This is a genomic window from Ilumatobacter sp. (assembly GCF_046290335.1).
Lineage (GTDB): Bacteria > Actinomycetota > Acidimicrobiia > Acidimicrobiales > Ilumatobacteraceae > Ilumatobacter_A.
Genome location: NZ_JBKAGH010000004.1, coordinates 227,231 through 397,503, shown reverse-complemented (window position 1 = coordinate 397,503; position 170,273 = coordinate 227,231). Strand labels below are relative to the sequence as shown.

General features: G+C 67.7%; 139 protein-coding genes and 2 riboswitches (1 of these 141 cut by a window edge). Of the genes, 69 read left to right on the top strand and 70 right to left on the bottom strand.

Features of this window, described 5'->3' with window-relative positions:
• Window positions 1-209 precede the first annotated feature (209 nt).
• The gene (gene ilvA / locus ACE37B_RS17830; RefSeq protein WP_409924689.1) at window positions 210-1,721 is read left to right on the top strand and encodes a threonine ammonia-lyase, biosynthetic; all 1,512 of its coding nucleotides are present in this window, start codon (window positions 210-212) and stop codon (window positions 1,719-1,721) included.
• A gap of 48 nt (window positions 1,722-1,769) precedes the next feature.
• Window positions 1,770-1,982, top strand: coding sequence for a hypothetical protein (locus ACE37B_RS17825; RefSeq protein WP_409924688.1), 213 nt, complete (start codon window positions 1,770-1,772; stop codon window positions 1,980-1,982).
• Window positions 1,983-2,013: 31 nt separating this feature from the next.
• Here ACE37B_RS17825 and ACE37B_RS17820 read toward each other — a convergent pair whose 3' ends face one another.
• The 5 genes from ACE37B_RS17820 to ACE37B_RS17800 all read right to left on the bottom strand — a co-directional run bounded on the left by ACE37B_RS17820 (window position 2,014) and on the right by ACE37B_RS17800 (window position 6,614).
• On the bottom strand, window positions 2,014-3,189 hold the full coding sequence (locus ACE37B_RS17820) for an acyl-CoA dehydrogenase family protein (protein ID WP_409924687.1): 1,176 nt from the start codon (window positions 3,187-3,189) through the stop codon (window positions 2,014-2,016).
• 111 nt (window positions 3,190-3,300) lie between these two features.
• On the bottom strand, window positions 3,301-4,398 hold the full coding sequence (locus ACE37B_RS17815) for an NAD(P)-dependent alcohol dehydrogenase (RefSeq protein WP_409924686.1): 1,098 nt from the start codon (window positions 4,396-4,398) through the stop codon (window positions 3,301-3,303).
• Window positions 4,399-4,429: 31 nt separating this feature from the next.
• Window positions 4,430-5,200 carry an alpha/beta fold hydrolase gene (locus ACE37B_RS17810; RefSeq protein ID WP_409924685.1) on the bottom strand — a complete coding sequence of 257 codons (771 nt, stop codon included), beginning with the start codon at window positions 5,198-5,200 and terminating at the stop codon, window positions 4,430-4,432.
• A 55-nt stretch (window positions 5,201-5,255) separates the two neighbouring features.
• Entirely contained in the window at window positions 5,256-5,825 is a 570-nt protein-coding gene (locus ACE37B_RS17805; protein WP_409924684.1) for a TetR/AcrR family transcriptional regulator, read from the bottom strand.
• Window positions 5,826-5,987: 162 nt separating this feature from the next.
• Window positions 5,988-6,614 (bottom strand): VOC family protein, encoded by a 627-nt coding sequence (locus ACE37B_RS17800; RefSeq protein WP_409924683.1) that lies wholly within the window; start codon window positions 6,612-6,614, stop codon window positions 5,988-5,990.
• 28 nt (window positions 6,615-6,642) lie between these two features.
• Here ACE37B_RS17800 and ACE37B_RS17795 point away from each other — a divergent pair, with 28 nt between their 5' ends.
• Window positions 6,643-7,410, top strand: coding sequence for an SDR family NAD(P)-dependent oxidoreductase (locus ACE37B_RS17795; RefSeq protein ID WP_409924682.1), 768 nt, complete (start codon window positions 6,643-6,645; stop codon window positions 7,408-7,410).
• Between the two features lie 33 nt (window positions 7,411-7,443).
• On the opposite strand, the gene ACE37B_RS17790 is transcribed toward ACE37B_RS17795, so the two are convergent.
• The 5 genes from ACE37B_RS17790 to ACE37B_RS17770 form a co-directional block, all read right to left on the bottom strand.
• Window positions 7,444-8,442, bottom strand: coding sequence for a hypothetical protein (locus ACE37B_RS17790; protein ID WP_409924681.1), 999 nt, complete (start codon window positions 8,440-8,442; stop codon window positions 7,444-7,446).
• Between the two features lie 104 nt (window positions 8,443-8,546).
• Window positions 8,547-9,770 (bottom strand): thiolase family protein, encoded by a 1,224-nt coding sequence (locus ACE37B_RS17785; RefSeq protein WP_409924680.1) that lies wholly within the window; start codon window positions 9,768-9,770, stop codon window positions 8,547-8,549.
• 166 nt (window positions 9,771-9,936) lie between these two features.
• Window positions 9,937-10,347 carry a Zn-ribbon domain-containing OB-fold protein gene (locus tag ACE37B_RS17780; RefSeq protein WP_409924679.1) on the bottom strand — a complete coding sequence of 137 codons (411 nt, stop codon included), beginning with the start codon at window positions 10,345-10,347 and terminating at the stop codon, window positions 9,937-9,939.
• A gap of 19 nt (window positions 10,348-10,366) precedes the next feature.
• Window positions 10,367-11,545: an MFS transporter gene (locus tag ACE37B_RS17775; protein ID WP_409924678.1), complete on the bottom strand. Its 1,179-nt coding sequence runs from the start codon at window positions 11,543-11,545 to the stop codon at window positions 10,367-10,369.
• Between the two features lie 72 nt (window positions 11,546-11,617).
• Window positions 11,618-12,073 (bottom strand): acyl-CoA thioesterase, encoded by a 456-nt coding sequence (locus ACE37B_RS17770; protein ID WP_409924677.1) that lies wholly within the window; start codon window positions 12,071-12,073, stop codon window positions 11,618-11,620.
• A 24-nt stretch (window positions 12,074-12,097) separates the two neighbouring features.
• On the opposite strand from ACE37B_RS17770, the gene ybaK reads away from it, so the two are divergent.
• The gene (gene ybaK, locus ACE37B_RS17765; RefSeq protein ID WP_409924676.1) at window positions 12,098-12,613 is read left to right on the top strand and encodes a Cys-tRNA(Pro) deacylase; all 516 of its coding nucleotides are present in this window, start codon (window positions 12,098-12,100) and stop codon (window positions 12,611-12,613) included.
• Window positions 12,614-12,625: 12 nt separating this feature from the next.
• Here ybaK and ACE37B_RS17760 read toward each other — a convergent pair whose 3' ends face one another.
• On the bottom strand, window positions 12,626-13,534 hold the full coding sequence (locus ACE37B_RS17760; protein ID WP_409924675.1) for a M48 family metalloprotease: 909 nt from the start codon (window positions 13,532-13,534) through the stop codon (window positions 12,626-12,628).
• A gap of 193 nt (window positions 13,535-13,727) precedes the next feature.
• Between ACE37B_RS17760 and ACE37B_RS17755 the strand changes: the two genes are divergently transcribed.
• Together ACE37B_RS17755 and ACE37B_RS17750 are read left to right on the top strand one after the other, a co-directional pair.
• Complete coding sequence (locus ACE37B_RS17755) at window positions 13,728-15,446, top strand: HD domain-containing phosphohydrolase (protein WP_409924674.1); 1,719 nt, start codon at window positions 13,728-13,730, stop codon at window positions 15,444-15,446.
• 37 nt (window positions 15,447-15,483) lie between these two features.
• Complete coding sequence (locus ACE37B_RS17750) at window positions 15,484-15,792, top strand: 4Fe-4S dicluster-binding protein (protein ID WP_409924673.1); 309 nt, start codon at window positions 15,484-15,486, stop codon at window positions 15,790-15,792.
• A gap of 533 nt (window positions 15,793-16,325) precedes the next feature.
• Here ACE37B_RS17750 and ACE37B_RS17745 read toward each other — a convergent pair.
• Entirely contained in the window at window positions 16,326-17,276 is a 951-nt protein-coding gene (locus tag ACE37B_RS17745; RefSeq protein WP_409924672.1) for a sodium:calcium antiporter, read from the bottom strand.
• A gap of 163 nt (window positions 17,277-17,439) precedes the next feature.
• On the opposite strand from ACE37B_RS17745, the gene ACE37B_RS17740 reads away from it, so the two are divergent.
• The 7 genes from ACE37B_RS17740 (at window position 17,440) to ACE37B_RS17710 (ending at window position 26,009) form a co-directional block, all read left to right on the top strand.
• Window positions 17,440-18,210 (top strand): alpha/beta hydrolase, encoded by a 771-nt coding sequence (locus ACE37B_RS17740; protein WP_409924671.1) that lies wholly within the window; start codon window positions 17,440-17,442, stop codon window positions 18,208-18,210.
• Window positions 18,207-19,220 carry a prolipoprotein diacylglyceryl transferase gene (gene lgt, locus ACE37B_RS17735; RefSeq protein WP_409924670.1) on the top strand — a complete coding sequence of 338 codons (1,014 nt, stop codon included), beginning with the start codon at window positions 18,207-18,209 and terminating at the stop codon, window positions 19,218-19,220. Before ACE37B_RS17740 ends, lgt begins: the two co-directional genes overlap by 4 nt.
• 44 nt (window positions 19,221-19,264) lie before the next feature.
• On the top strand, window positions 19,265-20,092 hold the full coding sequence (locus ACE37B_RS17730) for a DeoR/GlpR family DNA-binding transcription regulator (protein ID WP_409924669.1): 828 nt from the start codon (window positions 19,265-19,267) through the stop codon (window positions 20,090-20,092).
• A 137-nt stretch (window positions 20,093-20,229) separates the two neighbouring features.
• Window positions 20,230-21,597, top strand: a complete 1,368-nt coding sequence (locus ACE37B_RS17725) for an ABC transporter substrate-binding protein (RefSeq protein WP_409924668.1) — start codon at window positions 20,230-20,232, stop codon at window positions 21,595-21,597.
• Between the two features lie 173 nt (window positions 21,598-21,770).
• Window positions 21,771-23,534 (top strand): carbohydrate ABC transporter permease, encoded by a 1,764-nt coding sequence (locus ACE37B_RS17720; protein WP_409924667.1) that lies wholly within the window; start codon window positions 21,771-21,773, stop codon window positions 23,532-23,534.
• Window positions 23,531-24,754 (top strand): carbohydrate ABC transporter permease, encoded by a 1,224-nt coding sequence (locus ACE37B_RS17715; RefSeq protein ID WP_409924666.1) that lies wholly within the window; start codon window positions 23,531-23,533, stop codon window positions 24,752-24,754. Before ACE37B_RS17720 ends, ACE37B_RS17715 begins: the two co-directional genes overlap by 4 nt.
• Before the next feature lie 79 nt (window positions 24,755-24,833).
• A complete protein-coding gene (locus tag ACE37B_RS17710; RefSeq protein WP_409924665.1) occupies window positions 24,834-26,009 on the top strand; it encodes an ABC transporter ATP-binding protein in 1,176 nt (391 codons plus the stop codon).
• 16 nt (window positions 26,010-26,025) lie between these two features.
• Here ACE37B_RS17710 and ACE37B_RS17705 read toward each other — a convergent pair whose 3' ends face one another.
• Window positions 26,026-27,036 (bottom strand): phytanoyl-CoA dioxygenase family protein, encoded by a 1,011-nt coding sequence (locus ACE37B_RS17705; RefSeq protein WP_409924664.1) that lies wholly within the window; start codon window positions 27,034-27,036, stop codon window positions 26,026-26,028.
• Window positions 27,037-27,131: 95 nt separating this feature from the next.
• Here ACE37B_RS17705 and ACE37B_RS17700 point away from each other — a divergent pair, with 95 nt between their 5' ends.
• The 3 genes from ACE37B_RS17700 to ACE37B_RS17690 all read left to right on the top strand — a co-directional run bounded on the left by ACE37B_RS17700 (window position 27,132) and on the right by ACE37B_RS17690 (window position 33,179).
• Window positions 27,132-29,255 carry an alpha-galactosidase gene (locus tag ACE37B_RS17700; RefSeq protein WP_409924663.1) on the top strand — a complete coding sequence of 708 codons (2,124 nt, stop codon included), beginning with the start codon at window positions 27,132-27,134 and terminating at the stop codon, window positions 29,253-29,255.
• A 504-nt stretch (window positions 29,256-29,759) separates the two neighbouring features.
• Window positions 29,760-29,945 carry a hypothetical protein gene (locus tag ACE37B_RS17695; RefSeq protein WP_409924662.1) on the top strand — a complete coding sequence of 62 codons (186 nt, stop codon included), beginning with the start codon at window positions 29,760-29,762 and terminating at the stop codon, window positions 29,943-29,945.
• A 600-nt stretch (window positions 29,946-30,545) separates the two neighbouring features.
• Complete coding sequence (locus ACE37B_RS17690) at window positions 30,546-33,179, top strand: hypothetical protein (RefSeq protein WP_409924661.1); 2,634 nt, start codon at window positions 30,546-30,548, stop codon at window positions 33,177-33,179.
• Window positions 33,180-33,221: 42 nt separating this feature from the next.
• Here ACE37B_RS17690 and ACE37B_RS17685 read toward each other — a convergent pair whose 3' ends face one another.
• On the bottom strand, window positions 33,222-33,965 hold the full coding sequence (locus tag ACE37B_RS17685) for an SCO6745 family protein (protein WP_409924660.1): 744 nt from the start codon (window positions 33,963-33,965) through the stop codon (window positions 33,222-33,224).
• A gap of 80 nt (window positions 33,966-34,045) precedes the next feature.
• Here ACE37B_RS17685 and gatC point away from each other — a divergent pair, with 80 nt between their 5' ends.
• From gatC to gatB, 3 genes are all read left to right on the top strand, one after another.
• A complete protein-coding gene (gene gatC, locus ACE37B_RS17680) occupies window positions 34,046-34,348 on the top strand; it encodes an Asp-tRNA(Asn)/Glu-tRNA(Gln) amidotransferase subunit GatC (RefSeq protein ID WP_409924659.1) in 303 nt (100 codons plus the stop codon).
• Window positions 34,348-35,811 carry an Asp-tRNA(Asn)/Glu-tRNA(Gln) amidotransferase subunit GatA gene (gene gatA / locus ACE37B_RS17675; protein ID WP_409924658.1) on the top strand — a complete coding sequence of 488 codons (1,464 nt, stop codon included), beginning with the start codon at window positions 34,348-34,350 and terminating at the stop codon, window positions 35,809-35,811. Before gatC ends, gatA begins: the two co-directional genes overlap by 1 nt.
• 89 nt (window positions 35,812-35,900) lie before the next feature.
• A complete protein-coding gene (gene gatB, locus ACE37B_RS17670; RefSeq protein ID WP_409924693.1) occupies window positions 35,901-37,307 on the top strand; it encodes an Asp-tRNA(Asn)/Glu-tRNA(Gln) amidotransferase subunit GatB in 1,407 nt (468 codons plus the stop codon).
• Between the two features lie 37 nt (window positions 37,308-37,344).
• Here gatB and ACE37B_RS17665 read toward each other — a convergent pair whose 3' ends face one another.
• A complete protein-coding gene (locus tag ACE37B_RS17665) occupies window positions 37,345-38,163 on the bottom strand; it encodes a lysophospholipase (RefSeq protein WP_409924657.1) in 819 nt (272 codons plus the stop codon).
• A 181-nt stretch (window positions 38,164-38,344) separates the two neighbouring features.
• Between ACE37B_RS17665 and ACE37B_RS17660 the strand changes: the two genes are divergently transcribed.
• Together ACE37B_RS17660 and ACE37B_RS17655 are read left to right on the top strand one after the other, a co-directional pair.
• On the top strand, window positions 38,345-49,174 hold the full coding sequence (locus ACE37B_RS17660; protein ID WP_409924656.1) for an SdrD B-like domain-containing protein: 10,830 nt from the start codon (window positions 38,345-38,347) through the stop codon (window positions 49,172-49,174).
• Between the two features lie 69 nt (window positions 49,175-49,243).
• Entirely contained in the window at window positions 49,244-49,873 is a 630-nt protein-coding gene (locus ACE37B_RS17655) for a DedA family protein (protein ID WP_409924655.1), read from the top strand.
• A 23-nt stretch (window positions 49,874-49,896) separates the two neighbouring features.
• Here ACE37B_RS17655 and ACE37B_RS17650 read toward each other — a convergent pair whose 3' ends face one another.
• The 4 genes from ACE37B_RS17650 to ACE37B_RS17635 are packed head-to-tail and all read right to left on the bottom strand — an operon-like array spanning window position 49,897 to window position 52,745.
• A complete protein-coding gene (locus ACE37B_RS17650; protein ID WP_409924654.1) occupies window positions 49,897-50,418 on the bottom strand; it encodes a LemA family protein in 522 nt (173 codons plus the stop codon).
• Window positions 50,415-51,101 carry a hypothetical protein gene (locus ACE37B_RS17645; protein WP_409924653.1) on the bottom strand — a complete coding sequence of 229 codons (687 nt, stop codon included), beginning with the start codon at window positions 51,099-51,101 and terminating at the stop codon, window positions 50,415-50,417. The genes ACE37B_RS17650 and ACE37B_RS17645 overlap by 4 nt, the downstream gene beginning before the upstream one ends.
• Window positions 51,098-52,246 (bottom strand): cation:proton antiporter, encoded by a 1,149-nt coding sequence (locus tag ACE37B_RS17640; RefSeq protein WP_409924652.1) that lies wholly within the window; start codon window positions 52,244-52,246, stop codon window positions 51,098-51,100. The genes ACE37B_RS17645 and ACE37B_RS17640 overlap by 4 nt, the downstream gene beginning before the upstream one ends.
• Window positions 52,247-52,259: 13 nt before the next feature.
• Complete coding sequence (locus tag ACE37B_RS17635) at window positions 52,260-52,745, bottom strand: cation:proton antiporter regulatory subunit (RefSeq protein WP_409924651.1); 486 nt, start codon at window positions 52,743-52,745, stop codon at window positions 52,260-52,262.
• 90 nt (window positions 52,746-52,835) lie between these two features.
• On the opposite strand from ACE37B_RS17635, the gene ilvD reads away from it, so the two are divergent.
• From ilvD to ACE37B_RS17620, 3 genes are all read left to right on the top strand, one after another.
• Complete coding sequence (gene ilvD, locus ACE37B_RS17630; RefSeq protein WP_409924650.1) at window positions 52,836-54,572, top strand: dihydroxy-acid dehydratase; 1,737 nt, start codon at window positions 52,836-52,838, stop codon at window positions 54,570-54,572.
• A gap of 17 nt (window positions 54,573-54,589) precedes the next feature.
• Window positions 54,590-54,775 (top strand): hypothetical protein, encoded by a 186-nt coding sequence (locus ACE37B_RS17625; RefSeq protein ID WP_409924649.1) that lies wholly within the window; start codon window positions 54,590-54,592, stop codon window positions 54,773-54,775.
• A gap of 72 nt (window positions 54,776-54,847) precedes the next feature.
• Window positions 54,848-55,711: a transposase gene (locus ACE37B_RS17620; RefSeq protein WP_409924648.1), complete on the top strand. Its 864-nt coding sequence runs from the start codon at window positions 54,848-54,850 to the stop codon at window positions 55,709-55,711.
• Between the two features lie 48 nt (window positions 55,712-55,759).
• On the opposite strand, the gene ACE37B_RS17615 is transcribed toward ACE37B_RS17620, so the two are convergent.
• Entirely contained in the window at window positions 55,760-56,989 is a 1,230-nt protein-coding gene (locus tag ACE37B_RS17615; RefSeq protein WP_409924647.1) for a serine hydrolase domain-containing protein, read from the bottom strand.
• 111 nt (window positions 56,990-57,100) lie between these two features.
• On the opposite strand from ACE37B_RS17615, the gene ACE37B_RS17610 reads away from it, so the two are divergent.
• A complete protein-coding gene (locus ACE37B_RS17610; RefSeq protein WP_409924646.1) occupies window positions 57,101-63,382 on the top strand; it encodes an alpha-2-macroglobulin family protein in 6,282 nt (2,093 codons plus the stop codon).
• On the opposite strand, the gene ACE37B_RS17605 is transcribed toward ACE37B_RS17610, so the two are convergent.
• Together ACE37B_RS17605 and ACE37B_RS17600 are read right to left on the bottom strand one after the other, a co-directional pair.
• Window positions 63,369-63,743 (bottom strand): DUF3054 domain-containing protein, encoded by a 375-nt coding sequence (locus tag ACE37B_RS17605; protein WP_409924645.1) that lies wholly within the window; start codon window positions 63,741-63,743, stop codon window positions 63,369-63,371. The two genes, ACE37B_RS17610 and ACE37B_RS17605, sit on opposite strands and share 14 nt — an antisense overlap.
• Window positions 63,721-64,272 (bottom strand): flavin reductase family protein, encoded by a 552-nt coding sequence (locus tag ACE37B_RS17600; RefSeq protein ID WP_409924644.1) that lies wholly within the window; start codon window positions 64,270-64,272, stop codon window positions 63,721-63,723. Before ACE37B_RS17600 ends, ACE37B_RS17605 begins: the two co-directional genes overlap by 23 nt.
• 26 nt (window positions 64,273-64,298) lie before the next feature.
• Here ACE37B_RS17600 and ACE37B_RS17595 point away from each other — a divergent pair, with 26 nt between their 5' ends.
• From ACE37B_RS17595 to ACE37B_RS17585, 3 genes are read left to right on the top strand one after another with little or no spacing between them, the layout of a single operon-like run.
• Window positions 64,299-64,796, top strand: coding sequence for a 5-formyltetrahydrofolate cyclo-ligase (locus ACE37B_RS17595; RefSeq protein ID WP_409924643.1), 498 nt, complete (start codon window positions 64,299-64,301; stop codon window positions 64,794-64,796).
• On the top strand, window positions 64,777-65,757 hold the full coding sequence (locus tag ACE37B_RS17590; RefSeq protein WP_409924642.1) for a threonine dehydratase: 981 nt from the start codon (window positions 64,777-64,779) through the stop codon (window positions 65,755-65,757). The genes ACE37B_RS17595 and ACE37B_RS17590 overlap by 20 nt, the downstream gene beginning before the upstream one ends.
• 37 nt (window positions 65,758-65,794) lie before the next feature.
• Window positions 65,795-66,541 (top strand): hypothetical protein, encoded by a 747-nt coding sequence (locus ACE37B_RS17585; RefSeq protein ID WP_409924641.1) that lies wholly within the window; start codon window positions 65,795-65,797, stop codon window positions 66,539-66,541.
• Here the strand turns inward: ACE37B_RS17585 and ACE37B_RS17580 are convergent.
• Entirely contained in the window at window positions 66,528-67,448 is a 921-nt protein-coding gene (locus tag ACE37B_RS17580) for a LysR family transcriptional regulator (protein ID WP_409924640.1), read from the bottom strand. The two genes, ACE37B_RS17585 and ACE37B_RS17580, sit on opposite strands and share 14 nt — an antisense overlap.
• 72 nt (window positions 67,449-67,520) lie before the next feature.
• Here ACE37B_RS17580 and ACE37B_RS17575 point away from each other — a divergent pair, with 72 nt between their 5' ends.
• From ACE37B_RS17575 to ACE37B_RS17565, 3 genes are all read left to right on the top strand, one after another.
• Window positions 67,521-68,822, top strand: a complete 1,302-nt coding sequence (locus ACE37B_RS17575; protein ID WP_409924639.1) for an inositol-3-phosphate synthase — start codon at window positions 67,521-67,523, stop codon at window positions 68,820-68,822.
• A gap of 59 nt (window positions 68,823-68,881) precedes the next feature.
• Entirely contained in the window at window positions 68,882-69,742 is an 861-nt protein-coding gene (locus ACE37B_RS17570) for a bifunctional 5,10-methylenetetrahydrofolate dehydrogenase/5,10-methenyltetrahydrofolate cyclohydrolase (RefSeq protein WP_409924638.1), read from the top strand.
• A 222-nt stretch (window positions 69,743-69,964) separates the two neighbouring features.
• The gene (locus tag ACE37B_RS17565) at window positions 69,965-78,811 is read left to right on the top strand and encodes an SdrD B-like domain-containing protein (protein ID WP_409924637.1); all 8,847 of its coding nucleotides are present in this window, start codon (window positions 69,965-69,967) and stop codon (window positions 78,809-78,811) included.
• On the opposite strand, the gene ACE37B_RS17560 is transcribed toward ACE37B_RS17565, so the two are convergent.
• Window positions 78,784-79,635: a LytR C-terminal domain-containing protein gene (locus tag ACE37B_RS17560; RefSeq protein WP_409924636.1), complete on the bottom strand. Its 852-nt coding sequence runs from the start codon at window positions 79,633-79,635 to the stop codon at window positions 78,784-78,786. The two genes, ACE37B_RS17565 and ACE37B_RS17560, sit on opposite strands and share 28 nt — an antisense overlap.
• 189 nt (window positions 79,636-79,824) lie before the next feature.
• Between ACE37B_RS17560 and ACE37B_RS17555 the strand changes: the two genes are divergently transcribed.
• The 9 genes from ACE37B_RS17555 (at window position 79,825) to ACE37B_RS17515 (ending at window position 88,247) form a co-directional block, all read left to right on the top strand.
• The gene (locus ACE37B_RS17555) at window positions 79,825-80,286 is read left to right on the top strand and encodes an SRPBCC family protein (protein WP_409924635.1); all 462 of its coding nucleotides are present in this window, start codon (window positions 79,825-79,827) and stop codon (window positions 80,284-80,286) included.
• Between the two features lie 210 nt (window positions 80,287-80,496).
• Window positions 80,497-82,332 (top strand): acetolactate synthase large subunit, encoded by a 1,836-nt coding sequence (locus ACE37B_RS17550; protein WP_409924692.1) that lies wholly within the window; start codon window positions 80,497-80,499, stop codon window positions 82,330-82,332.
• The gene (gene ilvN, locus ACE37B_RS17545) at window positions 82,329-82,910 is read left to right on the top strand and encodes an acetolactate synthase small subunit (protein WP_409924634.1); all 582 of its coding nucleotides are present in this window, start codon (window positions 82,329-82,331) and stop codon (window positions 82,908-82,910) included. Before ACE37B_RS17550 ends, ilvN begins: the two co-directional genes overlap by 4 nt.
• A gap of 2 nt (window positions 82,911-82,912) precedes the next feature.
• Window positions 82,913-83,944: a ketol-acid reductoisomerase gene (gene ilvC / locus ACE37B_RS17540; RefSeq protein ID WP_409924633.1), complete on the top strand. Its 1,032-nt coding sequence runs from the start codon at window positions 82,913-82,915 to the stop codon at window positions 83,942-83,944.
• Between the two features lie 113 nt (window positions 83,945-84,057).
• Window positions 84,058-84,759 (top strand): mechanosensitive ion channel family protein, encoded by a 702-nt coding sequence (locus tag ACE37B_RS17535; protein WP_409924632.1) that lies wholly within the window; start codon window positions 84,058-84,060, stop codon window positions 84,757-84,759.
• Window positions 84,759-85,460, top strand: a complete 702-nt coding sequence (locus tag ACE37B_RS17530) for an RNA polymerase sigma factor (RefSeq protein WP_409924631.1) — start codon at window positions 84,759-84,761, stop codon at window positions 85,458-85,460. The genes ACE37B_RS17535 and ACE37B_RS17530 overlap by 1 nt, the downstream gene beginning before the upstream one ends.
• Window positions 85,457-85,810: a hypothetical protein gene (locus ACE37B_RS17525; protein WP_409924630.1), complete on the top strand. Its 354-nt coding sequence runs from the start codon at window positions 85,457-85,459 to the stop codon at window positions 85,808-85,810. Before ACE37B_RS17530 ends, ACE37B_RS17525 begins: the two co-directional genes overlap by 4 nt.
• Window positions 85,807-86,586: a mechanosensitive ion channel family protein gene (locus ACE37B_RS17520; protein WP_409924629.1), complete on the top strand. Its 780-nt coding sequence runs from the start codon at window positions 85,807-85,809 to the stop codon at window positions 86,584-86,586. The genes ACE37B_RS17525 and ACE37B_RS17520 overlap by 4 nt, the downstream gene beginning before the upstream one ends.
• Window positions 86,587-86,936: 350 nt before the next feature.
• Window positions 86,937-88,247: a bifunctional o-acetylhomoserine/o-acetylserine sulfhydrylase gene (locus ACE37B_RS17515; RefSeq protein ID WP_409924628.1), complete on the top strand. Its 1,311-nt coding sequence runs from the start codon at window positions 86,937-86,939 to the stop codon at window positions 88,245-88,247.
• Here ACE37B_RS17515 and ACE37B_RS17510 read toward each other — a convergent pair.
• The 3 genes from ACE37B_RS17510 to serC all read right to left on the bottom strand — a co-directional run bounded on the left by ACE37B_RS17510 (window position 88,219) and on the right by serC (window position 92,980).
• Window positions 88,219-90,690, bottom strand: coding sequence for a putative bifunctional diguanylate cyclase/phosphodiesterase (locus ACE37B_RS17510; protein ID WP_409924627.1), 2,472 nt, complete (start codon window positions 90,688-90,690; stop codon window positions 88,219-88,221). The genes ACE37B_RS17515 and ACE37B_RS17510 overlap by 29 nt on opposite strands.
• Window positions 90,691-90,956: 266 nt before the next feature.
• Window positions 90,957-91,847 carry a PAC2 family protein gene (locus ACE37B_RS17505; RefSeq protein WP_409924626.1) on the bottom strand — a complete coding sequence of 297 codons (891 nt, stop codon included), beginning with the start codon at window positions 91,845-91,847 and terminating at the stop codon, window positions 90,957-90,959.
• A complete protein-coding gene (gene serC / locus ACE37B_RS17500; protein ID WP_409924625.1) occupies window positions 91,844-92,980 on the bottom strand; it encodes a phosphoserine transaminase in 1,137 nt (378 codons plus the stop codon). Before serC ends, ACE37B_RS17505 begins: the two co-directional genes overlap by 4 nt.
• A gap of 98 nt (window positions 92,981-93,078) precedes the next feature.
• Between serC and ACE37B_RS17495 the strand changes: the two genes are divergently transcribed.
• Entirely contained in the window at window positions 93,079-94,269 is a 1,191-nt protein-coding gene (locus ACE37B_RS17495) for a pyridoxal phosphate-dependent aminotransferase (protein ID WP_409924624.1), read from the top strand.
• A 28-nt stretch (window positions 94,270-94,297) separates the two neighbouring features.
• Here ACE37B_RS17495 and ACE37B_RS17490 read toward each other — a convergent pair whose 3' ends face one another.
• From ACE37B_RS17490 to cobO, 5 genes are read right to left on the bottom strand one after another with little or no spacing between them, the layout of a single operon-like run.
• Window positions 94,298-95,224, bottom strand: a complete 927-nt coding sequence (locus ACE37B_RS17490; RefSeq protein WP_409924623.1) for a DUF368 domain-containing protein — start codon at window positions 95,222-95,224, stop codon at window positions 94,298-94,300.
• 10 nt (window positions 95,225-95,234) lie between these two features.
• Window positions 95,235-96,005: an adenosylcobinamide-GDP ribazoletransferase gene (gene cobS / locus ACE37B_RS17485; RefSeq protein ID WP_409924622.1), complete on the bottom strand. Its 771-nt coding sequence runs from the start codon at window positions 96,003-96,005 to the stop codon at window positions 95,235-95,237.
• A gap of 19 nt (window positions 96,006-96,024) precedes the next feature.
• A complete protein-coding gene (cobT, locus tag ACE37B_RS17480) occupies window positions 96,025-97,020 on the bottom strand; it encodes a nicotinate-nucleotide--dimethylbenzimidazole phosphoribosyltransferase (protein WP_409924621.1) in 996 nt (331 codons plus the stop codon).
• A complete protein-coding gene (locus tag ACE37B_RS17475) occupies window positions 97,017-97,559 on the bottom strand; it encodes a bifunctional adenosylcobinamide kinase/adenosylcobinamide-phosphate guanylyltransferase (protein WP_409924620.1) in 543 nt (180 codons plus the stop codon). The genes cobT and ACE37B_RS17475 overlap by 4 nt, the downstream gene beginning before the upstream one ends.
• Before the next feature lie 52 nt (window positions 97,560-97,611).
• Entirely contained in the window at window positions 97,612-98,181 is a 570-nt protein-coding gene (gene cobO / locus ACE37B_RS17470) for a cob(I)yrinic acid a,c-diamide adenosyltransferase (protein WP_409924619.1), read from the bottom strand.
• Between the two features lie 4 nt (window positions 98,182-98,185).
• A riboswitch (cobalamin riboswitch) is annotated at window positions 98,186-98,330 on the top strand.
• 74 nt (window positions 98,331-98,404) lie between these two features.
• Between cobO and ACE37B_RS17465 the strand changes: the two genes are divergently transcribed.
• The 4 genes from ACE37B_RS17465 to ACE37B_RS17450 all read left to right on the top strand — a co-directional run bounded on the left by ACE37B_RS17465 (window position 98,405) and on the right by ACE37B_RS17450 (window position 103,404).
• Window positions 98,405-99,355 carry an ABC transporter substrate-binding protein gene (locus tag ACE37B_RS17465; RefSeq protein WP_409924618.1) on the top strand — a complete coding sequence of 317 codons (951 nt, stop codon included), beginning with the start codon at window positions 98,405-98,407 and terminating at the stop codon, window positions 99,353-99,355.
• 16 nt (window positions 99,356-99,371) lie between these two features.
• Window positions 99,372-100,406 carry a FecCD family ABC transporter permease gene (locus tag ACE37B_RS17460; RefSeq protein WP_409924617.1) on the top strand — a complete coding sequence of 345 codons (1,035 nt, stop codon included), beginning with the start codon at window positions 99,372-99,374 and terminating at the stop codon, window positions 100,404-100,406.
• Window positions 100,403-101,200: an ABC transporter ATP-binding protein gene (locus tag ACE37B_RS17455; RefSeq protein WP_409924616.1), complete on the top strand. Its 798-nt coding sequence runs from the start codon at window positions 100,403-100,405 to the stop codon at window positions 101,198-101,200. The genes ACE37B_RS17460 and ACE37B_RS17455 overlap by 4 nt, the downstream gene beginning before the upstream one ends.
• A 95-nt stretch (window positions 101,201-101,295) precedes the next feature.
• A complete protein-coding gene (locus ACE37B_RS17450; protein ID WP_409924615.1) occupies window positions 101,296-103,404 on the top strand; it encodes a hypothetical protein in 2,109 nt (702 codons plus the stop codon).
• A gap of 10 nt (window positions 103,405-103,414) precedes the next feature.
• On the opposite strand, the gene ACE37B_RS17445 is transcribed toward ACE37B_RS17450, so the two are convergent.
• Window positions 103,415-103,963, bottom strand: a complete 549-nt coding sequence (locus ACE37B_RS17445) for an MOSC domain-containing protein (RefSeq protein WP_409924614.1) — start codon at window positions 103,961-103,963, stop codon at window positions 103,415-103,417.
• A 72-nt stretch (window positions 103,964-104,035) separates the two neighbouring features.
• Between ACE37B_RS17445 and ACE37B_RS17440 the strand changes: the two genes are divergently transcribed.
• Entirely contained in the window at window positions 104,036-104,791 is a 756-nt protein-coding gene (locus ACE37B_RS17440) for a class II aldolase/adducin family protein (RefSeq protein WP_409924613.1), read from the top strand.
• A 22-nt stretch (window positions 104,792-104,813) separates the two neighbouring features.
• Here the strand turns inward: ACE37B_RS17440 and ACE37B_RS17435 are convergent, their stop codons facing one another.
• The 11 genes from ACE37B_RS17435 to ACE37B_RS17385 form a co-directional block, all read right to left on the bottom strand.
• The gene (locus tag ACE37B_RS17435) at window positions 104,814-105,707 is read right to left on the bottom strand and encodes an EamA family transporter (RefSeq protein WP_409924612.1); all 894 of its coding nucleotides are present in this window, start codon (window positions 105,705-105,707) and stop codon (window positions 104,814-104,816) included.
• A gap of 13 nt (window positions 105,708-105,720) precedes the next feature.
• A complete protein-coding gene (gene zwf / locus ACE37B_RS17430; RefSeq protein ID WP_409924611.1) occupies window positions 105,721-107,199 on the bottom strand; it encodes a glucose-6-phosphate dehydrogenase in 1,479 nt (492 codons plus the stop codon).
• Window positions 107,196-108,218: a phosphogluconate dehydrogenase (NAD(+)-dependent, decarboxylating) gene (gene gnd / locus ACE37B_RS17425; RefSeq protein WP_409924610.1), complete on the bottom strand. Its 1,023-nt coding sequence runs from the start codon at window positions 108,216-108,218 to the stop codon at window positions 107,196-107,198. The genes zwf and gnd overlap by 4 nt, the downstream gene beginning before the upstream one ends.
• Window positions 108,219-108,280: 62 nt before the next feature.
• Window positions 108,281-109,795: a hypothetical protein gene (locus tag ACE37B_RS17420; RefSeq protein WP_409924609.1), complete on the bottom strand. Its 1,515-nt coding sequence runs from the start codon at window positions 109,793-109,795 to the stop codon at window positions 108,281-108,283.
• Window positions 109,792-110,055 carry a hypothetical protein gene (locus tag ACE37B_RS17415; protein ID WP_409924608.1) on the bottom strand — a complete coding sequence of 88 codons (264 nt, stop codon included), beginning with the start codon at window positions 110,053-110,055 and terminating at the stop codon, window positions 109,792-109,794. The genes ACE37B_RS17420 and ACE37B_RS17415 overlap by 4 nt, the downstream gene beginning before the upstream one ends.
• Before the next feature lie 39 nt (window positions 110,056-110,094).
• The gene (locus ACE37B_RS17410; RefSeq protein WP_409924607.1) at window positions 110,095-111,147 is read right to left on the bottom strand and encodes a GNAT family N-acetyltransferase; all 1,053 of its coding nucleotides are present in this window, start codon (window positions 111,145-111,147) and stop codon (window positions 110,095-110,097) included.
• Window positions 111,144-112,766, bottom strand: a complete 1,623-nt coding sequence (locus ACE37B_RS17405) for an ABC transporter permease (protein WP_409924606.1) — start codon at window positions 112,764-112,766, stop codon at window positions 111,144-111,146. The genes ACE37B_RS17410 and ACE37B_RS17405 overlap by 4 nt, the downstream gene beginning before the upstream one ends.
• On the bottom strand, window positions 112,742-113,788 hold the full coding sequence (locus ACE37B_RS17400) for a thiamine ABC transporter substrate binding subunit (protein ID WP_409924605.1): 1,047 nt from the start codon (window positions 113,786-113,788) through the stop codon (window positions 112,742-112,744). Before ACE37B_RS17400 ends, ACE37B_RS17405 begins: the two co-directional genes overlap by 25 nt.
• Window positions 113,785-114,474: a thiamine diphosphokinase gene (locus tag ACE37B_RS17395; protein ID WP_409924604.1), complete on the bottom strand. Its 690-nt coding sequence runs from the start codon at window positions 114,472-114,474 to the stop codon at window positions 113,785-113,787. Before ACE37B_RS17395 ends, ACE37B_RS17400 begins: the two co-directional genes overlap by 4 nt.
• Window positions 114,464-114,574: riboswitch (TPP riboswitch) on the bottom strand. (Overlaps the previous gene by 11 nt.)
• Before the next feature lie 18 nt (window positions 114,575-114,592).
• Window positions 114,593-115,330: a TSUP family transporter gene (locus tag ACE37B_RS17390; protein ID WP_409924603.1), complete on the bottom strand. Its 738-nt coding sequence runs from the start codon at window positions 115,328-115,330 to the stop codon at window positions 114,593-114,595.
• An 18-nt stretch (window positions 115,331-115,348) separates the two neighbouring features.
• Window positions 115,349-116,239 carry an alpha/beta hydrolase gene (locus ACE37B_RS17385; RefSeq protein WP_409924602.1) on the bottom strand — a complete coding sequence of 297 codons (891 nt, stop codon included), beginning with the start codon at window positions 116,237-116,239 and terminating at the stop codon, window positions 115,349-115,351.
• Window positions 116,240-116,307: 68 nt separating this feature from the next.
• On the opposite strand from ACE37B_RS17385, the gene ACE37B_RS17380 reads away from it, so the two are divergent.
• The gene (locus tag ACE37B_RS17380) at window positions 116,308-117,135 is read left to right on the top strand and encodes a phosphodiesterase (RefSeq protein WP_409924601.1); all 828 of its coding nucleotides are present in this window, start codon (window positions 116,308-116,310) and stop codon (window positions 117,133-117,135) included.
• 50 nt (window positions 117,136-117,185) lie between these two features.
• On the opposite strand, the gene ACE37B_RS17375 is transcribed toward ACE37B_RS17380, so the two are convergent.
• A complete protein-coding gene (locus ACE37B_RS17375) occupies window positions 117,186-118,622 on the bottom strand; it encodes an amidase (RefSeq protein ID WP_409924600.1) in 1,437 nt (478 codons plus the stop codon).
• A 79-nt stretch (window positions 118,623-118,701) separates the two neighbouring features.
• Here ACE37B_RS17375 and ACE37B_RS17370 point away from each other — a divergent pair, with 79 nt between their 5' ends.
• Window positions 118,702-121,401, top strand: coding sequence for an efflux RND transporter permease subunit (locus tag ACE37B_RS17370; protein ID WP_409924599.1), 2,700 nt, complete (start codon window positions 118,702-118,704; stop codon window positions 121,399-121,401).
• A gap of 67 nt (window positions 121,402-121,468) precedes the next feature.
• Window positions 121,469-121,990 carry a VOC family protein gene (locus ACE37B_RS17365; RefSeq protein WP_409924598.1) on the top strand — a complete coding sequence of 174 codons (522 nt, stop codon included), beginning with the start codon at window positions 121,469-121,471 and terminating at the stop codon, window positions 121,988-121,990.
• Here the strand turns inward: ACE37B_RS17365 and ACE37B_RS17360 are convergent.
• From ACE37B_RS17360 to ACE37B_RS17350, 3 genes are all read right to left on the bottom strand, one after another.
• On the bottom strand, window positions 121,977-122,981 hold the full coding sequence (locus tag ACE37B_RS17360; protein ID WP_409924597.1) for a pirin family protein: 1,005 nt from the start codon (window positions 122,979-122,981) through the stop codon (window positions 121,977-121,979). The two genes, ACE37B_RS17365 and ACE37B_RS17360, sit on opposite strands and share 14 nt — an antisense overlap.
• Window positions 122,982-123,041: 60 nt before the next feature.
• On the bottom strand, window positions 123,042-124,841 hold the full coding sequence (locus ACE37B_RS17355) for a collagen-like protein (protein WP_409924596.1): 1,800 nt from the start codon (window positions 124,839-124,841) through the stop codon (window positions 123,042-123,044).
• A gap of 79 nt (window positions 124,842-124,920) precedes the next feature.
• A complete protein-coding gene (locus ACE37B_RS17350; RefSeq protein WP_409924595.1) occupies window positions 124,921-125,721 on the bottom strand; it encodes a sulfurtransferase in 801 nt (266 codons plus the stop codon).
• 93 nt (window positions 125,722-125,814) lie between these two features.
• Here ACE37B_RS17350 and ACE37B_RS17345 point away from each other — a divergent pair, with 93 nt between their 5' ends.
• From ACE37B_RS17345 to ACE37B_RS17335, 3 genes are read left to right on the top strand one after another with little or no spacing between them, the layout of a single operon-like run.
• The gene (locus tag ACE37B_RS17345; protein ID WP_409924594.1) at window positions 125,815-127,185 is read left to right on the top strand and encodes a DUF222 domain-containing protein; all 1,371 of its coding nucleotides are present in this window, start codon (window positions 125,815-125,817) and stop codon (window positions 127,183-127,185) included.
• 29 nt (window positions 127,186-127,214) lie between these two features.
• The gene (locus ACE37B_RS17340; RefSeq protein WP_409924593.1) at window positions 127,215-127,964 is read left to right on the top strand and encodes an SDR family NAD(P)-dependent oxidoreductase; all 750 of its coding nucleotides are present in this window, start codon (window positions 127,215-127,217) and stop codon (window positions 127,962-127,964) included.
• A 27-nt stretch (window positions 127,965-127,991) separates the two neighbouring features.
• Window positions 127,992-128,726, top strand: coding sequence for an AAA family ATPase (locus tag ACE37B_RS17335; protein ID WP_409924592.1), 735 nt, complete (start codon window positions 127,992-127,994; stop codon window positions 128,724-128,726).
• Here ACE37B_RS17335 and ACE37B_RS17330 read toward each other — a convergent pair whose 3' ends face one another.
• Window positions 128,727-130,751 (bottom strand): RecQ family ATP-dependent DNA helicase, encoded by a 2,025-nt coding sequence (locus ACE37B_RS17330; protein WP_409924591.1) that lies wholly within the window; start codon window positions 130,749-130,751, stop codon window positions 128,727-128,729.
• 54 nt (window positions 130,752-130,805) lie between these two features.
• On the opposite strand from ACE37B_RS17330, the gene ACE37B_RS17325 reads away from it, so the two are divergent.
• The 4 genes from ACE37B_RS17325 to ACE37B_RS17310 are packed head-to-tail and all read left to right on the top strand — an operon-like array spanning window position 130,806 to window position 132,949.
• Window positions 130,806-131,219: an antitoxin gene (locus ACE37B_RS17325; RefSeq protein WP_409924590.1), complete on the top strand. Its 414-nt coding sequence runs from the start codon at window positions 130,806-130,808 to the stop codon at window positions 131,217-131,219.
• A gap of 11 nt (window positions 131,220-131,230) precedes the next feature.
• Window positions 131,231-132,076 (top strand): LLM class F420-dependent oxidoreductase, encoded by an 846-nt coding sequence (locus ACE37B_RS17320; RefSeq protein ID WP_409924589.1) that lies wholly within the window; start codon window positions 131,231-131,233, stop codon window positions 132,074-132,076.
• Between the two features lie 28 nt (window positions 132,077-132,104).
• The gene (locus tag ACE37B_RS17315; protein ID WP_409924588.1) at window positions 132,105-132,407 is read left to right on the top strand and encodes a helix-turn-helix domain-containing protein; all 303 of its coding nucleotides are present in this window, start codon (window positions 132,105-132,107) and stop codon (window positions 132,405-132,407) included.
• The gene (locus ACE37B_RS17310) at window positions 132,404-132,949 is read left to right on the top strand and encodes a hypothetical protein (RefSeq protein ID WP_409924587.1); all 546 of its coding nucleotides are present in this window, start codon (window positions 132,404-132,406) and stop codon (window positions 132,947-132,949) included. The genes ACE37B_RS17315 and ACE37B_RS17310 overlap by 4 nt, the downstream gene beginning before the upstream one ends.
• Here ACE37B_RS17310 and ACE37B_RS17305 read toward each other — a convergent pair.
• The gene (locus ACE37B_RS17305; protein WP_409924586.1) at window positions 132,912-134,339 is read right to left on the bottom strand and encodes an MDR family MFS transporter; all 1,428 of its coding nucleotides are present in this window, start codon (window positions 134,337-134,339) and stop codon (window positions 132,912-132,914) included. The genes ACE37B_RS17310 and ACE37B_RS17305 overlap by 38 nt on opposite strands.
• 185 nt (window positions 134,340-134,524) lie before the next feature.
• On the opposite strand from ACE37B_RS17305, the gene hrpA reads away from it, so the two are divergent.
• Genes hrpA through ACE37B_RS17290 form a run of 3 tightly spaced genes read left to right on the top strand, consistent with a single transcriptional unit; the run spans window position 134,525 to window position 140,537 of the window.
• The gene (gene hrpA / locus ACE37B_RS17300) at window positions 134,525-138,238 is read left to right on the top strand and encodes an ATP-dependent RNA helicase HrpA (protein WP_409924585.1); all 3,714 of its coding nucleotides are present in this window, start codon (window positions 134,525-134,527) and stop codon (window positions 138,236-138,238) included.
• Entirely contained in the window at window positions 138,238-139,563 is a 1,326-nt protein-coding gene (locus ACE37B_RS17295; protein WP_409924584.1) for a M20/M25/M40 family metallo-hydrolase, read from the top strand. Before hrpA ends, ACE37B_RS17295 begins: the two co-directional genes overlap by 1 nt.
• Window positions 139,564-139,604: 41 nt before the next feature.
• The gene (locus tag ACE37B_RS17290) at window positions 139,605-140,537 is read left to right on the top strand and encodes a hypothetical protein (RefSeq protein ID WP_409924583.1); all 933 of its coding nucleotides are present in this window, start codon (window positions 139,605-139,607) and stop codon (window positions 140,535-140,537) included.
• Between the two features lie 14 nt (window positions 140,538-140,551).
• Here the strand turns inward: ACE37B_RS17290 and ACE37B_RS17285 are convergent, their stop codons facing one another.
• The 4 genes from ACE37B_RS17285 to ACE37B_RS17270 form a co-directional block, all read right to left on the bottom strand.
• On the bottom strand, window positions 140,552-140,797 hold the full coding sequence (locus tag ACE37B_RS17285; RefSeq protein WP_409924582.1) for a hypothetical protein: 246 nt from the start codon (window positions 140,795-140,797) through the stop codon (window positions 140,552-140,554).
• On the bottom strand, window positions 140,794-141,705 hold the full coding sequence (locus ACE37B_RS17280; protein WP_409924581.1) for an MBL fold metallo-hydrolase: 912 nt from the start codon (window positions 141,703-141,705) through the stop codon (window positions 140,794-140,796). Before ACE37B_RS17280 ends, ACE37B_RS17285 begins: the two co-directional genes overlap by 4 nt.
• A gap of 45 nt (window positions 141,706-141,750) precedes the next feature.
• Window positions 141,751-142,548: an isocitrate lyase/phosphoenolpyruvate mutase family protein gene (locus ACE37B_RS17275; RefSeq protein ID WP_409924580.1), complete on the bottom strand. Its 798-nt coding sequence runs from the start codon at window positions 142,546-142,548 to the stop codon at window positions 141,751-141,753.
• A gap of 92 nt (window positions 142,549-142,640) precedes the next feature.
• The gene (locus ACE37B_RS17270; RefSeq protein WP_409924579.1) at window positions 142,641-143,030 is read right to left on the bottom strand and encodes a limonene-1,2-epoxide hydrolase family protein; all 390 of its coding nucleotides are present in this window, start codon (window positions 143,028-143,030) and stop codon (window positions 142,641-142,643) included.
• A 20-nt stretch (window positions 143,031-143,050) separates the two neighbouring features.
• Between ACE37B_RS17270 and ACE37B_RS17265 the strand changes: the two genes are divergently transcribed.
• Complete coding sequence (locus tag ACE37B_RS17265; protein WP_409924578.1) at window positions 143,051-143,788, top strand: ISL3 family transposase; 738 nt, start codon at window positions 143,051-143,053, stop codon at window positions 143,786-143,788.
• A 176-nt stretch (window positions 143,789-143,964) separates the two neighbouring features.
• Here ACE37B_RS17265 and ACE37B_RS17260 read toward each other — a convergent pair whose 3' ends face one another.
• From ACE37B_RS17260 to msrB, 3 genes are all read right to left on the bottom strand, one after another.
• The gene (locus ACE37B_RS17260) at window positions 143,965-144,453 is read right to left on the bottom strand and encodes a hypothetical protein (protein ID WP_409924577.1); all 489 of its coding nucleotides are present in this window, start codon (window positions 144,451-144,453) and stop codon (window positions 143,965-143,967) included.
• 1 nt (window position 144,454) lies between these two features.
• Window positions 144,455-145,237: a hypothetical protein gene (locus tag ACE37B_RS17255; protein ID WP_409924576.1), complete on the bottom strand. Its 783-nt coding sequence runs from the start codon at window positions 145,235-145,237 to the stop codon at window positions 144,455-144,457.
• A gap of 107 nt (window positions 145,238-145,344) precedes the next feature.
• The gene (msrB, locus tag ACE37B_RS17250) at window positions 145,345-145,740 is read right to left on the bottom strand and encodes a peptide-methionine (R)-S-oxide reductase MsrB (protein ID WP_409924575.1); all 396 of its coding nucleotides are present in this window, start codon (window positions 145,738-145,740) and stop codon (window positions 145,345-145,347) included.
• 99 nt (window positions 145,741-145,839) lie between these two features.
• On the opposite strand from msrB, the gene ACE37B_RS17245 reads away from it, so the two are divergent.
• Window positions 145,840-147,300, top strand: a complete 1,461-nt coding sequence (locus ACE37B_RS17245) for a DUF3179 domain-containing (seleno)protein (protein ID WP_409924574.1) — start codon at window positions 145,840-145,842, stop codon at window positions 147,298-147,300.
• Window positions 147,301-147,321: 21 nt separating this feature from the next.
• On the opposite strand, the gene ACE37B_RS17240 is transcribed toward ACE37B_RS17245, so the two are convergent.
• From ACE37B_RS17240 to ACE37B_RS17215, 6 genes are read right to left on the bottom strand one after another with little or no spacing between them, the layout of a single operon-like run.
• The gene (locus tag ACE37B_RS17240) at window positions 147,322-147,729 is read right to left on the bottom strand and encodes an ester cyclase (protein WP_409924573.1); all 408 of its coding nucleotides are present in this window, start codon (window positions 147,727-147,729) and stop codon (window positions 147,322-147,324) included.
• On the bottom strand, window positions 147,726-148,568 hold the full coding sequence (surE, locus tag ACE37B_RS17235) for a 5'/3'-nucleotidase SurE (protein WP_409924572.1): 843 nt from the start codon (window positions 148,566-148,568) through the stop codon (window positions 147,726-147,728). The genes ACE37B_RS17240 and surE overlap by 4 nt, the downstream gene beginning before the upstream one ends.
• 24 nt (window positions 148,569-148,592) lie before the next feature.
• Complete coding sequence (locus tag ACE37B_RS17230) at window positions 148,593-149,120, bottom strand: N-acetyltransferase family protein (protein ID WP_409924571.1); 528 nt, start codon at window positions 149,118-149,120, stop codon at window positions 148,593-148,595.
• Complete coding sequence (locus ACE37B_RS17225) at window positions 149,117-153,826, bottom strand: beta strand repeat-containing protein (protein WP_409924570.1); 4,710 nt, start codon at window positions 153,824-153,826, stop codon at window positions 149,117-149,119. The genes ACE37B_RS17230 and ACE37B_RS17225 overlap by 4 nt, the downstream gene beginning before the upstream one ends.
• A 21-nt stretch (window positions 153,827-153,847) precedes the next feature.
• The gene (locus ACE37B_RS17220; protein ID WP_409924569.1) at window positions 153,848-154,780 is read right to left on the bottom strand and encodes a DMT family transporter; all 933 of its coding nucleotides are present in this window, start codon (window positions 154,778-154,780) and stop codon (window positions 153,848-153,850) included.
• Window positions 154,777-155,523 carry a maleylpyruvate isomerase family mycothiol-dependent enzyme gene (locus ACE37B_RS17215; RefSeq protein ID WP_409924568.1) on the bottom strand — a complete coding sequence of 249 codons (747 nt, stop codon included), beginning with the start codon at window positions 155,521-155,523 and terminating at the stop codon, window positions 154,777-154,779. Before ACE37B_RS17215 ends, ACE37B_RS17220 begins: the two co-directional genes overlap by 4 nt.
• Window positions 155,524-155,548: 25 nt before the next feature.
• On the opposite strand from ACE37B_RS17215, the gene ACE37B_RS17210 reads away from it, so the two are divergent.
• Window positions 155,549-156,193: a NifU family protein gene (locus ACE37B_RS17210; protein WP_409924567.1), complete on the top strand. Its 645-nt coding sequence runs from the start codon at window positions 155,549-155,551 to the stop codon at window positions 156,191-156,193.
• Here the strand turns inward: ACE37B_RS17210 and ACE37B_RS17205 are convergent.
• A complete protein-coding gene (locus ACE37B_RS17205) occupies window positions 156,184-156,435 on the bottom strand; it encodes a DUF2277 domain-containing protein (RefSeq protein WP_409924566.1) in 252 nt (83 codons plus the stop codon). The two genes, ACE37B_RS17210 and ACE37B_RS17205, sit on opposite strands and share 10 nt — an antisense overlap.
• Window positions 156,436-156,499: 64 nt before the next feature.
• On the opposite strand from ACE37B_RS17205, the gene ACE37B_RS17200 reads away from it, so the two are divergent.
• Together ACE37B_RS17200 and ACE37B_RS17195 are read left to right on the top strand one after the other, a co-directional pair.
• The gene (locus ACE37B_RS17200) at window positions 156,500-157,903 is read left to right on the top strand and encodes an OB-fold domain-containing protein (RefSeq protein ID WP_409924565.1); all 1,404 of its coding nucleotides are present in this window, start codon (window positions 156,500-156,502) and stop codon (window positions 157,901-157,903) included.
• Between the two features lies 1 nt (window position 157,904).
• On the top strand, window positions 157,905-159,116 hold the full coding sequence (locus tag ACE37B_RS17195) for an acetyl-CoA acetyltransferase (RefSeq protein WP_409924564.1): 1,212 nt from the start codon (window positions 157,905-157,907) through the stop codon (window positions 159,114-159,116).
• A gap of 17 nt (window positions 159,117-159,133) precedes the next feature.
• On the opposite strand, the gene ACE37B_RS17190 is transcribed toward ACE37B_RS17195, so the two are convergent.
• The 5 genes from ACE37B_RS17190 to ACE37B_RS17170 are packed head-to-tail and all read right to left on the bottom strand — an operon-like array spanning window position 159,134 to window position 164,658.
• Window positions 159,134-160,297: a trans-sulfuration enzyme family protein gene (locus ACE37B_RS17190; RefSeq protein ID WP_409924563.1), complete on the bottom strand. Its 1,164-nt coding sequence runs from the start codon at window positions 160,295-160,297 to the stop codon at window positions 159,134-159,136.
• Window positions 160,298-160,331: 34 nt separating this feature from the next.
• On the bottom strand, window positions 160,332-161,120 hold the full coding sequence (locus ACE37B_RS17185; protein WP_409924562.1) for an inositol monophosphatase family protein: 789 nt from the start codon (window positions 161,118-161,120) through the stop codon (window positions 160,332-160,334).
• A complete protein-coding gene (locus tag ACE37B_RS17180) occupies window positions 161,117-161,929 on the bottom strand; it encodes an enoyl-CoA hydratase/isomerase family protein (protein WP_409924561.1) in 813 nt (270 codons plus the stop codon). The genes ACE37B_RS17185 and ACE37B_RS17180 overlap by 4 nt, the downstream gene beginning before the upstream one ends.
• Before the next feature lie 32 nt (window positions 161,930-161,961).
• On the bottom strand, window positions 161,962-163,896 hold the full coding sequence (locus ACE37B_RS17175; protein WP_409924560.1) for a 1-deoxy-D-xylulose-5-phosphate synthase: 1,935 nt from the start codon (window positions 163,894-163,896) through the stop codon (window positions 161,962-161,964).
• Between the two features lie 36 nt (window positions 163,897-163,932).
• Entirely contained in the window at window positions 163,933-164,658 is a 726-nt protein-coding gene (locus tag ACE37B_RS17170) for a class I SAM-dependent DNA methyltransferase (RefSeq protein WP_409924559.1), read from the bottom strand.
• Between the two features lie 49 nt (window positions 164,659-164,707).
• Here ACE37B_RS17170 and ACE37B_RS17165 point away from each other — a divergent pair, with 49 nt between their 5' ends.
• Genes ACE37B_RS17165 through ACE37B_RS17145 form a run of 5 tightly spaced genes read left to right on the top strand, consistent with a single transcriptional unit; the run spans window position 164,708 to window position 169,772 of the window.
• A complete protein-coding gene (locus ACE37B_RS17165; RefSeq protein ID WP_409924558.1) occupies window positions 164,708-165,586 on the top strand; it encodes a hypothetical protein in 879 nt (292 codons plus the stop codon).
• Window positions 165,583-166,212, top strand: coding sequence for a DUF4129 domain-containing protein (locus tag ACE37B_RS17160; protein WP_409924557.1), 630 nt, complete (start codon window positions 165,583-165,585; stop codon window positions 166,210-166,212). Before ACE37B_RS17165 ends, ACE37B_RS17160 begins: the two co-directional genes overlap by 4 nt.
• The gene (locus ACE37B_RS17155) at window positions 166,209-167,411 is read left to right on the top strand and encodes a DUF4350 domain-containing protein (protein ID WP_409924556.1); all 1,203 of its coding nucleotides are present in this window, start codon (window positions 166,209-166,211) and stop codon (window positions 167,409-167,411) included. Before ACE37B_RS17160 ends, ACE37B_RS17155 begins: the two co-directional genes overlap by 4 nt.
• Window positions 167,408-168,415: an AAA family ATPase gene (locus ACE37B_RS17150; protein WP_409924555.1), complete on the top strand. Its 1,008-nt coding sequence runs from the start codon at window positions 167,408-167,410 to the stop codon at window positions 168,413-168,415. Before ACE37B_RS17155 ends, ACE37B_RS17150 begins: the two co-directional genes overlap by 4 nt.
• Window positions 168,416-168,440: 25 nt before the next feature.
• Window positions 168,441-169,772: a DUF58 domain-containing protein gene (locus ACE37B_RS17145; protein ID WP_409924554.1), complete on the top strand. Its 1,332-nt coding sequence runs from the start codon at window positions 168,441-168,443 to the stop codon at window positions 169,770-169,772.
• A gap of 33 nt (window positions 169,773-169,805) precedes the next feature.
• On the opposite strand, the gene ACE37B_RS17140 is transcribed toward ACE37B_RS17145, so the two are convergent.
• On the bottom strand, window positions 169,806-170,273 hold the 3' portion of the coding sequence (locus ACE37B_RS17140; RefSeq protein WP_409921328.1) for an IS5 family transposase. Its footprint extends 375 nt past the window's final position; the window shows 468 of its 843 coding nt (coding positions 376-843); its start codon lies off the right edge, out of view — the gene reads right to left on this strand; it ends in the stop codon at window positions 169,806-169,808.

The window sequence follows — 170,273 nt, the reverse complement described above, 5'->3', positions numbered from 1 at the left end:
CTTGACCCTGCACCTTGACCCTGCACCTTGACCCTGCACCTTGACCCTGCACCTTGACCCTGGCGCGGAGGTCATCGTGCCTGGCACCATGACCTTTGGGCGTCGTGACCTTCGCGCTCCTCGACGAACTCGTCGCAGGGTGTCGCGGTCGATTCGTTGATGGCGCTGGGTTCCGGTGGCGTTCGGTGCGGGGGTGCCAGACTGAGCCGATGCCCGACGTCGACTACCTCCGACGGATCCTGAACGCGAAGGTGTACGACGTCGCGATCGAGACACCCCTGGATCCTGCACCCGACCTGTCTCGGCGGCTCGGCAACGAGGTGCTGCTCAAGCGCGAGGACCTGCAGGAAGTGTTCTCGTTCAAGTTGCGCGGCGCGTACAACAAGATGGCCAACCTGACCGACGCCGAGCGCGCTCGTGGCGTGATCGCAGCATCGGCTGGCAACCATGCACAAGGGGTTGCGCTGGCAGCCAACCGACTCGGCTGCCGGGCAGTGATCGTGATGCCGTCGACCGCGCCGAAGCTCAAGGTCGACGCGGTCGCCGCCCGCGGCGCCGAGATCGTGTTGCACGGCGAGTCCTACTCCGACGCCAACGCGAAGGCACAGGAGATGATGGTCGAACGAGGCCTCACTTTCGTGCACCCGTTCGACGATCCCGATGTCATCGCCGGGCAAGGGACGATCGGGATGGAGATCCTGCGTCAGCACAGCCGTCCGATTCATGCGATCTTCGTGGCGATCGGCGGTGGCGGGCTGATCTCGGGTATCGCCGCGTACGTCAAGCAAGTGCGGCCCGACATCGCGATCATCGGTGTCCAGCACGAAGACTCGACGGCGATGCTGCAGTCGGCCCAAGCCGGCCACCGCGTGGAACTCGCCGACGTCGGTCTGTTCTCCGATGGCACCGCCGTGAAGCTGGTGGGCCTCGAGACGTTCCGGCTCGTCGAGCGCTACGTCGACGACATCTTGGTGGTCGACACCGACGAGACGTGCGCGGCGATCAAGGACGTGTTCACCGACACGCGCACGCTCCTCGAACCGGCCGGTGCGCTGGCGATCGCGGGGGCCAAGCAGTACGTGCGCTCGACCGGCATCGGGAGCGAGACGTTGGTCGCGGTCTCGTGCGGCGCGAACATGAACTTCGACCGGCTGCGTTTCGTCGCCGAGCGGGCGGAGATCGGTGAGGACCGCGAGGCCGTGTTCGCCGTGACGATCCCCGAGACGCCGGGGAGTTTCCGACGATTCGTGGGCTTGGTCGGTGATCGCAACGTCACCGAGTTCAACTATCGGATCAGCGGGGAGGCCGACGCGCACGTCTTCGTCGGCGTTGGCATCCAGCGCCGCGCCGAGGCGGAGGCAATCGCTGCAGCGTTCGAAGGCGCCGGGTTCTCGACCATCGATCTCACCGACGACGAGTTGGCCAAGGTGCACCTTCGCCACCTCGTCGGCGGCAAGTCGCCGCTCGCCCGTGACGAGGTGCTCTACCGCTTCGATTTCCCCGAACGCCCGGGCGCGCTCATGGCGTTCCTCCGTCAGATGCAGCCGGACTGGAACATCTCGCTGTTCCACTATCGCAATCACGGCTCCGACAATGGGCGGGTGCTGGTCGGCATGCAGGTGCCGCCGTCGGATCACGACGAGTTCGAACAGTTCCTGTCGACGCTCGGCTACCGCTACTGGAACGAGACCGAGAACCCGGCCTACCGGCTTTTCCTGTAGCAAGGCTGTTTCGGAGTCGAGTCGTCGAGGCTGCCCTAGGGTGACGCCATGCCGCTGCTGCATCGACTCGGTTGGATCCTGTTCCTCGTCTGCGCGGTGTTGTACTCGTGGGCCGGCATCCGCGACGGTGACCCGCTGATCGTCGTCGGCAGTTTGACGTTCGGTGTCGCCTGCGTCTTCTTCCTCATCCCCACCCGCACCACCAACACCCAGGGTCTGACCCCAGGTGTTGATCCGCTGGGGTCTGACCCCAGGTGTTGATCCGCTGGGGTCTGACCCCAGGTGTTGGGCGTCAGTGCGAGAGGAGGTGCCCGGCGATGATCATCTTGCGGACCTCGGTCGTGCCAGCACCGATCTCGAGCAGCTTCGTCCCGCGGAATAACCGGTTGATCTCCGATTCCCAGATATAGCCGTTGCCGCCGTGGATCTGCACCGCGTTGTCGAGCACCTGGTTGCACATGTTCGCGGCGTACATCACCGCCGCCGCAGACCGAGCATGGATCTCTCCCTTGCCTGCCTCGCCGTGTTCGAGCAGGTCGCACTCGGCGAGCACCTGCCAGCAGAAGGTCCGCATCGTCTCGACCCACACGTACATGTCGGCGAGACGTGACTGGATCATCTGGAAACCCGAGATCGGTTGTCCGAACTGCTCTCGTGTCGACGCGAAGTCGACGGAGAGTTCGAGCGCCCGCTCCGACATGCCGACGTTGATCAGTGCGATCATCGCCCGCTCGAGATCGAGGCCGCTCATCACGACCTTGTGGCCCTGATCGACCTCGCCGACGACGTTCTCGGCCGGGACGACCATGTCGTCGAACACCAACTCAGCGGTCTGGCTGCCGCGGAAGCCCATCTTGGTGAGCTTCTGAGCGACCTTGAAGCCGGGGGTGTCGGCTTCGACGACGAACGCGGTGATCCCCTTCGATCCGGCGTTCGGCGTGGTCTTCGCGTACAGCAGGCACACGTCGGCGACGGGACCGTTGGTGATGTAGAGCTTCGAGCCGTTGATGATGTACGTGTCGCCGTCACGCACCGCGGTGGTGCGCATCGAACCGAGGGCGTCGGAGCCGGCGCCGGGCTCGGTGAGACCGAGCGAACCGATCCACTCGCCGCTGCACAACTTCGGCAGGAACCTGCGGCGAACGTCGTCGTTGCCATTCGCGTAGATGTTGTTCGCGCACAGGTTGTCGTGGGCGACCCAACTCAGCCCGAACGCGTGGTTGTAGCGGGAGAACGCCTGCAGCACGAGACCGGACTCGAGCATGCCCATGCCGGCGCCGCCGTACTCCTCGGGAATCGTGGCGCCGAGCAGCCCGTTCGCGCCGAGCGTTCGCATGATCTCGGGCGGCCACCACTCGTCGTCGTCCATCTTCTGGGCGAGCGGCGCGAGCTCGTTGCGACCGAATCGGTCGGCGACCTCGAGGAGTGCCTGCTGTTCGTCGGTGAGTCCGAACTGGGTGACGGCCATCGCGTCAGACTAGATCGGATCGGGGGTCGAGCGGTACCGGAACGGCGGTCGCGGTACCGTCGGCAACCAACCGACGGGTGTTCTGCGACGGTTCGCCTCGGCGGGCCGAACTCAGTCGAAGCGCAGGACCGGCTTGATGACGGCGCCGCTCGCGCTCGCCGCCTCGGCGTCGTTGATCTCCTCGATCGAGAACTCGGTGATCAGCTCGTCGAACGGGAACCGCCCGTCGGCGTTGAGCTTGGCCAGGTAGGGGATGAACTCCTGGGTCTTGGAGTCGCCCTCCATCACGCCGGTGATGGTGCGTCCGCCGATCATCGAGAGGAAGTCGAAGGTGACGTCGCCGAACCCGACGCCGGCCATCCCCAGCGTGCCGATGTTGTTGAGCCCGTCGTAGCAGCCGCGGACGACGCCGGCGTTGCCGGTCGTGTCGAAGGCGTAGTCGGCGCCGCCGCCCGTCGCGAGCTGGATCGCGCCGGCGAGTTCTTCCGGCGGCACGCTCAGGGTCGTGGTCGCGCCGTATTTCTCGGCGAGCTCGAGGCGGTTGGCGTGGCGGTCGACAGCGATGATCGTGCCTGCGCCGGCGACCTTGGCGGCCATCACCGCGCTGAGCCCGAGCGCCCCGGCCCCGGCGATGACGACCGCCGAACCGGGTTGGACGTCGAGCGTGTTGAGGATTGCCCCCGCCCCCGTCTGCACGCCGCAGCCGAGGGGACCCAACTTCGCGATGTCGTACGACTGATCGACCTTGACCACCGAGTCGCGTGCCGCAACCGTGTGCTTGGCGAACGACGACTGGCCGAAGAAGTGTGATCCGACGCGATTCCCGTCGGCGTCGGTGAACGCGGAGGTCCCGTCGGGGCGTCCGCCGCTCATGTTGTGCATCGTGAGGTTGAAGCAGTAGGGCCGACGGTCGAGCGTGCACGCCGGGCAGTCACCGCAGGACGTGAACGACAGCACCACCTTGTCGCCGACTGCGATGTCGGTGACGTTCGCGCCGACGGCTGTGACGACGCCGGCGCCCTCGTGGCCGTAGACCTGGGGACCCATGAAGAACTCCGGTGGAAGCTCTCGCGACAGCAGGTCGGTGTGGCACATGCCAGCGGCGATCATCTCGATCGCGACCTCGTCGTCGTTCGGGTCGGCGACGCTGAGTTCTTCGATGGTGAACGGGCCGGAGCCCGTGCGGAGCACGGCGGCGATGGTGGTCATCGGATCATCATCGCAGGCTCGTTCGGGTCGATCAGAGTCGCGACCAGAAGTCGAGCAGACCGGCCGCGGCGCCGAGCGGATCGCTGACCATCCACCAGTGACCTTGCCCGTCGAGACGGAGCTCGTCGGCGCCGAGTCGCTGAGCAACGGGTCCGGCGAGGTCGGCCGACACGTAGGCGTCGTCGACCGCCGTGATGATCAGCCCGGGCGACAGCGTGGTGGCGGCGAGACGATCGGCCAGCGCTTGCAGTTCGGGTTCGGGCGCCGACCGGTACAGTGCGAGGACGGCTCGACCCATGTCGGCATCGAGCGCTGGCGCCATTTCGGCGGCCATCGAATTCGGGAGGCCCAAGCCCTCGAAGAGCGCAACGCGTTCGTCGAGTGGCATCGTCACCATCATGTCGATGACCTGCTCGCCGACCTCGGGGGTCTGCCATGCCTGCGCAGCGTCGTGCCACACGTAGTCGGGATGTAGTAGCCCGCCGATGTCGGCAGCCCAGGAGCGCACCGCGTCGGGCCGGTCGGCGAGCAGGCCGTACACGTGGCCGGCTCCCCAGTCGTGACCGACGAGGTCGACGGTGTCGCCGCCGGATCGCAGTTCGTCGAGCTCGTCGGCGAGCCAGGAGCGATACGACTCGGCCACCGGCTCGAAGTCGTGTGGGAGCGGTGCCCCGAACCCGGGCGGCGACAGGCAGACGATCTCGTCGGACGAGATGCCGCTCGCGACGAGCGCATCACGCAGCGGCATCCACACCGCCGCGGTTTCCGGATTGCCGTGGACGAACACTCGCTTGATCCCCATGGCCGAAGTGTGGCACAGCGAGCAGCGCCCGCCGACGCCGTCGGATGGTCGTCGTTCAGGCGGGCGGAGAGATCGTCGCGAGCCCCTTGGCCAGCGACTTGCCGAGCGCCTTGGGCGTACCGTTGGCCCGGCCCCAGCGAATGATCATCGCTGCCAGCACGCCGAGCGCGGCTGCCGCCAGCGCGTCGTCGCGGAGCCCTGGGCTCGCCTTGCCTCGTCGCGTCGCGAAGAACTCGGCGACCGCGTCGCGCTGGTCGAGCAGTTGACGTTCGAAGGCGTGGACGAGCGGGGGATTGGCCACGACGATCCGCATCTCCTGCGCGACGTCGTCGGTACCCCACACGTCGAGTGCGGCCTGCTCGAACGCGGCCAGTGGTGTGGACGTTGCCTCCGCGGCGCGCAGCTGTTCGGCGAACGTGCTGGGTCGGTCGGTCGAGATGACGAGTGCTTCTTTGGTGCCGACGTAGCGGTACACGCTCGACGGTGACACCTGCGCATGCCGGGCGATCTCCTCCACCGTGACCGAGTCGAACCCTTGGGCGGTCATCAGGTCGAGGGCCGTGCGTCTGACCCGTTCGACCGCCTCGGCGCGCCGCAAGCTGGCCCCACTGGGAGTCACCACCATTCCGCCAACCTACCCGCCTCGATCCCGCGCCCGCCGACCTGGTGCCCGCGATCTGGAGCCCGTCAGCAGAACGGCACCATGTCGACGCCGCGACGGATCACCACGGAGCGTGGCGTCAACGTGGTGTCTGACACCAGATTGACATGGTGCTCGTGACGGCTGTCAGAGGACGAGGGGAACCGTGCCGATGGCGCCGTCGAGGATCGCGCTGAGCCCGCCGGTCCCGTGGGTGGCCATCTCCTCGAGGCCGATCGCGTCGAGGACGGCGTTCGCGAACTCGTGGTGAGGCGTCGTCCCCATCAAGTCGAACAGCCGGACCCCGCCCGGGGCGGACGTCGCCGGATTGGGGGTCGTGCCCCAGTCGATGAGGAACGGGACGAAGCCGTCGGCAGCCAGCGTCGGCAGCGTGAGCGTCCACTGCAACTCGACGCCAGCCGGTGTGCGGCGGCTCATCGTCGTCGCCGGACCCGGATCGTGCCCAACTCGCCGCATCGCCTCAGCGACGTCGCCGAGCGACTCGACCTGGCTCGGCCGCACGGCGAACGTGACCAGCCGCGGTTCGCTCAATTCGTCGATGCCGAACGGTCGGGCTGCCGACGGCTCTGGTTGTTCAGGGTCGGGCGCGAGCAACTCCAAGTAACAGTCGCCGAGTGACACGAGGGCGTTGTGCGTGCCCATCCCGGGGTGCGAACCTCCGATCGACGGACGTACGCCGAGTTCGTCGTCGAACCAGTCGATGGCCGTGTCGAGCCGAGGAACGAAGTAGACGAGATGATCGATGACGGCCATGGCGCATCATCTCACTACGTTCGCGTGCATGAGCGCATCAGAGACCAGCACGGAGATTGGTACGGAGTTCGAGGGCCGAGTCGCGATCGTGACCGGATCATCGAGCGGCATCGGTGAGGAGACGGCGCGTCGTCTGTCGGCCCTCGGGGCCACGGTCGTCGTCAACTCGTCGTCGTCGGTCGAAGCGGGACAGGCCGTTTGCGATTCGCTGCCGGGGGAGTCGACCTACATCCAGGCCGACATCTCGGTGCAAGAACAGGGCCACGCGCTGATCGACCAGACGATCGAGCGCTACGGGCGCCTCGACTATCTCATCAACAACGCCGGATGGACCACCTCGATCCCGCACCAGAACCTCGACGACCTGACCGACGAGATCTTCAAGAAGACCTTCGACGTCAACGTCTTCGGTACGTGGTGGCTGACGAAGCGGGCGATCCCGCACCTGTTCGAATCCGACGATCCGAGCATCGTCAACATCACCTCGATCGCAGGCGTTCGCCCGGTCGGTTCGTCGATGGCCTACTCGATGACGAAGGCGGCGCTCAATCAGATGACGCAGCTCCTCGCGAAGTCGTACGGCCCGATCCGTGTCAACGCAGTCGCCCCCGGCTTGGTGGCGACGCCGTGGACCGAAGACTGGACCGAGATGCACGCAGCGGTCGCCAAGATGGCGGCGATCCCGCGGTCGGCGACGGCTGACGACTGCGCCGAAGCCGTTCTCGCCTTGCTGCGCAACAAGTACACCAGCGGCGAGATCTTCGTCGTCGACGGCGCGCTGACGCTGAGGTCGTGACGCGACACTGGTGACGCGACGCCCCGGGGGTCGTCACTGCGCGAGGCAGGCCGCAAACGAGTCGGTGATCTCAGCGGGGAGCGATGCCCCCTCGGCAAGCGCGAGTTCGGCTTCGATGTACTCCGTCAGCGACAGTCGCTTGGCGACCTCGTCGATCGTGCACGTGCAGGTCTCGGCGTCGCCGCCTCCTCCGATGCAAGCGTCGATGAAATTCGTGCGGAGCTCCTCCGGGTAGACGCCCCCGGCTTCGGGCTCGGTGGGAGACCCGGAATCGGCCGCCGGTGCTTGATCTCGGACGTCGATGGTGCAGCGGGTCGTGACCTCGCCGGCTCCGATCCAATCCACCAGGTCGTCGGCGGTTGACGAGACGTCGACCGAGGTCGTGCCGGTCAGCAAGATCACGATGTCGTCGACCGTGACCGAGTTCGCACACACTCCCTCGATGAATGACGCCGGATCCAACGATTGGCCGACACGGAGCGCCGTCGCGGGGTCGACGAACTGGAGGCCGGTGTAGGTGTAGCCCAACCCGGCGCCTCCGCAGTCGGCGTAGTCGACGACCTCGTCGACCTCGAAGTCGAGGAGGGCGCTCATGAACGCGGCGGCGGAGCGTGTCTGCTGGGCATCGTGCTGGCGGTACTCGCGGCAGTTGCCCGTCAACGTCGACACGAACGCCAGCGCTCGTTCCGGCGGGTCGTAGCTGGCGTAGTCGACGTCGGCCTCGGACTCGGGGAAGGTCCCGAGGACGCGGCCGAGTTCGTCGGTCTCGACAGGTGCCGGCGCCGTGGTGGGCGGGATCGTGGTCGGCGGGATCGTGGTGGGTGCTGCGGTGGTCTCGGGTGCGGTGGTCTCGGGTGCGGCGGTCGTGGGTGCCGCGGTGGTCTCGGGTGCGGTGGTCTCCGGTGGTGCGGTGGTGGTGTCGGCGCCGGTCGTCGTCGACTCGTCGAGCGCTGCGGGCTCGCCGTCGGAACCCCCGCCGCCGCAAGCGGCGAGAAGCAGTGACAGGGCGGCGAGGGCGGGTACGATGCGCATGCCGTGACGGTTACACCATCCCGTGAACCAGCCGTGAACCGGCCGTCAACCGGCAGCGAGGCGTGTTGGGCCGCGACGGTGTCACGACTGCCCGCCGCCGCTCGTCAGGCCGCGCCGAGGCCGGACTTCTCGAGGACGTGGATGCCGCAGGCGGAGCCGAGGCCGATCACGTGCGCGAGACCGACCTTCGCCCCTTCGATCTGGCGAGGGCCTGCCTCACCGCGCAGGTGATGGCAGACCTCCCAGATGTTGGCGATACCCGTCGCCGAGATCGGATGCCCCTTCGACTGCAGACCGCCGGACACGTTGACCGGGGTCGAGCCGTCCCGCCAGGTCGCGCCCGACTTGAAGAAGTCGACGGCGTTGCCTTCCTCGCACAACATCAGGTTGTCGTAGTGGACCAACTCGGCGGTGGCGAAGCAGTCGTGCAACTCGACCAGGTCGAGATCCGCCGGGCCGACGCCAGCGGTCTCGTACGCGGTCTTGGCAGCGTTGCGGGTGAGCGTGTTGACGTTGGGGAGCACCTGGCAGGCCTCCTCGTACGGGTCGGTGGTGAGCACCGACGCCGACACCTTGATCGCGCGGCGCTGCTGTTCGAGTGACAACGTGCGCAGCTTCTCGCCGCTGACCACCACGGCCGCCGCGGCACCGTCGCAGTTGGCCGAACACATCGGGCGAGTGTTGGGGTAGGCGATCATCATGTCGCCCATGATCTGCTCGAGGCTCATCGCCTTGGTGTATGCGGCGAGCGGGTTGAGCGTGGAGTGCGAATGGTTCTTCTCGCTGATCCGGGCGAACAACTCGAAGTCGGCGCGGCTGCCCTCGCCGCCGTACTTGTGGTCGTACTCGGTCCCGATCTGTGCGAACAGAGCGGGCATCGTCGCGCTGCCGATGCGGCCGTCGACGCCGGTGACCGCACCCACGCGCCCCTTCGGCGTCCACTCGTGCTTGCCGTCACCCGGCGAGTTGTCGCTCGATCCGAGCAGGCCCGCACCGGCCAATTTCTCGACGCCGACGGCGATGCCCATGTCGCACTCGCCGGCCTTGATCGCCATGATCGCCGTACGTAGCGCAGTGGCACCCGTGGCGCATGCGTTCGACACGTTGTAGACGGGGATGCCGGTCTGGCCGACCTGCTTCTGCAGCTCTTGGCCGATACCGCCCGATCCCATCAGGTTGCCGGCGGCCAAGATGCCCATGTCGGCCATCGTCACGCTGCCGTCGGCGAGCGCGGCCATCATCGCTTCGGCGCCCAGATCGACGATGTCTTTGTCGAAGTGCTTGCCGAACTTCGTCATGTTGATCCCGAGGATCCAGATGTCCATCATGATGTGTCGCGCCTCCGTGCGGTCGTGTGGTGTCGACGAAACGTCGGCGGGACGCCAGCGTTGGTCGCTGGCGCTCCCGGCGGCGGCCGGTGATCCGGTTGGAGGCGGCTCCTTTCTGAGTCGGTGGTCTGAGTGGGGCGTCTGAGTGGGGCGTCTGAGTGGGTCGTCAGACCGGCTCGAAGCCGTAGCCGATGGCCTCGACGCCGTTGTCGTCGGTGCCGAGTGAGTAGGTGGCCAGGCGAACCCGCATGCCCGTCGAGATGTTCGCTGGGTCGGGGTCGACGTTGATGATGTTGCCCTTGACGCTCGTCCCGTCGCAGTCGACGACGGACGCAACGAACGGTACGGGCACTCCGGGGGCCGCGAACGTGACGATCGTGAACGCCGTCACCGTGCCCTCGGTGGCGACCGCCGTCGTACGGAAGTCGGTCGAGAAGCACGCCGCACACGCGTTGCGGCGGCCGAAGAACCGGGCCCCGCACGAGGTGCACTCCTGTGCGATCAGATGGGGTTCGCCGTCGTCGAGGACGAGATAGTCGACATGAGGAATCTGCGAGGCAACGGCGGCGTCGGACATGAGCCGACCGTAGCCAACCTCACGTCGCGGCTTCGACTCCGAGCACGCGGAGCTGGCGTGTGACTCCGGCCGTCACGACGACGGCGACGACGGTGATCGCCCCCAGCGCCGCGGCGGTCGAGGTCGGTCGTGCGAGCAGCGTGATCACGACCGGCATGGCCATACCGCTGTACGCGGCGAGATAGAACGTCGCGCTGAGTGCTCCGCGGTTGCTGTCGTTCGAGATCTCCTCGGTCAGCACCAGCCCGCTGCTCATCAGCACGCCCGAGGCCGTCCCGAGCAACACCGCAGCGCTCGGCGCAAGCCACCAGGCGTCGGTGACGAACGCAGTGCCGCCCACGAGGTAGCCGGCGACGCCGCTCCACATTCCGACCGGGATGGCCCGCCGGGCGCTGCCCATCCGGTCGAGGATGGGGCGAGCGAGCAGCACCGACAGCGCGGTGAGCGAGCCGATCGCTCCGGCGACGAGCACTTCGGCGTCGCTGCCGACCGCCTCGCGTAACACGATGGGTAGCAGTGCGAAGCCAACGGACGGAAAGCCGAAGACCCAGACCGACGACGGGGCGAGCACTCGTACGAAGCCTGCTCGCGCCTCGGCCGGTACACCGAGTCGTGGTCGTAGCGAGACGCTCGGGTCGCGCGGTTTGGTCTCGGGGAGCGTGATGAGGACGGCGAGGACGACGACGCACGCCACCGCGTGGAGGAGATACGGCACGACGAGCGGGGCCTCGCCGAAACGGTCCCACAGCGCTGACGTGATCGGTCCGAACCCGAACCCGGCGTAGATGATCAGCGTCGTCATCGTCGCGAGACGCAACCGATCGATCCGGTCGTTGGGAAGCTCGTTGAGCCAGGCGGTGCCGACCGACAGCATCGATCCGCTGACGGCACCGAGCAAGAAGCGGCCGGCGAACAGCACGACGAGCGAGTCGCGCCCGGCGAGCATCACGAGTGAACCGATCGCCGAGAGCAGGGTGAATGGCAACACGACCGGTCGTCGCCCGAACCGGTCAGATGAGCGGCCGGCGAAGAGCAGCGCGAGCAGGATGCCGGCGACGTACACGGTGAAGATGCCGACTGCTCCGGTGTCGGAGAGGTCGAGGCGGTCCTGATACCGCAGGATCAACGGCGTCGACACGTTCGTCCCCCATGCCACCACGAACAACCCGGTCGCCAGCCGCCACTGCGCGCCCGTCACTGCCCGCACCCCGCCGTGACACCTGGGGTCTGACCCCAGGTGTTGACCACGCAGCGTGGCGTCACCGTGGTGTCAGACACCAGGTTGACGTTCGGGGGTTCGGCGGGCGGCGAGGTCGACGAGCCAGGCGGGGAGGCGGGTGGGCCGTCCGGCCGTGGTGGTGCAGCCGTGCACGGTGACGCCGGTCGAACGCGGCTCGCCGTCGACCGTGATCAGGTAGTTCATCTGGAACGTCGCTCGTGTCGCGGAGGCCAGTTGGAGATGCACGGTCATCACCTCGTCGAAGCGGCAGGGTTGGCGGTAGGCCACGAACGACTCGAGCACGGGCGACTCCAGACCGGCGTCGCGCCACTCCGTGAACGGATGCCCGACGTGTGCCAGATACGCGACCCGCGACTCCTCGAAGTACGCAAGGTAGTTGCTGTGGTGCACGATGCCCATCGCGTCGGTCTCGACGAACCGCACCCGAATCCGGTGGGCGAACTCGTAGTCGCTGGGGTCGGTCGTCGGTTCGGATGACAGGCGCACGTCGCGAGTCTGACGCAACCGACCATGCCCGCGCCCCATCCGATCGAACAGACTGGGCTGGTGACCCCGGCGATCCGTCTCCTCCAAGCTGCGGGAGTCGACTTCGAGATCCACGAGTACGACCGCGGCGACGAGCTTCGTGACTTCGGTCGCGAAGCTGCCGACGCGCTCGGTCTGCCCTTCGAGCAGGTGTTCAAGACGCTCCTGCTCGACGTCGAGGGTGGTGACGCACCGGCCGACCCGATCGTCGTGGTCGTGCCGGTGAGCTGCATGGTCTCGATGAAGCTCGCTGCCGCGGCGGTCGGGTCGAAGAAGGCTGCGATGTGCGACCCCGAGCGAGCCGAGCGCATCACCGGATACGTCGTCGGTGGGATCAGCCCGCTCGGCCAACCCAAACGGTTGCGAACGGTGCTCGACGAAACGGTCGAACTCTTCGACCTGATCTACGTGAGCGGCGGCCGCCGTGGCCTCGACATCGCCGTGTCGCCCGCCGATCTGGCCCGACTCCTCGACGCCATCATCGCCCCGATCACCGCCTGAGGCAGTGCGAGCTCAGCGAGACGGATGGCGCAAGAGCGCCTCGATCCGGGCGACGCGTGTCCGCGCCGGGGGGTGGCTCGCCGCGATGCGTGCTCGCCAGCCAACCGGCCGCGGCGCCGAGCCGTTCGCCAGCACTCGCCGCAGTGCGCTCGCCAGTTCGCGTCCGAAACCCATCCGGACGGCCCGCTGATCGGCTTCGAACTCGGCTTCGTGCCCGACGATGTTCGCAAGCGCATCGCCGGCTCGAATACCGAACGTGAAGATCCACGAGACCCCGCGGATCACCGCCGCAGCGACGGTGCCGAGCGCGTCGATCAGCGGCGAGTTCGTGCCGAAGCTGCGCGCCGCTGCCGTCGCCACGTTCTCGAGAAAGAACCCGATGCGGGCGATCAGCAGCACGGGTGCCGAGAGCCAGTGCCCGACCGTGATGGCGATGGTGTGCAACCCGAGGTGGTGACTGAGCTCGTGCGCCAACACGCCTTGCAGTTCGGCCGTACTCAGGTTGTCGATCGCGAACGTCGTGACCACGACGAGGTGGCCGCCGCAGGCGAAGGCGTTGAGCTCGTCGGAGGGCAGGATGCGGATGACGTAGCGGTCGGCGGGAAGGTGATTGGCCTGTGCGATGGCTGCCCACAGTGGCTCGATCGCTGCGGCCTCGTCGCTGCTCGGCCGCCTCGCTCCGAGCAGCGGGGTGAGGACCCTGACCTGAAACGGACGCACGAACAGCAATGGGCCGACCGCGAGGTAGGCGATGGCTGTCGCGAGAAACGTCACATCGGTGGTGAGGCCGATCGGCAGCCAGAGCACGAACAGTGCGAGTGCGGAAAACGGCAGCATCGCCAGCACCGGCACCATCGACCAGACCGCGCTGCGCTCGACCCGCCGACCCGAGGGCGTCGTTGCAGTCGCCCGAGTGGCCATCGGCCCAGGATACGAAGTCGTTCGCGTCAGTTCTCCCCGAACTTCGCCGATCGCCCCCGGCGGTTCGTCGACGGATTCTGGAATGACTCAAGTCTGCTCGTGTCAGCGTCGATACTGCTCACATGGTCGTACTGTGTGCTGGGGCGCGTCGTGGAGAACGCTCGAACGGCCCGGCCACTACGAGGACGTCAGCGTGCACGATCAGATGACCACCGAGCAGCGTCGAGTTCGCAACCTGCTCGACGACGCCGCCACGCGGCGGGCGACCGATCCGACCGGAGCGCGCAAGACGGCGCTCGACGCTCGCGTGGTCGCTCGTGCAGCCGGGCTCGTCGGTGAGGAAGCCGAGGCGCTGTATCAGTTGGCGTCGATCTCGCATCAGTACGGCCAGACCGACGACGCGTTCGCGCTCGCCAGTGAGGCCGTCGCGCTGTCCGAGGAGATGGACCCGTCGCTCACGCTCGCATGGTCGCTGCATCTGATCGGCGTCGTGCACTACCAGGCCAGCAACTTCGCCGCCGCGCTCGAGCGGTGCCTCAGCGCGCTGCAGGTGTATCGGGCGACCGACGACCAGATCAACGAAGGCAAGATCCTCCACACGATCGCCGCGATCTATCAGTCGATGGGCGACTACGACCGGGCGATCACGACCTACGAGAGCGCTCTGGCGATCAACGAGCCGGTCGGTCGTCGAGACCTCGACGCGATGGTGATGGGCAACCTCGCCCGCATCCGCGGTCGCCGCGGCGAGTATCTGCCCGCTGTCAGTCTCGGTCGTGACGCCGTCGACCTCGCCCGCGAGCACGCGCCGCATCTCGTCGGAGGGCTCCTCGCCGACCTCGCCGAGGCGTATGTGGGCCTCGCCGACCACGCGAGCGCAGCGCTGTGCTTCGCGGAGGCTCGCGCCGACTGGGAGTACCGCAGCGCCGACGGAGCCGACCTCTCGCCCGCCGAACAGCTCGGCGTGATGGTGTCGGAAGGCCGTGTCGCCTTGCGCAGCGGCCAGGTCGACGAAGCAATCGCCTCGCTGGCCGCCGCCCTCGACCTCGCGGACCGGACCGACATGCGCGAAGTCGAGCTCGAGATCCACGATCATCTCGCCACCGCGTACAAGCAGGCCGGCCGGTACGGCGAGGCGCTCGAGCACCGCGAACGTCACTTCGCACTGCACCGTGAGATCTTCACCGATGCGGCCGACCTTCGGCTCCGCACGCTGCAAGTCGCTCACGACAACCAGACGGCGCGCAACCGAGCCGAGATCACCCGGCTACAGACCACCGATCTGATCGCGACGTTCGCCGCGGATCACGCCGACGCCGACGCCTATCACCTCGAGGCGTTCGAGCGCCTCGCCGCGCTTGCCGAGTTCCGCGGCGGCAACACGACCAAGCACACCAATGCCGTCGGCGACCTCGCTGCGGAGATCGCCCATGCGATCGGCCGGCCGCCAGAGTGGTGCGAACGGCTGCGTCTCGCCGCCCGACTGCACGACATCGGCAAGGTCGCGATCGCTGACTCGGTGCTGCTCAAGCCGGGCCCGCTGACGATGGACGAGTTCGAGCAGGTCAAGCAGCACACGGTGCTCGGTCGCCGGCTGCTGTCGGGCGTCTCGACCGATCTGTTCCAACTCGCGGCCGAAGCGGCGTGGTCACATCACGAGTGGTGGGACGGCACCGGCTACCCCAACGGTTTGACCGGCGCGTCGATCCCGCTGTCGGGTCGCATCGTCGCGATCGCCGACGTCTACGACTCGCTCGCCACCCGTCGCATCTACAAGCGCGAGTGGGAAGTCGCCGAGGCCGTCAAGTTCGTGGCGTCCGGCTCGGGAGCGCAGTTCGACCCGTCGCTGGTCGACGCGTTCGTGCGGGTGATGGCGGCCCGCCATCCGGGCGTCGACGCCAGCCCCCTCTGATCGTCGTGGCGTCGACCGGTGAGTTAGCGTCTCGCCGATGAGTTCGACTCGGGCGACGCGCATCGAGACTCGCGAGCGGAACGAGAAGTGGCAGAACCCGCCGCTGCGCATCGAGATGCTCGAGTGCATCAACTGCGACGCCTGTTTGCGACACTGCCCGCCCACCTTCGGCGCGATCTTCAACCACGGTGCCGACGTCGTGATCATCCCGGAGCTGTGCAGCGGCTGCGACAAATGCCTCCCGGTGTGCCCGGTCGACTGCATCTATCCCGACCCGGACTGGAACCCCGCCCAGGTCCCCGACGACTGGTGGAGCCTCCCGTTGTCCGAGCACGACCCCTACTGACGATCGCCGTGGACGTGCCGACGGAGCCGCCAGAGTCGAGTGTGGTGCTGTTGGCTGAGGTGCAGGTCGGGTTCGAACAGGCCGCGACTCTGAGAGCGGAGTTGTCGAGTTACTGGTAGCTGATGATCGGGTTTGCGTTGGTGCCGATCGCCGCCGGGGAACAACGCCAGGAATCCGCTTGCTGTGGGGCGGATGGCGACGGTGTTGGTTGCGAGAGCGGTTGCGGTGGCGGGGATCTCGCAGGTCGAATCGCTGTCGGCACCATCGCGACGAACACCGAGGCGTCACCGGGGTACCGCCCGAGGCGGTGGCCATCTGAATCGCGCCGGCACCCAGGCTCACGGCGGCCGCTGCTCCGATCGCCGCCCAACGGATTCGGAGACGTGTCGACGGGACGCGGGAATGCTCGACATGGTCGGCTCGCTTCTGCGCAGTGTCCGAGCCGGGTGCCCGAACGGTCTGCGCCATGATCGAAGAGTCGCCGCAACGACGCCCCGATGCTGGTCCGCGCCAGCGTCAGCACGGCCGCGAAGTTACGCGAGGAACGGGACGAGCGCGGCGTAGACCACGACGAGGCCGATGCCTTCTGCTCGACCCACCGTCTTTCTCGTCATCATCGCCACCAACGCCAGCAGTGCGATCACGATCGCCGCGCCGGCTCCGATGACGGTCAACCCGCGGTCGTCGAGATCGCTTGCCCCGATCAACCCGATCAACCCGCCGACGCCGAGCGCGTTGAACAGGTTCGAGCCGAGCAGGTTGCCGACGATCAGGTCGGTCTCGCGACGGCGCGCCGATTGCACCACGGTGACGAGTTCGGGCAACGAGGTGCCGATCGCAACCAGTGTCGCGCCCACGAACCCTTCTTCCAGGCCGGCTCGATCGGCCAGATCGAGCGCTCCAGTGAGGAGGAGCTGCGCTCCGGCGACCGTTCCGACGAGCCCGAGGATCGTGCGGACGACTTCGCGACCCATCGAGTGCGTCGACGGGTCGGCGAGTTCGACGGTCTCGACACCGAGCGGATCCGCCGCCGAGCCACCTGCCGAGCCCGAGGTCGTGATGAACCAGAGTGCCGCACCGAGCGCGACGAGGAGGAGTACGCCCTCCCAGATCTGGATGCCGCCCTGCAACGCGGCGGCGATGGCGACCATCGCCCCGACTGCGATCGGCGCCTCACGCTTGACCGTGCTCGACGCGACGCTGATCGGCACGATGATCGCGCCGACTCCGAGGAGCAGCGACAGGTTCGCGATGTTCGATCCGACGATGTTGCCGACGGCGACCTCTGCGTCACCCGAACCGGCGGCGATCGCGGAGACGAGCAGTTCGGGTGCGCTGGTGCCGAAGCCGATGATGACCACACCGACGACGAGCGGCGACCAGCGACGGATGAGCGCGACGCGTGCGGCGCCCAACACGAACTGGTCGGCCGAGTAGGCCAAGAGCGCGGCGCCGAGCGCCAACGCGACAACTGTGAACACCATGACGAACCGTCCTCGACGACTCGATGTGCCCCGCTCGAATCGGCGTGCGCAACGTGACCGACGATGCTACGGCGAGCGAACGGTTTCGCACCGGACGCAAATGCTTCACGGAACTCGGCGCGTCGTTCTTCCCGTCTCGGTCGCCAGCTTGTAGACAATGGGGATGACTGATCTCGAGGTGATGCCGGGTTGTGAGCCGTTCTCCCACGTTGGGGAGCGATCGGTGGGGGTGTTGGTGGTGCACGGGTTCACCGGCAACCCGTCGTCGATGACGTACCAGGCGCGAGCGTTCGCCGACGCCGGGTACCACGTCGAACAACCTCGCCTGCCCGGCCACGGCACCACGCTGGCCGATATGCAGACCACCGACTGGGCCGATTGGTCGGCCGGCGCGGCTGCGGCCTACGACACGCTGGCCGAGCGCGTTGACGCCATCGTCGTGATCGGCCTCAGCATGGGCGGCACGCTCACACTCTGGACCGGCTTGCAGCGGCTCTCTGACGAGCGGCTCGCCGGGTTGATCTGCGTCAATGCGGCCACGGCACCCCAGCCCGACGACGTGATGGAGATGCTGCGCGAGATGATCGACGAGGGCACCGACGTCATGCCGGGGATCGGTTCCGACATCGCCGACCCCGACGTCGCCGAGATCGCCTACGAAGGCACGCCGCTCGCACAACTGGTGTCGCTGAACGAGGACGGGCTGCGACCCATCGCCGACCGGTACGGGGAGTTGACCGTGCCGATCCTGATCTTCGTGTCGCCGAACGACCACGTCGTGCCGCCGGAGAGCAGTCAGCATCTCGCCGACACCTACGGCGGCGAGGTCGAGATGGTCACCCTCGAACGCAGCTTTCACGTCGCCACCCAGGACTACGACCGTGACCTCATCAACGAGCGCAGCCTCGCCTTCATCGAGCGGGTGACGAGTTGAACGCCGTCGCGGCGACGCTGGCGTCGATTCCGAGCCCGTCGTTCAACTCGATCGACATCGGACCGCTCAGCCTCAACCTGTACGGGCTGTCGATCGCCATCGGCGTCGTCGCCGCCGTGTGGCTGATGGGTCGACGCTTCGTCGAGCGCGGCGTGGGCACGACCGACGACGCCAGCTCGATCGCGATCTGGGCGGTGATCGCCGGCGTGATCGGTGCCCGGCTCTATCACGTCGCCACCGACTGGGATCGCTTCGACGACGACTACGCCGCGATCCCCAAGATCTGGGAGGGCGGTCTCGGCATCCCCGGCGGTCTGCTCCTCGGCATTCCCGTCGGGCTCTATCTGGCACGGTCCAAGGGTGTCGGGGTCGCCGCGGCGGCGACGTGCGCGGCGCCGGCGATCCCGCTTGCGCAGGCGATCGGGCGGTGGGGTAACTACTTCAACCAGGAGCTCTACGGCCGACCGACCGAACTGCCGTGGGCGCTCGAGATCGACGCCGACCATCTCGTCACCAACCCGGACACCGGGCAGTTGTTCGAACTCGGCACGACGTTCCATCCGACGTTCCTCTACGAATCGCTGTGGAGCTTGGCGCTCGTCGCGCTGCTGCTGTTCATCGACCGCAACCGGCGTCCGGCCACGGGCGCCCTGATGGGGTTGTATCTCGCTGGCTATGGCCTCGGGCGATTCTGGGTGGAGGGGCTCCGTGTCGATCCAGCCGATGAGCTCGGCCCGTTCCGCTGGAACCAGTGGGTCGCACTGGCGGGCATCGTCGGTGGACTCGCGCTCTGGGCGGCACTGCGCAACCGTGTCGTGGACGCCCCCGCGGGACCCGAGAGTGATCCCGAGGGCGACCCGGAGATCGACGGCAGCGCCGACCAGGCATCCGACGATGGCCTGGAGCCGGGTGACATCGACACCGACTCGTCGCTGCTCGACAGTACGCCGAGCGAGAGCTCGGCCAGTGAAAGCACCGATCGCGAAAGCAAGGCAAACGAAAGCAACTGAAATGAGTTGACAACGGAGCGAAACCGTATGAAAGTACGGTGGCGATGGGGGAGATCACCACACGTTCGTCGATGCACGACGTTCCCGACACCGAACTGCCGACGGCGGTTCGTCAGTACCGCGTCCGTGATCTCGTCGAGAGTCGCGGCTTCGTCACGGTGCGTGAACTCGCCGAACGATTCGCCGTGTCGACGGTGACGGTCCGCAACGATCTCGACCTGCTCGTCCAACAGTCCGCCATCCAACGAGTCCACGGCGGGGCGATGGCCCCCGAGCGACCCCAGGTCGAGCGGACGTTCGAAGAGGTCAGTACCAGCCACGCCACGGAAAAGGACGCGATCGGTCGTGCCGCCGCCGACCTCGTGAAGTCCGGCGAAGCGATCACGCTCGACGTCGGTACGACGATGATGGCCTTCGCCACTCGACTCGCCGAACGCAACGATCTCGTCGACGTCACGGTGTTCACCAACGGACTCAACATCGCTCTGGCGCTCGAATCCGCCTACCCGCGCATCACCGTGGTCGTGAGCGGCGGAACGCTGCGGCCGAAACAGCACTCGCTGGTCAACCCGATGGCGTCGGAGATGTTCGACGGGCTTCGCGCGGCGAGCGCGTTCTTGGGATGCAACGGCGTCGACGTCGTCAAGGGTTGCACCAACATGAATCTCGCCGAGGCCGAGGTGAAGCGATCGATGGCGAAGGGTGCGGCCCGCCGGGTCGTCTTGGCCGACGCCTCCAAGCTCGGGGTCACGACGCTCGCCCCGGTGATGAGCTGTGACGAACTCGACGTCCTCGTGACCGATCACCGCGCCGACGAACGCATCGTCGGCGAGCTGAGGACCTTCGGAGTCGACGTGGTCGTCGCCGAGTGATCGCCCGGCGGCGCGACGCGTCGTCGACACACATTCGAACCAGGTTCGCCTGGAACGACATCGAGTCCCGCATCTGCGGTGCTCGGTGCATGACACTCCGGGTCCGCCCGGACAACACCAATGAGGGGAAGTGCAGCGTGAAACGAACACGAGCAGTATTCGCCGGGCTGACCGCCATGGCACTGATCGCAACAGCATGTGGGAGCGACGACGCGGCCGATGATTCGGCCGACGATGCCACTCCGACCACCGAAGCAGCAGCGGACGAACCCGCTGCCGACGAACCGGCCGCCGATGGTGACGTCACCGTTCGGTGGCGCACCCGTCCGGACAACGACGCCGAGGCGCAGGTGTACGCGAACGTGAGCGAGACCATCGACGCGGCCAATGACGGCTTCGCCTTGGCCTATGAGCCGGGCGGAACCGACACCGCCAGCTACCAGGACCAGTTGGTCACCGAGATCGGCAACGGTACGGCGCCGGACGTGTTCTGGATCCCGGGCACCGACATCGCTCGCTTCCAGTCCGAAGGCCTGATCCTCGACCTCGGCGAACTCGCCGCGGCCGACGGATTCGACACGAGCGCCTTCTACCCGGAGCCGATGTTCCACCTCACCTACGACCCCGAGGCGGGAGCCCCGGGCGACAAGCTCTGGGGTCTGCCGCGCGACGTCTCGACGTTCGCGCTGTACCTCAACCTCGACCTCATCGCCGAGGCCGGAGCCGACGACCCGCGTGTCCTCGCCGCCGAAGGCGCCTGGGACTGGGACGCGTTCGCCGAGGTGACCGAACTGGTCGCCGAGACGGGAGGCGCCAACAAGGGCTTCGCCATGGACGGATGGTGGGGCCCCTTCGGTGCGTTCATCAACGCCGCCGGTGGCAGCTTCTTCACCGAGGACCGCACCGGTTGTGCGCTCGACACCCCGGAGACGATCGCCGGTCTGGCCCAGGCGCAGACGCTCTACGCGACCGGCGCCACCGTGCCGTACGGCGAAGACAGCGAGACCCCGTGGAAGGCCGGCACCGTCGGCATGTTCATGAACGGCCGCTGGGCGACCCCGGGAGCGCGCACCGATGCCGCGTTCAACTGGGATGTCGTCGAGTTGCCCACGGGCCCGAGTGGCACGCAGGGCAACTGGCTGTTCTGGGGTGCGTACGTCGTCAACGCCAACACCGAGCACCCGCAAGAGGCGTGGCAGCTCGTGCAGGAGCTGACCACCGCCGAGACGCAGGCCACGATCAGCGAGCTCGGAGCCAACATCCCGAGCCGCGTGAGCGAAGCGGCCATCGACGCGTTCCTCACCTTCACCCCGCCGGAGAACAACCAGGCGTTCATCAACGGACTCCAGGACTCCCCGACGGCAGAGGGTCCGCTGTGGGCCGGCTCGTGGCCGGACTACAGCGAGACGATGTCCAACGCGGTGACGGCGCTGTTCAACGGCGAGCGCACCATCGAGGACTTCGAAGCGAACATCTGCTCCGAAGTCGCCGGAGCGCTGGGCTGACCAGCCAGCCTCGGCTGATCGATCAGCCGAGATGACCGTCGGTCGGGCGCTGCATCACGCAGCGGCCGAACGCCACCCCGCGACTGACATGATCGGGATCGCACCGACGCGGACCAAGGGGGACCGATGCTGGCGCGGGTGAGCGATCGGCACCGTGATCGACGAGGGGACACATGGGGACACCAACCGATGCGGAGACGGAACCGCTGGCCGACGCGGCCATCGTCGTACCGGACAGCACCATCACGCCCTGGGCGCGAGGGCGACTACCTCGCCACCACTACCGGATCCCGCTCGCCACCGGCCAGCGACTCGTCGTCGGCTGGCACCTCGTCGCCGTGTTGGCGGCGCTGCTCGCACTCTTCGCGACGCTCGATCCCTCCAGCGACGACGACGGCCTCCCGGGTGCCATCAAATTGCTCGTCCTGGTGCTCAACGGCCTCGCCGTGTTCGGGCACGCCTACTCGGCATTCGGTGTACGTCGCGTCGTGCGGCGCGCTCGAACCGTCTCGCTCATCACCAATTACCTCTTCTTCGTGCTCGCCGCAGCGGCGGCGCTGCACCAGTTCGGGTTCTTCCTCGGCATCGGCAGCTTCGGGGAAGGGCTGAACAAGGCGTTCCTGCCGTTCCTCGTCGTCCTCGTCGGAGTGCTGTGGATCGCCTTCGCCCGAACGATGATCGAGCGGGCGCCGACCTCGCTCGCCGCGGTCCGTCTCCGCCTCGCTGGTCGAGTGCTCGCCGTGGTCGGCGGTGTCTGGTTCGTCGTGCGAGCCGATCCGTCCGGGATGATCGGTGCGATCGGTGACGGTCTCACCACGCCGATGACCCTGGCCACGCTCGCTGTCGCGATCGGTTCGGCGCTCAGCGTCGCCCACATGTGGAACCCTCGGGTCGCCGCGCACTTCGGCACCAGCGCCGCCGAGTCCCAGGCCTTGTCGGGCCTCGCGTTCCTCTCGCCGAACATCATCGGCTTCATGTTCTTCTTCGCCGGTCCGCTGGCGTTCTCGTTCGTCGTGTCGTTCTTCGACTGGAGCACGACGAACACGACCAAGGACTTCGTCCTGTTCGACAACTACATCCGGGCCTTGTCGATCGATTTCGCGTCGGCACCGCAGGCGAACGCCGGCACCGAGGTGCTCAAAGACGGCTACCAGGTGCTCGCCAATCTCGACTGGTTCGGGCAGAACTGGGTGATCGGAGCGCGTGACATCGAGTTCTGGATCTCGCTGCGCAACATCGCCGTGTTCTTGGTGCTCGCCGTGCCGTTGTCGGTGCTGCCAGCGCTCGGTCTGTCGACGGTGTTGGCCTCGAAGCTGCCCGGCATGAAGGTGTTCCGAGCGATCTACTTCGTGCCGTCCGTCGCCGGCGTGATCGGCGTGTCGATCGTCTGGGGGCAGCTGTTCCAGAGCACGGTCGGCTGGATCAACTACCTCATCTTGCGCGCCGGGGAGATCCTGCCGTTCCTCGACCCGCCAGCCGAAGGGCAAGCGTGGCTGTCGGATCGCAGCACGGCGCTGTTCGCGATCGTCGTGGTGTTCGCGTGGATGAACTTCGGGTTCAACACGGTGCTGTACCTGGCCGGTCATCAGGGCATCGCGAAGGACTTGTACGAGGCCGCCGAGATCGATGGCGCGTCGCCGTGGCGAACGTTCCGGCGGATCACGGTGCCGCAACTCGCGAACACGTCGTTCTACGTCGTCAGCCTCACCAGCATCACGGCGTTGCAACTGTTCGACATCGTCTGGGTGCTCTCCAGACCCGAACCGGGAGGTCCGAACAACGCGACGACCACGCCGGTGATCGCGCTCTACGAGGAGGCGTTCGTGAACAACAGCACCGGATACGCATCGTCGCTCGCGTGGATCTTGTTCATGTTGATCTTCGGCCTGACGTTCGGCCAGTTCCGACGTCAACGCAACACGGTGGGGGCGTCATGAGCGTTCGTCGCCGAGGAGTGCGTGCGAGCCTCGTGCGCGGTGGCACCTACGCATTGTTGGTGCTCGTCGCCGGCATCGTCATCTTCCCGTTCGTCGTCGCCGTGTCGACGGCGTTCAAGGCGAGCACCGACATCTTCACCTACCCGCCATCGCTGGTGCCGAAACAGAACAGCACGGTCCCGGCGACCGCGGTGGGGGGATCCGCCGACGACGATCCGTTGGAGGTCTACACGCTCCCGGAGCGCGACGGGGACTTCGCACTCGTGCAGAACGGTGTGTCACTCGGCGTCTACGTGGCGCTCGACGACCTCGACTCGGATGCTCCGACCGAGATCGTCGCCGACCTCGACGCTGCCGAACCGGTCGGCACATCGATCGTCGTCGACGGCGACGAGGAGGCGATCGTCACGGTCGCGACGGCCGACGGCCCGGTCGAGGCGATCCGCATACGGACCACGGTCGGCGCGCGCTTCCAGTCACTCGACGATCCGACGGAGACGGTCGACTCCCTCGTCAACGCGGCGTCACCCGCCCAGGAGTTCGGGCCGCGATTCGCGAACTTCCCCGACGTCCTCGACGGCAAGGATCTCGGGCGCAGCCTGACCAACACGGTGCTGGTGACGCTCGGTGTCGTCGCCGGTCAGGTGCTCACCTCGATCCTCGGTGGCTACGCGTTCGCTCGCCTGAAGTTCCGCGGTCGCGACAAGCTGTTCTTGCTCTACCTCGGGTCGGTGATGATCCCGTTCGTCGTGTTGATCGTCCCGCTCTTCCAGTTGATGGTGCAGCTCAACTGGCGCGACAACCTGGTGGCGCTGATCATCCCGTTCATCTTCTGGGCGTACGGCACGTTCTTGATGCGCCAGTTCTTCATCGGGATTCCGGTCGAGATCGAAGAAGCGGCCCTGCTCGACGGGGCGAGCCGCTTCAAGATCCTGTGGCGGATCATGGTGCCGCTCGCACGACCTGCGATCGCCTCGCTCGCCACGTTCGGATTCCTCTATGCCTGGAACTCGTTCTTGTGGCCGTTCGTCATCATCAACTCCGGCAACCCGGACAGCTTCGTGTTGCCGGTGAGCCTGGCGCAGTTGGGTGGGCGTTCGAGCACCGACACCAACCTCGCCTTCGCCGGCGCCGTCATCGCGATGACACCGCCGATCATGGTGTTCTTGTTCGCGCAGCGGTACTTCGTCGAGAACTCCGCTTCGAGCGGCATCAAGTGAGGCGACCCATGCACTCCCACCTCCACAACGCCGCCGACGCGGCGAAGATCCGGCCCAGCACATCGACAGGAGCATCGCCATGGCGAGCGTGACGTTCAACGGAGTCAAGAAGGTCTACGACGGTGACGTCACCGCGATCGAATCACTCGATCTCGATATCGCCGACGGCGAGTTCATGGTGCTCGTCGGGCCGTCCGGATGCGGCAAGTCGACCGCACTGCGGATGATCGCCGGGCTCGAGGAGGTGAGCGGCGGCGAGCTGAGCATCGGAGAGCAGGTCGTCAACCATGTGCCGCCGGCCGACCGCGATATCGCGATGGTGTTCCAGAGCTACGCGCTGTACCCGCACATGACGGTGCGCGACAACATGGCGTTCTCGCTCGAGGTCGCCGGGATCAAGAAGGACGAGCGGAACCGACGAGTCGAGGAGGCGGCGGCGATCCTCGGGTTGACCGATTACCTCGACCGTCTCCCGCGTGCCCTGTCGGGCGGTCAGCAGCAGCGAGTGGCGATGGGACGCGCCATCGTGCGTTCGCCGAAGGTCTTCTTGATGGACGAGCCGTTGTCGAACCTCGACGCGAAGTTGCGCGTCCAGATGCGCTCGGAGATCATCCAGCTCCAGAAGCGGCTCGGCACGACGATGGTGTACGTCACGCACGATCAGGTCGAGGCGATGACGATGGGGAGCCGCGTCGCGGTGATGCGGGGCGGCGAACTCCAACAGGTCGCCGCACCCCAGGAGTTGTATCGCGACCCGGCCAACCTGTTCGTGGCGGCCTTCATCGGCTCGCCGGCGATGAACCTGATCCATGCGACGATCGAGGCCGAGGGCGAGCAACTCGTCGTGGCCTTCGGCGGGCACCGTCTCCATCTCGCGGCGCGCACGATCGAGCGGTATCCGCGGCTGCCCGACTTCGTCGGCGAGGCCGTCGTCGTGGGGATCCGACCGGAGCACTTCGACATGGCGGATGACGTCGACGACTCGTCCGGACGCGAGATGTCGATCGAGGCGATCCTCGTCGAGTCGATGGGTGCGGAGAACCACATCCACTTCGAGATCGAGGCGCCGTCGGCGAGCACCGACGCTCTCGAGCAGACCGCGGACGGACTCGACGAGTCGTCAGCGGCCGTCTCAGCGGCGATCGCCCGGGTCGACGGAATGCACGTGATCGGGAACGGCGAGCGGGTGACGTTGGCGGTCAAGACCGACCGCATCCACTTCTTCTCACCCGCCGACGGCGCGCCGTTGCGTTGACGTGCGGCCAGCGTGTTCAGACGGCGTCGAGCGGCACGATCGGAGGGTCGGGTCGCAGCGTCGGGCCGGTGACCAGGGTCTCGCTCGAATCGGCGACGAGGAACCGCGTGAGATGCTGCGCGTGCGGCGACAGGCGTCGATGATCCTCGTAGGTGATGGAGGGACTGACCGGTTCGCGGTACCACGGGGCGTAGAACTCGAGATTGGGGATCGACCGTGCCTCGTCGGACACGTTCGGGGTGCCGCCGTGCCAGGCACGGACGTCGCGGATCTGGACGGCGCCGGCAGGAACCGGGCACACGGTGCTCAAGCGCATCCACTCCGGCTCCTCGTCGAGGGTCGGCATCGGAGCGCGGGAGTGTTGGGTGCCGGGAATCTGTCGGGTCGGCCCGTTGAGGCGGGTGATGTCTTGCGGCAGGAAGTTCACGCAGACGTATGGGCACGGCAGGTCGCGCAGTGTCAAGTGGCCACGCGGATCGCTGAAGGAGTTGTACGGCGTCGACGAACGGCTCTCGAAGTCACGCGTGTCGGCGTGCAACGGTTGGTACTCGACTGCGCCCGGCAGGCAGAAGTCCCCGCTGGCGGCGCGCAGCATGTAGTCGCCGGAGCCGAAGATCGCGGCCAGGATCGGCGTCACGGTCGGGAGGTCGAGGAGCATCTGCCACTCCGGCCGATGCAGCTGACTCCGGGTGATGCTCGATCCGCCGAACGAGTATCGGTGCGAACCGCGATTGCCGAACCGGTCGTCGTCGAGGGCGATGATCTCGTCGATCACCTCGTCGCATCCGTGGCGCAAGATCTGGGTCTGCTCCGGCGTGAGCGCGTCGGCGACGACGACGAAACCATCTCGTCGGAACAGCGTCACGGCACGATCGATCTCGCCGGGCTCGAGGATGTCGAGACCCGCGAGACCGTTGTTCGCTGCGAGGTGTTCGCGCAGCGCGACCACCTCCGGATCGTTCCGATCGCGCCCGGCCCAGCCGAGGTCGTCGCGACGCTGCAATCGGGTGGAGGCCGTGTCGGTCACGACGTCGATCGTACGCGGCGCGCCCCGGTCGAGTGGCACCGCGAACGGGTGCCGCGAGCGCTCAGTCGATAGCTTGACACGACTCAGGGGGAGCGATGTCGAAGATCGTCAGGTTGGTACGCGAGCAGGTCGAGGTGGTGGTCGACGCGTCGACCGGCGCACCGACGATCCTCCACTGGGGTGCGCCGCTCGGCGAGGGCTCCGACATGCACGCCGACATGGTTGCGATGGTCTCGGCCCTCGATCGTCCGCTGGTGCACGGGACCTTCGATGCGGTCGCTCCGGTGAGCGTGGTGCCCGAACACGGGTCGGGGTTCACGGGGCGACCCGGCGTCGCCGGTCGACGCGGCGGCGGGCGAGCCTGGTCACCCCGATTCACGACCGTCTCGCATTCGGCGGTCGAGCATCGTCTCACCGTCGACGCGGTCGACGAGGCCGCCGGACTGGCATTGACGACGTCGATCGCGCTCGGCGACGTGCTCACCGTGTCGTCGACGATCGAGAACCTCGGCGATCGTCGCTACTCGCTCGACGGCCTGACCGTCACCGTTCCACTTCCCGAGTTCGCCGACGAGTTGCTCACCTTCTCGGGTCGGTGGGCACGCGAGTTCCAGCCGGATCGAATCGACTGGCGTCACGGTGCTCACCTGATCGAGAACCGGCGCGGACGCACCTCGCACGAGGACCCGCCGTTGTTGTTCGCCGGGCCGCGTGGATTCGGCGAGTGGCAGGGGGAGGTGTGGGGCGTGCACGTCGCCTGGAGCGGCAACCATCAGCTCGTCGCGGACCGGCTCGCCGACGGTCGCCGCTACGTGCAGGGCGGCGAACTCCTGCACTCCGGTGAGGTCGTGCTCGAACCGGGCGAGACCTACACGACCCCCGACCTCGTCGGCGTGTTCTCTGCGAGTGGGCTCACCCCGGCGACGTGGGGGTTCCACCGTGCGGCGCGCAGCTACCGGGCGCATCCCGACACGCCCCGTCCCGTCCTGGTCAACACCTGGGAGGCGGTGTACTTCGATCACGACCTCGACACGTTGCGCTCACTCGCGTCGAGCGCCGCCGACCTCGGGGTCGAACGCTTCGTGCTCGACGATGGCTGGTTCGGGTCGCGACGGAACGACTCGCGCGGTCTCGGCGACTGGTGGGTGTCGGAGGAGGTGTACCCGGACGGACTCCGGCCGCTGATCGACCACGTCGTCGGGCTCGGGATGGAGTTCGGCATCTGGGTCGAACCCGAGATGGTCAACCCCGACAGCGAGCTGCACCGGGCTCATCCCGAGTGGGCGCTGGTGACCGACGGGTACGAGCCGGTGCTCGGCCGTCGTCAGTTGGTGCTCGATCTCGCACATCCCGACGCGTACGACCACATCCACCGGCACCTCGACGCCTTGCTGCGCGATCACGACATCTCCTACGTGAAGTGGGACATGAACCGCGATCATCTCCAGGCGAGCGGCATCGACGGAGCGGCCGGCACGCACGCCCAGACGCTGGCGGTGTACCGCCTGTTGGACGAACTACGAACGGCGCATCCCGAGGTGGAGTTCGAGTCGTGTGCGAGCGGTGGCGGGCGGGTGGACCACGAGATCCTTCGACGTGTCGAGCGCGTCTGGACCAGTGATTGCAACGACGCACTGGAGCGCCAGACCATCCAACGCGGCGCTTCGATGCTGGTTCCGCCCGAGGTGATGGGCTGCCACATCGGGCCACCGACCTCGCACACGACCGGTCGCACGCAGACGCTGGCGTTCCGAGCCGCGACAGCACTGTTCGGTCATCTCGGCATCGAGTGGAACATCACATCGCTGAGCGACGACGAGCGCGCCGCGCTGCGCGCCGTCGTCTCGCTCCACAAGGAGTACCGCGGGCTCTTCCACGGTGGCGACAGCGTGCGCTTCGACACCGCGTCGGAGTACTGCGCGCACGGCGTGTACGCGCCTGACCGTTCGGCGGGAATCGTCTCGTTCGCGCAACTGACGTCCGCGGCGAGCTTGACACCCCCGCCGCTCCGTCTCCCGGGCCTCGACCTGGCGGCGTCGTACCGGGTCGAGCATCTCGGACTGCCCATGGAAACCCGTGGCCCGGGTCGTACCCGCCCCCACTGGATGGCGGAGCCCGGCGGGGTGGTGCTCACCGGACGTCAACTCGCGATCCACGGGATCCAACCACCGAGCCTCCACCCCGAGTCCGCCGTCCTGTTCTCCCTGACCCGCCTCTGAGCAGCATCGACGTGGTGTCTGTCACCACGGTGTCCGACGCCGGTGTTGGCGGCCACTGGGGTCTGGCCGTCGCGATCTCATCGCTGACGGACTGGCATCGGGCGAAGGGCGCGAAGTGACCGACGACGTGTTTGCCGAGTTGCACGAGCGGGCACTCGGCGCTGATGCGTGACGCGTTCGATTCTTCGCCCGCAAGCCGAAGTCGATCTCATCGAACGAGCCCACTGTTACCGAGCTGAGGGCGGCTCCGACCTCGGCGAACGATGCTTCGACGCAGCGACGACGGGGTTGGACGAGATTGGCCGGATGCCAGGTGCCGGGTCGCCGCGTGTGGGCGAGTCGTGCGGAAGGGTTGCGTGTCCGCCGGGTCCCGAACTTCCCGTGCCGCTGGTCCTCCTTCGCCAGCGGCGATCGCGTCCATGTCGTCCGTCTGCTCGCTGACGCTCACGACATCGCAGCCGTCCTCGCTGATGTCGACCAGGAGTAGCGATCGAACGTGAGGAGATGTGGGTAGGGAGCCGCGCCGGCGTTGCGCTCGCAGCAGCGGTCCGCAGTCACGACCTCACCGAATCCGAAGCGTCCGCTGCAGCAGACGAATGGGAGATCTTCTGGTCGTCGATGCGTCCAATCGAACTCGAGGCCCTCGAGCATCTGCTTCCGGGCCGGCCGATCGCTCCGCCCGCCACCTGAGACACGCCTCGCCGATCTGAGCATCCAGGCCGAGACGCTTGCGTGGCAGATACCTCTTCGTCGAACGGTTCATCTGCTCGGCGAGTTCATCGAGCGCTGCGGTTCCCCGCTCGGCGTAGGCCCCGGCTTCTTCGGAACTGAGGACGATTGTCACCGAGTAGTACTGGCCTGACATCGGCCCCTGGGCCAGGATCGCGGCGTCGAAGACCAGGTCATCGCCATCGGCAACGAGCGTCCAGTTCCATGGAGACTGAGCGAGTACTTCCATCGGGCGAAGGGTATGTCGCTGACCGCCATGCTCAGGTACGTGAAGCGACAGTGGAACGACGTCGTCGCCAAGCTGACCGGTCGCTTCACGAGAAGCAAACGCAGCATGATCATCCACATCAACCCCGTCCGTCAGACCGGGGGACTTCCACGGCAGCACTCGAGCAGCGAGGAGTGAGACCCCCTTCAGGCGGCATCTGACCTGATCAGAATGTTCGAGCGGTTGCGTCGTTGGGCCAGCGCAGAGCCGGCAGGGAGGATGTTGGTGGGTGCCTCGATGTGCCGTTGATCGACATACCGAACACCGGCTGACGCAGCACTAGGTTGGCGGCGATGGGGGAGCGTCGGGGGCCGAGACGATGGTGGGCGACCGCTGCCCTCATCCCGCTGGTGCCCTTCCTGCTCATCGGGCGCTACGTCGACAGCGAGTATCTGATCCGCCTGTACTTCGCCGGCGACCCGTGTCGCTGGCTGCTCGCCGCCCGCGACGCCACCGACTCGGTGGAGTTCTGCGACGACGGCATGATCGTCCTGGCCGCCCCGGATCTCGCCGACCAACGCATGGCGCTCCTGCTCGATCTCGCGTTCGCCGCGTCGTTCGCGGTCGTCGGCTACCTGCTGCTCACTGCAGGCCATCGGCACTGGGCGCCGCTGCGGCGTCGTGGCGATCGATGGCTGTGGTCGAAGATGCCGTGGATCGCAGTGGTCGCCGGAACGCTCGACCTGATCGAAACGAGCGGTCAGTTGATCTGGCTCGACGACGCGACACCGCCGACGGTGGCAACCCATCTCATCGCTGCGATCGCGTGGTGGAAGTGGGCGGCGTATCTGCTTGCGTTCGTCGGCTGGTTCGGCTTGGTCATCGGACCGATCGCGGCCGGAGCGGTTCGCCCAGGCATGACCCGACTCCTCGGCGACGAACCCCAGCCCCCCGCCAAGGACCCCGTCGACGAGCGATACGCCGGCGAGCAGACCGTCGACGAGCAGACCGTCGGCGAGCAGACCGTCGACGAGCAGCCGGACGGCAGCGCCGAATCGACCGCGAGCGACGTGCTCGGGATCACGGCGTCCGGTGGAGGTATTCGCTCCGCGTCGGTGGTGCTCGGCGCGCTGCGGGGACTGTCACGTGACGGCACGTTCCAGCGGGCCAGATGGTTGCATGCGGTCTCGGGCGGTGGCTTCGCCGCCGGCGGATGGCGGGCCTCGAGCTTGCCGTGCGACGACATCGAGTTGTTCGAGCCCGACCATCCGTGGATGCGATCGGTGAAGGCGCGTCTCCGCTACCTCGACAACGGATTCGGCTCCCTGCTCGGAGGAATCGTCGGCGCCATCGTGCGCACGGTGATCGTGTTCGGATCGGTCGTGTGGGCGGCGATGCTCACCGGCTGGGTTGTCGGATGGTCGACCGGAAGCTGGGCGGTGGTGCCCGGGTTCTCCAACAAGGAACGCGTCGTCGACGGCGAGGTCGTGGCGGCGATGGCGTTCTCCGACGTCGTCTCGTGGCGCCAGGTGCTCCCCGGAGCGTTGCCCGCTGCGCTCGGCCTGGTGGTGCTCGCGGCGAGTCTGCTCTCGGCGGATCCGTCGCTGCGTCGTCGCGCTCGATCGGTCGCTGTCGCGGTCGGCGGGCTCGGACTCGCATTGCTCATCGCACTCGTCGGACTCCCGGTCGCGATCTGGGCCGGTCGGGACGTGATGTCGATCATCTCCGGTGAGGCCGAGACGAACGTGACGATCCTCGGAGTGGTGACGGGCGCCGGCCTCGCCGCTGCCGTGTGGCGGGTGCTCAAGTCCGAACTCACCAAGCGCTGGTCGCGACTGGGAGGGGTCTTCCTGCTCGTCGGGATGTTCGCCTTCGCCGGCAAGGTCGCCGACGACCGCGCCAACCTCGATGGAGTGTTCGCCGGGCTCTGGGTTCCGGTGATCGGCATCGTGTGGCTCGTCGCCACCGATCTGATCCCGTCGCACCGCCTCACCCTCAACGGGATCTATCGCAAACGGCTCGCCGGGACGTTCTTGCTGACCGCCGAGACCCATGGCGCCGGGCTGAGGGTGCCGATGACGTACTGGGGCGAGCCGACCTGGGAGGGTTACGTCGGCGCCCGCGGCCCGGAACTCGTCCTGTGTGGCACGGCGCAGTCGACCGTCACGCAGCACGGGGGCCTGCCCGCCCTCGGGTTCGCGTTCAGTCCGGTGGCGATGAGCTTGTACGACGAGACTCCGGGGCTCCCGGCGGCGCGGTACATCCCCGGTTCGTCGTGGCAGGGATTCCCGCGTCGGTGGACTGTGTCACGATCGATGGCGCTCGCCGGTGCGGCGTTCTCGTCGGCGATGGGGCGTCAGTCGTTCGGTAGCACCAACTCGCTGTTGGCGGCGGTCAACCTGCGACTCGGGATGTGGGTGCCGAACCCGAATCGGCGGACGTGGTTCGCCGAGGAGCACCCACCGCCGCGGGTCCACCTCGGTTACTTCGCCAAGGAGCTGTTCAACCGCTACGACCCCGACGACGATGCGTTCGTCTACGTCACCGACGGCGGACATCGCGACAACCTCGGTCTCGTCGAGCAACTCCGTGAGCGTCCGGATCGGATCATCGTGCTCGACGCGAGCGGCGATCGCAGGGGGAGCTTCGCGACGCTGCGCCAGGCGATCGCACTCGCCGACATCGAACTGAACGTGCAGATCGACCTCGAGTGGGACCCGATCACGTGGCCCGAGCACGACGTGCCGACCGACTGCGCCACGACCGGTACGGCGACGTTTCGCGACGGCAGCGAGCACGTCACGCGACTCGTCTACGCGAAGGCACAGATCAGCGATTCGGCACCGCACGATCTTCGACTGGCAGCGGGCCGCGACCTGAAGTTCCCCGACTACTCGACCGGTGATCAGTTTCTCACCCCCGAGCAGTTCGACGACCTGGTCGCACTCGGCGAGCATCTGGCGACGCGCATCACGCGCCTGCTCTGAGCAGACGGCCCCCGGTTCGCTCCGTGCGACCTGGACGTCGGGTCAGACGCCGAGGGCGGCGGCCATCGCGTTGGTGCCCGCGATCAGCGCCGCGGCTTGTTCGTCGCTCAGCGCGGCGAACGCCGGCTCGAGGATGACGTTCGTCGCGGCCTCGGCTGCTTCCATCCGCTCGTTGCCGTCGATCGGGGTGGCGGGGGCCTCTTCCCAGCCGAACATCGCGACGTCGCCCGGGCGCTTGATCGCGTGCGCCTGCGCATCGGTCAGACCACAGGCGAGCACGGCACAGAGGTGCGCGCTCCCGCGCAGTTCGCGCAGCACCGCGGCCTTTTGGATCGCGCATGCCGCTGCATCCTCGGCGCAACGCAGGTCGGCGATGCCGGCGAACAGCGCAAGACCGGCGGGGCTCGCCGACGAGATGACGACATCGGCAGCAGCGACGTAGTCGGCGAGGACGGATTCGTCGATGTCGGCGAACGCGTCACGGCCGACGGCGCCGCACATGTCGAAGTACGCCTGCGCGGCCTCGAGCGGCGCGACGATCGACTTCGCCTTCTCCCACGTGCCGGCGATGACCGCAGGATTGAAGTAGCCGAACGCGGCCGACACGACCGACGCGGGCGCGTCGCCGAGCACGCCGCCGCGCCCGAGGATGTACATCTTGAATCCGTCGAGGCCCATCTCCTTGCTCGCGGCGACGGTCGCCGGATGGAAGTAGAAGCTGGCTCCGATGTTGCCGGTCGGTCCGGCGATGGCGGTGATCGTGCTGATGGTGTCGAGTTCGCTCATCGCCGTATTGTGACCCGCGGTCGTCGGCCGGGACGAAACGGGTCGCGGGTGGCGAGCACCGACGTCGGTATCCTCGGCGTGTGTCTTCACGCATCACCCCGGACGCCGTGTCCAAGGTGGCATCGCTCGCACGACTCTCGTTGAACGACGACGAGTTGGCGATCGCCACCGACGAACTCGGCAACATGCTCGACCACTTCGCCGACATCGATGCGCTCGACCTCGACGGCGTCGAGCCGATGATGCAACCGATCCCGCTCACCAACGTGATGCGCGACGACGTGGTGGGCGACACGCTCGATCGCGACGAGGTGCTCGCTGCTGCTCCGGTTTCCGAAGACGGTCGCTTCCGTGTACCGCCGATCATCGGTCTGGACGACTGATGAGCGACACGTCCGACACGAGCCAGACCGGAACCAGCAACGGGCCGACGTCGGCCACCGACATCGCGTGGAACGTCCGCAACGGCGTCGTCAAGGCGGCCGATGTCGTCGAGAGATTTCTCACGACGATCGATGCCCGTGAGAGTGACATTCATGCGTTCAATCTCGTGCTCGCCGACGCAGCGAGAGAGCGAGCCGCAGCGATCGACGACCTCGTCTCCGTCGGTCGCGATCCCGGACCGCTCGCCGGAGTGACAGTCGCTCTCAAAGACAACCTGTGCACCCGCGGCATCCCGACGACCTGCTCGTCCAAGATCCTCGAGGGATGGACGCCGCCCTACGACGCAACGGTGGTCACTCGCCTCCGCGATGCAGGCGCCGTCGTCGTCGGCAAGACCAACCTCGACGAGTTCGCCATGGGATCGAGCACCGAGAACTCCGCATTCGGACCCACTCGCAACCCGCACGACACGACGCGGGTGCCGGGCGGTTCGTCGGGCGGATCCGCCGCAGCGGTCGCAGCACGATTCGCCGCTGTCAGCCTCGGCTCCGACACCGGCGGTTCGATCCGTCAGCCCGCTGCGCTGTGCGGCGTCGTCGGTGCCAAACCGACGTACGGCGCGGTGAGTCGGCTCGGGCTGATCGCGTTCGGGTCGAGCCTCGATCAGATCGGGCCGTTCGCCCACACGGTCGCCGACGCTGCGCTCACCCTCGAGGCGATCTCGGGTCACGATCCCGGCGACAGCACGAGCATCCAGCAGGGTCCGCTCGACCTCACCCGCCAACTCGACTTCGGCGTGGCGGGGCTGAGAGTCGGTCGCATCACCGATTTGCCGGCCGGCGCCAGCCCCGACGTGGAGGAGCGTCTCGAGGTCGCGTTCGACACGTTGCGTGCCGCCGGTGCCGAGATCGTCGACGTGGAGGTACCGGCGTTCAGCTACGGGCTCACCGCCTACTACCTGATCGCTCCGGCCGAGGCGTCGAGCAATCTGGCCCGCTTCGACGGGGTCCGTTTCGGGTTGCGCGTCGACGCCCCCGACACCAACGCGATGTACGCGGCCACGCGCACCGAGGGCTTCGGCGCCGAGGTGAAGCGGCGGATCATGCTCGGCACCTACGCACTGTCGGCGGGGTACTACGACGCCTACTACGGCCGAGCGCTCAAGGTGCGCCGACTGATCGCGAACGACTTCGCCGCCGCCTACGAACGCGCCGACGTGCTGCTCACCCCGGCCTCGCCGACGGTCGCCTTCGAACTCGGCGACAAGGCGTCGGATCCCTTGTCGATGTATCTCTGCGACACCTACACGATCCCGTCGAACCTGACCGGCGACCCGGCGATGAGCGTGCCCTTCGGGACGGGCGACCTGGGCCTGCCGGTCGGCGTCCAGGTGCTCGCACCAGCGCTGCACGACGACGTCATGTTCCGAACCGCCGCCGTCCTGGAAGGAGCCGTGTCATGAGCATCGTCTACGCGAACGACGATGGGTATCACCCGTCCAACGCCGACCACGAACGTTGGACGCACCGCGTCGGTGAGAGCGTCTACGAGATGGTCGTCGGGCTCGAGGTCCACGTCGAACTGGCCACCGCGACGAAGCTGTTCTCGGCGTCGCCGAACAGTTTCGGTGACGAGCCGAACACGCACATCGATCCGGTCACGCTCGGCCTCCCCGGCGCTCTTCCGGTGCTCAACCGCCAGGCGGTCGAGTTGGCGATGCGGCTCGGTCTCGCGTTGAACTGTCGCGTCCAGCGCTCGACGTTCGCCCGCAAGAACTACTTCTACCCCGACATGCCCAAGGCGTATCAGATCAGTCAGTACGACGAGCCGATCAACGTCGACGGGTGGCTCGACCTACCCGACGGGTTCCGCGTCGGGATCGAACGCGCACACCTCGAAGAAGACACCGGCAAGTCGACGCACGTCGGCGGAGCGGGCGGCCGCATCCATGGGAGTGACTACTCGCTGATCGACTTCAACCGGGCCGGGGTGCCCCTCGTCGAGATCGTGAGCCGCCCCGACATCCGCCACCCCGAGCAGGCCAAGGCGTACGTGTCGGAACTGCGTGCGATCCTCGTCGCCGTCGGTGCCTCCGACGCGAAGATGGAGGAGGGATCGATGCGAGTCGACGCCAACGTCAGCGTGCGGCGGCCGGGCGATGATTTCGGCACACGGTGCGAGATCAAGAACGTCAACTCGGTCCGATCGGTCGGTCGGGCGATCGAGTACGAGGCGAAGCGTCAGATCCTGCTGATGGAGCACGGCGAGCGCGTCGTCCAGCAGACGCGCCACTGGGACGAGAACGACGGCAAGACGCATACGTTGCGCTCGAAGGAAGACGCCGACGACTATCGGTACTTCATCGAGCCCGACCTGGTCGTCGTCGACCCCGACCCCGCGTGGATCGAACGCGTGCGTGCAACGCTCCCGGTGCTCCCGGCGCAGCGACGCGAGTCACTGTCAGCCCTGAGCGGCATGGCGGCGAACTCCGAGGCGGTGATGGTGATCGTCGACCGAGGGCAAGACGCCTTCGTCGGTGAGGTCGCGCGGCTCGGCGGCGATGCCGCGATCGCGGTCAAGTACGTGAAGGAGTCGCCCGAGGCCGCCCACGTCGTGGCGGCCCAGCGAGTCGCCGACCTCACGACGATGGAGGCGGGCGGGGACCTCACGGCAACGCAGGCCAAGACCGTGCTCGCCGAGTTGATCGTCCGCGACGGCAAGGTCGACCCGGCGGACATCGCCGGTGAACTCGGCTTCGAGGCGATGGCATCCGACGATCTCGCATCGTTCGTCGACGCTGCCGTCGCCGAGCTCCCCGACGCCTGGGCGAAGTTCTGCGCCGGTGAAGGCAAGGCGATGGGGGCGCTCGTCGGCGCCGTGATGAAGGCGTCGAAGGGCCAGGCCGACGGCAAGGCCGTCACCGCACTCCTGAACGATCGCAAAGCCGCTATTTCGTAGCTGCGGGGCGCGAGACGACGAGTGGCTCGGTTGCCGGTCAGCCGAGCTGTGCGTCGAGCCAGCCGAGGATTTCGGCGAGCACCTCGTCGCGCTCGGGCTCGTTCAGGCACTCGTGGCGCAGGCCAGGCCAGACGGTCCGGGTGACGTTGGGGAGTTCACCGAGTGGTTCGGACGCTGCCGGCGGTACGAGCGTGTCGTCGGCGCCGTGGAAGACGTACGTCGGGATGCGGAGCCGGTCGAGCGCTCGACCGGTGGCGGCCATGGTGCGCAGCGTTTCGCGGCCGAGTCGAGCGGTCGAGAACGGAACGCGCAGCGGATCGTGCTCGTAGGCCGACTGGACTGCCGGGTCGCGTGACAACACGGTGCCGTCGAAGTCGGCAGGCACTTTCAGCGTCGGGAGGACGGTGCCGAGCGGCGGGGCGAACAGCCGCTGCCACGACGGCACCGACGCGGCCAGCGCCGGGGAGCTGAGGATGGCGAGGTCCGGCTGGGGGCGGTCGCTGACGAGGTACGTCGTCGAGACGAGCCCGCCCAGCGAGTGTCCCATCAGCACGACGGGCACGTCGAGCGAGCGGCGCTCGGCGAGCAGCGCTTCGACGTCGTCGAGAAAGTCGGCGAAGGAATCGACGTAGGCGCGGCGGCCCGCCGTCTCTCCGAATCCGCGCTGGTCGTAGGCCAGTACGTCGATGCCGCGACCGGACAGCGTCGAACCGACGTACTCGTAGCGCCCGGAGTGCTCCCCGATGCCGTGGACGACGAGGAGCGCTACCCGCGTCGTTCCCTCGGGACGCCAGCGTCGGCGGAGCTGGCGACGGCCGTCGGCGGCGGTCGCGAAGTCGGTGGTCGATGAGCGCACGCGGCAAACGTAGACGCTGGGCCGCGGCGAGCGGGCGCTCGACCTCCGCCGCTGCTCTCGGATCGCTCGGCAAGAAACCCTCAAGCCTTGTGTCACCCGTGCCGAAGCAATCAGCCGAGAACCTTCGCGACCCGTGAGGGACGGATTCGCACCCCTGCCACCGACTCAGAACCGGACGACCATGCACACCCTCCCCCGAATCTCACTGGCAGCGACGCTCGTCGCTGCCGCGCTCGTCGTCACCGGCGCGTCGATACCCGGCTCCCCGGTGCTCGCTGATGGCGACCCCGACGTGCAGTTGGCCAAGTCGTCCCCCAGCGAGGTGCTGTACGGCGATCCGATCCCGGTCACGCTCACGGCGTCGAACGCGATCACCGAGAACGACGGCTACAACCTGAGCTTCACCGACACGCTGCCGGCAGGAGCGTCGCTGGTGTCGGCCGATCCGGCGCCGACCAGCACGATCTCGATCGGGGGCACCGGCGAGACCGTGATCATCTGGGAGAACGTCGCCGATCTGCTCGCCGGTGCGTCGGTGAGCATCGACTACTCGTTCACGATCGACGAACTCGTCTGGTCGATCGGCGACAGTGTCCCGAACACGGCGGGCGCATTCGTCAGCCTCGATCCGCGTGACGTTCCCGATTTCGACCCGGTGACGGGTGCCAACGTCGCCAACGGCCAGACCGACGGCTTCGCGACGGCGAGCTCACTGACCGAACTGCTGCCGTTCCAGCTGACCAAGTCGGAGAACTCCGACGAGGGAGAACTGCTGCGCGGTCTCCACGACCACAAGAACGTCTACACGCTGACGATCGAGAACAACCAGTTGCTCGCGTCGAGTGGTTTCACCATCGTCGACTACCTGCCGGCCGGTCTCGAGTTCCTCGGTTGCGTCGCGCAGGACAACTCGTCGCCGGGCGTCGTCGAATACACCGAGTCGGGACCGGGTGTGCCGCCGGGAGCCGATCGTCGCATCGACGCCACCCCGCACCCGACGCTCACCAACTCGTGCCCCACCCCGACCTCGGTCACCACCGTCACCGACCCGGTCGAAGGCGGCACGCCGCTGCCCGCCGGGGTCTACACCCGCGTCGAGTGGGACGCGGCGAGCCTGATCGCCGCCTCCGGCGCGGACGCGCTCACGCCGGCCGGCCTCGCCCCGGGCGCCAGCGTCAGCTTCGACTACGCCGCGGCGATCCCGCTGCGCGAGAACGTGCAGGCGTCGCTCACCGACCCGACCGCGAACCTCGACAACAACACCGGTCCGCTCACGATCGACGAGCAGCCGCTCACCAACTACGCCTTCCTCGGCGGCGTCACCGACACCGAGTCCTACGTCGACTCCGACGAGGAGACGGTGACCGCGGAAGACCTGAGCATCCACAAGACGGTGAACACCGAGACGTTCGTCCAGGGCGCATCGGCGACGTGGACGTTCGAGATCGAGTCGAGCGAGTACGCGATCTCGACCGACGACGTGATCACGGTGACCGACCGGATCCCGAACGGTCTGGAGTACGTGTCGAGTTCGCTGCCGCTCTCGAGCGGCCCGACGAATGATCCCGTCACGGGCGAACAGATCGTCGAATGGGAGATCCCTGCCTACAGCTCACCCAACTCGTCCACCGTCTTCACGATGTCGACGAACGCGCTGACGGTCTACCGGGCCCCGGCCACCGGACCGGTCGCCTCGAACGACTCGTGGGAGAACAACGTCTCGATCTCGGCCGAGATCACGGTCATCGACGACGGTGCTGGCACCACGACCTCGGGCGTGTCGGTCACCGACGTGTCGTCGGCCCGCCAATCGGCCGGACCGGTCACGATCGACAAAGACGTCGCGGCGCCGCAAGCCGGTCCGGTGTCGTGTGGTGACGGCTCGTCGATCGGCACCTGGGAAGACACGCTGGGCTTCGACTACCGCGAGGGCGACCGTGTGTGCTGGCGCCTCGCAGTGGACTTCCCGATCAACCTCGACACGTTGAGCCCCTTCGTGAAGGACTTCCTGCCGACCGGCTTCGACTACGAGAGCTGGGACTTCGGTGTCGGCAACGACTTCGGCGTACCCCTCGGCGGCGGCGCACCGGTCGGCGTGAACTTCGTGTCGACTCCCGCCGAGGAAGCTGCGGGCGTGCTCATCTGGGATCTCGCCGACGCCGATCCGACCGGTATCCGCTTCGAAGTGGTCGTGTCGTCGATCGTCACCAGCGCGGCCGGATCTTCGAACGCCGACATCGCAGCAAACCTGATGAAGTTCAGCTTCATCAACACCGACGGCAGCCTGTTCCAGCTCCGCGACCAGGCCGACGTTCGCCTGATCGAGACGGTGCTCACCGCGTCGAAGCTGGCGACGCCGGACTCGAATCTCAACGGTGGCGAGATCGTCACCTATGACATCACGTTCACGAACAACGGCTTCCTGCAAGCCGACAACGCCACCGTCGTCGACACGTTGCCGCCCGGCTTCGACTGCGTCGACGTGACGAATCTCGGCGGTGCGACGTGTGCAGACAACGGAGCGGCCCGCGCCACCCTCACGTGGACCGGTGTCACCGTTCCGGCCGCGACCGAAGCAGCTCCGATCCCGAGTGGTGTCGTCGACACGGCAGGTGAGACCGTCCTGTCGTACCAGGTGACCATGCCGAGCGACTTCAACCCGGCCTCGACGCACACGAACGACGTCGAGATGACGAACTACCAGACCGCCACCAACTCCGGTGGCCCGCCGATCGACCATCCCGGTCCGTCGGCGACCGAGACCGTGAGCGTCACCAACGCCAGCCTCACCAAGACTCGCACCACCGGCGTCAACGAGACCGGCAACAACGCAACGACCCAGGCCACCATCGGCGAGACGATCACCTATACCGTCACCGCGACCGTCCCCGAAGGCACCGAGATCGACAACGCCGTCCTCACCGACGTGATGCCGGCTGGCCTGCGTCTCGACTCGGCGACGGCGACCCTCGACACCGACGGAGCCGGTGGGGCCGCCCCGGTGGCACTCCCCGGGACCTTCTCGCTCACCGGAACGACGGGGCAGTTCACGGTGACGTTCCCGTCGGTGTACACGAACCCGCCGAGCAGCGGTGACGACATCGTCACCGTCACGGCCGTGGCGACGGTGCTCGACGTCGTCGGCAACTCCGCTGGTGTCACGCGGCGCAACAACGCCACACTGACCTGGTCGGGCGGAAGCCGCAACGTGGGCGTCAACACGTCCATCGTCGAGCCGAACATCTCGCTGGCCAAGTCCCAGAACTCCGGTGACGACCTCGTCGACCCGGGCGAAGAGGTGACGTACACCGTCACGGTGTCGAACTCCGGCTCCGTCGCCCACGACGTCGTCGTGACCGACACCATCCCGGAGGATCTCATTCCGCTCACGGGCCCCGGCGGCACCGCCGTCCTCGACGGCGGCACCGTGTCGAGCGGCGGCGTGTGGAACGACACGCTGCGGACGATCACCTGGACGATCTCGTCGGTCGGAAGCACCCCGGTCGCGCGCTCCTACGAGACCCGCGTCCGCAACCCGCTGACCGGTGGCATCACGATCACGAACGACGTCGCTGCCACCGCGACCTCGATGGCCGGCACCCCGGCCGACGAACGCACCACCTACACCGCGTCAGCCAGCGAGAGCGTCGAGGCGCCCGTCATCTCGATCATCGACAAGGTGGCCGACGTCACCGAGGCGACGGTTGGCGACCTGATCACGTACACGGTCAACGCGCGCATTCCTGCCGACGTCGTCGCCTTCGACGTCACGATGCTCGACGTGCTCCCGGCTGGCGTCGCCTTCGAGGCACTGTCGTCGGTCAACTGTGTCGAGCCCGGCCCGACCGCATGTACACCGGCCCGCACCGCCACGTCGCTGAACACTCCCGGCGACACCGGGACGATCGGCTTCTTCATCGGCGATCTGCCGCCCGGCTCTCCCGAGGACCAGGAGATCGTCGTCGTCTACACCGCTCGCGTCCTCGACGACGCGGTCAACGTCACCGCTGGTGCCGACCTCGACAACGTCGTGCGGATGTACTACAACACCACCGACCTGCTCGGCACGCCGACGTCGCCGCCGCCCCCGGGTGGTTTCGACATCGTGTCCGACCCCGAGATCGCCGAAGTCGACGCGATCGAGCCGAACCTCGTCATCGACAAGGACGTCAACGGTCAGGTCGGCGACTCCGACCAACGTCGCGCCAAGCCCGGTGAGACGCTGACCTACACGGTCCGCGTGACGAACACCGGCACGTCGCCGGCCCACGACATCGTCATCACCGACACCCCCGACAGCCGCTTGACCGGCTTCACCTCCACGCCGCCCGTCGGCGTGACGGAGATCGACACCGACCCCAGCGACGGCACGCTCGAGTGGATCACGGCGGGTCCGATCGCGCCGGGCGCCTCGATCACGATCACCTACTCGGTCACCATCCCGAGCACGCTCGACGAGACCGACGAAGTCGTCGGCGCCGAAGTCGTGAACACCGCGGACGTCCCGAGCTACTACGGAGCCTCGGAGGCGACGCGCACCGCGAACCCGACGGTCACCTACCGCAACTACACCGACGTCGCCGACGACACGGTCAACGTCGAACTCGACCTCGCGACGATCGGTGACCGCGTCTGGTACGACGTGGACGGCGACGGCGTGCAGGACCCGGGCGAGCCGGGCCTCAACGGCGTCGACGTCACGGTGACGTTCCTCAACGGCCCGGGTGCACTCGACGACGAAACCGTCATCGTGACGACGAATGGCGACGGCGACTGGCTGGTCGAAGACATGCCGGGCGGCAGCTACACCGTCTCGGTCGACACCGGTGACGTCCCGAGCGGCCTCGCGCCGTCCTACGACCTCGACAACCTGCTCGTCGGCGCCAACGGCGTCTGGAACGGCAGCCTCGGCGAAGCCGAGGTCAAGCTCGACGTCGACTTCGGCTTCGACGGCACCGGCTCGATCGGCGACACGATCTGGTTCGATCAAGACCTCAACGGCACGCAGAACGGCACCGAACCCGGCCTCGGCGGCATCCCCGTCACGCTCGTCTGGGCTGGCCCCGACGGCGACCTCGGCACCGCCGGCGACAACATCACCTACACGACCACGACCTCGACGAGCCCTGGCACCGTCGGGCAGTACCTGTTCGACGACCTGCCGGCCGGCAACTTCTCCGTCACCGCGGACGGTGCGAGCCTGCCCGCCGGGATGGCGTTCGTCTCGGACCCCGATGCGGGCCCGGCCGACGGCATCGCCCTCGTGACCCTCACCGCCGGTGAGAACGATCTGGCCCAGGACTTCGGCGCTGCCGGCATCTTGTCGATCGGCGACACCATCTACCTCGATCGCGACGGCGACGGCAGCCAGGCGGTGAGCGGCGAGCCTGGACTCGAAGGCGTCACGGTGACGCTCACGTACGCCGGTGCCGACGGAACACTCGGCACGGCCGACGACGTGAACTTCACCGACGTCACCGATGCCAGCGGCAACTATCTGTTCGAGAACCTGCCGGAAGCGGACTTCCGGATCACGGTGACCGGACCGCTGCCCGCCGCATCGACCAACACCGACGACCCCGACACGCCGGGCACCGGAGACAGCACCAGCGTCGTGACGTTGACGGCCGACGACTTCGATCAGGACTTCGGCTACGACGTGAACTCCTCGCTCGGCGACCGAGTCTGGTGGGACCTCGACAGCGACGGCGTCCAGGATCCGGGCGAGCCCGGGATCAACGGCGTCGGCATCTCGGTGACCTACCTCGGTCCCGACGGCGTCGTCGGCGGCGGCGACGATCTGGTGTTCACCACGACGACCTCCGGCGACGGCGACTGGTCGCTCGGTGACCTGCCGGACGGCAACTACGTGATCGCCGTGACCGGCGGTGTGCCCGCCGGATTCGCGGCGACCTACGACCCCGACGACGGCGTCACCAGCCCCGACTCGAGCTCGGCGATGACCTTGACGACGCTCGATCTCGATCAGGACTTCGGCTTCGCCGGTGACTCCTCTATCGGCGACACGATCTGGCTCGACCAGAACGGCGACGGCATCCAGAACGCCGGCGAACAGGGCATCGGTGGCGTCACCGTCACGGTGACGTGGGCAGGCCCCGACGGCGACATCGGCACGACCGGCGACAACGAGTCGTTCGTTCGGATCACCGACAGCGACGGCGAGTACTCGGTCATCGGCTTGCCGGCCGGCGCCTACGAGGTGGAGGTCGACTCCTCGACGCTGCCCGCGAACATGACCGTCACCTACGACGTGGTCAACGGCACCACCACCCCGAGCAACTCGGCACTGGTGCCGCTGGCTGCGAGCACCGATCGCACCGACGTGGACTTCGGCTACCAGGGTGATTCGTCGATCGGCGACACGGTCTACTTCGACCGCAACGCCGACGGCGACCAGGACCTGCCCGGCGACGACTCCGACGAGCCCGGTCTCGAAGGTGTCACGGTCACCGTCACGTGGGCTGGGGTCGATGGAGACCTCGCGACGACCGGCGACAACGTCGTCGTCACGACCACCACCAACTCGGCCGGCCAATACCTCGTCGTCGGCTTGCCGCAAGGCGAGTATCAGGTCGACGTGACCGCTGGCCTGCCGACGGCGATGACCAACACCGACGACGAGGACGGAGACAACGACTCCTCGACGCCGGTGACCCTCGGTGCAAACGACGATCATCTGACGGCCGACTTCGGCTACGTCGGTGCCGCGACGATCGGCGACACGATCTTCCTCGACCTGAACGGCAACGGCACCCAGGACGTCGGCGAACCCGGCGTGCCCGGCCAGACCGTCACCTTGAACTACGAGGGTCCCGACGGGACCCTCGGCAACGCCGACGACATCGTGCTGACCACGGTCACCGATGCCAGCGGTACCTACACCTTCGACAACCTGCCGGACGGCGACTATCGCGTCACCGTCGTCGGTGGGATCATCGACGACGCGGTCAACACAGCGGACCCCGATGGTGCAACGCCCAATCAGTCGAACGTGACGATCACGGGCGGCGCCGACGACCTCGACCAGGACTTCGGCTACCAGGGCGACAACGGCCTCGGCGACACCGTGTGGTGGGACGTCGACCGCGACGGAGTCATCGACCCCGTCATCGTCGAACCTCGCCTCGAAGGCGTCCAGGTGCGAGTCACCTACGCGGGCGTCGACGGCGTGCTCGGCACGAGCGACGACATCGTCGTGACCACCGACTCGACCGACGCGAACGGCCAGTACGGCGTGACCGGCCTGCCCGACGGCGACTACCTCGTCGAGGTCGTCGGCGGCGTGCCCGCCGGCATGGACAACACCTACGACGCCGACGACCTGCTCGTCGGCCCGGATTCGGCCAGCGTGGTCAATCTTGCGGGTGCCACGATCGACCTGATCCACGACTTCGGCTTCGCCGGAACCGGTGCGATCGGTGACCTCGTCTACTTCGATCGTGACGGCGACGGCGTTCGCGGCGACCCGCTCGAAGAAGTCGGCATCGCCGGCGTCGAGATGACGCTGACGTTCGCCGGGTTCGACGGCGTGCTCGGCACCGCCGACGACATCGTCATCGTCCAGAACGCGAACCCCGACGGTGGCTACCTCTTCTTCGGCCTGCCGGCCGGCGAGTACACCGTCGCCGTGACCGACGGCCTGCCGCCGGGAGCGAACAACACCGACGACCCCGATCTCGCGGGCGCCCCGGATGCCGGCGACTCCATGTCGTCCGTCACCCTCGGCACCGGCGAGACCAACCTCGCCCAGGACTTCGGTTTCGACGTCGACGCCGGCCTCGGCGACCGGGTCTGGTGGGACTTCAACCGTGACGGCGTGCAGGATCCGGGCGAACCCGGTGTCAACGGTGTCGAGGTGACGGCGACCTTCCTCGGCGCCGACGGCATCCTCGATCTGGCACCCGGTGGCGACGACGAACCCTTCGTCACCGTCACCTCTGGCGACGGCGACTGGTTCATCAGCGAACTCCCGGAGGGCAACTACCTCATCGAGCTGACCGGCGGCGTTCCTGCCGGCTTCACCAACACCTACGACCCCGACAACGGCGTCGTGACGCCGGACGGCAGCGCCGACCTCCCCACCCACTCCGGCCTGAACGTGGCACAGGACTTCGGCATCGCCGGCAACTCCTCGCTCGGCGACACGGTCTGGCTCGACCTCGACGGCAACGGCGTGCTCGACGGCCAGGAGGTCGGCCTCGCCGACGTGACCGTCGAACTGACCTGGGGTGGCCCCGACGGCATCGTCGGCGGCGCCAACGCAGCTGACGACATCGTCTTGACGACCGTCACCGACGACTCGGGCAACTACGTCTTCATCGGCCTCCCGGCCGGTGAGTACGTGGTCGCGGTCGATCCGGCGTCGCTGCCGGCCGGACTGGTCCCGTCGTACGACGAAGACGGCACCACCATCTCGCCTGACGGCTCCACGCCCGTGACGCTTCCGGCCAACACCGACATCGACACGATCGACTTCGGCTATCAGGGCACGGCTCGCATCGGCGACACGGTCTTCTTCGATCGCGACCGCGACGGGGAGCAGACCGTCGGTGGCAACGGTGACGAACCCGGCCTCGCGGGTGTGACCGTCGAGCTCACCTGGGCCGGCGAGAACGGCGTGCTCGGCGATCTCGACGACGAGACGTTCACCACGACGACGCTCGCCGACGGCACGTACGAGTTCACCGGCCTTCCCGCCGGCGAGTACATCGTCGCCGTCGACACCACGCCGACCGGTGGCCTGCCGGTCGGCGTCGACAACACCGTCGACGAAGACGGCGACAACAACTCCGTCACGCCGGTGACCCTCGGTATCGGCGAGGATCACGACACCGCGGACTTCGGCTACGCCGGACTCGCCAGCATCGGTGACACGATCTACCTCGATCTCGACGGTGACGGCACGCAGGGTCCGAACGAGCCCGGCATAGCGAACCAGACGGTCACCCTCGACGGGCCGACCGGCACGTTCACGACGCAGACCGACTCGGACGGCACCTACAGCTTCGACAACCTGCCCGACGCCACGTACACGGTCACGGTCGTCGGCGGCATCGCCGTCGCTGCGGTCAACACCGACGATCCCGACACGATCGGCACCGGCGACAGCACGTCGTCGGTGACGATCACCGGTGGGGTCTCCGACGACCTCCAGGACTTCGGCTACCAGGGGACCGCCAGCCTCGGCGACACCCTGTTCTTCGACGTCGACGCCGACGGCATCGACGACGGTGCCGCCAGCGAGCCTCGCCTGGACGGCATCGACGTCACGGTGACCTGGCACGGCCCCGACGGGGTGTTCGGCACGGCCGATGATCTCGTCATCCCGGTCACCGCGACCGATGCCGACGGCGAGTACCTCGTGACCGGTCTGCCGACCGGCACGTACACGATCACCCCCGACGCCGCCGACCTCCCGGCCGGGCTGGCACCGAGCGTGGATCCCGATGCACTGCCCGGCAGTGGTGACACCGCCGACGGCACGACCATCGTGACCCTCGTCGAGGCCGAGACGAACCTCGACCAGGACTTCGGATATCAGGGAACTGGAAGCATCGGCAACACGGTGTGGCTCGACCTCGACGGCGACGACGTCGAAGACGCCGGCGAACCCGGTCTCGAAGGCGCCACCGTCACGGTGACGTGGCTCGGCGAGGACGACGTGGTCAGCGCCGACGACATCGTCTACACGACGACGGTCGCCGACGACGGCACGTACCTCGTCGAGAACCTGCCGGCCGGCGAGTACACGGTGGAGATCTCCGGCCTGCCGGCGGGTCTCGTCCCGACGGCCGACCCGGATGGTGGCGACGACTCCATGTCGACGCTGACGCTGGCTCCCGCTGAAGAGGATCTCGCACAGGACTTCGGCTACGTCGGCACCGCTGGTGTCGGTGACACCGTGTTCCTCGACCTCGACCTCGACGGCGAGTTCGACACGGGTGAACCGACCGTTCCAGGGGTCACCGTGACCGTCACCTCCGCGGGCGTCGACGGGGTGCTCGGTACGCCGGACGACCTCGTGATCACCACGGTGACGGGTCCGAACGGCACGTACTCGGTGTCCGGTCTTCCCGCCGGTCCGACTCGCGTCGTGCTGAACGCGGCCACCCTTCCGGAGTCGGTGACACCCTCGAGCGATGCCGACGGCGGCAACCCGGCCTCGTCGACCGTGACGCTCACCCCCGGTGAGAACAACGTCGACCAGGACTTCGCCGTCGCCGGACCCGGCTCGATCAGCGGCAACGTCTTCGACGACGGTGTGCCGGGCAAGGACGGCTTCCCCGGTGTCACGGTGACGATCACCTACGACGGGCCCGACGGCGTCATCGTGATCACCACGACGACCGACGAGAACGGCGACTACTCGGTGAGTGGTCTCCCGATCGGGGACTACACGGTCGAGGTGCTGCCCGGCGATTGGCCCGACGGGTTCATCCCCGCCGGTCCGACGATGATCGATGTCGCGATCCGCTCGAACGACCTGGACAAGACGGACGTGGACTTCCCGTTCGTCGAGCCGGCGACGATCGGTGAGAACGTCTACATCGACATCAACCGCAACGGCACGCAGGACGCCGGCGAGATGGGCGTCCCCGGCGTCACGGTGAACCTGCTCGACGAGAACGGCAACGTGATCGCCACACAGGTCACCGACGACAACGGAGACTTCCTGTTCGTCGACCTGCTGCCCGGCACGTACACCGTGGTCCTCGACCCGACGACGTTCCCGAACGACGTCGTGCCGACCGGCGACCCTGACGGCGTCATCGACATGCGTTTCGAGATCACCGTGGGTCCGGGCGATGACATCCGCACGGCGATCTTCGCGCTGTCGCCACCGGTCCTGCCGACCACCGGCGCCGGCGTGACGGCAATGCTGTGGATGGCAGCCCTGCTGCTGTTCGCCGGCCTGTTCCTGCTCGGAACCCGCCGTCGCCGCGACGACGGCCCCGTCGTACCAGCAGCCTGGGCGCCGCCGACCATCTGAGAACTGAGCGGGGGTCGGCATGGAATGCGTCGCGAGCGATGGCTCGGGTGCGTATCGTCATGCCGACCCATGATCGCCAACATCTTCACCGAGGTGACGGATCGTCTCGACGAACTGTCTGCCAACTGGTGGTTCATCCTCGTCATCTTCGTCATCGCGCTGCTCGACTCGGTCGTGCCGATCGTGCCCAGCGAGACCACGGTCATCGTCGGTGGGGTCGCCGCGGGGCAAGGCAACCAGAACATCGCCCTCGTCATCTTCGCCGGAGCGACGGGTGCGTTCATCGGTGACAACCTGGCCTACCTGATCGGATCGAAGTTCAAGGGCCCCGTCAATCGGTGGGCGGATCGCAAGGTCGAACGTCGTGCACGCCTCGACGCCGCCGGCCGTCAGATCAAGAAGCGTGGCGGGATGCTGCTGATCACCGCTCGCTTCATCCCGGGTGGTCGAACGATCCTCACGGTGTCGTCGGGCGTCACCCAACAGCCTCGCGTCTGGTTCTCGAGTTGGATCGCCGTGGCGGTTGCGGTGTGGGCGTCGTACGCGGCGTTGCTCGGGTTCTTGTTCGGCCAGACCTTCGAAGACAACCACACGATCGCGTTCTACCTGGCGTTCGCCACGGCGCTGAGCATCACCGGTGTGATCGAGGCGGTTCGTTTCGTCCGTGAACGACGCAAGCAGCGGGCCGTCGTCGCCTGACGCACGGTTGCGGATTCACGGCGTCAGTCCGGATCGAAGTAGGCGGCTCGCGCGACGCGAGCGGCCGACGCGAGCAGGTTCGACGGAAACGCTTCGACCCGACGGTTCAGATCCGCCACCTTGAAGTTGTAGAAACGTCGCGCTGCGCCGATCCGGTCCTCGGTGAGCGACAGTTCTCGCTGCAGGCTCAGGAAGTTCTGGGACGTGTTCAACGCCGGGTACCGCTCGCGCAGCGCGACGACGGCGCGCGCCGCCGCGGCGAGTTCTCGTTCCGGCCCGGCGCGCTCGGCTGGACCATCGCCGGTCAGGGCAGCAGCCCGCTCGATGCGGATCAGGTCGTCGAGCAACTGGCGTTCGTGCGCGGCGGCTGCCTGGACGCTCGCAACGAGGCCTGGGATCAGATCGTGGCGTCGAGCGAGTTCGCTGTCGATCACGCCCCACGCCTCGGCGACCGCGTTCCGATCGCGAACGAGCCGGTTGTACGACAATGCGAGCGCGGCGAGTACCACGATCACGACGACGCCGACGAGGGACAGCGCGCTCATCGAGTCACGCCAGCGGGTGGATACAGCGACGTGAGGACCTCGGGGAGGTGCGCAGGGATGCCGATGGCCCAGTCGTGGTAGCCGAACACCTGCTCGCGATCGAGGCGATCGACGATGCACAGCATCCACGTGCCCCAGAGTTCGAATCGAGCGACGCTGTTCGCGCTGAGGAACCAGTCGATGGCCTGCCCGTCGAGCATCGTGATCGCGAACCGCTCGTCGTCGCTGTTGACCCGGTACCGCTGGTTGAACGTCGGCGATTCCACCTCGATGTCGCGGATGCCGAGTCGCTGCCCGATCTTCGACCAGAACCCTTCCGGTCCGATCTTGGTGTGCGGCGCCGCAAACGGAAGTGCCACCAGCGCGCAGGTATGGCGAAAAGTCTGGCTGTTCTTGCCCGAGCCGGTCGTGTACTGATAGTCGAACACGGAGTCGTGCTCGCCCGGACGCCAGAACTGGAACGAGACCTTCTTGGAGTGCCCGCGATCGAACAGGTCGAAGCGCAACTCCGGTGGCGGCTTCGTGGTGACGTCGACCTCGAAGCCGTACTTGGCGGCCAGTGCCCGGGCCTGCTCGATCTGTCTGCGCTTGGTCCGCTGCGCGAACAGATACGTGACGGCGATGGCGGCGATGGCCACTGCGAAGACCGCGAGGGGAAACAGCGACGCGAGCGACTCGTTCACGTGGCCAGTTTGGCAGCCAGCGGACCGACGATGGCAGTGACGAGCACGTACCCAGCCGCGAGGGCTCCGAGTTCGGGTCCATCGGCCAGGTCCGCGCCGAGCGCGGCGATCACGATCGAGAACTCACCGCGTGCGATCAAGGCGGTGCCGACGCGGAGCCGACCCTTCTTGCCGACGCCGATCCGCTGGCCGGCGTACCAGCCGGTGGCGACCTTCGTGCCAGCGGTGACGACCGCCAGTGCCAATGCCGGCAGCGCGACGTCGACGATGTCGGCCGGGTCGATCTGAAACGCGAAGAACACGAAGAACGTCGCGGCGAAGAGATCGCGCAGCGGCTCGATCAGCCGGTTGGCCCGCTCGGCCGCCGATCCGGACAGCGCGATGCCGACGAGGAACGCACCGATCGCGCCCGACACGTCGAGCGACTGGGCGCCGCCGGCGACGAGCAGGATGATCCCGAACACCGCGAGCAACAACGACTCGTCCGACCCGCCGCCGAGCAACTTGCTCAGGTGTCGTCCATAGCGAAGTGCGGCGAGCAGGATCACCGAAACCGTCACCAGCGCGATGCCGACACTCGTGATCGTCGCCAGGGTCGAACCTCCGACGATCAGCGCAGCGACGACCGGCAGATAGACCGCCATCGCCAGATCCTCGATGACGAGCAGGTTGAGGATCGCGGGGGTTTCGCGGTTCGCGAGACGGCCGAGATCGGCCAACACCTTGGAGATCACGCCCGACGACGAGATCCACGTGACGCCGCCGAGCAGTGTCGCTGCGAGTGGATCCCACCCGAGCAGCAGACCGAGCGCGACGCCGGGAAGACCGTTGGCCAACATGTCGACGAGGCCAGGGGGGACACCGGTTCGCAGCCCGTCCTTCAGTTCCGACTCGGTGTATTCGAGTCCGAGCGCGAACAGCAACAGCAACACGCCGATCTCGGCGGCGAGCGAGATGAAGTCCTCGCTGACGTCGATCTGTGCGATCCCGCCGTCGCCGAACGCGAGCCCGGCGAGCAGATAGAGCGGAACCGCGGTGATGCCGATGCGTCCGGCGAATCGGGCGAGGATCGCCAGGCCGAGCACGACGGCGCCGACCTCGAGGAAGGCGAGGGCGGCTTCCGAACTGCCAGCAGCGATGATCACGAGTTGTCGTGCCTCAGGCAGGTTCGATCAAGGCTCGCATCGAGGCGAGACCTTCGACCGTACCGACCGCGACGATCACGTCGTGGACGAGGAGTCCGAATTCCGGACCCGGCGCCGGGATCGGGGTTTCGTTGCGCAACACGGCGACGATCGACGAACCCGTCTGGGTGCGGTACATGCCGTCACCGATCGTGTGGTCGACGGCAGGCGAGCCCGGCTCGACGGTGATCCACTCGATCGCCAGTCCTTCGATCTCCTGCTGAACCGCGCCGACGGCCTCGGTGACCCGGCTCGTGCCGAGAAGTTCGCCGAGGGTTCGGGTGTCCGCAGGAGAGAAGGTCATGCGTGCCGAGCAGCGATCCGGGTCGTCGGCGTCGTACATCACGATGTCGCGTCGACCATCGCGATGGACCAGGACGCCGACTTCCCGACCGTCTTCGGTCTGGAAGTCGTGCTTCACTCCGACGCCGGGCAGGCTGGTTTCTCGTACGACGGCCATCACCCCAGTCTGCCCCGTCCGACGGGTAGCCGCACCACCAGGATGCGCAGCACCAGGACGCGGGTCAGGCCGACCGCTACTCTCCACGCCATGAGCGAAGACGCGATGAGTGAACCGGCCGTGAGTGAAGCGGGCGTCGTCCCTGTCGATGTGAAGCCGCGGTCGCGCGACGTCACCGACGGGATGCAGAAGGCCCCGTCGCGCTCGATGCTGCGAGCGATCGGCATGGGCGACGACGACTGGGAGAAGCCCCAGATCGGCATCGCGTCGTCGTGGAACGAAGTGACGCCGTGCAACATGACGTTGCGCAAGCTGGCCGAGCACGCGAAGGCGGGCGTGAACGCGGCCGGCGGCTTCGGCATGGAGTTCGGGACGATCACGGTGTCGGACGGCATCTCGATGGGCCACGAAGGCATGCGAGCCAGCCTGGTGTCGCGCGAGGTCATCACCGATTCGGTCGAGACGGTGATGCACGCCGAGCGACTCGACGGGTTCGTGGGCTTGGCCGGCTGTGACAAGTCGATCCCCGGCATGTTGATGGCGGCGGCGCGCCTCGATCTCGCATCGGTGTTCGTCTACAACGGGTCGATCATGCCGGGCGAGCACAACGGCAAGGCGCTCGACATCACGTCGGTGTTCGAAGCCGTCGGTGCTCGTGCTGCCGGCACGATCGACGATGCCGAGCTCCACGCGATCGAGATGAAGGCGTGCCCGGGCGAAGGCGCCTGCGGGGGCATGTTCACCGCGAACACGATGAGCTCGATCGCCGAGGCGATGGGTATGAGCCTGCCGGGCTCGGCGTCACCGCCAGCGATCGACCCGCGCCGCGAGGTCGACGCTCGTCGCGCTGGCGAAGCGGTCGTCGGCATGCTCCGTCTCGGGATCACGGCGCGCCAGATCATGACCAAGCAGGCGTTCGAGAACGCGATCGCGGTGACCTCGGCCCTCGGCGGGTCGACCAACGCGGTGTTGCACCTGCTGGCGATCGCCAACGAAGCTGGTGTGGCGCTCGAACTCGACGACTTCAACCGGATCGCCGATCGCGTGCCCCACATCGCCGACATGACGCCCGGCGGCAAGTTCCACATGAGCGATCTCGACAAGGTCGGCGGCGTCCCGGGTGTGCTCAAGCACCTCCTCGATCACGGACATCTGCACGGCGACTGTCTCACCGTGACCGGCAAGACGATGGCGGAGAACCTCGCGGAGATGGATCTGGCGGAGCCGGACGGTGTCGTCGTCCACTCTCTCGACGCGCCCATCCACCAGGAGGGTGGGATCAACATCCTCACCGGCTCCCTCGCACCGAAGGGCTCGGTCGTCAAGGTGGCCGGGTTGTCGGCGAATCAGATGCACTTCGAAGGTCCGGCCCGCGTGTACGACGACGAGAAGTACGCGATGGACGCGATCCTCGCCGGTGAGATCAACGCCGGCGACGTGATCGTCATCCGCTACGAAGGCCCCAAGGGCGGGCCCGGTATGCGCGAGATGCTCGCCATCACCGGGGCGCTCAAGGGAGCCGGTCGCGGCGGTGACGTCGCACTCATCACCGACGGTCGCTTCTCCGGCGGCACGTGGGGTTTCTGCATCGGCCACGTGGCACCGGAGGCGACCGACGGCGGTCCGATCGCGTTCGTGGAGAACGGCGACCGGATTCTGATCGACGTGCCGTCGAAGCGACTCGACCTGCTCGTCGACGACGCCACACTCGCTGCCCGCCGTGATGGTTGGACGCCCAACGCCCCCCGCTACACCACGGGTGTGCTCGGCAAGTACGCCAAGCTCGTGCAGGGTGCCGAGACCGGCGCCATCACGAACACGCTGTAGGCGCATAGCATCGAGGCATGCCAGACACCGGACGGGTACGCAATCTCGGGGCGACCATCGTCGGATGGCTGCTGGTCGCCGTCTTGGTGTACGTGCTGTTCGGGTTCCTCATCGGCACCATCTTCTGGCTGCTGCGAACGTTCCTCGTGTTCGTCGTGATCGGCGCGCTCGCCTGGCTCTACTTCCGCCTCAAATCCGACTGACCGCTGGGCGTAACGGTTTGTGTCAGACACAAACCGTTACGCCTTGTCACACCGCACGGTCAGGATGACGCGATGGGGCATCGTCGACGCATCATCGTTCCGGGCGGCACATATCACGTGGTCAACCGCGGAGCAGCCAAACAACCGATCTTCTTCTGCGACGCGGACCGGGTCGAATTCGGCCGGCTACTCGCCGAGGTGTGGGAGCGATTCGGCATCGAGGTCGAGTCGTACTGCCTCATGGGCAATCACTACCACCTCCTCGTTCGCTGTCCGGAGGCGAACCTGTCCGAGGCGATGCAGCACCTCGCGTCGGTGTTCACGCTGCACGTCAACGCCCGGGTCGGCCGTGACGGACCGCTGTTCCGAGGCCGCTTTCGTTCCGTCGCAGTTGACACGCCCGAGCACCTGTTGAGCGCCGTTCGATACATCCACCGCAATCCACTCGATCTGATGGGAGTGCACTCGCCGGATCAGTACCGCTGGTCGAGTCACCGTACGTACCTCGGGCATCGGAAGGCTCCCGACTTCCTCGTGACGGACCGGATCCTGTCGATCTTCGGCGGTGACCGCCAGCGGTTCGCCGCGTACGTCGGTGATCCGAGCACGCCCGCCGATGCCGCGACCTCGGTGGGCGAGCAACACATGCGCTCGATGGCGAAGCTGGCCGTCCTCGTCGCCGACGACCTGCTCGACGAAAACGACTCGGCCGATCGCCGATCGCGTGCGGCGCTCGAGCGCACGGTGCAACTGCTCGTCGCCGCTCGCCTCGGCGGCCCGCTCGGCGATCGCATCGTCGCGTCGTTTGGTTTCCCGAGCGCTGCGGCCCGCCGCAACGCGATGCGCCGGGCACGCCAGCGCAGCGACACCGACCCGATCGTGGACGAGGCAGTCGCCATCGTGCTGCGACAATTCGCCAACCGACGAGTCGCCTGACCCGCCGACGAGGCGTATCGGTTTGTGTCTGACACAAACCGATACGGGTCAGTCGGTGAGGGCTTGGTAGACGAGTTGTTGGAGGTACGGGCGCAGGGGGTAGGTGCTGCTCGGGAGGAGTTGGGTGAGGAACACGACGCTCAGGTCTTCGACCGGGTCGTTCCAGAACACGGTGCTCGCTGCGCCGCCCCACGAGTACGAGCCGGCGGAGCCGAGCACTCGGTTCGAGGCGGTGTCCATCATCACGGAGAAGCCGAGTCCGAACCCGACGCCGTCGAAGGTCGTCTCGGCGAACAACGGCCGCCCGTACTCCTCGAGGTCGGCGTCGCCGGGCAGATGGTTCTGGATCATGTAGTCGACGGTGCGTGAGCCGAGCAGTCGCACCCCGTCGAGTTCGCCGCCGTTGAGCAGCATCTGGCAGAACCGGAGATAGTCGTCGGCGGTGCCGCACAGGCCACCGCCTCCCCCGAGCATCGTCGGACGCGACGAGAGCGACGCCGCTGGCATCGGCGTCGCCTGCTTCGACTCCGGGTGACGGAAGTACAGCTGGGCGAATCGTTCGCGCTTGTCGCCCTCGACCCAGAACTCGGTGTCGACCATGCCGAGCGGCTCGAAGATCCGGGTGCGGAAGAACTCGTCGAGCGGCATCCCGGAGACGACCTCGACGACACGGCCGAGGACGTCGGTCGACACGCCGTAGTTCCACTCGCTGCCCGGCTGAAACACCAGCGGCAGCTCCGCCCAGCGATCACAGCACGCGGCGAGATCGAGACCCTCGGGGATTCCCCACTCGAAGCCGTTGTTGCGATAGATCGCGTCGGTCGCGTGCGCGTTGTGGAAGCCGTACGTCAACCCCGAGGTGTGGGTGAGCAGGTGCCAGATCCGCATCGGTTCGGTCTGCGGTTCGGTCACCGGCGCGGTGAACGAACCGGAGCGATACACCGGAGTCGACTCGAACGACGGGATGAACTTCGACACCGGATCCTTCAGCTGGAACGCGCCTTCCTCGTAGAGCATCATCGCGGCCACCGAGGTGATCGGCTTCGACATCGAGAACATCCGCACGATCGTGTCGGTCGTCCACGGCGACGAGTCGGCGAGCACGCGATGGCCGTAGGTCGAGTGGTGGGCGAGTTGGCCATCGCGCATCACCGCCACCTGCCAGCCGGCGAGGCGGCCGTCGTCGACGTAGCCAGCCAGGTGTCGATCGATCCGCTGGAGTCGGTCGGGGTCGAATCCGAGCGAGGACGGGTCGGGTTCGGCGGCGAGAAAGCTCATGGCGACAGCGTCGCAGATCGAATCGGCAGATCCGGGAACCGGAGCGGCCCGAGGATCGTCCAAGTGCGGGATGGAACGGCGTAGCGTCACGCGTACAGGGGGTTGTGAACGATGAGCACACGATCGACACGCACACGATGGACACGGTGGGGAGCCATGGTGGCGGCGATGGCGTTGGTCGCTGCCGCGTGCAGCGGTGGCGGATCCGATTCCGACACCACGCCGACCGATCCGGCCAGTCCCAGCACGACCGGACCCGGGGGCTCGACGAACACGCCGTCCGGCGGGTCGGCGACAGGAAACGGAGGATCGGTGACCACAGCGTCCGGGCAACTCGGGTTCCGCCTGAGCGAAGGCACGTCGCAGGCTGTTCCCACGGAGCCGGTGACGGTCGCTTCGGGCGAACCCTTGACCGACGCCGAGATCGACGCCGCGCTCGCGCGCCTGCCCGAGTGGGTGGTGCCCGCCGGCGACGAGGTCGATTTCAACCGGCCGGTCGACACGCTCGGCCCGCCGCTCGTCGGCGACACGATCGATGCCGCGTTCCCGCCACCGATCGACGCGCCGGCTCCGGACGACGTCGTCGCCGACGGGCCGCTCGAGGTCGTGCGATTCCAGCCCGAAGGTGACGTCGACATCGCGCCGTTCCTGTCGGTCACCTTCGACGAGCCGATGGTGCCGCTCGGGACGCTCGACCAACTCGACGCTGCCGACGTTCCCGTGCAGCTCACGCCGGCGGTCGACGGCCGCTGGCGTTGGATCGGGACGCGCACGCTGCGCTTCGAGGTGCTCCCCGACGCCGAGACCGGCATCGATCGACTCCCTGCCGCCACCGACTACACCGTCACGATTCCCGCCGGCACGACCTCGGCCAACGGCGCCGTGCTCGCCGACGACGTCACGTTCGAGTTCTCGACGCCGGTGCCGCAGCTCGTCCAGGGCCTCGGGCTGTCGGAGTCGATGTCGCTCGCGCCGGTCATGGTCGCCGTGTTCGATCAACGCGTCGATCCGGCCGCGGTGCTCGACGTGATCGAGTTCGAGTCGGGCAACGTCACGAGCGTGCGTCTCGCCACCGATGCGGATCTCGCCGCGCTCGACGATCGCACCGGGTTCGGCCCGTACGACAACGGCGACACCGTTCGAGCGATCCTCGACCAGGCGCTGCCCGACCGGGCGTTCGCGTTCGTGCCCGCGTCGCCGCTCTCGCCAGACACCGCGGTGCGCGTCACCGTCGGCCCCGGGATTCCGTCGCTCGAAGGGCCTCGCACCAACGACGACCCGGTGACCGAATCGGGGCGCACGTTCGCGCCGCTCCAGGTGACGCGCGCCGAGTGCGGCTTCGGTGGCGGTTGCGAACCGTTCAGCCCGTTCGGCTTCGAGTTCAACAACGCGATCGACGAGTCGTTGTTCGATCCGACGCTGATCCGCGTCGAGCCGGCCGTCCCCGGTCTGCGAGCGCAGCTCAGCGGTTCCAGTTTCCTCCTCGTCGAGGGCATCACGTCGGGCAACACGACCTACACCGTGACGATCTCGCCCGAGTTGACCGACGTGTTCGGCCAGACACTCGGCCAGGAGTACCGCGCCGAATTCGACGTCGGCGACGCCCGGCCGCTGCTCAGCGGTCCGAACCGTCAGTTCGTGACCACCGACCCGTTCGCGCCGGTGCCGTCGCTGTCGTACGCAGTCGTCAACCACGACGAACTGAGCGTCACCGCGTGGGAGCTGTCGCCCGACGACCTCGCCGGCTATCAGCGCTACCTCGACGAGTTCTTCCGTGACACCGCACCGCAGGAGCCGTCGTGGCCCGTCGTGCTCGACACGACGATCGAGACGGGGGTCGCACAGGACGTGCTGACGGAGGTGACGGTCGATCTCGGCGACGCGTTCGACTCCTCCGACGGGCTGCTCGTCGTGCGAGTCCAGCCCGATCCGCAGGTTTCCCCGCGGTCGGACGACTACTGGCAGAACCAGCCGCTCGTCACGCTGGTGCAGAGCTCCACACTCGGCATCGATGCGTTCGTCGGCGAACGCGAGGTCGTCGTGTGGACCACCGACCTGCAGACCGGCGAACCGGTCGCTGACGCGACGGTGGAGTTGCTCGGTCGTGACGACACGGTGACCACCGACGCCGACGGCCTCGCCCGAGTCGAACTGACGACACAGGGCCTGGTCGGTCTGCGCGCCACCGACGGCCAGCGTTCCGCGGTCCTTCCATCGAGCTGGTTCGAGGGTTGGACGCTGCAGACGCGCGGCGACGAGGGGCGCTGGTACGTGATCGACGATCGCGGCATCTACCGACCCGGTGAGACCGCTCGCATCGCCGGCTACGTCCGCGAGTTGACCGCGCAGGACGCGCAGCTCGCACTGTTCGAGGGCGACCTCACGGTGAACTACCAGGCATACGACCCACAGGGCAACGAGTTGGCGACCGGCACGGTGCCCGTCAACGCGCTCGGCGGGTTCAACCTGTCGGTCGACATCCCGGAGGAGTCGAACACCGGGTTCGCGTTCGTCGAGATCCAGCTCGCCGGTGCCGAGACCGCGACGAACCCAGCGCCGTTCGTCGCGACGAGCCACGGCTTTCAGATCCAGGACTTCCGCACCCCCGACTTCGAGGTGACGGCGCGCACCGAGTCCGCCGGCCCGTACTACGTCGGTGAGCCCGCCACGGTGGCGGCCGAGGCCGAGTACTTCGCGGGCGGGCCGCTGCCTGACGCCGAGGTGAACTGGCTCGTGTCGACGTCTCGGACCTCCTACACCCCGCCGAACCGAGACGACTTCAACTTCGGCATCTGGACGCCGTGGTGGTTCGACGGTGGGTTCGACGGTGGGTTCGCGGGTGACGTGTTCTTCGACGAGTGCTTCGACTGTTTCGGTACGCAGCCGAGCTTCCGCGAGTTCTCGGGCCGCACCGACGGCGCCGGCGTCCACTACCTCCAGATCGACTTCGAGACGACCCAGCCGGCCCAGGGCGACAGCCAGGATGACAGCCAGGACGACAGCCAGGACGACGGCCAGGAACCGGTCGATCAGCCGACGTCGGTGACGGCGGAGGCGACCGTGTTCGACGTGAACCGCCAGGCGTTCGCGTCTCGCACGAACCTGCTCGTGCATCCCGCCGAGTTCTACGTCGGGGTTCGCAGCGAGCGATCGTTCGTCCGCCAGGGCGAACCGATCGAGATCGACGCGATCGTCACCGACGTCGACGGCGAACTCGTCGCCGATCGCACGGTCGCGATCACCGCCGGGCGGGTCGAGTGGAGCTACCAGGGTGGGCGCTACACCGAAGAACTCGTCGACACCCAGACCTGTGAGATCACCTCGACGACCGACGACGATGGCGTTCGCTGCGAGTTCGCGAGCGAGGTGGGTGGCGAGTACCGCATCACCGCGATCGTCGCCGACGACGCCGGCCGGACCAATCGTGCGCAGTACACGCAGTGGGTGAGCGGCGCGACCTCGGTGCCGAACCGCACCGTCCAGCTCGAAGCGGTCACCATCGTTCCCGACGCGGAGACCTACGAGCCCGGCGACACCGCCGAGCTGCTCCTCCAGGCGCCGTTCTCACCGGCGACCGCGCTGGTCACCGTCACCCGGGCCGGCATCGAGTCGTCGACGGTGGTCGACGCCCCGGACGGCAGTGCCGTCGTCGAGATCGCGATCGCGGATGACGACGTACCCAATCTCGACGTCCGCGTCGACATGGTCGGCTCGACCGTCCGACTCGCCGACGACGGCACCGTGCTCACCGACGCACCGCGCCGACCGGCGTTCGCGGCAGGCGTCATCGGTCTCTCCGTGCCGCCGGTCCGGCGAACCCTCGATGTCGCCGTCACCCCGGCGGCGACCGAGACCGAGCCGGGGTCGTCGACGTCGGTCGATGTCGCCGTCACCGACGCATCGGGCGCACCCGTCGCCGACGCCGGGGTGGTGCTCGTGGTCGTCGACGAAGCGGTCCTCGCGCTCACCGGCTATGAACTCGCCGACCCGCTCGACGTCTTCTACGGTCGAGTCGGCACGCAGTTCTGGCCCGAGTTGCTCCGCCAGAGCATCGTGCTCTCCAACCCCGAACTGATCGGCAGCGACGGAGCAGGAGGGTCCGATGATTCCGCCGAGGACTCCGTGGAGTCGCCAGCGGCGGAGGAGCCGGCGGACGAGATGGCCGCCGAGTCGGCGGATGCGCCGGACTTCGCGGCGGCCGATGACGACTCGGCCGGCCGAGCGAGCGCCGCACCTGGTGCGACGATCGACGTCCGCAGCGATTTCGACGCGCTCGCGGTGTTCGCCGCCGACGAAACCACCGGCGCCGACGGCACCACGTCGGTCGCCTTCGACCTCCCCGACAACCTGACCCGCTATCGGGTGATGGCGGTCGCCGTCGACGGCGTCGACCGGTTCGGTACGGGCGAATCCACGATCACCGCTCGGCTCCCGATCAGCGTGCGCCCCTCGGCGCCCCGCTTCTTGAACTTCGGCGACCGATTCGAACTGCCCGTCGTCGTCCAGAACCTCACCGACGCCGCACTCGACATCGACGTCGCGATCGAGTCGGCCAACCTCGAACTCACCGACGGCTCCGGCCGGCGCGTCACGGTCCCCGCGAACGACCGGGTCGAGGTCCGATTCCCCGCGGCTGCGGCGGAGGCGGGCACCGCTCGGTTCCGGGTCGTCACGGTGAGCGGCGAGCTCGCCGACGCGGCCGAGGTAGCGCTGCCGGTCTACACGCCGGCGACGGCCGAGGCGTTCGCCACCTACGGCGTCGTCGACGGCGACGCGGCGATCGCACAGCCGATCCTCGCGCCCGAGGGGGTGTTCGGGCAGTTCGGTGGGCTGGAGATCTCGACGTCGTCGACGGCGCTCCAAGCGCTCACCGACGCGGTGCTCTACCTGTACGGCTATCGCTACGACTCGGCCGACGGTCTGTCAGCGCGGATCATGGCGGTCGCCGCGCTGCGCGACGTGCTCGACGCGTTCGATGCCGCGGGCCTTCCCGACGCTGCCGCACTCGACCGCCAGGTCGGCGCCGACATCGACGCACTCGTGCGGTTGCAGAACGGCGACGGCGGATTCCCGTACTGGCAGCGCGGCCGCCAGTCGGTCCCGTGGGTGTCGGTCACCTCCGCGCACGCGCTGGTGTTGGCCCGCGACAACGGCTACACCGTCGATCAGAACGCGCTGGCCAACTCGCTCCAGCACCTCGCCGACATCGAGAACTACATCCCGGCCGACTACGGCGAGTCGGCTCGTGACGCGATCCGTGCCTATGCCATCTACGTGCGTGACCTGGCGGGGCAACCCGACCCGGCCAAGGCACTCGATCTGTACCGATCCTCCGACGTCCTCGAACTCGACAGCATCGCCCGGCTGTGGCCGGTCATCGACGACCCGGGCGCCCGTGACGAGATCGAGCGGTTGATGACGAACAGCGCGGTCGAGACCGCGGGCGCGGCGACGTTCGCGACGAGCTACGGCGAGGACGCGTACCTGATCGCGCATTCCGATCGACGGACCGACGGGATCGTGCTCGGCGCGCTCGTGAGCGAGGTTCCCGACAGCGACCTGGTGCCGAAGGTGGTCGCCGGACTGCTCGGCAACCAGATCCGTGGCCGCTGGAACAACGCCTACGAGAACTCCTCCATCCTGCTCGCGCTCAACGACTACTTCGACACGTTCGAGTCGGTCGATCCCGACTTCGTCGCTCGAGCGTGGCTCGGTGACACGTACGCGGCGGAAGCGGAGTTCCGCGGCCGCTCGACCGACACGTCGCTGTCGACCGTGCCGATGAGCGAGGTGATCGCCGCCGGCGACACCGACCTGATCATCGACAAGGACGGTGCCGGGCGGCTCTACTACCGACTCGGGTTGCGCTACGCCCCCGACGACCTCGATCTCGACCCGCTCGACGAAGGCTTCGTGGTGGAGCGCACCTATCGCGCGGTCGACGACCCCACGGACCTGCAACGACTCGCCGACGGCACGTGGCAGGTCCGGGCCGGGGCGTCGGTCGAGGTGACCCTCACCATGGTCGCCGATGCTCGCCGCACCCACGTCGCGCTGATCGATCCGCTGCCTGCCGGCTTCGAGGCGGTCAATCCGGCGCTCGCCTCGGCCGTCACCGTGCCGATCGGCAACGACGACACGGATGACGCAGCCGACGAGGTGGCCCGCAGCGGCTGGTGGTGGTGGCAGTGGTACGAGCACCAGAACCTGCGCGACGACCGCGCCGAGGCATTCACCTCGTATCTGCCGGGGGGCACCTACGAGTACACCTATGTCGCTCGGGCGACGACGCCCGGTGAGTTCGTGGTGCCGCCGACCCGCGCCGAGGAGATCTACGCGCCCGAGGTGTTCGGCCGTGGAGCGTCGGATCGAGTGACGATCATCGACGAGTGAGGCGGCGGGCGGCGAGGCGCCACCCGTTGAGGAACACGCCGAGGAACGCTGCCGCGACGATCATGAACGACAGCGCCGTGCCGTCGTCGAACACGAACCGGCGCAGCGCCATCCCGGCGCCGAACGTGACGATCCAGACGATCAGGCCCGTCGTCGCGCCGAACGCGTCGCGCCAGACTCGCGCCGCGAGCCAGGCGAGCAGCAGCCCGATCACGAACGGTGCGGCGGCGCCGACGAGTCCGGCGATCCCGGGGTCCTCGTCGTGATTTCGTCGTCCGATCGCGACGAAGGCGACGACCACGAACGCGTCGAGGCCGGCCGCGATCGGGACGAGACGGTCAGCCGTCTGCGGCGAAGCCACCGAGGGTCCCTTTGAAGAACAGCAGCGGGACGGGGGGCTGGCCGTCGTGGTCGGCGTCGGCATCGAGTGCGCCGACCCGTCCGAGGACGAAGTGGTGGTCACCCATGTCGTAGACCTCCTCGACCGAACAATCGATCCAGGCGACTGCCCGATCGAGCACGGGCGACCCCGACGGGGCCGGATGCCAGGCCACGCCGTCGAAGCGGGTCGCGTCGGTACCGCTCTTCGCGAACTTCCAACACAGATCGCTCTGCTGATCGCTGAGCACGTTGACGCAGAAGCTGCCCGACGGCGCCATCAGCTCCCACGTCTCGGAGCCGATCTGCGGGAGGAAGCCGACCATCGGCGGGTCGAGCGACACCGAGGTGAACGAACCGATCGTGAACCCGACCGGACCATCGTCGCCCATGCCAGCGATCACCGTCACGCCGGTGGGGAAGTGGCCCATCACCGTACGGAAGTGGCCGGCGTCGAACGGGTGCTGGTCGGCGGTGTGGCGCTCGGACTCTGTGCTCGCGGATTCACTCATGTCGTCGACTGTACGCTCCGCCGTCGATGGAAGCCGGAACGATCGCCGAACGCAAAGCCGTGCTCCGCCGCGAGATGCGAGCGCTTCGCCGCAACCTCCCCGACCGGCCCGAGCGGTCGCAAGCGATCGCTGCGCATCTCGCGGGTCTCGCCGAGTTCGCTGCGGCAGCACGTTTGCTGCTCTACGACGAGATCGTCGGCGAGGTCATCATGGCGCCGGTGCGTGACTGGTGTGCCGCTCGCTCGATGGAGGTCGCCGTGCCCGAGGACGACGTCGACCCCGCCTGGCCGGACGTGATCGTCGTGCCGGGACTCGCGTTCACCACACTGGGCGAGCGGCTCGGTCAGGGCGGCGGTTGGTACGACCGCTTCCTCCCGCACCGGCGCGATGATGCTGTCACCATCGGCGTGACGTTCGCGCCGCAGATCGTGGAGTCGATCCCGCTCGACGTGCACGACGTGATCCTCGATTGCATCGTCACGGAGGACGGGGCACGCTGGGGCGATGCACATCGCCGCGGATGAACTCGACCTCGCCATCCAGATCGTTCGCCGACACGTTCCTGCCACGCCGCAGTACCGCTGGACGATGTTGGAGGAGGTCGCCGGCTCGCGGGTGACCGTCAAGCACGAGAACCACACCCCGGTCGGAGCCTTCAAGGTCCGCGGCGGCCTCGTGTACTTCGATCGGCTCGTGCGTGAACGGCCGGAGGTGACCGGCGTGGTGAGTGCGACGCGCGGCAACCACGGACAGAGCCTCGCCTTCGCCGGACGCGTGGCGCAGCGATCGGTGACGATCTTCGTCCCGCACGGCAACAGCGTCGAGAAGAACGCGGCGATGCGTGCGCTCGGTGCCACGGTGATCGAACACGGCGACGACTTCCAGGCTGCGCGAGAGGCGTCGGTCGAGTACGCCGCAGAGCACGGCCTCGAGCCGGTGCCGCCGTTCCATCGCGATCTGGTTCTCGGCGTGGCGACGTACGCGAAGGAACTGTTCGACGCGACGGCTGACGACCCGATCGACACCATCTACGTCCCGATCGGGATGGGCTCGGGCGCCAATGCGATCATCGGCGTGCGCGATCTCCTCGGACTGTCGACCGAGGTCGTCGGCGTCGTGTCGGACCGCGCCGATGCGACGAAACGCTCGTTCGAAGCGGGTGAGGTTCGGACCACGCCGAGCGCCGACACGTTCGTCGACGGCGTGGCGACGCGTTCGCCCGACCCCGAGTCGATCGCCGGGATCATCGGCGGTGCCGCTCGCGTGATCTCGGTCAGCGACGACGCGGTCGCCGAGGCGATGCGGATCGTGTTCCGCACGACGCACAACGTGGCCGAGTCGGCCGGAGCGATCGCGTTGGCCGGTCTGTTGTCGGAGTCGCCCGCCGGGCGAGAAGCGCACCGGGCGTTCGTGCTGTGCGGTGGAAACGTCGACTCCGACCAGTTCGCGACGGTGCTGGCCGGGGAGACTCCCGTCGCGAAATGACCCGCGCGGCGATGCAGGTGCTGCAACACTTGGCGCCATGCTGCGCAACGCACCGATTCGCTCGCTCGCCACGCTGACGGCGCTGACCCTCGCGCTCGTCGCGTGCGGCGGTGGTGACGACGACACGACCGGTGACACGCTCGCCGACGTCGAACCCCCCGCCACCGAGACGACGACGACCGAGGTCCCGACCGTCGCGACGGCTGCGCCCGAGACCGCGCCTCCAGCGACGGAACCTCCGCCAACCGAACCGCCGGCAACGGAGCCGCCTGCCACCGAACCGCCGGCGACCGAGCCGCCGGTGACGGAGGCCCCCGAGCCCGACGACGGGAGTTGCCTCGAAGGTTCGTACCTGATCGATTCCGAACAGCTCAACGGCTACTACAACGCGCTCGCTGCCAACAGCGGTGCGGGGTTGACGATGAGCGCCGACGGCGTCGTCAACGTCTCCTTCTTCGACGGGGCGTACCAGTACGCGGCCGACTTCGTGCTGTCGCTCGAGGTCGCTGGAACCTCCGGCACCGGTACGGCGACCGGCAACGTGAACGGTAACTACACCGTCGAGGACAACGTGATCCTGGCCGACAACGAGACGAGCAGCCTCGACATCCAGATCACCGTCGCCGGCGTGACCATCGACGGCAGCGACCTCGGCAACGACCTGATCACCTCAGCGCCGATCAACGGTGCGCCGTTCACCTGTGACGGCGGCGTCGTCACGCTGTTGTTCCAGTCGGGCCCGACGCCAGACGTCCGTCACCCCGTGGTGCTCACCCCGTTCTGACCGCGCCCGCGCTGACGGCGACGTCGGATGTCGAAGCGCGCTGGAGTCGCAGTGCGAGTTCGTCGACGACCGGGTCGTCGATCACCCCGTCGCGACGTACGAGCACGAGTCGACGATCGATCAGCGGTGCGTGGTTGAGTCCGTCGCTGCCCTGGCTGCGGGGCAGGACGGTCCAGCCGACCCCGAGTCGCACCATCTCGCGCAGCACGTCGGGTTGATGTGACTCGGCGGCCACCGTGATCGGCGAACCGAGGGAGCGGAGTCGTCGTTCGACGATGTCGCGTGTGTGCGATCCCTTCGGGAACAACACCCACGGGCCCCAGTCGGCAGGGGTGCCGATCGCCACATCCGGCGGGGCGTAGACGACGAGATCTTCGTGTAACAGCGGCGTGGTCGTCACGTCCGGCGTCGGGGTCGGCGATTCCACGCACACGGCCAGGTCGATCGCTCCGATCGCCAATCGGTCGAGCAGCGTGCTGGACGGCGCGACCGTGAGGGTGATCTCGACGTCGGGATGTTCGGTTCGAAAGTCGCGTAGCACCTGGGGGAAGTGCACGACCGCTGCAACGTCGACCAAGCCGAGCCGGACGCGTCCGGCTCGCCCTTCCCCGATGCGCTGTGCCCACTCGACGAGGTCGTGTGTGAGCGCGATGACGCGTCGCGCGTGGTCGAGCACTGGGGCGGCCGTGACGCGCAGGACGCGTCGTCGGCCAACGGCGTCGAAGAGCGGCACACCGACGCGCCGTTCGAGTTCGGCCAATCCCTGCGACAGCGCCGACGGGCTGACTCCGACCGAGTGCGCCGCCGCGGCCCACGTGTCGGCGTCGGCGACGGCGACGAGGTACTCGAGTTGTCGCAACGACAGATCGGGCAGCGCAGGAGACGTGACGTGAGCTACCGAGGCCATGAGGTCCGTCAGCATAGTTCAGACTTGCTTCACTATTCGATTACATCGTTCGAGATCGCTTATGATCATCGGATGACTGAACGACAGATCGCTCCCGCCACCGGCAAGCTCGGCGTGTTGACGCCCGGCATGGGCGCCGTGGCCTCCACCTTCATCGCCGGCGTCATCGCTGCTCGCCAGGGCATCTCGCCGCCGATCGGATCGGTGTCGCAGATGGCCCACATCCGCCTCGGCACCAAGGAGGAGAACCGCAACCCGATGATCCGTGACTTCGTGCCGCTCGCCAGCCTCGACGACATCGTCTTCGGCGGCTGGGATCCGATCTCGCCGAACGCCATGGAAGCGGCCAAGACGGCCGGCGTCCTGCAGGGCAACGACCTCGATGCGATCTCCAAGGAGATGGAAGGCATCGTGCCGATGGAGGCCGTGTTCGACCAGCGCTGGGTGTCGCGCCTCGACGGGGTGCGCGTGAAGGACATCGCGAACAAGTGGGACCAGGCCGAAGCGCTGATCGCCGACATCGCGAAGTTCAAGGAAGAGAACGGCTGTGACCGCCTCGTCATGGTGTGGTGCGGTTCGACCGAGGCCTACCAGGAGCCGACCGACGTCCACAGCAGCGTCGCCGCGTTCGAGCAGGGCCTGCGGGACAACGACGACAACATCTCGCCGTCGCAGATCTACTGCTACGCCGCACTCCAGAGTGACGTGCCCTACGCGAACGGCGCGCCGAACCTGACCACCGATCTCGACTGCATGATCGAACTGTCGAAGACCAATGGCGTGCCGATCGCCGGCAAGGACTTCAAGACCGGCCAGACCTTGATGAAGACGATGCTCGCTCCGGGCTTCAAGGCCCGCATGCTCGGTATGCGCGGGTGGTACTCGACGAACATCCTCGGCAACCGCGACGGCGAAGTCCTCGACGATCCGGAGAACTTCAAGACCAAGGAGATGTCGAAGCTCGGCGTGCTCGGCGGGATCTTGCAGCCCGAGGTCTATCCCGACCTGTACGGCAACATCGACCACGTCGTGCGGATCAACTACTACCCGCCGCGGGGCGACAACAAAGAGGGCTGGGACGCGATCGACATCTTCGGGTGGCTCGGCTACGAGATGCAGATCAAGGTCGACTTCCTCTGCCGCGACTCGATCCTCGCCGCGCCGATCGTGCTCGACCTCGCGCTGTTCATGGACCTGGCCCACCGCGCTGGTTCGTCGGGCGTCCAGGAATGGCTGAGCTTCTACCTCAAGGCGCCCCAGGCCGCTGGCGACGCCGACGCGGAGCAGGACCTCTTCATCCAGCAGACGAAGCTGAAGAACACCCTGCGCGAATGGATGGGCGAACAACCCGTCACCCACTCCGAGGCCGGCTGACCCGCCTGGATCCGAACCGTATCGGTTTGTCTCTGAGACAAACCGATACGGTTCGCCGTATGAGCGCGGTGGTGATGGATGGCAATGCGTTGCGCGACGAGATCGTCGCGGGGCTCGCGGCGACGATCTCGGCGGCTGGGTCGCCGGAGATCTGTCTGGCGACGGTGCTGGTCGGTGACGACGGCCCGAGCCGGCGCTACGTCAACAGCAAGCACAAGAAGGCGGCCGAGGCCGGCATGGTGTCGCGCCATGCCGAACTCCCGGCAACGGCCACGCAAGCCGAGGTCGAAGCGGTCGTCGCCGAACTCGCCGCCGACCCGAACGTGCACGGCATCCTCGTCCAACTCCCGCTGCCCGACGGCCTCGACCCCGAACCGGTGCTCGACCTGGTTCCGGCCGAAAAGGACGTCGATGGGTTGACCGAGCGGTCGATGGGGCGCCTGGTTCGCAACCGCCCCGGGCTGGTGTCGTGTACGCCGCTGGGCGTGATGCGACTGCTCCAGAAGTACGACGTGCCGACTTCGGGTCGCCGCGCCGTGGTGATCGGCCGATCGACCCTGGTCGGTCTTCCGCTGTCGTTGCTCCTCAACCGCAAGGGCGCCGACGCCACCGTCACGATGGCGCATTCGCGTACCTCCGACATGGCGTCGGTCGTGCGCGAGGCCGACATCGTGGTCGGTGCCGCTGGCCAGGCGCGGATGATCACTGCTGACATGGTGAAGCCGGGCGCCGCGGTGATCGACGTCGGGGTGTCGCGGACGGAGGCGGGCATCGTGGGCGATGTCGACTTCGGGCCGGTCGCCGAGGTCGCGGGCTGGATCACCCCGATGCCGGGCGGAACCGGGCCGATGACGATCGCGTGTCTGCTCGAGAACACGCTGACCGCCGCGCGACTGCAAGGCGCGTTCCCCACTCACTGAGCGCAGTGTTGTGCGGCCTGCCGTTCGGTCACCTTGGGTGACCCGCCACCGTTCTGCGTGACCATCGCCTGATCACGGTGGGTGGCGTCGCTGTCGACGCAGCGTGATTTGCAGGTCAAGAGTCGGTCAAGTTGCAGCCGCAGGGGCACATCCGAGACGCCCCGCAGACCGCTGTTCCCTAACGTTCCGATCTGGCGGGAGAATTGAGCGGAAGGCTGTGTCATGCGGCAAGCGAATCGGGCCCTGGCGGGACTCGCAGCAATCGGATTGTTCGGCGGATCGGTGTTCACGCTGTCATCTGCCGGTGCACGAGGCGCGGATGGTCCTTCCGCCGCGCCCGCAGTAGCAGCGCAGTTCGACGACGGTGACTCCACCGTCGGCACCGACCCCACGACGACGGTGCCCGACTCGACGGTTCCGGACACGACCGTGCCCGACTCGACCGTCCCGGATACCACCACAACCGTTCCGGACACGACCACGACGGTTCCGGACACGACCACAACGGTTCCGGACACGACGACGACCGTTCCGGATACCAGCACGACGGTTCCGGATACGACCATGACCGTTCCGGATACGACCACGACCGTTCCGGATACGACCATGACCGTTCCGGATACCAGCACGACCGTTCCGGATACGACCACGACCGTTCCGGATACCAGCACGACCGTGCCGGATACGACCACGACCGTGCCGGATACGACCACGACCACGACGGTCGTCCCCGGGACGTTCTGTCTCGGGGATCGAGTCTGGATCGACCTCGACGCGGACGGGGTGCAAGACGACGGTGAGCCCGGCCTGGTCGGGGTCTCGATCACGGTGACCAACACGGCGACCAACGCGGCGGCCGAGACCGCCACGATCGCCGATGGCGCCTGGCAGGTGTGTGGCCTCGACGCCGGCACCTACGTGGTCGCCGTGACCGGTGGCGTGGCCGACGACCTCGTCGCGACGTACGACCTCGACAGTGGGCTCGCGGCTCCCGACGAGACGGTCACGATCGTCGTGGGCGACGACAACGCCGCCGTGCTCGACGACGTCGACTTCGGCTACACCGCCATCGACCCGGCACCCACGGGGGCGATCGGCGACACGGTCTACTTCGACGCCAACCGCAACGGCACCCAAGACGACGGCGAGCGGGGCGTCCCCGGCGTGACCGTCGACGTTCGCAACCTCGACACCGACCAGGTGCAGCGGGTGACCACCGACGACGATGGCCGCTACCTCGTCGACGAACTCCCGGCCGGACGCTACGTCGTGATCGTCGTCGGCGAACTGCCCGACGGGTTCGAGTTCGTCTCCGACCCGCGCGGCGAGACGCCCGCCGATGGCCGCAGTTCCGTCACGCTCGGGACCGACGAGGTCGTCCTCGACCAGGACTTCGGTATCGACGAGTCGGCACCGGCACCCGATGGGATCATCGACGTGGTCGTCTACCTCGACCTCGACGGCAACGGCTCGCGCAGCGACGGTGAGCCACCGGTGGGCGGCCAGACGGTCACGATCACCTCGCCCGGTCTCGATGGTGCGTTCGGGACGCTCGACGACGTGGTCGTCTCCGCGACGACCGACGACGACGGACGAGTCCGCACCGACCCGTTGCCCGACGGCCCGTACCGGGTCGACATCGTCGGCGGTGTCGCTGTCTCCGGCACGAACTCCGACGATCCCGACGGAGGGACGCCGAACCGCTCGTTCGTGACGATCGTGGACGGCGCGAACCCGCCGCAGCAGGTGTTCGGCTACACCGACGTGCCCCCGAACGGTGACAACGCGATCGGCGACACCGTCTGGAACGACGTGAATGCCGACGGTGTCGACGACGGCCCCGGCGCCGAACCGCGCCTTGCCGGCGTGCACGTCACGATCACCTGGCTCGGCGCCGACCGCGACTTCGGCGGCGGCGACGACCGCCTGATCGGTGTGTACACGACCGACGAGAACGGGCGCTATCAGGCCACCGGACTGCCCGATGGACGCTTCTCGGTCGTCGTGACCTCGGGTGTCCCCGCTGGTTTCGAGATCACCGTCGACCCCCAGGGCACCACCGACCCAGACGGTCGCAGCACCGTCACCGTCGTCGGCGGCCAGACCAACCGTGACCAGGACTTCGGCTACGTTCGCACAGCGCCCGAGGGCACGTCGTCGATCGGCGACCGTGTGTATCTCGACACGAACGGCGACGGTCGACCGGGCGATCCGGCCGACGAACCCGGGATTCCGGGCGTCACCGTCGTTCTCACGTTGCCGGGTGGCCAGACGGCAACCGCCGTCACCGATGGCAACGGCAACTATCTCTTCGACGGCCTCTCGGCTGGTACCTACCTGGTCGAGGTCGACGAGAGCACCCTGCCCGACGGGCTCGTGAACACCGACGACGAAGACGGCGAACCCGACTCGTCGACGAGCGTCGAACTCGGTGACGACGACGCGCACCTGACCGCCGACTTCGGCTACTCGACCGAGCCGGAGCCGCTCGGCTCGATCGGCGACCGCGTGTACCTCGATACCAACGGCGACGGCTCGCAGGGCGACCCGAGCGATGAGCCGGGCATCCCCGGCGTCACGGTGACGCTCACGTTCCCCAACGGTTCGACCGAGACGGCCACGACCGACGGTGACGGCAACTACCTCTTCGACCGTCTGCCGGCCGGTGACTACACGGTGACGGTGTCGGGCGGCTTGCCGGCCGGCGCGACCAACACCGACGACCCCGACGGACCCGCTGGCGCAGGCGACTCGACGAGCGAGGTGCGCCTCAGCGGCGGCGAGAACGATCTCGATCAGGACTTCGGCTACGACGCCGGAGCCCCGGGCGAGTCGGTGCTCGGCGACCGAGTGTGGCTCGACAGGAACGACGACGGCGTCCAGGATCCGGGCGAGCCGGGTCTCAACGGGGTGACGGTCGTGCTGACGCTTCCGGACGGTTCGACTCGCGAGGCCGTCACCACGGGCGACGGCGACTACCTGTTCACCGGTCTCGACGATGGCCGGTACACCGTGACCATCGCGGCGGGCATCCCCGGCGACCTCGGCCAGACCTACGACGCCGACGATGGCGTCGCTGCCGTCGACCGGTCGTCGACGACCGACCTGGTCGGGGCCGACCTCGATCAGGACTTCGGGTTCGTGGGTGGCTCGTCGATCGGTGATCTCGTGTTCGACGTGACGACCGGCGACGGCATCGGCGGCGTGCGGGTGACGATCATCGGCAATGGCTTCGAGATCGTCACGACGACCGACGACGACGGCAACTACCTCGTCGATGGTCTCCCGGCAGGCCGCTACACCATCGTGATCGATCAGAGCTCGCTGCCCGACGGCGTCGACCTGCTCAGCGATCCCGATGACGCCACCGACCCCGACGGCTCGTCGACCATCGTGCTCGGTGTCGACGACGACCGTCTCGATCAGGACTTCGGTGCCGGTCCTTCCGGTGCGATCGGCGACCGCATCTACCTCGACACGAACGGCGACGGCGTGCAAGGTGACCCGGCCGATGAGCCGGGCATCCCCGGTGTCACGGTCACGTTGACGTTCCCGGACGGCTCGACGCGTCAGGCCACGACGGACGACGACGGCAACTACCTGTTCGACCGCTTGCCGGCAGGCGAGTACACGGTCACCGTCACCGGCGGATTGCCGGACGGCGTCGACAACACCGCGGACCCCGATGGATCAGCGAGCCCGGACGGCCTCGGGGACTCCACGAGCGAGGTCACGATCGGAGCCGGCGAACGGAATCTCGACCAGGACTTCGGTTACGCGGCCGGCGCCCCCGGCGAGTCGCTGCTCGGCGACCGCGTCTGGTGGGATCTCGATCGTGACGGCGTGCAGGACGCTGGCGAGCCGGGGCTCAACGGCGTGACGGTCACGCTCGAACTCCCCGACGGTTCGACCCGCGATGCGGTCACCACGGGCGACGGCGACTACCTGTTCACCGGTCTCGACGACGGCACCTACACCGTCACGGTCACGGGCGGTCTTCCCGAGGGCCTCGTCGCGACGTACGACGACGACAGTGGCGTCGCCGATCTGGACGAGACCTCGACCACCGTGCTCGACGGCGTCGACCTCGAGCAGGACTTCGGCTACGTCGGCACGGGATCGATCGGCGACACGATCGCCCTCGATCGCGGCGACGGCGACCTCCTCGGCCTGCCGGGCGTCACGGTCACGGTCACCTACCTCGACGCGGGCATCGACATCGTCGTCACGACCGACGACGACGGTCGCTACCTCGTCGACGGCCTGCCCGCCGGCGACTATCGCGTCACCGTCGACACGTCGACGCTGCCCGACGGCGTCGTCCTGGTCGGTGACCCCGACGGTGGCGACGACTCGACGAGTCGCACGACGCTCGGAGCGGGCGACGACGACCTCGACCAAGACTTCACCTACGCCGGTACCGGCTCGATCGGCGATCGGGTCTATCTCGACACGAACGGCGACGGAATCCAAGGCGACCCTGCCGACGAGCCGGGCATCGACGGCGTGACCGTGGTGCTCACCTACCCGTCGGGAGCGACCGAGACGGCGACCACCGACGAGAACGGCAACTACCTCTTCGACGATCTGCCAGCGGGTGACTACACGGTGACGGTGACGGGCGGGTTGCCCGACGAGATCGCGAACACCGATGATCCGGACGGGCCCGACGGCGCCGGCGACTCGACGAGCGCCGTGAGTCTCGACCCCGGCGAAAGCGACCTGGACCAGGACTTCGGCTACGCAGCCGGCGCCCCGGGTGAGTCGGTACTCGGAGATCGTGTCTGGCTCGACCTGAACCGCGACGGTGTGCAGGACCCGAACGAACCCGGCCTCAGCGGCGTCACGGTGACGCTGACCCTTCCCGACGGCTCGACCAGCGACACCGTGACGGTCGACGACGGCACCTACCTGTTCACGGGCCTCGACGACGGCACCTACACGGTCACCGCGACGCCCCGGCCCGGATCCGGTCTCGCGGCGACCTTCGACGCCGACAGCGGCATCGCGAATCCGGACGAGACCTCGACGACCGACCTGGTCGGTGCGGATCTGCAGCAGGACTTCGGCTACGTCGGCACCGGCTCGATCGGCGACCTCGTCTTCTTCGACACCAACCGCAACGGCACCCGAGATGACGGGGAAGTCGGCCTCGGCGGTGTTCGGGTGACGATCTCCGGCAACGGGTTCGAGATCGTGGCGACCACCGACGACGAGGGCCGGTACCTCGTGGAAGGACTCCCTTCGGGGACCTACACGGTCGTGGTCGACCCGGACTCGTTGCCCGAGGGCGTCGAGTTCGTCAGCGACCCCGATGGGATCGACGACGGTGCGGTCGACGGGACCTCGGTCGTCGTGCTCGGACCCGGCGAGGAACGCCTCGATCAGGACTTCGGCGTCGCGACGCTCGGTGCGATCGGTGACCGCGTCTACCTCGACACCAACGGCGACGGGGTGCAGGGCGACCCGGCCGACGAGCCAGGGATCCCCGGCGTGACGGTGACGCTCACCTTCCCGGACGGTTCGACCGAGAGCGCGACGACCGACGACGACGGCAACTACCTCTTCGACCGGTTGCCGGCCGGTGAGTACGTCGTGACGATCATGGGTGGCCTCCCGGACAACGTCGACAACACCGACGATCCGGACGGCGCTGCTGACCCGGACGCTCCTGGCCGTCTCGGCGACTCGACCAGCACGGTCGACCTCGGACCCGGCGAGCGCGATCTCGACCAGGACTTCGGCTACGCGGCCGGCGCTCCCGGTGAGTCGGTGCTCGGTGACCGGGTCTGGTTCGATCGCAACCGCGACGGTGTGCAGGATGCGGGTGAACCCGGCATCAACGGCGTGACCGTGACCGCGACCGACGAGAACGGCGTCGTGCTCACGACGGTGACCGCCGGCGACGGCGACTACCTGTTCAGCGGGCTCGACGACGGCACCTACACGGTCACGGTGACGGCCGGTGTGCCGGCCGGGCTCGGCCCGACCGGCGACGCCGATTCGCCCGCCGACGGCAGCAACACGGCCGGCGACGAGACCTCGTCGGTCGACCTCGTCGGCATCGATCTCGACCAGGACTTCGGCTATGCGGGCGACGCATCGCTCGGCGACCGGGTCTGGCTCGACACGAACCGCGACGGTGTCGAAGACCCGGACGAGCCGGGAATCGGCGGCGTGACCATCGTCGTCACCTGGTTCGGTCCCGACCAACTGCTCGGTACGGCCGACGATCTGAACTTCGAGACCACGACCGGCGACGACGGCCGCTACGCCATCGACGGCATCCCGGCCGGCGCGTACCGCGTGACGCTCGACCAGACGACGCTGCCCGACGGTGTCGCACAGACCTACGGTCTCGCTGGCGGTGCCGATGACCCGCAGCCGACCGTGCAGCTCAATCTCCCTGCCGGTGCGAGCCGCGACGATGTCGACTTCGGGTACACCGGGAGCGGCGTGATCGGCGACACCGTCTACCTCGACTTCGACGGCGACGGCGTGCAGGGCGACGACGAGCCGGGCGTGCCCGGCCAACGCGTCACCCTGGTCGGCGACAACGGTGTGGTCGACTCGACCGTGACCGACGAGAACGGCAACTACCGCTTCGAGGGCCTGCCCGACGGGACGTACACGGTGACGGTCGACGGTGGAATCACCGACGCGGCGACGAACACCGGCGACCCCGATGGCGGCGAGACGAACACCTCGACCGTCGTGCTGGACCAGGGCGCCCGCGAAGATCTCGATCAGGACTTCGGCTATCGCGGTGACAACGGCCTCGGCGACACCGTCTGGTTCGACGAGAACGCCGACGGTAACGACGACGCGACCGAGCCCGGCATCGACGGTGTCGACGTGATCGTCACGTGGTTCGGCCCCGACGGGACGCTCGGCACCGACGACGATCTCGTACTACCGACGCTGACCACCACCAATGGCGGCGACTACGGCATCGACGGGCTCCCCGACGGGAGCTACTCCGTCGAAGTCGATCGCTCGACACTGCCTGGCGGCTTCGACCCGAGTGCCGATTCCGGCGACGGGCCCGGCGAGCCGACCGACGGCATCACCGTCGTCGGGTTGAGCGACGGCACCACCGACGACGGCATCGACTTCGGTTTCACCACCGGTGGGTCGATCTCGGGCACCGTCCTGCTCGATCAGAACGCGAACGGCACTGGCGATGTCGGTGAGCCAGGTCTCGGCGGCATCCGAGTCGTGCTCACCGGCCCGGATGGCCTGGAGCGCGAGACCTTCACCGACGACGACGGCAATTACACCTTCCCCGGCCTCTCTGCCGGCGAGTACATCGTCACCGTCGACGAGTCGACGCTTCCGGGTGGGGTGTCGATCACGTTCGACTCCGACGGCAACGACGACGGATCTACCCCGGTCACACTCGGCGACGACGAAGACCGCGAGAACGTCGACTTCGGGTACGTCGGCGAGGGGGAGATCGGAGGCACGATCTTCCTCGACCTCGACGGCAATGGCACGCAGGACCCCGGCGAGCCGAGCGTTCCCGGTCAGACCGTGACCGTCACGTCCGCCGGCCCCGATGGTCAACTCGGCACCGACGACGACGTCGTGCTCACCACCACGACCGACGACGGTGGTGACTACCTGGTCGACGGCCTGCCCGACGGCGAGTACGCCGTGACGGTCGGCCCGGGCGGTCTGGCAGATGCAGCCGACAACACCGCCGATCCCGACGGCGTGCTCGATGGCACGACGACGGTGACGCTCGGACCCGACGACGGACGCTCGCAGACCGACGAGGACTTCGGCTATCGGGGCGACAACAGCATCGGTGACACGGTCTACCTCGACGCCAATGGCAACGGTGTGGACGACGGCGCCGCCATCGATCCCCGCGTCCCCGACGCGACGATCACCGTCACCTGGGCCGGCGTCGACGGACTGCCTGGCACCGACGACGACATCGAGTTCACCACGACGACCGACGACAACGGCGAGTACGGCGTGTCGAATCTGCCGGACGGCACCTACACCGTCGTGCTCGACCCGACGTCGTTGCCGACGGGCACGGCACCGCTGAACGATCCCGACGATGGCGCACCCGACGGCGTGAGCGTCGTCGAACTGAGCGGTGGCACGATCGACGACGACCAGGATTTCGGCGTCGGAGGTCTGGGTGTCATCGGTGACAGCGTGTGGCTCGATCTCGACGGTGACGGTGTCCGCGACCTCGGCGAGCCTGGTCTCGCCGGGGCAACGGTGACCGCGACCTTGCTCGGCGCCGACGGCGAACCCGGCGGTGGCGACGACCAGGTCTTCACGACCACGGTCGACGAGTCGGGCAACTACCTGTTCGAAGGGCTCCCGGCCGGCGACTACATCGTCGAGGTCAGCGGGTTGCCGGGCGGCCTCGTGCCCACGTTTGACTCCGACGGCGGCAACGACGGGACGTCGCGGGTCACGATCGGTCTGGACGAGGTGAATCTCGATCAGGACTTCGGCTTCGCCGGAACCTCCGGACTCGATGGCACGGTCTTCGACGACATCGACGACGACCAGACGCAGGACGCCGGCGAGCCCGGCGTTCCCGGTGTCGACGTCATCATCACGTGGGACGGCCCCGATGGGCCGATCGTGATCCGGACGCAGACGGATTCGAACGGTGACTGGTCGGTGGACAACTTGCCGTCGGGTTCGTACACCGTGACGGTCGACCCGACGTCGCTGCCGGCGAACACGACGGTGTCGATCGATCTGCCGATCGCGATCGAGTTGCCGGTGGGAGAGGTCGTCACCGTCGACATCCCCGTGGGACTCGACATCGACCTCGGCCCCGTCGATCCGGCACCGACCACGACCGTGCCCGCCACGACCGTGCCTGCCATCACCACGCCCACCACGACGCCCACCGGGACGGGGGTGTCGCCGACGACGACCGCGCCAGCAGCGCCCAGCCGATCGCTGCCCACGACGGGTTCGGCCTACGGCGATCTACTGGTGCAGATCGCCCTCGCGGCGCTCTTGGTCGGCGCGGTGCTGCTGATGGTGCGTCGACGTGACGATCAGGGGTTCAACGTTCCCAAGGACTGATCGGCCTGGTTGGTGCCGAGCAGCAACAGCACGTCACCGTCGATTTCGCTGGACTCGGTGGGTATCTCGTCGGGCATCGGCTCGACTTCGACCCCACCGAGTGCGGCGGCGAGCGCTTCGGCATCGGCCTGGGCGCCCTCGGCGTCGGTGTAGTGCACGACCGAGTCGGCGAGCTGCACGACGGCGTTCGTCGCCTCGCCGACCGTGAAGCCGGCGTTGTCGAGCGTGGTGGACATGCGGCCGGCCGAGCCGCTGACGCCGCTGGCGTTGGCGACCACGATCGTCAGTCCGTTGGTCTCGACGTCGGGCGTTGCGGTTCCGCTCAGCTGGTCGATCGTTCGATCTGCCTGGTTGTTGCCGAGCAGTACCAGGACCTGCGCGCCGGCGATGTCACCCGACTCGGTGGGGACCGTCTCGGGGAGTGCCTCGACGGTCACCCCGCCGAGCGCACGACCGACCGACTCGGCCACGGCCTGAGCACCTTCGGCGTCGCTGTAGTAGACGATCGAGTCGTCGACCTTGTCGATGCCGTTGGTCGGGGTGGCCGTGGTGAAGCCGGTCAGGCCCAGCTCGTCGGTCATCCGCCCGGCTGCTCCACCGACGATGCTCGAGTTGGCGACCACGACGGTCGCCCCTTCGGTGACGAGCGGCGGCAGGGTCGTCGTGGTGGGCGTGGTCTCGGGAGGATCGGTCGCCGGTGGCGTCGGCGCAGCCGTAGCGACCGGGACGTCGGTGGTGGTCGTGGCCGGCGCATCGTCGCCGCCGCCACACGCGGCGAGAGCGAGCACGCCGACCAGCGCGACGGGAGCGACACGAGGGAACATGTTCACAAGTCTTGCCGATCCGTCACCTCCGAACGCGCCATGGAAGCGTCGAACCGCCAAACCCGCCCAGCGATGAGAACCGCCGCGAACACTCCACGCCGGTTCTCATCGCTGGGGAATGGGCGGGTGTGACGCAGCGCACCGGGCTCGTCGCAGCGGCATGGCGTCGTTTCGTGGCACGATCAGACCATGGCGAACATCGAGTTCACGGTTCCGTATCGCTTCGAGGCCCCCGCGAAGCAGGTGTGGGACGAACTCGTCGACTGGGCGGGTCATGCCGCGTGGATCCCCGCAACCCGGGTCGAGGTGGCACCGGGTGATCCGACGGCGCCGGGCGCCACGTTCACGGCGTGGACCGGTATCGGCAAGTTGTCGCTCGAGGACCGAATGCGCGTCGTGTCGTGCGACTGGGACGATGCGTCTCAGTCGGGGGCTTGCGAGGTCGAGAAACTCGGACCGATCCTGCTCGGGCGGGCCGCCTTCACCGTGACCGCCGACGGTGACGGTGCACGTCTGGAATGGGTCGAAGATGTGAGGGTGAAGCGGGTTCCGCAGTTCGTTGCGCCCGTCGCGGCGAAGATCGGGGCGCTCGGCTTCAAGCAGGGGATGCGCAAGCTCGCCAAGCTGCTCGCCTCACGATCCGAGCGATGAGAACGGCTGCGGACGGGTCGCGCAGATTCTCATCGCGTTGGGAACGCGCTCAAGACTTGCGTTCGACGGTACGATGATGGTTGTATGAACCCCGTGAACGCGACGACTCGTTTCCTCGTAGTACTCATCCGGTAGCACGCCCGGATCCGATCTGCGCGTGCCCTGACCTCCCAGCCGGGAGGTCTTTCGCTTTTTCGGACCTGTTTCCCCATCCCGAACACTTCCCCCCGACACTCACGCAAGCAAAGGCATACGACGATGGCTTCACCAGCTGATCAACCCACCGGAGGCCCAGAGCGCCTCACCGGCGCGCAAGCGCTCATCCGTTCGCTCGAGAAGGAAGGGGTGGAGGTGATGTTCGGATACCCGGGAGGCTGCATCCTGCCGGCGTACGACCCGTTGCTCGAGTCGTCGATCCGCCACGTCCTCGTCCGCCACGAACAGGGCGCGGGCCACATGGCCGAAGGCTACGCGCACGTCTCGGGCAAGCCCGGCGTCGCGATGGTCACCTCCGGCCCCGCGGCGACCAATCTCGTCACCCCGCTGATGGATGCGTACATGGACTCGATCCCGATGGTCGCGATCACGGGGCAGGTGCCCACCGCAGCGATCGGCTCCGACGCCTTCCAAGAGTGCGACACCGTCGGGATCACCCGCTCGTGCACGAAGCACAACGAACTGGTGATGAACGCACAAGACGTGCCGATGGCCGTGCGCCAGGCGTTCCACATCGCGACGACCGGACGTCCCGGCCCGACGCTGATCGACGTCCCCAAGGACGTGCTCATCAACCAGATGGACTGGTACTGGCCGACCGACGAGGAGGTGCTCGCGAGCCTCCCCGGCTACCGCCCGAACGTGAAGGGTCATCCCCGGATGATCAAGGAGGCAGCCAAGCTGATCCTGCAATCGGAGCGCCCGGTCGTCTACGCAGGCGGCGGCATCCTCAAGGCTCGTGCGGCGGAGGCGCTGGCGGAACTCGTCGAGCTGATCAAGGTCCCGGTCGTCACCACGCTCATGGCTCGTGGCGCCTTCCCCGACGATCACGAACTCAACCTGGGCATGCCCGGCATGCACGGCAACGCCACGGCGATCACGGCCATGCAGAAGTCCGATCTGCTCATCGCGCTCGGCGCTCGCTTCGACGATCGCATCACGGGCAACGTCGACGCGTTCGCCGCCGGCGCAAAGGTCATCCACGTCGACATCGACCCGGCCGAGCAGGGCAAGGTGCGCCGACCCGATGTCCCGATCGTCGGCGACGCCCGCCTGGTCATCGAGGAGATCATCGTCGAGATCAAGGCGCTGCTCGCCAACGGTGTCACCCAGGCCGACACGTCGGCGTGGAAGAGCAAGGTGTCGGGCTGGCAGGAACAATTCCCGATGACCTACGCGCCGTCGGAGCCCGGTGAGGCCCTCAAGCCGCAGTACTGCATCGAGCAGCTCCGTGACCTGGCTCCGGAACGCACGATCGTCACGTCTGGCGTCGGACAGCACCAGATGTACGCCTCGCAGTACTGGCGCTTCAACCACCCGTACACCTGGGTCAACTCGGGTGGATTGGGCACGATGGGCTTCTCGATTCCGGCAGCGATCGGTGCCAAAGCTGCGTTCCCGGAGGCAACCGTGTGGGCCGTCGATGGCGACGGTTGCTTCCAGATGACCGCGCAGGAACTCGTCACCGCGACGTTGGAGAACCTGCCGATCAAGGTCGCGCTGCTCAACAACCGGTATCTCGGCATGGTCCGCCAATGGCAGGAGATGTTCTACGACGAGCGCTACTCGTCGGTGTTCCTCGACTCGGCATCGGTGCCCGACTTCGTCATGATGGCCGAGTCGATGGGCTGCGCAGCGATCAGGGTCGAGTCGCCCGAAGAGGTCGCGCCGGCCATCGAGAAGGCCAACTCGATCAACGACCGGCCGGTCGTCGTCGAGTTCCGCACCGAAGCAGCCGAAGGCGTGTTCCCGATGGTGCCCGCGGGGGCCAGCAACGACGACGTCATCCTCCATCCCAGCCAGCAAGACCGTAAGGACCACCTCAAGTGACCACCATCAACCTCTACTCCGGCCAGGCGGTCAACCACCACATCCTGTCGGTGCTCGTGCAGAACCGTCCGGGCGTCCTCGCCCGTGTGTCGGGGCTGTTCGCTCGCCGCGGCTTCAACATCTTCTCGCTGGCGGTCGCGCCGGCGGAAGACCCCGGGATGAGCCGGATCACGATCGTGGTCGACCTCGACTCCGCGCCGCTCGAACAGATCACCAAGCAACTCTTCAAGCTGATCGACGTCGTCAAGATCTCCGAACTCGATCCGCGCCGCTCGGTCGAGCGCGAACTGCTCATCGCCACGGTGCGGGCGACGGCAGATCAGCGCAGCGAAGTGCAGGGTCTCGTCGACATCTTCGAGGGCAAGATCATCGCCGTCGCCGAAGAAGCGCTCACCGTCAGCCTGGAGGGTCACCCCGACAAGCTCGACGATTTTGAGGAATTGCTCGATGGATATGGCATCGTTGAGCTGCAGCGCACCGGCCGGGTGGCGTTGCCCAAATTGGATCGTGGCGCGCGCTTGCGCGCCATCGGCAACACATCAACATCTGGCTCATCAACATCTGGAAAGGCTGGCTGACCATGGCCGTCACCGTGTACTACGCAGAGGACGCTGACTCCTCGATCATCCGAGGCAAGAAGGTCGCCGTCATCGGCTACGGGTCGCAAGGCCACGCTCATGCACTCAACATGAAGGAATCGGGCGTCGACGTCGTCGTCGGTCTCCGTGAGGGATCGTCGTCGGCCGCCAAGGCCGAGGAGGCCGGCCTCACCGTCATGTCGATCGCCGACGCGGCGAAGGCCGCGCAGGTCATCATGATCCTCGCTCCCGACACCGAGCAGAAGAAGATCTACGACGAGCACATCGCGCCGAACCTCGACCCGGGAGACGCCATCGCGTTCGCGCACGGCTTCAACGTGCACTTCGGTCGCATTCAGGCGCCCGAGGGCATCGACGTCATCATGATCGCCCCGAAGGGCCCGGGCCACCTCGTCCGGCGTACCTTCACCGAGGGTGGCGGTGTGCCGTCGCTGATCGCCGTGGCCCAGGATGCAACCGGGACGGCCCGCGCGGTCGCGATGTCGTACGCCGACGCGATCGGTGGCACCCGCGCCGGTGTCATCGAGACGACGTTCAAAGAAGAGACCGAGACCGACCTGTTCGGTGAGCAGGCCGTGCTCTGCGGCGGGCTGACGCAACTCGTCCGCGCCGGCTTCGAAACGCTGACCGAGGCGGGCTACGCCCCGGAGATGGCCTACTTCGAGTGCTTGCACGAAGTGAAGCTCATCGTCGACTTGATGTACGAAGAAGGCATCGCCGGCATGCGTTACAGCATCTCCGACACCGCCGAGTACGGCGACCTCACTCGGGGTCCGCGTGTCGTCACCGACGCCACCAAGGCGGAGATGAAGAAGATCCTCACCGAGATCCAGACCGGACAGTTCGCCGACGAATGGGTCGCCGAGTCGGAGTCAGGTCGCGCGAATTACCATCGGATGCAAGACGAAGGAAAGCAGCACCCGATCGAGGAGATCGGCGCCGAGCTCCGTGCCATGATGCCGTTCATCAACGCCGGAAAGCAGAAGGTCGCAGAGGCATCAGGCGGAGCCTGATGCGGCGACTGCGTCGCCAGCGGCTGGCGCCGCGCCTGATTCGCGACTTCGTGTGAGGTGAGTGCGTCCCTTTTCCGACCGTCAGATCGACGGTCGGGAAAGGGAAGAATCACATGGTTGCCATCGATTGGACACAGGGTCTCGAAGACGCCTGGAACGACGTTGCGACGTTCGTTCCGAAGTTTGCCGCAGCACTTGCGGTCTTCATCATCGGCTGGATCGTTGCAAAGCTCATTCGCAAAGCCGTCGCGAGAGTTCTGAACAAGATCAAGCTCGACAGCTACGTGGACAAGGCCGGAATCGGCGCTCCACTCGAACGAGCGGGATACCCGAACTCGGTCGACTTGATCGTCAAGATCATCTACTTCGGCCTGATGCTGCTCGTCTTGCAACTCGCAGTTGGAGTGTTCGGCGACTCCGACATCTCGAACGCCATCGATGACATGGTGGCGTTCATCCCGAGGCTCGTCGTCGCGATCGTGATCGTTGTCATCACGGGTGTCATCGCGAATGCCGTACGCGAACTGATCGCCCCGGCGGTCGCGCACCTCTCGACTGGCGACCTTCTGAAGAAGGTGGCCGTTGCGGGGATCTGGTTGATCGGAGCGTTCGCGGCGCTGGATCAGTTGCGGGTTGCCGAAGACGTCGTCGACGTGTTGTTCGAGACGATCGTCTACAGCCTTGGCTTCATCCTCGTCATCAAGTTCGGTGTCGGCGGTATCTGGGCAGCTCGCGACCGCTTCTGGCCAGCCGTCTACGACCAGGTCAGCCCCGAGCCGAAGACGGCCAGCATCGGTTCCGATCCAACCGACTGATGCACGCGTCGTCGATCGTGGATCTCGGGGCTGGCCCTCGAGTCGCTGCGACCGACGACTCACCATGTGCGGGAACCGGTGCCCATCGGCAACAATGTCGGTGGGCGCAGGTTCGCGTCCTGACCCGATCGAGCGCGACCACCACCTTGACGACCGACACCACCTCACTGCCGCCTCAACCGGCTGAGTCGACCGAACATGATTTCTCCGCGCTCGTGGAGGAACACAGCACGGCGGTGTATCACCTGGCGCGCTCGGTGGTCCGCGACGCATCGCTCGCCGACGACGTCACCCAAGACACGTTCATCAAGGTCTGGAAGCATCTCGACGACTTCCGCGGAGAGAGTTCGATCCGGAGCTGGATCCTGCGGATCGCGCACAACTCCGCCGTGTCGACGCTCCGCACGATCAAGGACAGCGCGACCGCACCATCGATGCTCCCGGAAGGGGCGGATCCGATCGGCACGACTCGGGTCGTGGAGGGGCGGCTTGCCGCCGATCACTTGCGTCGAGCGATCGAAGAACTCGACGAATTGAGCCGTGAGATCGTCGTGCTTCGCGAGGTCGAGGGGATGTCGTATGACGAGATCGCTGCCATGCTCGACATTCCGGTGTCGACGGTCAAGACGCGCTTGTTGCGGTCTCGGCGCTACCTGGCGACCGCTCTCGCAGCGTGGCGGGCGGGAGAGGACGAGCGATGAGCGGCCGTCCATTGACGCATCCCAAGCGAGCGCTGCTCGTCGCTTGGCTCGAAGGCGCGCCCGACGTCGACGACGCGATTGCCGAGCACGTGGGCCACTGCACGAAATGCGCCGGGCGACTGTCCGAACTGGCAGACGCCGACGGGCGTGAGGGCGGAGGCGACGAGGACGCGCTGGCGGATGCGTTGCGAGAGATCTACGCCCCGCCGCCCGACCTCACGCAGCGGGTGATGAACAAGATCGACGAACGAGAACGGGCCGACCGGGAACTGAGCCTGTTCCTGGGCTTGTTCTCGATTGGCAAGGACGCGGCGGAGTTGTTCCTGCCGCCGGATGGAGACGAATCATGAACATCTGGATCAGCGCGGTCCTCGCCATCATCGCCGGTGCCGCCGTCGGTACGATCGTGTCGCGAGTCGTCGCCGCGCAACTCGCCAAGAGCAAGATCGCTGCGGTGCGGGACTCGTCGTCGGCGCTCGCCGGTCTCGCGTTGTCAGCCGGGGTCGTGATCGGGCTGTTTGTCGCACTGGGCTTCGTGGCTCCTGACGAACTCGAGCAGTTGGGCGATGACACGATCGCCTTTCTTCCTCGAGCGATCTCGGCGCTGATCATCGTGATCGGAGCAAATGTCGCTTCGACCTTCGCGGCGGCCGCGGTCGCCAAGTCACTCGCCGGAACGGGCGCAGCGGCCCGGTTCGCGCCGATGATCGCGAAGGTCGCCATCCTCGGCGGTGGGGCGATCGTGGCAGCAGGTCAGACGAAGGTCGACACGGCGGTGATCAACATCGCGGTGGCCGCGCTGCTGTTGGGCCTGGCAGGTTCGATCGCGTTGCTGACGGGGCTCGGCGGGCGTCAAGTAGCTGGAGAGATCGCAGCGGGACGCGCCTGGCGCACTCAGTTGCGGGCGGGCGATCGAATCCGAGCGCTCGTGCGTTCGGGATCGCCGACGTCGGAATCGATCGTCGAGGGCGTCGTCGTCGAGGTGCATCCGACCGTGGTCGAGGTCGATGCGCGTGGCACCACGGTGTTCGTGCCGAACTCGCGTCTGCTCGACTCCATCGTCGAACGTGAGCGTCCGGAACCCGTCGACGCCGAGGCCATGCTCGAAGGCGAAGCCACCGCCTGAATCGGCATCTCGGCTCCTGGCTCGATCCGTGCCCCGATGCTCGGCCGTTTTCTTGCTGACGCAAGTGTCTTAGAGGTCGTCAAAACTTTTTCTTTCGCGGTTTCGCGACTTTCTTCGGCGGATAGCGTCCTGTCTGAAACAACGCGGTGCAACGCATCGCTGCAACCGCCGCATCGGCTTCCCCGTCACCATCCCTCCCGTGTGATCGAAGTCGATGCGACCGGCAAACGGGGGACACCTTCGGGTGTCCCCCTGCTGGTTTTCGACACCCCTGCCGTTTTTCGACGCGGAGACGGCCACCGCAAATCCCGACTTGTCTGGTCAAGAATAAACGTCTAGATTCTCCGCTCATGAGCGATCAGTGGGGATTCGAGACCAAGCAGATTCACGTCGGAGGTGAGCCCGACCCGACGACCGGGGCGCGGGCGGTTCCGATCTACCAGACGACGTCGTTCGAGTTCCGCGACACCGACCACGCTGCGAACCTGTTCTCGCTCAGCGAGGTCGGCAACATCTACACCCGCATCATGAACCCGACCCAAGGGGCGCTCGAGGCGCGGTTGAACGCCCTCGAGGGCGGCTGCATCACGGCGATCGGGCTGCCGGGAGCGCTGGCAGTCAGCTCCGGCCAGGCGGCGTCGACACTCGCGATCATGAACGTCGCCGAAACCGGCGACCACGTGGTTGCGTCGCCGTCGCTGTACGGCGGCAGCTACAACCTGCTCCACTACACCTTGCCGAAGATGGGCATCTCGGTCACCTTCGTCGACGATCCGCACGACCTCGAGCAGTGGCGTGCCGCATCGACACCGCGGACGAAGTGCTTCTACGGTGAGGTGTTGCCGAACCCGAAGAACGACGTGCTCGACATCAAGGGCGTCAGCACGGTCGCACATGAGGTCGGCGTGCCGCTCATCGTCGACAACACCGTCGCCACGCCGTACCTCATCCGCCCGCTGGAGCACGGTGCCGACGTGGTGGTGCACAGCCTCACCAAGTTCATCGGCGGTCACGGCACCTCCATCGGCGGGGCGATCATCGACGGCGGAACCTTCGACTACGGCGATGCCGAGCGGTTCCCGAACTTCAACGAACCCGATCCCAGCTACCACGGCCTGCCGTACTGGCCCGGCCTCGGCCATGGCGCCTTCATCCTCAAGGCCCGTGTGCAGCTGTTGCGCGACGTCGGTATGGCCATCTCGCCGTTCAATGCGTTCATGTTCCTCCAGGGCCTCGAGACGCTCAGTCTTCGGATGGAGCGCCACTGGTCCAACGCGCAGCGTGTGGCGGAGTTCCTCGACGCGCACGACCGGGTCGTCTCGGTCAACTACGCCGGACTGGCGTCGAGCCCGTGGCACGATCGGGCGAAGGAACTCGGCGGCGGCAAGGGCTACGGCTCGGTGCTCGCGTTCGAGATCGTCGGTGGTATCGAGGCCGGTAAGAAGTTCGTCGAGGGTCTGACGTTGCACAGCCACGTCGCGAACATCGGTGACGCTCGCAGCCTCGTCATCCATCCGGCGTCGACCACGCACAGCCAGTTGACGCCCGAAGAGCAGGCGGCGTCCGACGTGACCCCGGGGCTGATTCGTTTGTCGGTGGGGTTGGAGTCGATCGACGACATCCTCGCCGACCTCACGCAGGGTTTCGCCGCAGCCGGATGACGTTCACCGGTTGGCGGGCGACGTCATGCGTCGTGGTCTCCAGCCACTGAGCGAACGACTCCGGTGCGAGCGGGCGGGCGATGCCGTAGCCCTGCCCGGTGTCACAACCGAGCGCGGCCAACCGGTCGTACACCTGCATGTTCTCGATACCTTCGGCCACGATGCGCAGGCCGAGGTTGTGGCCGAGGTCGATGGTCGAACGCACGATCACGTCGTCGTTGACGTTCAGGAGCAGATCGCTGACGAAGCTGCGGTCGATCTTCAGCTCTGCGACCGGGAGTCGGCGCAGATAGCTCAGCGACGAGTAGCCGGTGCCGAAGTCGTCCAGGGAGAGTCGCACGCCCAATCGGTCGAGTTGGTCGATGGTGCCCATCGTTCGGTCGGTGTCGACCATCAACGCTGACTCGGTGATCTCGAGAATGAGCCGGCTGGCATCGAGCCCGTGGTCGGAGAGCTTGGCGTCGATGCGTCGAGCGAGGTCTTCGTCGTGCAGGTCGAGCGCCGAGAGGTTCACCGCGACGTCGAGGTCGTAGCCGAGGCGCTGCCAGAGTGTGGCCTGTTCGATCGACTTCGTGAGCACCACGTCGGTGACCAGGCGGATCAAGCCGCTGTCCTCGGCGACGCCGATGAAGTCGTCGGGAGCTACCCAGCCGCGATCGGGGTGCTGCCAGCGCACCAGCGCCTCTGCACCGATGACGCGAGACGTCGCGAGTTCCACCTTCGGCTGGAAGTGGACCTCGAGGCGATCACGCTCGATCGCCGAGCGGAGATCGCCGAGCAGCGACAGCCGGGCAGGTGTCCGTCGGTCGATCTCCTCGCGGTAGACCTCGATACCGATGCGCTGGTTCTTCGCGGCGTACATGGCGATGTCGGCTCGACGCAGGATGCTGGCCGGCAGCGTCTCGCTGCCGACGAATGTGATGCCGATGCTGGACGTCACCACGGCATCACACCCGTCGAGGCGCAGCGGGGTGTACGACATCGAGAGAATCCGTTCGGCCAACTGGCGGACCTCGTCGACGTTGGCCCGCCGGATCAGGATGGCGAACTCGTCACCGCCGAATCGCGAGAGCATGTCGTCGTCGTCGAGGACCGAGCGGACGCGTCGTGCGAACTCGACGAGCACCTGATCGCCGACGTGATGGCCGAGCGTGTCGTTCACTTCCTTGAACTGGTTGAGGTCGAGCACGATCACGGCCAGATGCGTCGAGTGGTCCGCAGCGATCTCTCGGCGCAGACGCGCCTCGAACGCCGACCGATTGGGTTCGCCGGTGAGGGCGTCATGTGTCGCTGCGTGCTCGACGGAGGCATGAAGCAGTCCGTTGCGGATGCTGGAACCGAGTTGCTCGGCCAGATCGGTCGCCCTGGAGACGTCGGATTCGTCGAACGAGAAGGCGCCTTGGGAGCGTCCGGCCACGGCGATCACGCCGAGGAAATTGTCGTCTGCGACGATCGGCACGATGAACGAGCCGCACCGAGCGAGGCTGCTGCCGGCGACGATCTCGTCGTCGGGGAGGAACGCGCCCCGCCGACTCGCCGGCACCTCGTCGACGTCGATCGGTGCGCCGTGGCTGAACAACTGGTCGCCGGCCGTGTTCGTCAGGCGCAGGGTGACCCGTTCGGCGTGCACGAGGCGGGCGATCTCGTCGAGGGCCCGCGGTGCGAGGTCGTCGAGGTGCAGCGACTGATCGAGGATCGTGCTGAACGAGTGCAGATCCGTCAGGTCGCGATGGGCCTGCGACAGGGTGCCGTGACGCCGAAGACTGACCCAGGCAGCGACGATCGGCAGGATCGACAGCGCTGCGTACTGCAGGCCGAACAACGCCGGAGCCACGGCGACCGCCCCGATGAGCGCGCCCGTGCCAGCGGTTGCCATGCTCGTCAGCACTTCAGCCTGGAAGCGGGTGCGGAAATCGCCGGCGAAGAAGGCGACCACGATGCTGATGGCGAGGTAGCCAGCCAGCGTGGCGATCGTGACCGACGCGGCGGCGGCCAGCATGAACGAGCCTGCATCTGGCTCCGTCGCGCCGGACAGGCGGCGCACGACGGCAAAGGCGAGTGCGGACTCGAACGCGAACATGGCCGCGTTGAAGACCAGCTTGAACCGCGGTGGTCGCCGTCGACTCAGCATCGCCGCCAAGGCGAAGGCGATTCGTGCGGTCATCGCCGGGATCGGGCCGAGGAACGCGAGCGCGAAGACGGTCGGGACTTCGGTCAACGAGAACGCGATCGTCTCGCGGCGGAACTCGATGGTGAACGGGAACCGCTCGGCGAGGAAGTAACCCATGCCGATCGGGAAGATCAACCACCACGGGCTGTCGAAGGCGGCTGCACCGAGATTCGGTGTCGTGGCGGTGAGCCCGACAGCGGCGACAGCGATGGCCGCTGCGAGCGCATACACCGCGGGAACGGCCCAGCCTGGCGGAGCGGATGGTGAGGTCATCGTGACCTCACCAGGACCTCCTGGTGGGCCGGCCGGGGTGGCGCGCAGCAACGGTGGCGTGGCGGGCGCATGCTGAGCGCCGAACTCGTTGTCCGAGTGTCCACTGCCGTCCGCGTGACCACGGGCACTCCTTTCCGTTCCGACGACCATTCAAGATGTCGAGTGTCCGCAGTTCAAGTGCGCAGGCTCATGCTTGACCAAGTCTTGACCTCTGAGAGTGGTCAATTGACCACAACGTCACCTGATCGGCGTGTGAACGGGGTCGTTCAGTCGTCGGCGGGGCGGTCGCGCTGCTGGCGGAGAAACGTCTCGAAGTCGTCGGCGAGGTCGTCGGCGCTGGGGATCGACGCTTCGGCTCGCCGGTCGAACTCGGCTTCGAGCATGCGCACGTACATGCGGAGCTGATCGTCGTTGCCGACCACTTCGTCGTGGATCTCGCGCCACGACGCCATCTGATCGCTCATCCGCTCGCCGATCGCCGCGCCGGCGGGAATTCCGAGCACATGGCTCAGGTGTCGCGCCAACGCTGCGGTCGCCTGCGGGTGTTCGGCGTTCATCAGATAATGCGGAATCCCCACGCGCAGCGAGACGGCGGGGAGGCCAGCGGCTTCGAGCGTTGCTTGCAAGACGCCGGCGACGCCGGTGATGCCCTGGTACGACGGAGCCACGAGGCCCAGCGCTCGTGCGAGATCAGGATTGGCGGTACTGCCGGTGACGGGGGGCGTGCGTGTGTGAGGGATCGCCTCGGCCGCCGACCCAACGGTGACGACCGCCTCGCAGCCGAGCGCACGCGCCACCGTCACGATGCTGTCGATGTAGGCCGGCCAGTGAAGGTGCGGCTCGACTCCGATCAGCGCGACGACGTCACGCTCGCCCGGATTTCGTTGGACCACGAACTCGTTGGTCGGCCACGAGATCGTCCGGATGTCGTCGTCGACCGACACGTGCGGACGCTGCTGGGTGAAGTCGTAGAACGGGTCGGGGTCGATCGAGCCGACGACGAGCGATCGGTCGGAGTCGGTGAACGCCTCGACAGCCTGGGTCGCTGCGCCACCGACGTCGAACCAGCCTTCGAGCCCGACCAGCATGACCGGTCGCTGCAGCTCGCCGACCTCGTCGGCGCTGAACTCGAGCACGGGTCCGAGATCGATACTCATCCCAGTTCGGCCACCACATGGTCGATCGAGTGAGTGAGGGCTTCGACGTCGGCCGGCTCGATGGCGGGGAACATCCCGACGCGCAACTGGTTGCGGCCGAGCTTGCGGTAGGCGTCGGTGTCGAGGATGCCGTTGGCGCGCAGCACGGCGCAGACGTCGTTGGCGTCGATCGAGTCGTCGAGGTCGATCGTGCCCACCACGTTGGAGCGCTGGGCCGGATCGGTGACGAACGGGGTCGCCCACTCGCGTGCGTCGGCCCAGTCGTACAACGTCGTCGCCGACGCGGCGCTGCGTCCGGCCGCCCATGCGAGGCCGCCGTTGGACAACATCCAGTCGAGCTGAGCGTCGAGCATGATCAGCGTGGCCAGGGCCGGCGTGTTGTAGGTCTGGTTCTGCACCGAGTTGTCGAGGGCGATCGCGAGGTCGAGCGACGCCGGCCGCCAGCGGTCCGACGACCCGATCTCGCCGATCCGCTCGATCGCTGCAGGCGAACACGCGGCGAGCCAGAGTCCGCCGTCGGACGCAAAGCACTTCTGCGGGGCGAAGTAGTAGACGTCGACCTCGTTCGGGTCCCACAGCAGGCCGCCAGCCGCCGACGTCGCATCGACCGCGACGAGGCCGGAGTCGGCGGTGGTGCCGTCGGGGCGCCGCAGGTCCATCGCGACGCCGGTGGAGGTTTCGTTGTGCGTGAGCGCGTAGAGGTCGATGCCGTCCTCGGCGTGCAGGGTCGGATGGGTGCCGACCTCGCTGCGCACGATCGACGGCTCACCGAGATGGGGCGCGGCCGCACACGCTTCGGCGAACTTCGACGAGAACTCACCGAACACGGCGTGCTGGCTGCGCTCGCCCACCAGGCCGAAGGTCGCCACGTCCCAGAACACGGTCGAGCCACCGTTGCCGAGCACGATCTCCCACCCGTCGGGCAACCGGAACAGGTCGCTGAGCTTGGCCCGTACGGCGCCGACGAGTTGCTTCACGGGGGGCTTGCGGTGCGATGTGCCCAGCAATGTGTCGCGAGCGGCGACGATCGCGTCGACCTGCTCGTGACGAACCTTGGACGGACCGCAGCAGAAGCGGCCGTCGCCGGGAAGCAGTTCGCTGGGGATGGTGATCGAAGCGGGGTCGAGACTCACTCCCCAAGCATGCCGCCATCGACGGTCGTCGACACGTCTCGGCTTCCGGCTCGAATCCACCCTCATCAGCGTGCGGGCCCGGGAGTAACCTCGCGGGCGTGAAGCGCACCTCCCAACGACTCTCCGCCATTCAGCCCTCCGCCACGCTCGCCGTCGATGCCAAAGCCAAGGCGATGAAGGCCGCCGGCGAGAACGTCATCGGGTTCGGCGCCGGTGAACCCGACTTCCCGACGCCGCAGCACATCGTCGATGCCGCCATCGCGGCCTGTGCCGACCCGAAGAACCACAAGTACACGCCGGCCGGTGGACTCCCGGAGTTGAAGCAGGCGATCGCGGCCAAGACGCTGCGTGACTCGGGATTCGACTGTGATGCCAGCAATGTGCTCGTGACCTGCGGCGGCAAGCATGCGGTCTACACGGCCTTCGCCGTCCTGTGCGATCCCGGCGACGAGGTCATCTGCCCGGCTCCGTACTGGACCACGTATCCGGAGGCGATCACCCTCGCCGGCGGTGTGCCGGTCGTCATCGACACCGACGCCGAATCCGGGTTCCAGGTCACGATCGAGCAACTCGATGCGGCCAAGACCGACCGCACCAAGGTGCTGCTGTTCGTGAGCCCCGACAACCCGTCGGGTGCGGTGTATCCGCCCAAGGCCGTCAAGGCGATCGGTGAGTGGGCCGTCGCAAACGGCGTGTGGGTGATCACCGACGAGATCTACGAGCACCTCACCTATGGCTCGCACGAGTTCTCGTCGATGCCGGTGCTCGTTCCCGACCTGGCCGAGCAATGTCTGATCGTCAACGGCGTCGCCAAGACCTACGCGATGACCGGCTGGCGAGTCGGCTGGATGATCGGTCCGGTCGACGTCATCAAGGCGGCCACCAACTTCCAGAGCCATGCCACGTCCAATGTCACCAACGTGGCACAGCGAGCCGCGATCGCTGCCTTGGAGGGCTCGCTCGACGACGTGGTGATGATGCGCGAAGCGTTCGCTCGTCGCGCCGGGATCATGCACGAGATGCTCAACGCGATCGACGGGGTGACTTGTCCCGAGCCGCAGGGGGCGTTCTATTGCTATCCCGACATGCAGGGGCTGCTCGGTCGCGACATCAACGGCAAGGTCGCGACGACCACGGTCGAATTGGCCGACATCGTGCTCGAGGAGGCCAAGGTGGCGTTCGTGCCCGGTGAAGCCTTCGGGCTGCCCGGCTACGGACGGTTCAGCTTCGCGCTCGGCGACGACGACCTGATCGAAGGTATCCGGCGACTCGCCGACCTGTTCGCCTGAGCGTCGTCCGTCGATCCCCGATAGGGAATCAGCTGGCGACGACGCGTCGACCGAGCCGTTCGACGGCCACGACGACGGCGAGACCGACCACGAACAGGATCACCGGCACGATGACGTCGCCGCTCGGGGCTTCGAGGCGTGTCGTGTGGGTGCCGTTCGGCCACGGCCAGAGGACCCGGGTCGAGCCGATCATCAAGCCGATCATCGCGGCGATGACCGCGTGGTGGTAGTGATCGAGCAGCCAACTCAACAGCGTCGAGAACAACGCGAGGCCGACCACGCATCCGAGTGCCAGCGCGAGCAGTGAGGCGATGTCGCGGTCGTTGACGGCGCCGAGCACCTCGGTGTACATCCCGATCATCACCAAGATGAACGACCCCGAGATGCCGGGGAGGATCATGGCGCAGATCGCCAATGATCCCGACAGGAAGAAGATCCACAGCGGCTGGGTGACGATCTCTTCGGCGGTGTCGGCGACCTCGGTGTCGGAGCGCAGCCCCAAGACGAAGAACAGGGTGACGGCGACGGTGACGATGATGGCGATCGCCGCAACGTCGATGCGGTCGAGGAGTTGCCAGGCGACCCAGACCGAGCCGAGGACGAGGCCGAGGAACAGCGCCGACATCGCGATCGCCTCCTCGTCGAGCAATCGTTCCAGGATCGATGACAGCGTTGCGATCGCCAGCAAGATGCCGCCGAGCAGGGCGATCAGCCAGAGCCATTCGATGCGGGTGACGGTGGAGCGGAATGACGCCATGTCGCCGGTGAGCAGTTGCTTGAGCCCGCGAGCGCCTTCGCGGACGTTGTGGATCAGGCGGTCGTAGATCCCGAGGACGAGTGCCACCGTGCCTCCGGAGACGCCGGGCACGATGTCGGCAGTGCCCATCGCGAATCCGCGACCGAGCTGCGCGACGTGCGCGATCGGTGACGTACGAGGTGGGGGAGCGTCGGACACGATCGGCAGGCTACCGAGCCCACCAGATCGGATGGCGGAGGGCGAGCCCGGTCACCACGATGAGCACGAGGCATTCTCCGACCTGTTCGACGGCGCCGAGGATGTCGCCCGACACGCCACCGAACGCTCGGCGGGCGAGCCGTGCGACGGCAGCGGCACCGACGGCCGCTGCGGTAGCGAGGGGCACGACCCACCAGCCGACCGCGAGCGCTCCGACGGCGATCGCGGCACCGACACCCACAGCGGCTCGACCGCGTGACAGGGTGCGGGTGTAGTCGGCGCCGAGGCCCTCGGTCGGAACTGGTGGAGCGGTCGCCATCACCGCAACGGCCGCGCCCCGACCCAACGTGTGCGCCGCGACCAGACCGGCGAACGCCGCTGCCGGCGTGAGCGCTGCGATGCACACGATGCGGATGACGATCGTGGAGCACATCGCTGCCACGCCATAGCTGCCGTGACGCGAGTCCTTGAGGATCTCGCGCCGTCGCTCGGGCGTCCAGCCTCCCATCGCGTCGGCGGTGTCGGCGAGCCCGTCTTCGTGGAACGCCCCGGTGAGCACCAGGCCCAGCGTCACGGCGACCGCAGCGGCGACCGTGGCCGGCACGAGTTCCATCAGCCCGGCGGCGACCCCACCGAGCACGACACCGATCAGCGCGCCCACCGCCGCGAACCAGGGAACGCACGCCGTGAGGTCGGGAGCCGCCCGCAACCGGATCGGCACCCGCGTCAAGAATTGTGCTGCGCCGAGCAGTCCGTTGGGCCGGAATCCGTTGGATCTCACTGCACTGCTCGCATCGGCGTCAGGTGGACTCGCCGAACCATTCGCCGAACGTGGCGACGCCGACCACCCCGGCGCAGGCCATCTTGACGAGCGGAACGGCGGCCATCGCGCCGGAACCTTCGCCGAGGCGCATGTCGAGATCGAGCAGCGGCGCCTTGTCGAGCCGCTCGAGCAGTTTGCGATGGCCGGGTTCGGCCGAACAGTGACCGACGATGCAATGGTCGAGCGCGGTCCGCTCGGCCAGGTGCAGCGGCACCATCGAGGCTGTGCAGATGTAGCCGTCGAGGACGACGGGAATCGAGCGGTGTCGAGCGGCGACGGCGGCCGCCGCCATCCCGACCAACTCCGAGCCCCCGACTTCGCGCAGGATTTCCAGGGGGTCGATCACCCCGGCGATGCGACGGACCGATTCCTGCACTGCAGCGCGCTTGCGGTCGAGGCCCTCGTCGTCGATGCCGCTGCCGCGACCGACCCACACGGCTACCTCACCGCCGGCGATCGCCGCTGCGACCGCTGCCGCCGCCGTGGTGTTGCCGATCCCGAGTTCGCCGAGCACCAGCAGGTCGCAGTCGAGTGCGTCGACGGCGTCGAAGGCGAGCCGGGTGACCTCGTCGAATCGCTCCGGCGAGAGCGCGGCCTCGTGGCGCATGTCGTGGGTCGGCTGGCCGACGCCGACGTCCACTGCCGTGACGCTCGCCCCGATGGCGTGGGCGAACGCGTTGATCGTGGCGCGGCCCTGGCGGGTCGCATCGAGCATCACCGCAGTGACGTCGGACGGGTAGTTGCTGACGCCGGCCGCGGCGACACCGTGGTCGCCCGCGAACACGAGCGCCGCTGGCCGCTCGACCGACGGCGTCGCGGTCCGCTGCCATCCGGCGAGCCAGGCGGCGACGTCATCGAGCCAGGCCAGTGCGCCGGCCGGTCGGAGCACCTCGGCGGCACGAGCGGCCACGGCGTCGCGTGCTGCGTGGTCGGGCTCCGGAAGGCCGTCGAGACGATCGCGAAGCAGGCTCATCGACCGAGAGTCTCCAAGGGGTCGTGGAGCGGGATCGCTTTGCCTGCGACCAACAGCAGCGCGGTGCCAGCAGCCGCAGCCCACGTCTGGTTGACCCAGCCGAGGGTGTCGCGGTAGCGGCGACCCAACTCGGTGTCGGGGTGCACGCCGAGCCCGACCTCGTTCGTGATCACCACCACCGGGTCGCGACGCTGCGCGCACTGTGCAGCCGTCGTCGACGCGACCGAACGAATGGCATCGTCGTCGAGCCCGTCCCACATCAGGTTCGAGGTCCACAGCGTCAAGCAGTCGATGATCACCAGCCCCGACGGGACGGACTCGACCGCCGCGGCGAGGTCGTGCTGTTCTTCGATCGTTGCCCACGTCGTCGGCCGCTCGGAGCGATGGCGTTCGATCCGCTGCTCCATGTCGTCGTCGACGGCCGGGGCCGTTGCGAGGTAGGTCACCGCATCGCCAGCTGCGTGGTGACGATGACCGATGTCGACGGCCAGCGAGCTCTTGCCGCTGCGGGCACCGCCGATGAGCAGGGTCAGCGACATGGGCACAACTTCAGCGACATGGGCGCAGGCTCGCAGGAATCACGGCGGGCGTTCAGAAGTCGAGGCCGCGCATGGCGCGAATGCCCTGCGTGTAGGCATGCTTGATCTCGGTCATCTCCGTGACCGTGTCGGCGAGTTCGATCAACTCCGGAGCAGCGTCGCGGCCGGTCACGATCACGTTGACGTGGCGCGGTCGGTCACGGATCGGCTGCACGATCTCCTCGATGGCCAGCCATCCGAACGACGACAGATACGTCAGTTCGTCGAAGATGACGAGCTGGTGCTCGCCCGCGTGCATGAGCTCGACCGCCTTCGCCCAGCCGGCCGCGGCGTGGGCGATGTCGTTGGAGAGATCGGCGGAGTCCCACGTGAACCCGTCGCCGAAGGCGTGCCAGTCGACGCCGAGCTGACGTCCGATCTTCTCCTCGCCGACGTTCCAGTTCCCCGACTTGATGAACTGCACGACGGCGACATTCCAGTCGCGGGCCACGGCGCGGATCATCATCCCGAACGCAGACGACGACTTGCCTTTGCCGTTGCCGGTGTTGACGACGACGAGGGAATCGGCGCGGCGGAGGCCGTCGGGGCGGGGATCCTCGATGGGGGCGTCGGAGGAGGTCATGAGATGAGGGAGACTAGGCCGACGTCCACTACAGTGCCGAACTGTCGTCAGTGGAGCGAAGTTCGGTGAGAATCCGACGCTGTCCCGCAACGGTGATGTCAGCCTCGTGCTGACCAGCCCGGTCGCCTGCACCGACGCCGCGAATATCCATCCCTCGAGGCAAGGGAAGGTTCGCCCTCGGGCAGACCCCGCTTGTCCTCCATGTTTCCTTGGAGGAACCATCATGAAGAAGTACCCACTGCGCAGATCTGTCGCGCTGCTCGCCGGGATCTCGCTCCTGGCCGGAGCCTGCGGCAGCGACGAAGCGCCTGCTGCAACCGACGCTCCGGCTGCGACGCAAGGCCCAGCCGTGACGGAGGCTCCGGTGGCGACCGACGCCCCCGAGCCCGACGGCCCGCAGCGGATCGTGTCGCTCAGTCCGACGCACACCGAGATGCTGTTCGCCATCGGCGCGGGCGATCTGCTCGTCGCCGTCGACGAGTTCTCGAACTACCCCGCCGAGGCGCTCGAGCTGCCCAACGAACTGTCGGGCTTCGAGCCCAACGTCGAAGCGATCGCCGGGTTCGAACCCGACCTCGTCGTGATCGGCGGCGACTTCACCGGGCTGGGTGACCAACTCGCCGAGCTGGGGATCGAGTCGTGGGACGGGCCGGCTGCGACCAGTTTCGCCGACGTGTACGCACAGATCGAGCAGCTCGGTGCGGTGACCGGCCGAGTCGGCGAGGCGGCCGAGGTGGTGCTCGACATGCAGACCCGCATCGACGCCGCGATCGCCGCCGCCCCCGAACTCGCGACGCCGCTGACCTACTACCACGAGCTCGACCCCAGCTACTTCAGTGCCGACTCCACGACGTTCATCGGTGCGGTCTACAGCCTGCTCGGCCTCGTCAACATCGCCGACGCCGACGAATCCGAGAGTTTCGGGTTCCCGCAGCTCAACGCCGAGTTCCTCATCGACGCAAATCCCGACCTGATCTTCCTGGCGGACACCAAGTGCTGTGGCGAGACGGCCGACACCGTCGCAGCTCGCCCCGGTTTCGACGCGATCGCCGCGGTGCAGAACGGCAACGTGATCGAGATGGACGACGACATCGCGTCCCGCTGGGGTCCGCGCATCGCCGACTACCTTGAAGCAGTGGCCGCTGCCGTGCAGCAGGCCGCGGTGCCCGCCTGAGTTCGGACTCGACGACATGACCGACTCCCGGGACGCGCGCTGGTTCGCCGGCGCCGCAGCGCTGCTCGTCGTCGCGGTGCTGCTCGGCGCGTCGATCGGCCCGGCCGGGCCGGATTGGTGGCGCGTCCCGTTGGAGTTGGTCAACCGACTGCCGTGGATCTCGTTCGACACCGGCGTCACCGACGCTGAGTGGGCGATCGTCTGGAAGGTGCGGATGCCGAGGGTCGTGCTCGGCGGGCTCGTCGGCGGGATGCTGTCGATCGCCGGCGCGAGCTATCAGGGCGTGTTCCGCAATCCGCTCGTCGATCCGTATCTGCTCGGCGCGGCGGCGGGTGCCGGGTTGGGAGCGACGATCGCGCTCACGGTCGGTCGTGACGTCACCGCGACGTGGCCGGTCGACCCGGTTCCGACGGTGGCCTTCATCGTCGCCGTCGCCACGGTCTTGGTGACCTACACGGTCGGCGCGGCGTTCGGCGGCGACCGTTCGGGTGTGACGCTCGTGTTGGCGGGGGTCGCCGTGGTGTCGTTCGTGACCGCGGTGCAGACGTTTCTCCTGCAGCGCAACCTCGAGGTGATCCGCGAGGTGTTCCGCTGGATCCTCGGCAGCCTGTCGCAGTCGACGTGGGCCGACGTACGCCTCGTGCTGCCGTACGTCGCGGTGAGCTGCGTCGTGCTACTGGTGCATCGCCGTCACCTCGACGTGTTCCGCGTCGGCGACGACGAGGCGACGACCCTCGGGGTGTCGGTGACACGGACGCGGTTGGTGATCGTCATCGCGGCGACGCTCGGCACGGCGGCGGTGGTGTCGGTGAGCGGGCTGATCGGCTTCGTCGGCCTCGTCGTGCCGCACGTCGTGCGTCTCGTCGCCGGTGCCGGGCATCGCCGACTCCTCCCGCTGTCGCTGATGGGCGGCGCCGCGTTCTTGATCCTGGCCGACGTGCCGGGCCGCATGCTGTCGAACCCGGCCGAGACACCGATCGGTGTCGTCACGGCGTTCATCGGTGCGCCGTTCTTCATCTACCTGCTGCGAACCCGTCGGGTGGCGCTGTGACCTCGCTGCAACTGAGCGACGTGGGGGTCGCGTACGGCAGCGGCAAGCGGCGCCGCGAGGCGTTGGCACCGTTCACCCATGACGTCGAGCCCGGGGAGTGGGTCGGCGTGATCGGCCCGAACGGTGCGGGCAAGTCGTCGCTGCTCCGGGCGATCGCCGGCTTGACCCCGCACTCGGGTGAGGTGTTCGTCGACGGACATCCATTGTGCGAGCTCTCGGATCGTGAGCGCTCCCGGCTCATCGCCTACGTCGCGCAGCAGCCGCTCCTGCCGTCCGACATGACCGCCGCCGACTACGTCCTGCTCGGTCGGACGCCCTACGTCTCCTATTTCGGTGCGCCGTCGTCGGAGGATCGTCGCATCGTCGACGACGTGCTCGACCGGCTTCGGCTCGGTGACTTCGCTGGCCGCCTGCTCGGCGAGTTGAGCGGCGGCGAACGCCAACGCGTCGTACTGGCCCGAGCGCTGGCGCAGCAGGCGCCGATCCTGCTGCTCGACGAGCCGACCTCCGCGCTCGACATCGGGCATCAGCAGCAGGCGCTCGAGTTGGTGACCGAACTGCGGTGCTCGCAGCAGCTCACGGTGATCTCCGCGCTGCACGACCTCACGCTCGCCGGCACGTACACCGACCGGCTGGTGATGCTGCACGAGGGCGCGGTGGTCGCGGAGGGAAGCGCCGCCGACGTGCTCACCGCCGAACGTCTCGGCGAGGTGTATCACGTCTGCGTCACGGTCGACCTCGATCCCGACGACGGCACCGTCATCGTCGTCCCCCGCCGCGGCTTCCCCGTCTGACGCACCGATTTCCCGCGGCTCATCGGTGACTCATCGGTGGTGCGTAGGTTGCGGCTGGTGGGCATCTGGGTCTGTCGTGATGTGAGGGAGTTGTGATGTCGAAGTCTGGTGTGGGCCGTGGTCGGTTGGCGTTGGTGGGGTTGGTGACGGTGGGGTTGTTGGCTGCGGGTGTTGCGGTGCGGGCGCAGTCGGATGGGGGGTCGGGGTCGGTGTTCGTGCCGGTGGTGCCGTGTCGTTTGGCGGATACGCGTCCGGCGCCGGTGGGTGTGGGTTCGGTGTCGACGTTGGGTGCGGGGGAGTCGTCGACGTTCGAGGTGTGGGGCGACAACGGTGAGTGCGAGGGGATCCCGTCGTCGGCGACGGGGGTGTCGTTGAACATCACGGCGTTGGGTGCGTCGGCTCCGAGCTTCTTGACGGTGTGGCCGTCGGGTGATCGTCCGACGGCGGCGTCGTTGAATCCGTTTCCGGGTCAGCCGCCGGTGCCGAATGCGGTGGTGTCGTCGTTGTCGGGTTCTGGGTCGTTCGATGTGTTCAACAATGCGGGGTCGGTGAATGTGGTGATCGACGTGAACGGTTATTACATCCCGTCCGAAGGCGGCCCAGCTGGCCCAGCGGGCCCAGCCGGTCCGCAGGGCGAGATGGGCGAGGCCGGCGCCGTGGGTGCACAGGGTGACACTGGAGAGGCCGGCACCACTGGCCCGAAGGGCGATCAGGGAGACGTCGGCGATCCCGGTCCGAAGGGCGATCAGGGAGACGTCGGCGATCCCGGTCCGAAGGGCGATCAGGGAGACGTCGGCGATCCCGGTCCGAAAGGCGATCAGGGAGACGTCGGCGATCCCGGTCCGCAGGGCGATCAGGGAGACGTCGGCGACACCGGCCCGAAGGGCGATCCCGGTCCGCAGGGCGATCCCGGTGCGGCCGGTGTCGATGCGGAGTCGCCGGCTCGGGTGATCTGGGTCGCGGACGACGGCAGCGGTGACTTCCTGCTGTTGTCGGCGGCGTTGGCGTCGATCACCGATGCGTCGGCGAGCAACCCGTACCTGGTGAGGATCGCGCCCGGCGCCTACACGGAGACCGCGTCGGTGGCCCTGAAGAGTCACGTCGACGTCGAAGGTTCTGGTCAGGGCGTCACCACCATCGGTTGTGCGTGCGCCAGTGACTTCTCGACGCCTGGGGCGACGATCCATTCGGACGGGGTCGTCGCCGCACAGATCCGTCACCTCGCGATCGCCAACACGGGTGGCGACCTCGGATCGGTCGGGATCTACAACACCGGATCGCTCACCATGCTCCACGTGACGGCCACCGCAGCCGGCGGCACGATCAGCAACGTTGCCATCTTCAACACGAACTCGACGACGATCATGTCCGATGTCACCGCAACCGCGAACGGCGTCGGCGGTGTGGCGGCCGTGGGCATCACCAACGTCGACTCGACGGCGACGCTGACCGACGTGGTCGCAACCGCCACCGGCGGATCAGACACCCGCGGGGTGCAGATCGACTCCTCGACGGCGACGTTGACCGACGTCGTCGCGACCGCGAGCGGCGGGCAGTGGGCCATCGGCGTCGAGATGATCCAGGCGACCGCGACGATGGCCACCGTCACGGCGTCCGCCGACGGCGCGGAGGACATCAATCAGGGGGCCCGTCTCATCATGGACTCGTCGATGACCGTTCGGAGTTCGTCGTTCTCTGGCGCCGGGAGTACGGATCCCTTCTTCGGTAGCTCTGATACCAGCGTGAGTCTCGCCACCGGATCCACGGCCAGGGTGGCTGATACGACGCTCGCCGGCGCTGTTCAGGGTGTCGGCATCACCTGCGTCGGTGCTCACGACGATGCGTTCGTTGCGCTGTCGGACACGTGCGGCCCGATGGCTGCGCCTGGAAGCCTCCGCTGGGCAAAGGTCGATGCGGACACCGATGGTGCGACGTTGTTGGCGGGATCGGGTGTGAGCTCCGTCGCGCGGCAATTCGAGGGAAGCTTCAGCGTCACCTTCGACTCGTCCGTGGTCGGATGCGGTTGGACCGCGTCCCTCAACGACAACGCTGCGGGTTCTTCGGTGCCCGGCGAGATTTCGGTCGAACTCTTCTCCGGCGCTGTCGCCGAACCCAGGCTGTGGGTCAGGATTTACGACAGCGCTGGAGTTCTCGTCGACCCGTTGGGCGACGACGGTTTCACCGTGATGGTCACCTGTCCGTGAGCGCGACCGGTCAGATCTGCTTCATCGGCATCGGCTCGCCGGGCGGGAACGACACGGCGATCTCGTCGCCGGTGGTGATGTCCCCACCGTTGACCACCACCGACATCACCCCGGTCTTGCGGAGCAGCGTGCCGTCGTCGTCCCGGCCGAGCATCGCGCCTTGCAGACCGTCTCGGAACGAGTCGAGCTGCACGCACGGGTTGCGTAGCCCGGTGAGGACCAACAGCGCCTCGCCGATGCGCAGCGTCGTGCCGACCGGCAGGCGGATCAGATCCAGCCCGCTGGTGGTGATGTTCTCCCCGATCTGGCCGGGCGAGACGTCGAAGCCGGCGGCGTTGACCTCCTCGAGGAGTTCGGCGGCGACGAGGTGGACCTGCCGCAGGTTCGGCTGACTCGGGTCACGTGCGACCCGCGACCGGTGCGTCACCAGCGAGCCCATGTGCGCGTCGCCCTCGACGCCGAGACCTGGGACCACCGAGATCGACGGACACGTCCGCTTGGAGAACTCGTGCTCGGCGCTGCGATGTACGGCGACGACGTGACCGGTGGGAGGTGCCATACCCCCGAACGTAGCCACGCCGGATGAGCATCCGGGTTGACAGATTCCGCTCGGCGGGGGCACGGTGTGGGCATGGACGACAGCGAGTATCCGAGCTTCGACGGGGTCGAGCCATATGGAACGTCCCGCGACGTCGACGCCGAGCGAGCGCACCGCAAGCGCATGTGTGCGCTCGGTTACCGCATCTTCGCGGCGATGCGCTGGGGACAGCTCGGCGACGGGCACGTGTCGGCTCGCGATCCGGAACAGCCCGATCACTTCTGGTTGCTCGACTGGGGTGTGCCGTTCGGTGAGGCGACCGTCGACCGGCTCGTCCTCGTCGGGCCGGGCGACGGCATCGAGGCGGTCAACACCGCCGGCTACAACATCCACGCGCCGGTGCTGGCGGCGCGCCCCGACGCAGTGTCGGCGGCGCACACGCACACCCAATTCGGTACGCCCTGGTCGGCCAACGTCGAGCCGTTCCGGGCGATCAGCCAGGAGTCGTGCGCGTTCGTGTTCGATCAGGCGATGTTCGATGACGAGGAGGTCGAGGTGCTCTCGATCGACGGCGGCAAACGGATCGCCGCCGCGATCGGTGAGCACAAGTTGTGCATCTTGCGCAATCACGGGCTGTTGACCGTCGGCCAGACCGTCGAGTCAGCGGTGGGGTGGTTCGTGATGGCCGAGCGGGTCGCCGAAGTCCACGTCAAGGCACCGAACGGGCGAGCGATCAGCGACGAGGCGGCTCGGATCGCGGCGTCGACGCTGTCGCCCGAACACACCGGCTGGCGCATCTTCCAATGGCTGCAGCGCAGCGTCGTCCCCGACCCGACCGTCGTCGACTGAGCACCTGGCCGGTCGCTGGCCGTCAGCCGAGGGCGACGACGCCGACGACGCCGAGCATCACCAGGCCGCTGGCGAGGTACTCGGCGCGGCGGTGGCGTTCGTGGAGCCAGAACGCCGAGATCGCGAACGCCAACACCAACTCGACCTGGCCGAGGGTGCGGACCTTGGCAGCGCTGGTCAACGTGACGGCCAGTGCCCAGCACGCGGAGCCGGCCAGGCTGAGCACGCCGACCGGGAGCGCCGGTCGCCAATGGACGGCGACCGAACGAAGCGCAGCCCGGTCGAACAGCGCGAGTTGCGCGCCGTTGATCAACGCCTGGATCGCCAGCATCGCCGTGAGCGTCACGAGCGCGCGGTTCCACGTCGGGGCGTCGCCGAGCGAATTCGACGCGCCGCGGATCCCGGCGGCGGCGAGGGCGAAGCCGAGGCCGGCCGCTACGCCCATCAGCGCCGCCGGGTCGGCCGCGCTGCGGGCCACGTCGGAGAGCTTGTCGGGCGCAGCCAGCCACGCGACGCCGACCATGCACACGATCGCTGCAACCCAACCGAGTGGTGCAAGCGGCTCACCGAGCGCCACCGCCGAGACGATGGCGACGAGGATCACCTCGGTCTTCACGTAGACGGTCCCGATGGCGAAGTCACGCAGTTGGAACGACCGCAGCAGCGCGAGCGTGCCGAGAATCTGCGCGACACCGGCACCGGCGATGATCGGCCAGAACCGCCAGGGCGGAGTCGGCAGCTCGGCGCGGAACACCACGAACGTGATCGCGAACGCCACGAGTGCCATCGGGAACCCGTACGCGTAGCGGACGAACCCAGCGGCGTTGACGTTCAGGTAGCGGCGCAGTTCGTGTTGGCGAGCCGTGCGCAGGATCTGGAACGTCGCGGCGAGCAGCGTGATGGGAATCCACGCCACGGTGGTGTCGGAGCTATCTCGTCGGCGACGGCGGATACCACACGTCGCCGTCGGCGAGGAGGTGATCGGCCTCGGACGGGCCCCACGACTTGCGGAAGTACGGGTAGATGGGGCCTGGCTCGTCGAGGGCTGGCTGCACGACCCGCCAGGTGCTCTCGACGACGTCCTGGCGGGCGAAGCGGCGCAGCGATCCGAGCAGCGCATCGCCCAGCAGCCGCTCGTACGCGTCCTGTCGCTCGCCGAGCGCGGCCGCGAAGTCGACGTCGATGTCGACCTCCTGGCTGTCGAGATTCGGCCCCGGGGTCTTGGCCTGCAGGGCGAACGTGACGCCGTCGTTCTTGCCGAGCCGCAGCCGGATCAGGTTGCGCTCGGGCGGCGGGCTGCCCGCCTCGTCGAAGAGCATCCGTGGGGGCTCGCGCAACTCGACGACCGCCTCGGTCGCGTTCTCGGCGAGCCCCTTGCCGACCCGGACGTACCAGGGCACACCCGCCCATCGCCACGAGTCGATCTCGAGCCGTGCCGCGGCGAAGGTCTCGACGTCGGAGTTCTCGTCGACGCCGGCTTCGTCGCGATAGCCGACGTACTGGCCGCGCACGAGCGCGGAACAGTCGATCGGGCGCATCGCGTTGATCACCTTCGCCTTCTCGTCCTGCAAGAACCCCGAGTCCGGCCCGGCGGGCGGCTCCATCGCCAACAGTGCGACGACCTGCAGGAGGTGGTTCTGGAGCACGTCACGGATCGCGCCGACCCCTTCGTAGAACGACCCGCGGCCTTCGACGCCGATCGTCTCCGACATCGTGATCTGCACGCTGCGCACGTAGTTGCGGTTCCAGACCGGCTCCAGCAGCGTGTTGGCGAAGCGGAACACGAGGAGGTCCTCGACGGCTTCCTTGCCGAGATAGTGGTCGATGCGGAAGATGTGATCCTCGGGGAACACCGAGTGCAGCGTGCGGTTGAGTTCGATCGCCGAGTCGAGATCGCGCCCGAACGGCTTCTCGACGACGATGCGGCCGCGCTCGTTGAGCCCCACCGACGCCAGTTTCTCGGCGACCATCGGGAAGATCGTCGGCGGGATCGCCATGTAGAACACCGCAGTCTTCGAGCCGTGGCGATCGAGCGTGTCACGCAGTTCCGCCCACGTCGCCTCGTCGGCGTAGTCGCCTTGAATGAGATCGAGGCGCTCGCGCAGCGACGCCATCACCGGTGCCTCGACATCGTCGACGTGGGTGTCGATCGACTCGGTCGCGTGGGTTCGGAAGTCCTCGTCGGACCAGTCGCTTCGGGCCACGCCGATCACCGGCACCTTCAGCGACCCCGAATGTTCGAGGTGGTAGAGGGCCGGGAACAGCTTGCGTTTCGCCAGGTCGCCGGTGGCGCCGAACAGGACGAGCGCGTCGGCCTCCGGTTGATGAGTCTGGATCTGGGTCGTGTCGAGATACGCACCGCCGCGGAGTTCGCCCACGTTCACCGTGTCATTGCCAGCGTCGCTCACTGGGCCGAACCCTTCGTCTCCTGGTGCCCGCCGAAGCCGGCGCGCATCGCCGAGAGGACCTTGTCGCTCACGTCGGAGCGGCCGCGCGAGCTGAAGCGTTGGAACAGCGCCGCCGACAGCACCGGCACGGGGACGCCTTCGTCGATCGCCGCGTCGATCGTCCAGCGGCCCTCGCCGGAGTCACCGACGTGACCGGCGAACGCGTCGAGGTTCGGGTCGGCCAGATACGCCTCCGCAGTGAGGTCGAGCAGCCACGAGGTGATCACCGACCCGCGTCGCCACACTTCGGTGACCTTCGCGATGTCGAAGTCGAACTGGTAGTACTCGGGCTGGTCGAGCGATGCGGTCTCGGCGTCGGACTCGTGTCCTGGCTTGCCGATGTCGGCCTTCGCGAGGATGTTGAGCCCCTCGCCGAACGCCGACATCAATCCGTACTCGATGCCGTTGTGGACCATCTTCACGAAGTGGCCGGCGCCGGCCGGGCCGCAGTGGAGCCAACCCTGTTCCTCCGGCGCCGGGTCGCCCGAACGTCCGGGCGTGCGCTCGGCCGCTTCGACGCCCGGCGCGAGGGTCTCGAAGATCGGCACCAAGCGCTCGACGGCGGTGTCGTCACCGCCGACCATGAGGCAGTAGCCGCGCTCGAAGCCGGCGATCCCTCCGCTCGTGCCGACGTCGACGTAGTGGATGCCCTGCGGCTCGAGCACCTTGTTGCGATCGACGTCGAGGTGGTACCACGAGTTGCCGCCGTCGATCACCGTGTCGTCGGCGTCGAGGAGCGGCACCAGACGGTCGAGCGTGGCGTCGACGTAGGCGGCGGGGATCATGATCCAGATCGACCGCGGTGGCTCCAGAGCTGCGACGAGTTCGGCGAGCGAGTGTGCGCCGACGAATCCCTCGTCTTCGAGTTCGGCGACCGCCGCGTCGTTCACGTCGAACACGACGCAGTCGTGGCCTCCGTCGCGCAGTCGTCGCACCATGTTGGCGCCCATCCGGCCGAGTCCGATCATGCCAAGTTGCATGCGTCCAGCCTGCCACGAACCCGACGAGCTCGCGACCCGCGCTGGTCGCATGAGCGAGCACGTCACGGGTCGGCGCCGGCGGCGTTGACGACCGTGACCAACCAGTTGCGCACGCGGGCCTCGTCGGCGGCGGGCAGGTCGAGTTCGACGAGGAGCCGCTCGAGGCTCGACGCATCGACCGGCTCGGACGCGCCATCGGGGTCAGCGAGCTCGCGGAGCCGTCGAGCGGCCGGGTCCGAGAGCGAGTCGAAGCCGGCGAGGCGCCAGGTCTCATCCGACGCTGTCACGTGCTGCAGGGCCAGGAGCGCGATCACGCCGTCGAGGCGCTCGACGGTGTTCGCATCGGGCACCCGTTCGGGACCGTCCGTCAGCAGGTGCCCGCTGGCGAAACGGAACAGCGTTCGAGTGACGAAGCGCACGGTCGCCGATCCTGGAGCGAGCCCGATCAGGCCGTCGACGATACCGATCTGGCCCGATGCGTGCCGGAGGTGCGCAGCGAACGCTACGTCGAAGCGACGCTGCGCGACGTATCGCCCGTCCGAGAAGATCAGCCGCACGAGGTTCACCGACGCGGCGAGCTCGGACCCCAGCGCCGTCGCTGCGCCAACCGGGTCGCCGGTCACCGCACCGGCGATCGACAGTCCGACCGGCACCGCCCGATCGACGACCTCGGCCATGATGCCCACGAGGGTGTCGTGCGCGACCTGATCGACCACGATCCGCGAAAAGAGCGCCACGAGGTCGTCGTGGTGGACCGAGTCGTCGACGATGTCGGCGACGTGATTGCCGTGGTCGAGCTGCGGGGCGAGACCGGACGCGACCGCCGCGAACCCGACCGCCAACCCGCGGGACACGCCCGGCGGGAAGTCGCCGCGCCCGGCCCACGGCAGAAACGACAAGAAGCGTTCGCGGGCGTCGACGGCGTCGATCACGGCGGTCGCGACGAGGCTCGCGACGACGTCGGTGTCGAGGCGGGAGTCGGTCATGATCGCCCCCATCGCCCACTCGTCGTCGAGCAGCAGATCAGCTGCACCGGGACGGGTGGTGAGATAGGCGAGCGCCGTCGACGTCACGTCTCCACGTTCCGCGGGGTCGCCGTCCCCCCGGGTCGGTTCGGCCCCGAACCGGAAGGTGAGCATGTCGAGCAACCATGCAGCCGGTGCGCCGCCCGCCACAGCGGCAAGGACGACCAGGTCACGATCACCGAACTCGACGAGTCGCTGTGCGACGTCAGGGTCGTCGTGGGCTCGTAGGACCATCTCCGCAGCAAGGTCCTCGAACTCGCTCTGATCGACCGGCACGAAGGTGCCGCCGTGGTCGACGTCGAGCTCGAGCAGACGATCGATCAACCAGTCGGTGTCGCGGCCACGCAGCGGTCGGTACGTCGCCAGGTGTCCGGCGAGCGGGTCGTGACGTTCGATCGCCGTCAGCACGGGCATCCACTGGCTTTCGAGCACGACCCGCAAGGCCGAAGCGGCGTCGACGTGCGACAGCGGCCGGAGTGCATCGATCGCCACCAGCGTCTGGCGCCGGAGGTGGCGCACCCGATCGAGGTCGTAGCCGACGGGCGCGCTCACCCGAGCACCCGCGCCAGGTACTCGAGTTCCTCGGCGCGCAGCTCCAGCTCCCACGCCTCGCGGCGCAGCTCCTCGGCGGCTTCGTGAACGCGTCGCTGCGCGTCGATCAAGACTCGATAGCAGGCGGCCGGTCGCGGCCCGCGCCAGGTGTCGATGCCGGCGTCTCGATCGAGGTGCATGGCTGGCGTGGTCTCGATGGCGGCCGCCAGCGCGCGCAGGCTGGCGGCACGGCTTCGGAGTGCGTGAGTTGAGTTGGACATGCACGCACGCCGTGGGTCCCGGGCCCGGCAATCGGGAAGTCAGTCGAGGTCGAACCGCACGACTCGATGGGGAAGCCCGGTCGTCGCATCGACGAACTCGCCGCCGACCAGGCTGAACCCGTGACGCTCGTAGAAGCCGAGCGCCGTCAGGCGAGCGTTGGCCCAGACGTGTGTCGCTCCCGATGCCCGCGCTCGTTCGATGCCGGCGAGGAGCAGCAGCGACCCGAGCCCGGATCCGGCGAGCCCCGGTTCGGTTGCCATGCCCCGCAGCTGTACGCCGTCGTCTCGCTCGATCCATGTCGAGACAGCGACGACCTGGTCGGCGTCGTCCACCGCGGCGAGATGCGTCGAGGCGCGGTCGTCGGGCCAGTCGACTCCGGCGTCCGGATCACCGTGACGCAGGACGCGCCGACGAAGGTCATGTGTCGCTGTCGACTCGACCACGACGACCCGGTGATCGCCGCCGGAGAGGTCGTGCAACTCGGCGACACGGTCGGCGATCGCGCCGGCTTCATCCGGGTCGTGGGTGACGAGGATGGCGGTGATGTCGGCATCGGCGAGCAGCGCCGCCAGATCGACGACCAGTTCGTCGTGGCGGTCGCGGTCGAGTCCGGTGAGCGGTTCGTCGAGGAGGACCACCGCAGGTTCGACGATCAGCGTCCGAGCGAGCGCGACCCGCTTCGCCTCACCACCCGACAGCTCGGTGACCCGCCGATCCCCGATGCCGGCGAGCCCGACGCGCACCAGCCACTCGTCGGCACGTGCGCGCCGTTCTTCGCGGGCGACACCGGCCATCTTGAGCCCGAACGCCACGTTGTCGCGGACTGAGCGGTGCGGGAACAGTTGGTTGTCCTGGAACACCATGCCGACGCGGCGGCGATGGATCGGCAACCTCGTGACGTCGACGCCGTCGAGGTGAACCGTGCCGGCGTCGGGCAGCACGATGCCGGCGATCACGCGCAGCAGGGTGCTCTTCCCGGAACCCGACGGCCCGAGCAGCGCGACGACCTCGCCGCGTTGCACGTCGAGCGAGACGTCGCGCAGCACGTCGACACCATCGAACGACACCGAGATCCCGTGGAGGGCGATCACCGCCGACGTCCGGTGGCGAGGTCGTGTGAGCGATCGACGAGGAGCACGACCGCCATCGTGGCACCAGCGAGGATGGTCGCCAGCGCATAGCCCTTGGCCTGGAGCAGCGAACCCGTTCGACCGAGGAGCTGCTCGATCGCGATCGGCAGCGTCTCGCCACCGCTGCGCGAGAGGAAGCTCGTCGCCCCGAACTCACCGAGGGAGATCGCGGCGGCGAGGGCGGCGGCGACGGCGAGCGGACGCCACAGGTGGGCGACGGTGATCTCCCACCAGGCGCGCACAGGCGACGCTCCCGAGGTCGCCGCGGCGTGTCGCAGGCGTGGGTCGACCGACCGCAGTACGCCCAGACACGTCCGCACGACGAATGGTGTAGCGACCAGCGCGTGCCCGACCGGAACGAGCCACCACGACGAGCGCCAGTCGAACGGTGCGGTGTCGAAGGTGATCAGCATGCCGAAACCGATCGTGACCGCCGACGTACCGAGCGGGAGCATCAAGCCGGCGTCGAGGAACCGGCCAGAGCGTCCTGCGGCGGCGATGGCGAGGCTTGCGAGTGCTCCCGCGATCACGGCGAACGCCGTCGCCCACGCAGCGGTTCGGATCGAGTTGACCAGTGCGTCGAGCGGGGCCACGCCGACGCTGATGCCCGGTCGCACCTCGGCCGATCCCAGTGTGGCCCATGCCTGCCAGGTCCATCCGCTGGGAGACGAGACCGATCTGGCCACGAGGGCGGCAAGGGGGACGACGGCGACGAATGCGGTCGCCGACGCGACGACGCCGACCGTCACCCGTTCGCCAGTCCGGCGAGGCCGCTGCGGTCGGGTCAGCGGCCGGAGCGCCAGCGCTCGGCTGTGGCGACGTTGAGCGACGGTCGACCACGCCGCGACGGCCCCGAGCACGCCGAGCTGCAGCATCGCGAGCACGGCCGCCTCGCCGATCGCTCCGAGCTGTGTGGCTCGCCGCCACACCTCGACCTCGATCGTGCGCGTGCCGGGGGCGCCCAGAATTCGGATGACGCCGAACGACGTGAAGGTGAACAAGAACACGATCGCCGCGGCGGCGGTGAGGGCTGGGCGGATCAGCGGCAGGGTGATCTCGCGGAACGTCGTGAACGGCCCGGCATGCAGCGTTGCGGCAGCGTGTTCCATGTCAGCAGGCAGGTGTTCCCACACCGCCCCGACCGTGCGGACGACGACCGCGAGGTTGAACACGACGTGCGCTGCCAGGACGGCCCACACGGTCCGGTCGAGCGAATCGGGGAGCAGCGCGAGGAACGCCGCACCCATCACGACCGTCGGCATCACGAACACGGCGGTGAGGACGCTGACGAGCGTCCGGCGGCCCGGGAAGTCGAACCGGGCGATCACCCACGCCGGTGCGAGACCGACGAGCAGGGTCAGCGCTGTCGACACGACTGCCTGCCACGTCGTGAACCAGACGATCTGCCACGTGCGCCCTCGAGAGAACGTCGACCGAACCGACTCGACGTCGATCGCCTCGACGATCAGCGTGACGAACGGCCAGAGGTAGAAGACGACCAACGCCGCGGCCGGGGTCGCCGCGAGCGCGACGACCAGCCGTGGCGGGAGTTCGTTCAGCCGATGACCAGGTCGGTCCACGCGTCGATCCACCCCGAGCGGTTCTCGTCGATGACGGCCGGGTCGAGCGAACGACTCGTCTCGGGGATCACCGCGAAGTCCGTGAACGCTGCGTCGAGTTCGACCTCGGAGTTCGCGGGGAACACGAAGACGTTCATCGCCAGCTCGGCCTGGAAGCGCTCGTCGAGCAAGAAGTCGACGAGCTGGCGGGCTTCGTCCGGCGCGTCGGTTCCCGCGAGGATGCCGGCGAACTCGACCTGGCGAAAGCAGGTCGACTCGACCACGCCGGTCGGCGCAGCGTCGAGTTCGGTCTCGGCGAACAGGACCTCGAACGGCGGTGACGAGCCGTAGCTCACGACCAGCGGCCGGTCGCCGCCGGCGTAGCTGAACGCTTCGTAGTACGCCTGGGTCCAGCCGTCGACGACCGACACGCCGTTGTCGACGAGGCGCGACCAGTAGTCCTGCCAGCCGTCGTCGCCGTACTCGTCGATCGTGGCCAACAAGAACGCGAGGCCGGGTGACGAGGTGGCCGGGTTCTGCACGACGAGCATGTCGGCGTACGCGGGGTCGGCGAGATCGTCGAGCGTGGTCGGCGGCTCGACGCCGCGAGCGGCGAGTTCGGCGATGTCGTAGTTGATGCACACGTCGCCGAAGTCGACCGGTGTCGCCTCGCCGTTCGGGACCAACGCCGTGAACTCGGCGGGCACGGTGTCGAGGCCCGCCGCGGTGTACCGATCGAAGATGCCGGCGTTCACGGCGCGGGAGAGGAACGTGTTGTCGATACCCCACATGACGTCGCCTTCCGGATTGCCGGCCGTCAACTCGGCTTTGGCGAGCATCGTGCCGGTGTCGCCGGCGACGAGGATCTCGACCTCGATGCCGGTCGACTCGGTGAAGGCGGCGAGCTGTTCGTTGATCGGCGTGTCGGCGGTCGGGAACGACTCGTACGTGACGAGCGTGAGCGCGCGGGGATCGTCGCCGCCGCCGCACGCGGCGAGCGTGAGTCCGGCGATGACGAGGGCGGCAAGAGGGCGTCGGTTCATGTCGGGGTTCCGTTCGTGAGGGAGGGTGCAGGGACGTCTCGACGTGGGCGGTCGAGGATGGTGAGGACGCCCGAGGAGATCGTCACGTCGACGACACCGTCTGGATCGACGACTTCGTTGCTGACGCCGAGGCCGCTCACCGACGGCACCTGTGCCTGATCGAGTGGCCAGCGAACGCCGGTCAAGCCGACTTTTTCTCCGGGCGCACCCAATGCGAGCACCGACATCGTCGAACCGACCTCGAGGTGCAGTCGGCGACGACCCGGTCCGTGGACGACGTCGAGATGTTGACCATCCCACCAGCCATCGACGATCGGAACGCCGGTGAGTGCCGGCGCGCTCAGCGCCCCGATCGCAGCGAGCGTGTGATCGAGTCGGTTGCCACCACCGACGAGGGTGATGCGCTCGGGGCGCATGTCGGCGGCGAACGACAACGCCAACTCGGTGTCGGTCAGGTCCTTGTCGGGCGAGTGTTCCGAGATCGTCGCGTGTTCCCGCGCCCAGGCGAGTCCGTCGGCGCTGACCGAGTCGAGGTCGCCGATCAGACCCGAGGGCCGTAGACCGGCGGCGAGGGCATGGTCGAGGCCGCCGTCGACGCCGAGCACGATGGCGCTGGCCGGGATGAGTTTGGAGATGTCGGGAGGGAGCGGAGCTGCTCCTGTCACGACCACGATGTGTTCGTTCACGGTGACTTCCTACGCCGGCATGATCCGGATCAGGTTCTCGGGTCGGTGACGGCGTGTCACCCTCTCAGCTCGTCGTTCCACGAACTCCCCGTCGGGTTGTGCTGACGACCCTACACGGTCAGGCGAAGGTCTTCACACCGAGTGCGACGATCGACACGCACAACATCGCGATGATCGCCAGGTCGAACCCGCGAGCGCTCACGCGATCGCGCAGTCGCGTGCCCACCGGAATCGACGCCATCACCGGGACGCACGCGAGCAGCGACGCTGTGACACGGCCCGAGAGCTCACCGGTCGCCACGAGTACGACGAACTGAGCGAACGCGCCGACGAAGAACAGCGAGGTGACCGAGAAGATGTGTGCGCCGCGAGGAAGGCGGTACGAATGCACCCACGACCCGGCGATCGGGCCCGAGATCCCGATCGCCCCTTGGAATCCACCGGCGAGGAGGCCGACGCCCGGTGAGAGTCGGCGGCTGCGTTCCGGCCCGACGCGCAGATCGGGCTTCGCGAAGAACATCGCGACGTAAGCGACGATCGCCACGATCAGGATCACGACCAGCGGGGTCTCGGGCAGATTGACGAACGCGATCGTGCCGACGACGGCACCCACGACGCCGGTGACGGCGAGCACGGGCAGGTCGCGCGTCTCGGCGATGTGGGAACGCTCACGGAACGCGAGGGTCCCGTTCGCCAGCACGTTGGCGAACGCGATCGTCACGACGGCGTCGTCGAGGTCGATGAACAACGCTGCGATCGGGATCGCGATGATCGGCAGTCCCATCCCCGTGACCGCCTTGACCAGCGCTCCCGCCACCACGGCGACGAGGATGATCGCCAACTCGGTCGTCGTCATCGCAGTTCAGGCCGCCGCTCAGTGGCGGGTGTGTGCCCGGATGAACCTGGCGGCGTGATCGAGCGCGGCGTCGGCTTCGGGCATCACTCCGGCCAGCATCGGGAACACGTGCCACATCCCGTCGGCCAGATCGAGTTGCGCATCGACGCCGGCCTGCTCCGCGCGGTCGGCCAGTCGCGTCGAGTCGGAGAGGAGCACTTCGTCGGTGCCGGTCTGGATCAGCATCGGTGGCAGCTCGCTCAGGTCGGCGAAGAGGGGGGAGAGTCCGGGGTGGTCGAGTGGTGTCTCACCGGCGTACAGGGCGGCGCTCGCCGGAAGCAGGCTCGGCTTGATGACCCGCTCGACGTCGGCCTTGGTTCGCATCGAATCTCCCGACCCCGTGAGGTCGGTCCACGGCGACAGGAGGTACGCGCACGCAGGGAGCGCGTCCCCGGCATCTCGCAGCGTACAGAGGGTCGCGAGGGCGGCGCCTCCGCCTGCCGAGTCGCCGGCGATGACGATGTGTCGCGGATCGATCCGACCAGCGAGGTCTCGATACGCGGCGACGCAATCGTCGATGGCCGCCGGGTACACGTGCTCGGGCGCGAGCCGGTAGTCGAGCACCGTCGCCCCGGCACGAGACTGACGTGCGAGTCGAGCCACCATGGCGATGTGACTCTTCGGTGAGCCGAGGCTGTACCCGCCGCCGTGGAGGTAGAGGAGGTGACGGTCGCCGTCGACGGCATGGGGCGTGGCGACGATCGCGGGCACACCTCCGACCAACTGGTCGGCGTAGGAGACCTTGCGCGGCCGCGGCACCTTGTCGAGGCGATCCATCGACGCTCGCCGGACCTCGATCGGCGCCTTCTCGTCCTTGATGAACGAGGAGATCGAGGAACGGATCACGCGCGCTCGCAAGCTCAGGCTCATCGGTACACGTTACGCCGATCGGCCGTCGGTTGCCGCGGGGTTGGCGGGGCTGTGGAACACTCGTGCAGGTGACCGACCAGACGGCCCGCCAGGTGTTGATCGGCCAGTTGACCGACACCCACGTGCTCGCTCCCGACGATGACACGACCGAGGTGTTCGTCGACAACAACGCTCGCCTCGCCGACGCGGTGGCCTCGATCAACGCCGAAGAGCCGGGCCTCGATCTCGTCGTCGCGACCGGTGATCTGACGAACGACGCCCGTGCCGACGAGTACGACGAGCTCTGCGACCTCCTCGGCGGCGTCACCGTCGATCTGTTGCCGCTCCCGGGCAATCACGACGAACGAACCGAGTTACGCGGCCGATTTCCCGACGTGCCGTGGGCCGGGGCCGAGCACGCGAGTTGGGTCGCCACGGTCGGTCATGTTCGAGTGATCGGCCTCGATTCGACGCGACCAGGCCACCACGGCGGCGAGTTCGATGACGACCGGGCGGCATGGCTGAGCTCGGTCCTCGCCGAGGCGCACGACGGCGTGACACTCCTGGCGATGCACCACCCACCGTTCCGTTCCGGTATCGACTGGATGGACGCCAATGGCTTTCTCGGCCTCGACCTGCTCGCCGAGGTGGTGCACGGTCAACCGATCGCTCGGATCATGTGCGGTCACCTGCATCGGCCGATGGGCTCGTCGTTCGCCGGCATCCCCGCGCAGGTGGGCATGTCGACCGTGCAGCACGTCGCGCTCGACCTCCGAGGCGTCGGTGCGATCGCCGTCATCGACGATCCGGTCGGCTATCAGATCCATCAGGTCGTCGACGACGCGGTCGTGACCCACAGCCGCTACATCGGCACCGGTCTGCCCATCGTGCCGAAGTGGGCCGCCACGTTCCGCTGACACACCGTCGGGCGAGAAGCGACAGAGTGGGTCTGACCCACTCTGTCGTGTCAGGTGGTGGGGCGGCGGTGCGCCCAGGGATGCGCCGCTTCGAGTTGCGCCGCGACGCGGATGAGGAGGTCCTCGCGTCCGTACTGAGCGACGAGTTGGACGCCGATCGGCAGCCCGCCCTCGTTCCAGTGCAGCGGGAGGCTGATCGCGGGCTGACCGCTCGCGTTGAACGGCGGCGTGAACGCGATGAAGCGAGCGGCGCGCCGCATGCCGGCCATCGGGTCGTCAGGGAGCGCGTCGTGTTCGCCGATCTCGACGGGCGGCTCGCACAGCGTCGGTGTGAGGAGGAGATCCCGGCCCTCGGCCCACCAGCCCTGCACGCTGCGGCGGAACTCCGACACGGCGGCGAGCGCGGCGCCGTACTCGACACCCGACACTCGCTTCGCGTACTGCGCCTGGGCCCAGTTGACCGGTTCGACCTCGTCGGCGGTGAGGTCGCGCCCGAGCGTGGCGCCCATGTTGGCGATCCCCAACGCCATGTTGGTCGCCCACATCGCCATGAAGCGCGAGCGAAACGAGGTGTCCTCGAGCGCCGCCGGATGGCCGTGCGTGACGTCGTGGCCGAGTCCTTCCAGCATCGTGGCCGCCGCTCGGACGGCGGTGACGCAGTCGTCGTGCAGGAAGTCGCCCTGCGGATGCGTGTCGAGGAGCCCGATGCGGAGACGCTCGACGGGCGCTCCGACCTCGTCGAGGTACGGACGGCTCGGGGCGGGCGCGATGACGTTGTCGCCGACGCCGGGACCCGCGACCGCGTCGAGGAGGGCGGCGGTGTCGCGAACGGTTCGGGTCACGGCGAAGTGGACGCCGAGCCCGGACTCGTCGCGTTCGGGGCCCATGGTGATGCGGCCTTGCGAGGGCTTGAGGCCGACCAGTCCGCAGCACGATGCCGGAATCCGGATCGAGCCGCCGCCGTCGGATGCGTTCGCCACTGGCACCATGCCTGCTGCGACGGCCGCTGCGGCACCGCCGCTCGACCCACCAGGGGTGTGCGCGGTCGACCACGGATTGCGTGACGGCCCCCATGCCGTCGGCTCGGTCACCGGCAGTGAGCCGAGTTCCGGGCTGTTCGTTCGTCCGAGCGTGACGAGCCCGGCGTCGCGGAATCGGGCGACGAGTTCGGTGTCGTGATCCGAGATCGGCATCGCGTCGCGCAGCGCGGCGTTGCCGTTCGACATCGGGTGTCCGGTCGAGTGGGCCCAGAGGTCCTTCAGCAGCGTCGGCACACCGGCGAACGGGCCGGTTCCGGCGTGGGTCGCAGCGGCCGCACGGGCGTCGTCGAACCAGCGGATGTTGACCGCGTTCAACGATCCGTCGAGGCGTTCGATCCGCTCGATCGCCCCGTCGACCAACTCGCTGGCGCTCACCTCGCCACGCGCTACGAGGGCCGCCTGATCGGTGGCGTCCATCCACTGGGTGTCGTCTGCAATCGAAGCCATGACAGTTCTCTAGCAGACGTGACCAGCACCACAGCGCACGAGTCGCGCGCCGTCGTGGCCGTCGATACGGTCACGCCACGTGAGATTCTCCCCGATCACGGCCATCGCAACCACTGCCAGTCGGCGCTGGAAGGTGACGATGGCCGCGCTCGTGGTCGTCGTCACGGCTGGCCTGTCGGCGTTCGGGTTCGGACTCGACCGGGAAGGTTTCCCGCCGATCAACACGCCGATCTCGATCGTGACCGGCACCTACTTCGTCGACGACGCCGAACGCGTCGACGCTGATGTCGTCCAACCCCTCGTGGAGGAGTTCGCCGCCGTCGACGGGGTCGTCGAAGTGTCGAGCCAGGCTCGCCCGAGTTCGTTCGGGATCACCGTCGAGTTCGAGGACTCGATCGATTCCGGCGACGGCACCCAGCGACTGCTCGACCTCGGGGCGCAGCTCGATCCGACGGTGGCGGAGTCGGCGACTGTCGACTATCTCGCCGTGAACGCGGCGAAGTTCGCTGGGCAGTACGACGCGCTCGTGTCGATCGTCGGACCCGAGACGGCAACGGCGGACGAGTTCCAGGAGCAGGCGGCGTTGTTGGCCGACTACCTCGTCGCCGACACCGCGATCGAGGTCGCGGAGGTTCGTGATCTGCTGTCGGAACAGATCAACCCCGGTACTGGTGAGTTCGAGCAGCGCGTCACCCGTTTCACGCGCGTCGCGCTCGAGCCCGGTCCGTATCGCGACGCGATCGCCGTCGGCCTGATCCGCCCTGAATCGACCGACCTCGACGTGCTCGACTTCAGCGATCGGGTCGACGGGTTGCTTTCGGCCGAGGCGAACCCTCTCGGCGATCGCTTCGACGCCGAGATCACGCTCGACTTCGCCGTCGGGGTCCGCCAACAGCTCGGCTCACTGTCGAGCAACTTGCTCACCGGTCTCATCGCCGTGGCGCTCGTCAGTCTCGTGTTGATCGGGTGGCGTGTCGCGATCATGACGGCGCTGTTCATGGGGCTCGTGCTCATGGGAGCGCTCGTCGGCCTGTGGGCCGTCGGCTACACCCTGAACACGATCACCCTGTTCGGGCTCATCCTCACCCTCGGGCTGCTCGTCGACGACGCGATCGTGATCTCGGAGTCGATCGACGCCAATCGAGACGACCCCGACGAGTCCGAGTCCGACGAAGCGGTCGGCGTCGTGCGCCGCGCCATCGGCCGCGTCGGCAGCGCGTCGTTCGCCGGCACGCTGACCACGGTCGTGGTCTTCTCGCCGATGTTGTTCATCGGCGGCATTCTCGGCGAGTTCATCCGCCCGATCCCGTCGACGGTCGTCGTCACACTGTTGCTGTCGTTCCTGTTCTCGATCGTGTTCATCCCGATGCTGGCGCGTGTGATCCTGCTCCGGTCCAAGCCGTCGGGTCCGAATCCGATCGTTCGTGCCGAGCGGGCTGCGGCGCGTGCGGCTGGCCGGGTCGCTGCGTACCCGGCGGGCAACGGGTGGCGGGGCCGGGCGGCCGGCTTCGGGCTCGCTGGTGTCGCCGTGGTGGCGGTGATGGCAGGCGGTCAGGTAGCCGGTGGCCTGGGCTTCAGCATCTTCCCGTCGGGCAGCGATTCGAACGGCCTGTCGATCGTCGCGGAGTTCCCGGCGGGCACGACGATCGACGAGGCCGACGAACGTTCGCGCCAGATCGACGACATCGTGATCGACGTCCTCGGCGACGAACTCGATCGGTCGCAGTACCTGCGCGGCAACGAACGGCTCACCGAGACCTTCGTCGACCTGACGCCCATCGATTCGCGGTCGACGACCGCGCCGGAATTCGTCGAGGAGATCGAGGCGCGAGCGGCCAGCGTCGACGGTGCTCGCATCACGATCGGCCAACTCGAGAACGGCCCACCGCCCGTCGAGTTCCCGTTCGCCGTGCAGATCTCCGTCGGCGACGACACGGTCGCAGCGGGTCAGGCGCTCGCCGACGACATCCGTGCCGACCTGATCGGCCGTGAGTTCATCGTGGGCAACACCGTCGTGACCGTCACCGACTCGATCGTGTCGACCGATGGCGAGGTGTCTCGGGTCGACGGCCAGCGGATCATCGAAGTCCGCGCCCAGTACGACGAAGACAGCGGGATCTCCGGGTTCCTGAACACCACCGAGTCGTACGTCGGCGACGCGTTCCCACCCGCGGATGTCGAGGCCCGCGGACTCTCTGCCGACGCGCTCGCCTTCGACTTCGGACTCGAATCCGACAACCAGGACGATTTCGCCGCACTCGGCGTGGCCGGTCTCGTCGCGCTGCTGTTGATGCTGGTGCTGATCACGATCCAATTCCGGTCGCTGGCGCAGGCGGGACTGATCTTCCTCGCGATCCCGTTCGGGTTTCTCGGCGTGGCGTCCGGTCTCGCGCTGACCGGCAACCCCTTCAGCTTCCTCGCTGCGGTCGGCTTCATCGCGCTGATCGGCGTGGCGGTCAACAACACGATCTTGCTCGTGGACGCGGCCAACCAGGAGCGTCGGGCCGGCTCGTCGCCGGGGGAGGCGATCAGGTCGGCCGTCGAATCGAGGTTCCGCCCACTGGTGGCGACCACGATCACGACGATCGCCGGTTTGCTGCCGCTCTCGATCTCCGACCCGTTCTGGGAGTCGCTCGGCTTCACGCTCATGGGTGGACTGGTGACGTCGACGATCCTCGTGCTGATCTCGTTCCCGGCGTACTACCTCGGACTCGAGGCCGTCCGCACGCCGGTCCGGAACTGGGGGCGCCGCCTGCGCGGTCGCCCCGAGATCGTCTGACCGTCGCGGCGGATCGGTCGAGGCGTGCGCCTCGCCGGGGTTCGAGACCGTGTGCCAGGGTTCGGCGATGGAGTTTCCCCATCACCAGATCTTCCAGGTCGCGTACCTCGTCAACGACCTGCGAGCGAGCGTGCAGGAGTGGGACGCACTGTTCGGCGCCGGTCCGTTCGTGATCACCGAGCATCACCAGACCGACACGTTCGACTATCGCGGCACGCAGCACGAAGCCGACGTGTCGTACGCGTTCGGCTACCTCGGCGACATGATGATCCAGTTCATCGTGCAACACGACGACACGCCGTCGATCTACCGCGACATGTACGAAGCCGGTGAGACCGGTTTCCATCACGTCGGGTTGCTGTGCGAGGACGTGCGAGCCGAGGTCGATCGTCTCGGCGCCGCGGGGTTCGAGTGCGCCACGTTCCTGCACGCCGACGGCGTCGATGCTGCGTACGTCGACACACGTGCCGTCAACGGTGGATTCACCGAGTACCACGGCACGCCGCCACGGATCATCCAGGCGTTCACGACCTGGCGCGAGGCGCACGCCCGCCGTCAGCCCGGCGATTCCCCGTTCATGGAACGCTGACGGAGGTCTCCACTCGGCCGTCGGCGTGGCGGGCGAACCGTTCCTCGGTGTATCCGTGGGTCGGGTCGGGGCGATCCCACGGCCAGCCACCGAACTGGGTCCGGCGGTAGTCGTCGAACGCCTGGCGGATCTCGGCCTCGGTGTTCATGACGAACGGACCCTGCTGCGCGACCGGCTCGTCGATCGGCCGGCCCTGCATCACCAGCAACTCCACGTGGCCGGTTGTCGTCAGCACCGCGTCGGAGCGGGCGTCGACGACGGCACCGGTGGACGTGCCGACCGGCGTGTCGTCGACCACGAGTCCATCACCGTCGAAGACGTACAGCACGCGGACGGTGTCGTCGAAGTTCGCCGCTGGCATGGTCCAACGAGCGCCGGGTTCGAGCACGACGTGCCAGAGCGCGACGTCGGCGTCGGGACGTGACGCCCACGACGCAGGCGGCGGGTTCGGCGGGGTGAGTCCGGCGAGTTCCCCGGCGATCACGGTGACCGTGGTGCCGTCGGCCTCGTAGCGCGGGATGTCGTGATCCCACAGCATCGTGAAGTGGGGCTCGACCATCTTGTCGCTGGCCGGCAGGTTGATCCAGATCTGGAACAGTTCGGTCGTGTTCGGGCTCTCGGTGTCGAGGAGCGGGAACATCTCGGCGTGCTGGATGCCCGATCCGGCGGTCATCCACTGGACGTCGCCGCGCCCGTAGCGAGCGGCCGCACCCATCGAATCAGCGTGATCGATCAGACCCTGGCGGACGAACGTGATCGTCTCGAAGCCGCGGTGGGGATGCTGCGGGAAGCCGGGCACCGTGGAGCCGTGGTACATCCGCCACCCGTCGAGCGGCTCGAAGTCGTTGCCGATGCTGCGGCCGGCGAGCGACGCGGCGGGAGCGAGCTCACCGTTGCCGGCGGGGTAGCGGTCGAGGTGATGCACGCAGAACAGGAACGGGTCGATCGTCGGCCACTGGAATCCGAGCGGAACGGTCTGATGGATCGTCATGCCACCACGATACCCGATCCCCGCCAGATACTTGCGATGTCAAGGAGTTGCGCGGTGGGCTCAGCTCTCCCATGTGTTCGGTGTCCACGACGTGTTGGTGATCACGACGAACTTCAGGTCATCGGAGTCTTCATCGACGTGGCTGATGATCGGAACGGTGTTCGAGGCGATGGCGAGCGCCGACTGACGTCCGTCGTTTGTCGGCGTCGCGATACGAGTGAACGTGGCGGTGACGCAGCCCGGATCGTCGCAGCTCGCCACTTTCAGATCGGAGTTGACTGCGTCTCGGTAGCTGATGATCGGGTTGCCGTCGGTGCCGATCGTGATCGACGACTCCCTCCCGACGAACGAGCTGGAATCCACGGTCCGGACCGTCGCAGTCGTGCAGGTCGGATCGTCGCAGATGGCGAGCTCCAGCGTCTGGTTGGTGAAGTCCTGGTAGCTGATGACGGGATTGCCATCGACGCCGATGGTGATCGACGTGTCATACCCGACGTCGCCGACATCGTCGAGGGTGCTGATCGTGGTCATGGCAGGGTCGCACGAGGGATCACCACATGCTGCGACGCGCAGCTCGTTGAGCCCAGGCCCCCTGCGATAGCTGATGATGGGGTTGCCGTTGGTGCCGATCGTGATCGACGTGTCTCGACCAGCAGTGCCGATCGAGCCGTCGAGTTCGCGCAGGGTCGCGGTCGTGCATTGAGCATCGGAGCACGCGGCAACCTTGAGCGTGCCGTCGGTTCCGTTGTGGTAGCTGATGACGGGGTTGCCGTCGGCACCGATCGTGATCGACGTGTGGAGACCGGTGTTTCCGGCAGCATCGAGTTCGCGCAGCGTTGCGGTCGTGCACGTCGGATCATCACATACGGCGACTTCCAGATCCCCGTTGAAGGCGTCGTGGTAGCTGATGACGGGGTTGCCGTCGGCCCCGATCGCAACGGAGTTGTGCCAACCGACGATGTCGGCGTCGTCGACGACGTTGATCGTCGACGTGGCGCACATGGGGTCGCTGCAGACGGCGACCTTCAGATCGCCGTTGTTGCCGCCGACGTCGTGGTAGCTGATGACCGGGTTGCCGAATGCGTCGATCGCCACCGAGGTGTTCTGCCCGACGTCGGCAGCCGAATCGAGTGTTCGCTGTCCCGTTATCGTCCGTCCATGTTGGCGCCCGCTCGGGCCGGGTGCCCCGTCTTGCCCGTCGGCGCCGTCTTGGCCGGGTGCTCCGTCTTGTCCGGGTGCTCCGTCTTGTCCGGGTGTTCCGTCTTGTCCGGGTGTTCCGTCTTGTCCATCCTGCCCGTCTTGTCCGTTGGCGCCGGTGGGTCCTTGGGGTCCGGGTGGGCCTTGGGGGCCGGGTGTGGTGGTGGTGGGGAGGTAGTAGCCGTTGACGTCGATGACGAGGTTGACGTTGCCGGCGTTGTTGTAGATGTTGAAGGTGCCGTTGGGGGAGAGGGCGACGGTGACGGCGTTGGGGGTGGGTGGTTGGCCGGGTGCGGGGTTGAGGCTGGCGGCGACGGGTTGGGTGCCGTTGGGCCAGATGGTGAGGAAGCTGTTGGCGGTGGCTCCGAGCGCGGTGATGTTGAGCGAGACCGCTGTGGCGGTGGTGGGGATGTCGTTGCATCGCCCGTTGTCGCCGGTGGTGGGGAAGGTGGCGGTTTGTGCGGGTCCGAAGGTGGTGTTGGTGCCGACTTGGTTGTCGCCGGGTCGGGTGTCGGCGAGTCGGCACGGCACGATCGGGACGAAGGCGGATGTGGGTTCGCTGGTGCTGGTGGCGCGTGTGGTGATGACGGTGCCGATCGTCAGTGCGGCGACGGCGACGGTCGCAGCGATCAAGGTGCGCGAGCCAGAACGAGTGTTCGCCATGATGGATCCTCCTGTGGTGCGGCGGGCCATCAGAACGGCCAGCGCTCCAGATGTTTTGTAGTCGGCGGGGTGCGCCGGGTCAAGCGGAGTCAGCCGCTGGGGTGGGGGTGACGAGGGGGCGACCGGGTTCGGTCGACCAACCCGACCAGGAGCCGACGTACACGCGCGGGAGCGGGAGTCCGGCCGCTTCGATCGCCAGTGCGTTGCGACACGCGGTGACGCCGGATCCGCAGTAGACGATGGCCGGCTCGTCTGCCGCGAGGGCGTCGAATCGTGTGGGATCGGTGTCGTCGAAGGGCAGGTTGATCGCACCTGGTACGTGGCCGGCGACCGCATCGATCGGCTCGACCTCGCCGCGAAAGCGGGCCGGATCGCGACTGTCGATGACGATGCCGCCGGCCGCGACGGTCGCCGCGACGGTGTCGCTGTCGGCGATCGCGTGGTCGGGCCACGGGATCGCCGGCCGCTCGACGGGGTCGACGACGACGGGACCCGATTCGGTCGGGCCGGTCCACCTGCCGTCGAGCACGGCTGCCGACTGGCCGATGATCCGCAGCATCCAGGCAAGGCGGCTGGCGAACGCACCTCCCCGCTCGTCGATCGCGATGACCGTGTCGTCGAGCGTGACGCCGATTCGGCCGAGCACGGTAGCGAACTCCTCGGGTGTCGGCAGTGGGTGGCGCCCGAGCACCGGTGCGGGCGCTGCGGCGAGGTCGTCGTCGAGCGACACGTAGCGTGCGCCGGGCGCGTGCCCGTCGAGGTAGGTGGCGGACGGGTCCGCGCCGGTCATCGTGGTGCCGACGTGCACGACGACGACCGCGTCGCGGTTCGCCGTGAGCCAGTCGCTGGTGACGATCGGTTCCGGAGCGACGGCAGCCATGTCGGCAGTGTCGCAGATGTGGCACGACGGGCCCGGATGACCGGCGCGGATGTCGGGTCAACTCTGTGACAGGGCATCTCTATGGTGGGGTGCATGACGTCGATCGAACGGGTGTCGAGCGGGTTGCCGGTCGGTGCGACCGTGCCGCCGCTGCCATGCTCGGAGGCGGCGCCGGGCGTCGACCCGTTCGTGCTGCTGGCGCAGGCGCACCAGGCGGTCGCCGAGTTGCAGCGCGCGGAGCTGTCGCTGCTGGGTGGTGACTGGTTCGTGCGGTTCGCACAGTCGTGCAACGAGTTGTTCGCTGCGGTCGATGCCGTCAACATCGGCGTCGCGGACGAGGTCGAGCGTCGCGGGCACGATCGCTCGGCCGGCTTCTTCTCGACGAGAGCGTGGCTGCAGCATCACCTGCGGATCTCCGGCGCGGACGGGCGGGGTCGCATGCAGGTCGTGCGGCTGTTCTCGTTGTTGCCGGAGTGGGCCGAGGCGGCCCGAGAAGGGCGAGTCGGTGTCGAACAGACTCGGTTGATGGCGCGGGTCGCCGCCAACCCGCGGATCGTCGAGGCCGTGGTCGAGTGCGCCGATGCGTTGCTGACCGATGCGATGGTCGAATCGTTCGACGTGTTCGAACGGCGCGTTCGCCTGTTCGCCCGGGCGGCCGACGCCGATCGTGCCCGTCGCGACGCCGAATCGGCACACGACCGGCGCAACGTGTCGGTGCGGCAACTGCCCGACGGGTCGTGGCGTGTGTCGTGCCGGTTCGGGTCGCTCCAGGGAGCCGAGTTCAACGAGATGCTCGCCGCCTTCGTCGACGCCGAGTTCCAGGCCGACTGGAGCGAGGCGAAGGCCGAGCACGGCGACGAGGTCGATGTCACCGACCTTCGTCGCACGGAGCCGCAGCGGCGTGCCGACGCGCTCGTCAACGCGCTCGCTGCGGGGGCGCACAGCCCGGCCTCGTCGATCGGATCGGTGCCGACCTTGAACGTGATCATCGACGAGGCGACGCTCGAGTTGGAGATCACCGGCGGCAGGCACGATCCGGCCCGCTTCCGTGACATCGAGTGCCGGACCCAGAACGGCGACGTCATCGACTTCTCCGAAGCCGCGGCGCTCGCGCTGTGGGGTCGGATCCGGCGGGTCGTGCGCGACGGGTCAGGAGCGGTGATCGATCTCGGACGGGCCCAACGTCTGTTCACCGGAGCGGCTCGCGAGGCAGGCATGCTGCTCGACGATCGATGCATCTGGCCCGGCTGCTCGCGGCCGGTCCGTCAGTGCCAAGCCGATCACTCGATCGGGTGGAAGGCGCACGGTGCGACCGTGCCGCGCAACTGCGGTCCGATGTGCGGGCCGCACAACCGGCTCAAAGATCGAGGAGCCTTCACCGCCCGGCGGATCGCGCCCGGGGAGTGGCGCATTCGCAACGACGTCGGCGACTCGGTCGGGCTCGACCCGACCGGTGGCTGGTGAGCGCGCCTCGACCGGTACCGTCGCGCCGCATGGCTGACATCGCAAGCGACCGACTCGACGGCAAGGTGGCCCTGGTCACCGGCTCCACGCGCGGCATCGGCCGAGCGATCGCCGAGCGTCTCGCCGCGGCCGGAGCCACCGTCGTGGTGCACGGACGTTCGGCCCCCTCGACCGCCGAGGTCGCGGATCAGATTCCGGGGGCGATCGGTGTCGCGGCCGAGCTCGACTCGGCCGACGCGGGCGATCGACTCGTCACCGACGCCCTCGCGGCTGCCGGCCGCATCGACATCGTGGTCAACAACGCCGGCGTCGCGCTCGACAACTTCATCACCGGCATCACCGACGAACGATGGGAGGAGACGCTGGTCGCCAACCTCACCGCGCCGTTCGCCGTCATCCGTGCCGCGACCCGAGCGTTCAAGGAGCAGGGGAGCGGTGGGGTGATCATCAACCTCACGTCGACCTCGGGTGAGCGCGGCAACGCCGGGCAGGCGGCCTACGCAGCGAGCAAGGGTGGGCTCCACGCGGTGACGCAGACGGCTGCGCGTGAACTCGGCAGGTTCGGGGTCCGCGTCAACTCGATCTCGCCGATGGCGGCGACCACGATGAACGGCCTCGTCGATCCCGAACGTCGCGCCGCCGTCGCCAAGTCACTCCCGCTCGGCCGCGTCGCCGACCCGTCCCAGGTGGCCGAAGCCGTGGCCTTCCTCGTCAGCGACCGAGCAGCGTTCATCACCGGTGAACTCCTCCACGTCGACGCGGGTTTCCACCTGAGCTGAGGGATGTGAGCTGGGAGACTGGCCCCGATGACGTTCTTGAAGTCGGTGGCGGTCTCGCCGAAGCCCTGGGCGAAGCTCGGCGAGCATCCGTTCGACGTCGCGGCCATCGCCGCGATAGTCGGCAGCGAGGCCCCGCTGCGATTCGCCAGCGGGATGACGATCTTCGTCGGCGACAACGGGTCGGGGAAGTCGACGCTGCTCGAAGCGCTTGCGGTCAACCTCGGGATGAACGCCGAGGGCGGAACTCGGGGAATGCAGTTCGCGACCCGTGACGACACCACGTCGGCGCTTCACCACCATCTTCGGGTCAGCCGCTCGCACCACACGCCGCAGGACGCGTTCTTCCTTCGTGCCGAGAGTTTCTTCAACGTGGCCACCGCGATCGAGGACTATCGCTCAGAAGAGTTCTACGGTGGCCGGTCGCTTCACGAGCGCTCGCACGGTGAGTCGTTCATCGATCTCGTCGTCCACCGTTTCGCCAGACGCGGGCTCTACCTGCTCGACGAACCAGAAGCGGCGCTGTCGGTGCACGGTCAGTTACAGCTGATCGTGCGCCTCCACGACCTGGTCGCGGAAGGGTGCCAGTTCGTGATGGCCACGCACTCGCCGCTGCTCATGGCGTTTCCTGGAGCGACGATCTACCAGTTCGGCGCTGCCGGGCCCCGACCGACGACCTGGGCCGACATCGACACCGTGCACATCACCACCGACTTCCTCGACGACCCGGCCGGCTTCCTCGACGAACTGCTCACCGACGACTGATCACCCGATCAGGGCGATCGGGTGCACGGCGGTGGCGCCGGCGCGGCGGAGTTGGGCGCCGACTTCGGCGAAGGTCCAGCCGGAGGCCGACTCGTCGTCGACGAGGAGGCCCGGTGAGGAGGGCGCCTGCTCGGTGGCCATGAACGCGCCGCGCACGTTGGCCTTCTGGTACGCGAAGTTCTGCATGTCGGCTTGCGGTGGCCGGTCGTCGATGCGATCGACGAGGTCGACGAAGGGGAGCCCGAGCCGGTCGGCGATCCGGCGGGCGAGCGACGGCACGAGGTCGCCGGTGCGCCACGACGGGACGGCGGCGACCCATGCCGCCGCCGGGGTGGGTCCCCACTCGGTGATCATCGCGACGACGGCGTCGACCACGTCGTCGCCGAATGCGCCCGACGCCTTCTGGCGCGTGACGATGTCGCCCCAGCCGCCGTCGGCGCGGCGCCCGAGCGCCCGCCCGACCTCGTTGCGCTCGTTCTTGCCGACCCCCTGCTTCTTCGGTTCGAGGATGATCGGACGGTGCTTGAGGAACCGTTCGGCCTCGGCAACGAGGTCGTCGGGGAGCGCTGCCGTGATCGTGGCGGCGAGCGTCGGGTCGCAACGGTCGCACACACCGCAGTCGGCGCCACCCGGGTCGTCGAGCTGGTCGGTCAGGTAGCGCATGCGACATCTTTCGACGTGGAGGTAGTCGAGCATCGCCTGCTGCTCGCGCTCGCGTGCGCCGGTGACGTTGGCGACCCGCACGGTCGGATACGTCCAGGCGGCGCCCGTGCGAGCGTAGGTCTGGCCCTTCACCCGCTCGACCGCACCTTCGACGTCGAGTTGCTTGAGCGCCAACTCGATCTGGCCCCACGACAGATCGACCGCCTCGGCGATCTTGCGCAGCGTGAGCGGTTCGTTTCCGGCGGCGTCGAGCGCGGCGAGGATCTGCTCGATCGCTCCGGCGCTCGGAAAGGCGTTGTCGCGGAAGTGATCGAGGATGCGGACGTCTTCGGCGCCGCTCAGCAGGATCGCCCGACTCTCGTCGATGGCACGGCCCGCCCGCCCCACCTGCTGGTAGTACCCGATCGGTGAGCCCGGCATCTGGAAGTGCACGACGAACCCGAGGTCGGGCTTGTCGTAGCCCATCCCCAGCGCCGTCGTGGCGACCAGCGCCTTGATCTCGTTGCGCTGCAGCCGACGCTCGAGTTCCTCGCGGTCTTCGGCATCGGTCTGCCCCGAGTACGACTCGGCGGAGATGCCCCGCGAGCGCAGCCAGTCGGCGACGATCTCGGTATCGCGGATCGTCAGGCAGTAGACGATGCCCGATCCCGGCATCGACTCGATGTGCGTGGCGAGCCAGGCGAGCCGGTGGGCACGCTGAGGGAGCTCGACGACGCCGAGCCCGAGGCCCTCCCGACCGAGCTGGCCGCGCACGACGGTGAGGTTGGTGCCCAACTGCTCGGCGACGTCGGCGACGACGCGGTCGTTGGCCGTCGCCGTGCAGCCGAGCACGGGTGTGTCGGACGCGAACGTGGCGAGGAGGCGACCGATCCGTCGGTAGTCGGGTCGGAAGTCGTGGCCCCAATCGGAGATGCAGTGCACCTCGTCGATCACGACGAGGCCGGGTCGCGAACGCAGGATCGGCATGACGGCGGACGCGAACTCGGGGTTGGCCAGCCGCTCGGGCGACACGAGCACGAGGTCGATCGAGTCGGAGCGCACGGCGGCGGCGAGTTCGTCGACGGTGGTGGCCGCCGAGGAGTTGACGGTCATGCAGCGCAGCCCGAGCCGCTCGGCGGCGTCGATCTGGTTGCGCATCAACGCCAACAACGGAGAGATCAACAGCGTCGGGCCGAGCCCGTCGGCGCGCAGCACGCTGGTGGCGACGAAGTAGACCGCGCTCTTGCCCCAGCCGGTCCGCTGCACCACCAGTGCCCGCTCCCGTCGCTCCGCCAGCGCCTCGATCGCCTCGCGCTGACCGTCACGGAAGTCGGCGTCGGGTCGGCCGGTGAGCGTGCGAAGGGAAACGAGAAGATCGGTCATGGCCTCACGAGTATGACGGGCCCGTGTGACGACGTTCGCGTTACCGTCTGAGAGATGGGACTGTTGAACGCACGAAATCTCCGCAAGGCCAAAGACCTCCTCGACAAGAACCGGCACAAGGTCGGTGATCTGGTCGACAAGGCGGGCACGAAGATCGACCAGGTCAGCGGTGGCAAGACCTCGAACGTCACGTCCAAGGCCGCCGAGGCGGCCAAGAAGTACTCCGCAGGCGGGGTGTCGCATCACGGCATCGACACGCCCGTCCAGCAACCCGGCCAGTCGGGCCAGTATCCGGCATCGGGCGTCGATCCGGCCGCGGCGAACGCAGCGGCCGCGGCGATCACCAATGCTGCCAATGCTGCAGCGAACCTGATGAACAACCCCGCGGTACAGGCGCAGATGGCCGAGGCGATGAAGCAGGCCGAAGCCGGCAAGCACGACGACAAGCACGACGACGGCGCGTCGTGAAGATCGGCGCGGTGCTGCCGCACAACGAGATCGGCACCGATCCCGGAGCGATCCGTGCGTACGCGCAGGGGATCGAGGAGCTCGGCGTCGACCATCTGCTCGTCTACGACCACGTCCTCGGCGTCGACCGCGGCCGCCCGGGTGGCTTCGAAGGCCCGTACGACAAGGACGTCGCGTTCCACGAACCGTTCGTGTTCTTCGGGTTCCTCGCCGCGGCGACCACGACGGTCGACCTGGTCACCGCCGTGGTGATCCTGCCGCAGCGCCAGGCCGTGCTGGTAGCGAAGCAGGCCGCCGAGTTGGCGGTGCTCTCCGGCAACCGCTTCAAGCTCGGTGTCGGTGTCGGCTGGAACGAGGTCGAGTACGAGGGGCTCAACGAGGACTTCCGAACCCGCGGGCGTCGCCAGGAAGAGCAGGTCGACGTGATGCGACGACTGTGGTCCGACGACGTCGTCCACTTCGACGGCGAGTTCCACTCGTTCGCGCACGCCGGGATCAACCCGCGGCCGTCGCAGCCGATCCCGGTCCTTTTCGGCGGTGGAGCGCCCGCGCTCGTCGATCGGTGCGCGCGAGTCGGTGATGGGTTCATCCCGCTCGGATCGCCCGGGTCGAAGTCGGCGGCACAGCTCGCCGGGATCGCACGGATCCGTGCCGAGCACGGCAAGTCGATGGACGACTTCGAGGTCTACGCCCAGGCGCAGTACGCGAACGGCAGCCCGGAACGGTGGAAGTCGCATCACGATGCCTGGCGTGATCTCGGTGCGACGCACCTCGCGATCGCCACCCACAACGCCGGCCCGACCGATGTCGACGGTCACCTGGCACGCATCGAGGAGTACCAACGGTCGCTTGCGTGATGGTATCGAAGTAGATACCATCAGGGAGGTGGACGCGGCACACCTCCTTCGAAGCGCTCGACTCGATGCTGGCCTCACGCTGCGCGAACTCGCGGCGCGCGCCGCCACGTCGCACTCCACCCTGGCCGCGTACGAGTCGGGTCGTACCGTCCCGACCGTCGACACGCTCGACCGTGTGCTCCGAGCCGCCGGCTATGCGATCGACGTGGAGCTGACGCCTCGATCCCGTGACGGTCGCGGACGTGAACTCGAAGAGGTGCTCGACCTGGCCGAACAGTTCCCGGCCCGCCACGCTCCGACGATCCAGTTCCCGAAGTTCGCCGCCGCGTGACGCGCCTCGTCGACAAGATCGTCGCCGTCCACGCCGCGCTCGACTCCGCTGGCATCCCGCACGCGTTCGGTGGCGCACTCGCGCTCGCCTGGTGCACGCAGCGCGCCCGCGGCACGATCGACATCGACGTCAACGTGTTCGTCTCGGCGGATCAGACCGACGCGGTGCTCGCTGCGCTCCCGGCGGAAGTGACGTGGTCACCAGCCGAGCGTGACCTGCTCGAACGTGACGGCCAAGTGCGGATCTGGTGGGGCGAGACCCCCGTCGACGTCTTCCTCGACACCACCGACTTCCACCACGATGTCGGCAACCGGGTGCGCCACGAATCGTTCGCGGGCGCGCAGGTGCCGTTTCTCGCGTGCCGCGATCTGGCCGTGTTCAAAGCGTTCTTCGACCGGACCAAGGACTGGGCCGACCTCGAGGAGATGAACGCCAACGGGTCACTCGACATCGACGCGGTGACCGGGGTGCTGGTGCGCTACCTGGGTGGCGCGGACGAGCGGATCACGCGTCTGCAGGCACTGCGGGCTCGCGGCGCGTGAGCCCGCGGGTCGCCGCCACGTCGTCGTCGTCGAGGAACCAGCTGGCGATCGCGGCGGGGAGGATCACCAGCCCCATCGCCAGGAAGCCCCACTGATACGCGGGCAGGCGGTCGATCGCCGCAGCGCCGTCGCCGCCGACCGACGAGACCTGGGCGGTGATCACGGTCGCCGCCAGCGCGATGCCGACGGTCGACGCGATCTGACGTTGGGTGTTGAACACCGAGGTGGCGCGGCCCGTGTCGCCGTTGGACGTGGTCGCGTACACGGCGGTCTGGATCGCGACGAACACGAGGCCGATCGACGCACCGCGACAGAACGATCCGATCGCGATCTGCCACAGCGGCGTGTCCAGGTCGACGAGGGCGAACGCTCCGGTGAAGAATGCGGTGGCGACCGAGCCGTACATCATCAGTCGACGCGGACCGACCGCTCGATAGACCCGTTTGCCCAACAGGTTCGAGAGCAGGAACACGGCGAGCGCCTGCGGCGCTTGAACGAGGCCGGACTGCGTCGCCGAGAACCCGCGCAGCGTCTGCATGTACAGCGGGAGCACGAAGATCCAGCCGAAGAACCCGGCGTAGACCATCGGCGCCGCGATGTTGACCGTGCGGAACAGGCGATCGGAGAAGAGACGCAGCGCGAGCATCGGACGTTCGAGGCGCAGTTCGAGCACCACCAGCGCGACGAGACACGACGTACCGAGTCCCGCGAAGCCGAGGGTCGACGCGCTCGCCCAACCCTGTTCCGGGCCGGTCGACAACGCGTAGATCACCGTCGAGAGTCCGACCGCCGACAGCACGAGCCCGCCGCCGTCGAATCGTCCCGGCACCGGTTGGCGCTCCTCGCGGAGCCACAGCACGGCCAGCACGACCGCCACGGCGCCGATCGGCAGGTTGATCAGGAAGATCCAGTGCCATGAGATGTTGTCGACGATGACACCACCGAGGATCGGCCCGATCGCCGGTGCGACGACCGCGACGCTGAGCACACCGACCGTCGCCGTCGAACGCTCCGACAGCGGGAACGCGCGGAACAGCATCGCGCTGCCGATCGGCGTGATCAGCCCGCCACCGATGCCCTGCAGCACCCGGAACACGACGAGTTGCTCGAGCGTCTGCGACAGGCCACACAGCACCGACGCTGTGACGAACAGCACCAGCGAGATCGTGAACATCCGTTTCGTGCCGAAGCGGTCGCCGAGCCAACCGGCGACGGGGATCACGGAGGCCAACGCGAGGAGGTAGGCGATCGCGACCCACTCGATGTCGGTGGAGGGCACGTCGAAGTCGCGGGCGAGCGTCGGCAACGCCACGTTGACGGCGGTGCCGTCGATGATCGTCATGAACAGACCGACGATGTAGGTGATCATCACCCGGTAGCGGTACTGCACTCCGGCGACGCTACCCCCACGTTCTCTGCGGGTAGCGTTCGAGGCGATCCTCGGGAGGGACGACATGAATGTGCTCATCTTGGTGCCAGTGCTGATGTTGACGATGACGATGGTCGTGATGGCGATGGTGCGCCATCGTCGAAACAGCACGTGGTGATCGGCTGAGCTGACGCCATGCTGAGCGGATGTCCCCTGCGTTGCGGCTCGACATCCCGGCGTCGTTGCCGATCGCCGCGCGCCGCGACGAGTTACTGGAGGTCATCGCCGACCACCAGGTGGTGATCGTCGCCGGCGAGACCGGGTCGGGAAAGAGCACACAACTCCCCAAGCTGTGTCTGGCGCTCGGCCGGACGATGATCGGCCACACTCAGCCGCGCCGCGTCGCCGCCCGCACCATCGCTGAGCGGGTGGCCGACGAGGTCGAGGTGACGCTCGGTGAGGAGATCGGCTACTCAGTTCGCTTCAACGACCAGGTGGGGGATCGCACCCTGCTCCGAGTGATGACCGACGGCATCTTGCTGGCCGAGATCCAACGCGACCGGATGCTGCGCCGTTACGACACGCTGATCATCGACGAGGCCCACGAGCGCAGCCTCAACATCGACTTCATCCTCGGCTACCTCAAGCAGCTGCTGCCGAAGCGGCCGGACCTCAAGGTGATCGTCACCTCGGCGACGATCGACACCGAACGCTTCGCCGAACACTTCGTAGGGTCGGACGGCGAGCCGGCGCCGATCATCACGGTGTCGGGGCGGACGTTTCCGGTCGAGGTTCGCTACCGGCCCTATGGCGCGGACGCCGACGATGAGTCGGACCGGCGCGATCAGGTCGATGCGATCGTCGACGCGTGCGACGAACTGCGGTCGGAGGGGCCGGGCGACGTGCTGGTGTTCTTGTCGGGCGAGCGCGAGATCCACGACACCGCCGACGCGCTGCGCCGGTTGAACGAACCCGGCCTCGAAGTGCTGCCGCTGTACGCGCGGTTGTCGTCGCAGGAGCAACAGCGGATCTGGCAGCCGCATTCGGGGCGCCGGATCGTGCTGTCGACCAACGTCGCGGAGACCTCGATCACCGTGCCCGGCGTTCGCTACGTCGTCGACGCCGGCACCGCTCGCATCTCTCGGTACTCGCGGCGACTGAAGGTGCAACGCCTCCCGATCGAGGAGGTGTCGAAGGCGTCGGCCAACCAGCGCGCCGGTCGCTGTGGCCGCGTTGCTGCCGGTGTGTGCATCCGGCTGTACTCGGAGGAGAACTTCGAGCAGCGCCCAGACTTCACCGAGCCCGAGATCCTCCGGACGAATCTTGCGTCGGTCATGTTGCAGATGGCCAACATCGGCCTCGGCGACCTGTCGCGCTTCCCGTTCGTCGAGGCGCCCGATCACCGGGCGATTCGCGACGGCGAACTGCTGTTGGAAGAACTCGGTGCGATCACGCCGTCACGAGACGACGGTGTTCGCCTCACGAAGCTCGGTCGCCGTCTGGCCCGTCTGCCGATCGACCCGCGCCTCGCCCGGATGGTCGTCGAATCGGAACGGCTCAACTGCGCGCGCGAGGTGTTGATCATCGTCGCCGCACTGTCGATCCAGGACGTCCGCGAGCGGCCCGACGACAAGCGTGAGCAGGCCAACGAGATGCACAACCGCTTCAAGGTGAAGGGGTCGGATCTCCTGTCGCTGGTCAAGTTGTGGGACTACGTCCGCGAGCGCCAACGCGAGCTGTCGGGAAATCGGTTCCGACGGATGTGTCGCGACGAGTTCATCCACTACCTGCGATTGCGGGAGTGGATGGATCTGCACAGCCAACTGCGGCGAGCAGCGGGCATCACCGTCACCAACGCGGAGGCGCACCCCGATCACGTTCACCAGGCGTTGCTCACCGGCCTGCTGTCGCACGTCGGGATACGCGACCGTGACCGGCGCGTGTTCAAAGGTGCGCGCCAGGCTGAGTTCGTCATCGCGCCGGGCTCCGTGCTCACGCGGCGACCACCGGAGTGGGTGATGGCCGCAGAGTTGGTGGAGACGAACCAGATCTACGCGCGCCGCCTCGCCGAGATCGACCCTCGCTGGGCGGAACGAGCGGCGGAACACCTGGTCAAGCGCTCGTACGGAGAACCGCGTTGGGATCTGAAGGGTGGCCGTGCGGTCGTGGTCGAACAGGTCACGCTGTACGGGCTCCCGCTCGTCACCGACCGCGTGATCGGCCTCGAACGCATCGATCCGGCGGCGGCCCGAGCGTGGTTCATCACCAAGGCGCTCGTCGAAGGCGACGTCGCCGTGCACTGGGCCGACAAGCATCGCTTCCTTGCGTTCAACGCGGCCGCCGTCGATCGGCTCGGCGCGATGAGCGCCCGTACCCGTGGCGTCGACCTGCTCGACGACGACGCGCTGTTCGAGTTCTACGACGGACGCGTCGGTCGCGACGTGACGAGTTCGCAGCACTTCGACCGCTGGTGGAAGCAGGAGCGTCAGCGTGACGGCAAGCGGCTCGATCTGACCGATCGAGCCATCGCCGACCTCGTCGGTGGGCACGCAGTCGCGGCCGATCTGTACCCGGACGTGTGGCGCCAGGGCGACATCGAGTTGCCGCTCACGTATCGCTACGCGCCGGGCGAGCCGCTCGACGGCGTGACCGTGCACCTCCCGCTGTCGGGACTCAACCAGATCACCGACGACGGGTTCGACTGGCAGATTCCGGGGCACCGCGAGGACCTCGTCGAAGCTCTGCTGCGGTCGCTGCCCAAACAGATCCGGCGCCATCTGATCCCGTTCGCCGACACGGTCGACGCGGTGCTCGCCTGGCTCGGCCCTCCGTCGGGTCGACTCGTCGATCGTCTCGCCTCGCTCGTCGCCGAATTCACCGGTGAGCGGGTGGCGGCGTCGGACTTCACCTGGGCGGCAGTGCCCGACCATCTCCGCCTGAACATCGTGGTCTCCGACGACGCCGGGGAGGTGCACGACGTCGGGACCGATCTGGCGGCGATCAAGGCCCGTCTGGTGGGGGCGACCCGAGCGTCGGTCGCCGCGGCCGCGCCGATCGAGGAACGCCGCGGGATCACCACGTGGGACGTCGGCGATCTCGACCGGGTCGTCGAGTCGACCGACCGCGGCTTCGACGTGCGCGCCTACCCGACGCTGCTCGACGTGGGCGACAGCGTCGCGCTGCGAGTGGTCACATCGCCGGAACTGCAGGAGCGGGCGATGCGCGGTGGGGTGCGGCGGCTGCTACTCCTCGACGGTGCGCCGACGCACGCGTCGATTCAGCGTCTCGTCACCAACGCCGGTCGGCTCGCGCTCGCCGGTGCCGACATCGAACTGCATGCGCTCGTCGACGACTGCATCGCATCGGCGATCGATCAGATCATCGCCGAGCACCCGACGCTGCCGTTCTCCGAGGCCGAGTTCCGTGCACTGCAGGCCGAGGTGCGGGCGAAGGGAGCGAACCGAGCGGGGACTGCGCTCGGTTCGGCGGTGGCGGTCGTCGCGGCGGCCAACGCTGTCAACGCCCATCTGGCCGGCCTCCGGGCTCCGAGTGTCCGCCCGTCGGTCGACGACGCCAACCTCCATCTCGGCCGACTCGTACGCCCAGGGTTCGTGTCGAGCCACGGCATCGGGCGTCTCGCCGATGTCGAGCGTTACGTCCGTGCGATCGCGTACCGCCTGCAGCACCTCGCCGGTGCCGCCGACCGCGACCGTGCCCGGATGGACGAGGTGCTTCCCTTGGAGCAGCGTTTCGCAGCCTTCGTCGACCGTCTGCCACCCGGTGACGCCACACGCGAGATCGCCGAGGTGCGCTGGTTGTTGGAGGAGTTGCGCGTCCAGGTGTTCGCTCAGCCGATCGGCGTGCACGGCAAGGTGAGTACGAAGAAGGTCGCCGGACGCCTGACTACCATCGGCGCGTGATGAACCAGACGGTCGAGTTGTTGCAGGCCATGATCCGCAACGAGTGCGTCAACGATGGCACGCGTGAATCGGGATTCGAGACGCGCAACGCCGATGTGCTCGAGGCGGTGATCGCCGGTCCGGGGGTCGACATCGAGCGTTTCGAGCCGGTGCCGGGACGCACGTCGATCGTCGCGCGTATCGCCGGGTCCGATCCGACGGCGCCGAGCTTGTGCCTGATGGGCCACACCGACGTCGTGCCGGTGCACGCCGACGGCTGGCTGCACGACCCGTTCGGCGGCGAACTCATCGACGGCGAAGTGTGGGGCCGCGGCGCGGTCGACATGCTCAATCTGACCGCGTCGATGGCCGTCGCGTTCCGTGAACTGGCCGACACCGGCTTCCGGCCGACGGGCGACCTGATCTTCTTCGGCGTGGCCGACGAGGAGTCGGGGAGCGCGCACGGCGCTCGCTGGATGGCCGACCATCACCCCGACGCGATCCGGGCCGACTATGTGCTGACCGAGAACGGCGGCCTGCACTCCGGGCCGTCGGATGCTCCCTACGTCGGCATCAACGTCGCGGAGAAGGGTGTCGCCTGGCGCAAGCTGACGGTGCGCGGCACGCCGGGCCACGGCTCGATGCCGTTCCGTAAGGACAACGCACTCGTCAAGGCAGCGGGCGTCGTGCAGCGGCTGGCTGACTACCGACCGGCACCGAAGCTCGGCGAGTTGTGGCGCACCCGGGTCGACACGCTCGGCCTCCCCGACGAGATGCGAGCGGCGCTGCTCGACGAAGCGACCATCGACGGGTTCCTCGACGAGTTGCCGTCGGTCGCGGCCGCTGCGCACCTCCACGCGTGCACGCACACGACGTTCTCGCCGAACCTGCTCGACGGCGGGCAGATGAAGACCAACGTCATCCCCGACCACGTCGAGATCAACGTCGACGTCCGCACCCTGCCGGGGGAGGGACCCGACGAGGTCGACGCGCATCTGCGTGCAGCCCTCGGTGACCTGGCCGATCACGTCGAGGTCGAGATCATCATGAACGATCCGGCGTCGACGAGCCGGGTCGACACGCCGCTGTGGGACGCGCTCGCCCGTGCGATCAACATCCCGTTCCCGACGGCTCGACCCACCCCGCAACTCGTCGTCGGCTTCACCGATGCGCGGATCTACCGCGAGATGGGTGCGGTCGCGTACGGCGCCGGTCTGTTCAGCCCGTCGCTCGACGCGGGTGAGTTCGGCTCACGGTTCCACGGTCACAACGAGCGCATCGACGTCGAATCGCTCGACCTCACGACGCGGCTGTGGGGCCATGTCGTGCGTGACCTGCTCGGCTGAGGAAACTGCAAGAACCCGCCGAGTGCCGTCTCTGGACGGGCATGACGATCACGCGAACCTCACGAACCTCCCACCTCCTGTCGACCGGCTTCGGTGCGGCGGCAGCCGCTGTCGGTCTCCTCGTGCTGAGTGCGTGCGGCGCCTCCACGACGACCGCGAGTCCCGCGGCTTCGGCCCTGCCCGCCCCGAGCGCGCCGGTGACCGTGCCGGTGACGGTGCCGCCGGCGACGGTGTCGTTGCCGCCGGTCACGCCGCCGCTGGCGACGGTGCCGCCCGCGTCGGTGTCGTTGCCACCGGTGACGGTGCCGCCCGTCTCGTTGCCGCCGGTCACGTTGCCGCCGGTCACGTTGCCGCCGGTCACCCTGCCGCCGTTGCCGCCTCCGGTGGCGACGTGTGGGGTGGTCGGTGACGAGCCGCCCTTCGCCGCGATCGTCTCGGAACAGTTCGTCGACGTCGTCGGCGACGGGTCGGCCGACGATCGGGTGCTGTCGCACACGGTGGGCGGCTGGACGCTGCGGGCCACGGTCGGTGGAGTCACCTCGGAGCTGACGATCGACGATGTCGGACCGGGTGCCGTACGCGTGCTCGGGGTGGCCGACGTCGGCGAGCTGACGGCCGGCAACGAGATCCTCGCCACCACCGGCGCCGGCGCCTCGACCACCGAGGTCGGCATCTTCGGGATCGATCCCTCCGGCTGTCTGTTCCACTTCGCCGACCAGTTCGGCGAGGACCTGGTCATGCCGGTCGGAGCGTCGATCGGCTTCGGCGACCGCTTCTTCTGCGGGACACACCTCATCGGGGCCAACAGTTGGTCGCTGTACGAAGACGGAACCTACGACGTCGCCGGTGCCGCCTACTACGAGTCCTCGCCCGGCACGTTCACCTACCTGCCGGCCTCCGACGACTACAGCGAAGGCGTTCCGGCCGACGAGCTCCCGTCACCGCTCTTCGACTGCTTCGGCCTGAGCCTCTGAGCGACCGTCGTGAATCAGGGCGTGTCGGAGCCGAGGGCGGAACGGGTGACCGAGCCGCGGAACGTGGCGCCACAGGTGGCACAACGGCCACGCTGTACCTTTCCGATCGACGCAGCCTTGAAGCGAAGCCCGCCCATGTCCCAGATCGACGTGACGTGGCCCGCAGGACACGTCATCGTCCACTCCCGAGATTCGCGTTCGGCGTCGGCCCGACGCGATGCCGGGAGCAGCCGGAGTGCGACGCTGCGCAGTCGGCTCATCGACGGGTCCGCTGGTAGCGGCCGGGGTCGACTTCGGCGGCCTCACCTCGGCGCAGCATCCGCTCGACGTGCATCTGTGCGCTCCGCCGCTCGACGGAGGAGACGAACGGCATGTCCACGTGCGGCCGGTAGATGAAGCGGTGCTCGGCCATCTCGTCGATCGAGCGAGGCTCGGCGAGGTAGTCGAGCATCGCCTCGTGGCGGCGCCCGATCACCGCGTGGAACCCGTCGAGCAGTTCGAGGAACGCAGACCGTCCTTCGATGACGCCCTTGTGGTGGAACGTGACGTAGAAGTCGGCGTCCTCGTCACGGACCTTGACGAGGCTCTCCTCGAAGTGTTCGAGATCGCTCCACACGTCGCCGTAGTACGGGCCGAAACCGGTCAGGTCGATGTCGGAGAGGAAGAACACGTTCCCCGTGCGGAACCCGCTGTGACCGCGGGTGTGTCCGGGCAGGTGCACCGCTTCGACGGTGGTGCCGCCGCCGAGGTCGAAGACGTGCCCGTCAGCGAAGCCGTGCGCATCGGGTCGAGGGGTGTAGTGGAACTCGTCGAGCACCGTCTGTTCGAACTCGGCGCGAGCTGAGCCGTCGAGGCCGTAGACCGCCATCAGCCCGTCCATCGACGCGATGCCGGGGAGGTCGTCGCTGTGGACGTGCACGCGTGCGTCGGCGAAGAACCCGTTGCCGGCGATGTGGTCTTCGTGGCTGTGACTGTTGATGACGGCGTCGACGGGAGCCGGGGCGCCGCCGCGCGACACGACGTCGATCGACGGGTCGATCAGCACCGTCTCCCCGGCGCCTCGCACCAGCAGCGAATTGCCCGACGGGTACCCACCGTTGTTCGCGCCGACCAGCACGCTCACCGTGTCGGACAGCTTGCGTTCGTCGGCACCCCAGTCAGCGATCATGGTGCCAGTCTCGCGTCGGGCGGGGCTACGACCCAAGGTCGAGGATCAGCCGAACGCTGCGTCGCGGATCGACGAGGGCAGGCAGCGTGCGGTGTACTCGCTCGTGCCAGGGCCGAAGAATTCGTCGGCCATGGCGACCACGGCACCGTAGGCGGCCCACGCGACGAGGCTGCCGACCGACACCCGCGCCACGTCGAGCATGGCGAGCGCCGGGATCGGTGGCGTGCCCGGCAGGGCGAGCACGTTGACCGGTGCATCGACGGCGGTGACCACGCGGGCGATGTCGTCGAGGCTCGTCACACCGGGTGCGTACAGCACGTCCGCGCCGGCCTCCTGATACGCCACGAGCCGTTCGATCGTGTCGTCGAGGTCGCCGAGGCCGTACAGGAGGTTCTCGGCGCGGGCGGTCAAGACCAGATCGCCGCCGGCGTCCTTCGCCGCGCGAACCCGCTCCGCGGCGTCGCGCACGGTACGGATCGACTCGGTTCGCGGGTCGTAGTCCTCGATCGAGAAGCCGGCTGCATCGGTCGCCGCGAGCAGCGTCGCCGTCTCCGCCACTCCTGCCGGCGTGTCGGCGAAGCAGTCTTCGCTGTCGACGTTGAGGGGCACGTCGACGGCCAGCGCCATCGCCGTCGCGTGTGCGATCACCTCGTCGCGGGCGACGTGCTGGTCGAGGCGCCCCAACGTCGCGGCGTGTCCGGCGCTCGTCGTCGCCAGCGCCCGGGCGCCCGCTGCGGCGAGCAGCTTGGCCGACCCGATGTCGAATGGATTCGGCATGACGAGGATCTCGGGACCGTGGTGGAGATCGAGGAATCGCTGTCGGAGTTCGCTGGCGCGTGTCATGCGATTGTTCTACTCAGGCTCGCAGCGCGGTGCTGGCGGGAATCGGGTGTCGATCGCACCCCTCTGTCCCGCGCCGTTGCGCGTCGCGCTGGTCAGCTCATGGCGGACGTGAAGGTCGCCAGGTCGAAGTAGTCGCGCCACACCTTGATCTTGCCGTTCGCCATCTCGAACACGCCCGTGCAGGGCAGGTCGACGGACTTGTCGCCGGCGCGAGTGCGATCGAGGCGCTCGGCGATGACGACGTTGCCGTCGCCGACGATGGTGAGGAGATCCCACTGCGTCTCGGTCCAGTCGGCGGTGAACGCGGCGATCATCGCTCGGACGTTGTCACGACCGGCGACCGGACCGACCGGGATGTTGTGGTAGCAGCCGTCGTCGGTGAAGTAGCTCGCCAATTCGTCGGGGTCGAGCCGTGACCACGCATCGATGAACTCGGTGACGACCTCGATGTTGTGGCCCGTGATGTTGTGCGCAGTGCTCATGGAATCCTCCGTGCGGGTAGTTGCATGAGAGACCCTTGTCCATTGGTCACGGTAGCGACGACGCTACCGCGCTCGTCGAGTACCTCCCCAACGCCGCTCTCGTCGTCGATCACTTCCACGCCATCCAGCTCGCGAACACCGCAATCGATGACGTGCGCCGACGCCTGCAACAAGAACAAATCGGTCACCGGGGCCACGAGGGCGATCCGCTCTACCGAGGCCGCCGGGTGTTCTTGACCGGATGGGACCGGCTCAGCAATGAGCGCATCTCGTGGCTGTTCGACCTGCTCGCCGCCGGCGACGCTCGCCGCTGCCTGGTCGTGTTCTTCCAACACTGCGCAGACGCCGAGGTCCCCGAACTCTCGCGTCTGGCCCGCACGATCGACCGATGGGCCGACCTCATCGGCGCCTGCCACCACCCCGGTCGAGCATCGAACGGACGCGTCGAGAACATCCACATGCTCGCCGAGAAGACCCGCCGCAACGCGCGCGACGTCCGATCCCACCACAACGATCGGCGCCCACTCATCGGCCGCCTCGGCATCCAATGGGCTGCCATCCCAACCCGCAGAATCCGAGGCCGTCAACCGCGCTCAAACGCGTGCGGCCCATTTCACTGCACACATTCGGTGCCGCCGTGGTGTATGGGTAGACGTATGTCTTCGACTCGCACTCAGGTGTATCTCACCGACGAGCAGCGAGAGAGAATCAATCGCGTCGTCGCCGCCGTGGTCTTTCCATGGCGCCAACCGAGTTGAGCCGAAACGCCATCGAGTCCACTACTCGGTCGTCACGCGAGCCGAGCTCTTCCCCGGGAACTCCGTGACGGAGCTGTCCTCTCGCCTGCTTGGACCGGTCGATCGCGGAGGCGGGCCGGACGTATCTCCCGGGAGACCGGCGCGCGACTTTCGATGCGCTGATCGCTGCGGCAGCGTCAACAGGTCAGTCCCGACAGACGGACGTGACCGCTGTCGTACCACGACCCGATCCGCTGTGTTGCGATGTCCGAAGCGAATACCCCCGTGTTGCCCGGTGCTGTTGAGCTTGCCCAGTTGCCGACGCTGTACTCGTAGTCGGTCGATCCTGGGAACACGCCTCCCCCACTTGCATAGTGCACGCGAGTGCTGATCCTGTGACACGGTACGGAAGAGTTGAGCCCGCCGTACTCGAACAGCATGTTGGAGTACGCCCCGCCAAAGTTCCCGTGTTTGTGTCCGTGGCGGCAGTCGTAGCTCGTGATTGGCTGAGAGATGTAGTGCGTGTAAAAGCTGTACTGCATCACGTTGACCGTTCCGCAACTCGGGAGCAGAATTGCATATCCAGGGATGCCTGAAAGTAGGAATGCGACCGTGGATACAATGAAAATCCGAAGCACACTTGGGGCCCGGAGGCGTGGAGAAAACGCTGTTCCATCCTTGCCCATGTCATGCTCCCTGGGGCCGATTGGAGACGAACTCGTCGATTTCCGTTCGGTACTGTCCGATGAACTCATTGTCCAGTTCATCGCCGACCTTCCTGGCAGTATCTTGGAAGTCGGCGGATGACTGACAGAACTCGACAGTCGCCGGCGACGCGGTGTCTGGTGATTCCCCGGCATCGAATATGCAGACCTCTACCGCCTGAGTTGCTTGTATCACGCGCGGATCGGAGTAGAACGCCTCCCTAAATGGCGCGTACTCCGCTGCGAAAGCGTTGATCACGAAGACTTGTCTCACAGCCTCGTCTTCACACGTGATTCCGCTCGGCGGCAGTTCCGGTACTCCGTAGCGCAGAGACGTGAAGCCGACTCGGTCCTCATCGCTCGCAGACTCCAAGTACGCGACGTTGGGATCCTCGCCGCCTTCAAGTGGCAACGTGATGTAGTCGTATCCGTTTGTTGACATGCACTCCTGGATCGCGGCCTCAAAGATCTGGTGGTTCCATTCGACCGCCGTCTCGAAATCCTCCGGAACTCCGATGTATCGCTCGAGTCCTGTTCGAAAATCGTCGTCCGACGCCGCAGGTGGGACGAACTGTCCTGGCCGCACCGATGTAACGGGCACCGTTGTCGTGTGCGCTAACTGTGCAGGTCCTTCGGGAAGAATCGAGCCTTCATCTGGACGGTCCGCCAAACCGGCTACTGATACACGGGTTCCTGACTCGGACGTCCCGCAGGACGCGAGCCCGATGGCTGCGACACCAATGGTGATCGCGAGAGCGTTCTTCATGCACCCAAACTACCCCCCCCGGAGAGATGTCAAGGGTGGTACCACTTGTCGGCACGTCGTCAAGCCAGGTACAGAGACGGCGGGATTGCATTCCTGGCGCAGGGAAGTCAGCTGGATTTGAGGTTGAGGCTGGCGGAGTTCATGCAGTAGCGGGTGCCCGTGGGCGCCGGGCCGTCGGGGAAGATGTGGCCGAGGTGCGCTCCGCAGGTCGCACACAGCGCCTCGGTGCGCACCATGCCATGTGAGCGATCCTCGCGGATGGTGACCTTGCTGTTGTCGACGGCGTCGTAGAACGACGGCCACCCGGACCCGGAGTCGTACTTCGTCTCCGACGAGAACAAGACCTCGTCGCAGACGATGCAGTGGTACATGCCGTCGTCCTTCGTGTCGTGGTAGATGCCCGTGAAGGCGCGTTCGGTGCCGCCGTTCTGCGTCACCTCGTACTGCTGAGGGGTCAGGCGCTCGCGGAGTTCGGCGTCGGTCGGGATGCTCGTGTCACTCATGCCTACAGCCTGGCGCACTTCTGGGCCGACGCGCCATGTTTCCGGGTTGTTCTCGGCGGCGTTCGTCGTCGGACCGCGGTGGATTCGTACCCTCGGGTCATGCGCCGACGACTCGGTCTCCTGGTGGCGGCAGCGGTACTCGTGGCCGCCTGCTCCTCCGCCGATGCCACTCCCGCCGACACGAGCACCGACACGGCCGCCGGTACCCGCGAACCGGGCGACACCAGCGAACCGGGCGACACGACCGCCGTCGAGCGGGTTCGGTTCGTGTATCCGGATCCGCCCGAGTCACCGGCGACCGCCGTGCCCAACGCTGCGGCCGACGAGGCCATCGACCGCATCGTCGAGGGAATCGGCGGTGGGTTCTTCGACGCCGGAGGCGTGACGTTGCTGGCTGAGGGCGGAGACGTCCGCCACGCCTGGTTCGTCGCCGACCTCCTGCGCTTCTTCGCCGGGCCGGACGCCGACGTGCTCGTCGACGCGTTCGAGACGTTGTCCGGGGTGTCGATCGCCGACGATCCCGACCTGCAACGCAGCCCGTGGCTGAGCGTCACCAATCACCTCATCACGTGGGACACGCCCGCCTACGACGGGTACCAGGAGGACAAGGCGTTCATCTTCGTGTTGCTCGAAGACGGGTGGGCGCCGTTCTTCGGCGACGCCGATGCCGACATCGACTGGCGGTACCTGAGTTGGGGAGGCGTGTTCATCGACGACCGTCTGCTCGGCGACCCGAACACCTGCCCGGGCGGCTGCATCCCGGCGCTCGACGATCCGGCCACCACCGACGCTGCGGGCGGTGACTGGTATCCCGACGAGCGGGTCGTGTTCGGCATCGAGGTCGGAGGCGAGGCGCTCGCCATCCCGCTCAACATCGCCGAGATCCACGAGATGTTCAACCTCACGCTCGGCGACCGTCGCCTCGGGATTCCGTACTGCACGCTGTGCGGGTCGGCGCAGGCCTACTTCACCGATGACCTCGTCGGCGTGGCCGACGCACTCGTCGAGCCCGGGGTCCTGCGCACCTCGGGTCTGCTGAGCCGGTCGAACAAGGTGATGTACGAACTCACGACCGAGTCGGTGTTCGACACGTTCACCGGTGCAGCCGTGTCGGGTCCGCTGCAAGACGCCGGCGTCGTGCTGGAGGAGACGACGGTCGTGCGCTCGACGTGGGCGGAGTGGAAAGCCGAGCATCCCGACACGCGCATCATCGCCCGCGACGGCGGCCTCGGACGCTCGTACGAACTCGATCCGCTCGGCGGTCGCGACGACGACGGACCGATCTTCCCGATCGGCGAGGCCGACCAGCGTCTCGGTGTGCAGGAGTTCGTCGTGGGCGTCATCGTCGACGACGGCAGCCCGATCGCCTTCCCGTCCGATGCGGCCACCGCAGCACTCGAGGCCGGTGACTCGGTGGAGCTCGGCGGCATCGCGTTGCGCACGTCTGGCGACGGGCTCGTCGCCGTCGATGCGGACAGTGGTACGTCGGTGGCCGCGCACGAGGCCTTCTGGTTCGCGTGGAGCCAATTCCACCCCGACACGTTGCTCTGGGAGCCGTGACGCGCCGTCCCTGAGGCGGAATCAGAAGTCGGGGCGTTGACCGATCTGATCGAGGAACGTCAGCGAGTCCCACGTATCGGTGCGCCGCACGATCTCGCCATCGCTGACGGTGAACCACATCACGCCAGGGATCTCTATGTGTCGCCCGGATTCATCGTGGACCGCAGTGAACCGGTAGCGGACCACGACGTCGGTCTCGGCGTCGCGTCGCTGTTCGACGAGGTCGTCGATGGAGTACATGCGGTCGGAGAACGCCTCGAGAAAGTGAGGGATTCGGCGCCGGTACTCGTCGCGCCCGACGCAGCTCGACCCCAACTCGCTCAGGTGCTCGTTGCGAAATCCCTCCGAGACGAACGCCGCGATCGCATCCGGGTCGTTGCCGGTGAACGCCCCGAGGTAGCCGGTTGCGAGGTCGGTGGCGGGCGTCATCCGACCTGACGCAACAGTGAGGCGAGGGCTTTGTCGGCGTGGGCGAGGTCGGGGCGATCCTCGTGCACCAGGCGCGAGAGGTACGTCACCGACACGTAGCCGGTCTCGACGAGCCCGGCATCGGTGTCGGGATCCAGGTCGAGTTTCTCGCCCCACTGCATCGTCACCTTGAACGCGCCGTCACGCCCGTCGATCGGCTCCAACTCGGCGGCCGCCACCGTCCGGGGTGGCTGCATCCCGACCTCGGCGTGGCGCCACCCCTTGATCTCCTCGACGGTCACGTCGGGCACGTTGAGATTGACCACCACGGTCTCGGTCGGCATGTCGTCGACGAGCGCCTGGGCCATCACCTTGGCGCACTCGGCGGCGGTCTCCCAGTGCTGGTCGATGATCAGCTCGTCCCATGCCTGGCCTTCGACGCTCCACCCGGAGACCGCCTGGCTCACGGCGATGCCCGACACGTTGCCGTTGCGGCCGGTGAGACACGCGCCGATCGTGCCGGAGTGGTACACGGCGCGGCCGACGTTCGCTCCGGGGTTGATGCCCGACACGATCAGATCGAACGGCCCGCCGAACGCGCCGAGCCGGGTGAACATCACGCACAGCCCGGGCGGGCCGTTGACGGTCCAGGCCTCCACGTCACAGTCGGGGATCGACGCGCGAACGATTTCGGGCTTGAGTTCGTGCAGCGCGCCGAGTGCGGCGCCAGCCCCGGAGTACTCCTTGTCGGGGGCGACGACGATCACCTCGTGGTCGCCGTCGAGATCGCAGATCGCTCGGGCGAGGACGTGAAGTCCGACCGAATCGATGCCGTCGTCGTTGGTGACCAGAATCCGCATGTCTGCATCCTGGCAGTTGTCACCTCAGGTCTGCAGATCGGAACCGGTCAGATCGAGTTGCATGATGATGAAATCTCGCCACGTGTCGAACGTGAAGCCAACAGCGGGTAAACGCCCGGTTTCCACGTACCCGCGCCGAGCGTGGAAACGGATCGACGCTTCGTTCGACCCGTCGATCGTGGCGAGCATCATCCGGATGCCAGCGGCGCGCGCACGCTCCTCCAACTCGTCCATCAACAGGTCGGCTGCACCCGACCCCTTCGCCGAACGGTCGAGATACACGGAGTGCTCGGCGGTGAACCGGAAGCCCTCCCGACACGTGCTGTCGCGGAAGTCGCCGTAGCTCGCCACCCCGATGACGGCGTCGTCGCGCACCGCGACCAGCACCGGTCGCCCACTCGACACCCGTGCTTGCCACCACCCGCGGCGCTCCTCGACGGGGTGCAGGTGCTCGGTCCACTCGGCGTTACCGTCGGGGATCGCCTGATTGAAGATGTCGGTGATCGTCACGATGTCGTGATCGACTGCGTCTCGGACCTGGATGCTCGTCACGACAGAAAGGCAACCACGTCGACGGTCAGATGCGTGCGTCCGCTGTTGAACAGACAGATCTCACCCTCGGCCGACAGTCGAGCGACGATTTCATTGCCGCCGTTGACCGCGGTGACGTGGTTGAGCGACGACGCCACCGGCGGGGTCGCCAGACACGGGTGCACGGTGACGAAGCCGTTGCGTTCCGGCTGAACGGCGGTCACGTTGACGATCACGGCGGTTGCTCCCTCGGCGACGCCCGCTCGACCGGCGACGTCGAGGGTGAACTGCGTTCCCTCGGGTCGCTTGCCGATCCCGGGATCGCGGGTATCGAGCAGCCGAGCCGGCGTGACCGGCGTCAGCGAGGTTCCCGCCGGGATGTGGCCCACGACATCGACGGTCAGATTCGTGCTGCCGGACGTGAAGATGCACACCTCCCCGTCGTCGCTCAACTGTGCGATCAGCTCGTTGCCGCGACTGACGTTGGCGGTGTAGTTCAGCGACGCGGCGGTCGGCACCGTCGGCCCACAGGGGAACACGGTGACGAAGCCGTTCGTCTGCGGGCGTACCGCCGTGAGGTTGATCACGACGGCGTCGGCGCTCGTCGGCACGTCGGCCTGACCTTCGATCTTCAACGTCGTCGTCGAGCCGGCAGTTGTCGGACCGTCGCCCCCGAACTGCTGGCGAGTGTCGAGCACTCGGGCGGGTGACACCGACGTCAGGTCGCTGCCGCGCGGGACGTAGCCGACCACGTCGACGGTCAGGTGTACCGCCGCCGACGTGAAGAAGCAGGTCTGGCCCTGCGCGTCGAGGCCGGCGATGATCTCGTTGCCGAGATTGACGCTCTGCGTGTAGTTGAGCGATGAGGCGGTCGGTCGTTGTGCCAGGCAGGGATGGACCGTGACGAAGCCGACGCCTTCGGGTGCCACCGCCGTCACGTTCATCACGGCGCCCACCGCGTCGGCGGGCACGTCGCCACGCCCAGCGATGTCGACGAGGTACTCGGTGCCGCCCGCTCGCTTGCCGTCGGCCTCGAATCGAGTGTCGATGGTGGAGCCCGTCGCACGGGTGTCGACGAAGCGAGCCGGATCGGTCGGAACGATCAGATCGACCGTGTCGACGATGGTGACGGTGGCGGTCGCGCCCGCCGCCGAGACGGTGAACGTCTCGTCGTCCTCGGCGAAGTCGTCGACGATGATCGGGATGGTGACGAACTTCGGCGAGGTGTCGCCGGCCTGCCAGGTCACGACCTCCGTCGTCTCCACGAAGTCGAAGCCGGCGCGTGCGGTCCCTTCGACCGTCGTGACTTCCACGGCCAGAGCGCCGGCGTCGCCGGTGCGTGTGACGCGGACATCGACCGAGCCTTCGCTCTCGGCGACGGTCGCATCGGAGACCCTGACGCCTTCCGAATCGAGTTCGACGGCGCCGATGTCGCAGGTGTCGCCGACCGGCGCGGCGACACCGCGTTGGTCGGTTGTCGCAGAGCAGGGGATCACGTCCACGAGGGCACCTGCGAGCAGCGGGATGCGGGTGAGCCCGACGCCTCCGTTGTCGGCGAGCGCGCCGAGGTCGGTCGAATCGGTCGTCAGGTCGTCGTCGTCGGTGAACTGGCAGGTGTGGCCGTTGCCGTTCGCGGTCGCCTCGAGGTTGAAGCCGTTGGAGATCGTCGTGACGCCGATCGCGTTGCAGTTCTCCGACTGCGAGTTCGGGGCGTCGCCGACGACGTTGCCGAGGAACGTGTTGGTCACCGCACGCGTCAAGATGTTGACGCCGTTGAGGCCGTCGTTCGCGGTGATCGTCGACTGGGTGATCGTCGCGCTGCGCGTCGGCGCGACGATGAACAGCCCGCCACCGTCGCCCTCGCGAGTGTCTCCGACCGCCGCACCGCCGCGGTTCGCGTGGATGGTCGAGCGTTCGACGCGGACGTCGCCGGGGCTGTTGCCGCCAGCGCGCAGGTACACACCGCCGCCCGCTCCGCCGTCGCTGTCGCGAGTGGCGCCGTCGCCGAGCGCGCCGGCGCCGGCCCGATTGTCGACGACGCTCGTGCGCGAGATGACGATGCGGCCGCTGCCCGGGTTCGGCAGGTCGGGGGTGACGATGCTGCCGAACCGGACGTCGAGCCCGCCCCCGACCCCGGCGAAGCCGGCGCGGTCGTTCGCCGAGGTGCCAGCGTTGCCCGCGTTGTTGTCGGCGACCGAGGAGCCCGTGATGGTGAAGGTGCCGGTGGGGACGGCGCTGCCGTCTTCTGCGTAGACGCCGCCGCCGCTGCCGCCGGCGCCGCCTCGTTCGCCGTCTCCGACCGTCTGTGTCGCAGCGCCGCCACTGCCGGCGACGTTGCGCTCGATGGTCGACGCGACGATGTCGATGTCGGCCTGGTCGACCGAGACGAAGGCTCCACCGCCTGGTCCGCCCGGACCTCCGTCACCGTCGGCGCCGGAGTTGCCGGTGCCCGCGGTGTTGTCGGACACGTCCGTCGTCGAGATCGACACGTCCGCTCCGGTGGTGGTGACGTCGATGAAGAGCCCGCCGCCTGCGCCGCCCCGCCCGCCGGTCGTGGCGCCGGCCCCGCCGAAGCCGGAGGAGTTCGCAGTGACCTCGCTGTCGGAGATGACGACCTCGGCGCCGCTCGTCAGGCTCAGCCCGCCGCCGTTTCCGCCACCTCCGCCGATCGAACCCGACCCGGTCCCACCCGAGCCGGCCGTGTTGTCGGTGATGGTGCTCTGATCGATCGTCAGCGCCGCCCCGGAGACGGCGAGCCCGCCTCCGGCGCCGCCCTGACCGCCGGAGGTGCCGCCGGTCGCACCGTCGCCCGCGGTGTTGCCGCTGATCGTCGACCCGCGGACGACGACGTCGGCAGCATTGACGTACACGCCGCCTCCGGCGCCGCCGGCTCCACCGATCGTGGCGCCCTCCGAGCCGAATCCGGCGCTGTTGCCGGACACGACCGAATCGATGATGCTGACCGTGGGGCCGGTCGAGGCGCCGGACGCCGACAGGTGCAGGGCGCCACCGTTGCCTCCGTTGCCCGAGTCGGCCGAGAACGCGCCGTCGGCGGTCGAGTTGCTGGACGCGGTGACGTTCTGGATCGTGATGGAACCGGCCGGTGGTACGGGGAGTTGCCCGTTCGCCACGAAGCTGTTCGCGTAGATGCCTCCACCGACGCCGCCGTCGTTGCTGGTGATCGTGCGGTTCCCGGTGATCTGGGTCCCGTCGACGACGATGGTCCCGCCGCCCTGTTGTGTTCCCGCGGTGAGGAACGCCCCGCCGCCGAAGGCCGCGTTGAAACTCTCCACACCCGCGCCGGTCCGGCCGTTGCGAATCGCTCCACCGGTGAGGGCGATCTCGCCGGGTGCGACGTCCTCGCTCGTGCCGGCGAGTTGCACGTACAGGTTGCCGCCACTGCCCGGGTTGCCGCCCGTCGTGAGCCCGGCCCCGTTGTCGCCGGCGGTGTTGGCGTCGAAGGTGTTCCCGACGAACTCGACGGTTCCGGTGACCGCCGCGACGTAGACACCCCCGCCGCTGCCGCCGACCGGTCCCGTCGCACTCGTCCCGGTCCCGGCTGGCCCGATCTCGTTGCCCGAGATGGTGTTCCCGAGCAACGACACGTCGAGCGGTGCGGGGGAACCGAATGCCGGGGTGATCGCGACGCCGCCGCCGTGACCGCCTTGGTCACCGTTGCCGGCCGGTGCGGTCTCGTTGTCGACGATGTCGGAGTTGCTGATCGTGACGTCACGATGATTGAGCCACATGCCGCCTCCGCCGCCGAAGAAGCCGTTGACGAACCCGTTGCCGCCGACGTTGTCGGAGATCGTGGAGCCGCTGATGACGGCGACGCCGCTGTCGGCGGTGAACGCTCGCGAGGCGATGCCTCCGCCGGCGGCGCCTCCGCCGACGGCACCGTTGGCGGCGTCACCCAGTCCGTTGCGGGTGATGACGGTGTCGACCACGGTGAGGTCGGCGCGAGCGTCGATGTAGATGCCGCCACCGTCGCCAGCGGCGCTGGTTCCGCCGCTTCCGTCGCCGCTGACGTTGCCGGAGACCGTGCTCGCGGTGATGCTCAGGTCGGCCGTCGCCGTGACCATGGCGATTCCGCCGCCGTCGCCGCCTGCGCTGGTGCCCGTGGCATCACCGGCCAGATTGTCGGTGATCCGGCTGCCGTTGCGGATCACGACGGGACCCTGCGAACTGATACCCCCACCTTCCGCGTTCGGTCCGGCGTGGTTGTCGGTGACGACGACGTCGTCGATCGTGAAGCCGGTCGAACCGCTTCTGATGCCGCCGCCCCGCCCAATGCTCGACGACGCAGCTTCGCGGCCCCCGGTGATCGTCAGGTGTTCGAGCAGCACGCTCTGCCCGCTGCCTTGCAAGAGGTCGATGACGCGCTCGCCGCACGCCGGGTCGATCGTGATCGTGGTCGTGCCGGTCGTCGATCCGCTGATGGTGATGGCACGCGTGATGTCGAGGTCACCCCAAGCGTTGCCGTTCTCGGGGGCCGGGGTGCCCGGCGTCGGACAGTCGAGGGTGTACGTGCCGGCGGGGACGATGACGACGTCGTCGAAGTTCGACGCGGCGACCGCCTCCCGGAGCGAGAGCAGGCCGTCGCCGCCGTCGGTCACGTCGTTGGTCGTCGTGACCGTCCGGGTGGCAGCGGCCGCGGGCGTCGACGACACCGTGGTGATGACGGCCGTGACGGCAAGGAGTCCTGCGGCAAGGAGCAATCGGTTCATGGGGTCCCTCCCCCGTCGACCCTAGACCACCTGACCCGAGACGACGTTCGTACGACGCTGGATGGTGAGCGTGAACAGCGAGATCCCGACGATCACCAAGCCCATGCCGATCACCTGCGGCCAACGAACCTGTTCGCTCAGCAGGAAGAACGCGAACAGCACGGCGAGCGCTGGTTGCGCCGTCTGCATGACGGTGATGGTCTGGATCGGGAGGTGCTGCTGGGCGAACGCGATGCAGCCGTGCGCCACCATCCCGGTCAACACCGCCAGCCCGGCCGCGACGAACCAGCCTCTCGCCGCCATCGAGAAGATCTCGTCGCCGGCGAGGACGAGCGCCATCGGGATGGTCGTGAGCAGGCCGGTCGGGACCATGCAGGCCATGAACGTGATGGTGTCGACGCCGTTCGCTCGCGCCCGCTTCGTGAACATCAGGTAGCAGGTCCACACGAACACGACGGACAGCACGATCAGGTCACCTTCGAGCGACGACGTGCCCGAGTCGGGCCCGAAGAACAGCACGAGCGCCACGCCGACGATCGAGATCACGCCGAAACGAAGCGCCGACCAGTTCGGCCGTTCCTTGAAGATCAATGCGCTCGCCGGCACGGCCACGAGCGGGGTCATCGAGGTGATGAACTCGAGGTGGGCGATGCTCGTGCGAGTGACGGCGGTGAACAGCAGCGAGATGTTCATCCCGAAGAACAGCCCGGCGGGCGCAACGAGTTTCCACGTGCGTGCATCGGGGAACGGGCGCCGCATGGCACGCATCACGATCCACCACAACCCGAGCGAGAACCACATTCGCCAGAACGCGACGACCACGCCGGTCTCGCCGGCCCATTTCACGATCGGTGTGCTCAACGCGAAGCTGACCACCGCCGCCAGCATCGCGATGATGCCGACCGGGCGCGGCGTGCGGCTCACTCGGGTGACGTCGTCGACGGGGCCGCTCACCAGCCGTCGATGGACAGCCAGGCATCGGCGGCGGCCTGGTCCCCGACGATGTCGAGCCCATCACGGCTCGACCGACCCATCAGCGTGAGCAGGATCTGTTCGGCCGGGCCGCGTAACGCGGCGTCGCCTTTGCGGTGCACCGGCTCCATCCGGTACTCGCCGTGCTCGTTCCACACGAGCCATTCACCGGCTCCGTCGGGAAGGGCGTCGTCGGTGCAATGGATGTGCAGGCTCGCCTCGGGCACGGACGCGTCGCTGCGAGCCAGGATGCGCGGCGCCCCCAGTTCCCAGTACTCGTGGATCGCGTCGGCGGCGTGGATCGGATCGATGGTGGCCTCGATGCCGACGGCGGTCTCGCCGTCCCAGCGGTGGACCAGGGTTTCGTGGGCTTGACGACGTGCCCATACCCAGGTCTTGGGCTCGAGACCGAACGGATGCCACGTCGCCTCGTCGGAGCCGCTCGTCGCGAGCAGATCGGCAAGCCGGTCGGCGCCCTCCACCAGCCAGGTCTCGATCTCTGTCGACGTGGCGTCGGCACCGGGGCCGGCCGGTCGGGTGGTCGGCGCCGTCGCCGTCTCGATCGCGTTCGCCGCCCATCGATGCACTCCGCCGGTGTGCTCGATCAGTGTGCGGACGGTCCAGTCAGGGCACGACGGCACCGGCGCGTCGAGGTCGATGGTGGCGCACGCAGCCAGTCGGCGTGCATCGCTGCGCAGCGCGGAGATGTACGAATCGTGATTCACGACTGCGACGGTAGCCTTTTCGTGTATGAGTCCTCTCGAAGCCGTGTCCGCCGAATCCGGGGAGACCGACCGGAGTGAGCCGATCATCACGGTCACGCCCGAAGCGATCGAGAATCTGCGCGAGCTGAAAGACGACGAGCCCGACGGCGACCTGCTCGGTCTGCGCCTCGCGATCGCCTCCAAGCCCGGCGAGGACTTCCGGTACGACCTGTCGTTCGAGGAGTATCTGAAGGCCGCGTACACCGACGAGGTGCGCACGCATGACGGCATCAAGGTCATCATTCCGGGCGCTGACGTCGAACTGCTGACCGGGGCCACGCTCGATTACACCTCGACGCAAGGCCTCGTCATCCGCAATCCGAACCGGCCCCAGGCACCCAGCATCGAAGGGCTGACCAGCGGCGATGCGCTGTCGGCTGAGGTCGAGACGCTCGTCGCCACCGAGGTCAACCCGGCGCTCGCCGCGCACGGCGGTTTCGTCACCTACGTCGGCCACGACGGAGAAGGCACCGCGTATCTCACGATGGGCGGCGGTTGCCACGGTTGCTCGATGAGCAAGATGACGATGCTCGACGGCGTGCAGACGATGCTCGTCGACGCGATCGCCGAGATCGAGCGGGTCAAGGACCTCACCGATCACACCACCGGCGAGAACCCGTTCTACTCCTGACGCCGGATCCGCCGCAATGGCGGTTCGGTCCGGGGAGGTTGCCTGCGGGGCGGGAGTTCGCCGAGCAAACGAGTGGTCACGGCGGTGATCTCGGCCACGGCACGCTCGAAGGCCCCCTCGGTCGCGGCCGACGTCGACTGGACGCCGCTGATCTTGCGGACGTACTGCCGAGCGCCCGCCTCGATCTCCTCGGACGTCGCGGCCGGTTCGAGGCCTCGCAACGTCGTGATGTTCCTGCACATCTCCGAAGACTAGAACCATCGCTGCGGGTCGAGCGCGGGTGTGGTCGCGTGGCACGCTAGGGCCATGTTCGGCATCGTGGGCTACGGCTCCTACCTTCCCTACTGGCGACTCGACCGTGCCGCGATCACGTCGGTGCTCGGCTCGGGAGGCGGGCGAGGGACCCGCTCGGTGGCCGGCTACGACGAAGACACGACATCGATGGGCGTCGAAGCTGCTCGTGTCGCGATGCGTGCCGTCCCCGACAGCTGGCAGCCGAACCTGCTCGCGTTCGCCACCACGGCGCCGGGCTACCTCGACAAGACCAACGCGACGGCGATCCATGCGGCGTTGCGCCTCGACGCGAGTGTCGGCGCGTTCGACGCCGGGGCCAGCTGTCGATCCGGCATCGGCGCCGCCTGGATGGCGCAGGCCGCTGGCGGATTGGCCGTGCTGTCCGACATCCGCACCGGGCGTCCCGGATCGAGCGACGAATCGGCCGGTGGCGACGCGGCGGTCGCGCTCGCCTTCGGGCCGGATCCGATCGCCGTGCCGGTCGCCTCCGCGTCGTCGACCGCCGAGTTCATCGATCGCTGGCGCGTGCCCGGCGAGGCCTACTCGCGGCAGTGGGAAGAACGTTTCGGTGAGCACGCGTACGTCCCGCTCGCCACCGACGCGGTGACCGACGTGCTCAAGCAGGCGGAGCTGACCATCGACCAGATCGACAAGGTGATCGTCACCGGCGTGCACGCACGAGCGGTCCGTGCGGTCACCGGTCGGCTCGGCGCTCGTTCCGATGCGGTCGTCGACGACCTCGCCGGTTCGGTCGGCAACACGGGTGCTGCGCACTGGGCGCTCCTGCTCGCCGGTGTGCTCGACGAGGCCGAACCCGACCAGCACGTGCTCGTCGTGCATCTGGCCGACGGGTGCGACGCATGGCTACTGCGCACCACCGAGCAACTCGTCGGCGATCGCCCGCGGCGCTCGACCACCCTCGCCGAGCAGTTGGCCGCGCCGACCGGTTCGCTCGACGCGGCGTCGTTCATGACGTGGCGCGGGTTCCTCGAGCGCGAACCGCCGCGCCGCCCCGAACCCGACCGACCGGCGGCACCCCCGAGCCTGCGCGGCACCGCCTGGAAGTACGGATTCGTCGGCGCACAGGACGACGGCGGTTTCGTCCACCTGCCGCCTGGACGCGTCAGCGTCGGGTCGGGCGCGATCGACGAGATGACCCCGGTGCCGATGGCCGACCGTGCCGCGACGATCGCCACGTTCACGATCGACCGACTCGCGTTCAGCCTCGCGCCACCGGTCGTCGCAGCGATCGTCGACTTCGACGGCGGCGGCCGCATGCAGGTCGAGTTGACCGACGTCGACCCCGACGCCGTCGCCATCGGTGACCGCGTCGAGATGACGTTCCGTCGGCTGTACACCGTCGACGGCATCCACAACTATTTCTGGAAAGCACGACCGGTCCGAGGAGGATCCTGACATGGCATCACACGGCATCAAAGACCAGGTGGCGATCGTCGGCATGGGGTGTACCCCGTTCGGCGAGCACTGGGATCGCAGCGTCGACGACATGCTGATCGAGTCGTCGTCGGCGGCGCTCTCGTCGGCGGGTGTGGCCCTCGACGACGTCGATGCGTTCTGGTTGGGCACGATGGGTTCCGGGCTGTCGGGGCTCACGCTCAGCCGACCGCTCAAGATCGACCACAAGCCGGTGACTCATGTCGAGAACTACTGCGCCACCGGCTCCGAAGCGTTCCGCAACGCGTGCTATGCGGTCGCGTCGGGTGCCTACGACGTGGCGATGGCGATCGGCGTCGAGAAGCTGAAGGACTCCGGCTACTCCGGCCTCGTCGTGCCCAACGTCGCGCACGACGGCTCGTCGGCGCAGATCACGGCACCCGCGTCGTTCAGTTTCCTGGCGCCGGCGTACGCCGCCAAGTACGGCGTCGACAGCCAGGAGATGAAAGACGTGATGACGCGCATCGCGTGGAAGAACCACCGCAACGGTGCGCTCAACCAGCGCGCGCAGTTCCGCAAGGAGGTGTCGAAGGAGACGATCTCGTGCGCGCCGCTGATCGCGGGTCCGCTCGGCATCTTCGACTGCTCGGGGGTGAGTGATGGCTCGGCGGCGGCGATCATCGTGCGCGCCGAAGACGCGTACCGCTACACCGATCATCCGATCTTCGTGAAGGCACTCTCGTTCGTCGCCGGACCCGCGACCGGAACGGTCGATCCCGACTACGACTACACCACCTTCACCGAGGTGGTGCACTCCGCCCGTGACGCGTACCAGCAGGCGGGCATCGAGAACCCGCGAGACGAGTTGGCGATGGCCGAGGTGCACGACTGCTTCACCCCGACCGAACTCGTGTTGATGGAAGACCTCGGTTTCGCCGAACGCGGGATGGGGTGGAAAGAAGTGCTCGCCGGCACGTTCGACCTCGACGGCGAACTGCCGGTCAACCCCGACGGTGGTCTCAAGTCGTTCGGCCATCCGATCGGCGCGTCGGGCCTACGGATGTTGTTCGAGGCGTGGCTGCAGCTGCGAGGCGAGGCCGGAGACCGCCAGATCGCGTCCATCGGGGTCAACGGCGCGGAGGGCAAGAACAAGGCGCTGACTCACAACCTCGGCGGCTCGCCCGGCTCCTGTGTCAGCTTCGTCTCGATCGTCGGCTCCGAACTCGACGCCTGACCGCTCGACCGGCCGCCTCAGGCGCGCAGCGCGTGTTCGATGTCGGCGAGGAGGTCGGTGGTTTCCTCGAGGCCGACCGAGAGGCGCAGCAGGCCGGCGGTGACGCCGGTCGACGCCTGTTCGTCGGGCGTGAGGCTCGCGTGGGTCGACGTCGCGGGGTGACACACCAGGGTTTCGGGGCCGCCGAGGGAGGTCGCCACCCGGCACAGCTGGACTCGATCGAGAAACGCCGCTGCGGCGTCGCGTGAGCCGACGTCGAACGACAGCACCGTGCCGTACTGGAGGAGCTGTCGTGCGGCGAGGTCATGCTGCGGGTGCTCACTGAGCCCTGGGTAGTGAACGGCCTGTACGGCCGGATCGTCGGCGAGCATGACCGCGATCGACCGAGCCGACTCGTTCTGTTGGCGGGTTCGCACGGCGAGCGTGCGGATGCCTCGGAGCGCGTTGAGCGCGTCGAACGGTGACGGGGTCGCACCGTGCAACACGGCGTATGACCAGATGTCGGCGAGGAGGTCGGCGTCGCCGGAGATGACGCCCAGCGTGGCATCGTTGTGCCCGGCGAGCCCCTTCGTCGCGGAGTGCAGCGAGACGTCGATGCCGTGATCGAGCGGACGCTGACCGAGCGGTGTCGCGAACGTCGAGTCGACCACGGTGAAGGGGCCCTTGATCGCTCCGAGTTCGTCGAGGTCGGCCAGCTCGAGCCGCGGGTTCGACGGGGTCTCCGCGAGTATCACCATGGTACGGCCGGGCTGCACAGCGGCCGCGAACGCTCCGGGTGTCGCCACGTCGACGAAGGTGGTCTCGATACCGAGCCGGGCGCACGGACCCTGCAAGAACGCGAGCGTCCCTGCGTACAACTGGCGTTGCGCGACGACGTGACTTCCCGTCGAACACAATGCGAGCACGGTCGCCGCGATGGCCCCCATGCCCGACGCGAACGCCAACGACTCCTCGGCGCCTTCGAGATCGCGAACCGCCTCCTCGAACGAACGAACGGTCGGGTTGCAGTAGCGGCTGTAGAAGTCGGTGTGGCGGATCGACGTCGCACGGCGATTCGCGTCGTCCAACGACTCCGACTCCCACGTGCTCGACGCCCACAGCGCCGGCGCGAGCGCTCGGCCCGACGCGCCTCGTCCGGCGGTGATCGCAATGGTCGCCGGTGAGAGTTCGTCGTCGTTCACGGCCCGGAACGATACCGACCGGTCGTCGGTGTGCTCACGGCTGCAGGGACGCGATGACCTCGGCGTGCAACCTGCCGTTGGTGCTCACCGCGGTGTCGTGGAGGTGCGTCATCTCGCCGAAGCGGTCGGTGAACGTCCCGCCTGCGGCCTCGACGATGGGCTTCAGCGCCGCCAGGTCGTAGGGCTCGACCCCGACCGCGTCGACCGCCACGTCCATCGCCCCTTCGGCGACGAGCATGTGTTGCCAGAAGTCGCCGACCCCTCGGCTGCGCCGGGCTGCTTGCTGCAACGAGACCAGGTTCGAAGTGAGCCCGAGTTCGTCCCATCCGGAACTGTGCGTGATGCTCACCTGCGCCTCGGCCAGATCGTCGACGTTCGACACGTGGATCTCCCGGTGAACGCCGCGGCGCTCGACGTGCGCGCCGATGCCGACGCCACCCCACCACCGAAACCCGAGGGCCGGCGCCGAGACGACGCCGAGCACCGGCACGTCGTGATGGGTCAGCGCGATCAGCGTCGCCCAGACCGGAATGCCGCGGACGAACCCGGAGGTGCCGTCGATCGGATCGATCACCCACCGCCACGGTGAGGTCGCGTCGCCGGCGAGGCCGTGCTCCTCGCCGAACACGCCGTGGTCGGGTCGAGCGGTCACCAACGCCTCGACGATCAGTTGCTCGGCGTTGCGATCGATCTCGGTGACCTCGGTCTGGTTCTGTTTCCAGTCGACGGTGAAGTCGCGGTCGTCGAAGTGCGGCAGCGTGAACCCGTCGGCCGCATCGGCGACCGATTTCGCGAGGGCGAGATGCTGGGAGAGAACCGTCACGTCGGATTCCGGAAATCGGGTGACCGCTTCTCCTGCAGCGCGGCGAGACCTTCGGCTGCGTCGGGCCCGAGGAAGTTGAGCATTTCGTAGGCCAGCGACGCTTCGAAGTTCGGAAGCGCTTGGCGCAGCCAGTGATTGAGCGCCCGCTTGGTCAGCCGCGTCGCGTCGACCGGCCCGGCCGACAACTTGCTCGCGACGCCGAGCGCCGTCGACAACACCTCGTCGGCGGGTACCGCCTTCGAGACGAGTCCGATGCGCTCCGCCTCGCGCCCGTCGAGGAAGTCCGCCGTGAGCAGGTAGTACTTCGCCTTGGCCATCCCGCACAGCAGCGGCCAGATCGCCACCGCGTGGTCGCCGCCCGCGACGCCGAGGCGGATGTGGCCGTCGGTGAGCTTGGCGTCTTCGTTGATGATGCTGACGTCGGCCATCAATGCCACCGCGAGCCCGGCGCCGACGGCCACGCCGTTGATCGCCGACACGATCGGCGTGTCACAGTCGATCATGGTGCGCACGATGTCGCCCGCTTCCTTCATCACCCGCATGGTCTGCGTGTAGTCGCCGACCTGTTCGGCGATCCAGCCGAGGTCACCGCCAGCGGAGAACGCCCGACCTGCGCCGGTCACGACGACGGCTCGCACCGACTCGTCGTCGTCGATCGTGCGGAACACGCGTGACAACTGCAGGTGCATGTCCGCGTCGGTGGCGTTCATCTTGTCGGGATCGTCGAGGGTGATCAGCAGCACGCCGTCGGTGTCGGCTGGCCGTTCGAATCGCAGCCGGGTGTACTGGTCGTAGATCTCGTCGCTCACGGCGCTCGACACTAGTGCCGTGTCGCTCCAGGTCAGACGGTGAGGTGGGCGGCGAGCGATGCGCTGTCGAGGCCGAAGCGAGCGTGGATGTTGCTCGGTTTCGGATCGTGTGGCATGAACTTGGTCGGCAGACCGAGGACCTCGACGGGGACGGCGGGATCGATCGCCGCGATGTGGTCGGCGATCGCCATGCCGATGCCTCCGTCGCGGATGCCGTCTTCGATCGTGACGACCTTGGCGTGCGTGGCCGCGTCGGCGATCATCGCCGGATCGAGCGGAGCAGCGCAGCGAGCGTCCCACACCGTGACCTCGACACCGTACTCGGCGACCTTCGCCGCAGCCTTCTCGGCGGTTTCGAGCATCTTGCCGACCGATACGACACACACCGAGGTGGCGTGGTCGGCGGCATCGAGCACCTTGCGGCCGAGGAGGCCGCTGCCGACCTCGTGCTCGCTCACCTGTCGAGCAGCGCCGCGGGCGTAGCGGATCGTGACCGGGCCCTCGTCGGTGAGCGAGGTCGCGTCGTGCATCATCTGCGCCAACTCCTGCGCCGACGATGGTGCGAGCACGCGCATCCCCGGCACCTTCGACAGCATCGCCATGTCGTAGACGCCGTGATGGCTCGCCCCGTCAGGGCCCGTCACGCCCGAGCGGTCGAGACAGAACAGCACCGGCAGTCGGTGCATCGCCACGTCGTACACGACCTGATCCCACGCTCGGTTCAGGAACGTCGCGTACACGGCGACGACCGGTCGAAGGCCGCCCATCGCCATGCCGGCAGCGCTGGTGACCGCGTGCTGCTCGGCGATGCCGACGTCGTAGAAACGGTCGGGGAACCGAGCCTGGAACGGGAGCAGCCCGGTCGGTCCGGGCATCGCCGCCGTGATCGCCACGATGCGCGAGTCGGCCTCGGCCTCTTTGATGATCGACTCGGCGAACGCCTGGGTGTACCCGCTCGAGACGGCTTTGGGTGGTCCGGTGATCGGGTCGAACACGGGTGCGTCATGCAGGTTCTTCTCGTCGTCGTCCTCGGCGGGGGAGTAGCCGCGGCCCTTCTGCGTCAGCATGTGTACGACGATGGGGCCCTCCGCGGAGAGTTCGATCGCATTGTGCAGCGCCTCTTCCATCTCGGCGACGTTGTGACCGTCGAACGGTCCGACGTAGCGGGCGCCGAGGGCTTCGAAGAACGACGGTGGCTGGAGAAACTCGCGCACACCCGCCTTGAACGCTTCCATCGCCGAACCGGCCTGGTTGCCAACGACCGGGAGGCCTTCGAGGAAGTTCTCGAGGCGGCGTTGCCGGCGCACGTACACCGGGTTCTGGCGGATGTCGGTGAGCGCGTGGGACAGCTTGTCGGTCACCCGGTCGGTGAAGCTGGGATGTGCCTCGTGATCGTCACGACCTTGGGAGTTCGCGGACAGATTGGAGATCGTCGGAGCGTACGAACGGCCGTTGTCGTTGAGCACGACGATGACCCGGCGGCGATGATGGCCGAGGTTGTTGAGCGCTTCGTAGGCCATGCCGCCCGTCATCGCGCCGTCGCCGATGACTGCGACGATGTGGCGACGAGCATTGGTGCCGAGTTCACGGGCGACGGCGAGGCCGTCGGCGTACGACAGAATCGTCGACGCGTGGCTGTTCTCGACGAGATCGTGCTCGGACTCCTCACGGCTCGGATACCCCGAGAGGCCACCCGCCTGACGTAGCGTCTCGAACGCGGACTGGCGTCCGGTGACGATCTTGTGCACGTACGCCTGGTGGCCGGTGTCCCAGAGAATCGTGTCTCGCGGCGACTCGAACACGCGGTGCAGGGCCAGGGTCAATTCGACGGCGCCGAGGTTCGAACCGAGGTGTCCGCCGACCTCTGACACGGCCGCGACGATGAAGTCGGATCTCGCCGAGATCGCGACTTCGCCATACGACAACTGCCGCAGATCGTCGGGTGAGTGGACGCCTTCCAGGTACATGCGGTCTGAACGGTACCTGGATCGGCGGGGGGAGATTCAGCGGTGGTGACGGTAGATCGTCACATGCGCCGCGCTGGTCGGGCCGAAGTCCGCCCCGGCCATGTCGGCGAACCGGTCGACGAGTGCGAGTCCGGCGGCTTCCGCCATCGCATCGAGTTCGCCCGGTGTCGACCAGCGGATCGCCCACGGCCGCAGCCGAACGCCGCCCGTTTCGGTGAACTCGACGAACTGGCCGTGGGTTCGCCGTTCGTCCGGGCGGTGGTCGGAGATCGACAGGACGACGCGGTCGGCCGCCATCGACTTGACGGTGACGTCGCTACCAGCCGGCGCGTCGTCGTCGGGCACGACCGCTTCGACCACGAACGCGCCGCCCGGCGCGAGGCGTCGCGCGACGGCGTCGAAGCAGGCCTGCTGCTCGCCGTCGGCGAGCAGATTGAACAACGTGTTGTATGCCACGAGGACGGCGTCGAACGGGCCGTCGGGCAGTTCGGTCACCATGTCTCCGCAACGCAGGTCGAGGCTGGGGTCGGCGCGGTCGAGCATTGCCTGGCTGGAATCGATGCCGATCACTCGTAAACCGGCAGCGGCCATCGGGGTCGCCAGCCGACCGGTGCCGACGCCGAGTTCGAGTACTCGGCCACCTGGGCCGGCCACCTCGACGAGACGTGCCACCGTGGCCTCGACGTCGGTGACGTCGGCGTACCAGTCGTCGTAGACGTCGGCGAATCCGGTCCCGTACGAAGTCGAGTCGTAGCCGCGCATCGCGGCAACGATACGGATGATCCATGATGGTGGCGATGGAATGGTGCCGATGAGCGCGATCCGGCTTCGGCGCAGCAACCGGCCGACGTTGGCGGCACTGGATGGTGGCGGCGCGATCCTGCAGCGACGCCTGCGCGACGTGATGCTCGGCGCGGCGATCATCCTCGTGCCGACGGTGGCGATCAACCTGTGGGCGACCGTCGTGTCGTTCGAGCGCTTCGACCCCGACGACTCGTTGCTGCCGACGATGTCGACCGACACCATCGGCGCGGGCGTCGAAGACGTGGCGGCATGGCTCGGCGTCGTGTTCGTGAGCGCAGTGACCGCAGTGCTCGGCTTTTTCGCCGCGCAGATCCTGCTCGGCGAACGGTTCGTGAATCCCGTTCCGCTTCGCCAGGCGCTCCTCGCCACGTTGCGTCGGGCGCCTGCCGTGCTGGCGCTCTGGGTCCTCACCCACTGGTGGGCGCCCCTGCTCTCGTGGCTGATGTTGACCGGCGACAACGACGACCTCGGTGGGTACGTCACGCTCTACCTCCTCGCTGCCTGGTTCGCTTCGGCGTTCACGTTGCTCGCCGTGCCCGCGATGGTCGGTGAACGACTCGGACCGGTTGGCGCAGCCGTCCGGGCGTTCCGGCTCGCTCGGATGCGGTTCGGTTCGTGTCTCGGGTTCGTGCTGCTGTCGACGGTCCTGGGCGGCGCCTTCCTCTTCGGGCTGGCAACGCTCGCCCCCTTGCTCGAAGTGACCGGCTTCATCGGCTTCGGCGACTTCGCCTGGCTGGTCCAGGGCGTGCTGGTCCAGTTCGGGGTCCTGCTCGTGATGCCGTTGATCGCCTTGGCGACTGCGCAGCTGTACCTCGAGGTCCGCCTCGATGCCGAAGCGCTCGATCTCGTGATCGACACCGATGCTGCGTTCGGGTTACGAGCGTGAGCGTCGACCCGGACGAGGCGCGCGAGGTCGCCTGCGATGCGACCGCCAGCCCCGAGTTGTGCGACGTCCGCGAGATCACCGAGCCGGTCGACCCGATCGTCATCAACCCGCCGGCCGGCGGTGCCGGAATCGGACTGCTCGGCACGATCCTGGTCGTCATGTTGGTGCTGGCGATCGTCGCGGCGCTGGCATGGCTGGTGAAGGCGTGGCTCGCCGATCGGGAATCGGACGACGACGATGACGACGACGATCTCGACGATGACCTGGGCGAGCGGGATCGGGCGGTCGGCGAGCGGATCATCGACCACGAGACGCCGCCCGCCCGCTGGCGACGTCTCGCCGGGGAACATCGATCGGCGGGGCGCTACCGCGACTCGATCCGCTGCGAGTATCGAGCGCTCGTCGGCGATCTCGCTCGTCGCGGCCACGTCGACGAGATCCCCGGTCGAACGTCGGGTGAGGAACGAGCCCAGATCGCCGCGCTGTCGCCGGTGGTGGCGATCGATTTCGACGTCGCGGCCGACCTGTTCGACCAGGCATGGTTCGACGACGCGCCGGTCACCGAGGACCACGATCGCCGCTTCGTCGCGTCCTCGGCGGCCGTGCTCGGGGCGGTGGCAGCGTGAAGCGCGTCGCGGCTCGCTCCGACGACCCGGCCACCGGTCTCAAGTCGATCGGTGCGCTGCTCGTCGTGCTCTTGATGGCCTTGGTCGTGCTGCTGCTGGTTCGAGCGCGCCCCGCCCCCGAACCCTTCGATCCGCGATCGGGGCAGCCCGACGGCGCCCGCGGACTCGTCGTCACCCTGCAGCAATTCGGCGCGACGGTGATCGAGACGCGCGTCGCTCCATCGCGCGGTGCCGACACGATCGTGTTCGTGCTCGACGATCGTCTCGACGACGATCAGCGCACCGCCGTGGTCGAGTTCGCCGAATCCGGCGGCCGCCTCGTCGTCGCCGATCCCGACAGTTCGTTGCACGGTGGATCCGGCGTCGACGGTGGGGCGGTTCAGGTGATCGGGTTCGATCTGCCCGATGCACGCCGCTCGGTGGAACAGGAACGCAATGTCGAGCCGGGTCGATGCTCGCTCGATGCGCTCGCGCCGGTGCGCGGCGTCTACGCACCCGACGGTGTGCTTTTTCCCGTCGGACCGAACGAGCCGGCGTGCCTCGCGACCGAGGGTCACGCCTTCGTCATCGAGCGCACCATCGGTTCGGGGTCCGTCGTAGGCCTCGGTGACAACGAGCCCTTCGTCAACCGCCATCTCCGACGCGCCGACAATGCTGCGCTCGCGGTCGCGCTGCTCGCGCCGAGCTCTGACGCCGAAGCGAATCGAACGGTCACGTTCCTGGTCGGCAACGGCGCCGCGCCCACCGTTGCCGACATCGGCTCTGGCGAGGAGCGGTTGTTCGATCTGATCCCGACGTGGGTGTGGATGTCGCTTGCGCTCGGTGCACTCGCCGTGGTCGTGTTCGCCGTGTCGCGAGGAGCCCGCGTCGGCAAGATCGTCGCCGAGCCGGTGGTCTCACCGCGGCCGGGCAGCGAACTGGTGTCGGCCACCGGCAACCTGATGGCGAGAGCGGGGCACGCCGGGCACGCGGCCTCACTGATCCTCGGCCGCTTGCATCGCGATCTGTGCGAACGCCACGGCATCTCGCCGTCCGCGCCGCTCGCCGACCTCGACCGCGCGGTCGTCGAACTCTCCGGAACCCGACCGGGTGAGATCGAGCGACTGCTCACCACGGTCGTCACCGACGACGCTGGGCTGCTCGCCGTCACCCGTCACGCCACCGAGATCCGTCACCGCCGAGAAAGAACTCCCACATGAACCAGCCGTTCCAGCCCCCCACCCCCGGTCAGCCGTCGAGCCCCAACGAGTCATCGGCTCGCCAGGCGATCATGAGCGTGCGAGACGAGGTCGGCAAGGTGATCGTCGGCCAGCAGGGCGTGGTCAGTGGTGTCCTCTCGGCGCTCCTCGTCAACGGGCACGTACTGCTCGAAGGCGTGCCCGGCGTCGCCAAGACGCTGATGGCCAAGACCCTCGCCGCTGCGTTCGACATGCGGTTCTCCCGAGTGCAGTTCACACCCGACCTCATGCCGTCCGACGTGGTCGGGCTCTCGGTCCTCGATCACGTCCCGGGGCAGGCGCCGACCTTCCGGTTCCGCCAGGGACCGGTGTTCACCAACCTGCTGCTCGCCGACGAGATCAACCGCACGCCGCCCAAGACGCAGGCTGCGTTGCTGGAGGCGATGGAGGAGCGTCAGGTGTCGATCGAAGGGACCACGCATCCGCTGCCCGACCCGTTTCTGGTGATCGCCACGCAGAACCCGATCGAGTACGAGGGGACCTTTCCGCTGCCCGAAGCGCAGCTCGACCGGTTCCTCTTCAAACTGGTGGTCGGGTACCCGAGCGAGGAGCAGGAACACGACATGCTCGTGCGGCACCACGGCGGCATGAACCCGCACGCGACCGCCGACCTCGTTCGCGCCGTTGCCTCGGCCGACGATCTGCGTCGAGCGCGAGCCGAGGTCGACGCGATCACCGTCGATCCGGCGATCTTGCGCTACATCGTTCATCTCTGCCGGGCGACGCGTGAGTCGCCGAGTCTGCAACTCGGCGTGTCACCGCGTGGCATGACCTGGCTTCTCCACGCATCGAAAGCGTGGGCCTGGCTCTCCGGTCGCGGGTTCGTCACGCCCGACGAAGTCAAGGCCGTGGCCAAGCCCACGCTGCGTCATCGAGTCCTCGTGCGGCCCGAACTCGAACTCGAGGGCACGACCTCCGACCTCATCCTCGACGGCTTGCTCGCCACCGTCCCGACGCCGCGCTGACTCGGCCCGACCGTCACCGCTCAACATGCAGCGCAGCGTTCCGATCCCGACCGGCGCCTTGGCGGTCGTCGTCGCGCTCGTCGCCGTGCCGCTCGCGCTGGTGCGGTCAGACCGCTGGGTGTTCGCCGGGCTCGGTGTCGCTGCGGTGCTGGTCGTCGCAGGGGTCGACTTCTTCCGAGCGGTTCGGCCGAGTGCCGTGGAGGTGGAGCGGGAGTTCCCGGCGACCCTGACCGTCGGCGACGAGGCGATGCTGACCTGGCTCGTCACCAACACGTCGTCGTCGGCGGCGCGCGTGTCGGTGGCCGACGCCATCTGGCCGAGTTTGCAGGCCACGAGGCGCTCGTCGAGCTTCGTGCTCGGAGCGCGCCGCCAGCACCGGTTCGGTGCGCGCATCCGGCCGAAGCGTCGCGGACGATTCCCGTTCGGTGCCGTCACCGTCAGAACGACCGGTCCGTTGCGTCTCGTCCAACGCCAACAGTCCTGGGTCATCGCCGGAACACTTGCTGTCCTGCCTGCCTATCCGTCCCGCGAGGCGATGTCGCGTCGGATGCGGATACCGCTCGAGACCGGCCTGCGCAGCGTGCGAACCCGCGGTACCGGCACCGACTTCGACCAACTTCGTGAGTACCGGCCCGGCGACGACATCCGCCGTGTCGACTGGGCCGCGACCGCTCGCCAGCAGCAACCGATCGTGCGCGAGTACCGCGCCGAACGAAATCAGCACGTGGTCGCCCTGCTCGACAACGGACGTCTGATGGCGGGTACCGTCGCCGGGGCGCCCCGCGTCGAACACGCGATGGATGCTGCGCTCGGGCTCGCCCAGGTCGCCGCCGGCCTCGGCGACAACGTCGGGCTGGTCAGCTTCGACCAGCAGGTGCGCAGCATCGTCCCGGCGTCGAATCGGCGGTCGCAGTTCGGACGCATCGCGGAGGCCATGTACCTCCTCGAGCCGTCGTTCGCGGAGAGCGCGTACGGCGCGGCGTTCACGACGGCCGCCTCGCGCTTTCGTCGGCGTTCGCTGTTCGTCGTCTACACCGATCTCGTCGAGAGCGTGATCGCGGATTCGCTCCTCCCTGCATTGCGGGCGCTCACCAAGACCCATCTGGTCATGGTGGCTGCCGTTCGCGATCCCGATGTCGCAGCCTGGGCCAGTCCCGTGGGACGTGGCGCGGCGGACGCGGCCCGTGTGGAGGACGCCTATCGTTCGGCAGCGGCAATCGCGTCGCTCACCGCCCGTGAACGAGCCGCTGCTCGGCTCACGGCGGCCGGCGTGATCGTCGTCGACGCTCGACCTGGCGAACTCGCGACCGACGTCGTCGACCGCTACCTCGAGCTGAAGGCGAGCGGGAGACTCTGACCGTCGGAGGCGTAACGGTTTGTGTCTGGAGCGTCAGCGGATAGGGCGGTAGTTGGTGTTGCGGTGGTCGATGAGTCGTGCGGTGATGAGGAACACGGTTGCGAGGCAGAGGGCGGCGTGGCGGTGTGTTGCTCGGCGGTCGGTGTTGCGTTGGATTTGGCCGTAGTTGGTGAACCAGGAGTGGGTGCGTTCAGCGACCCAGCGGCGCCCGAATCCGACGAGTTGGATGCGGCCCTGACCTGGCTGGTTTCGTGGGATCACGTTCACGTCGCCGATCGTGTAGTCGGCGAGTCTGTCGGGGAGTGATTTGTAGCCGAATCCTCGGTCGAGGTGCAGGGTGCCGATCCGTGCGGTGACGGGATGTGCGGTGATCGCGTTGAGGGTGGGTTGCAACAGTCGGTAGTCCTGGCGGTTTGCGCCGTCGATGACCCAGCCGATCGGGATGCCGTCGGCGTCGACGCCGGCGCACCACTTCCAGCCCAGACGACCGTGGGTTTTCGG

What these genes read in the sequence shown, in the direction of transcription:
- ACE37B_RS17615 (WP_409924647.1), bottom strand. Translation starts at nt 56,989, where the DNA reads ATGAGCTTTCTCGCCGCCGAACCCGACCCGTCCTCGCTCGGATTCGAC.
- ACE37B_RS17270 (WP_409924579.1), bottom strand. Translation starts at nt 143,030, where the DNA reads ATGAGCACTGCGCACAACATCACGGGCCACAACATCGAGGTCGTCACC.
- ACE37B_RS17365 (WP_409924598.1), top strand. Translation starts at nt 121,469, where the DNA reads ATGGAGTTTCCCCATCACCAGATCTTCCAGGTCGCGTACCTCGTCAAC.
- ACE37B_RS17590 (WP_409924642.1), top strand. Translation starts at nt 64,777, where the DNA reads ATGCACATCGCCGCGGATGAACTCGACCTCGCCATCCAGATCGTTCGC.
- ACE37B_RS17635 (WP_409924651.1), bottom strand. Translation starts at nt 52,745, where the DNA reads ATGGCCGTCGTACGAGAAACCAGCCTGCCCGGCGTCGGAGTGAAGCAC.
- ACE37B_RS17240 (WP_409924573.1), bottom strand. Translation starts at nt 147,729, where the DNA reads ATGACGCCCGCCACCGACCTCGCAACCGGCTACCTCGGGGCGTTCACC.
- ACE37B_RS17330 (WP_409924591.1), bottom strand. Translation starts at nt 130,751, where the DNA reads ATGACCGATCTTCTCGTTTCCCTTCGCACGCTCACCGGCCGACCCGAC.
- ACE37B_RS17730 (WP_409924669.1), top strand. Translation starts at nt 19,265, where the DNA reads ATGGGGGAGATCACCACACGTTCGTCGATGCACGACGTTCCCGACACC.
- cobT (WP_409924621.1), bottom strand. Translation starts at nt 97,020, where the DNA reads ATGAGCCTGCTTCGCGATCGTCTCGACGGCCTTCCGGAGCCCGACCAC.
- ACE37B_RS17450 (WP_409924615.1), top strand. Translation starts at nt 101,296, where the DNA reads ATGTCGAAGTCTGGTGTGGGCCGTGGTCGGTTGGCGTTGGTGGGGTTG.
- ACE37B_RS17255 (WP_409924576.1), bottom strand. Translation starts at nt 145,237, where the DNA reads ATGAAGAACGCTCTCGCGATCACCATTGGTGTCGCAGCCATCGGGCTC.
- ACE37B_RS17530 (WP_409924631.1), top strand. Translation starts at nt 84,759, where the DNA reads ATGCACGCGTCGTCGATCGTGGATCTCGGGGCTGGCCCTCGAGTCGCT.
- ACE37B_RS17780 (WP_409924679.1), bottom strand. Translation starts at nt 10,347, where the DNA reads ATGTCCGACGCCGCCGTTGCCTCGCAGATTCCTCATGTCGACTATCTC.
- ACE37B_RS17785 (WP_409924680.1), bottom strand. Translation starts at nt 9,770, where the DNA reads ATGATGGACATCTGGATCCTCGGGATCAACATGACGAAGTTCGGCAAG.
- ACE37B_RS17760 (WP_409924675.1), bottom strand. Translation starts at nt 13,534, where the DNA reads ATGGCCACTCGGGCGACTGCAACGACGCCCTCGGGTCGGCGGGTCGAG.
- ACE37B_RS17350 (WP_409924595.1), bottom strand. Translation starts at nt 125,721, where the DNA reads ATGGCTGCCGTCGCTCCGGAACCGATCGTCACCAGCGACTGGCTCACG.
- ACE37B_RS17700 (WP_409924663.1), top strand. Translation starts at nt 27,132, where the DNA reads ATGTCGAAGATCGTCAGGTTGGTACGCGAGCAGGTCGAGGTGGTGGTC.
- ACE37B_RS17260 (WP_409924577.1), bottom strand. Translation starts at nt 144,453, where the DNA reads ATGGGCAAGGATGGAACAGCGTTTTCTCCACGCCTCCGGGCCCCAAGT.
- gatB (WP_409924693.1), top strand. Translation starts at nt 35,901, where the DNA reads ATGGTCGTCGGGCTCGAGGTCCACGTCGAACTGGCCACCGCGACGAAG.
- ACE37B_RS17290 (WP_409924583.1), top strand. Translation starts at nt 139,605, where the DNA reads ATGACGATCACGCGAACCTCACGAACCTCCCACCTCCTGTCGACCGGC.
- ACE37B_RS17810 (WP_409924685.1), bottom strand. Translation starts at nt 5,200, where the DNA reads ATGGGGATCAAGCGAGTGTTCGTCCACGGCAATCCGGAAACCGCGGCG.
- ACE37B_RS17145 (WP_409924554.1), top strand. Translation starts at nt 168,441, where the DNA reads ATGCAGCGCAGCGTTCCGATCCCGACCGGCGCCTTGGCGGTCGTCGTC.
- ACE37B_RS17465 (WP_409924618.1), top strand. Translation starts at nt 98,405, where the DNA reads ATGAAGAAGTACCCACTGCGCAGATCTGTCGCGCTGCTCGCCGGGATC.
- ACE37B_RS17555 (WP_409924635.1), top strand. Translation starts at nt 79,825, where the DNA reads ATGGCGAACATCGAGTTCACGGTTCCGTATCGCTTCGAGGCCCCCGCG.
- ACE37B_RS17695 (WP_409924662.1), top strand. Translation starts at nt 29,760, where the DNA reads ATGTGGGTAGGGAGCCGCGCCGGCGTTGCGCTCGCAGCAGCGGTCCGC.
- ACE37B_RS17440 (WP_409924613.1), top strand. Translation starts at nt 104,036, where the DNA reads ATGGACGACAGCGAGTATCCGAGCTTCGACGGGGTCGAGCCATATGGA.
- ACE37B_RS17275 (WP_409924580.1), bottom strand. Translation starts at nt 142,548, where the DNA reads ATGACACGCGCCAGCGAACTCCGACAGCGATTCCTCGATCTCCACCAC.
- ACE37B_RS17295 (WP_409924584.1), top strand. Translation starts at nt 138,238, where the DNA reads ATGAACCAGACGGTCGAGTTGTTGCAGGCCATGATCCGCAACGAGTGC.
- ACE37B_RS17565 (WP_409924637.1), top strand. Translation starts at nt 69,965, where the DNA reads ATGCGGCAAGCGAATCGGGCCCTGGCGGGACTCGCAGCAATCGGATTG.
- ACE37B_RS17585 (WP_409924641.1), top strand. Translation starts at nt 65,795, where the DNA reads ATGCTGCGCAACGCACCGATTCGCTCGCTCGCCACGCTGACGGCGCTG.
- ACE37B_RS17170 (WP_409924559.1), bottom strand. Translation starts at nt 164,658, where the DNA reads ATGCGCGGCTACGACTCGACTTCGTACGGGACCGGATTCGCCGACGTC.
- gatA (WP_409924658.1), top strand. Translation starts at nt 34,348, where the DNA reads ATGAGCGACACGTCCGACACGAGCCAGACCGGAACCAGCAACGGGCCG.
- msrB (WP_409924575.1), bottom strand. Translation starts at nt 145,740, where the DNA reads ATGAGTGACACGAGCATCCCGACCGACGCCGAACTCCGCGAGCGCCTG.
- ACE37B_RS17790 (WP_409924681.1), bottom strand. Translation starts at nt 8,442, where the DNA reads ATGCGCATCGTACCCGCCCTCGCCGCCCTGTCACTGCTTCTCGCCGCT.
- ACE37B_RS17575 (WP_409924639.1), top strand. Translation starts at nt 67,521, where the DNA reads ATGACTGAACGACAGATCGCTCCCGCCACCGGCAAGCTCGGCGTGTTG.
- ACE37B_RS17375 (WP_409924600.1), bottom strand. Translation starts at nt 118,622, where the DNA reads ATGGCTTCGATTGCAGACGACACCCAGTGGATGGACGCCACCGATCAG.
- ACE37B_RS17520 (WP_409924629.1), top strand. Translation starts at nt 85,807, where the DNA reads ATGAACATCTGGATCAGCGCGGTCCTCGCCATCATCGCCGGTGCCGCC.
- ACE37B_RS17460 (WP_409924617.1), top strand. Translation starts at nt 99,372, where the DNA reads ATGACCGACTCCCGGGACGCGCGCTGGTTCGCCGGCGCCGCAGCGCTG.
- surE (WP_409924572.1), bottom strand. Translation starts at nt 148,568, where the DNA reads ATGCGGATTCTGGTCACCAACGACGACGGCATCGATTCGGTCGGACTT.
- ACE37B_RS17740 (WP_409924671.1), top strand. Translation starts at nt 17,440, where the DNA reads ATGACTGATCTCGAGGTGATGCCGGGTTGTGAGCCGTTCTCCCACGTT.
- gnd (WP_409924610.1), bottom strand. Translation starts at nt 108,218, where the DNA reads ATGCAACTTGGCATGATCGGACTCGGCCGGATGGGCGCCAACATGGTG.
- ACE37B_RS17345 (WP_409924594.1), top strand. Translation starts at nt 125,815, where the DNA reads ATGACGTCGATCGAACGGGTGTCGAGCGGGTTGCCGGTCGGTGCGACC.
- ACE37B_RS17580 (WP_409924640.1), bottom strand. Translation starts at nt 67,448, where the DNA reads ATGGCCTCGGTAGCTCACGTCACGTCTCCTGCGCTGCCCGATCTGTCG.
- ACE37B_RS17560 (WP_409924636.1), bottom strand. Translation starts at nt 79,635, where the DNA reads ATGTTCCCTCGTGTCGCTCCCGTCGCGCTGGTCGGCGTGCTCGCTCTC.
- ACE37B_RS17245 (WP_409924574.1), top strand. Translation starts at nt 145,840, where the DNA reads ATGCGCCGACGACTCGGTCTCCTGGTGGCGGCAGCGGTACTCGTGGCC.
- ACE37B_RS17710 (WP_409924665.1), top strand. Translation starts at nt 24,834, where the DNA reads ATGGCGAGCGTGACGTTCAACGGAGTCAAGAAGGTCTACGACGGTGAC.
- ACE37B_RS17650 (WP_409924654.1), bottom strand. Translation starts at nt 50,418, where the DNA reads ATGAGCGCGCTGTCCCTCGTCGGCGTCGTCGTGATCGTGGTACTCGCC.
- ACE37B_RS17715 (WP_409924666.1), top strand. Translation starts at nt 23,531, where the DNA reads ATGAGCGTTCGTCGCCGAGGAGTGCGTGCGAGCCTCGTGCGCGGTGGC.
- ACE37B_RS17505 (WP_409924626.1), bottom strand. Translation starts at nt 91,847, where the DNA reads ATGAGTATCGATCTCGGACCCGTGCTCGAGTTCAGCGCCGACGAGGTC.
- ACE37B_RS17385 (WP_409924602.1), bottom strand. Translation starts at nt 116,239, where the DNA reads ATGAGCCTGAGCTTGCGAGCGCGCGTGATCCGTTCCTCGATCTCCTCG.
- ACE37B_RS17690 (WP_409924661.1), top strand. Translation starts at nt 30,546, where the DNA reads ATGGGGGAGCGTCGGGGGCCGAGACGATGGTGGGCGACCGCTGCCCTC.
- ACE37B_RS17625 (WP_409924649.1), top strand. Translation starts at nt 54,590, where the DNA reads ATGCCAGACACCGGACGGGTACGCAATCTCGGGGCGACCATCGTCGGA.
- ACE37B_RS17685 (WP_409924660.1), bottom strand. Translation starts at nt 33,965, where the DNA reads ATGAGCGAACTCGACACCATCAGCACGATCACCGCCATCGCCGGACCG.
- ACE37B_RS17205 (WP_409924566.1), bottom strand. Translation starts at nt 156,435, where the DNA reads ATGTGCAGGAACATCACGACGTTGCGAGGCCTCGAACCGGCCGCGACG.
- ACE37B_RS17820 (WP_409924687.1), bottom strand. Translation starts at nt 3,189, where the DNA reads ATGGCCGTCACCCAGTTCGGACTCACCGACGAACAGCAGGCACTCCTC.
- ACE37B_RS17335 (WP_409924592.1), top strand. Translation starts at nt 127,992, where the DNA reads ATGACGTTCTTGAAGTCGGTGGCGGTCTCGCCGAAGCCCTGGGCGAAG.
- ACE37B_RS17745 (WP_409924672.1), bottom strand. Translation starts at nt 17,276, where the DNA reads ATGGTGTTCACAGTTGTCGCGTTGGCGCTCGGCGCCGCGCTCTTGGCC.
- ACE37B_RS17360 (WP_409924597.1), bottom strand. Translation starts at nt 122,981, where the DNA reads ATGACGATCCATCAGACCGTTCCGCTCGGATTCCAGTGGCCGACGATC.
- ACE37B_RS17535 (WP_409924632.1), top strand. Translation starts at nt 84,058, where the DNA reads ATGGTTGCCATCGATTGGACACAGGGTCTCGAAGACGCCTGGAACGAC.
- ybaK (WP_409924676.1), top strand. Translation starts at nt 12,098, where the DNA reads ATGCCCGCGCCCCATCCGATCGAACAGACTGGGCTGGTGACCCCGGCG.
- ACE37B_RS17815 (WP_409924686.1), bottom strand. Translation starts at nt 4,398, where the DNA reads ATGACCACCATCGCCGCCGTGCTCCGCACGGGCTCCGGCCCGTTCACC.
- ACE37B_RS17660 (WP_409924656.1), top strand. Translation starts at nt 38,345, where the DNA reads ATGCACACCCTCCCCCGAATCTCACTGGCAGCGACGCTCGTCGCTGCC.
- ACE37B_RS17750 (WP_409924673.1), top strand. Translation starts at nt 15,484, where the DNA reads ATGAGTTCGACTCGGGCGACGCGCATCGAGACTCGCGAGCGGAACGAG.
- ilvA (WP_409924689.1), top strand. Translation starts at nt 210, where the DNA reads ATGCCCGACGTCGACTACCTCCGACGGATCCTGAACGCGAAGGTGTAC.
- ACE37B_RS17445 (WP_409924614.1), bottom strand. Translation starts at nt 103,963, where the DNA reads ATGGCACCTCCCACCGGTCACGTCGTCGCCGTACATCGCAGCGCCGAG.
- ACE37B_RS17620 (WP_409924648.1), top strand. Translation starts at nt 54,848, where the DNA reads ATGGGGCATCGTCGACGCATCATCGTTCCGGGCGGCACATATCACGTG.
- ACE37B_RS17720 (WP_409924667.1), top strand. Translation starts at nt 21,771, where the DNA reads ATGGGGACACCAACCGATGCGGAGACGGAACCGCTGGCCGACGCGGCC.
- ACE37B_RS17175 (WP_409924560.1), bottom strand. Translation starts at nt 163,896, where the DNA reads ATGTACCTGGAAGGCGTCCACTCACCCGACGATCTGCGGCAGTTGTCG.
- ilvD (WP_409924650.1), top strand. Translation starts at nt 52,836, where the DNA reads ATGAGCGAAGACGCGATGAGTGAACCGGCCGTGAGTGAAGCGGGCGTC.
- ACE37B_RS17165 (WP_409924558.1), top strand. Translation starts at nt 164,708, where the DNA reads ATGAGCGCGATCCGGCTTCGGCGCAGCAACCGGCCGACGTTGGCGGCA.
- ACE37B_RS17355 (WP_409924596.1), bottom strand. Translation starts at nt 124,841, where the DNA reads ATGGCGAACACTCGTTCTGGCTCGCGCACCTTGATCGCTGCGACCGTC.
- ilvC (WP_409924633.1), top strand. Translation starts at nt 82,913, where the DNA reads ATGGCCGTCACCGTGTACTACGCAGAGGACGCTGACTCCTCGATCATC.
- ACE37B_RS17340 (WP_409924593.1), top strand. Translation starts at nt 127,215, where the DNA reads ATGGCTGACATCGCAAGCGACCGACTCGACGGCAAGGTGGCCCTGGTC.
- ACE37B_RS17475 (WP_409924620.1), bottom strand. Translation starts at nt 97,559, where the DNA reads ATGTCGCTGACCCTGCTCATCGGCGGTGCCCGCAGCGGCAAGAGCTCG.
- ACE37B_RS17600 (WP_409924644.1), bottom strand. Translation starts at nt 64,272, where the DNA reads ATGAGTGAATCCGCGAGCACAGAGTCCGAGCGCCACACCGCCGACCAG.
- ACE37B_RS17210 (WP_409924567.1), top strand. Translation starts at nt 155,549, where the DNA reads ATGAGTCCTCTCGAAGCCGTGTCCGCCGAATCCGGGGAGACCGACCGG.
- ACE37B_RS17280 (WP_409924581.1), bottom strand. Translation starts at nt 141,705, where the DNA reads ATGATCGCTGACTGGGGTGCCGACGAACGCAAGCTGTCCGACACGGTG.
- ACE37B_RS17805 (WP_409924684.1), bottom strand. Translation starts at nt 5,825, where the DNA reads ATGGTGGTGACTCCCAGTGGGGCCAGCTTGCGGCGCGCCGAGGCGGTC.
- ACE37B_RS17285 (WP_409924582.1), bottom strand. Translation starts at nt 140,797, where the DNA reads ATGAGCCGACTGCGCAGCGTCGCACTCCGGCTGCTCCCGGCATCGCGT.
- ACE37B_RS17515 (WP_409924628.1), top strand. Translation starts at nt 86,937, where the DNA reads ATGAGCGATCAGTGGGGATTCGAGACCAAGCAGATTCACGTCGGAGGT.
- ACE37B_RS17200 (WP_409924565.1), top strand. Translation starts at nt 156,500, where the DNA reads ATGTTCGGCATCGTGGGCTACGGCTCCTACCTTCCCTACTGGCGACTC.
- ACE37B_RS17510 (WP_409924627.1), bottom strand. Translation starts at nt 90,690, where the DNA reads ATGACCTCACCATCCGCTCCGCCAGGCTGGGCCGTTCCCGCGGTGTAT.
- ACE37B_RS17390 (WP_409924603.1), bottom strand. Translation starts at nt 115,330, where the DNA reads ATGACGACGACCGAGTTGGCGATCATCCTCGTCGCCGTGGTGGCGGGA.
- ACE37B_RS17325 (WP_409924590.1), top strand. Translation starts at nt 130,806, where the DNA reads ATGGGACTGTTGAACGCACGAAATCTCCGCAAGGCCAAAGACCTCCTC.
- cobO (WP_409924619.1), bottom strand. Translation starts at nt 98,181, where the DNA reads ATGACCTCCTCCGACGCCCCCATCGAGGATCCCCGCCCCGACGGCCTC.
- ACE37B_RS17825 (WP_409924688.1), top strand. Translation starts at nt 1,770, where the DNA reads ATGCCGCTGCTGCATCGACTCGGTTGGATCCTGTTCCTCGTCTGCGCG.
- ACE37B_RS17655 (WP_409924655.1), top strand. Translation starts at nt 49,244, where the DNA reads ATGATCGCCAACATCTTCACCGAGGTGACGGATCGTCTCGACGAACTG.
- ACE37B_RS17400 (WP_409924605.1), bottom strand. Translation starts at nt 113,788, where the DNA reads ATGAACCGACGCCCTCTTGCCGCCCTCGTCATCGCCGGACTCACGCTC.
- ACE37B_RS17225 (WP_409924570.1), bottom strand. Translation starts at nt 153,826, where the DNA reads ATGAACCGATTGCTCCTTGCCGCAGGACTCCTTGCCGTCACGGCCGTC.
- hrpA (WP_409924585.1), top strand. Translation starts at nt 134,525, where the DNA reads ATGTCCCCTGCGTTGCGGCTCGACATCCCGGCGTCGTTGCCGATCGCC.
- ACE37B_RS17150 (WP_409924555.1), top strand. Translation starts at nt 167,408, where the DNA reads ATGAACCAGCCGTTCCAGCCCCCCACCCCCGGTCAGCCGTCGAGCCCC.
- ACE37B_RS17570 (WP_409924638.1), top strand. Translation starts at nt 68,882, where the DNA reads ATGAGCGCGGTGGTGATGGATGGCAATGCGTTGCGCGACGAGATCGTC.
- ACE37B_RS17800 (WP_409924683.1), bottom strand. Translation starts at nt 6,614, where the DNA reads ATGGCCGTCATCGATCATCTCGTCTACTTCGTTCCTCGGCTCGACACG.
- ACE37B_RS17195 (WP_409924564.1), top strand. Translation starts at nt 157,905, where the DNA reads ATGGCATCACACGGCATCAAAGACCAGGTGGCGATCGTCGGCATGGGG.
- ACE37B_RS17610 (WP_409924646.1), top strand. Translation starts at nt 57,101, where the DNA reads ATGAGCACACGATCGACACGCACACGATGGACACGGTGGGGAGCCATG.
- ACE37B_RS17415 (WP_409924608.1), bottom strand. Translation starts at nt 110,055, where the DNA reads ATGTCCAACTCAACTCACGCACTCCGAAGCCGTGCCGCCAGCCTGCGC.
- ACE37B_RS17525 (WP_409924630.1), top strand. Translation starts at nt 85,457, where the DNA reads ATGAGCGGCCGTCCATTGACGCATCCCAAGCGAGCGCTGCTCGTCGCT.
- ACE37B_RS17595 (WP_409924643.1), top strand. Translation starts at nt 64,299, where the DNA reads ATGGAAGCCGGAACGATCGCCGAACGCAAAGCCGTGCTCCGCCGCGAG.
- ACE37B_RS17795 (WP_409924682.1), top strand. Translation starts at nt 6,643, where the DNA reads ATGAGCGCATCAGAGACCAGCACGGAGATTGGTACGGAGTTCGAGGGC.